At 63.9% G+C, this 227,020-nt stretch carries 211 protein-coding genes and 2 pseudogenes (1 of these 213 cut by a window edge); 99 read left to right on the top strand and 114 right to left on the bottom strand.

What is annotated here, in order from left to right; genetic code table 11:
* The 3 genes in view from L0U84_RS20925 to L0U84_RS20915 are tightly spaced (at most 15 nt apart) and all read right to left on the bottom strand, a layout consistent with a single transcriptional unit that may run on beyond the window.
* A protein-coding gene (locus L0U84_RS20925; protein WP_233852357.1) for an efflux RND transporter permease subunit crosses the window boundary here: on the bottom strand, positions 1–2,591 show its 5' portion. 724 nt of this gene lie to the left of the window's left edge; 2,591 of the gene's 3,315 nt are visible here — the first part of the coding sequence; the start codon lies at positions 2,589–2,591; its stop codon lies beyond the left edge, outside the window.
* The gene (locus tag L0U84_RS20920) at positions 2,588–5,743 is read right to left on the bottom strand and encodes an efflux RND transporter permease subunit (protein ID WP_233852356.1); all 3,156 of its coding nucleotides are present in this window, start codon (positions 5,741–5,743) and stop codon (positions 2,588–2,590) included. The genes L0U84_RS20925 and L0U84_RS20920 overlap by 4 nt, the downstream gene beginning before the upstream one ends.
* A gap of 15 nt (positions 5,744–5,758) precedes the next feature.
* A complete protein-coding gene (locus tag L0U84_RS20915; protein WP_233852355.1) occupies positions 5,759–6,994 on the bottom strand; it encodes an efflux RND transporter periplasmic adaptor subunit in 1,236 nt (411 codons plus the stop codon).
* A gap of 454 nt (positions 6,995–7,448) precedes the next feature.
* Here L0U84_RS20915 and L0U84_RS20910 point away from each other — a divergent pair, with 454 nt between their 5' ends.
* Positions 7,449–8,339 (top strand): 2OG-Fe(II) oxygenase, encoded by an 891-nt coding sequence (locus tag L0U84_RS20910; RefSeq protein WP_233856657.1) that lies wholly within the window; start codon positions 7,449–7,451, stop codon positions 8,337–8,339.
* Between the two features lie 339 nt (positions 8,340–8,678).
* On the opposite strand, the gene L0U84_RS20905 is transcribed toward L0U84_RS20910, so the two are convergent.
* The 10 genes and pseudogenes from L0U84_RS20905 to L0U84_RS20860 all read right to left on the bottom strand — a co-directional run bounded on the left by L0U84_RS20905 (position 8,679) and on the right by L0U84_RS20860 (position 21,016).
* On the bottom strand, positions 8,679–9,350 hold the full coding sequence (locus L0U84_RS20905; RefSeq protein WP_233852354.1) for a hypothetical protein: 672 nt from the start codon (positions 9,348–9,350) through the stop codon (positions 8,679–8,681).
* Between the two features lie 39 nt (positions 9,351–9,389).
* Complete coding sequence (locus L0U84_RS20900; RefSeq protein ID WP_233852353.1) at positions 9,390–10,874, bottom strand: cytochrome-c peroxidase; 1,485 nt, start codon at positions 10,872–10,874, stop codon at positions 9,390–9,392.
* Positions 10,875–11,094: 220 nt separating this feature from the next.
* Positions 11,095–13,446: an alkaline phosphatase family protein gene (locus tag L0U84_RS20895; protein WP_233852352.1), complete on the bottom strand. Its 2,352-nt coding sequence runs from the start codon at positions 13,444–13,446 to the stop codon at positions 11,095–11,097.
* A gap of 465 nt (positions 13,447–13,911) precedes the next feature.
* A complete protein-coding gene (locus tag L0U84_RS20890; RefSeq protein WP_233852351.1) occupies positions 13,912–14,919 on the bottom strand; it encodes a response regulator in 1,008 nt (335 codons plus the stop codon).
* Entirely contained in the window at positions 14,919–16,043 is a 1,125-nt protein-coding gene (locus L0U84_RS20885; protein ID WP_233852350.1) for a hybrid sensor histidine kinase/response regulator, read from the bottom strand. The genes L0U84_RS20890 and L0U84_RS20885 overlap by 1 nt, the downstream gene beginning before the upstream one ends.
* Before the next feature lie 8 nt (positions 16,044–16,051).
* A complete protein-coding gene (locus L0U84_RS20880) occupies positions 16,052–17,428 on the bottom strand; it encodes a sensor histidine kinase (protein WP_233852349.1) in 1,377 nt (458 codons plus the stop codon).
* Between the two features lie 22 nt (positions 17,429–17,450).
* On the bottom strand, positions 17,451–18,842 hold the full coding sequence (locus L0U84_RS20875; RefSeq protein WP_233852348.1) for a class I SAM-dependent methyltransferase: 1,392 nt from the start codon (positions 18,840–18,842) through the stop codon (positions 17,451–17,453).
* Positions 18,843–19,462: 620 nt separating this feature from the next.
* Positions 19,463–19,870, bottom strand: coding sequence for a DUF2000 domain-containing protein (locus L0U84_RS20870; RefSeq protein ID WP_013092622.1), 408 nt, complete (start codon positions 19,868–19,870; stop codon positions 19,463–19,465).
* Positions 19,871–19,913: 43 nt separating this feature from the next.
* Positions 19,914–20,288 (bottom strand): annotated as a pseudogene (locus tag L0U84_RS20865) (helix-turn-helix domain-containing protein); the annotation flags it as partial.
* An 86-nt stretch (positions 20,289–20,374) separates the two neighbouring features.
* A complete protein-coding gene (locus L0U84_RS20860) occupies positions 20,375–21,016 on the bottom strand; it encodes an isochorismatase family cysteine hydrolase (protein ID WP_233852346.1) in 642 nt (213 codons plus the stop codon).
* A gap of 234 nt (positions 21,017–21,250) precedes the next feature.
* Between L0U84_RS20860 and L0U84_RS20855 the strand changes: the two genes are divergently transcribed.
* Both L0U84_RS20855 and L0U84_RS20850 read left to right on the top strand, forming a co-directional pair.
* Positions 21,251–22,246, top strand: coding sequence for an aldo/keto reductase (locus tag L0U84_RS20855; RefSeq protein ID WP_233852345.1), 996 nt, complete (start codon positions 21,251–21,253; stop codon positions 22,244–22,246).
* A 49-nt stretch (positions 22,247–22,295) separates the two neighbouring features.
* A complete protein-coding gene (locus L0U84_RS20850) occupies positions 22,296–22,694 on the top strand; it encodes a hypothetical protein (RefSeq protein WP_233852343.1) in 399 nt (132 codons plus the stop codon).
* Positions 22,695–22,704: 10 nt separating this feature from the next.
* On the opposite strand, the gene L0U84_RS20845 is transcribed toward L0U84_RS20850, so the two are convergent.
* Positions 22,705–24,345, bottom strand: a complete 1,641-nt coding sequence (locus L0U84_RS20845; RefSeq protein WP_233852342.1) for a DHA2 family efflux MFS transporter permease subunit — start codon at positions 24,343–24,345, stop codon at positions 22,705–22,707.
* Between the two features lie 313 nt (positions 24,346–24,658).
* Between L0U84_RS20845 and L0U84_RS20840 the strand changes: the two genes are divergently transcribed.
* Positions 24,659–25,900, top strand: a complete 1,242-nt coding sequence (locus L0U84_RS20840; protein WP_233852340.1) for a cystathionine gamma-synthase family protein — start codon at positions 24,659–24,661, stop codon at positions 25,898–25,900.
* Between the two features lie 121 nt (positions 25,901–26,021).
* Here the strand turns inward: L0U84_RS20840 and L0U84_RS20835 are convergent, their stop codons facing one another.
* Positions 26,022–26,384 carry an NUDIX hydrolase gene (locus L0U84_RS20835; RefSeq protein ID WP_233852339.1) on the bottom strand — a complete coding sequence of 121 codons (363 nt, stop codon included), beginning with the start codon at positions 26,382–26,384 and terminating at the stop codon, positions 26,022–26,024.
* A gap of 245 nt (positions 26,385–26,629) precedes the next feature.
* Here L0U84_RS20835 and L0U84_RS20830 point away from each other — a divergent pair, with 245 nt between their 5' ends.
* Entirely contained in the window at positions 26,630–27,541 is a 912-nt protein-coding gene (locus L0U84_RS20830) for a CHAD domain-containing protein (protein WP_233852338.1), read from the top strand.
* 152 nt (positions 27,542–27,693) lie between these two features.
* On the opposite strand, the gene L0U84_RS20825 is transcribed toward L0U84_RS20830, so the two are convergent.
* From L0U84_RS20825 to L0U84_RS20810, 4 genes are all read right to left on the bottom strand, one after another.
* On the bottom strand, positions 27,694–28,416 hold the full coding sequence (locus L0U84_RS20825) for an O-methyltransferase (RefSeq protein ID WP_233852336.1): 723 nt from the start codon (positions 28,414–28,416) through the stop codon (positions 27,694–27,696).
* 109 nt (positions 28,417–28,525) lie between these two features.
* Positions 28,526–28,822 (bottom strand): 4Fe-4S dicluster domain-containing protein, encoded by a 297-nt coding sequence (locus tag L0U84_RS20820; protein WP_233852335.1) that lies wholly within the window; start codon positions 28,820–28,822, stop codon positions 28,526–28,528.
* Positions 28,823–28,824: 2 nt separating this feature from the next.
* A complete protein-coding gene (locus tag L0U84_RS20815; protein ID WP_233852333.1) occupies positions 28,825–29,133 on the bottom strand; it encodes a hypothetical protein in 309 nt (102 codons plus the stop codon).
* Between the two features lie 12 nt (positions 29,134–29,145).
* Positions 29,146–29,727: an RNA polymerase sigma factor gene (locus L0U84_RS20810; RefSeq protein ID WP_233852332.1), complete on the bottom strand. Its 582-nt coding sequence runs from the start codon at positions 29,725–29,727 to the stop codon at positions 29,146–29,148.
* Positions 29,728–30,088: 361 nt separating this feature from the next.
* Between L0U84_RS20810 and L0U84_RS20805 the strand changes: the two genes are divergently transcribed.
* A complete protein-coding gene (locus L0U84_RS20805; RefSeq protein ID WP_233852331.1) occupies positions 30,089–30,820 on the top strand; it encodes a transporter substrate-binding domain-containing protein in 732 nt (243 codons plus the stop codon).
* Between the two features lie 63 nt (positions 30,821–30,883).
* Here the strand turns inward: L0U84_RS20805 and L0U84_RS20800 are convergent, their stop codons facing one another.
* Positions 30,884–32,077 carry a TIGR03118 family protein gene (locus tag L0U84_RS20800; RefSeq protein WP_233852329.1) on the bottom strand — a complete coding sequence of 398 codons (1,194 nt, stop codon included), beginning with the start codon at positions 32,075–32,077 and terminating at the stop codon, positions 30,884–30,886.
* Positions 32,078–32,405: 328 nt separating this feature from the next.
* Here L0U84_RS20800 and L0U84_RS20795 point away from each other — a divergent pair, with 328 nt between their 5' ends.
* A complete protein-coding gene (locus tag L0U84_RS20795) occupies positions 32,406–32,741 on the top strand; it encodes a hypothetical protein (RefSeq protein ID WP_233852328.1) in 336 nt (111 codons plus the stop codon).
* Positions 32,742–33,098: 357 nt separating this feature from the next.
* Here L0U84_RS20795 and L0U84_RS20790 read toward each other — a convergent pair whose 3' ends face one another.
* Entirely contained in the window at positions 33,099–34,259 is a 1,161-nt protein-coding gene (locus L0U84_RS20790) for an acyltransferase family protein (protein ID WP_233852327.1), read from the bottom strand.
* Positions 34,260–34,523: 264 nt separating this feature from the next.
* Between L0U84_RS20790 and L0U84_RS20785 the strand changes: the two genes are divergently transcribed.
* The gene (locus L0U84_RS20785; RefSeq protein ID WP_233852325.1) at positions 34,524–35,048 is read left to right on the top strand and encodes an AAA family ATPase; all 525 of its coding nucleotides are present in this window, start codon (positions 34,524–34,526) and stop codon (positions 35,046–35,048) included.
* A gap of 140 nt (positions 35,049–35,188) precedes the next feature.
* Here L0U84_RS20785 and L0U84_RS20780 read toward each other — a convergent pair whose 3' ends face one another.
* Complete coding sequence (locus L0U84_RS20780; RefSeq protein WP_233852323.1) at positions 35,189–36,406, bottom strand: FAD-dependent monooxygenase; 1,218 nt, start codon at positions 36,404–36,406, stop codon at positions 35,189–35,191.
* A gap of 172 nt (positions 36,407–36,578) precedes the next feature.
* On the opposite strand from L0U84_RS20780, the gene L0U84_RS20775 reads away from it, so the two are divergent.
* Positions 36,579–37,523: a LysR family transcriptional regulator gene (locus tag L0U84_RS20775; protein WP_233852322.1), complete on the top strand. Its 945-nt coding sequence runs from the start codon at positions 36,579–36,581 to the stop codon at positions 37,521–37,523.
* A 64-nt stretch (positions 37,524–37,587) separates the two neighbouring features.
* On the opposite strand, the gene L0U84_RS20770 is transcribed toward L0U84_RS20775, so the two are convergent.
* Entirely contained in the window at positions 37,588–38,205 is a 618-nt protein-coding gene (locus L0U84_RS20770) for a dihydrofolate reductase family protein (RefSeq protein ID WP_233852320.1), read from the bottom strand.
* A gap of 448 nt (positions 38,206–38,653) precedes the next feature.
* On the opposite strand from L0U84_RS20770, the gene L0U84_RS20765 reads away from it, so the two are divergent.
* Positions 38,654–39,673 carry a DMT family transporter gene (locus L0U84_RS20765; RefSeq protein ID WP_233856656.1) on the top strand — a complete coding sequence of 340 codons (1,020 nt, stop codon included), beginning with the start codon at positions 38,654–38,656 and terminating at the stop codon, positions 39,671–39,673.
* A gap of 32 nt (positions 39,674–39,705) precedes the next feature.
* Here the strand turns inward: L0U84_RS20765 and L0U84_RS20760 are convergent, their stop codons facing one another.
* The 6 genes from L0U84_RS20760 to L0U84_RS20735 form a co-directional block, all read right to left on the bottom strand.
* Positions 39,706–40,773 carry a rhodanese-like domain-containing protein gene (locus L0U84_RS20760; protein ID WP_233852319.1) on the bottom strand — a complete coding sequence of 356 codons (1,068 nt, stop codon included), beginning with the start codon at positions 40,771–40,773 and terminating at the stop codon, positions 39,706–39,708.
* A 66-nt stretch (positions 40,774–40,839) separates the two neighbouring features.
* On the bottom strand, positions 40,840–41,496 hold the full coding sequence (locus tag L0U84_RS20755; protein ID WP_233852317.1) for a peroxiredoxin: 657 nt from the start codon (positions 41,494–41,496) through the stop codon (positions 40,840–40,842).
* Positions 41,497–41,877: 381 nt separating this feature from the next.
* Positions 41,878–42,777 (bottom strand): UTP--glucose-1-phosphate uridylyltransferase GalU, encoded by a 900-nt coding sequence (gene galU / locus L0U84_RS20750; protein WP_233852315.1) that lies wholly within the window; start codon positions 42,775–42,777, stop codon positions 41,878–41,880.
* Positions 42,778–43,013: 236 nt separating this feature from the next.
* On the bottom strand, positions 43,014–43,433 hold the full coding sequence (locus L0U84_RS20745) for a histidine kinase (RefSeq protein ID WP_233852314.1): 420 nt from the start codon (positions 43,431–43,433) through the stop codon (positions 43,014–43,016).
* 63 nt (positions 43,434–43,496) lie between these two features.
* Positions 43,497–44,267, bottom strand: a complete 771-nt coding sequence (locus L0U84_RS20740; RefSeq protein WP_233852313.1) for a COG4705 family protein — start codon at positions 44,265–44,267, stop codon at positions 43,497–43,499.
* 20 nt (positions 44,268–44,287) lie between these two features.
* On the bottom strand, positions 44,288–44,530 hold the full coding sequence (locus L0U84_RS20735; RefSeq protein WP_233852312.1) for a hypothetical protein: 243 nt from the start codon (positions 44,528–44,530) through the stop codon (positions 44,288–44,290).
* Positions 44,531–44,603: 73 nt separating this feature from the next.
* Between L0U84_RS20735 and L0U84_RS20730 the strand changes: the two genes are divergently transcribed.
* Complete coding sequence (locus tag L0U84_RS20730) at positions 44,604–44,885, top strand: DUF4148 domain-containing protein (protein ID WP_233852311.1); 282 nt, start codon at positions 44,604–44,606, stop codon at positions 44,883–44,885.
* A 410-nt stretch (positions 44,886–45,295) separates the two neighbouring features.
* Here the strand turns inward: L0U84_RS20730 and L0U84_RS20725 are convergent, their stop codons facing one another.
* Positions 45,296–45,649, bottom strand: a complete 354-nt coding sequence (locus L0U84_RS20725; protein WP_233852310.1) for a hypothetical protein — start codon at positions 45,647–45,649, stop codon at positions 45,296–45,298.
* On the opposite strand from L0U84_RS20725, the gene L0U84_RS20720 reads away from it, so the two are divergent.
* Positions 45,641–47,623, top strand: a complete 1,983-nt coding sequence (locus tag L0U84_RS20720) for an acid phosphatase (protein ID WP_233852309.1) — start codon at positions 45,641–45,643, stop codon at positions 47,621–47,623. The two genes, L0U84_RS20725 and L0U84_RS20720, sit on opposite strands and share 9 nt — an antisense overlap.
* A 52-nt stretch (positions 47,624–47,675) precedes the next feature.
* Here the strand turns inward: L0U84_RS20720 and L0U84_RS20715 are convergent, their stop codons facing one another.
* The 6 genes from L0U84_RS20715 to glnH all read right to left on the bottom strand — a co-directional run bounded on the left by L0U84_RS20715 (position 47,676) and on the right by glnH (position 52,390).
* Positions 47,676–48,077: a hypothetical protein gene (locus L0U84_RS20715; RefSeq protein ID WP_233852308.1), complete on the bottom strand. Its 402-nt coding sequence runs from the start codon at positions 48,075–48,077 to the stop codon at positions 47,676–47,678.
* A 118-nt stretch (positions 48,078–48,195) separates the two neighbouring features.
* Positions 48,196–49,194: a MurR/RpiR family transcriptional regulator gene (locus L0U84_RS20710; protein ID WP_233852307.1), complete on the bottom strand. Its 999-nt coding sequence runs from the start codon at positions 49,192–49,194 to the stop codon at positions 48,196–48,198.
* The gene (locus L0U84_RS20705; RefSeq protein WP_233852305.1) at positions 49,148–50,215 is read right to left on the bottom strand and encodes a C45 family autoproteolytic acyltransferase/hydolase; all 1,068 of its coding nucleotides are present in this window, start codon (positions 50,213–50,215) and stop codon (positions 49,148–49,150) included. Before L0U84_RS20705 ends, L0U84_RS20710 begins: the two co-directional genes overlap by 47 nt.
* Before the next feature lie 10 nt (positions 50,216–50,225).
* Positions 50,226–50,963, bottom strand: a complete 738-nt coding sequence (gene glnQ / locus L0U84_RS20700; protein WP_326491189.1) for a glutamine ABC transporter ATP-binding protein GlnQ — start codon at positions 50,961–50,963, stop codon at positions 50,226–50,228.
* A complete protein-coding gene (gene glnP / locus L0U84_RS20695) occupies positions 50,960–51,616 on the bottom strand; it encodes a glutamine ABC transporter permease GlnP (protein ID WP_129956236.1) in 657 nt (218 codons plus the stop codon). The genes glnQ and glnP overlap by 4 nt, the downstream gene beginning before the upstream one ends.
* 27 nt (positions 51,617–51,643) lie before the next feature.
* Complete coding sequence (gene glnH, locus L0U84_RS20690; protein WP_233852303.1) at positions 51,644–52,390, bottom strand: glutamine ABC transporter substrate-binding protein GlnH; 747 nt, start codon at positions 52,388–52,390, stop codon at positions 51,644–51,646.
* A 349-nt stretch (positions 52,391–52,739) separates the two neighbouring features.
* On the opposite strand from glnH, the gene L0U84_RS20685 reads away from it, so the two are divergent.
* The 9 genes from L0U84_RS20685 (at position 52,740) to L0U84_RS20645 (ending at position 62,343) form a co-directional block, all read left to right on the top strand.
* Positions 52,740–55,124, top strand: a complete 2,385-nt coding sequence (locus L0U84_RS20685; RefSeq protein ID WP_233852302.1) for a bifunctional salicylyl-CoA 5-hydroxylase/oxidoreductase — start codon at positions 52,740–52,742, stop codon at positions 55,122–55,124.
* Positions 55,121–55,894, top strand: a complete 774-nt coding sequence (locus tag L0U84_RS20680; RefSeq protein ID WP_233852301.1) for an SDR family NAD(P)-dependent oxidoreductase — start codon at positions 55,121–55,123, stop codon at positions 55,892–55,894. The genes L0U84_RS20685 and L0U84_RS20680 overlap by 4 nt, the downstream gene beginning before the upstream one ends.
* Positions 55,891–56,445: a MarR family winged helix-turn-helix transcriptional regulator gene (locus tag L0U84_RS20675; RefSeq protein WP_233852298.1), complete on the top strand. Its 555-nt coding sequence runs from the start codon at positions 55,891–55,893 to the stop codon at positions 56,443–56,445. Before L0U84_RS20680 ends, L0U84_RS20675 begins: the two co-directional genes overlap by 4 nt.
* Before the next feature lie 19 nt (positions 56,446–56,464).
* Positions 56,465–57,316, top strand: coding sequence for an enoyl-CoA hydratase family protein (locus L0U84_RS20670; protein ID WP_233852297.1), 852 nt, complete (start codon positions 56,465–56,467; stop codon positions 57,314–57,316).
* 1 nt (position 57,317) lies between these two features.
* Positions 57,318–58,529 carry an acyl-CoA dehydrogenase family protein gene (locus L0U84_RS20665; protein ID WP_233852296.1) on the top strand — a complete coding sequence of 404 codons (1,212 nt, stop codon included), beginning with the start codon at positions 57,318–57,320 and terminating at the stop codon, positions 58,527–58,529.
* Positions 58,526–58,969, top strand: coding sequence for an acyl-CoA thioesterase (locus L0U84_RS20660; protein ID WP_233852295.1), 444 nt, complete (start codon positions 58,526–58,528; stop codon positions 58,967–58,969). Before L0U84_RS20665 ends, L0U84_RS20660 begins: the two co-directional genes overlap by 4 nt.
* Complete coding sequence (locus L0U84_RS20655) at positions 58,966–59,361, top strand: RidA family protein (protein ID WP_233852293.1); 396 nt, start codon at positions 58,966–58,968, stop codon at positions 59,359–59,361. The genes L0U84_RS20660 and L0U84_RS20655 overlap by 4 nt, the downstream gene beginning before the upstream one ends.
* A gap of 84 nt (positions 59,362–59,445) precedes the next feature.
* Positions 59,446–61,086, top strand: a complete 1,641-nt coding sequence (locus tag L0U84_RS20650; protein ID WP_233852292.1) for an AMP-binding protein — start codon at positions 59,446–59,448, stop codon at positions 61,084–61,086.
* Positions 61,087–61,119: 33 nt separating this feature from the next.
* Complete coding sequence (locus tag L0U84_RS20645) at positions 61,120–62,343, top strand: dienelactone hydrolase family protein (protein WP_233852290.1); 1,224 nt, start codon at positions 61,120–61,122, stop codon at positions 62,341–62,343.
* A 75-nt stretch (positions 62,344–62,418) separates the two neighbouring features.
* Here the strand turns inward: L0U84_RS20645 and L0U84_RS20640 are convergent, their stop codons facing one another.
* A complete protein-coding gene (locus L0U84_RS20640) occupies positions 62,419–63,237 on the bottom strand; it encodes a hypothetical protein (RefSeq protein WP_233852289.1) in 819 nt (272 codons plus the stop codon).
* Positions 63,238–63,506: 269 nt separating this feature from the next.
* Between L0U84_RS20640 and L0U84_RS20635 the strand changes: the two genes are divergently transcribed.
* From L0U84_RS20635 to L0U84_RS20625, 3 genes are all read left to right on the top strand, one after another.
* Positions 63,507–64,184: a glutathione S-transferase family protein gene (locus tag L0U84_RS20635; RefSeq protein ID WP_233852288.1), complete on the top strand. Its 678-nt coding sequence runs from the start codon at positions 63,507–63,509 to the stop codon at positions 64,182–64,184.
* 114 nt (positions 64,185–64,298) lie between these two features.
* Entirely contained in the window at positions 64,299–65,792 is a 1,494-nt protein-coding gene (locus L0U84_RS20630) for a DHA2 family efflux MFS transporter permease subunit (RefSeq protein ID WP_233852286.1), read from the top strand.
* A 45-nt stretch (positions 65,793–65,837) separates the two neighbouring features.
* Positions 65,838–66,671 carry an AraC family transcriptional regulator gene (locus L0U84_RS20625; protein WP_233852284.1) on the top strand — a complete coding sequence of 278 codons (834 nt, stop codon included), beginning with the start codon at positions 65,838–65,840 and terminating at the stop codon, positions 66,669–66,671.
* Positions 66,672–66,719: 48 nt separating this feature from the next.
* Here L0U84_RS20625 and L0U84_RS20620 read toward each other — a convergent pair whose 3' ends face one another.
* Together L0U84_RS20620 and L0U84_RS20615 are read right to left on the bottom strand one after the other, a co-directional pair.
* Positions 66,720–68,084 (bottom strand): MFS transporter, encoded by a 1,365-nt coding sequence (locus tag L0U84_RS20620; protein WP_233856654.1) that lies wholly within the window; start codon positions 68,082–68,084, stop codon positions 66,720–66,722.
* 382 nt (positions 68,085–68,466) lie between these two features.
* Positions 68,467–69,339, bottom strand: a complete 873-nt coding sequence (locus L0U84_RS20615; protein WP_233852283.1) for an AraC family transcriptional regulator — start codon at positions 69,337–69,339, stop codon at positions 68,467–68,469.
* Between the two features lie 153 nt (positions 69,340–69,492).
* On the opposite strand from L0U84_RS20615, the gene L0U84_RS20610 reads away from it, so the two are divergent.
* Complete coding sequence (locus tag L0U84_RS20610) at positions 69,493–69,876, top strand: hypothetical protein (RefSeq protein WP_233852281.1); 384 nt, start codon at positions 69,493–69,495, stop codon at positions 69,874–69,876.
* A gap of 78 nt (positions 69,877–69,954) precedes the next feature.
* On the opposite strand, the gene thrS is transcribed toward L0U84_RS20610, so the two are convergent.
* Entirely contained in the window at positions 69,955–71,172 is a 1,218-nt protein-coding gene (thrS, locus tag L0U84_RS20605; RefSeq protein WP_233852279.1) for a threonine--tRNA ligase, read from the bottom strand.
* Positions 71,173–71,707: 535 nt separating this feature from the next.
* On the opposite strand from thrS, the gene L0U84_RS20600 reads away from it, so the two are divergent.
* On the top strand, positions 71,708–72,259 hold the full coding sequence (locus L0U84_RS20600) for an outer membrane protein assembly factor BamB family protein (RefSeq protein WP_233852278.1): 552 nt from the start codon (positions 71,708–71,710) through the stop codon (positions 72,257–72,259).
* A gap of 2 nt (positions 72,260–72,261) precedes the next feature.
* Positions 72,262–72,759, top strand: a complete 498-nt coding sequence (locus L0U84_RS20595) for a GNAT family N-acetyltransferase (protein WP_233852276.1) — start codon at positions 72,262–72,264, stop codon at positions 72,757–72,759.
* 6 nt (positions 72,760–72,765) lie between these two features.
* Here the strand turns inward: L0U84_RS20595 and L0U84_RS20590 are convergent, their stop codons facing one another.
* From L0U84_RS20590 to pdxR, 3 genes are all read right to left on the bottom strand, one after another.
* Entirely contained in the window at positions 72,766–73,347 is a 582-nt protein-coding gene (locus L0U84_RS20590) for a flavin reductase family protein (RefSeq protein ID WP_233852275.1), read from the bottom strand.
* A 203-nt stretch (positions 73,348–73,550) separates the two neighbouring features.
* Complete coding sequence (locus L0U84_RS20585; protein ID WP_129956219.1) at positions 73,551–73,883, bottom strand: hypothetical protein; 333 nt, start codon at positions 73,881–73,883, stop codon at positions 73,551–73,553.
* Positions 73,884–74,114: 231 nt separating this feature from the next.
* Positions 74,115–75,767 carry a MocR-like pyridoxine biosynthesis transcription factor PdxR gene (pdxR, locus tag L0U84_RS20580; RefSeq protein WP_233852274.1) on the bottom strand — a complete coding sequence of 551 codons (1,653 nt, stop codon included), beginning with the start codon at positions 75,765–75,767 and terminating at the stop codon, positions 74,115–74,117.
* A gap of 126 nt (positions 75,768–75,893) precedes the next feature.
* Between pdxR and L0U84_RS20575 the strand changes: the two genes are divergently transcribed.
* Positions 75,894–76,628, top strand: coding sequence for a GNAT family N-acetyltransferase (locus tag L0U84_RS20575; protein ID WP_233852272.1), 735 nt, complete (start codon positions 75,894–75,896; stop codon positions 76,626–76,628).
* Between the two features lie 270 nt (positions 76,629–76,898).
* Positions 76,899–77,561, top strand: coding sequence for a VC0807 family protein (locus L0U84_RS20570; protein WP_233852270.1), 663 nt, complete (start codon positions 76,899–76,901; stop codon positions 77,559–77,561).
* A 21-nt stretch (positions 77,562–77,582) separates the two neighbouring features.
* Here the strand turns inward: L0U84_RS20570 and L0U84_RS20565 are convergent, their stop codons facing one another.
* Positions 77,583–78,449 carry a LysR family transcriptional regulator gene (locus L0U84_RS20565; protein ID WP_233852268.1) on the bottom strand — a complete coding sequence of 289 codons (867 nt, stop codon included), beginning with the start codon at positions 78,447–78,449 and terminating at the stop codon, positions 77,583–77,585.
* Between the two features lie 144 nt (positions 78,450–78,593).
* Here L0U84_RS20565 and L0U84_RS20560 point away from each other — a divergent pair, with 144 nt between their 5' ends.
* The 8 genes from L0U84_RS20560 to L0U84_RS20525 all read left to right on the top strand — a co-directional run bounded on the left by L0U84_RS20560 (position 78,594) and on the right by L0U84_RS20525 (position 88,583).
* Positions 78,594–79,550, top strand: coding sequence for an AEC family transporter (locus tag L0U84_RS20560; protein WP_233852267.1), 957 nt, complete (start codon positions 78,594–78,596; stop codon positions 79,548–79,550).
* Between the two features lie 462 nt (positions 79,551–80,012).
* A complete protein-coding gene (locus L0U84_RS20555) occupies positions 80,013–81,602 on the top strand; it encodes an efflux transporter outer membrane subunit (RefSeq protein WP_233852266.1) in 1,590 nt (529 codons plus the stop codon).
* A gap of 54 nt (positions 81,603–81,656) precedes the next feature.
* Entirely contained in the window at positions 81,657–82,808 is a 1,152-nt protein-coding gene (locus tag L0U84_RS20550) for an efflux RND transporter periplasmic adaptor subunit (protein WP_233852264.1), read from the top strand.
* A gap of 16 nt (positions 82,809–82,824) precedes the next feature.
* Positions 82,825–85,902 (top strand): efflux RND transporter permease subunit, encoded by a 3,078-nt coding sequence (locus L0U84_RS20545; RefSeq protein ID WP_267939940.1) that lies wholly within the window; start codon positions 82,825–82,827, stop codon positions 85,900–85,902.
* A gap of 145 nt (positions 85,903–86,047) precedes the next feature.
* Entirely contained in the window at positions 86,048–87,016 is a 969-nt protein-coding gene (locus L0U84_RS20540) for a quinone oxidoreductase family protein (protein ID WP_233852263.1), read from the top strand.
* A 30-nt stretch (positions 87,017–87,046) separates the two neighbouring features.
* Complete coding sequence (locus L0U84_RS20535; protein ID WP_233852262.1) at positions 87,047–87,223, top strand: DUF1427 family protein; 177 nt, start codon at positions 87,047–87,049, stop codon at positions 87,221–87,223.
* Positions 87,224–87,322: 99 nt separating this feature from the next.
* Complete coding sequence (locus tag L0U84_RS20530; RefSeq protein WP_129956209.1) at positions 87,323–87,910, top strand: DUF4337 domain-containing protein; 588 nt, start codon at positions 87,323–87,325, stop codon at positions 87,908–87,910.
* Positions 87,911–87,965: 55 nt separating this feature from the next.
* Positions 87,966–88,583, top strand: coding sequence for a LysE family translocator (locus tag L0U84_RS20525; protein ID WP_129956208.1), 618 nt, complete (start codon positions 87,966–87,968; stop codon positions 88,581–88,583).
* Positions 88,584–88,678: 95 nt separating this feature from the next.
* Here the strand turns inward: L0U84_RS20525 and L0U84_RS20520 are convergent, their stop codons facing one another.
* From L0U84_RS20520 to L0U84_RS20510, 3 genes are all read right to left on the bottom strand, one after another.
* Complete coding sequence (locus L0U84_RS20520; protein ID WP_233852261.1) at positions 88,679–89,953, bottom strand: RNA polymerase sigma factor; 1,275 nt, start codon at positions 89,951–89,953, stop codon at positions 88,679–88,681.
* Positions 89,954–90,033: 80 nt separating this feature from the next.
* A complete protein-coding gene (locus tag L0U84_RS20515) occupies positions 90,034–90,447 on the bottom strand; it encodes a YciI family protein (protein ID WP_233852260.1) in 414 nt (137 codons plus the stop codon).
* Positions 90,448–90,624: 177 nt separating this feature from the next.
* A complete protein-coding gene (locus L0U84_RS20510) occupies positions 90,625–90,978 on the bottom strand; it encodes a YciI family protein (RefSeq protein ID WP_233852259.1) in 354 nt (117 codons plus the stop codon).
* Between the two features lie 383 nt (positions 90,979–91,361).
* Between L0U84_RS20510 and L0U84_RS20505 the strand changes: the two genes are divergently transcribed.
* Positions 91,362–93,329 carry a carboxypeptidase-like regulatory domain-containing protein gene (locus L0U84_RS20505; RefSeq protein ID WP_233852258.1) on the top strand — a complete coding sequence of 656 codons (1,968 nt, stop codon included), beginning with the start codon at positions 91,362–91,364 and terminating at the stop codon, positions 93,327–93,329.
* Between the two features lie 86 nt (positions 93,330–93,415).
* On the opposite strand, the gene L0U84_RS20500 is transcribed toward L0U84_RS20505, so the two are convergent.
* Both L0U84_RS20500 and L0U84_RS20495 read right to left on the bottom strand, forming a co-directional pair.
* Positions 93,416–93,889, bottom strand: coding sequence for a hypothetical protein (locus L0U84_RS20500; RefSeq protein WP_233852257.1), 474 nt, complete (start codon positions 93,887–93,889; stop codon positions 93,416–93,418).
* 911 nt (positions 93,890–94,800) lie between these two features.
* The gene (locus L0U84_RS20495; RefSeq protein ID WP_233852256.1) at positions 94,801–95,073 is read right to left on the bottom strand and encodes a DUF1488 domain-containing protein; all 273 of its coding nucleotides are present in this window, start codon (positions 95,071–95,073) and stop codon (positions 94,801–94,803) included.
* Positions 95,074–95,539: 466 nt separating this feature from the next.
* Here L0U84_RS20495 and L0U84_RS20490 point away from each other — a divergent pair, with 466 nt between their 5' ends.
* Positions 95,540–96,043 (top strand): GNAT family N-acetyltransferase, encoded by a 504-nt coding sequence (locus L0U84_RS20490; protein WP_233852255.1) that lies wholly within the window; start codon positions 95,540–95,542, stop codon positions 96,041–96,043.
* A gap of 18 nt (positions 96,044–96,061) precedes the next feature.
* Complete coding sequence (locus L0U84_RS20485; protein ID WP_233852254.1) at positions 96,062–96,424, top strand: DOPA 4,5-dioxygenase family protein; 363 nt, start codon at positions 96,062–96,064, stop codon at positions 96,422–96,424.
* A 26-nt stretch (positions 96,425–96,450) separates the two neighbouring features.
* Here the strand turns inward: L0U84_RS20485 and L0U84_RS20480 are convergent, their stop codons facing one another.
* The 5 genes from L0U84_RS20480 to L0U84_RS20460 all read right to left on the bottom strand — a co-directional run bounded on the left by L0U84_RS20480 (position 96,451) and on the right by L0U84_RS20460 (position 101,281).
* A complete protein-coding gene (locus L0U84_RS20480) occupies positions 96,451–96,765 on the bottom strand; it encodes a high-potential iron-sulfur protein (protein WP_233852253.1) in 315 nt (104 codons plus the stop codon).
* Between the two features lie 36 nt (positions 96,766–96,801).
* A complete protein-coding gene (locus L0U84_RS20475) occupies positions 96,802–97,491 on the bottom strand; it encodes a nitroreductase (RefSeq protein WP_233852252.1) in 690 nt (229 codons plus the stop codon).
* 110 nt (positions 97,492–97,601) lie between these two features.
* Positions 97,602–98,324 (bottom strand): PepSY-associated TM helix domain-containing protein, encoded by a 723-nt coding sequence (locus L0U84_RS20470; RefSeq protein WP_233852251.1) that lies wholly within the window; start codon positions 98,322–98,324, stop codon positions 97,602–97,604.
* A complete protein-coding gene (locus tag L0U84_RS20465) occupies positions 98,321–99,004 on the bottom strand; it encodes a Fe2+-dependent dioxygenase (RefSeq protein ID WP_233852250.1) in 684 nt (227 codons plus the stop codon). The genes L0U84_RS20470 and L0U84_RS20465 overlap by 4 nt, the downstream gene beginning before the upstream one ends.
* An 81-nt stretch (positions 99,005–99,085) precedes the next feature.
* Complete coding sequence (locus L0U84_RS20460; protein WP_233852249.1) at positions 99,086–101,281, bottom strand: TonB-dependent receptor; 2,196 nt, start codon at positions 101,279–101,281, stop codon at positions 99,086–99,088.
* A gap of 479 nt (positions 101,282–101,760) precedes the next feature.
* Between L0U84_RS20460 and L0U84_RS20455 the strand changes: the two genes are divergently transcribed.
* Complete coding sequence (locus L0U84_RS20455) at positions 101,761–102,756, top strand: aldo/keto reductase (RefSeq protein ID WP_233852247.1); 996 nt, start codon at positions 101,761–101,763, stop codon at positions 102,754–102,756.
* 51 nt (positions 102,757–102,807) lie between these two features.
* On the opposite strand, the gene L0U84_RS20450 is transcribed toward L0U84_RS20455, so the two are convergent.
* The 5 genes from L0U84_RS20450 to L0U84_RS20430 form a co-directional block, all read right to left on the bottom strand.
* Complete coding sequence (locus L0U84_RS20450) at positions 102,808–103,374, bottom strand: YbhB/YbcL family Raf kinase inhibitor-like protein (protein WP_233852245.1); 567 nt, start codon at positions 103,372–103,374, stop codon at positions 102,808–102,810.
* A 99-nt stretch (positions 103,375–103,473) separates the two neighbouring features.
* Complete coding sequence (locus L0U84_RS20445) at positions 103,474–104,298, bottom strand: ROK family protein (RefSeq protein WP_233852244.1); 825 nt, start codon at positions 104,296–104,298, stop codon at positions 103,474–103,476.
* Positions 104,299–104,388: 90 nt separating this feature from the next.
* Complete coding sequence (zwf, locus tag L0U84_RS20440) at positions 104,389–106,008, bottom strand: glucose-6-phosphate dehydrogenase (protein ID WP_233852242.1); 1,620 nt, start codon at positions 106,006–106,008, stop codon at positions 104,389–104,391.
* Between the two features lie 110 nt (positions 106,009–106,118).
* The gene (locus tag L0U84_RS20435) at positions 106,119–108,938 is read right to left on the bottom strand and encodes an MGH1-like glycoside hydrolase domain-containing protein (RefSeq protein WP_233852240.1); all 2,820 of its coding nucleotides are present in this window, start codon (positions 108,936–108,938) and stop codon (positions 106,119–106,121) included.
* 51 nt (positions 108,939–108,989) lie between these two features.
* Positions 108,990–110,963, bottom strand: coding sequence for an amylo-alpha-1,6-glucosidase (locus L0U84_RS20430; protein ID WP_233852238.1), 1,974 nt, complete (start codon positions 110,961–110,963; stop codon positions 108,990–108,992).
* A gap of 200 nt (positions 110,964–111,163) precedes the next feature.
* Between L0U84_RS20430 and L0U84_RS20425 the strand changes: the two genes are divergently transcribed.
* Together L0U84_RS20425 and L0U84_RS20420 are read left to right on the top strand one after the other, a co-directional pair.
* Entirely contained in the window at positions 111,164–111,514 is a 351-nt protein-coding gene (locus tag L0U84_RS20425) for a hypothetical protein (protein ID WP_233852236.1), read from the top strand.
* 101 nt (positions 111,515–111,615) lie between these two features.
* Positions 111,616–113,784, top strand: coding sequence for a phosphocholine-specific phospholipase C (locus L0U84_RS20420; RefSeq protein ID WP_233852234.1), 2,169 nt, complete (start codon positions 111,616–111,618; stop codon positions 113,782–113,784).
* Between the two features lie 109 nt (positions 113,785–113,893).
* Here the strand turns inward: L0U84_RS20420 and L0U84_RS20415 are convergent, their stop codons facing one another.
* Positions 113,894–114,811, bottom strand: coding sequence for a dihydrodipicolinate synthase family protein (locus L0U84_RS20415; protein WP_233852233.1), 918 nt, complete (start codon positions 114,809–114,811; stop codon positions 113,894–113,896).
* 367 nt (positions 114,812–115,178) lie between these two features.
* On the opposite strand from L0U84_RS20415, the gene L0U84_RS20410 reads away from it, so the two are divergent.
* Entirely contained in the window at positions 115,179–115,445 is a 267-nt protein-coding gene (locus L0U84_RS20410) for a cupin domain-containing protein (protein WP_233852231.1), read from the top strand.
* A gap of 49 nt (positions 115,446–115,494) precedes the next feature.
* Here L0U84_RS20410 and L0U84_RS20405 read toward each other — a convergent pair whose 3' ends face one another.
* Together L0U84_RS20405 and L0U84_RS20400 are read right to left on the bottom strand one after the other, a co-directional pair.
* Positions 115,495–116,610 (bottom strand): succinylglutamate desuccinylase/aspartoacylase family protein, encoded by a 1,116-nt coding sequence (locus L0U84_RS20405; RefSeq protein ID WP_233852229.1) that lies wholly within the window; start codon positions 116,608–116,610, stop codon positions 115,495–115,497.
* 37 nt (positions 116,611–116,647) lie between these two features.
* Positions 116,648–117,415, bottom strand: coding sequence for a transporter substrate-binding domain-containing protein (locus tag L0U84_RS20400; RefSeq protein WP_233852228.1), 768 nt, complete (start codon positions 117,413–117,415; stop codon positions 116,648–116,650).
* Between the two features lie 115 nt (positions 117,416–117,530).
* Here L0U84_RS20400 and L0U84_RS20395 point away from each other — a divergent pair, with 115 nt between their 5' ends.
* Entirely contained in the window at positions 117,531–118,451 is a 921-nt protein-coding gene (locus L0U84_RS20395) for a LysR substrate-binding domain-containing protein (RefSeq protein WP_233852227.1), read from the top strand.
* A 29-nt stretch (positions 118,452–118,480) separates the two neighbouring features.
* Here L0U84_RS20395 and lysA read toward each other — a convergent pair.
* A pseudogene (gene lysA / locus L0U84_RS20390) lies at positions 118,481–119,723 on the bottom strand (diaminopimelate decarboxylase).
* Positions 119,724–119,843: 120 nt separating this feature from the next.
* Between lysA and L0U84_RS20385 the strand changes: the two are divergent.
* Entirely contained in the window at positions 119,844–120,782 is a 939-nt protein-coding gene (locus L0U84_RS20385) for a LysR family transcriptional regulator (protein ID WP_233852225.1), read from the top strand.
* Between the two features lie 230 nt (positions 120,783–121,012).
* Positions 121,013–121,867, top strand: coding sequence for an oxidoreductase (locus L0U84_RS20380; protein WP_233852224.1), 855 nt, complete (start codon positions 121,013–121,015; stop codon positions 121,865–121,867).
* A gap of 33 nt (positions 121,868–121,900) precedes the next feature.
* Here L0U84_RS20380 and L0U84_RS20375 read toward each other — a convergent pair whose 3' ends face one another.
* The 8 genes from L0U84_RS20375 to L0U84_RS20345 form a co-directional block, all read right to left on the bottom strand.
* Positions 121,901–122,335 carry a rubredoxin gene (locus L0U84_RS20375; RefSeq protein WP_233852222.1) on the bottom strand — a complete coding sequence of 145 codons (435 nt, stop codon included), beginning with the start codon at positions 122,333–122,335 and terminating at the stop codon, positions 121,901–121,903.
* A 70-nt stretch (positions 122,336–122,405) separates the two neighbouring features.
* Entirely contained in the window at positions 122,406–122,531 is a 126-nt protein-coding gene (locus tag L0U84_RS43815) for a hypothetical protein (protein ID WP_267939939.1), read from the bottom strand.
* A gap of 206 nt (positions 122,532–122,737) precedes the next feature.
* A complete protein-coding gene (locus L0U84_RS20370; RefSeq protein WP_233852221.1) occupies positions 122,738–123,997 on the bottom strand; it encodes an aromatic ring-hydroxylating oxygenase subunit alpha in 1,260 nt (419 codons plus the stop codon).
* A gap of 263 nt (positions 123,998–124,260) precedes the next feature.
* Positions 124,261–124,986, bottom strand: coding sequence for an alpha/beta fold hydrolase (locus tag L0U84_RS20365; RefSeq protein ID WP_233852219.1), 726 nt, complete (start codon positions 124,984–124,986; stop codon positions 124,261–124,263).
* A gap of 141 nt (positions 124,987–125,127) precedes the next feature.
* The gene (locus L0U84_RS20360) at positions 125,128–126,051 is read right to left on the bottom strand and encodes a LysR family transcriptional regulator (RefSeq protein ID WP_233852218.1); all 924 of its coding nucleotides are present in this window, start codon (positions 126,049–126,051) and stop codon (positions 125,128–125,130) included.
* A 4-nt stretch (positions 126,052–126,055) separates the two neighbouring features.
* Positions 126,056–127,507, bottom strand: a complete 1,452-nt coding sequence (locus L0U84_RS20355; protein ID WP_233852217.1) for a glycosyltransferase family 2 protein — start codon at positions 127,505–127,507, stop codon at positions 126,056–126,058.
* An 81-nt stretch (positions 127,508–127,588) separates the two neighbouring features.
* Entirely contained in the window at positions 127,589–128,188 is a 600-nt protein-coding gene (locus L0U84_RS20350) for a cytochrome b (RefSeq protein ID WP_233852216.1), read from the bottom strand.
* Between the two features lie 120 nt (positions 128,189–128,308).
* Positions 128,309–129,301 carry a LysR family transcriptional regulator gene (locus L0U84_RS20345; RefSeq protein ID WP_233852215.1) on the bottom strand — a complete coding sequence of 331 codons (993 nt, stop codon included), beginning with the start codon at positions 129,299–129,301 and terminating at the stop codon, positions 128,309–128,311.
* Between the two features lie 163 nt (positions 129,302–129,464).
* On the opposite strand from L0U84_RS20345, the gene L0U84_RS20340 reads away from it, so the two are divergent.
* Positions 129,465–130,448, top strand: coding sequence for an aldo/keto reductase (locus L0U84_RS20340; protein WP_233852214.1), 984 nt, complete (start codon positions 129,465–129,467; stop codon positions 130,446–130,448).
* A gap of 21 nt (positions 130,449–130,469) precedes the next feature.
* On the opposite strand, the gene L0U84_RS20335 is transcribed toward L0U84_RS20340, so the two are convergent.
* Positions 130,470–131,147 carry a TetR/AcrR family transcriptional regulator gene (locus tag L0U84_RS20335; RefSeq protein WP_233852213.1) on the bottom strand — a complete coding sequence of 226 codons (678 nt, stop codon included), beginning with the start codon at positions 131,145–131,147 and terminating at the stop codon, positions 130,470–130,472.
* A gap of 74 nt (positions 131,148–131,221) precedes the next feature.
* Between L0U84_RS20335 and L0U84_RS20330 the strand changes: the two genes are divergently transcribed.
* Entirely contained in the window at positions 131,222–131,866 is a 645-nt protein-coding gene (locus tag L0U84_RS20330; protein WP_233852211.1) for a glutathione S-transferase C-terminal domain-containing protein, read from the top strand.
* 9 nt (positions 131,867–131,875) lie between these two features.
* On the opposite strand, the gene L0U84_RS20325 is transcribed toward L0U84_RS20330, so the two are convergent.
* Complete coding sequence (locus tag L0U84_RS20325) at positions 131,876–132,760, bottom strand: LysR family transcriptional regulator (RefSeq protein ID WP_233852210.1); 885 nt, start codon at positions 132,758–132,760, stop codon at positions 131,876–131,878.
* Between the two features lie 83 nt (positions 132,761–132,843).
* Between L0U84_RS20325 and L0U84_RS20320 the strand changes: the two genes are divergently transcribed.
* From L0U84_RS20320 to L0U84_RS20310, 3 genes are all read left to right on the top strand, one after another.
* Entirely contained in the window at positions 132,844–133,173 is a 330-nt protein-coding gene (locus L0U84_RS20320; RefSeq protein ID WP_233852208.1) for a hypothetical protein, read from the top strand.
* Between the two features lie 187 nt (positions 133,174–133,360).
* Positions 133,361–134,623 (top strand): multidrug effflux MFS transporter, encoded by a 1,263-nt coding sequence (locus L0U84_RS20315; protein ID WP_233852207.1) that lies wholly within the window; start codon positions 133,361–133,363, stop codon positions 134,621–134,623.
* Positions 134,624–134,675: 52 nt separating this feature from the next.
* Entirely contained in the window at positions 134,676–136,085 is a 1,410-nt protein-coding gene (locus L0U84_RS20310) for a DHA2 family efflux MFS transporter permease subunit (protein ID WP_233852206.1), read from the top strand.
* Between the two features lie 23 nt (positions 136,086–136,108).
* Here L0U84_RS20310 and L0U84_RS20305 read toward each other — a convergent pair whose 3' ends face one another.
* On the bottom strand, positions 136,109–136,828 hold the full coding sequence (locus L0U84_RS20305; RefSeq protein ID WP_233852205.1) for an SDR family oxidoreductase: 720 nt from the start codon (positions 136,826–136,828) through the stop codon (positions 136,109–136,111).
* Between the two features lie 82 nt (positions 136,829–136,910).
* Between L0U84_RS20305 and L0U84_RS20300 the strand changes: the two genes are divergently transcribed.
* Together L0U84_RS20300 and L0U84_RS20295 are read left to right on the top strand one after the other, a co-directional pair.
* Entirely contained in the window at positions 136,911–137,861 is a 951-nt protein-coding gene (locus tag L0U84_RS20300) for a LysR family transcriptional regulator (protein ID WP_233852204.1), read from the top strand.
* 62 nt (positions 137,862–137,923) lie between these two features.
* On the top strand, positions 137,924–138,328 hold the full coding sequence (locus tag L0U84_RS20295) for a DUF3224 domain-containing protein (RefSeq protein ID WP_233852203.1): 405 nt from the start codon (positions 137,924–137,926) through the stop codon (positions 138,326–138,328).
* A gap of 105 nt (positions 138,329–138,433) precedes the next feature.
* On the opposite strand, the gene L0U84_RS20290 is transcribed toward L0U84_RS20295, so the two are convergent.
* On the bottom strand, positions 138,434–140,701 hold the full coding sequence (locus L0U84_RS20290) for a beta-glucosidase (protein ID WP_233852202.1): 2,268 nt from the start codon (positions 140,699–140,701) through the stop codon (positions 138,434–138,436).
* A gap of 224 nt (positions 140,702–140,925) precedes the next feature.
* Here L0U84_RS20290 and L0U84_RS20285 point away from each other — a divergent pair, with 224 nt between their 5' ends.
* On the top strand, positions 140,926–141,945 hold the full coding sequence (locus L0U84_RS20285; protein ID WP_233852201.1) for an AraC family transcriptional regulator: 1,020 nt from the start codon (positions 140,926–140,928) through the stop codon (positions 141,943–141,945).
* A 7-nt stretch (positions 141,946–141,952) separates the two neighbouring features.
* Positions 141,953–142,564, top strand: coding sequence for a hypothetical protein (locus tag L0U84_RS20280; protein WP_233852200.1), 612 nt, complete (start codon positions 141,953–141,955; stop codon positions 142,562–142,564).
* Between the two features lies 1 nt (position 142,565).
* Here the strand turns inward: L0U84_RS20280 and L0U84_RS20275 are convergent, their stop codons facing one another.
* Positions 142,566–143,498, bottom strand: a complete 933-nt coding sequence (locus L0U84_RS20275; protein WP_233852198.1) for a LysR family transcriptional regulator — start codon at positions 143,496–143,498, stop codon at positions 142,566–142,568.
* 184 nt (positions 143,499–143,682) lie between these two features.
* Between L0U84_RS20275 and L0U84_RS20270 the strand changes: the two genes are divergently transcribed.
* From L0U84_RS20270 to L0U84_RS20260, 3 genes are all read left to right on the top strand, one after another.
* On the top strand, positions 143,683–144,972 hold the full coding sequence (locus L0U84_RS20270; protein ID WP_233852197.1) for an MFS transporter: 1,290 nt from the start codon (positions 143,683–143,685) through the stop codon (positions 144,970–144,972).
* A gap of 74 nt (positions 144,973–145,046) precedes the next feature.
* Complete coding sequence (locus L0U84_RS20265) at positions 145,047–146,582, top strand: M81 family metallopeptidase (RefSeq protein WP_233852195.1); 1,536 nt, start codon at positions 145,047–145,049, stop codon at positions 146,580–146,582.
* A gap of 216 nt (positions 146,583–146,798) precedes the next feature.
* Entirely contained in the window at positions 146,799–147,131 is a 333-nt protein-coding gene (locus tag L0U84_RS20260; RefSeq protein ID WP_233852194.1) for a DUF4148 domain-containing protein, read from the top strand.
* Between the two features lie 99 nt (positions 147,132–147,230).
* On the opposite strand, the gene L0U84_RS20255 is transcribed toward L0U84_RS20260, so the two are convergent.
* Positions 147,231–147,974, bottom strand: a complete 744-nt coding sequence (locus tag L0U84_RS20255) for a hypothetical protein (RefSeq protein WP_233852193.1) — start codon at positions 147,972–147,974, stop codon at positions 147,231–147,233.
* 145 nt (positions 147,975–148,119) lie between these two features.
* Entirely contained in the window at positions 148,120–148,593 is a 474-nt protein-coding gene (locus L0U84_RS20250) for an Lrp/AsnC family transcriptional regulator (RefSeq protein ID WP_233852192.1), read from the bottom strand.
* A gap of 235 nt (positions 148,594–148,828) precedes the next feature.
* On the opposite strand from L0U84_RS20250, the gene L0U84_RS20245 reads away from it, so the two are divergent.
* The 5 genes from L0U84_RS20245 to L0U84_RS20225 all read left to right on the top strand — a co-directional run bounded on the left by L0U84_RS20245 (position 148,829) and on the right by L0U84_RS20225 (position 154,365).
* A complete protein-coding gene (locus L0U84_RS20245) occupies positions 148,829–150,067 on the top strand; it encodes an amino acid aminotransferase (RefSeq protein WP_233852191.1) in 1,239 nt (412 codons plus the stop codon).
* Complete coding sequence (locus tag L0U84_RS20240; protein WP_233852190.1) at positions 150,060–150,455, top strand: RidA family protein; 396 nt, start codon at positions 150,060–150,062, stop codon at positions 150,453–150,455. The genes L0U84_RS20245 and L0U84_RS20240 overlap by 8 nt, the downstream gene beginning before the upstream one ends.
* 154 nt (positions 150,456–150,609) lie before the next feature.
* Entirely contained in the window at positions 150,610–151,698 is a 1,089-nt protein-coding gene (locus L0U84_RS20235; protein ID WP_233852189.1) for a porin, read from the top strand.
* A gap of 99 nt (positions 151,699–151,797) precedes the next feature.
* On the top strand, positions 151,798–153,237 hold the full coding sequence (locus L0U84_RS20230; protein WP_233852187.1) for an amino acid permease: 1,440 nt from the start codon (positions 151,798–151,800) through the stop codon (positions 153,235–153,237).
* 525 nt (positions 153,238–153,762) lie between these two features.
* Positions 153,763–154,365 carry a hypothetical protein gene (locus tag L0U84_RS20225; RefSeq protein ID WP_233852186.1) on the top strand — a complete coding sequence of 201 codons (603 nt, stop codon included), beginning with the start codon at positions 153,763–153,765 and terminating at the stop codon, positions 154,363–154,365.
* Between the two features lie 81 nt (positions 154,366–154,446).
* Here the strand turns inward: L0U84_RS20225 and L0U84_RS20220 are convergent, their stop codons facing one another.
* Both L0U84_RS20220 and L0U84_RS20215 read right to left on the bottom strand, forming a co-directional pair.
* Positions 154,447–155,757 carry an MFS transporter gene (locus L0U84_RS20220; protein WP_233852184.1) on the bottom strand — a complete coding sequence of 437 codons (1,311 nt, stop codon included), beginning with the start codon at positions 155,755–155,757 and terminating at the stop codon, positions 154,447–154,449.
* A 178-nt stretch (positions 155,758–155,935) separates the two neighbouring features.
* Positions 155,936–157,030 (bottom strand): tartrate dehydrogenase, encoded by a 1,095-nt coding sequence (locus L0U84_RS20215; RefSeq protein ID WP_233852183.1) that lies wholly within the window; start codon positions 157,028–157,030, stop codon positions 155,936–155,938.
* Positions 157,031–157,154: 124 nt separating this feature from the next.
* Between L0U84_RS20215 and L0U84_RS20210 the strand changes: the two genes are divergently transcribed.
* The 4 genes from L0U84_RS20210 (at position 157,155) to L0U84_RS20195 (ending at position 160,568) form a co-directional block, all read left to right on the top strand.
* The gene (locus L0U84_RS20210) at positions 157,155–158,081 is read left to right on the top strand and encodes a LysR substrate-binding domain-containing protein (protein WP_233852181.1); all 927 of its coding nucleotides are present in this window, start codon (positions 157,155–157,157) and stop codon (positions 158,079–158,081) included.
* A gap of 145 nt (positions 158,082–158,226) precedes the next feature.
* On the top strand, positions 158,227–159,525 hold the full coding sequence (locus L0U84_RS20205; protein ID WP_233852180.1) for a TAXI family TRAP transporter solute-binding subunit: 1,299 nt from the start codon (positions 158,227–158,229) through the stop codon (positions 159,523–159,525).
* A gap of 235 nt (positions 159,526–159,760) precedes the next feature.
* Positions 159,761–159,964 (top strand): DUF3562 domain-containing protein, encoded by a 204-nt coding sequence (locus L0U84_RS20200; protein ID WP_233852179.1) that lies wholly within the window; start codon positions 159,761–159,763, stop codon positions 159,962–159,964.
* A gap of 142 nt (positions 159,965–160,106) precedes the next feature.
* Positions 160,107–160,568 (top strand): GNAT family N-acetyltransferase, encoded by a 462-nt coding sequence (locus tag L0U84_RS20195; RefSeq protein ID WP_233852178.1) that lies wholly within the window; start codon positions 160,107–160,109, stop codon positions 160,566–160,568.
* Between the two features lie 111 nt (positions 160,569–160,679).
* Here the strand turns inward: L0U84_RS20195 and L0U84_RS20190 are convergent, their stop codons facing one another.
* Genes L0U84_RS20190 through L0U84_RS20125 form a run of 14 tightly spaced genes read right to left on the bottom strand, consistent with a single transcriptional unit; the run spans position 160,680 to position 174,115 of the window.
* Entirely contained in the window at positions 160,680–162,083 is a 1,404-nt protein-coding gene (locus tag L0U84_RS20190; protein ID WP_233852177.1) for an MFS transporter, read from the bottom strand.
* 25 nt (positions 162,084–162,108) lie between these two features.
* Positions 162,109–163,374 carry an NAD(P)/FAD-dependent oxidoreductase gene (locus L0U84_RS20185; protein WP_233852176.1) on the bottom strand — a complete coding sequence of 422 codons (1,266 nt, stop codon included), beginning with the start codon at positions 163,372–163,374 and terminating at the stop codon, positions 162,109–162,111.
* Positions 163,367–164,332: a VOC family protein gene (locus L0U84_RS20180; RefSeq protein ID WP_233852174.1), complete on the bottom strand. Its 966-nt coding sequence runs from the start codon at positions 164,330–164,332 to the stop codon at positions 163,367–163,369. Before L0U84_RS20180 ends, L0U84_RS20185 begins: the two co-directional genes overlap by 8 nt.
* 33 nt (positions 164,333–164,365) lie before the next feature.
* On the bottom strand, positions 164,366–165,856 hold the full coding sequence (locus L0U84_RS20175) for an aldehyde dehydrogenase (protein WP_233852173.1): 1,491 nt from the start codon (positions 165,854–165,856) through the stop codon (positions 164,366–164,368).
* A gap of 52 nt (positions 165,857–165,908) precedes the next feature.
* Positions 165,909–166,736, bottom strand: coding sequence for an aspartate dehydrogenase (locus tag L0U84_RS20170; RefSeq protein WP_233852171.1), 828 nt, complete (start codon positions 166,734–166,736; stop codon positions 165,909–165,911).
* Positions 166,729–168,387 (bottom strand): thiamine pyrophosphate-binding protein, encoded by a 1,659-nt coding sequence (locus tag L0U84_RS20165; protein WP_233852169.1) that lies wholly within the window; start codon positions 168,385–168,387, stop codon positions 166,729–166,731. The genes L0U84_RS20170 and L0U84_RS20165 overlap by 8 nt, the downstream gene beginning before the upstream one ends.
* Positions 168,380–169,189 (bottom strand): SDR family oxidoreductase, encoded by an 810-nt coding sequence (locus L0U84_RS20160; protein ID WP_233852167.1) that lies wholly within the window; start codon positions 169,187–169,189, stop codon positions 168,380–168,382. Before L0U84_RS20160 ends, L0U84_RS20165 begins: the two co-directional genes overlap by 8 nt.
* Positions 169,189–170,085: an IclR family transcriptional regulator gene (locus tag L0U84_RS20155; RefSeq protein WP_233852165.1), complete on the bottom strand. Its 897-nt coding sequence runs from the start codon at positions 170,083–170,085 to the stop codon at positions 169,189–169,191. Before L0U84_RS20155 ends, L0U84_RS20160 begins: the two co-directional genes overlap by 1 nt.
* Positions 170,082–170,987, bottom strand: a complete 906-nt coding sequence (locus L0U84_RS20150; RefSeq protein ID WP_233852164.1) for an alpha/beta fold hydrolase — start codon at positions 170,985–170,987, stop codon at positions 170,082–170,084. Before L0U84_RS20150 ends, L0U84_RS20155 begins: the two co-directional genes overlap by 4 nt.
* A 49-nt stretch (positions 170,988–171,036) precedes the next feature.
* Entirely contained in the window at positions 171,037–171,567 is a 531-nt protein-coding gene (locus L0U84_RS20145; protein ID WP_129956134.1) for a cupin domain-containing protein, read from the bottom strand.
* Between the two features lie 26 nt (positions 171,568–171,593).
* A complete protein-coding gene (locus L0U84_RS20140; RefSeq protein WP_233852163.1) occupies positions 171,594–172,361 on the bottom strand; it encodes an SDR family oxidoreductase in 768 nt (255 codons plus the stop codon).
* Positions 172,354–173,439 carry an aromatic ring-hydroxylating oxygenase subunit alpha gene (locus L0U84_RS20135; RefSeq protein ID WP_233852162.1) on the bottom strand — a complete coding sequence of 362 codons (1,086 nt, stop codon included), beginning with the start codon at positions 173,437–173,439 and terminating at the stop codon, positions 172,354–172,356. The genes L0U84_RS20140 and L0U84_RS20135 overlap by 8 nt, the downstream gene beginning before the upstream one ends.
* A 48-nt stretch (positions 173,440–173,487) precedes the next feature.
* Positions 173,488–173,799, bottom strand: coding sequence for a recombinase-like helix-turn-helix domain-containing protein (locus tag L0U84_RS20130; protein WP_233852161.1), 312 nt, complete (start codon positions 173,797–173,799; stop codon positions 173,488–173,490).
* Between the two features lies 1 nt (position 173,800).
* The gene (locus L0U84_RS20125) at positions 173,801–174,115 is read right to left on the bottom strand and encodes a non-heme iron oxygenase ferredoxin subunit (protein ID WP_062130507.1); all 315 of its coding nucleotides are present in this window, start codon (positions 174,113–174,115) and stop codon (positions 173,801–173,803) included.
* A gap of 442 nt (positions 174,116–174,557) precedes the next feature.
* Between L0U84_RS20125 and L0U84_RS20120 the strand changes: the two genes are divergently transcribed.
* Positions 174,558–175,631, top strand: coding sequence for a porin (locus L0U84_RS20120; protein WP_233852160.1), 1,074 nt, complete (start codon positions 174,558–174,560; stop codon positions 175,629–175,631).
* A 107-nt stretch (positions 175,632–175,738) separates the two neighbouring features.
* Here L0U84_RS20120 and L0U84_RS20115 read toward each other — a convergent pair whose 3' ends face one another.
* A complete protein-coding gene (locus L0U84_RS20115) occupies positions 175,739–176,710 on the bottom strand; it encodes an IclR family transcriptional regulator (RefSeq protein WP_233852159.1) in 972 nt (323 codons plus the stop codon).
* A gap of 158 nt (positions 176,711–176,868) precedes the next feature.
* Here L0U84_RS20115 and L0U84_RS20110 point away from each other — a divergent pair, with 158 nt between their 5' ends.
* From L0U84_RS20110 to L0U84_RS20055, 12 genes are all read left to right on the top strand, one after another.
* The gene (locus L0U84_RS20110) at positions 176,869–177,165 is read left to right on the top strand and encodes a hypothetical protein (protein ID WP_233852158.1); all 297 of its coding nucleotides are present in this window, start codon (positions 176,869–176,871) and stop codon (positions 177,163–177,165) included.
* Between the two features lie 101 nt (positions 177,166–177,266).
* The gene (locus L0U84_RS20105) at positions 177,267–178,979 is read left to right on the top strand and encodes an acid phosphatase (RefSeq protein ID WP_233852156.1); all 1,713 of its coding nucleotides are present in this window, start codon (positions 177,267–177,269) and stop codon (positions 178,977–178,979) included.
* A gap of 216 nt (positions 178,980–179,195) precedes the next feature.
* On the top strand, positions 179,196–179,555 hold the full coding sequence (locus L0U84_RS20100; protein ID WP_129956126.1) for a DUF3564 domain-containing protein: 360 nt from the start codon (positions 179,196–179,198) through the stop codon (positions 179,553–179,555).
* A 320-nt stretch (positions 179,556–179,875) separates the two neighbouring features.
* Positions 179,876–180,625 (top strand): DNA/RNA non-specific endonuclease, encoded by a 750-nt coding sequence (locus tag L0U84_RS20095; protein WP_233852155.1) that lies wholly within the window; start codon positions 179,876–179,878, stop codon positions 180,623–180,625.
* Entirely contained in the window at positions 180,618–180,878 is a 261-nt protein-coding gene (locus tag L0U84_RS20090; protein WP_129956124.1) for a hypothetical protein, read from the top strand. Before L0U84_RS20095 ends, L0U84_RS20090 begins: the two co-directional genes overlap by 8 nt.
* Before the next feature lie 310 nt (positions 180,879–181,188).
* Positions 181,189–182,304, top strand: coding sequence for a SpoIIE family protein phosphatase (locus tag L0U84_RS20085; protein WP_233852154.1), 1,116 nt, complete (start codon positions 181,189–181,191; stop codon positions 182,302–182,304).
* A gap of 12 nt (positions 182,305–182,316) precedes the next feature.
* Positions 182,317–182,880, top strand: coding sequence for a SiaB family protein kinase (locus L0U84_RS20080; protein WP_233852152.1), 564 nt, complete (start codon positions 182,317–182,319; stop codon positions 182,878–182,880).
* A 22-nt stretch (positions 182,881–182,902) separates the two neighbouring features.
* Positions 182,903–183,298, top strand: coding sequence for a DUF1987 domain-containing protein (locus L0U84_RS20075; RefSeq protein ID WP_233852151.1), 396 nt, complete (start codon positions 182,903–182,905; stop codon positions 183,296–183,298).
* A gap of 1 nt (position 183,299) precedes the next feature.
* A complete protein-coding gene (locus L0U84_RS20070) occupies positions 183,300–184,025 on the top strand; it encodes a GGDEF domain-containing protein (RefSeq protein ID WP_233852150.1) in 726 nt (241 codons plus the stop codon).
* A 137-nt stretch (positions 184,026–184,162) separates the two neighbouring features.
* Positions 184,163–186,157, top strand: coding sequence for a putative bifunctional diguanylate cyclase/phosphodiesterase (locus L0U84_RS20065; protein ID WP_233852149.1), 1,995 nt, complete (start codon positions 184,163–184,165; stop codon positions 186,155–186,157).
* Positions 186,158–186,305: 148 nt separating this feature from the next.
* The gene (locus tag L0U84_RS20060) at positions 186,306–186,683 is read left to right on the top strand and encodes a hypothetical protein (RefSeq protein WP_233852148.1); all 378 of its coding nucleotides are present in this window, start codon (positions 186,306–186,308) and stop codon (positions 186,681–186,683) included.
* A 114-nt stretch (positions 186,684–186,797) separates the two neighbouring features.
* A complete protein-coding gene (locus L0U84_RS20055; protein ID WP_233852147.1) occupies positions 186,798–187,244 on the top strand; it encodes a hypothetical protein in 447 nt (148 codons plus the stop codon).
* Here the strand turns inward: L0U84_RS20055 and L0U84_RS20050 are convergent.
* Positions 187,241–187,948, bottom strand: coding sequence for a Crp/Fnr family transcriptional regulator (locus L0U84_RS20050; RefSeq protein WP_233852146.1), 708 nt, complete (start codon positions 187,946–187,948; stop codon positions 187,241–187,243). The two genes, L0U84_RS20055 and L0U84_RS20050, sit on opposite strands and share 4 nt — an antisense overlap.
* A gap of 100 nt (positions 187,949–188,048) precedes the next feature.
* Here L0U84_RS20050 and L0U84_RS20045 point away from each other — a divergent pair, with 100 nt between their 5' ends.
* Positions 188,049–188,588, top strand: coding sequence for an Mpo1 family 2-hydroxy fatty acid dioxygenase (locus L0U84_RS20045; protein ID WP_233852145.1), 540 nt, complete (start codon positions 188,049–188,051; stop codon positions 188,586–188,588).
* A gap of 14 nt (positions 188,589–188,602) precedes the next feature.
* Here the strand turns inward: L0U84_RS20045 and rarD are convergent, their stop codons facing one another.
* Positions 188,603–189,499 (bottom strand): EamA family transporter RarD, encoded by an 897-nt coding sequence (rarD, locus tag L0U84_RS20040; protein WP_233852144.1) that lies wholly within the window; start codon positions 189,497–189,499, stop codon positions 188,603–188,605.
* 557 nt (positions 189,500–190,056) lie between these two features.
* On the opposite strand from rarD, the gene egtD reads away from it, so the two are divergent.
* Positions 190,057–191,040: an L-histidine N(alpha)-methyltransferase gene (gene egtD, locus L0U84_RS20035; protein ID WP_233852143.1), complete on the top strand. Its 984-nt coding sequence runs from the start codon at positions 190,057–190,059 to the stop codon at positions 191,038–191,040.
* A gap of 89 nt (positions 191,041–191,129) precedes the next feature.
* Here the strand turns inward: egtD and L0U84_RS20030 are convergent, their stop codons facing one another.
* Entirely contained in the window at positions 191,130–191,423 is a 294-nt protein-coding gene (locus tag L0U84_RS20030; protein WP_233852142.1) for an acylphosphatase, read from the bottom strand.
* 138 nt (positions 191,424–191,561) lie between these two features.
* On the opposite strand from L0U84_RS20030, the gene hpnA reads away from it, so the two are divergent.
* Both hpnA and L0U84_RS20020 read left to right on the top strand, forming a co-directional pair.
* Positions 191,562–192,572, top strand: a complete 1,011-nt coding sequence (gene hpnA / locus L0U84_RS20025) for a hopanoid-associated sugar epimerase (RefSeq protein ID WP_233852140.1) — start codon at positions 191,562–191,564, stop codon at positions 192,570–192,572.
* Between the two features lie 111 nt (positions 192,573–192,683).
* Positions 192,684–193,247, top strand: coding sequence for a hypothetical protein (locus L0U84_RS20020; protein ID WP_233852139.1), 564 nt, complete (start codon positions 192,684–192,686; stop codon positions 193,245–193,247).
* A 92-nt stretch (positions 193,248–193,339) separates the two neighbouring features.
* Here L0U84_RS20020 and L0U84_RS20015 read toward each other — a convergent pair whose 3' ends face one another.
* Together L0U84_RS20015 and hpnC are read right to left on the bottom strand one after the other, a co-directional pair.
* Positions 193,340–194,512 carry a glycosyltransferase gene (locus L0U84_RS20015; RefSeq protein WP_233852137.1) on the bottom strand — a complete coding sequence of 391 codons (1,173 nt, stop codon included), beginning with the start codon at positions 194,510–194,512 and terminating at the stop codon, positions 193,340–193,342.
* Positions 194,512–195,378 (bottom strand): squalene synthase HpnC, encoded by an 867-nt coding sequence (hpnC, locus tag L0U84_RS20010; protein WP_233852136.1) that lies wholly within the window; start codon positions 195,376–195,378, stop codon positions 194,512–194,514. The genes L0U84_RS20015 and hpnC overlap by 1 nt, the downstream gene beginning before the upstream one ends.
* Positions 195,379–195,755: 377 nt before the next feature.
* Here hpnC and ispH point away from each other — a divergent pair, with 377 nt between their 5' ends.
* On the top strand, positions 195,756–196,700 hold the full coding sequence (gene ispH, locus L0U84_RS20005) for a 4-hydroxy-3-methylbut-2-enyl diphosphate reductase (protein WP_233852135.1): 945 nt from the start codon (positions 195,756–195,758) through the stop codon (positions 196,698–196,700).
* 10 nt (positions 196,701–196,710) lie between these two features.
* Positions 196,711–197,865 carry an adenosyl-hopene transferase HpnH gene (gene hpnH, locus L0U84_RS20000; RefSeq protein WP_129956106.1) on the top strand — a complete coding sequence of 385 codons (1,155 nt, stop codon included), beginning with the start codon at positions 196,711–196,713 and terminating at the stop codon, positions 197,863–197,865.
* Between the two features lie 147 nt (positions 197,866–198,012).
* Here hpnH and L0U84_RS19995 read toward each other — a convergent pair whose 3' ends face one another.
* Positions 198,013–198,615 (bottom strand): MlaC/ttg2D family ABC transporter substrate-binding protein, encoded by a 603-nt coding sequence (locus tag L0U84_RS19995; protein ID WP_233852134.1) that lies wholly within the window; start codon positions 198,613–198,615, stop codon positions 198,013–198,015.
* A gap of 212 nt (positions 198,616–198,827) precedes the next feature.
* Here L0U84_RS19995 and L0U84_RS19990 point away from each other — a divergent pair, with 212 nt between their 5' ends.
* Positions 198,828–201,443: an MMPL family transporter gene (locus L0U84_RS19990; protein WP_233852132.1), complete on the top strand. Its 2,616-nt coding sequence runs from the start codon at positions 198,828–198,830 to the stop codon at positions 201,441–201,443.
* Positions 201,444–201,445: 2 nt separating this feature from the next.
* The gene (locus L0U84_RS19985) at positions 201,446–202,480 is read left to right on the top strand and encodes an MlaA family lipoprotein (protein WP_233852131.1); all 1,035 of its coding nucleotides are present in this window, start codon (positions 201,446–201,448) and stop codon (positions 202,478–202,480) included.
* A 162-nt stretch (positions 202,481–202,642) separates the two neighbouring features.
* Here L0U84_RS19985 and L0U84_RS19980 read toward each other — a convergent pair whose 3' ends face one another.
* A complete protein-coding gene (locus L0U84_RS19980) occupies positions 202,643–203,128 on the bottom strand; it encodes an acyl-CoA thioesterase (RefSeq protein ID WP_233852130.1) in 486 nt (161 codons plus the stop codon).
* A 710-nt stretch (positions 203,129–203,838) separates the two neighbouring features.
* Between L0U84_RS19980 and L0U84_RS19975 the strand changes: the two genes are divergently transcribed.
* Both L0U84_RS19975 and L0U84_RS19970 read left to right on the top strand, forming a co-directional pair.
* Entirely contained in the window at positions 203,839–205,305 is a 1,467-nt protein-coding gene (locus L0U84_RS19975; protein ID WP_233852129.1) for a M30 family zinc metallopeptidase, read from the top strand.
* 137 nt (positions 205,306–205,442) lie between these two features.
* A complete protein-coding gene (locus L0U84_RS19970) occupies positions 205,443–205,754 on the top strand; it encodes a hypothetical protein (RefSeq protein ID WP_233852128.1) in 312 nt (103 codons plus the stop codon).
* A 114-nt stretch (positions 205,755–205,868) separates the two neighbouring features.
* On the opposite strand, the gene L0U84_RS19965 is transcribed toward L0U84_RS19970, so the two are convergent.
* The 7 genes from L0U84_RS19965 to L0U84_RS19935 all read right to left on the bottom strand — a co-directional run bounded on the left by L0U84_RS19965 (position 205,869) and on the right by L0U84_RS19935 (position 213,020).
* Positions 205,869–206,648 (bottom strand): phosphorylase, encoded by a 780-nt coding sequence (locus L0U84_RS19965; RefSeq protein WP_233852126.1) that lies wholly within the window; start codon positions 206,646–206,648, stop codon positions 205,869–205,871.
* A 3-nt stretch (positions 206,649–206,651) separates the two neighbouring features.
* Positions 206,652–208,736, bottom strand: coding sequence for a squalene--hopene cyclase (gene shc / locus L0U84_RS19960; protein ID WP_233852124.1), 2,085 nt, complete (start codon positions 208,734–208,736; stop codon positions 206,652–206,654).
* On the bottom strand, positions 208,733–210,001 hold the full coding sequence (hpnE, locus tag L0U84_RS19955; protein WP_233852122.1) for a hydroxysqualene dehydroxylase HpnE: 1,269 nt from the start codon (positions 209,999–210,001) through the stop codon (positions 208,733–208,735). Before hpnE ends, shc begins: the two co-directional genes overlap by 4 nt.
* 4 nt (positions 210,002–210,005) lie before the next feature.
* The gene (hpnD, locus tag L0U84_RS19950) at positions 210,006–210,854 is read right to left on the bottom strand and encodes a presqualene diphosphate synthase HpnD (protein ID WP_233852121.1); all 849 of its coding nucleotides are present in this window, start codon (positions 210,852–210,854) and stop codon (positions 210,006–210,008) included.
* Between the two features lie 237 nt (positions 210,855–211,091).
* Positions 211,092–212,042 carry a sensor domain-containing diguanylate cyclase gene (locus L0U84_RS19945; protein ID WP_233852119.1) on the bottom strand — a complete coding sequence of 317 codons (951 nt, stop codon included), beginning with the start codon at positions 212,040–212,042 and terminating at the stop codon, positions 211,092–211,094.
* Positions 212,039–212,662: a chemotaxis protein CheC gene (locus L0U84_RS19940; protein WP_233852118.1), complete on the bottom strand. Its 624-nt coding sequence runs from the start codon at positions 212,660–212,662 to the stop codon at positions 212,039–212,041. Before L0U84_RS19940 ends, L0U84_RS19945 begins: the two co-directional genes overlap by 4 nt.
* On the bottom strand, positions 212,655–213,020 hold the full coding sequence (locus tag L0U84_RS19935; RefSeq protein ID WP_233852117.1) for a response regulator: 366 nt from the start codon (positions 213,018–213,020) through the stop codon (positions 212,655–212,657). Before L0U84_RS19935 ends, L0U84_RS19940 begins: the two co-directional genes overlap by 8 nt.
* A gap of 604 nt (positions 213,021–213,624) precedes the next feature.
* Here L0U84_RS19935 and L0U84_RS19930 point away from each other — a divergent pair.
* Together L0U84_RS19930 and L0U84_RS19925 are read left to right on the top strand one after the other, a co-directional pair.
* Positions 213,625–215,919 (top strand): hybrid sensor histidine kinase/response regulator, encoded by a 2,295-nt coding sequence (locus L0U84_RS19930; protein ID WP_233852116.1) that lies wholly within the window; start codon positions 213,625–213,627, stop codon positions 215,917–215,919.
* A gap of 235 nt (positions 215,920–216,154) precedes the next feature.
* Positions 216,155–217,333, top strand: coding sequence for a hypothetical protein (locus L0U84_RS19925; RefSeq protein ID WP_233852115.1), 1,179 nt, complete (start codon positions 216,155–216,157; stop codon positions 217,331–217,333).
* A gap of 167 nt (positions 217,334–217,500) precedes the next feature.
* Here L0U84_RS19925 and L0U84_RS19920 read toward each other — a convergent pair whose 3' ends face one another.
* Positions 217,501–218,055 (bottom strand): NADPH-dependent FMN reductase, encoded by a 555-nt coding sequence (locus L0U84_RS19920; RefSeq protein ID WP_233852114.1) that lies wholly within the window; start codon positions 218,053–218,055, stop codon positions 217,501–217,503.
* 288 nt (positions 218,056–218,343) lie between these two features.
* Here L0U84_RS19920 and L0U84_RS19915 point away from each other — a divergent pair, with 288 nt between their 5' ends.
* From L0U84_RS19915 to L0U84_RS19905, 3 genes are all read left to right on the top strand, one after another.
* Positions 218,344–218,559 (top strand): hypothetical protein, encoded by a 216-nt coding sequence (locus tag L0U84_RS19915; protein WP_233856652.1) that lies wholly within the window; start codon positions 218,344–218,346, stop codon positions 218,557–218,559.
* Between the two features lie 304 nt (positions 218,560–218,863).
* Positions 218,864–219,472 carry an RNA polymerase factor sigma-70 gene (locus L0U84_RS19910; RefSeq protein ID WP_233852113.1) on the top strand — a complete coding sequence of 203 codons (609 nt, stop codon included), beginning with the start codon at positions 218,864–218,866 and terminating at the stop codon, positions 219,470–219,472.
* Positions 219,453–219,665 carry a zf-HC2 domain-containing protein gene (locus L0U84_RS19905; RefSeq protein ID WP_211193350.1) on the top strand — a complete coding sequence of 71 codons (213 nt, stop codon included), beginning with the start codon at positions 219,453–219,455 and terminating at the stop codon, positions 219,663–219,665. Before L0U84_RS19910 ends, L0U84_RS19905 begins: the two co-directional genes overlap by 20 nt.
* Before the next feature lie 51 nt (positions 219,666–219,716).
* Here L0U84_RS19905 and L0U84_RS19900 read toward each other — a convergent pair whose 3' ends face one another.
* Positions 219,717–220,007: a DUF1272 domain-containing protein gene (locus L0U84_RS19900; protein ID WP_233852112.1), complete on the bottom strand. Its 291-nt coding sequence runs from the start codon at positions 220,005–220,007 to the stop codon at positions 219,717–219,719.
* Positions 220,008–220,141: 134 nt separating this feature from the next.
* The gene (locus L0U84_RS19895; protein ID WP_233852110.1) at positions 220,142–221,518 is read right to left on the bottom strand and encodes a GntT/GntP/DsdX family permease; all 1,377 of its coding nucleotides are present in this window, start codon (positions 221,516–221,518) and stop codon (positions 220,142–220,144) included.
* A gap of 247 nt (positions 221,519–221,765) precedes the next feature.
* Here L0U84_RS19895 and L0U84_RS19890 point away from each other — a divergent pair, with 247 nt between their 5' ends.
* The gene (locus L0U84_RS19890) at positions 221,766–222,749 is read left to right on the top strand and encodes a sulfonate ABC transporter substrate-binding protein (RefSeq protein ID WP_233852109.1); all 984 of its coding nucleotides are present in this window, start codon (positions 221,766–221,768) and stop codon (positions 222,747–222,749) included.
* 55 nt (positions 222,750–222,804) lie between these two features.
* Here L0U84_RS19890 and arsC read toward each other — a convergent pair whose 3' ends face one another.
* Positions 222,805–223,164, bottom strand: a complete 360-nt coding sequence (arsC, locus tag L0U84_RS19885; RefSeq protein WP_233852107.1) for an arsenate reductase (glutaredoxin) — start codon at positions 223,162–223,164, stop codon at positions 222,805–222,807.
* A 704-nt stretch (positions 223,165–223,868) separates the two neighbouring features.
* Here arsC and parA point away from each other — a divergent pair.
* Positions 223,869–224,531 carry a ParA family partition ATPase gene (gene parA / locus L0U84_RS19880; protein WP_187635418.1) on the top strand — a complete coding sequence of 221 codons (663 nt, stop codon included), beginning with the start codon at positions 223,869–223,871 and terminating at the stop codon, positions 224,529–224,531.
* Between the two features lie 24 nt (positions 224,532–224,555).
* Entirely contained in the window at positions 224,556–225,611 is a 1,056-nt protein-coding gene (locus L0U84_RS19875) for a ParB/RepB/Spo0J family partition protein (protein ID WP_233852106.1), read from the top strand.
* 59 nt (positions 225,612–225,670) lie between these two features.
* Here L0U84_RS19875 and L0U84_RS19870 read toward each other — a convergent pair.
* On the bottom strand, positions 225,671–227,020 hold a 1,350-nt coding region (locus L0U84_RS19870), incomplete at its 5' end, for a replication initiation protein (protein WP_233852105.1).

Here is a 227,020-nt window from a genome sequence, read left to right as displayed (position 1 = left end):
CTCTGGTGGTTCACCTGCGTCGACGTATGGCTGTTCCTGTACGACGTCAGCACCGAAAGCGGCACCATCGTTTCGGCGGCCGTGCTGTCCGCGCTGCCGGTCGAGCTGCCGCCCTTGCTGTTCGCGATGCTGTTGTTCGTCGCGTTCGACTGCGCGTCCGAGTTGCGCGAGTTCGTGTTCGACGCCGTGCTGGTCGTGCTCGCCGTCGTCGTCCCCGATACCGTGCCGTGCGGCATCTGCGTCGCGGCCGTGCCGGTCGGATTGCCCGCGGACGCGCTCAGATAGATCTGGTCCAGCGTCTGCGGATACTGCCAGTACTCGGGCGCGACCTCCATCACGACGAAGTACTGGTTCAGCGGGTTGTAGATCGTCGACACGGTGCGCTGGCCGAACGCGTCGTACAGCACGTTGTCGATCTGGTTCGGCGCGAAGCCGTAGCGCGCGGCGGTCGCGCGATTGATCGACAGATAGGTCTGCAGGCCGTTCTGCTGCAAGTCGGAGTTCACGTCGAGCATCCGTCCGTGCTCCTTCGACAACGCGGCGACCAACTTCGGCGTCCAGGTGAACAGCGCGGCCGAATCGTCGCTCGTCAGCGTGTACTGATACTCGGCCGCCGACTGCCGCCCGCCGATGCGCAAATCCTGCTGCGCCTGCAGAAAGAGCCGCGCGCCCGACACTTCGTCGAGCTTCGGCCGCAGCCGGTTCACGACCTGGGTGGCTGTCGCGTGCCGCTGCGACAGCGGCTTCAGTTCGATGAACACGTTCGCGGTATTGAGCGCGCGCCCGCCGGTGAAGCCCGCGACCGACTGCACCGCCGGGTCTCGCTGTACGATCGACTGCAACTGCGCGAGCTTCTTCTGCATCGCCGTGAACGAAATGCTCTGATCGGCGATGATCTGCCCGATCAGGATGCCGGTGTCCTGCTCGGGGAAGAAGGTGGCCGGCACCAGCTTCAGCAGGAACACGTTGCCGACCAGCAGCGCGAACAGCAGCAGAATCACCAGCAGCGAATGATCGAGCACGGCAGTCAGCGAGCGCGCGTAGACATCCTTGAAGCGATCGAACTGCCGCTCGATCCATTGCGCCCAGCGTGCTTTCGATTGACCGGCGTCGTGGCGGCTCAGCACGTACGCGCACATCGCGGGCGTGACCGTCAGCGAGATCACCAGCGAAATCAGGATCGCGATCGACAGCGTGATCGCGAACTCATGAAACATCAGTCCGACGATGCCGGGGAACAGGATGATCGGCAGGAACACCGCGATCAGCGACAGGCTCATCGAAATCACCGTGAAGCCGACTTCGCCCGCGCCCTTTACCGCGGCCTCTTTCGGACTCAAGCCCAGCTCCATGTGTCGCACGACGTTTTCGAGCACGACGACCGCGTCGTCGACGACGAAACCGGTGCCGATGGTCAGCGCCATCAGCGACAGATTGTCGATGCTATAGCCGAGCAGATACATCGGTCCGAAGGTACCGACGATCGACAGCGGCAACGCGACCGCCGGCACGAGCGTCGCGCGCGGCGACTGCAGGAAGATGAACACGACGCCGACCACCAGCAGCACCGCGATGAACAGCGTGCGCTCGGTATCGCTGACCGATGACGTGACCGACTGCGAGCGATCGATCGCGACGTCCACGTGCACGCTGCTCGGCAACGTCGCTTCGATCGCCGGCAGCACGTTGCGTATCTGCTGCACGGTGCTGACCACGTTGCTGCCCGGCATCGGATAGACGATCACGAGAATCGCCGACTTGCCGTTGAAGAGCCCCGCATTGCGGATGTTTTCGTTCGAGTCGCGCACCTGGGCGACGTCGCGCAACTGCACCGGTGCACCATTGCGATACGCGACCACCAGATCGCGGTACGGCGCCGCGTGCGTGATCTGATCGTTCGACGTGACCACGTAACGCTGATCGCCGACCTCGAGATGTCCCTTCGCGCTGTCGGCATTGGCCGCGCTGATCGCCGCGCGCACGTCTTCCATGCCGATGCCGTAGCTGTTCAGCTTGCCCGGCTGCAACTCGACGCGCACGCTCGGCAACGCGCCGCCGCCGAGCGTGATCTGGCCGACGCCCTGCACTTGCGACAGTTGCTGCTGGATCACCGAATCGGCGGAGTCGTAGAGCTGCGCCTTGGTCAACGTGTCCGACGTCAGCGACAGCACCATGATCGGCGCGTCGGCCGGGTTGTACTGGCGGTAGCTCGGGTTGCTGCGCAGCGTGGTGGGCAGGTCGGCGCGCGCGGCCTGGATCGCCGCCTCGACGTCGCGCGCGGCGCCGTTGATGTCGCGCTTCAGACCGAACTCGACGATGATCATCGACGAGCCGACGTAGCTGATCGAGGTCAGCTCCTCGACGTCGGCGATCGTCGCGAGCCGCCGCTCGAGCGGCTCGGCCACCGTCGACGCCATGATGCTCGGGCTCGCGCCGGCCATGTTGGCCTGCACGACGATCACCGGAAACGCGATGTTCGGCAGCGGCGCGACCGGCATGCGGAAATACGCGAGTGTGCCGGAGATCAGGATCGCGATCGCGAGCAGGGTCGTCGCGACCGGTCGCCGGATGAAGAGCGCCGGGATGTTCACCGCGTGCCCTCCGCGCCGCCTTCCGGCGGACCTCCGCCCGGCTCGCCGCCATCGGTGCGCTTAGCGCGCTCGGCGCGCCAGTTGTTCACGCGCGTGGCCATGCGGTCGAAGAACAGATAGATCACCGGCGTCGTGAACAGCGTCAGCACCTGGCTCAGCGTCAGACCGCCGATGATCGCAAGACCCAGCGGCCGGCGCAGTTCGGAACCGGTGCCGGTGCCGAGCAGCATCGGCAGTGCGCCGAGCATCGCGGCGAGCGTCGTCATCAGGATCGGCCGGAAGCGCAGCAGCGACGCCTCGAAGATCGCATCGCGCGGCGCCTTGCCGTGATTGCGTTCGGCGTCGAGCGCGAAGTCGACCATCATGATCGCGTTCTTCTTGACGATACCGATCAGCAGCACGATGCCGATGATGCCGATCACGTCGAGATCCATACCCGCGAGCATCAGCGACAGCAACGCGCCGATGCCAGCCGACGGCAGCGTCGACAGGATCGTGACCGGATGAATGAAACTCTCATACAGCACGCCGAGCACGATGTAGACGGCCACGAGCGCCGCGATCAGCAGATAGACTTCGCTCGACAGCGAGTCCTCGAACGCCGCGGTCGCGCCTTGCAGCGACGATGTGATCGACGGCGGCAGGTCGATCGCCTGCTCGGCCTGGTGAATGTCGGCGACCGCGGTGCTCAGCGACGCGCCCTTCGCGAGATTGAACGACACCGTCACCGCCGGAAACTGCGCCAGATGGCTAATGACGAGCGGCGCCTTCCTGATCTCGATCTTCGCGATGCCGGACAGCGGCACCTGACCCGTGCTGCTGGTCTGGCTCGGCAGATAGAGATTGCCGATCGACTGCACGGTCGGCATCGTTTCCGGCTTCGCGACCAGAATCACGCGGTACTGGTTCGACTGCTCGAAGATCGTCGACACGATGCGCTGGCCGAGCGCGTCGTACAGCGCGTTGTCGATCGTCGCGGGCGTGATGCCGAAGCGCGCGGCCAGTTGCCGGTTCACTTCGACGTTGAGGCTGAGGCCGTCGGTATTGAGGTCGCTCTGCACGTCCGACAGCGACGGAATCTGCTTCAGACGCGCGACGAGTTCCGGCACGTACTTCTGGAACGCCTGCTGACTCGGTCCGCGCAACACGAAGCTGTACTGGTTCGGCGATACGGTCGTGTCGAGCGTCAGGTCCTGCTCGGGCTGCATGAAGAGCTTCACGCCTGGCACGTGCGCGACTTCCTGCGCAAGCCGTCGCGCGATTTCCTGGGCGGTGTCCGAGCGCTTGTCGCGATCGCGCAGATTGATCAGGAAGCGGCCGTTGTTGAGCGTCGCATTGGTGCCGTCGATCCCGACGTACGACGTCAGCGACACCACGTCGGGGTCCTTCAGGATCGCATCGGCGAGCGCGCTCTGACGCTGCACCATCGCCGCGTACGATACCGAGTTGTCGGCAACACTGATGCCCTGGATCACGCCGACGTCCTGCACCGGAAACAGGCCTTTGGGAATCACCACATACAGGAGGCCGGTCAGCACGACGGTCGCGACCGCGACCATCAGCGTCAGCGTCTGATGATCGAGCACCCAGCGCAGGCCGCGCTCGTAGGCGGCGAGCGTCTTGTCGAACAGGCTCTCGCTGATGCGCTCGAAGCGGCTCGGATGGCGCTCGGCCTGTGCGCGCAGCATTCGCGCGCACAGCATCGGCACCACCGTCAGCGACACGACCGCCGAAATCACGATCGTGACCGCGAGCGTCACCGCGAACTCGCTGAACAGGCGCCCGATCACGCCGCCCATGAACAGCAGCGGAATCAGCACCGCGATCAGCGAGATGGTCAGCGACAGGATCGTGAAGCCGATCTGCCCCGCGCCTTCGAGCGCGGCTTCGAGCGGCGACATGCCCTCTTCCAGATAGCGCACGATGTTCTCGATCATCACGATCGAGTCGTCGACCACGAAGCCGGTCGCGATGATCAACGCCATCAGCGACAGGTTGTCGATCGAGTAGTTGAGCTGGTACATCACCGCGAGCGTGCCGATCAGCGAGACCGGCACCGAGATGCTCGGAATCAGCGTGGCGGGCACGTTGCGCAGGAACACGAAGATCACCGCGACCACCAGCACGATCGCGAGAATCAGCTCGAACGCGGCGTCCGCGACCGACGCGCGGATCACGCCGGTGCTGTCCGACACGACGGTCACTTTCATGCCGGCCGGCAGCGTCGATTCGAGCTGCGGCAGCTCCTTCATGATCTGGTTGACCGTCTGGATCACGTTCGCGCCCGGCTGGCGCTGCACGTTCAGCACGATCGCGGGCGAGCCGTTGTACCAGGCGCCGCGCTCGACGTCCTGCGCCGCCTGGCTCACGCGCGCGACGTCGCGCATGAAGACCGGTGAGCCGTTCTGATAGGCGATCACCGTGTCGAGATAGTCTTTCGGATCGGTGATCTGATCGTTGCCGTTGATCGTGTAGTCCAGGTCGGGCCCGTCGAAATTGCCCTTCGGCTGGCTCACGTTCACGTAGCTGAGCAGCGTGCGCAGATCGTCGATGTTCAGACCGTAGGCGGCGAGCTTGTGCGGGTCGGCTTCGACGCGGATCGCGGGCACGTTGCCGCCGCTCGTCGTCACGACGCCGACGCCCGACACCTCCGAGATCTTCGTGCCGAGGCGGTTGTTCGCGACGTCTTCGAGCTGCGTCAGCGACATCGACTTCGACGTGACCGCGAGCGTCAGGATCGGCTGGTCGGCGGGATTGACCTTCGCGTAGGTCGGCGGCGCTGGCAGGCCCGACGGCAGGTAGCTGTTCGCCGCGTTGATCGCCTGCTGCACGTTCTGCTCGGCGATATCGAGGTTCAGCGACAGATCGAACTGCAGCGTGATCACCGACGCGCCGTCCGAGCTGTACGAGGTCATCTGCTGCAGGCCCGGAATCTCGCCGAGCTGCACCTCGAGCGGCGCGGTCACGGTGGTCGCCATCACGGTCGGGCTCGCGCCCGGATAGAAGGTCTGCACCTGAATCGTCGGATAGTCGACGTTCGGCAGCGACGACACCGGCAGCACCCGCATCGCGATCAAACCGACGAGCACGAGCGCGATCATCAACAGCAGCGTCGCGACCGGGCGAAGAATGAACAGGCGAGAAATATTCATCGGCGCGGCGGTCCGTTACGATGAAGCGGCTTCGGACGCAGCGGCGGGCGCCTTCGTGCCGGTAGCGGAGGTGCCGCTGGCGGCCGCGTCGCTCGCCGCGGTGGCGGACTTCGGATGCGCTGGCTGGATCTTCGCGCCGTCGTTCAGACGATCCGTGCCGTCCGTCACGACCTGGTTGCCGGCCGCGAGACCCGACACGATCACCGTGTTCCTGCCGTCGCTCGGCCCGAGCTTGACCTTGTGCACGGACACCGTGCTGTCCGGATTAACCAGATAGACGAAGTCGCCCGGCGCGCCGGATTGCACCGCGGCGGTCGGCACGAGTACCGCGTTCTGCATCGTGTCGACGAGCAGCTTCACGTTGACGAACTCGCTTGGGAACAGCGCTTCGTCATCGTTCGCGAAGGTCGCGCGCAACGTGACGGTGCCGGTCGCGGTCGCCATCTGGTTGCTGAGCGCGTACAGCGTGCCGGTCGCGATCTCGCGCGAGTTGTCGCTCGAATACGCGGTGACCGGCAGCTTCGCGCCGGTGGACAGGCGCTGCACGATCGAGGCGAGCGAATCCTGCGGCACCGTGAACTGCACCGTGGTCGGCTTCACGGTCGTGATGACGACGATGCCCGTCGACGACGACGCGGTCACGTAGTTGCCCGGATCGACGAGCCGCAAGCCCACCTTGCCCGCGATCGGCGCGGTGATGCGGCAATAGGCGAGGTCGAGATCGAATTGCGCGATGTTGGCGAGGTCGACCTTCACGGCCGCTTCGTCCTGTTGCACGAGGAACTGCTGATCCGCGTAGGTTTGCTGCGCGATCGACTTGCGCTCGTTCAACTGCGTGTAGCGTTCTAGATCCGCGCGCGCCTGCGCGAGCGACGCGCGGTCTTTCGCGAGTGTCGCCTCCGCCTGCTGCTTGCTGATCTGATACTGGCGCGGATCGATCTGCGCGAGGAACTGGCCTTTTTGCACCTCCTCGCCTTCGTGATAGCCGACTTCGGTCAGATAGCCGCTCAGCTGCGGCAGCACGGTCACGGTTGCGATCGGGGTGACGGTGCCGAGCTCGCTCAGCGTGACCGGCATCGAGCCGAGCGTCGCCTGCGCGACGGTGACGACGATCGCCGCGTTCTCGCGCACAGGCTTCTTGCGTGTCAGCAGGTGAACCACGACGAGCGCGATCAGCACGAGCACGATAACCGCGAAGATGATGAGCCCGCGTCGGGAGCGCTTTGGCGGCGGGGACACGGTTTCGCTCATGTTGATCTCCGGGGGCGGATATTAGTGTTGATATTCGGATGGAAGCTCGTCCTCTGACGGGACTGCGCAAAAGTGCCATGGTTCACGCGCGTTGTCATCAGTCGAAGCCCTCTGAACGCGTTGTTATGAAGCCGTAAGGAAGCGGGCGATGGCTTGAATACGGGCATGCGTGAATGTAACCGGCTTGCGCCGGGCTTGAGTTACAGGGGCGCAACATGTTGACCGGTGGAAGGGTCGGGGGCATCGACCTGGCGGCACAAGGGGAGCGGACACCCGTATGGGTCGAGTGTTGGGCGCGGCGGGGCATCGCAATATGCGGTAACAGACGACAGCCAAATGAAAAGTGGCGCGTGCGTCCAGAATCGTCACAATCGACCGCTAACATCCCAAGCCAGCGTCGCGCGCGCCGCGACCGACCGACCGACCGTCACGAACATCCTTGAACGTCAGCCCGATGGCCATTACCGTCAATTTCCCCGCCGAAGTCCGCGACTGGATCGCCGCCAACCTCACGCGAGGCGTCGCGCCGCAAGCGATCGTCAACGAGATGGTTGCCCGCAACAACGCGGCCGAGCTGGCGTCGGCGATGGTCGATGCGGTGTCGGCGGCGTTTCTGTATGGCGCGCCGCTGCCCGGCGACAAGCTTGAAGTCGGTGGCGCGCCGCTCAGCTATGAGCCCGAGCCGCTGCGCGTGCCCGACGGACCGCTGATCCAGCTCGGCGAGCGCAAGGTGCGCGTGCTGTCGCGGCTACAACGGCCGGCCGCCGTGCATCTGGCCAACTTCCTGAGCGGCGACGAATGCGAGCAACTGATCGCGCTCGCGCAACCGCGGCTCGACCGCTCGACCGTGGTCGATCCGGTGACAGGGCGCAATGTGGTTGCGGGTCATCGCAGCAGTCACGGGATGTTTTTCCGGTTGGGCGAGACGCCGCTGATCGCGCGCATCGAAGCGCGCATTGCTTTGCTGACCGGCACCCCCGTCGAGAATGGCGAGGGGCTGCAAATGCTGCACTACGAAGAAGGCGCGGAGTCGACGCCGCACGTCGATTATCTGATCACGGGCAACGAGGCGAATCGCGAGTCGATCGCGCGCAGTGGGCAGCGCATGGGCACGCTGCTGATGTATCTGAAAGATGTGGAAGGCGGTGGAGAGACGGTGTTTCCGCAGATTGGCTGGTCGGTCGCGCCGCAGCGCGGGCATGCGCTTTATTTTGAATATGGAAACCGGTTCGGACTGTGCGATCCGAGTTCGCTGCATGCGAGCACGCCGCTGCGGGCGGGGGATAAGTGGGTGGCGACTAAATGGATTCGAACGCGGCGGTTTGTGCCGCGAAATGGGGGGTGAGAAACACCGGGGGCGATGCCCCCAAAGAAACCCGCTGGTCTTGAACAAGGCATCGGCGCGCGCAGCGCCGCCGGAAGAATGACTGCGTTGTCACTACCGCCGAATGTACGGGAACACGGATTCCAGATGCACCACTACCTCACGCGGACCGAGGGACCCGCTTAAGAGCTGGCGGTGTAAAGCTGTCTTCTTTGCCTACTTTCTTTGCAGCAGCAAAGAAAGTAGGTGCCGCCCCGCACAGGGGCAACGCAAATATACCGATAACAAAGCAAGGAAAGGCCAAGAAAATCAGAACAACGAAAAAAAGGCCTACCCCTGCCCAAGGAGCTCATCCCTATTTCACCGCTGAAAAACCTCATCAGCAACCCACCCCTCATCGGTGAGATGAACCCCTTCCCGCAACTGCATCGTCCCCGCCCCTTCGATCACACGCTTAACCATCGGAAAAACACGCTGCGCATCGGCATCCTTCGCCCACGGCGCCGGATCGATCTTGTACGTATAGATCACGGACGTCACCGTCTTCCCGTCCATCGGCATCGGCTGCTCCCACCCGACGACCTTATCCAGCGACAACGAAGCCGCACAAAAATCAGCCTGATGCGTGACCCGCGACGTCGCAGTCGCAACCACCTCCGGAATATGCAGATAGTACTTCTGACCTTCCGGCGTCAGCTGATACTGCCGCGCTGAAGCGGTGATCTTCTTGCCATCCGCATCGACGCGTTCGACCAGCATGTCCTTGCCCACCACCAGACCGAGCTTTTCGAGCACCGGCATCTGAACCGCGTCGCGCGTGCCGTTGGCGCGGTCTTCGGTCGTCGTGTAGATCGGCCAGTCGTATTTGGCGAGGCACAGATGACCGCGCTTGGCCAGGTAGTCGTTGATGGTGGCCGTGAAGTTCGCCTGATTCGCGTCCTGGCTCTTGTCGTGACAGCCGGCGAACAGCGTCAGGGCCAGCAGGGAAAGCGCGCCGCCTGCGAGGCGGGCGGCGGTGGAGCGTCGCATCATGTCGGTGTTGCTCAGGTTGAGTTGCTTTGTTGAATGTCGTCAGTTCACGCAGGCGCCGCTGGTCGGCGCCGTGGCGGGCGGTTGATAGCCGTCCGTCAGCGTGTTCAGGAAGCAGACCAGATCCGCGATGTTCTGCTGCGTCAACTGCGGCGTCGAGTGAACCGGCCGCGCCTTTGCGCCGTCGGCCGCGGTCGTGCCGCCCGCGTCGGTCTGGCCCTGGCCCATCGGCAGTTCTTCATCGATGTTGCCCTGGTAGGCGGCCGGCAGATCGTTGAACGGCGTGGCCGTCGCCCCGGACGCGGCGCTCGGAAACAGCGCAAACGACGGGTTCTGCACGATGTTGCTGCTATCGCCGCCAGTACTCGGATACCAGTACTCGGGGTTCGTATCGCGCGTGTTGTAGAAGTTGAGCACCTGCACGAGCGAATGGAACACGCCGTTGTGGAATAACGCGGTGCGCGTCGCGACGTTGCGCAACGTCGGTACCTTGAAGCGGCCGCAATACGGATCGGGCACGTTGACGCCAGTGAGCGAATCCGGACCCGCGCCACTCGTCGCGGTACCCGGCGTGTGGATCGTGTTCAGCGGACCGCACAGACCCAGGTCGTAGTACGCGGCGTTGGTGTTGCTCGGGATCGGGTCGGGATTATCCGGAATCGACGTGTCGTTGCGCGGCACACCGATCGCCTGATAGGTGAAGTCGGTCATCAGACCCACCGAGCCGTTGAAGTTCGCGCCTGCGTAGTGGCAGGCCACGCAACCGGCACCCTTGTCGGTATCGTTGAACAGTTCGAGGCCGCGCAGTTCGGCCGCCGTCAACGTGCCGCCCACCTTGTTGGATTCGAACAGGTCGAACTTGCTCGAATACGGCGCGAAGCTCGGGTCTTCCGTCTCATACGCCTGCAGCGCGAGGCCGATGTCGGTGAACGCGGTGTCGGTATTGGCGAATATGCCCGAGCCGAACGCCTGCTGGAACAGCGACGCGTACGACGCGCCCTGCACGACCTTCACGACGTCGGCCGCCGACGCGTTGTTCATTTCGAGCGGATTGAGCAGCGGCAACGATGCCTGGGTGGCGAGCGTCGTCGCGCGCCCGTCCCACATGAAGCCGCCGCCGGGCGCATTCTGGGTGATGCCGTCGGGGTTGTCTGCGATGTCGTTATACGGCGGCGTCATCGACTTGTAGCGCAGCGAAGGCACCGCGCGCTGACCCGCCAGCGACGGATCGGAGCCGAGCTGCACGGCGAGGCTGTTGGGCGGCCCATACGCGTATTGCGGGTTGTGACAGGTCGCGCAGGCCATGTTCTTGTTGCCCGACAGATTCTGATCGAAGAACAGCTGTTTGCCGACCTGCGCCGCGGCGCTCAGCGTGACCGTCGCGGGCGGCGCCACACTCGACGTGCCGCTGCTGCCCGACGTCGACGACGTCTGGCTCGAGCCGCCACCATCGCTGCCACTGCCGCCGCCGCACGCGGTCAATATCAGGGAGAGCGCGCACAGCACGCTCAATGTAAGTGTTCGCATGACGATTTGTTGATACCTGAGTCCGATTGCCGGGCAGTCCTGGCTGGGCCCCGTGCAGGGCCTGGCTAACTGCGCGTACCGCTAAGGCCGCGCGGCAATGGGACAAACGAAAATGGAAAACTGCCGGACCACTCGATACGTGGCCCGGCAGCAGGCGGTTCTCGCATCTGGCTGCGATACGAGGCGGCGAACCGGCTCGTATCGCATACGGAACGGCTCCTTACTTCGCCGACTTCAGCGACCAGATGTTCGTCTGGGACGCGTCAGGACCAGCGGCGCGCGATGCCAGCGACGTGCTCGTCACGTCGACCATGTTCAGCTTCTGCGTGTAGGTTGCCGGCGTGATGTACGCGTGGTTCATCGGGCGGACCGAGTCGAAGTGCGTATCGGAGCTGCCCGCGAGTTCCGGCAGGTTCGCGATGTTCGCAGCGATGAACGACTCCGTGTACTTCGCACGAGCGAGGTACGTGTTCGGCTGCTGCGGGTCGCCGATCTGGAACATGTCCTGCAGCGTGCGAACGAACGAGAAGTGGCTGTACTCGTCGCTATCCACGATGTTCGGGTTCGCCTGGTTCGTTGCGACACCGAACACCGAGTTGCCGTGACCATGGTTGCCCTGGTTGTACAGCACCGTCGTCGTCGGCGTGTACTTGCCGTTCGCGAACGTCAGCGGTTGCTGGTTCACGTTCGACGTGACCGGGTTCCAGCCGCAGCATGCGGTCGAGCTGCCTTCACCTTCGTCGAACATCACGACGATCGCGACCTTGCGGTTCGGGTTGGTCCACAGCGGCGAAGCCTGGATCTTGGCGACCACCTGGCGCACGTAATCGTCACCGCGCTGCACGATCGCGGTGCTGCCGCTCAGGCACGACGGATCGGAGCCGGTGCCGTGCATGTCGTCGCACTGGTCAGGCATGATGAAGTTCACGTTACCCACGTCGCCGGTCGCGAGGTCGGTGCTGAACTGGTCGTAGTTGTAGTTCGCCGGGATTGCATAAGCCTTCGAACCCGCCAGGTCGGCGGCCGAGTACTGCGTACCGAAGATCGTACGGTTGTCGGCGTGGAACTCCGGCAGGTTACGCGTCGGCTGATACGCCATGCCCGGGTGGTGCTTGGTCTTGTACAGCGCGCCCGGCATCGGGAACGCGGTACCAGTGCTGCCCGGACCCGTGTAGGCGGCCGAAATCGTCGGCTCGGCAACGCTGTCCGCACGCGGATCCTGACCCGGGTTCATCGACTCGCTATAGGTACGCCACGTCATGCCCGCTTGCGACAGCAGCGTGAACAGGTTCGGCGCCTGAACGTTGTGGTTCGCGACCGAGGTCGTCGAGCAGGCGCCGGTCGTCGTGTAGCCCGTCAGGTGCGACGTGTCGAGCGGCGGCAGCGCGCCGGTCGCGACGAGCGGTGCGCCATCCGAAGCGGTACCGCCTGCGAATGCTGCATCGGTCGGTGCGTTTGCGCCGGTCGTGCCCGCGCCGCAGCCCCACCAGTTGTCGTCGACGATGCCCCAGTCATCCGCGCCGCCGAGTGCCGTGTAGTTCGGCTCGCTCGGGTTGCCGGTCGAGTAGTAGGTCGTGAACTGTGCGTTGCTGCTGAGGAACGTGTTGATGTACGGCGCGTTCGTCGAGCCGAGAATACCCGGCGTGCCCGTGACCGGACCCACGCTGTGGTTCTCGAGCATGATCACGAACACGTTGTCGTAACGCGGAATGCCTTCGACGTTGAACGCGGCCTGTTGCGACTGCGCGTACGTGATCGGCGCTTGCGTCTGCGTCGACTTCACGGCCGTCAGCGCGGTCACGCCCGAGACGCCGACGATCGACGGATCACCGCCCGCCACTGCGAGGTTATCCGGGTACATGTCGCCGCGATCGAGCTTGGTCGTCGCATACGTATAGCGGTTCGCGAGCTGGTTGGCTTCGAACAGCACGGCCTGCTGCTCGGCGCCCGACAGCTTGTTCACGTCGCCGAGCGCGTCGGCCGCGCTCACCGTCACCGACGATGCGCCGAGTGCCGGACCCGTCAGACGCGCCGCGAGGTTGGCCTTCTCGGTCGCGTAGCTGGTGCCGTTCGCTTCGACCAGACGCTGCACTTCCGTCGACATCGGGCTGATCACGACGTTCGCCGCGCCCTGGTCGGCGATCTGCGCAGCCGAGGCGCGCAGGATCACGTGGCTCGCGACCGCCGCGCCGCTCGCAGTGTTGGTTGCCTTCGTGCTGACGTCGGCAATCAGCTGACCATTCGCGCTCGATTGCAGCGAGAAGTGGCCTTTGCTGTCGGTCGTCGTGCTGGCTTCACCCGAATCGCACTTGCCGTTGCCGTTCGCATCGAGGCAGACGGTCGCGCCAGCGTAATAGCCCGCATTGATAGTCGGATTGCCGGACGTGTTGCCCGGCACGAAGTTGGCAGCGGTCACGACACCCGAAAAAGTCGTCGGTTGCGTCGTACCGGTGTTGTTGCCGGTGCTCGCCGTGTCGTTGCTATTGGAGCCGCCGCCGCAGGCTGCGAGAACGCAGGCAGCCGCGATTGAAGTGAGCAGCAGATTTGTGCGTGATGTTGGACTGACCGACATTGTGGGATTCCTCGCTGAATTGGATTACTACTATTTCCGCCCGAATGGAACTAATCCGTATTTTTTTCTGCAGCGGGATTATTGAGCGGCAATGTTCCCCTTTTATGACATGGAACTTTTAATGAAATAGTTCGTCATCATTCCGCCTGAATGGGAAACCACATCTTTCATCGTACGGAAATGTCGGTCCGTTAATCGCGCACATGACGCGTGACGCGAGTATGCACCAAACATATTTCGTTTGAATGTGACGTTGCGCAGCGATGGAGTCTGCAGACCCGGCGGTGCCGGGTGGCCGTCAATGAATGGAGTTGCTGCGACGAATGCAGCTTGAGGGGAAGCGACTGGAGTCGGGACGGCTCGCGCGAGCCGTTGTCAGCGACGCGCTGCTAGCCGAGGCGGACTGCAGCGCGAAGCCGGTGCGAGTATCGGCGCGTCAGGTGCCGCGCCCTCGATACTTAGTAATCAGAATTGCTCGATCCACGTGGCGAGGCGATCGGCGGCAAATTCGCTACCGCGCTGCGCTGGCCGGAACGCGATCGCATTGCCTTCACGTGCGGGCTGCAATGCAACGTCATTGCCGTCGAGCCACAGAAGGCTCGCCAGCCATGCCGCGTGTCCGCCGGACACCGCGTTATTGCCCGGCTCCGCGAGAAACTCCGCGAGTGTGGCGGGCTGGTCGCACACGAGAGCCTCGCCTTCGCGGCGTACATTGATGCCAGCCTCGGCAAGCGACCCGGCCAGAGTCGCCAGCGCGTCGCTCGCGGTCACGTTCGCGCCGCCGTGACGATTACGCAGCGTGGCGAGGTGCGCCGCCACCGAGTGACCGAACGCGCCGCCGCGGGCACTCTCGGCCCCGATCAGATCGGAGTAGTCCTGCAGCAGCCAGTCCGGCTCCGAGTTCGGCACGTTGGCGAGTACCGCCGCGGCGAGATAGGTCTCGACTGGCTGGAAGCGCTCGGGTCCGATCAACGTGGCCGACAGCGAACGCACCAGACCGATGCGCGTGGCGACCACCTGCTTTTGCAGCACGCCCAGCTTCTCGCGCACCAGCGTGTCGCGCTCCTTGCGCAACTCGGCCAGTTCGAGCGCCTGCTTGAGCTCCATCCGCAACGCCGTAATGTCCCACGGCTTCTTGATATAGCGATGGATATGACCGAGGTTGACGGCCGCGACGGTCTGATCGATTTCCGAATACGCGGTGGTCAGAATCCGCACGACATGCGGGAAGCGCTCACTCGCATAGCGCAGCAGTTCGTTGCCGAACTCGCCCGGCATGCGCTGGTCGGACACAAGAACTCCCACCCTGTCGCCGTGCTCGTCGAGCAGCGCCTTGCCCTCTTCCACCGAGCCGCCAGTCAGGACCGGCGCCAGGCTTCCGATGGCACGCTGGAAGTACTTTACGGCGGTAGCTTCGTCATCGACGAAGATGATCGCCGGCGCCAACTCCTCTGTGGCTTTTGCTTCGTTCATCAACAACTCCTGTGCGTTTGACCTTTGATATGGGGGAAATCCAGCACTACGGTGGTGCCTCCCCCCGACGTGGACTCGATCCTGAGTCCGCCGCCACAGGACTGCATGACACGGTTGCATAGAATCAGGCCCAAGCCGTTCCCCCCGGATTTCGCGTGCGTCGTAATTGGGTCCGTCAACAGGCGGTCTTTGATCTCGGGCGGAATCCCCGGCCCGTTGTCGCAGATGCCGATGCTCGGGTGGGGTTCCGTTGTCACGATAAAGCGCACCGACGGCGACGCCACATCCGCGAGCGCACGCAACGCGTTGGACAACAGCGACGACAGCACGAGCGCCACGAGATTCGGTTGCGTGACCATGGGAAAGTCATTGTCGACCTCGACCTTCACCCACGAGCGCTGCGCGGTCGTAAGCGGATACGTATCGAGCAATGCCGCGATCAGCCCATGCGCGGTGCTCTCGATGCGTGCCTCGTCGCCCTCCAGTTGCCTGCGCCGGCCGTTGTGGACCGAGCGCCAGAAGGACGACACCACCGCCATGCAGTACTGCGCGCTCTCGCGCATCGATTTCGCGGCGCCGAGAATTTCGCCTTCCGCATCGCGCTCCGCGTCGGTGCGATCTTCGATGCTGTGCGCGTTCAACGCGATCGCCGCGAGCGGCGTGTTCAGTTCGTGCGCGATGAACGCGAGGGTTTCGTCGATGGCGATCAGGCGCTGATTCTGCATCGCGCGTTCGTGGTAACGATCGAACGCCAGTTGCAGCGTATCGCGCACCGCCGCCGGCTTCAGCGGCTTTTCGAGGATGCGGAACACTTCGCCGGTGTTGACCGTCTGCAATAGCATGTCGACGTCTGCGTAGGCCGTGACCAGAATCCGCACGATGTGTGGATATTCCAGCGCCACCTGGCGCAGCAGGTCGCCGCCGTCGCGCCCCGGCATGCGGAAGTCCGTGACCAGCACCGCGATGCGGGCATTCTCCTGCTCGAGGATGGCGATGGCCTCGTCGCTGCTCGTCGCGAGCAGGACTTCGTAATCCGCACCGACGGTGCGGGCGAAATATTTGCACGCCAGCTCTTCGTCATCGACGTAGAGAAGCGTGGGCTGTGTTTGTCGGATGTCATTCATGGTGTTTCTCAGGGTGCGGGCGACAGATCGAAACTGAATGCCGCCCAACTTCCGAGCTCGCTTTCAGCAATCAGCAGGCCGCCGTGGCGCTCGATCACCGCATAGCTGATCGATAGCCCGAGGCCGAGGCCCTGGCCCACTTCGCGGGTGGTAAAGAACGGTTCGAACACGCGCGCGATATTCTCCGGCGCGATGCCCGGCCCGTTGTCTTTCACCGTCACATGCAGGCGCTCTTCCGTCCATCTCACGTTGACATGAATCGCCGGCGCGGGCGTGCCCGCCTTGCGCATCGCCAGCACCGCATTCGACAGCAGGTTGATCAGCACGCCGATGATGGCCGCCTCGTCGCCCTGCACCAGCGTATCCGCCGGCAGCTCGCGTGTCACGGTGACGCCGCGCAATTCATGCCCGACGAGCCGGATCGCCGAATCGAGCGCCTTCTCGAACAGGAACGGCGTGCCCAATTCCGCCTCGACGCCGGGCTTGCGATACGCGAACGTCTTCAGGTCCGACACGATGTGCTGGATGCGCTGCATGCCCTGCCGCGCATCGACCAGACATTCCTGCAGCGTCGGCTCCTTCTTCGAGATCGGCTCTTCCAGCGCAACCTCGATCGCCATCAGGCAGAAGTTCACCGGGTTGTTCACTTCATGCAGCAGGCCCGCCGCGAGCGTACCGATCGCCGCCATTTTTTCCTGCTGCAACAGTTGGCCCTTGATGTCGAGCAGCTGGCGATTGATCGCTTCAAGCTCGGCGTTCGTCGCGGACACCTCTGCGTTCTTCGCGGACACCTCCGCGTTTTTCTCGGACACCTCGGCCTTCAGGCGAAACAGCATGAAGCGCACGCGTTCGTTGAAGAACGTGTAGACGGCACTCGCGGCAGCGGCGAACAGCAGCAGCAGGACATTGACGGTCATCGTGCCGAGCGGCACGCCGTTATGCGGAGGCAACAGACAGGCCAGCAGATACAGAAAGCAGGACAGCACGCCGAACACGAGGTTTTGCCACAAGCCAAATGGCAACGCGATGCCGGATGCGAAGATGGCCAGATTCAGGCCCATGTAGTAGGGCGACAGAACACCATCGGTGCACCAGATCATCCATGAGATCATCATCTGCGGCAGCAGCAGCCATGACAGCGTCAGCCACGGAGTCAGCCGCCGCCCCATGCTGGTGTCGAGCAAGGCCACGATGCCGCCGATCATCAACGACACGAGCAGACGCGCGAGTGCGAACGACGTCTGATGCTGCGGATACTGCGCGTAATCCAGCCCCACGCCGAGCAGCACCAGCGCGATCGCGGTGCACGCGCCGCCCCGGCTGAACGTGACGCGAAAGTCGGCCAGCTCGGTTTGATAGCCGCTCTGCAAGGGACTGGTAGTCATGGACAAGGATGTCGACACGGTTTCAGAGGATCGTGGCTTCCGCGAACACATTCACCCCGGTCTCGTCGACGTAGAGCTTCTGGTCAGTGGAGTTGGGGGGAAGCAGCGAACTCATGCCGCTCTCGTTCCGATAGATCAGGTACCACTCGAGCAGATGCTCCATTCCGTACTTCTCCGGATTCGCCGAATGGACGTTGGTGACCAGCAACTGGCCGTTGGGTCGCGTGCGAGCGGCGAAGTAACTCAGCAGACGCGCGCAGACCTTGTCCGACAGATAGTCGAACAGACCCGCGCAGTACACCGCGTCGAATTCGCGCGCGGCGGGATCCGATGAAATCTTACGCTTGAGCAGCTCGTGCACCGACTGATGCACCATTCGCACCGAGGTTTTGTGGCCGGCGGCGTGAGCCGAGCTTTCGATCGCGTCCTTCGTGAACGCCAGCGTTTCCTCGCTGAAGTCGACCAGTTCGAACGACAGCAGCTCCGGATGCGGATATTCGCGCACGAAGCGCTGGATCTCGAAAGCGGGACCGCAACCCACGTTGAGGATGCGGAAGGTTCTGCCGGCCGCGCGCGCCGCCTCGGCCTGACGCGTCAGGAAGTCGATCAGCACCGTGATGCGGTTGCGGTGCGCGGTCGCGACCGCCGCCTGCAGGAACGCGGTATTGACGATCTGGAAGTAAGTGGTCGGTCCCTGCTGCGGATCGCTGAGGATCTGGTTGACCATCTCGTAGTCGCCGGCATAGCCGAGCGGCTTCGTGAACGTGCGGTAGACAAACGGCGCGCGCAGCAGCAACGGATGCAGTGCCGATTGCGCATACGTGCGATGCACGGGTGCGGTTTCGACGTCGACGCGCTGGGCTTCTTCTTCGAGGCGGTCGAGGAAGAACTTGATCTTGAGCATGATCGGCGTGGCAAGCTCGTAGAACAGGTCCTCGCGCAGCCTGCCTCCTTCGGTCTTCGGCAAGCTCTCGGTCAGATCGACCTGCTCGACCCAGCGCGACACTTCCGACAGGAACGCGCGCATCTCGTTCACGACGATCTGATAGTCGCGCCGGATATTGAAGCGCGCGTCCCAGTCGCTAATGAACAGTTCCGCTTCCCGTCCGACCGACTTCGCTTCATTGGACAGAACGCTAAGCTCGCGCCATTCGTCGATCAGCGCCAGAGAGACCACCGCGGTGAGACCGGTGTTCACCAGACTCACCACCACCGCCTTGCCGAGATAGGCATTCTTGGTGCCCATGCGCACGCTCAGCTCGCTTAACACCTCACTGACCTGCACGATGGAATAGGGGTTATAGACCTCCATGACCAACGACTTTCTCTGGAGGTTAATGATCGTCCCTCGCACATGCTCGCGCTGCGAGTTGCGGAAGCTGACCACCGGGTCGATTTGCGTTTGAGAGTACACGGTATTAGTACCTGAGGAATCCGGGAACGCAGCAGGGTGTTGGAGAAGTCCAGTGAATGGCTGCCGCACGCACGACACCAGCGACAGGTCGTGGACGCGCTTCAAACCACAGTTGAGCAGGAAACACCAAAGCCCTTTGCCAGAATGGCTCCAGCGGGATGCAGTGTAACACCAACACGTTCAATTCTGACTGAGGCCAAATTCAGAATGAAATGTATACGCAAGGTTTTCTTGTGAGCATATCCATGCTATATAAAAGCCGTTTTTGCAAATAACATTTGAAGCGAGTTGGTAACCGCCCGGGTGCAATCGCCGACGATTCGTTTTTCGACAAAGACTTGCGAACCCATTGCCACGGCGGCGGCACGATCCGCTATTGAGGGGGTGCGTTACTCGTGCCTTTCTGGTCTATGCCCTTCGGATAGACCGGCGCTTTCAGCGCGATACGCTTTCGAGACTCGACACGCAGTGAAATGAAACGGCAATTGATGCCCCGCGCATGCGCCGAATAAGCATTTTTGTTTTAACGCAATTCGCGTGCGGGGCGGCAAATGTTTCTCTTTTTTTTGAGCTTCTGCGCGAATAACGTCGACAATCGAGCGGCTCGCGCACTCGCTGACTCATTCGTGCAAGGCCAAACCTTTCACGGCTTTATCGACGGCTTTCTTCGGCCCGTGAAGTGCGAGACCGACGAGGTCGAGATTCGCCGCGTCCTCGGCGCGAAACACTGCGCGGTTCGCCGCGTCATGTCCCGTCGAAAACATTGCGTGCACATACGGCACGATTCTGAGTTCGCGCGACAGCGCCTGCCGATGCGCGCCCTGCAGACCGGAGCGGTCGGCGGCGAACACCATCATCGGCTGGCCGAGCATGCGGCCGTAGCGGTGCCCGGCGGCATCCTCGTAGGGTTCGCCTAGCGCATCGGGTGCCGCCGCCGCGACGCCGGTCGCGAGAAACGCGACCACATTGAGCTTCTGCCAGACCGCGAGATCGCTGCGCACGATCAGCGCCACTTTGGTATCGAACATGATGACTCTCGTTGAGCCGCTCATGATCGACGATGCCGCGCGATCAGTCTGGAACGTTTGTGCACATCTGCCGGTACACCGCCGGCGTCATCCGGTACGCGCGACGAAACCAGCGGCCAAGATGGATTTAATGGGCAATGCCGACTTCGGCGGCGACCTGCGCGGGAGTGTGACCGGTTGCGAGCAGGCGCCGCGCGGCCCGCAGCCGCACGCGCACCAGATACGCGTGCGGTGACGTGCCGAACGCGCGCTGGAACAGACGCGTCAACCGGAACCGGTCGATGCCGGCAGCTTCGGCGAGTTCGTCGAGCCCGAGGTTGCCGTCCATATGTTCGTGCAACAGTTCGCGCACCCGCGCGATCGCGGGCGACGCCGCGGCATCGCCGGTGAGCGGCGCGTCGCGCAGCTGGGCGCCGAGTGCGCGCGCAGGCCCTCGATGCCGGTTTCGGCATCGCGGCGGGCGGTTAGCCAGTTGGCGGGACTGAGTGGAGTGGGCATGGCGGTCTACTCGAGCAGCAGCAGCGCATCCGCGAGTGACAGCACCGTCGTGCGTGAATCGAATGCGGTGGAGAACAGATGCTCATGTACCACCTGGTCCGGGTCGTAACAGCAATCCTTGACCGTATACAGGCGGAAGTCCGCGTCGCTCGCGTAGGCGACCGAGGAAAGCACGACTCCCGTCGACGCGATACCGACCATGATCAGCGAATCGATACCTTGCCCGGCAAGTTGCGCCTCGAGATCGGTGCCGAAAAACGCGCTCGCACGATGCGCGATGACGAGCGGTTCGTCGGCCCGCTGGCCCAGCTCTGGCGCGGTGCGGTCTTCGAGGAACAGGCCGAGACTTTTGATTCCCTGCCCATTCCTGTTCAACGGGCTGACTTCCGGATAGCCCGGACTGAAACGGAGATTGGCAAAATAGACGCCGACGCCTTTGCTCCGGGCCGCGTCGCATAACCTGCGCGTATTGGTGAGCAGCGCCGGCGCCACCGATGGAAAGAGTCCGAGAATGTCGGTCTGGTAGTGCATGACGATAAGCGCGGTTTGCGACGGCGCGATGGCCGGAATCCGTGCACTTGTGCGCTCCTCGCGCGGGCCGCCGCGGCCGTCGTTCGCGCTGCCGCCCGAACCTGCGTTGCCTGTCATTACGTCACCTTTATCCGGGTTTCACGTCCTGTTGTCGGAACGACAGCTTGGATGTCACGGAAATCATACTTCATCGCATCGCGCGGGCGATCATCGACTCCGCCCCCACGCACACACCACTTCAACGGCCCTGACCACTTGCTACACTATGTACAAGGGTCGCCGGCACTCCCGCAGGAATGATCCAGCACCTGCGACGTAACTCCGCAAAAAAAATAGAGGATGAGCATCCAAATGACGCTTTCGACGAGAAAATTTGGCCGTACCGGTTGGAATGTGTCCGAAATCGGTTTTGGGGCATGGGCGATCGGCGGTTCGTGGGGCAGCGTTGCGGAAGATGACGCCAAGGCCGCGCTAAACGCCGCGCTCGATAACGGTGTCACGTTCATCGACACGGCCGATGTCTACGGCGACGGTCGCTCGGAACGGATCATCCGGGACGTACTGCGGCAACGAGGCGGCGAACGTCCGATCGTCGCCACGAAGCTCGGTCGCCGACTCGACCCGCATGTGACCAGCGGCTATCTGAACAAGAGCGAGCTCGAAGCTTTCATCGACCGGAGTCTGTCGAACCTGGGTGTCGATACGCTCGACCTGGTCCAGCTGCATTGCCCGCCGACGGAGGTCTACTACCGTCCCGAGGTATTCGACGCAATGGACGACTTCGTCGCCAAAGGCAAGATCCGCTACTACGGCGTGTCGGTCGAAAAGGTGGAAGAAGCGCTGAAGGCGATCGAATATCCGAACGTAGTTTCGGTGCAGATTATCTACAACATGTTCCGTCAACGTCCTGACGATCTGTTCTTCAGGCAGGCGCAAAAGAAAGACGTGGCGGTCATCGCGCGAGTGCCTCTGGCTAGCGGCATACTCACGGGCAAGATGTCCGCGGATTCGGTTTTCGCGGCGGACGACCATCGCGCCTTCAATCGGCATGGCGAGGCGTTCGACGTCGGCGAAACCTTCTCCGGCGTCCCCTACGACGTCGCGTTGAAGGCCGTCGACGAATTGCGCGGCCTGGTACCTGTGGGTGCCTCCATGGCGCAGTTGGCTCTGCGCTGGATCCTGATGGACGAGGCCGTCTCCGTCATCATTCCCGGCAGCAAGAACGCGGCCCAGGCGGCGTCGAACGTGTCGGCCGCAAGCCTTGCGCCGCTGTCCGACGAGGTCATGCAACGCGCCCGGGAAGTCTATCAGCACCATATCGCGCCTCACGTTCACCAGCGCTGGTAAAGGCAACGCCTCAGTTCGCTAACCCGTTCCCTCGACTCTGGAGAGCCTCATGACAGACATCGCACTTGCACGCAAAGATGCTTGCCTCACAGTGGTTCATGCGGTATTGACGGACTTGAGCGACGACAGCAATCTGATCGACGCGGCTCTACGGGTTGCGGATTACCTCGCAGATGATCTCGAAGGCAAGATCACCGAGACCGACGCGATACTGCTTGCCGTCACCGCGCTAACCAAAGTCAATCGCGCGATTCGCGAGTGGTACGACGTGGACGGCAACTCGATGGATGCGATGAGAATCGCGGACTTCATCATCGATGAACAGATGAACGGGTACGACAGCGCAACCAATCCACCCCAACCCACTTCGTCCGCGGCAAGAATCGAGGCGCGAGCGGCCGCGGTGATCCGGCCGACGGGATCAGCGGTGCGGCCCGTTCACCACTGAGTTTCGTAGCTCACTCCGCGCGCGCTGTCGCCGGCCGTTTCAGGGGCTGGATGGTGGCCGTCGCAAGCCCCGCTCCGGCGAACGCACACGCGGCGCAGACGAGCGCGACGGCGCGCAGCGCGTCGGTGATCGCGTCGGCTTGCGCGCGCGCCACGGCTGTCTCGCGCGGCGGATGCATGGCGCTCGCGGTCGTTCCGCCGTGCTCGACCGGCGCCAGCAGTTGCCCGCTCTGGCGTGCATCTTGCGTCACGTGCAGTTCGTCGAGGCGCGCCGATAGTGCCGCCTGGTGCGACCACACGAATACGATACCGAGCACCGCGATCGCCAGCAGGGCCGCCACCCGCGCCACGGCGTTGTTGATGCCGGACGCCACCCCTGTGCGGTCGCTCGGCACCGCGCCCATCACGGTCGTGGTGAGCGGCGCGACGGTGATCGTCATACCGAGCCCGAGCACGACGAGCGCAGGGAAGAACCCCGTCAAATAGCTACCGCGCACGAACGGCAGCGCCAGCAACGTGAAGCCGATTCCGGTGACGCCCGGGCCAACGGTCAGCAGCGCGCGCGGACCGAAGCGGCTCGTCAGACCGCCAGTGAAGCGCGACAGCAAACCGATGATGAAAGGCACCGGTAACAGCGACGCGCCCGCTTCGGTCGCGGTGTAGCCATGCGCGCGGATCAGCGTGAACGGCAGGAAGAAGAACGCGCCGCCAAGGCCGAAGTAAAGCAGCAGTGTGACGAGGTTGGCGCCCATGAAATCGCGCGAGCGAAACAGCTCGAGCGGCACCATGGGGTTAGGGCTGCGCGCTTCAATGATCAGGAATGCCGCGAGCATCGGCACGCCCGCTCCAATCGAACCGAATACGAGCGGATGCGCGAAGCCACGCGCCGCTGCCTCGGTCAGGCCGAACGTGAGCGCGGCGAGTCCCGCGGCCACGGTGAGCGCGCCGGGCCAGTCGAGCTGTCGAGGCGCATCGGGCTTGTGGCTGTTAGGCACCGCCACGATGGCGAGCGCGATCGTCAGCGCCGCGAGCGGGACGTTCAGGAAGAAGATCGCGCGCCACGACCATGCGTCGACGAGCCAGCCGCCCGCCACCGGCCCCACCGCCGACGTGATCGCGCCGACCCCCGCCCAGGTGCCGATCGCCCGCCCTCGCGCTGCGTCATCGAACACCGCGCCGATGATCGCGAGGCTGCTGGGTACGAGCAGCGACGCGCCGATCCCTTGAACCGCGCGCGCGGCCACCAGCGCAAACGCATTCGGTGCAAACCCGCAAGCGGCCGACGCCAGCGTGAAAAGCGCGACGCCCGCGATGAACACCGTGCGCCGTCCCAGCAGGTCGCCCATCGATCCGCCGACCAGCACGAGGGAGCCGAGAAACAGCAGATACGCGTTGACGACCCACTGCATCGCCGCGACGCTCGCGCCGAGTTCGCTTTGAATCGACGGCAGCGCGACGTTGACGACGGAGCCATCGATGAACGCCATGCTCGAACCAGCGATCGTCGCCGCGAGCGCGAGCCGCTTGCGCTGGCACGGGCGGTCGATCCTGGTGGGCTGCGAGCGGATGACGAGTTCGTCGCACGGGCTCGCTTGCGCGGCGATGACGTGCGCCGTCTTCGGCTTGCTACCGGGATGATCCGGGTTGGCCATGTTCGCTCCCGTGCTGGTCGGCAGTGACCAGGGTCTGTTCGTGCCACCGGGGCTAGTCGACCCCGGAGAAGGCGTACGCTTTGCTGGCAAAAACCTTGCGTTCACGGAAAAGGTAGTCGGACGCCGGCAAGCTGGCAACCTCGTCGGCCGTCTGTCGGGGTCCGGGGAACACTGCCGGCCGCGCGACATCGCCGGGTGGAATTCGCCCATTCGGGGTGCCCGGCGCCGCCCGGCGGGGCGCCAAAGACTTCGCGGGCGCACGGTTACAGGCGATAATCGGTCGGAGCAATCGATCTGAAAAAGCGGAGAAGGAATGGACAAGCAAGGTTTCACCACTGGCATCGTTCACGGCGACAGAATCGCGGGCACCGAGCACGGCGCCCTGCGTCAGCCAGTTCATACGTCCGTGCAATATGGTTTCGAGCGCGTCGAGGACTTGATCGGCGTGTTCCAGGGCACGAAGAAAGGCGGCTTCAATTACGCGCGCCAGGGCACCCCCACGACCGCCGCGCTCGAACGCAAGATCACCAGCCTCGAAGAAGGCGTCGGCACGGTCTGCTTCAGCACCGGCATGGCCGGCATCACCGCGACGTTCCTCACGCTGCTGCGCGCGGGCGATCATCTCGTATCGAGCCGTTACGTGTTTGGCAACACCAACAGTCTGTTCGGCACGTTGCGCGCGCTCGGCGTCGAAGTCACGACCGTCGACGCGTGCAACGCCGACGACGTGAAGAACGCAATCCGGCCGAATACGCGCATGGTGTTCGTCGAAACCATCGCGAATCCGGGCACGCAGATTCCCGACCTGCAAGGTATCGGTGCCGTGTGCCGGGAGCGCGGCATCGTGTACTTCGTCGACAACACGATCACCTCGCCCGCCTTGTTCAAGCCGAAGGCGGTCGGCGCGAGCCTCGTCATCAACTCGTTGACGAAGACTATCGCGGGTCATGGCGCCGCGCTCGGCGGTGCGGTGACGGATACGGGCCTGTTCGACTGGAGCGCCTATCCGAATATCGCCGACGACTATCGGCGCTCGCCGGCGAAGGATCAGGGGCTTCTGCAGATTCGCAAGAAGGGCCTGCGAGACATGGGGGCGTCATTGTCGTCCGAGCAGGCGCATTCGATCGCGATGGGCGCTGAAACGCTCGCGTTGCGCGTGAAGCAAAGCAGCGGCAACGCGCTCGCACTCGCGCAGTTTCTCGAAGGGCACGAAGCGATCGGCAACGTGTTCTATCCAGGCCTGAAGAGCCATCCCCAGTACGAGATCGCACAGACGCTGTTCAAGGGCGCGTCATGGCTGCTGTCGTTCGAATTGCTCAACGCGGATCGGATGGTCGAAGTCGTCAACGCGCTCAAGCTGCCGGTCAAGGCGACCGGTCTCGGCGATACGCGCACACTGATCATCCCCGTCGCGCCGACGATCTTTTTCGAAGCCGGGCCGGAAACGCGCAAGGCGATGGGCATTTCCGACGGCATGCTGCGGCTGTCGGCGGGCATCGAAGATATCGATGACCTGATTGCGGATTTTGCCCAGGCGCTCAAGTTGGCGGCGTAGTTTTCGGGCTTTTGGAATTCCGGGCGAAACTGGGATGCCGGTCTCGCTCGGTTAGGTTCTGGCAGTGCAATCGGTAAGACCTGGCGCAGCAGGACACCGGGTGTCCCGTTGGATATCCAGACTATTTCATGCGCCGCATCAGCTTCACGATATCGGTCGTCGGCCCGCTGGTCATCATGCGACGGAGGTCGTCCATGTGAACCCAGCGACACCTGGATATTTCGTTACTCGGGCGAGCTTTGGCGCGATTCGGGATTTCGCAGGAAAACACGTGATGGTGCTTCTGCTTGCCTCGGAAGTCGAAGAGGTGCTTCGCTGACTTCCCGGACAATTGAGTTTCTTCCTTGAGTTCTCGAAGTGCGGCGTCCGTGCGATGTTCTCCGCGCTTGAGAATCCCACCAGGCAAAGCCCACTTCGATGGACTTCGTGCGACCAGGAGGATTCGCTTACCTCTGCGACAAATCACGGTGGCGCGTTTCTTCAAGCCGAACTCCTACTTATGCCCGAGCAATTCTCAAGGTGCGCACGGCGCGGCAGCGGATCGGGCGGCGCTAGACATAGTTGCGTATCCTAATACAGAACCGCAAAAACCGGTGATGTTTTCGAGTAGAAAAAACGGTAGCCGCGCGGCACTTTAAAAGTGTGTCATCGGCGCGTCATAATCGCAGCGTTCGAATTCTGTGTGGTAAGGTCTGAGCACGAATATTTTCTGTCCGACGCGAGGCTGCAATGGATATGGATGGTGACTGGTCCTTGCCACGGCCAAACACTCTCTTCAAAGTCAACCGCCGGACGACCGGTTCTTCACTCTCCAAGACGAGTTCAATTGCCAGTACCTTCTCGTCGCTGGCGGCGCCGGTTGTGGCCGAAGCCGTGCAAAGGGCAAAAGAACTATCCACGCAGAGCGATGCAGAAGGGTTTCATCAGCTTCGCGTCGCTTTCAGAAAGCTTCGGGCTTTGTACTGGGCGTACTCCCCATACCTCGGAGAGGAATCGACCGCGCAAGCCACCGAAGAATTCAAGCGTCTCGCGGCCGTGGCAGGCGGAACGCGCGACTGGGACATCGCAGGCGATCTGCTCAGAGCCGCCCAGGAGTCCAACGCCTCGATCGAACTGCTCGTGGCCGCAGCGCGCGAGAAGCGCGCGCAGGCGGTGGAGCATAGCCAGACGATGATCAAAAGCGACGATGTCGAGGCGTTCCTGAACGATGTCCTGCTTCGCGCACAAACCACACTGCTGTCGCGCTGCGACGGTCTACCCATTCGGGCGTTCGCCGAGAAGCGCGTCCTTCTGGCGAAGCGCACACTTCAAAAGCGCAGCAGACGCGCGGCGCGTAGCGAGGACACTCATGAAGAGCACCTTCACGATGTTAGAAAGGCGGGCAAAAAGCTGAGGTACCTGCTCGAGTTTTTTCAACCCGTTATCAAAGGCGGACGCGGTCGCACCATCAGGCAGTTGACATCCGTGCAGGACAAGCTGGGGCAGTTCAACGACATTGCCGCAAGCGCGGCACTGATTCGCGACGCGTCATTCAGCGAGGTCCCGGCCGAGGTCGTGCAGGAATCGCTGCAATGGTTAGAAGAACAGAAGTGCCAACGGATGCGTGCGGCATCGCGGCGGGTCCGGGCTCTTTCTGAGTGAGACGGGGCTGCGCTCGCGCCACTCCTGGACATGCGTCAACGCCGCGGAGCGCCATTGATTAATCGCTTATGACACGGACCGAACATCGCATCGTCGGTACCCGCCAATTGAATGGCACATGAACCGGCTTCCGGACCGCGTCCACTCCTTCATCAGCCTGATGACACGACGACCGTAAATTCGACTCCCGATTCAAAGTCCAGCGTCGTGGTCGAAAAGCGCGGATCGTCGTCGAGATAGCGCTTGTATGGCCGAACGGCGTCCTCGGCTGTGTACATGTTGTCGGCGAGGACGATAGATCCGGGGCGTAGCAGGCGCTCGATCTGCTTGAACAGAGGCAGATAGGTGTCGGCCCATACGTCGATAAATACCATGTCGAAAGTGCCGTCCAGTCCGGCGACGGTCTGGAATACATCGCCCTCCCGCACGTCGACATAAGCGCCTACGCCCGCCATTCCGACATGGGTCCGAAGTCGTGCGCACTTATCAGCATCGCGTTCCGTTGCTACGACCATGCCACTGCCCAACGTGCGAAGAGCCTCGGCGAAATACAACGTGGACACGCCACAGGAACTGCCGAGTTCGAGAATTCGAGCTGGTTTGTGCGAAAGCACCATGTTGCGCAAAAACCGGCCCGTTTCCGCTGACACGGCTAACGACAAAGGAGTGCATTGCGAGGATTCGAAGTCCTCGCTAGATAGCCCGAGCGTTTCGAGAAACCGTCCACGCAGGCGAGGTACGAGCGTTTCGTATTCCTCCGCGAGAGTCAGAAACTCCTCACTCGATCCCTGGAACTGCGCGCGTGCGCGGGCTATCACTTCTGTCTGGCTCTGTTCGTGAAGCCGTCGCAGAAGGTCTGTGGTTGATGAAGCCATGTGCGCTCCTTGACGAGGTCGATCATGCTGATGACGTATGCACCGACCGACCACCACGTTATGCGGCCCGTGCTGCCCTACCGCCATCAGCGAAAACATGTGACGCCAGCTATGCCGTTCTGGCCAGCTTGATCGCGTGTTCGGGGCATGCCGTCACGCAAAGACCGCACGACCGGCAGGCGTGCGCGTTCGGTGTGTAGGCGACTTTCATACGATGCACGCGTAGCTTGAGGCGATGCATCAGATCGAGACTGAGATAGTCAACCTCATCGATGCGCCGGATCTCGAACACATTCTCGGGGCAGACCTCCACGCAATCGCCCTTGCCTTCGCAGCGTTTCAGGTCGACGACGGGCGCAATCACGCCCGGCTCCTGTTTGCAGTCGCCGGTCGATTTGTCGCGCATGTTCAGTCTCCCGTGCGCGGGTCGCGGCCCGATCGCCACGCCGTCTGAAAACGCTCGCGTTCTTCAGGCGTCATCGCTTCCCATTTGCGCCAGTGACGCCGTCCGCGCCAGCCTCCATGTCCGCGGAATCCGCCAAACAGGATCCGGCTCAAAACCAGCAAGCCCAACGCATGTGCGTAGTCGATCGCACGGGCGCCAACGAATAGCGCCGGAATCACCCAATTCCATAGCGTCATGACCACCCACCCGAGCACGCCAATTGCGACCAGCACCAGCAGCGCTTTACCCATACACCTGATTCGAAACTTCATCCGTCGACTCCTCTAAATATCCAGTTCGTCATAAATGGCCTGCAGTCTGGCGCGCAGATGCAGCACCGCGTAGCGTTTGCGCGCGAGCAGCGTATTGAGCGTGACCCCGCTTTGCGCCACCATGTCTTTGAAGGACCGCCCTTCCAACTCGTGCGCGATGAATACCTCACGTTGATTCGGCGGCAACTCATCGAGTGCATCCTGCAAGGCCTCGAGCAACAGAGCGCGTGCATAGAGGGCTTCGGGACCTGCATCGTGCGCCGGTAGCGCGAGGTCGAGGCGATACTCGCTGCTGGCGTCGTCCTCGGCGTCGGACAGATCCGTCAGGGGCTGCTCTTTCTTCTTGCGAAAACGATCGATGATGCGATTACGTGCGGCACGAAAAAGCCAGGCGCTCGCCTGTTCGATCGGAGCGGGAAGCCGGTAAGCCTGCACGAATTCGTGGAACACATCCTGCAGGATGTCCTCGGCGTCGTCCGGGTCGCGGATTCGACGCCGGATGAAATTGACGAGCCTCGTGCGCTCACGCACCACGGTCGCGGTGATGTCGCTGTCTCGGTCGGTCATCGGGTGCGAGGTGCGTGGCGGTTCCATGCGCCTGAAGACGTTTCAGACGCGCGAATATTGTGGCGAGCGCGAAAAATATTTCGTCGAGCGACTGCCGGCGCGCCCGAAGCAGTGCGTAAAAGGATTGTGACCATTAAGTAACAGGAAGAAGTGGGTGCGTTTCCGTAGCGATGCCGCGGAATCCAGCCAACGTCCTTGGGCGTCGCGCCCGGTCCAAGCATAACCGCGTTCGCTTCAACGAGATCCGCGACGGTCATTTTCAGCAAGCCCAGCCGTTCGCGCTTGATCGGGCAGAGCACGGTCAAACAGCGACAACCGCGCATATAAGTAGAATCGCTAGCAATCGGTCCTGGATTTGATGGCCGTTCCCAGTTCGCGAGACTCGGCGATGAAGGTAACGATTGCGTACATCGAAGAACCGCCATTCGGCTGGACGGAAGCAAGTGGTATTGCCACGGGTGCCGACATCGATCTGGCCGACGCGGTTCTTCGGACGATCGGCGTAACCCGGATCGAGCATCGTCCGACGTCGTTTAGTGAACTCTTACCCGGCGTTGAATCAGGCAGGTGGGATATGAACGTTCCGCTCTTCGTCACTCGTGAACGCGCAAACAGGGTTGCGTTCAGCATCCCGGTGTGGGGAATCGCAGACGGCTTTCTGGTTCGGACCGGCAACCCGAAAGCGCTCGACAGCTACGTGTCACTTGCCAAACGCGCGGATGCGCGCCTTGGCATCATAGCCGGACAGGTGCAGCACGATACAGCGAGAGCGTCAGGCGTGAGCGAACACCAGATAGCCGTCTTCGAGCATCAGGCCGACGCTATCGAAGCGGTTCTCTGTGGCGCCATCGATGCGTATGCGAGCACGGCCTTGGGAAATCGGATAGTTGCGAACCGGATCGGAGGTTCAAAGCTCGAAGCCGTTGAGCACGAATCGGGAATGAAGGGCAAGCAGCAAAAGCCTCCGCCCGGGGCATTCTCGTTCAATAGAAGAAACAGCGAGCTGATCCAGGCGGTAGACAAGGCGCTTCGTTCCTATCTGGGCTCACCGGACCATCGCGCTCGCATGGCGGGATTCGGTCTGACACACAACGAGATTGATCCCGCTCTCGCGGGTTGAGCCCTCGCATCGAGGGCGGCGCCCTCGCATCGAGGGCGGCGCCTATCTATAGCGCGTTCAGCGTTACATGCCAATGCTCATCCCTCCGCCCACACTTGTACCTGTGTTCGTCCCCGTGGTCGTGCCTGAACTCGACGTCGTATTCAGATCGATTCGTCCGTAGACGCCATCGGCTTCGTCATTCGGCCCTGCCGCAAAGAAGAGCGTGCTGGAAGGCTGATTGCTGAGGTCGTTGCCGAACGCGATGCCCCACAAGCCGTGTTCGACGATCGGACTGCTGTTCGGCCCACTGATCTGCCCCATCGACTGGCCGCTCGATGCATTGAACGCATTGATCATGCCATCGCCGAAATTGCCGATCAGGATCGCGCCGCCCATCGAGCCGAAGTTTCCGGGCGCTTGCGCAATGCCCCACGGCGCATTCAACGGACCGCCTGTCGCGAAGCGTTGCTTCAGGTTGCCCGAGGTGTCGTACACGTCGACCATGCCGAGTCCCGCGCCCGCGACATCGTCGTGTTTGGCTGTGTCTTGCATCGCGTAGGTGACGAACAGATTCGAGCCGATCGCCTGAATGCCGAACGGCGCAAAGCCGGCTGGAATCGCCGGGTCCGTGAAGCCGCCGGGCATCGTGACCTTCGTGAAGGTGGTATCGAAGACGTCGATCTTGTTGTTGTGGAAGTCCGTCGCGTAGAGGAAGTTGCCGTTGCTCGTCGCAGCGAGCGCGAGACCCTTGTAGACGGCGCCGCCCGTGCCATCGTCGTACATAACGAACGCATTGGTCGGCCCGACCGCGGGCGCCCATGCGGTGATGGTGCCGCCTTCGCCCGTGAAAATGAATGCAGCGACTCCAGACTTGCCGTTTTCCGTGACGCGGAAGCTTTGTGTTCCATTGAAAACGATGCCCGTGGGCGATGCCGAACCGTTCTTGCCATCGGGTATCGTGACGACCAGCGATTGCGGCACGCCATTGCCGTCATAGAGCGTCGCGACATTGGAGCCGTTGTCCGCGACCCAGACGAATCCTTTGGGATTGAAGGCGACGCCCCAAGGGTTTTTCAGATTTGCGTCGGTGTGTGCAGCGGGCACCGCGCCATCGGATACGAGGGTGGTCGCCGTGAACGACGACTGGATGAGCTGGCTTGCGCTGTTCGAACTCGAGCCACCGCCGCCATCTCCGCCGCCGCCGCCGCATGACATGAGAGTCGCGACGGCCGCGCCGCATGCGACAACGCCGAATATAGCGAGAAGAGACTTCATGACCGCACTCCTTGTTCTGCCCAATGGACCTCACGGTCAATGAACGAGGACGGCGCGGGGTTTATTCCGGTGGAGAGGGGCTTATTTCGCAGCCGATCTCGTGCGATCGAAATGGCTGAACTCTCCTTGATGAAAGCACCCGCCCGCGGCCGGCGTCGAAATTGCCCGGGGCGGCGCCGCTGAACCGCGTAACTAATACGGCCCGCTCCGTGTGATGCCGGTCGTTTCGGTACTACAAAAGCACGCGGCACGCTGATTGCGGCGCTCCAGTAGCGCAGGCGGCAACTGTCTGCGTCTATCTTCCAGTTCAATTAAGGAGGGGCGGATCATGAACAAGGCAACCATCACATTAGTCGCGGCCGTCGCCGCACTCTCGCTGTCTGGCGGCGCTTATGCGCAGGCGGCCGGAGGCCAGAACGGCAGCGGTTCGACCGGCACCGCCGGCAGCACGGCGAGTCCGTCGAATCAGATGAACGGCGCAACCACGGGCGGCTACGGCATGCCTGGCGCCACCAACTCGGACAGTGGCATGGGCGCCAGAGCGCCGAACTCGGGCCTGCCGAGCAACAACACCGGCTCGACGTCCGACAGCGCCCCGGCTCCCAAGACCAACAACACGCTGGCAACCCCGAGCGTGGTGTCGCCGGCCGCTACCGGCCACTAACCGCTGGTAAGGATGACAGGTCAGCCGCGAATGAGCGCAAACACCAAGCGCTCCAATCGCGGGGGCGTACGTGTAATTGCGACCGACGCCCAGTTTCCCGGATGGCAGGCGCTACCTGATACGACCGAGACCGATCGGTGCGGTCTCTTGCTGTCGCTATTCGACGTTTCGCCACCGGTAACTACGCGCCGGCTTTCCAGGCAACGTGTGGACTCACGGAGTTACGGCTCGCCCGAGACGCCGCTGAGCCGGTAGGTCGCGCGTTGCCGTTACCCGACGCCGTGCATCAGCGCATGGCCGTCGTCGACCGCCATTCAGGCATCGCCTGAAAATGATCGCGACACGGCAATCCATCTTTCACAGTATCGATGCCAGTTTTGGCAATCGAAGCAAAAGACCAGCAAGCAAATAGCACGACGCGCAAGCGACGCTACCTGTAATTGCGAACTTCAGCAGCGGGGCTGCCGGTACATTTCTCCACGCCAACGCGACGGCGACCAGTACGGGCGGATGGATGATGTAGATCGTGTAGGCACGTCGCGACAGTGGCTGCCAGACGCCAATCAGTTTGCCGAAGCGTCGTTGGAAAGTACTTGCGAGAAACAATATCGTTCCCCACGCGACAAAGGGCTCCCACAACGCGTAGACGATTGCGAGCGGACGTCCTCGCAATTGAGAAAGGTGCCCGCCAAGAAAGTAGACGAGCGGCAATATCGGCAACGTGATGAGGGTGACGCGCCACCATAGCCCGACTTGCCGTTCCGGTACACGTTCGATCCAGTTCGACCGGGCTGTGCAGCAACCCGCCGCGTATAACACGACATAGCTTGCGAAGTACCCGAGTTGAAGACCCCATACGTTGATCCCCACGGGCCATTTCGACCGCAATGCGAGCGCGCCCATACCCGTAAGCAATGCCGCAACGAACAGCGTCTTGTTGGACGGGAGTAGTCCCCGATCCGACCGTTCTGGCTTGTATTCGGCGGAACGAGGAACTGCAATGTTCCAGAGCGCGGCAGCAACACTGAACATCAATAAGGCCTGGGCAAACCACATGGGACCGTTTTCGAATGTACCTTTTCCCAGCAGATACATCAGCGTTCCAGTAAACGAGTGGCCTCGGCCAACCTGCGCTAAAGCGATTGTCACTGGCCCGATCAGAAAACCATATACGAGTAAGGGCACTCCAAGCCGCAGAATGCGGTCGGCTATGAAGCGGCCCGGCCCCTTGCGATCGATGGATGCCGACGTGTAGTGGCCCGCGAGGAAAAAAAACAAGCCCATGAAGAACGCCTGATTGACCGTGCAGAAGAGTACCAACACCACGGAGTCGAGCGATTTGCTCGGCGCTACCTCATGGTAGTACCACCCGCCGATAGCGCCGTACGTAATGGCGCAGTGATGAAATATGACGAGCAACGTCAGGCAAGCCCGCAACGCGTCGAAACCGGCATTTCGAGCCGTCGCCGTTTTGATCGACGAGGCCGTAAAGTCGAGCGAAGCGTTTTGAGTGCTCATTGCACGTCCTGATCCGGTATCGTCGCGGCGAATTCCCCACATACAAAAAGCGAAGTGGGAGTACGAATGTTTCGGGAGCAATGGCAAATGCTCGCCGCATATAACAGGTGAATGAATGAGTCGGCCTATCAGCATCCGCCTCACTCAAGCTGGGAGAACTGCGGCAAGATAGTAACGCGTTTCACGCTCAATGACCGGAACGCTGAACCACGTTGCAGGTGCCGACACCATTTGGCTCAAACATTTCAGAGGAGGAGATCGAAATTGCTGATTGCCTTTGGAGGACTACCGGGAACGGGAAAGACAACGGTAGCGCAAATACTCGCTCGCAACCTCGCCGCCGTTTATCTGCGCATCGATACGTTGGAACAGGCCTTGATTGCGGGCGTAGGGGACGCAACGGATATCGGACCCGCCGGCTATCTGGCCGGATATGCGGTGGCGAAAGATAATTTGCGCCTCGGCTCGACCGTCGTCGCGGACTCGGTCAATGGCTTGCATGTGACGCGTAGTGGCTGGAGAAAGGTCGCGCAGGAGGCGAGTGTGGGCATCTTCGAAATCGAGTTGACCTGTTCCGATACGACGACGCACCGTCTGAGGATCGAGAAGCGACGGGCGGATATCCCCGGCCACCAACTGCCGACATGGAAGAACGTGCTGGAACGTCAATACGATGCATGGGAATCGGAGCATCTGGTTATCGATACAGCAAACCTTTCGGTTGAGCAGATCGTCGAGACCATCACCAGTCGCATGTCGAATCTGCTTACCGGCACCCGGATGCTTTAGCGCCCACTTTCGTTGGTTGACTCATTGGTCTTCTCGCCATCGAGCATCATCTCGCGCCGCGATCCTCCACATTGAAGGATCGCGGCGTCTGGCATCAGCATGCGACCAAGCGTCTCTCTATTGCAGCCTCACACAGAGGCTCAAAGCCACGTGCCGCCTTGCCGCTCGCTCGGCTCCTGCGCGAGCGCATCGAAGTCGTGAATCCAGTCGAGGTGATGCAGCATGCTATCGCGCGCACCTAGTCGCGCGTTGCGTTCCTGCGCGGCGGGTCCGTCCGGCAGATGCAGCACGTCCGCGGTGGTGATCGACGCGTACTGCACCTTGCGCGTGCGGCCCCGGCGCAGACGCTCGTAGGCTTCCTGCGCTTCCCGCCAGTTGCCAGGGCCCGCCTTGGCCAGTTGCGCAGCCAGCACCACGGCATCCTCGATCGACTGGTTGGCGCCCTGGCCGTGATGCGGCACGAGCGCATGCGCGGCATCGCCGATCAGCGTCACGCGACCTTTGCTCCAGCGGCCGAGCGGCGGACGGTGAAACAGGCCCCAGCGCTGACTGATCGGCACGGCCGTGATCATCTGCACGACGGCCGGATGCCAGTCCTTGAACAGGCGCAGCTGCTCGCCCTCGGTAGACTCCATGACCCAGTCGCGCGACGGCCACGGCGACGGATGACGCTCGACCAGCAGGAAGTTCTGATCGCCCTTGTCGCCGATCGGATAATGCAGCAGATGGCCGCCGGGGCCGACCCAGAACTGGATCGTCTCCGGATCGGGCAACAGGTCCATGCGCTCGGCCGGCACGATGCCACGAAAGCCCGAGCAGCCGGAATACAGCGCGTCGTCGTAGCCGAGCATCCAGCGTCGCGTGATCGAGCGTGCACCGTCGGCGCCGATCACGAGATCGGCGTCGATGCGTCGACCGTTGTCGAACGCGAGGCTCACGCGATCGGGATGCTGCACGAGATCGACCAGCCGATGGCTGAGATTGATGTGCTCGAGACCGACGGCCTTCGACAGCACCGCCTGCAGATCGGCGCGATGAACGCCCCAATACGAGCCACCGAACTGCTCGCGATAGCTGGGCATGCCGCGATGATGTCCAATGACACTGCCGCTGCGGCCGTCACGATAGATCAGCCCGGGCACTTCCGCGCACACGTTTTCGAACGCGGAGCGTAGTCCCATGCGCTCGTAAAAGCGCGTCGCGTTGGCCGACAGTGCGACTGCCGCGCCCACTTCGCGCAACTCGTCGGTCTGCTCGTAGAGTTGCGCATCGATGCCATGCTCGCGTAGTGCGAGCGCCAGGGTCAGGCCGCCGATGCCAGCGCCGACGATCGCGATGCTCAGATCCATCCGGGTCATGATTGTGTCTCCGATTTCGGGTTTATCGATTCGGGTCGCGGTGAAACGCGCGGTCGGCGCGCTGCATGCGGATACCGTGTCGGTATTTTCAGCACTAGACCTTCATTGCTCAATAAGATGAAATGAATCTCCTTCATCACTGAAATGAATGACCTTAGGTCATGCCGAAGCCATGGAACTGAGCGATCTCGACCTCAACCTGCTGCTGCTGTTCCAGCGGCTGATGCAGGAGCGGCGCGTGGCGAGCGTCGCCGAGCAGATGAACATGAGCCAGCCGGGCGTCAGCAATGCGCTTGCGAAGCTGCGCCGCCTGCTGGGCGATCCGCTGTTCGTGCGGGCGCCCGGCGGCGTGGTGCCTACCCCGTTCGCGCTGCGTCTCGCGGAACCGGTCTCGCAGGCGCTCGCCACCCTGCACGCCGCGCTCAATCCGGTGACGGGCTTCGATCCGCTGCGCGCGATGCGAACCATGACGATCGGTATGACCGACATCGGCGAAGTCGTGTTTTTGCCCGCACTGCTGGAACGATTGTCGCGCGTCGCGCCAGGCATCGCGATGAATACGGTACGCAACACGAGCGTCAATCTGAGCAACGAGATGGCCGACGGCCGCGTCGATCTGGCGATCGGCCTGTTGCCGCAGTTGAAGGGGGGGTTCTATCAGCGACGTCTGTTCGATCAGCGCTACGTCTGTCTGTTCAGACGCGGCCACCCGCTCGAGGACACTCCGCTCACGCTTTCCGCGTGGCGCGAAGCCGAACATCTGGTGGTGGTGTCGGCCGGCACCGGCCACGGTCAGGTGGACGAATGGCTGAAGCGGCGCGGCGTGCGGCGTCAGGTGCGACTGACGGTGCCGCACTTCATGAGCGTGGGCTACATCCTGCAACGCACCGATCTGATCGCCACGGTGCCCGAGCGCCTCGCTCTGGAGTTGGCCACGCCGTTCTCGCTGAACCTGCGCGCGCTGCCGATGACGCTGCCCGCCGCGCCGATCCATTTGTTGTGGCACGAGCGGGTCCATCAGGACGAAGGCAATCGCTGGCTGCGCGAGGTGGTCATCGATCTGTTCGCGGATTCGGTGACGACTGGCAGGCGAGCGCGGGAGGTGAGAAACAAATAGTGCCTGGTTTGAAAGCGTTGGTCCGCGGCTCAACGCGCACCGTCCGCATCGCGCGTGATTCGAGTTACTCAAAGGTCCCGGTGCGCACCTCGCCGTTGCGCGTGTAGCGAGTGGTCAGCACGCCGCGGGGCGTGCTCGCCGCGTGTGCGAGCGTGAAGGCGGACGCCAGTGCGTCGTCGCCGAACATGCGCTTGCCGTGCCCAAGCATGACGGGGTAAATCAGCAGCCGGAGTTCGTCCACGAGACCTGCCGCGAGCAATTGGCGCACCATGTCGCCGCTGCCGAACGTCAACAGATCGGCACCGTCCTGATGTTTTAGCGCGCGTACCGCTTCGGCCAGGTCGCCCTTCAGCGCATGACTGTTGTGCCAACCAAGCGTGTCGGGTCGATGCGTCGCCACGTGCTTGGCGACGGGGTTGAGCTTGTCGGCAAAGCCGCGGCTGCGTGAATCGGCCGGTACGTGCGGCCAATACGACGCGAATATGTCGTACGTGCAACGCCCTAGCAGCAACTCGAACGGCCGCGCGAGTAACTCGCGCACGTTTTGACCGCTGGACTCGTCCGCGTAAGGGACGGTCCAGCCGCCGAGGCGAAAATCGCCACTGGGATCTTCCGTTGGCGCGCCGGGGGATTGCGTGACGCCATCGAGGCTGAGGAACATGGAAACGATGTGCTTGCGCATGATGTGCTCCTGGTCGACGAATCTGATCGGTTCATCTATACGACGAACGGGTCGCGTGCGGATCGACAATCGACGTCCGCTTCCATCATGACCGATCGACGGGTGAAGCCACGCGGGCGAGTATCGCGCGATCGGCGCAGAATGATCGAACCCACGGGTGCCTGCGCCGCAGGTGTGAAGGTGCGCACCACTCGCCAGCGCATGGTCGGAAGATCGCCCGACACAGTGATGCGCACATAGCAGCCGGCGTAACGTCCGGTCGCCCGTGGCATTTCGTTGGATGGCCGATGTGCGTCAGTGAACGTTGCCTGACATTACATTTGCATTTGCGTATAATTTCACAACGCCTTCATGCGATATCACTGAAAAGCAAAAAAAGGCGATACGCAATAAAAGAGCACTGCTGTGGCCGGCCCACACGGTGCACAAAGACAACATCACTCGAAATATGTCCGTGCCTTCAGCAATAACCGGATCGCGCGATTCCGCGCGGTTTTTCACCCAACCGAAAGTGCTCGTCATCCTGGCGACCGTATGCTGCCTGCTTTGGGGCAGCTCATACCCGGCAATTAAAATCGGCTACGCTTTACTCGGAATCACGCAAAACGATATTCCCTCAAAGCTGATCTTCGCAGGCTACCGGTTCGTGCTCGCGGGACTGCTGTTGTTGATACTCGCCGCCTTCTCGAAGAAGCCGGTTTTCGATTTGAATCGGCGCAACAGCGGACAGCTGATGCTATTGGGCTTCACGCAAACGGCCATTCAATACGTTTTCTTTTATATCGGTCTCGCCTACACGACCGGCGTTCGCGGTTCGATCCTGAACTCGACGACGACCTTCTTCAGCGTGCTGCTGGCCCATTTCATCTATAAGAACGATAAGGTCTCGCCACGCAAGGCCCTTGGATGCCTGCTGGGATTCGTCGGCGTAGTGATCGTCAATTTCGGCGACGGCCTGTTTGAATTTGCGTTCTCCTTGCTCGGCGAAGGCTTCATCGTCGTTGCCGCATTCGTGCTTTCCGCTGCATCGATTTACGGCAAGCGCGTTTCGCAGAGCATGGACGTCATGGTCATGACGGGCTATCAACTCGGCTTCGGCGGCGTCGTTCTGCTTGTGGCGGGGTACGCGACTGGTGGTTCGTTGCACGCGTTCACGCCGGGATCGGTGGCATTGCTGGGCTATCTGGCTTTGCTGTCCGCGGTGGCCTTCACGTTGTGGAGTCTTTTGCTGAAATACAACCAGGTCGGCAAGGTTACGGTTTTCAATTTCCTCGTGCCCGTGTTCGGTACCGTGCTATCGGCGATCTGTCTGAACGAGAACATCATGGAATTGAAGAATCTCGTCGCGCTGGTGCTCGTCTGCGCAGGGATCTGGCTGGTTACGCGCTCGGCGCAGCGGAGCGCGGGTCATGCGAAAGCTGTCGCCGCTTTGGGTCAGGGCCGAGACTGTCGGCAAAGCCAAGCCTGAGTTTGCGGGGGTTCCGCAGCGTCGATTCTGCTTCAAACACTATCCGACGCAACCGGCAACCCCTCCGTCCTCCACCGCAGCATCCCACCGGCAAGATTCGCCACCTTGCCGAACCCCGCCTTCGTCAGCAACACGCTCGCCTGCGCCGAGCGCACGCCGGACCGGCACACCGCGACCACCGGCTGCTCGCGATCCAGTTCATCGAGCCGCCCCGTCAATTGCGACAGCGGCACCAGCTTCGCGCCCGGCAAATGACCCAAACGATCGATGAACTCGGGCGCCTCGCGCACATCGACGATCTGAAACGCCGCGCCATGCTCGAGCAGCGCCATCGGCTCGATTTCCCACACGCCGCTAAAGCGCAGCGTCAACGGTGCCCAATCCGGTGTTTCGGTCGCAACTTCGGCCCCGCCTTCCGGTTGCCCGCAACGCATGTTCGCAGGCACCGCGACCGCCATCTGCTTCGGATGCGGCAAATTCAGGTTGTTCATGTAGCCGGCGAAATCGCCGACGTCGACGTCGCCGCCCAGGCGCGGATTGAAGCGCCGCTCTTCGTTCACGCTCGTCACCGTGATGCCGCGATAATCGTGCGCGGGATAAAGCAGGCAGGCGTTCGGCAGTGACAGGATCTGCTCGCGCACGGACGCGAACAACTGCTGCGGACTGCCTTGCTGGAAATCGGTGCGGCCACAGCCGCGAATCAGCAGGCTGTCGCCGGTAAAGGCCATGCTCTGATCGTCGAGCACGTAGGTCAGGCAGCCGTTCGTATGGCCGGGTGTTGCGCGCACGCTCAGATGACGCGTGCCGAAGTCGATCCGATCGCCATGCGCGAGCGGTCGCGTCACGCCTTTCGCCTCGACGACCCCGGCAAGCCCGATCTCGCTGCCGCAACGCAAACGCATGCGCCATGCGCCGGTTACGTGATCGGCGTGCACGTGGGTATCGAGCGTCGTGAGCAGCCACAGGCCCAACTCGCGCAACAGCGCCTGATCGCGCGGCACCTGCTCGTAGACGGGATCGATCAGCACCGCCTCGCCGCTGTCGCCGAGCAGGTACGTATAGGTCGACGAAACAGGATCGAACAGCTGACGGAAAATCATCTGTATCCCTTGGAAAAATCGGCGAGGCGGCCGCGAACGGCCGCCGCAATACACCTAATACACCTATCAGCCCGGTTGCTTGGTGGTGCGCAGATACGGCTTGATGGTCTTGAAACCAGGGAATAGCTGCTGCGCCTCGTCATTGGTGACCGCGGACGTGATGATCACGTCTTCCCCTTGCTTCCAGTTGACCGGCGTCGCGACCCTGTGTTTGGCGGTCAGCTGGATCGAATCGAGCACGCGCAGGATTTCGTCGAAGTTACGGCCGGTGCTCATCGGGTAAGTCAGAGTCAGCTTGATCTTCTTGTCAGGACCGATGACGAAAACCGAGCGCACGGTCGCATTGGTCGCGGCGGTGCGGCCCTCGCTGGTATCGCCTGCGTCGGCCGGCAGCATGTTGTACAGCTTGGCGACCGCGAGATCGGTGTCGCCGATCATCGGATACTTGACGGCGGCGCCCTGCGTTTCCTCGATGTCAGCGGCCCATTTTTCGTGGTCTTCGACCGGATCGACCGACAACCCGATCAGCTTCGCGTTGCGCTTGGTGAATTCCGGCTCGATCTTCGCCATGTAGCCCAGTTCGGTCGTGCAAACCGGCGTGAAGTCTTTCGGGTGAGAGAACAGGATCGCCCATTGGTCGCCGATCCAGTCGTGGAAATCGATGGTGCCCTGCGTGGTCCGCGCGGTGAAGTTGGGTGCGGTGTCATTGATACGAAGTGACATATTGCCGTCCTGTGAAGTCGTGGTTAAGCGGAAGACCCGAGCGAGGCCTGTCTGCAACGGTCCTACACGGGCCCGGATAATCTCGGGATTGAAAAACACCAAAGCTCACAACGATTGATGAAGCTTTCACAGCGCATACTCGCGCGACAAGTAGCGCATCGCCGCATCGCGCAGTGAGACTTCAAATATAGCGCGTTACGTGCACGCCCATGTTGATGCCCGTCGAAATCGGGTCCGGCTTGCCATCTGCGGATCACGGCTTGAGTGAAATGACGTGTATCGGTAAATCATGACCATTCGACGCGCCCGCGTGTGTGCGACAGCGCACAGATTTACCGGGCGCTGATTTGATCAGACCGTTGCGTCGTTAAATGGGCGCCGCTAATGCGTGATGCCCGTCGCGCCCGTCTCGCCGTCTACGCGCTTGCGCAACCACGCCCCGAATGCGTCGTGCACTTCCTTATGCCGCAGGGCGAAGTCGACGGTCGCCTGCAGATAACCGAGTTTGGTCCCGCAGTCGTAGCGCTTGCCGATAAATTCGTAGGCGAGCACCTGCTCCTCTTCGAGCATCGAATGAATGGCGGGCGTCAGTTGAATCTCGCCATGAGGGCCGGGCCGCACCGCGCGCAAATGGTCGAATACCGCCGGCATCAACACGTAACGCCCCGCGACGCCGTAGCACGAAGGCGCCTTTTCCGGCGCAGGCTTTTCGACGATGCTCGACACGTTGATCACGCGCTCGTCCCAGTGTCGTCCGCCGATCACGCCATGCGAGCAGGCGCCGTCCGCTTCGAATTCCTCGACTCCGATCACCGACGAATCGTAATGGCTGAAGATATGCACCATCTGCTCGAGAACAGGCGGCTCTCCCTCGAGCAGATCGTCGGCGAGAACGACCGCGAACGGGTCGTCGCCGATCAGCTTTTGCGCGCACAACACCGCGTGACCGAGACCGAGCGGCTCGGCTTGCCGAACATAGATGCAGTTGACGTTGGACGGCTTGATGCTTTGCACCAACTCGACGAGGCTCTGCAGGCCGCGCGCCCGCAGCACGTGTTCGACTTCGTAGGATTTGTCGAAATGATCTTCGATCACGCGTTTGCCGCGGCCCGTGATGAAAATCAGCTCGGTAATGCCCGCGGCAACCGCTTCTTCGACCGCATATTGAATCAGCGGCTTGTCGATGACCGGCAGCATCTCCTTCGGACTCGCCTTCGTGGCCGGCAGAAAGCGCGTGTCGATTCCCGCGACCGGAAACACCGCCTTGTGAACTGCGAGCATGATGACCTCCTCGTCCGGCTGGTAGACGAAGCAGCACGGCGGTACAGAGTGGCCGGAAGCCGCCGATTGGGCGTCCGCTTCGGCCGGTCGATGCTGCGCGTCGGAGCGTGCGGTACTGAAGCACTTGCAACAAAGGCAGCCTCGGTCCGCGCGAAAACGTCTGCTGAATGCTCACCATGATGGCACGGTTTGCCGGCGGGGTGCGGATAAGGGCGCACGTCTCTTGATCCAGCTGCTCAGGTTCTTGCGCCGACGCTATCCATCGTCGTTAGAACCTGCGCTAGCGCCTGCCTGCAGCTAGCCTGATTGGGTGTCTTTGCCCGCAACGCGTCGAGGGCATTGTCGATGGCTTTGTCGATTGCGTGCCAATCCGCCGCCGACCGCGGCTTCAGCGAAGGCTCAGCTTCATCCCACGAGGTTTCCAGATCCTTGATACGGTTCTTCGCGCCGACTAGATCACCTTTATCGACCAACTTCGCGGTGTCGACCACGATCGCCCTGAAAGGCGACAGGTCGCCTAGCTTCGATGTCGTCGCAGCGTGTGCCGCCGCGATGACCTGGAACGGACTGTCGCCATGTCCAAAGCCCAAACCAGTGAGTGCAACAACAGAAAAGAGCGCGGCCGCTGAGGCAGCAGACAACCTGGACAATCTCATTTGCGAATCTCCTGTGAGAAAAGGCGGCCCAATGGGATCCGACCTCGTTGAGAAGCACCAAAATCAGGTTCGGCCTGACCGGATTCCCGGGAGGCTGACAAAGCCAACGAGCGCGACGATCACCAACAAAAAGCAGACGCTCGTTGATACGCTCCCCATTCCGAGACCACCGTATGTACGTGACTGAGACAGCAGATCACCAAGCGACGCACCGAACGGCCGCGTCAGGATGTAGGCGAGCCAGAACGTCGTTACTCGATTTGCGCCGAATTGTGTTGCGCAGGCCATCGCGAGGAGGAGGATGCTAAAGATCACAGCGCCAAGGCTGAAACCGAGCCCGAGCGCTTCTGTCGCAAGGTCGCCCGCGGCCGTACCGAGCGCAAAGGTCACGAGAACGGCGCTCCAGTAGAACAGCTCGCGACGTGTCGTCGTGATCGACTGAATCGACAGCGTTCGCTCGGTCCGATACCAGACATAAAACACCGAAGCGAGGCACACCGCAAAGAATGCGGAACTCAGATAAAGACTTACGCCAAGACCGTCGGTCAGTGCGTCGGTCAATTGCGTTCCGACGACACTGAGTAGCACCACTGTCGTCCAGTAGATCCACGGAACGTATTGCCGGGTTTTGAGTTGCGTAATGAGTGCCACGGCCAGCAAACTCGCCATGATGACGTCCGTCAATACGACGCCCAGCCCCGCGTGGACCGCGAGATAATCCGCGCCGGTCTCACCGACCGTCGTCGACATGATCTTGATGATCCAGAATGTGATGGTGACCGTCGGAACCTTATTGAGCATGGGGCTCATCGGCCCGACAGGAAGTTTCGGCATTCACAGTCTCCAGTTACCGGTCAGAAAATGGCGGCCATCAGGGCTCCCCCACCACGTGCCATGCGGATGACATCGGGCAGCGGGCTCGATCGCCATGCCGGGAAGTCTGGTCGAGCAATGCTTAACTGCCGCTTAACACTAAATCCCTCGCGATGAAGATGATAGAAAGAAAAAGAAAGACGAAATATCGAGGTGGGATAAGCGGTTTTTAAGGTTGCAGGCGTAACTTGATATTCATGCATCGAATACCAGGCGAACGTCAATTCTCGCCTGCGGTGCACTCAGCGTCGGCCGATCCAACAGTCGACGCTTGCCTATTCACGACGGAGTCAGCACATGAAAGTACTTATCGCTCATGCCATCCTTGCGACCGCGATCGCTATTCCAGCGGTCTCATGGGCGCAGCCAGTCACCCGTTCCGCGGTGGAGTCGTTGGTCACACAAGCCGAACAGAACGGCACGCTGCATCAGTCGAAGGTGCACTATCCGGACGCGATCAAGTCCGCGCAGGTACCTGCGAGTAACGACTACGGTTCGGGCCCACTGGTGAATTCGCAATCGGGGCACCGCGGGTCCACCGAAACTCCGGTGGATAAGGCACTTTTCTCGCATCACTGATGTGCTAGTGAGCCTTCGACAATCCGCGCAAGCGCGCTTTGGACGCAGCGGAAGTCGAACTCCGATTCAACGCTGATATGAAAAAGCTAGTGCGCTCGATTGATCTCGTTTTATTGACCGCTGCGTCGATAGGCCTCGTAATGTTTGTGGTCTGGCGCGTTGCGACGGTAAAGGGTTGGTTTTAGGCTCGCGCCCAAAGCAACATTGAATAAACCTCTGGTGGATTAAAAGCCTTTAGCATGCTTTGTAATTGTGGGTGAGCCGTAATGAAACATTCTGACGAGTTCTGGTCGTTCGCGCGTCTGTGTGGCATGTACTCTGTGTTGATCGGGATAGCTGCGTGGTACCTTCTGCGAGCCGACCGTCTCATCCGATCCTGGAGGGCCCGGTGATAGAGGAGCCGTGGAGAGTCATTCACCTTCCATCACCGCCTCCCCCGAGTGCCCACCACGGGCACTGAATCCAGTAGCACCGAGGCAGCCTGTCCGAGTTGCAAAGCCTCGCGAACGTACCATCATCATCCCGCCCGCGTGCGGAAGGCCCGCACGCTCTCCTACCAAGGCCGACGCCAGCATCCGCACCGACTGCATGAAATGCGTCGGCGATGCCTTCGCGCGTTGCTTGCCCATCTCGCCATGCTCTCCACTATCAAGGAGTACGCAATACGCCGCGATACGCCGCAATACGTCGCAATAATCACGTAACAATTCACCCGCACAATCCGACGCCACCGACAACCACAACAATGTCTCGTGATGCCACATTTCCGCCTCCCTCTCCCTCTGCGCCTCACGGTGCTCGCAAGCGTAGCGGCGCTCGCCGCGTGCGGTGGTAGCAATGATTCCCCTACGCCGACTGCGTCGAATACTTCGACGACAACGGCGACAGCCTCGATTCCAGCGCCTCCTGCCGAACCCGGCTTTGTCGACAACGCCGCGATTCCCGACGTGCCCGCGTTCGTCGACACGATTGCGACCAACCAGCGCGGCGATGCGCGATATGCAACGCTCGCCACGAATGCGGGCGTGCGTGTCGTCTCGCGATTCCTCGACATCTGGCAACCGTTGACCGAGATTGTCGATGCGGGCGTCTCCGCCCCCGCCAATGGCTCCTTTCCGGCTGTCGTGCAGTCGACGTGGACAGGGCTACCGAATGACGGCACGCCGGGTGGGGCTGTCGTGAATAGCGCGGTGCATGCCGCGAACATTCAGTTCGTAGTCAACGAAACGACCAACCGGACTCAGGCGCAGGCTGATGCGGCCTACTACGACGACCGGCGCGGCAAAGGCTATAGCGTGACCGATGGCATGGGGCCGCTCACCAATGCGTGGCGCGCGGCGGCGCAGCAGACCACGACCATCACGTCGATTCCGGCGGATGCGACGACGGTTCTGTACAACGACAGCGGCAACAACATTGGCGTCGGCAGCAGTGGCGGCAACGCCAATTTCGGCCAGGTCGTCGACCTGCTCAACAACATGGGCAACAACGCATCCACTGAACCGGCCAAGCGTTTCTACAAATACGCGCGGCCATACCGCTGGAGCACGAGCGTCGTGGTGGATCCGACTCTGGTACCTGCCGAGAGCACCACGCCTGCAACTGATGGCGGCTATATCAGCGGTCACGAGGCCGAAGCCATGCGCGACGCGATGACGATGGCCTACGTGCTGCCGGAGCGGTTCCAGGAAATGGCGAGCCGGGGCCTCGAACTTGGCGAAAACCGCATCTTCGCCGGTATGCATTCGCCGCTCGACGTCATTTCTGGCCGAATGTTTGCACTTGCGGCGACTGCTGCCAATCTTTCCGATCCAGGCAACGCCACGTTGAAGGGCGCCGCATTTAGCCAGGCGCACGCAGCCCTGATGCAGTCGACGAACACCGATTCGACGAGCTTCGCTGCTTTCGCCCACTCCGGCACGGCAGCGACTGACCGCTTCGCCGACTATGCGACGAACAAAGCGGACTTCACTCGCCGCATGACGTTCGGCTTTGCGCCGATCGAATCCACCACTGCGCCTCCCGTCGTGCCGAAGGGTGCGGAGGTGTTACTGGAAACGCGCTTTCCGTATCTGAGCGCTGCCCAGCGCCGCGTGGTGCTCAAAACGACCGAGCTTCCTTCCGGCTATCCGGTGATGGACGACGCGGAAGGTTGGGGCCGCCTGAACATGTTTGCCGCCGGGGACGGATATGGTGCGTTCTACGGTAGCGTCATTGTTTCGATGGATGCGTCCCAAGGCGGATTCAATGCGTCGGATCTGTGGCGCAACGATATCTCCGGCTCGGGGAAGTTGACGCTGCAGGGTAGCGGCACGTTGAAGCTCGGCGGCAACAACACCTGGTCGGGCGGCTCCCAGGTAAGCGGCGGCGTGCTCGAGGCCGACTCCCCGAATGCGTTCGGCACTGGCGACGTGTATGTGGGTGCGGGCGGTGTCACCATCGCGGCGTCTTCGCCCGTGTCCGTCGTCGGCAAGTACACGCAACTCGCCGGCACGACGCTCGAACTCGACATCGACGGCAAAGGCGCCGGCCAAATGCACGTTGGGAATCAGCTGACCATCGCTGGCGGCACGCTACACGTGAAGTTCGTCAACGGTTATGCGCCCAAGGTCGGCGACACCATCGACCTGATCGATGGCAACGGGTCGACGAAGCAGTTCACGACGATCACGGTCGACGGCCACAAGGCGACGCCCGTCTATTCGTCGAGCGGCGTGTCGGTGCACATCGATTCGTGATCCAGCCGCATTGGCCCGGCAATGCGTGGTCCGGGAATGCAGGCAGGTTCGATTATCCGAACAAACGCGACCAGACCGCGCGCACCCGTCGCGCGCGGTCCTCGAGCAGGTATGACGCAGCGAGCGCAAACAGGCCTGACATGACCCCCGTCACAACGTGTTCGACAACATGAAACCGATAGCTGCTGATGTGCGAGTAGGCATCGCCGATAGCGGTCAGGGAGCCGACGAGTAGCGCGTTGCTATAGCGATTCCCGTACCACTTCGCCGCCGGCGTGAACGTGAGCAGCAACGCGAGCACGCCGGTAAGCAGCCCGGTTTTGAATGCGATCCCCCAGTGAGTCAGACTCATGATGTTGCCCCAGCTTCCCGGCATACAGGTCATGCACGCGCTGGTTGGCTGCCAGAAACGCTGGATAAACAGTTTGAAGCGGCGTCTCCATTCGCTTCCCATGATGTACTCCACGGTATCCGGCGCGAGATTCACGCAGCAATGGTACATCGCGAGCGAGAGGTAGAGTGGCGTGTGATGGCAACATCGAACCAGGCGCGAATAGACGAGCGGCCGGAGATCAGTCCGTCTCGATCCCCAATGCGGTAATCAATCGTTCGCGCCGCGATAGCGCCTGCAAAGACCGCTTCCCCAGATGCGTCGCGACCAGATTGAGCAGGCCTTCGCAAAAAATCAGATACGCGCCCATGCTATTGCTGAAGAAACTGCTGTCATGCGGAATCAGGAACGCGTGGCGCGCGGGCGGCACAAGTGGAGACGCGAGCGTATCCGTGATCGCGATGACCGTCATACCCGCCTCGGCGGCGGCCTTGGCAGCTTCAGCGACGCTGCGCGTATAAGGCGCGACGCTCGTGACGACCACCACATCGCCCGGTTGCAGCTGCGCGAGTCCTTCAGCCACGCCGAGCCCTTGTGCATCGAGCAACGCAACGTCGGTGCGGATCATCCCGAGCCCATAGCAAAGAAAGCTTGCGAGCGCGCTGAACTGCCGCAAGCCATGCACGCGCACGCGCGGTGCCCCAGCCAGTAATGCGGCCGCGCTGCGCAGATCGTCAGCCGATAGCCGTGCGAGAAACGTCTCCACGTTGACGATCGATTCGTGCGCAAGTTGCACAACGACCTCAACTTCGGGCGACATTCCGCCATCGACAGGCGTGTGCGCACGCTGCTTTTTCCCTGCAACGAGCCGCTCGGCCTGATTCGTATAGAAATGCCTGTGACGCTCCGCCAGCGAATCGCGAAACACGCTTTGAAAATCCGCGAACCCTGTATAGCCCAGCTTCGTGCTGAGCCGCGTTAGCGTCGACGCATTTACGTCGAGTGCCGTTGCCAGATCGGTGATGGTCCGCACGGCCACTTCCTCCGGCCGTTCGAGCAGCCACGCCAGCACGGCGTGCGCCTTGCCGCCGAGCGACAGGCCCGCCTCGTCGCGGCCGATGCGCACCACCAGTTCGCGCAGCGCATCGACGCTGCGCGGCGCGCTAGCGACGGCTTCAGCCCCGCTCGCCTCGTCATTGTTCGCCGACTTGCGGCGCTTCGTGCGTGGGTTTGTGTCCATTGATCAAACGATATCGCGGCGGCGTCTCTGGTTGTTCATAAACGTCCCATTCTATGTGAGACGCCCTGATCACGATATCAGCGGTTGCGAGCGTGTTTTCGTTGTCGGGATCGGCGGGGTCGGCGCGGTAGATCGGCAGGGATGCGTCGCGCGTGTCGGCGAGGATCGCGAGCGGCTCAGGCGCATGCCGCGCTTCGCTTGCGTCGCGCAACATCTCATCGCCGCGCGCCTGCCGACGACGCGATGAATCCGTCACCACCTGAGCAAAGCCGCGCATGCGTGGATGAATCGCGTGATTCGCATGCAACGACGCCTGCGTGATCTCTTGCACGGAACAACCGCGCGCGCTGTACTCGACGCTCAGCAACGGCGCGCTCGCCTGATGCGCAAGCGTCAGATGGAAACCGCCCGCGCGGGGATTGTCGCGCACCACGGCAACGGCCGCATCGAGATCGCGCGCATCCAGCAACGCGCGCGTGAGCACCATGCGCGGCACGCCCGCCTCGATCTGGCGCACCCGCAGATTGTTGACGGTGACGGCAAGACCCGCGTCCGTCACGGCGAACGTATGGCCCGGCAGCGAGCCCGGATACACGAACGCCGCAAAGCCCGGACTGCCGTCGATACGACACGCGGCGATCGCGCAGTGCCCCGCGAAGCCGGGGTCCCCGTCTTCGTTGTGACAGATGCGCCTGCGATCAGCCGATGGCAATTGCACCGTCGTGCATCCGTCGGGCGACGCAGCCCACACGTCGCCGCGACAGTTCCACAGGAACACATCGTCGAAGGGCAGTCCAAGGCCATCGGCAAGCCCCTGCAATTCCGCCCAGATGCGGGGAAAGCGCTGCTGCGTATGTGCGGAAAGCGCGGCGGCGAGCGGCGTGCCACGCCATTGCATCACGTCGCGCCAGGCGGCCGACTGCACCAGGTGACGATGCACGGCCAACGCGCCGAAGCGCCCTAACGCTTCGCCCGCCTCGAACGGCGAACCGGAAATTTCGATGAATCCAATTGCTGGCATCGGTACGAGATCATTCGACGTGTTGAAGGAAATCACGCAGGCGCTGATTCGGCGGATTGTCGAGCAACTGCGCGGGCGGACCGTCGACGGTGATATGGCCGTGCTCCATGAAGATCAGCCGCGTGCCAACCTTGCGCGCGAACGTCATTTCGTGCGTCACGACGACCATCGTCATCCCCTCTTCCGCCAGCGACTGCATCACACGCAGCACTTCCTGCCGCAGTTCGGGATCGAGTGCGGAAGTCGGCTCGTCGAACAGCATCAGCTTCGGCTTGACGGCCAGCGCACGCGCAATCGCGACGCGTTGCTGCTGGCCGCCCGACAACTCGCTTGCATAATGCCCGACGCGAGCCGCCAGGCCCACCTTCGCGAGCAGTTCGTGCGCGAGCGTTTCCGCTTCGGCCTTGCTCATGCCGCGCACCTGACGCGGACCGAACGCGACGTTCTCGAGCGCCGTCAGTTGCGGGAACAGGTTGAACTGCTGGAACACCATGCCCGCTTCGCGCCGAATCTCGCGCACTTTCTTCGAGCCGCCATGCACGCTGATGCCATCGACGATCAGATCGCCACCGTCAATATGCTCCAGCGCGTTGATGCAACGCAGCAGCGTCGACTTGCCCGAACCCGACGGACCGATCAGCACCACGACTTCGCCCGCGCGAATGTTCAGATCGACGCCATCCAGCACGGTGGTCTGCCCGAAGCGCTTCGTGACCTGCTTGAACTGCACCATATCGAGCGCGCTCATAGTATCCGCATCCTCTTTTCCATCGTGCGCAGACAGAATGTCAGCACACCGATCATGCACAGATAGATCGCGGCCACGGCCGTCCAGATTTCAACCGCCCGAAAATTCGCCGCCATGATTTCCTGACCCTGACGCGTGAGTTCGCCGACGCCGATCACGATGAAGAGCGACGTATCTTTCAGGCTCACGATGAACTGGTTGCCAAGCGCAGGCGTCATGCGGCGAATCGCAACGGGCCCGACTACGAATCCGAGCACGCGCCACATCGGCATGCCCAGCGCGAGTCCCGCTTCCTTCAACCCGCGCGGCACCGACAGAAACGAGCCGCGCACGATCTCGGCGATATACGCGCCCGAATTGACGATGATCGATACGATGGCGGCCGTCAACGCATCAACGCGCACGTTCAGCAGCACGGGCAGCGCGAAGTAGATGAACATCACCTGCACGACGATCGGCGTGCCGCGCACGAACTCGACGTACGCGAAAGCGATCTTCTGCAGAAACGCGTTCCCGTACGCGCGCATCAAGCCGAACAGAAAGCCGACCGCCAGGCCTCCCACAAGACCCGCGATGGTGATGAGCACCGTCAGCTTCGCACCCTGCAGGAGTGCCGGCAACGCATCGACGATGACTGACAGATCGAACTGCATGACTTGCCTCCCGCAGCCGTTGTGTTATCAGGACTTCGCCGGCTCGACGCCGAACCACTTCTTGTAGATCGCCGCATAGCGACCGTCAGCCTTGATCTTCGCGAGCGCCGCATTGACCTTCGGCACGAGCGGGCTGCCCTTCGGGAAGCCGATGCCGTATTGCTGCGCCATCATCTGCGGACCGACCGCCTTCACGCGGCCCTTGCCCGCCGTGTTGATGAAGTAGAGAACGTTCGGCGTGTCGTGCATCGCTGCATCGACGCGTCCTGTCTGCAACTCCAGATACGCGTTGTCGATGTTCGGGAACTGGCGCAGATCGGTGCCCGCGAAGTGTGCTTTCGCATAATCCGCCGCCGAGGTCCCCGTCTTGATCGCAAGCGACTTGCCTTTCAGGTCGTCCGGGCCCTTGATCGTGCTGGTGGTCGGCACCATCAGCGTGAAGCCGCTGTCGTAGTAGCCGTCGGAGAAATCAATCACTTTCTTGCGCTCGTCCTTGATCGTGATGCCCGCGAGCGCGACGTCGACGTTATGTGTTTGCAGCGCCGGCAGAATGCCGCTGAAATCCATCGGCTGAAGCTTGTAGTCGAGCTTCAGGTCCTTCGCGATGGCTTCCCACAGGTCGATGTCGAAGCCGACGTATTTGTCGCCCTGCTTGAATTCGAACGGGACGAACGCCGTGTCGCAGGCGACCAGCAAAGTGTCGGCCCGCGCGGCATGACCGAGGACAGAAACGGCGACGAGTGCAGCCGCAGCGAGCTTTGCTACGAGTTTCATGACGACCTCTTCGAAGTGGGGTTGAAGAACGACAGCAAACCGACTTGCGATGAGTATCTTCTCGCAAATTTATTTGCGCAATAGGTTCGTACGCAAATCCACTTGCGAATTGGGTATACCCTGGTTGGAGATGTCGGACGGAAGGCGCTGAGGGGCGTCTCCGGCGTTTCGGCTGGTTGAGCATGAATGGCTTGCTGCCGCGAACAAGTGGTGAAACGCGCGTGACGGACTTTGTTCTCTCGGATCACGGTCTGTCCGAATTGCTACGCGCCCTTCGAAATTTACTTGACATCTAAACTATCAAAGCCTAAATTAATCTGACAGCAGAGTCCTTATTTGGGGAACCAGCATGCGCATAGTCTGTATCGGCGGCGGTCCGGCCGGTTTGTACTTCAGTCTGTTGATGAAAAAACGCAACCCCGACTATGAAGTCACGGTGATCGAGCGCAATCGCCCCTACGACACCTTCGGCTGGGGCGTCGTGTTCTCCGACCAGACGCTCGGCAATCTGCGCGCCGCCGACGCCCCGAGCGCCGAGGCGATTCTCGACGCGTTCAATCACTGGGACGACATCGAGATTCACTTTCGCGGCCGCAGTGTGCGCTCGTCGGGCCACGGTTTTTGCGGCATCGGTCGCAAACGTCTGCTGAATATCCTGCAAGCGCGTTGCGAAGAACTCGGCGTGAGGCTCGTGTTCGAAACTCAGGTCGTCGACGACAGCACGTACGACGCGGATCTGATCATCGCGAGCGACGGCCTGAACAGCGTCGTGCGCCAGAAATACGCCCACACCTATCAGCCCGACATCGACATGCGCGACTGCCGCTTCGTGTGGCTCGGCACGAAGAAGCTGTTCGACGCGTTCACGTTCGCGTTCGAGGAAACCGAATTCGGCTGGTTCCAGGCGCACGCTTACCGCTTCGACGATCAAACCTCGACCTTCATCGTCGAAACACCGGAACGCGTCTGGCGTGCCGCCGGTCTCGACGAAATGAGCAAGGAAGACAGCATCGCGTTTTGCGAGAAGCTGTTCGCAAAGTACCTCGACGGCAACGCGCTGATGTCGAACGCGTCGCATCTGCGTGGCTCGTCGCAATGGATCCGCTTTCCGCGCGTCGTCAACAAGGAGTGGGTGCATTGGCGCGGCAATGCGAACGGCACACGAACGCCGATCGTGCTGATGGGCGACGCCGCGCACACCGCGCACTTTTCGATCGGCTCGGGCACCAAGCTCGCGCTCGAAGACGCGATCGAACTCGCAAACAGCATCAGCGCGCACCCGGGTGAGCATCAGGACGATCTGGCCGCCGCATTGAAGCACTACACCGAAGTGCGCAGCGTCGACGTGCTGCGCATCCAGAACGCCGCGCGCAATTCGACCGAATGGTTCGAGCACGTCGACCGCTATACGTCGTTCGAGCCGGAACAGTTCGCGTATTCGTTGCTCACGCGCTCGCAGCGCATCTCGCACGAGAACCTGCGCGAGCGCGATTCGCAGTATCTGTCCGGTTTCGAGGACTGGCTCGCGAAGCGCGCGGGCGTCGAGCGCGCGGCGGACAGGCATTCGATTCCGCCCATGTTCACGCCCTTCAAGGTGCGCGGCGTCACGCTGAAAAATCGCGTGATGGTCTCGCCGATGGCGCAGTACTCGGCGGTAGACGGCGTGGCCGGCGACTATCACCTGATGCATCTCGGCGCGCGCGCCATGGGCGGCGCCGCGCTCGTGATGACGGAGATGACCTGCGTGTCGCCCGAAGCCCGCATCACGCCGGGATGTCCCGGCATGTACGCGCCCGAGCATCTGGCCGCGTGGAAACGCATCGTCGATCTGGTGCACCTGCAATCGGATGCGAAGATCGGCATCCAGCTCGGCCATTCCGGCGCGAAAGGTTCGACTCGCGTCGCGTGGGAAGGTATCGATCAGCCGCTCGACGAAGGCAACTGGCCACTCGTTTCGGCGTCGCCCCAGCAGTATCTGCGCGGCGTCAGCCAGCATTCGCGCGAAGCCTCGCATGAGGAGTTGCGCGCCATCGAGCAGCAGTTCGTCGAGGCGACGCGCATGTCGATCGAAGCGGGTTTCGACTGGCTCGAACTGCACTGCGCGCACGGCTATTTCCTGTCGAGCTTCCTGTCGCCGCTCACGAATCACCGTACCGACGCATACGGTGGCTCGCTCGAAAACCGTCTGCGTTATCCGCTGCAGGTATTCAGCGCGATCCGCGCGGTCTGGCCGCAAGACAAGCCGATCTCGGTGCGGATCTCCGCGCACGATTGGGTCGAAGGCGGCAACACGCCCGACGATGCCGTAAAGATCGCGCAAGCATTCAAGGCAGCCGGCGCGGACATGATCGACGTGTCGTCAGGTCAGGTCAGCAAGGAAGAAAAGCCCGTGTTCGGCCGCATGTTCCAGACGCCGTTCGCCGATCGTGTGCGCAACGAAGCCGGCATCGCGACCATCGCGGTCGGTGCGATTTCCGAAGCGGACCACGTGAATAGCATCATTGCAGCGGGTCGCGCAGACCTGTGCGCGATCGCGCGTCCGCATCTCGCGAATCCGTCGTGGACCTTGAACGAAGCGGCCAGGATCGGCTATCTCGACGTCGCGTGGCCGAAGCCCTACAGCGCCGCGAAAATGCAACTCGAACGCAACCTCGAACGCGAGCGCGCGCAGGCCATCGCCAACGCCGGCCTGACGGCGCAACAACGCGCGCAACGCGCCGAAGGAACCGTGTGAACCCCTCAGACACTTCTCTCGCCGGCCAACACGCGGTCGTCACCGGCGGCGGCAGCGGCATCGGCGCGGCGATCGCGCAGGCGCTGCTGCGCGCCGGCGCGCGCGTCACGCTGATGGGCCGCAACGCGCAACGGCTCGACGCGCAGCGCGAGCAATGCGCGGCGCTCGGCGACGTCGCGTGTATCAGCGTGGACGTCACGCAAGAGGACTCGGTGGCGCGCGCGTTCGATCAGGCGGGCGCGGTCGATATCCTCGTCAACAACGCCGGCCAGGCGCAGGCCGCGCCATTCACGCACACCGATATCGCGCTGTGGCAACGCATGCTCGACGTGAATCTGACCGGCGTGTTCCTTGGCACCCGAGCGGTGCTGCCGGGCATGCTCGAGCGAGGCCATGGCCGCATCGTCAACGTCGCGAGCACCGCGGGACAGATCGGCTATGCGTACGTCGCCGCGTATTGCGCCGCGAAGCACGGCGTAATCGGTCTCACGCGCTCGCTCGCGCTCGAAACCGCGACGCGCGGCATCACCGTCAATGCCGTGTGCCCCGGCTACACCGAAACCGAGCTGCTGCATGCATCGCTCGAACAGATCACGAGCAAGACCTCGCGCACCGAAGAACAAGCACGCGAAACGCTGCTGCGCTCGAATCCGCAGCGCCGCTTCGTGAGTCCGGAGCAGGTCGCGAACGCTGTGTTGTGGCTGTGCCGCCCTGGCTCGGATGCGATCACGGGGCAAGCCATTTCCATTTCGGGTGGAGAAGTGATGTGAGCAAATCAACGCAAGCAAAGAAGTCGGCATCCGATGCGAAGCCGTCGCGCAAAGGCGTCGCTCAACCTGCGGAGAACGTCGTGGACCTCGAAATGAGCACCGGTGCGGACAGCCACATGGGCCTGCGTCTGTGGCTGCGCATGCTGACCACCACCAACCTCGTGCAGGCCGAATTGCGCAAACGTCTGCGCACCGAATTCGACACTACGCTGCCGCGTTTCGACCTGATGGCGCAGCTTGAACGTCATCCCGAAGGCCTGAAGATGACCGAACTGTCGCGCCGCATGATGGTGACGGGCGGCAACGTCACCGGCATCACCGATCAGCTCGAAAAAGAAGGGCTCGTCGCGCGCGATACCGATCCGAACGACCGCCGCTCGATCAGCGTGTGCCTGACACCCGCTGGCCGCAAGGCGTTCGACAGTATGGCCGTCGCGCACGAGCAATGGGTCGTCGAAATGTTCGGTGGCCTGAACCTGGACGAGAAGATGCAGACCCATCAGGACCTCGGCAAGCTCAAACAGCATCTGCTCGACAGCCTGAAGAGCTGACTTCGCACTGGAGAAATACATGACACGATCCACCGCCGAAGCGTTGTTGGCCGGCAACCGCCTGACCCTGGCAGGCTACGAGGCGAAGCATTTCGGCTGGTCGGTGACCGGCAAGGTCGCGACGATCACGCTGAACCGCCCCGAGCGCAAGAACCCGCTGACCTTCGAATCGTATGCGGAGCTGCGCGACCTGTTCCGCGACCTCGCCTACGCGACCGACGTGAAAGCCGTCGTGCTGCACGGCGCGGGGGAAAACTTCTGCTCGGGCGGCGACGTGCACGACATCATCGCGCCGCTGATCGACCTGCCGATGCCCGAGCTGTTGCTGTTCACGCGCATGACCGGCGACCTCGTCAAGGCAATGCGCCATTGCCCGCAGCCGATCATCGCGGCCGTCGACGGTGTCTGCGCGGGCGCCGGCGCGATCCTCGCGATGGCCTCCGACCTGCGCCTCGCCACCGCGCGCAGCAAGCTCGCGTTCCTGTTCACACGCGTCGGCCTCGCCGGTTGCGACATGGGCGCGTGCGCGATGCTGCCGCGCATCATCGGCCAGGGACGCGCCGCCGAGTTGCTGTTCACCGGCCGCTCGGCAAGCGGCGACGAAGCTCACGCCTGGGGCTTTTACAACCGCCTGTGCGACCCGGCCGCGCTGCTCGAAGAAGCCCGGAAACTCGCCGCCGATCTCGCGTCCGGCCCGAGCTTCGCGCACGGCATGACGAAAAAGATGCTGCACCAGGAATGGAGCATGAGCATCGACGAAGCAATCGAATCCGAAGCGCAGGCGCAGGCGATCTGCATGGGCACGCGCGATTTCGAGCGCGCGTACAACGCGTTCGCGGCAAAGACGCGTCCTGTGTTCGAAGGAGACTGAGTTGAGCGCCGACCATCGGAACACCTCGATCGATTTGCACAGTCCGCTCGCGTGGCCGTTTTTCGAGCCGCGTCATCGCGAACTCGCGGCAGGCATCGACGCATGGTGCCGCGCGCATCTGACGCACGAGGAACATGGCGACACCGATGCGACCTGTCGTCTGCTGGTGCGCGAACTCGGCCAGGCCGGCTGGCTGAAATACGGCGTCGGCGGCGTCGCGTACGGCGGTCACGGCGACACGATCGATACACGCGCCGTGTGCCTGCTGCGCGAAACGCTGGCGCGCTATTCGGGCCTCGCCGATTTCGCACTGGCGATGCAAGGGCTCGGCTCGGGCGCGATCTCGCTCGCGGGCACGCACGAGCAGAAGTCGCGCTATCTGCCGCGCGTCGCGAGCGGCACGGCGATCGCCGCGTTCGCGCTGTCGGAGCCGCAGGCGGGCTCGGACGTCGCGGCGATGGCGCTGGCCGCGCGCGAAGATGGCGACTACTACGTGCTCGACGGCGAGAAGACGTGGATTTCGAACGGCGGCATCGCGGACTTCTACGTGGTGTTCGCGCGCACCGGCGAAGCACCGGGAGCGCGCGGCATCAGCGCGTTCATCGTGGATGCGCAAACGCCGGGGCTCGAGATCGCCGAGCGCATCGAAGTGATCGCGCCGCATCCGCTCGCGCGCCTGCGCTTCGCGAACGCGCGCGTGCTGAAGAGCCAGATGCTCGGCGCGCCCGGCGAAGGCTTCAAGATCGCGATGCGCACGCTCGATATTTTCCGCACGTCGGTGGCGGCCGCATCGCTCGGCTTCGCGCGTCATGCGATGGCCGAGGGTCTTGCGCGCGCGGCGTCGCGCAGAATGTTCGGCCAGACGCTCGGCGACTTCCAGTTGACGCAGGCGAAGCTCGCACAGATGGCGCTGACGATCGACAGCAGCGCGCTGCTCGTCTATCGCGCCGCGTGGCTGCGCGACCAGGGCGAAAGCGTCACGCGCGAAGCGGCGATGGCGAAATGGCACGCGAGCGAAGGCGCGCAGCAGGTGATCGACGCGGCCGTGCAGCTTTACGGCGGCATGGGTGTGCAAAGCGGCACCGCGGTCGAAACGCTGTACCGCGAAATCCGCGCGCTGCGCATCTACGAAGGCGCGACCGAGGTGCAGCAGTTGATCGTCGGCCGCGATCTGTTGAAGGCGCATGCCCCCGCCAATGGGAACGCGCAATGAGCCAGTCATTCGAGCGGCCCGTACGCATCCGCTTCTCGCACTGCGATCCCGCGGGCATCGTTTATTTTCCGCAGTACCTCGTGATGACCAACGTGCTGGTCGAAGACTGGTTCAACGAGGGCCTGCGCATCGACTACGCGCACATGATCGCGCAGCGCCGCGTCGGCCTGCCGACCGTCAAACTCGACTGCGAGTTCTCGCGGCCGAGCCGCATGGGCGAAACGATCCTCCTCACGCTCGAGGTGCGCACCATCGGCCGCAGTTCGCTCGGCATCGAGATTCACGGTCATTGCAACGGCGAAACGCGCTTTCGCTCGACACAGGTGCTGGTGTTCATGTCGTTCAACAGCGGCAAATCGATCGATATTCCTCGCGACATCGCGAGCGCGCTCGCGGCGTATGCCCCATCGTCCTCCTCCATCGAGGCTGATCGCAGATGAAAAAAGCTCTCCTTCCCGCCGGCTGGGTCAAACCACGCGGCTATGCGAACGGCGTCGCGGCGACCGGCACGCAGGTGTTCATCGCCGGCCAGATCGGCTGGGACGAACAGGCGCAGTTCCATACCGACGACTTCGCGGAGCAATCCGAGCAGGCGCTGAAAAATCTGCTCGCCGTGCTGCGCGAAGCGGGCGGCAAGCCCGAACACCTGGTGCGCCTCACGTGGTACGTGACCGACAAGCGCGAATACCTCGCGTCGCTGAAGGACATCGGCCGCGCGTTTCGCGAGCTGATCGGCGACTACGACATCGCGATGAGCGCGGTGCAGGTCGTCGCGCTGATGGAGGACCGCGCGAAGGTCGAGATCGAAGCCACTGCGGTGATTCCCCACTGAACGTCGTACAGGCACCAAACCCACACGCAAGTCCCTCACACAGTACGAAGCGCATGTTCCGGCTCATCGCCCCGGGAGACCATGATGGAACCGTCAGCACACGTCGATACTTTCGCGCGCGACAATCTTCCGCCGCAGGATCAATGGCCCGTCTTTCTGCTCGACAATCCGGACGTTGCCTATCCACCACGGCTGAACTGCGCGACCGAACTGCTGGAGCGGACCATCGAGGCGGGACATCGCGACCGGCCGGCGATCTGGTCCGACGTGGACGGCAAGCCGCAAGCAACCACGTACGGTGAACTGCTCGCGCTGGTCAACCGCAGCGCGCATGTGCTCGTCGATGAAATGGGCTTGCGCCCCGGCAACCGCGTGCTGCTGCGCGGGCCGAACACGTTGCAGATGGCCGTCGCCGCACTCGCGGCGCTGAAGGCCGGGCTCGTCGTCGTGCCGACCATGCCGCTGCTGCGCGCGAAGGAGCTCAAGCAGATCATCGATAAAGCGCAGGTCAGCGCCGCGCTTTGCGACGCGCGGCTGACCGCGGAACTCGAGCGTTGCACGAACCCGCGGGACGAGCTCTACTGCGCGGTGCTGAAACAAACGCGCCGCTTTCACGACGACTCCTCCGATTCGCTCGAAACGCTCGCCGTCAACAAGCCCGAGCACTTCACCGCATGCGACACCGCCGCCGACGACGTCTGCCTGATCGCGTTCACGAGCGGCACGACCGGTGCGCCGAAAGGCTGCATGCATTTCCATCGCGACATGATCGCGATGTGCGATCTGTTCCCGCGTCACGTGCTGAAGCCCACCTCGAGCGACATCTTCTGCGGTACGCCGCCGCTCGCGTTCACGTTCGGGCTCGGCGGGCTGCTGTGCTTTCCGCTGCGCGTCGGTGCGTCGACGGTGCTCGTCGAGAAGCTCACGCCGCAGAGCTTGCTCCAGGTGGTCGAGCGTTTTCATGCGACCGTGATGTTCACCGCGCCGACGTTCTATCGGCAGATGGCGCCGCTCGTCGCGCAACATGACTTGTCGTCGCTGAAGAAGACCGTGTCGGCCGGCGAGGCGCTGCCCGATTCGACGCGGCGTCAGTGGCGCGAAGCGACCGGCATCGACATGATCGACGGCATCGGCAGCACCGAGTTGATCCACATCTTCATTTCGTCGCAAGGCGCGGAGCTCCGGCCGAACGCGATCGGCCGCGCAGTGCCGGGCTACGTCGTGCAAGCCGTCGACGACGACATGCAACCCGTGCCGCCCGGCACCATCGGCAAACTCGCGGTGCGCGGCCCGACCGGCTGCCGCTATCTGGCCGACGAACGACAGCAGCGCTTCGTGCGCGACGGCTGGAACCTGCCGGGCGATTCGGTCTATCTCGACGCGGACGGCTACGTGTTCTACCAGGCGCGCGCCGACGACATGATCGTGTCGGCCGGCTACAACATCTCCGGTCCCGAAGTGGAAAGCGTGCTGATGCAGCACGAGGCGGTGGCCGAATGCGGCGTGATCGGCGTGGCCGACGAAACGCGTGGGCAGATCGTGCGGGCTTTCGTGGTGGTGAACCCCGGCTACACGGCCGACGATAAACTGGTCGCGCAACTGCAGGATTTCGTTAAGAATAACGTCGCGCCTTATAAATATCCCCGCGTCGTCACGTTCGTCGGTGCGCTGCCGCGCACCGAAACCGGCAAGCTCAAACGTTTCGAGTTGCGCATGATGACGTAACCCCTATCTTTCGTAAGACTGGAGGCAGACTGCATGGCCGGCTCTTTCATCGAAGTCGTCGCCCACGATGGCGGCCGTTTCAACGCTTACGTCGCGCGGCCCGCGCAGGGCTCGGGCCCGGGGCTCGTGCTGCTGCAGGAAATCTTCGGCGTCAACGACTCGATGAAAGCGACCGCCGATCGCTACGCCGAAGAAGGCTACGTCGTGCTGGTGCCCGATCTGTTCTGGCGCATCGAGCCCGGCATCTCGCTCGGCTACGGCGACGCCGACATGAAAGAGGCGCTCGGCTATCTGGGGCAGTTCGACGCCGATGTCGCGGTCAAGGACATCGCCGCGACGATCGCTACATTGCGCGAATTGCCCGAGCAGGCGGGCAAGGTAGGCGTGGTGGGCTACTGCCTCGGCGGCAAGCTCGCGTTTCTGAGCGCGGCGCGCACCGGCGTCGATTGCGCAGTCAGCTACTACGGCGTGGGCCTCGAAGCGCATCTCGACGAAGTATCGGCAATCCGCTGCCCGATGGTGCTCCACTTCCCTGAAAACGACGCGCACTGCCCGCCTGAAACGCGCGAGCGCATCGGCGCCGCACTGCGCACGCGGCCGCAAATCGAGCAATACGTCTACCCCGGCCGCGATCACGCGTTCGCCGCGCCGCAGCGCAAGCAATACGACAAGCCCGCCGCGATGATGGCGGTCTCGCGCACGCTCGCGCTGCTGCGCAAGGTGCTCGGTCCGGTCTACGACCTGAACGCGCTGTGGGAAGCGCATTGCTATCACGAGTTCGCGACCCGCGACGTCGACGCGGTGATGCCGACGATGGTCGCCGAGCCCTACGTCAATCACGTGCCGACGATGACGGGCGGCGTCGGGCACGACAAGCTGAAGCGCTTTTACACACATCATTTCGTCAACTCGAATCCGCCCGACACCAAACTGATACCGATTTCGCGCACGATCGGCTCCGACCGCGTCGTCGACGAATTCATTTTCAGCTGCACACATAGCTGCGAGATCGACTGGCTGCTGCCGGGCGTCGCGCCGACCGGAAAGTACTTCGAGGTGCCGATGCTCGCCGTCGTGTGCTTCCGCGGCGACAAGCTGTACAACGAGCACATCTACTGGGATCAGGCTTCGGTGCTCGTGCAGGTGGGGCTGCTCAATCCCGAAGGCTTGCCGGTGGCGGGGATCGAAAGTGTGAGGAAGTTGCTCGATGAGACGTTGCCGTCGAATGGGTTGATGGGGGATAGGTCGAAGGTTTGACGGTGCAATGTCTTCGACGGCTCGAAGTGGAATACCGGGCCGTCGAAGATGTTCGTGGCGCAAGACCGTGGCCGCTCAGGACGTCGACGTCTTCTTCACCACGAAAACAATCCCAGCGGTTTGATCGACCTTTGAGGTCGCTCCATAAAGCGTCGAGTCGGTGGAATCGTAAAGCGCCATTCCCGTCATGGCGATGCCGCTATAAGTACACGTCGTTGCCGCAAACGTGATGCTGAGGTCATACGCGTTGTTCGTCGCATGCGTCTTGACCGTGCCCGAGAAGAAACAGCCACTCGCGCTTTCACCCGTCACCGTGCCGGCCGGCAGAATAATCAGCGAGAGGTCTTCCGTACCGCCCGCGGTCGTCCCTACCGTGCCGGAATAGATGCCGGCGACCGTTGTCAGCGAAGGGGTGGCCGTGGACAACGCGCTGTTGTACGTCGACGAAAACGTATTCGACGCGCCGCCACTGTTGTGCGTAACGGTCCCCGACATCGATACATACGTCGAATAACTCGCCGACAGCGTGCTGGCCGCTACGCCGGTGCTCAAGCCGGTCGTCGTCACCTGGTAGTCGTAGACGCTCGACGACGAGAAACTGCCGCCTGAGCCGCTTCCCTTACCAATCATCACACCGCCAACCGGGTTCGTCGTCGCGGTGGTCGTTGGGACGCCGCTGTAGAAGTCGTAGAAGGTGCCATCGTTGAGCACCATCGACACGAACGTGCGCGAATCCGCCGTCGTGCCCTTGAAGACGCCGACAAAGCTGTCCGGCGCAGCGGCAGCGGAACTGCCGCCGTCTCCGCCGCCACCGCACCCCGTCAACGTCGAGGCAATCCCCAACGACACCAGCGACACCAACGACACCAGCGAAAGACCGACTCGTTTATTCATTTGCCAAGCTCTCGGATCTAAGTTGGCGCGAATCGTACCCCGGCGTTACATCGAGCCATACGATAATAAAAAGCGGGTGTTGCTTTCTGTTTCTGCGATCGAATTGCCGAATTCAAGCTTGCACCGCCACTTCGGGTTCCGAAGCATTTCTTTGCCTTACGCAAGACGATTCGATAGCCGTTCTTCGTGTATAGGGGCATCGACTAGAAGCCCGCCTCGACACGACACGCCTATCATGTAACGCTCCCAACCATCACCGTGCGCCGCTCATGCTCACCGTCCATCATCTGAACAACTCCCGCTCGCAACGCGTGCTGTGGCTACTCGAAGAACTCGGCGTGCCGTACGAGGTCAAGCGTTACGAGCGCGATCCAAACACGATGCTCGCGCCGCCCGAACTACGCGCGGTCCATCCGCTCGGCAAGTCACCGGTCATCACCGACGATGGCCTCACGATCGCCGAGTCGGGCGCAATCATCGAGTACCTCGTCGACAGGTACGGCGCGGGGCGTTTCGCACCGCCGCCGGGCACGCCGGAGCGGCTACGCTATACGTACTGGCTGCACTACGCGGAAGGCTCCGCGATGCCGCCGCTGCTGCTCAAGCTCATCGCGCGACGCATCGGCGGTGCGCGGATGCCGTTCTTCGCGAAACCGATTGCGCGCAAGATCGCGACGAGCTTGCAGGCGAACTTCGTCGATCCGCAATTGCGACTGCATCTCGGCTATATCGACAGCGAACTCGGCGCAACCGGCTGGTTCGCCGGCAACGACTTCACCGCCGCCGACGTGCAAATGAGCTTCCCCCTCGAAGCCGCCACCGCGCGCGGCGCCGTGGCCGCGCAATTGACCGCGATAGGCGCGTTCTTGCGGCGCATCCACGCGCGGCCCGCGTATCAGCGCGCGCTCGAACGCGGCGGCAAGTACGACATTCTCGGCGGCGACTGACGCGGGACGGCGCGCCGCCGCCCAGGATTTCGTAGTTGGACGCGAAATGTGCCGGTGCTAGACTCGAAAGCCCATCGTCGGCAATCGACAGAATCCGCGCAAAGGGGCACCCGCATGACCCATTCCCTCCACGGCAGACAACGTTGGCTCGCGCTGATCGTGCTCTGCCTCGGCGTGTTGATGATCGTGCTCGACACGACCATCGTGAACGTCGCGCTGCCGTCCATCGCCGCCGATCTCGGCTTTGGCGAAACCTCGCTGGTATGGGTCGTCAATGCCTACATGCTGACGTTCGGCGGCTGTCTGCTGCTCGGTGGACGGCTTGGCGATCTGTACGGACACCGCAAGCTGTTCCTGTGCGGCATTACGCTGTTCACGCTCGCTTCGCTCGCCTGCGGCCTCGCGAATTCGCAGGTGCTGCTGGTCGCAGCGCGCGCCGTGCAAGGCCTGGGCGGTGCGATCGTCTCGGCGGTATCGTTGTCGCTGATCATGAATCTGTTCACGGAACCCGGCGAACGCGCAAAGGCGATGGGTGTGTATGGCTTCGTCTGCGCGGGCGGAGGCAGCATCGGCGTGCTGCTCGGCGGACTGCTCACCAACCTGCTGAGCTGGCACTGGATCTTTCTGGTCAATCTACCGATCGGCATTGCGGTGTACGCGCTGTGTCTCGCGCTACTGCCCGCCGCACGCGGGCACGCCCACGGCGAACGGCTCGACGTGGCCGGTGCGCTCAGCGTGACCGCATCGCTGATGCTCGCGGTCTATGCGATCGTCAACGGCAACGAAGCGGGCTGGATCTCGGAGCAAACGCTCGGCCTGCTGCTCATCGCGCTCTCGCTGCTTGCCACGTTCCTCATGATCGAGGCGCGAGTCGAGCATCCGTTGATGCCGCTCGGTCTGCTGCGCTTGCGCAATGTCGCGACCGCGAACGTGGTCGGCGTGTTGTGGGCGGCGGCGATGTTCGCATGGTTCTTTATTTCGGCGCTGTATCTGCAGCGCGTGCTCGGCTATCGCCCGTTGCAGGTCGGGCTCGCGTTTCTGCCCGCGAACCTGATCATGGGACTCTTTTCGCTGGGCGTGTCGGCGCGCGTGGTGATGCGCTTCGGGCTGCGCGGGCCGCTCGCCGCGGGCCTGCTGATCGCCGCATGCGGGCTTGCGCTGTTTGCGCTTGCACCCGTCGACGGCAGCTTCGTGCCGGACGTGCTGCCCGGCATGATCCTGCTCGGCTTCGGTGCCGGCATCGCCTTCAATCCGCTGCTGCTCGCCGCGATGAGCGACGTCGATCCCGCCGATTCGGGCCTCGCCTCCGGCATCGTCAATACGTCGTTCATGATGGGTGGGGCGCTCGGGCTCGCGGTGCTCGCGAGTGTCGCCGCGGCGCGTACCGAGACGATGCTGACGTCGTCGAGCGCGGCGATTGCGCTGAACAGCGGGTATCACGCCGCGTTTCTGTTCGGGGCGGTTTTTGCGGCGACGGCCGGCGTGCTGGGTGGGGCGTTGTTGAGACCAGGGCAGGCGGGTGGCGCTGCGAGCGTGCATGGTGACGTGGCGGATTCGGCTGCGCCCTCCGCCGCGACTGCAAAACCGCAAGCGCGATCAAATGCGTGAGTTCGCCGCCCACTATGCTGGCTTCATGCTGACATGAGAGCCGAGATGAACCCGGTTGGAAAAGCGCTCTGGTATATTGAAAGTCACTTCGCCGGCGAGGTGACGCTCGATGACATCGCCCGCTGCGGCTGCGTATCGCGCTTTCACCTCGCGCGCGCGTTCGAAGCGGCCACCGGAATGCCGGTGATGCGCTACGTTCGCGCACGGCGTTTGAGCGAGGCAGCACGACGTCTCGCCGATGGTGCACCCGACATCCTCGCGGTCGCCATCGACGCCGGCTACGGCTCTCACGAAGCATTCACGCGCGCGTTTCGCGAACAGTTCGGGCTCACACCCGACGCTCTGCGCGCGCGGGGTCATCTCGACAACCTGAGCATCGTGGAGCCGATCAAAATGGACGAAACCCTTCTGACCCATCTGGAACCGCCGCGCTTCGAAGACGGCAAGCCGTTTCTCATCGCTGGACTGAGCGAGCGCTATACGTGCGACAGCAGCAAGGCGATTCCATCCCAATGGCAGCGCTTTGGCGCCTGGTACGGCAGGGTGCCGGGACAGGTCGGCAAGGTGGCTTATGGCGTTGGCTATAACGCCGATGAACTGGGTAACTTCGACTACATGTGCGGCGTCGAAGTCAGCGATTTTTCCGCGTTGCCGCCAGAGTTGAGTCGTGTGCGCATCGCCGCGCAACGCTATGCGGTGTTCAGTCATCGCGAGCATATCTCGGGCATTCGTCGCACGATGAATACGATCTGGAATCAGTGGTTGCCCGCCTCAGGGCACGTGCCTGCCGATGCGCCGCATTTCGAACGCTATGGCGAGCAGTTCGATCCCCTGACGGGGATGGGCGGAGTCGAAGTCTGGTTGCCGCTGAAAAGTTAATGGTTGATTCGGCGGATGGCCGCTATGGCCGGCCATCCGCCTGATCGATCAAGGAGTGGCATGTCCGTGGGCATGCAACGCATGCACGTCGTCGTATTCCTGCGAAATGTCTTTATTTGTGTAATCGCCCAATCGCATGGCCGCGGCCACACTGATCACCGCGCACCCGAACACGTACCACGCCACCGCAAATCCCGAATGGAAGTAAGCATAGAGCGCGGTCGCAATCAACGGTGCCGGGCCGCCAGCGATCACGGAAGCCAACTGGTAACCCATCGACGCGCCGCTGTAGCGCAAGCGCCCGGTGAACGATTCGGCGATCAACGCGGCCTGCGGACCATACATCATTGCGTGCGGCACCAGCGAAACCACGATGGCCGCGAAGATCCATAACGGGTTACGGGTTCCGACCATGAAGAAGTACAGGAAGCCGAATAGCCCGACAGCAGCGGCACCGATCACGTACATGCGTCGACGTCCGATCAGATCGGACACGTGGCCGAACAGCGGAATCGTGACGAATTCCAGCACCGAAGCGGCCAGCACCGCCGTGAGCAACAGATCGCGCGTGACGCCCAGATTCATCACACCATAGGTGAATATAAAGGCCGTGAAAATATAGAAAGGCGCCTGCTCCGCCATGCGCGCAAGAGCCGACAGAAGAATGTCTTTCGGCTGCCGGCGCAATACTTCGCGCATCGGCGCCTTTTCGATCCTGTGCTCGGCGAGAAGCTTCGCGAAGATCGGCGTCTCGAGGATGCTCAAGCGGATATAAAGGCCGATCGCGACCAGCGCGATACTGAGGAAAAACGGCACCCGCCAGCCCCACGTGAGAAACGCGCTGCCGGAGATCTGGCTGGTGGCCAACACCACCAGATTCGCAAGGAACAATCCGGCAGGTACGCCGAACTGCGGCCAGGACGCGACGAAACCGCGATGTTTGTTGGTGCGTGCCCATTCCATCGACATCAACACCGACCCGCCCCACTCCCCTCCAACGCCCACACCCTGAATGAAGCGCAGCACCGTGAGCGCAATTGCCCCCCAGATGCCGATCGTCGCGTAGGTGGGAACAAAGCCCACCGCAAACGTCGCGACTCCCATCAGCAATAGCGTCACGATTAACGTGGCTTTACGTCCGATGCGATCGCCGTAGTGGCCGAAAATCGCTGCGCCCACCGGTCGCGCGATAAAGCCGACAGCGTAAATTAGAAAAGCCTGCAGTGTGCCGACGAGCGGGTCCGATTCAGGAAAAAACAGCTTCGCGAATACCAGACCTGTGACGGTGCTATACAGGAAGAAGTCATACCATTCGATCGTGGTACCGATCGTGCTGGCGATGACAGCGCGGCGCAACTGGCGCCGAGCCTCCTCATCGGAGAGGGGCATCGCCCCAGATTGCGTGGCAGCCATTTGATATCTCCCCAAAATGGAAGGGTGACATCTTTTATTGACATGTGGGTGTATTCGGTGGTTCCGGTAATGACGCGAGGTGCGCAAAGCGGAACCGCCTTTGCGGCTACTGTCATGGCCTGGAGCCTGGATCGATAAAAACCCGTATTCGATGCACTATTCGCAGAGATCGGCGTCCTATTCGAAAGATACATTTCGCAATTGCATTTTTTCCCGAATGAGCAATTCGGCAATCATCGCCTCAATGCAATTGATACCGATGTCAGAATTGAATCGGAGTTCGAACGAACTGTGGTTTCGGACATTAGCTCTCGCAGAGAATGGGGAGCGACTTGCTTCGCGTTGGCAGGCATCTCGCATGCTCGTCACACCCCAACCCGAATTACACCAATGGAATGTAGATATCCGTCTGCCACTGATCCAGCGGCGTCTCAGGATAGACGCTCAGGTAGTGGAAAAACAGCGGCTGATCCCGCAACTCTTCTCCGCTCGAAGGCAGCCAGTCGCGATAGATCGGGTAGATCGTCTCGCCGATGTGATCGGTCGATCCGGTGTGCCGAACCACCGCGCACCGTCCGCCCGGAATCAGCAGTTCGCGCACGCCGCAATCATTCGGCGCGACCGGTTCGTCGATCTCTCCGCAGATATCGAAGCGGAAATCTTCTGGTGGCAGCGTGTCCGGATTGCCGTGCGGAATGCCGAAGGTCCTGCTCGACGCCACCGGCGATTGTCCGCTTTGAATACGCCAATCGATGAACTTGCGCGCACTCTGATTGACGAGTCCAGGTGAACCACGATGCTCGAGCGCGGCAACGCGAGTTTCCGCAAAATCGACGATTTTCACTTGCATGGTCAGTTTCCTCGAAAGATAGGGGACGATAAAACTCGCACTCCAGAAGTGCCATGCCGGATGCCGTCGAAACGCGCTCGGCGTCATGCCGAACACACGCTTGAACGCGCGACTGAAGGCTTCGGGACTGTCGAAGCCCGCGTCGAGCGCGGCATCGAGAACCGAGCACGGCGCCCGCGACGCGAGACGGCGAGCCGCGCGCCGCAAGCGCATCAATTGCACGTAGCGTGCGACCGGCACGCCGACATACGCGGCAAACTGTCGATGAAAATGGAACATCGAGAAGTTCGCGATGCGGCTTAGCGCGTCGACCGACAGATCGCCGTCGAGGTTTGCGTCGATATAGGCGAGAACGGCTTCAAAGCGCTTCGTGTAGGCAGCGGTGGCGTCTGTGTGAGCTAGCATGGTCTGGATATCGTGCGAGTTCCTATATGGTCGCCGAGGTTGGGCACATCTTACCTAGCCGCACTTGCTCGATCTTCGATCGGCTCGCTGCCGGATCGGGAGAATTTACGTAAACTGACCTTCGTCCACCTTCGCCTCCTGAGACCTCCGTCGATGCCCTCTTCGATCAGCAATTCTCTCCTCTGGATTTTCGACCGGTTCGAACGCGATCCGACTTATGTGCGTCGACGGATGTTTGGTAGCGATGCCGCGTATATAGACGGCCTATTGTGTCTGGTTGCCGCCGATCGCGACAAGCCGTGGAATGGGCTGCTCGTCTGTACGTCGCAGGAACGCCATGCGGCTCTGATTGCCGAGATGCCCGCGTTGCGGCCTCACCCGGTGCTTGGCAAATGGCTTTATGTGCCGCAGGAGGATCCTTCGTTTGAAGACTCTGTCGAGCAACTCACGGCGCTCGTGCTGGAGCGTGATCCGCGCGTGGGCGTGGAGCCCAAGCCACGAAAGCGGCGCGGTAAGTCTGAGTTGCCGAAAGGATGAAGCGGCCGGGAGCCGCTTCGACCTCCCGGAACTCGGTCCAACGTCGGGCACATCGGATAGGCCGCGAATCGCATCCCATCACGCTGTCGCCGCCCCACGCGGCAGCACCCCCTTCCCGCTCAAATACGCCAGTCCCTGCGCCAGCCCAAACTCCAACTGCGTCCCATCCCTCGCCTGCCGGACACTAATCATCCTTTCACTCGCCTCCTTCTTCCCCACGACAACAAGAAACGGCACTCGCTTCTCCCTCGCATCGACGATCTTCTTCTCCAGCCTCTCAGCCCGTCCATCAAGCACCGCCCGCACCCCGGCATCTTCGAGTGCCTGCGAGACCTGCTGCGCATAGCCCACACTCGCATCGCTGATCGAGGTCACGACGACCTGCTCCGGCGCCAGCCAGGCCGGCATCCACCCGTCGTCATGCTCGAGCAGCATCGCAATGAATCGCTCCATACTGCCGAGCACCGCGTGATGAATCATCACTGGACGCTCGTGTTCATTGCGCTCATTGACGTACCGCGCCTCGAGCCGCTCAGGCAGCACGAAGTCGAGTTGAATCGTGCCGCACTGCCAACTGCGCGCACGGCTATCCATCAAATGAAATTCGAGCTTCGGTCCGTAAAAGGCGCCCTCTCCAGCGAGTACATCGAATTCGAGTCCCGCCGCTTGCGCCGCATTGGCCAACGCCTGTTCCGCCCGATCCCACGTCTGCTCACTGCCGGCGCGCGAAGCAGGCCGCGTCGCCAGCGCAACCGTGAACGCCGGAAAGCCGAGATCCGCATACACGTCGCGCAGCAGCGCGCAGAAGCGCCCCACCTCCGACTCGATATCCGACACCGCGCAGAACACATGCGCGTCGTCCTGCACGAACGCGCGCGTACGCTTCAAGCCCTCGAGCGACCCCGACGGCTCGTCCCGATGACACGCGCCAAATTCGCTATAGCGCACCGGCAGCTCGCGATACGACCGCACGCGCTGATTGAACACCTGCACGTGGCAAGGACAGCTCATCGGTTTCAGACAAAGCGCGCGGCCTTCTTCGGCGTCGGCGAGCGAATACATCGCGGCACCGAACTTCTCCCAATGGCCGCTCTTCTCCCACAGCGAGCGCGCCAGCAATTGCGGCGTGCGAATCTCGCGAAAGCCCGCGCGACGCATGCGGGCCCGCACATAATCTTCGAGCACGCAATAAAGCATCCAGCCGCGCGGGTGCCAGAAAACCATGCCGGCACCTTCTTCCTGCTGGTGGAAAAGATCGAGCTTATTGCCCAATACACGATGGTCGATGTCGTTCACGGTCATGCTCCGTTGGTTCGAAGGTCGCAATCTTCGCGATGGATGCCGCTAACGGAGAGCCCAGAAACGCCAAAGGCCCCGTCCGTTTTCGGCGGGGCCTTTGGGGATTTGACACTGCTGCTCGTACTTTTCGTACTTTCCTGCTAGCGCGCGCAATCTCCAGACGACCCGCCTGTGAAGGTGGTCGTCGTGGTGGTGACGGCAGAGAGGGAAAGAAAGTAGAGGTTCATGGATCGACAGTAAACCATTTCGATGGGAAGCGTCAATCGCCATGAGTGCGCCGAGAGTGTGGACGTGTTCTCGATCCTCATTGCGCTACACGGCAAAGAGCTGGTTGATATCCAGGTGCAGCGAACACGCATTCATACCTGCCTCTCATCAATCGATGATTGCAGTCAAGATGTTTTAACGCATTCGATTGAATATGAATTGATGACCCACTTGTCGTCGAATCACTTAGTCTTCTTAAGCATCGTTATTCATGCTTCGCAAAATCGCGAACGAATTTTTCCAAAACTAATTCGGAGGAGACCACATGAAAACCAACACGTTGTGTTCAACGTGTGCGCTGCTATTCGGTTTGACAACGAGCGGCATCGCCTATGCGACCGATTGGACGACCTCGGGTAACGGCTTGATGAACGCCCGAAATCAGGCGAGTGAATCGGCGATCAGTCCGAAGACAGCCGGGTCCCTTCACAAGCTATGGGCAACTGACACAGTCGGAAACGTGACGGCGACCCCCGCACTCGACGACAGCTACGCCTATTTCCCGGATTCCGCGGGCTATCTCTACAAGGTCGACAGGAAGACCGGCAAGGTTATCTGGAAGAACCTCGTCTCGTCATATACGGACATCCCTAACGACTACGCCCGCGCCACGCCCGCGATCTCTGGAAACGTACTCATACGTGGCAATCAAAGCGGCAAACTGTCGAGTCCGCAACCGGCCCCGGTCTTTGCCGTCGACAAGAACGACGCGGGGCCTTCGTCACTTTGCTACGATGTGAGTCTGTTCCGACGCCGGCGCATTTGGCGCGTACCGCCAGCCGGCCAGGAGTCACCACCGAACTCACCGAGCACTTAGCCTTGACGATCCACATCCGCCCCGCCACCGCTTCCGACGCCACGCTGATCCTGCACTTCATCACCGAACTCGCGATCTACGAGAAAGCCGAGCACGAAGTCGTTGCCGGCGTCAAAGACATCGAGAAGAGCCTGTTTTCCGCGGGCGCGCCCGCGCAAGCGCTGATCTGCGAAATGGACGGCGAGCCCGTCGGCTTTTGCGTGTACTTCTTTTCGTATTCGACGTGGCTCGGCAAGCAGGGGCTTTATCTGGAAGACCTGTACGTCTCGCCCGCCTCGCGTGGCAGCGGCGCGGGCAAACAGATGCTGCGCCATCTCGCGCAAATCGCCTGCGAAACGGGCTGCGGCCGCTTCGAATGGAGCGTGCTCGACTGGAACGAGCCGGCCATCGGCTTCTACAAGTCGATCGGCGCGGAGCCGCAAAGCGAATGGGTGCGTTACCGTCTCGCGGGCGATGCGCTCAAAGCATTCGCCGAAGGCGAAACCGAACGGAACACCTAAGCCCGCTCACCGCACCGGAGCCGCGACGGGCGCCACCTCGAACGCGTCGCCCGTCGCGAAGAAGGTGCCGCCGGCCACGTAATGGCATGTGCGCAGGTCGGGATCGTCGCCGAAATGCCAGCGGTTGTGCGAATACACGCGGCTATCCGCATACGCGGCCACCACCTCGCCGATGATCAGATCGTGCCGCTGGCTGTCGTCCGGAATCACTTTGCACTCCATCCACGTGATGCAGCCGTCGAGCATCGGCACGTCGATTTCCTGCGCGCGGAAGGTCTTGAGATCGAACGCGGAGAATTTGTCGAGTTCGATGCCCGGGTGCGTGCCGACCGCGAGCGTTTGCGCGGCGAAACCGCGACTCGGCAGTTGCAGCCCGAACACGCCGCTCGCTTCGATCAGGCGGCGCGTCAGCGTGCGGCCATCCACGACGACCACCACCTTTGGCGGATTGAAATCGAGGGGCATTGCCCATGACGCGGCCATCACGTTCGATCGACCAGCGTGCGCGCTCGTGATCAGCGTGACCGGTCCGTGATTGAGCAGTTGAGTCGCGCGCGACAGTTCCACGGGTTCTCGGGTGGCGTTCATGGCATCGTGATTGCGTCGAAAGGATGACGCCGATTGTAGCGGGGCGGGACAAATGCGGTGCGGCGCAGGGCCGAGCGATACGAGGGCGATACGAGGGCGATTCGAACCGCGCGAACCGCGCGCGGATGGCGGCCGAATCGAACCGCCGGGCGGCAGCCTCAAGCCGCCGCCCGATCAGACTTCAAGCGAGCTTCAAGGCACCCTCAATGATGCGCCTTGCCGTTCGGCACCGCATTGAGCGGCTTGTGCTGCTCGTCGCCGAGGCCCGGGAAGAACGCGTTCCAGGCGGCGCGCACGCCCTGCGCCGCGGTGGCTTCGGCGCTGACCGACTCGGCCGCGCCGTCCGCGGCTTTCGACGGATCGGCGGACAGGCCGCGCCAATGCGTGAATACGAGCAACGGCTTTTCGGTCCACACGCCGTCGCCAAATTTTGCAAACGCCGTGTCCCCGCTCGCCAACTGCACCTCGTACCAGCCTTCGCGCGCGGGCGTATGGATCGCAAGGTCAAACCACGGGGTCGGTTCGATTTCCTTCATGTCGTCTCCGGTCGGATAGATCGTCATCGATAACCACGGTCAATGCATTGTTCGTGCCCATCGCCGGCGCTACGCCCACGACGCGGCGGGCGCTGCGCGTGTCGCGCGAGCATCCCGCGCGACAGGGCGGCCAACCGCGGCACATGCGGGCAAACCAGCACATCGGAACTGCGAAGTCGCCGCGCATATGACACGATAGCGCGACATGGGCCAGGCGGACAAACGTAAAACTTACATGTCCGGGTTGGCGGACGTACGGGGTTGCGGGGTGGGCTTTTTGCGGGGCCGGGAGCTGGGTTTTCCGGTGGCTTGTCCGACGGGTTTCGCCGTCGGTTTCGCCGTCGGTTTCGCCGTCGGTTCTGCCTTCGGTTTTGCCGCTCGCTTCACAGCCGGTCGTGCCTCTCCCTCCATCTCCCGCACCAACTCCGCCAGCGCTTGCACCGCAGGCCCCAAGCGCTCCACCTCCGTATTGCCGTACCCGATCACGAGCCCGTTCGTCTGCGCCGACGCCTCCATCGCGAAGCCCGACAGCGCGCGCGGACTGAGCCCCCGCGCCTGCGCCCGCGCCGTGAGCGCGCGATCGTCGAGCGATGCGGGCAGCCGCAGCGTCAAATGCATGCCGCAATCGCCGCCGAGAATCGTCGCCGCCGGAAAATGCTCGGCCAGCGCGTCGCGCAGCGCCTGCTGGCGCTCGCGGTACAGACGCCGCATCCGCCCAAGATGCCGCCCGAACTCGCCGCTTTCGATGAAATGCGCGAGCGCCAGCTGCTCCAGCCGATGGCCGCCGCGCAGCATCTCTTGCAGCGCAACAGCAGCGTGCGCGGCAATCGCGCGAGGCAGCACGACGAAGCCGATCCGCAGCGCCGGAAACATCGTCTTGCTGAACGAGCCGACGTACAGCACGGGCGCCCCGTCGACGAGTCCCTGCATACTCGCGATCGGCTCGCCGGTGTGGCGCACCTCACCGTCGTAATCGTCCTCGATCAGCCACGCGCCGCAGCTTCGCGCCCGGGTAATCAGCTCGAGCCGCCGCGCTACCGAAAGCACCGCGCCCGTCGGATACTGATGCGCGGGTGACGTGTAGATCAGCTTCGGCGGATGCGTGCGCCACGCGTCGGCCGGCACGGCCATGCCTTCGGCGTCGACGGGAATCGGCAGCATGCGCAAGTCGCCCGCGTTGAAAGCGGCCTTCGCGCCGCGATAGCCGGGGTCCTCGACCCATGCGATATCGCCGGGATCGGTCAGCAGCCGCACGCACAGGTTCAGTGCTTCCTGCGCGCCCTCGGTGATCACGACTTGCGCCCCATCGCAGCGCACGCCGCGCGCCATCCGCAGATGCGCGGCGATCGCGTCACGCAACACGGGCTCCCCAGCCGGCGTGCCGTAGCCGAGCGCACGCGGTAAGGCGCGCTCCATCGCCCGTTCGAGCGCGCGCCGCCATGCGGCAAGCGGGAAACGGTCGAGCGCGGGCGTGCCGGGGGTCAGCGCATACGCGTTGTCGGCGTGATTGTGCGACGCCGCGAACTGCTCGACGCGCGCCGCGTACGCGACCTCCGGCGCAGCCGACGCCGCGGCCCGCTCGCCGCGCGCGGCGGGGCTCGACAGCGGGCTCACGCGCGTGCCCTGGCGATCGGCGATCACATAGCCGACCGCGGCGAGATGCTCGTAAGCGATCACGACCGTATTGCGCGACACGCCCATTTCGGCGGCGAGCAGCCGCGACGACGGCAGCACCGACCCGGCCGGCAGACGACCGCCGAGAATCGCCTGCTGCAGACCTTCGATCAGCTGCTTTTGCAGCGGCGCGGGCCGCGTGGACCCACTGGCGCCGCTCGCGGCGAAGGCGTCGTCCGCATGGACGAGTGGCCCGATGATTTCGATCATGGTGGCTGGACCTATCGAATAAGCGTGTCGTGGATCTTTTGAACATACCACGTTTGTCGTATCGTTCCTGCATCGACACGCATCGGCATCCTCCGGCATCGCCCATTCATCGACAGGAGAACAGACATGGAACCCACACGCAACGACTACGGCCAGGCGATCGGCAAGCCCGTGCCGGGCTGGCACGGCGCGCAGCCGCCGGGCCGCGAGCCGCTGAGCGGCCGCTATTGCCGGCTCGAACCGGTCGATGTCGAGCGCCACGCGGCCGACCTCTTCGACGCGTACCGCTCGGCCGCCGACGGCCGCGACTGGACCTACCTGGCGGTCGGCCCGTTCGACAGCCTCGCGACCTATCGCGAACATCTGACGCGGATGGCGGCATCGAAAGATCCGCTGCACTACGCGGTGATCGACCTCGCCACGGCCAAGCCGGTCGGCACGCTGTCGCTGATGCGGATCGATCCGGCCAACGGCGTGATCGAAGTGGGCCACGTCACGTATTCGCCGCGGCTCAAGCGCACGCGCATCGCGACCGAGGCGATGTGCCTGTTGCTCGGCGAAGTGTTCGACAAGCTCGGCTACCGGCGCTTCGAATGGAAGTGCGATTCGCTGAACGAGCCGTCGCGCAAGGCCGCGCTGCGCTATGGATTCACGTTCGAGGGGATCTTCCGCCAGGCGATCGTCTACCGCGAGCGCAATCGCGACACGGCCTGGTTTTCGATCATCGACAGCGAATGGCCGGCGTTGCGCTCGTGCTACCAGCGGTGGCTCGACGCGGGCAATTTCGATGCGCAAGGGCAGCAGGTCGAGCGGCTCGCCGATCTGATCGCGCAGCGGCGAGCAGCGGACGAGGCCCGGTAGAACCAGACGATCGAATCAGCGCGCCGCCGATGCCCCCGCACGCGGCGCGCCCCTGCGGACGCCCCGATGCTACGGTCTCCGAACGATACGACGCGCGCCCGGCAGAGCGCGCTTCCGCCAGCCCTTCGCTGCGCGCCGCCAACCCCAGCGGCCGAAGCAACTTCGCTCTACACTGCCCACATACGTTTGCGCCCCCGTGCCGACGCGATCCTCAGCGCGGCACCAGCATGCGCAACGCGTGCTTTCTTCCATACCGCTGCTGCCCAGCCGATGAAATCCCGCCTGCGCTACCTGAGCGCATTGCTCGTCAACGTCGCGCTACCCTGGCTTGCCTACCGGCTCGCATTTCCGCACTGGGGGCAGGTGGGTGCGCTCGCCGCATCGGCGATGCCGCTGATCGCATGGATGACGGTGGATTTGCTGCGTTATCACCACTTCGACGCGCTGAGCGCACTGGTGCTCGCAGGCGTGCTGCCGGCGCTTGCCGCGAGCCTCGTCTTCAGCGATGCGCGTCTGCTAATGATCGAAGATCCGATGGTGTCGGGCTTTATCGGCATCACGTTTCTCGCGTCGCTCGCGCTGCGCAAGCCGATCGTGTTCTACCTGGCGCGCTCGACGATGTCGCGCGAAGACCATCGCAGCGCCGAGTTGTTCGAGCGACATTGGCGGAATCGTCCGAAGCTCGCTGCCTATATCCGTCTGATGACACTCGTGTGGGGAGTCGGCATGATCGGCGAGAACATCGTGCGCAGCGCGATCGTGCTGCATTGGCCGAACGATCCGCGCTCGGCGCTCGCATCCATGGCGCTGCGTTACGGTGTGTACGCGGTGCTGACGCTGTGGACGTTCCTGATTCGCCGACGCATCAAACAGGACGCGCAGCGCTATCCCGCCGACGAGCCCGCGCCCGCGGGTTCGCCGGCGCGTGCGTGACCGACTGCGCCGGCGGTCCATTCACGCCAACTCCAGAAACCTCGCCAAACAGGGATTCCGATTCGCCGGCGACCACGCGAGCACCTGCTCGATCAGCGGCGCGTCGGCGAGCGGCCGGAACACCACGCCCGCGAGCTGCGCCTTGCGCATCGACGACGGCACCAGCGCGACGCCCACGCCTTCGTCGACGAGACTCAGCACTGTCTGCTGCAACTGCACCTCGAAGCGGATGTCGGGCTCGAAGCCGCCCGAGCGGCAATGCTCGAGAATCGTCGCGCGCAGGCCCGGCGCGACTTCTTCCAGGGCGAGCACGAACGGCTCGCCCGCCAGCTGCGCGATCTTCAACCGACGCGCCCGCGCGCGCGGATGGCTGCGCGACAGCGCGACGCATAGCGGCTCGGTGAGCACCGTGCGCGTTGCGAGTGACTTGTCGGGCACGGTCGGGAACATGATCGCCGCGTCGATGTGGCCGGCGAGCAGCTGCGCGGCCAGATCGTTCGATACGACCTCGCGCAGCTTCAGCTCGACCTCCGGATACGCGGCGCCGAACACTCGCGCATAGCCGGGGACGACGCTGTAAGCCGAGCACATCGTGAAGCCGATTTCGAGCTTGCCGGCCTCGCCGTGCGCGGCGGCCCTGGCGTTACTGACCGCCTGTTCGAGCGACGCGAGAATCGCCTTCGCGTCCGCGTAAAAGCGCTCGCCCGCCGCGGTCAGCGTGACGCTGCGCGGACTGCGCTCGATCAGTGTGACGCCGAGGCTCGCCTCCAGCGCCGCGAGCTGCCGGCTCAGCGGCGGCTGCGACAGATTGAGCCGCGCCGCCGCCCGGCCGAAATGACGCGTTTCGGCGAGCGTCACGAAGTAGCGCAGCGGTTTGACATCGATCACGACACCCCCGTGGATTGACGATGCAAAAAAGGTATTGTCGGCCCTTCAACACAGTATTGGATTGTATCAACGCAATTCGCTACGCTGGCGGGTCTTCAGTTCCGTCACCGTTCCGCGCACGCCCGTACTTCCCCTTTTGCACCGATGCTAGCCACGCTCGAAATCCTCCTTCCCGTTTTTGGCCTCATTTTCGCGGGCTTCGCGTGCCGTCGACGCGGCGTGCTCGGACCGAACTCCGCGTCCGAACTGAATCGCTTCGTCGTCTGGCTCGCGCTGCCCGCGCTGCTGTTCGACACGATGGCGCACGCCACATGGCGCCAGCTGTATCAGCCGGCTTTCGTCGCGACGTTTTCGATTGCGTGCGTGAGCGTGTTCGCGTTGATCCTCGCGCTGCGTCTTCTGAGCGGCCGGCATCTGGCCGACGCCAGCGTCGACGCGATCGCGGCCTCGTATCCGAACACCGGCTACATCGGCTTTCCGCTCGGCATGATCGCGTTCGGCCACGCGAGCCTGACGCCGACCACGATCGCGACGATCCTCGTCGCTTGCGTGCTGTTCGCGGTCGCGATCGTGCTGATCGAAATCGGCCTGCAAACCGAGCGCATGCCGCACAAGCTCGGCCTGAAGGTGCTGCGCTCGCTCGCGCGCAATCCGCTGATCGTGTCGCCGCTCGCGGGCGTCGCGCTCGCGAGTCTGCATGTGACGCTGCCCGCGAGCGCGGAGACATTTCTGAAGCTGCTGGCCGGCGCGGCGAGTCCGTGCGCGCTCGTGAGCCTCGGGCTGTTCCTTGCGGAAAAGCGTCCGAACCAAACCGAACAGGAAGCGGGCGCCGGCGGCATCTCGCTGCTGCTGACCGGCGTCAAGCTGGTCGTACAACCGGCGTTGACCTGGTGGCTTGCGGCTCGCGTATTCGGGCTTGCGCCGATGCTGGTCGAAATGGCCGTCGTGCTTGCCGCGCTGCCGACCGGCACCGGCCCATTCATGCTCGCCGAGTTCTATCAGCGCGAAGCGCACATTACGTCGCGCACGATCCTGCTCTCGACGCTCGGTTCGGTGGTGACGCTGTCGTTGCTGCTGATGGTGATGGGTCATCAAAGCTGAGGGCCCGGGATGCGGTCCGTACCGCCGCCGCGCTATGCTTCGCAAACGGACCGCCGGGGGTGACGTTGGGCTCGGGTGCGGCGGGGTCAATACGTCGGGAGGCAGAATCGTGACGAGCGCAAACGCCACCGAAATGCCGTCAACCAGCACGCCGATCAGATTCATCACACCAGACCCGACGACCGCCGGCGCCGGTTCGAGCAAGTTCGTATAGCGCGCCCGAATCCGTGAAATTTTCCTGTCTGCCCCGCCGGCCGCGGCAGACAGCGGGCAGCGCCGCCCGGCATCACCGCCCTCCTACGTGATCTCGTATCCGCCTTCGTCAGCCAGCGCACGCGAGGCCAAGCGCGGTTCGCGCCGTGCATGGTAAATTCCAGCGTCGGCAAGACAACTCCAAGAACGTTCGGGTGACCTGAACATCTTCATCCGGTCCACCCGCCACTGGCGATACAAGGTAGATCGATGATCGACGTGAGTCAGCGTATTGTCTGGCGGCGCCTCTACGTTGCGCTGTGCAGCTGCGTCGCGCTGGCCGGCTGCATGGTCGGCCCCGACTATCACGCGCCGCCCGCGCCGGCCACCGACACCTTCACCGCCACGCCACTGCCCGACCAGACCGCCTCCGCGCCCGGCCCCGCCGGCCTGCCGCAGCGTTTCGCACCGGCCCAGGACATTCCCGCCGCATGGTGGACGCTGTTTCATTGCGAACCGCTCGACGCGCTGATCCGCGAGGCCATCGCCAATAGTCCGAACATGGCCGCGGCGCAGGCCGCGTTGCGCCAGGCCCGCGAGAATTACACCGCGCAGGCGGGCGGCACCCTGCTGCCGAGCGTCGACGCGCAACTGGGCGCCACGCGCGAAAAGCTCAACGGCATCGCGTTCGGCGAGCCCGGCCTCGTCGAGGAATTCAATCTCTACAACGCGTCGGTCAACGTCTCGTACAAGCTCGACGTGTTCGGCGGCGCGCGGCGCGAACTCGAAGCGCTGCATGCGCAGATCGACTATCAGCGCTTCCAGCTGCAGGCCGCCTGGCTCGCGATCTCGGCCAATATCGTGACCGCCGCGGTCAAGGAAGCGTCGGTGCGCGCGCAAATCGACGCGACCGAGCGGATCGCCACCGAGGAACAGCAGCAGCTGACCCTGCTCGACCAGCAATTCTCGCTCGGCGGCGTGAGCCGCGCGGCCGTGCTCGCACAGGAAACGCTGCTCGCGCAGACCCGCGCGACGCTGCCGCCGCTCTCCCAGCAGCTCGATCAGGCGCGCCACCAGCTTGCGGTGCTCGCCGGCAAGCTGCCGAGCGACACCGGCGTGCCCGAATTCACGCTCGACATGTTCTCGCTGCCCGACACCCTGCCCGTGAGCCTGCCGTCGTCGCTGGTGCACCAGCGCCCCGACATCCTCGCCGCCGACGCCACGCTGCATCAGGCGAGCGCGCAGGTCGGCGTCGCGACCGCGGCGATGTATCCGCAGATCACGCTGTCCGCGAGCTATGGCGCCGAGGCGTTGACGCCCGCGCAGGTGCTCAGGGCGGGCAGCACGATCTGGAGCATCGGCGCGGGCCTGCTGCAACCGGTCTTTCACGGTGGCCAGCTGAGCGCGCAGAAGCGCGCGGCCGAAGCCGCCTACGAGCAGGCCGGCGCGCAATACCGCGAGACGGTGCTGCTCGCGTTCCAGAACGTCGCCGACACGCTGCGCGCGCTCGAACACGACGCGACCGGCCTCAAGGCGCAAACCGACGCATCGCGCGCCGCGGGCGATTCGCTCGAACTGACGCGCGGCCAGTATCGCGTCGGCGGCGTCAGCTACATCGCGCTGCTCGACGCGCAACGCCAGTATCAGCAAACGGTCGTGAGTCTCGCGCAGGCGCAGGCAGCGCGTTACGCCGATACGGCGGCGCTGTTCCAGGCGCTCGGCGGCGGCTGGTGGAATGCCGCGGCGCCCGAGTCCGCGGCCGCACCGGCGGCCGCGTCGGCGAGCGGGTCGGCGAGCGGGTCGGCGAGCGCGTCGAATTCGTCGTCAGCAACTACAGCAACCGCCGCAACGCCACATTGACCGTGCCCTGACGCAACCCTCAGCCCTCGCCCCAAGCCGAGCAAGGACATCACGATGGCCGAAAGAAAACCGATGACGAAGCGGATGGTGATCATGTTGATCTGCGTCGGCCTGCTGCTCGCCGCGCTGGTCGGCTTCAACCTGTTCCGCGCGCACATGTTCGCGAAGTTCATGGCGGGCAACACCGCGCCGCCGGCGACGGTATCGGCGGTGGTGGTCAGCTATCAGTCGTGGCAGCCGCAGCTCACGGCGGTCGGCAGCCTGCGCGCGGTGCGCGGCGTCGACGTGACGACGGAAGTCGCCGGACTCGTGCGCGAGGTCGCGTTCGTGTCGGGGCAGGAAGCGAAAGCCGGGCAGATCCTCGTCAGACTGAACGCCGACGGCGACGTCGCGCTGCTGCAATCGCTGCAGGCCGCGGCCGAACTCGCGCAGACGGTCTACGAGCGCGATCGCGCGCAGTACGACATCAAGGCGATCGCCAAGGCCCAGCTCGACGCCGACGCGGCCGACCTCAAGGGCAAGAAGGCCCAGGTCGCGGCGCAGCAGGCGCTCGTCGACAAGAAGACGATTCGCGCGCCATTCGCGGGGCGCCTCGGCATCACGACGATCAATCCGGGGCAATACCTGAATCCCGGCGATGCGATCGTCACGCTGCAAGCGATCGATCCGATCTACGCCGACTTCTCGGTGCCGCAACAACAGCTCGGCCAGCTCGCGATCGGCGCAACCGTCAGCGTCGATACCAACGCGTACAGCGGACGGGCCTTCACCGGCAAGATCCAGTCGATGAGCCCGAAAGTCGACAGCGCGACGCGCAACGTGCAGATCGAAGCGAGCGTCGACAATCACGAGCGCAAGCTGCTGCCCGGCATGTACGCGAACGTGAAGATCGACTCGGGCGCCGAGGAGCGCCACTTGACGCTGCCGCAAACGGCGATCACCTACAACCCGTACGGCGCGACCGTATTCGTCGTGAAGCCGGGCACGCAGCCCAACGCGCAAGGCAAGACGCTGCCCGTCGCGCAGCAGGTGTTCGTGACGCCGGGGCCGACGCGCGGCGACCAGGTGGCGATTCTGAAGGGTGTCGACGACGGTACGCAGGTCGTGACGAGCGGCCAGATCAAGCTGAAGAACGGCACGCCGCTGATCATCGACAATCGCGTCCAGCCGTCGGACAGTCCGAATCCGACGCCGCAGGAACAATAAGCGAGGCCGCCCGATCATGTTCACGGACATCTTCATCCGCCGGCCGGTACTCGCTTCGGTCGTGAGCCTGCTGATCCTCGTGCTCGGGGTGCGTGCGCTCGCGGTGCTGAAAGTCAGCCAGTATCCGCAGACCGAAAACGCGGTCGTCACGATCACGACGGCCTACTACGGCGCGAACTCCGACACCATCGCCGGCTTCATCACGCAGCCGCTCGAAGCGGCGATCGCGCAGGCGCAGGGCATCGACTACATGTCGTCGACGAGCATCACGGGCGTGTCGACGATCATCGCCACGCTACGCCTGAACTACGATGCGAACCGCGCACTGACCGAGATCAACACGCAGATCGGCTCGGTGCGCAACCAGCTGCCGCCGCAGGCGCAGCAGCCGGTGCTGACGGTGCAGACCGGGCAGACCACCGACGCGATGTACATGGGCTTCTACAGCAGCGTGCTGCCGAGCAACAACGTCACCGACTACCTGTTGCGCGTGGTCAAGCCGAAGCTCGATTCGATCCAGGGCGTGCAGACCGCCGAAGTGCTCGGCGGCCGGCAGTTCGCGATGCGCGCGTGGCTCGATTCGGCGCGGCTCGCCGCCCATGGCGTGAGCGCGAGCGACGTGTACACCGCGCTCGGCAACAACAACTATCTCGCGACGCTCGGCACGACGAAAGGGCAGATGGTCAGCGTCGACCTGGAAGCGGGTACGGACCTGCATACCGTCGACGATTTCAAGCAGCTCGTCGTCAAGCAGAAGAACGGCTCGATCGTGCGTCTCGAGGATGTCGCGAACGTCGTGCTCGGCGCCGACAGCTACGACTTCAACGTCGCGTTCAGCGGCAAGCGTTCGGTGTTCATCGGCATCAAGGTCGCGCCCGACGCGAACATTCTCGACGTGGCCAAGCGCGTGAAAACCGTGTTCCCCGATCTGCAGAGGCAGTTCCCGACCGGCATGACGGGCGACATCGTTTATGACGCGACGGACTTCGTGAACACCGCGATCAAGGAAGTGATCAAGACGCTCGTCGAAGCGCTCGTGATCGTGACCATCGTGATCTTCCTGTTTCTCGGCAGCTTCCGCGCGGTGATCGTGCCGCTGATCGCGATGCCGCTGTCGCTGATCGGCACGTTCTTCGTGATGCAGGCGCTCGGCTATTCGATCAATCTGCTGACGCTGCTCGCGCTCGTGCTCGCGATCGGGCTCGTCGTGGACGACGCGATCATCGTCGTCGAGAACGTCGATCGGCACATGAAGCACGAAGGCAAGACGCCGTTCGACGCCGCGCTGATCGCCGCGCGCGAACTCGGCGGCCCGATCCTCGCGATGACCGTCGTGCTGATCGCCGTCTACGCGCCGATCGGCTTCCAGGGCGGGCTGACGGGCGCGCTCTTCACCGAGTTCGCGTTCACGCTCGCGGGCGCGGTGACGGTGTCGGGCGTGATCGCACTCACGTTGTCGCCGATGATGTGCTCGCGCTTCTTTCGCACCGAGCAGGAGTCGGGGCGTTTCGCGCGTTTCGTCGACCGCCAGTTCGAGCGCGTGCATCGCGGCTACGGCCGCCTGTTGCATGCGACGCTCGATACCTGGCCGGTGTTCGTGATCATGGGCGCGCTGCTGCTGTGCGGCACCGTGTATCTGTTCATGACCTCGCAGTCCGAACTCGCGCCGCAGGAAGACCAGGGCGTCGTGCTGTCGCAGATCATCGGACCGCCCAACGCGACGATCCAGCAGATGCAGACCTACGCGGATCAGGTGTACGACGCGTCGAAGTCGCTGCCCGAATACGCGCAGATGTTCCAGCTGACGGGCTCGCCCACCATCAACCAGGGCATCGGCGGCGTGCTGTTCAAGACCTGGGATCAGCGCGGCAAGAACGCGACCGTGCTGCAGCAGGAGTTGCAGCAGAAGTGGAATCAGATCGCCGGCGCGCGCGTAGCGGCATTCCAGTTTCCGCCGCTGCCGGGCTCGCAGGGCTTGCCGGTGCAGTTCGTGATCAGCACGACCGAGCCGTTTGAAAACCTCAACGAGGTGTCGCAAGCGGTGCTCGAAAAAGCGCGCGAGAGCGGCATGTTCTTCTTCGTCGACAGCGACCTGAAGATCGACAAGCCGGAAGCGGTGCTCGTCGTCGACCGCGACAAGGTGGCCTCCCTCGGGCTGTCGCAAAGCGACGTCGGACAGGCGCTCGGTTCGGCGCTGGGTGGCGGCTACGTCAACTACTTCTCGATCGCGGGACGCTCTTACAAGGTGATTCCGCAGGTGCTGCAGACCGACCGGCTCAATCCGTCGCAGGTGCTCGACTACTATCTGCGCACGCCGGACGGCAGCGTGATTCCGGCCTCGACGGTCGCGCATCTGAAGCACAGCGTCGTGCCCGAATCGATCAATCACTTCCAGCAGTTGAACTCGGCGACGATCTCCGGCGTGACCGTGCCGGGCGTGTCGCAAGGCCAGGTGCTCGACTTTCTGCGCAAGGCGACCGCGCAGGTCGCACCGGCCGGCTATTCGGCCGATTACTCGGGAGAGTCGCGCCAGTTCGTGCAGGAGTCGGGCGGCTTCGTCATCACGCTGCTGCTCGCGACGATCATCGTGTTCCTCGCGCTCGCGGCGCAATTCGAGAGCTTCCGCGATCCGATCGTGATCCTGATCTCAGTGCCGATGGCGTTGTTCGGCGCGCTGATCTTCATCAACATCGGCCTGACCACGCTGAACATCTACACGCAGGTCGGCCTCGTCACGCTGATGGGGCTAGTCAGCAAGCACGGCATTCTGATCGTGCAGTTCGCCAACGAATTGCAGCGCGCGGGCCGCACCAAGCGCGAAGCGGTCGAGGAAGCCGCCGGCGTGCGGCTGCGCCCGATCCTGATGACGACCGCGGCGATGGTGCTCGGCGTGCTGCCGCTCGTGATCGCGTCGGGCGCGGGCGCGGCGGGCCGCAACGCGATGGGGCTCGTGATCTTCACGGGGATGTCGATCGGCACGCTGTTCACGTTGTTCGTGGTGCCGGCGATGTACATGTTTCTGGCTGCGGATCATCAGCGGCATGCGCAGGCGCCGAAGGCCGGCGAGGCCGGCGAGGCGGGTCAGGCGGGTTAGGGCCGGGGTGGTTGCGCAGCCGGCGCGGGCGGGTTGCCCGAAATTCGAAAGCCGTTGTCCTGATGCCTTTTCTCGCGTCACCTAGACTACCGTGCATTCGCATTCGCCGCGCAACGCGGCGCAAGACCAACCGGAGCCACGCACGATGAAAGCAATCCAGTTCAAGACTCTTGGCAGCCCCGAAGTGCTCGAATACGTCGATCTGCCGACGCCTCAAGCCGACGCGGAGCATGCGGTCGTGCGGGTCATGGCGGCCTCGGTCAATCCGAGCGACGTCAAGAACGTGTCCGGCCATTTCGAGCACACGGTGCTGCCGCGCATACCCGGGCGCGACTTCAGCGGCGTGGTGGCGGACGGCCCGGCCGCGTGGCTCGGCGCCGAGGTGTGGGGCACCGGCGGCGATATCGGCTTTACGCGCGACGGCACGCACGCCGAATACATCCGGATTCCGGTCGCGGCACTGTCGCGCAAGCCGGCCGGCTTGAGCCACGCCGAGGCGGCGGCGATCGGCGTGAACTTCGTGGTCGCGTGGCTCGGCACGGTCGAATACGCAAAGTTGCAGGCCGGTGAGACCCTTGCCGTGCTTGGCGGGGGCGGCGGTGTGGGCGGCGCGGTCGTGCAGATCGCGAAAGCGCGAGGCGCGCGCGTGATCGCCGTCGACCGCCGGCCGCTCGATCCGGCCTCACCCGCGGGCCGCCTGATGGACGCCTACGTGCCGCTCGACGAACACGCGGCCGAACGCGTGCGCGAGCTGACCGGCGGCGCGGGCGCGGAAGTCGTCTACGACTCAGTCGGCGGCGTCGCGTTCGAGACCGCGCTGAGCCTTGCGAAGCGGCGCGGCCGCGTGCTCGAAATCAGCGCGACCGGCAAGCGCCGCGTCGAGTTCGATCTGATCGATTTCTATCACAAGGAGACGCAACTGCTCGGCGTCGACAGCGCGAAGCTCGGCGTCGCGGAATCGGCGCCGCTGATGACGGCGCTCGTCCAGGGCTTCGACGACGGCAAGCTGAGCGGCCCGGCGATCGCGCAGGAATTCCCGCTCGCCCGCGCGCGCGAAGCCTATGAGGCGGTCGCCGCCGGCACTCGCGGGCGCGTCGTGATTCGCATGCAATGACCGTCCCTCTGTCGCGCAGGAATCCGCAACATGAAAGCGTATGTTCTGTCGCTTGGTGCAGGCGTGCTGGTCGGGGGGCTCTACGACGTGATGGCCGTGAGGTCGCCCGCGCCGCCGACGGTCGCGCTCGTCGGCCTGCCCGGCATCGTGGGCGGCGAGCATCTGATTGCGTTCGTGCGCGCATGGCTCGCATCGACGCTGCATTGAAGCCGCGGCCTCAGGCCGTCCGCGACACGCTAAGATTGAGGCCGCCGGGCGCCCGCGCCGCCCGGCGAGAACGATAAAAGCATTGCCTCGGAGAATCTGATGTCTGAAGAATATGAAGTGCATGGTCCGCACGACCATGCCGTCGAACACGCCGGCCAAGCCGGGCATCATGACGCAGATCCGTTCGCGAGCCGCATGGCCGTGATGACCGCGATCCTCGCGACGATCGGCGCGCTGTGCGCCTACCAGAGCGGCAACGCCGAAAACCTCGCGCTGTTCTACAAGAACGAAGCGGCGATCAAGAAGACCGAAGCGTCGAACCAGTGGAGCTACTACCAGGCGAAGGGCGAGAAGGAAAACCTCGCCGAACTCGGCGCGGCGCTGTCGGCGCCCAATAGCGACGCGCACGCGAAGTTCGTCGCCGACGTCGAGAAATACAAGCAGCAGAAAGAGCCGATCCGCGCGAACGCCGAAGCGATCGAAAAACAGGTCGTCGCCGCCGACACGCGCAGCGAAGGGCTGCTGCACGGCCATCATCGCTGGGCTCAGGCGACGCTGCTGATTCAGGTCGCCATTGCGCTGTGCGCGATCACGCTGCTCACCCGCAAGAACTGGCTGCGCAATCTGTCGTACTGCATCGCGGGAGCGGGCGTCCTGACCGCGGGCGCGGCATTTTTCGGGCTATGAGCGCGGTCTATCGGATGTCTTCTTTCAGCCAGAGCGTGTCAGCAGGGAGTGTGTCGTGATCGATGGGTCCGCCGTGGTCGGCGTGTTTTCCGTGTATATCGCGGGCGTGGTGAGTCCGGGCCCGAACTTCGTCGCGGTCGCGCACAAGGCCGCTTCGGCGACGCGCATCGAAGCGCTCGCGATGGTCGCGGGCATCGTGCTCGTCAATCTGTTCTGGGCGAGCTGCGCGATTCTCGGCGTCGGCATCGTATTCGCCGCGTTCCCGTGGCTCGCGCTCGTGGTCAGGATCGTGGGCGCGTGTTATCTGCTGTGGTTCGGCGGGCGGCTGATCTTCAACTCGTCGGCGGCAAGGCAAGCGGTGCTCGTCAAGGCACCGGCGGGTGGCTTCAGGCAAGCGTTCGCGCAGGGCTTCGCGACCAACATCGCGAATCCGAAGTCGATGGCGTTCTTCGCCGCGGTGTTCTCATCAGCGGCGCCCGCGCATGTGAGCACCGGCACGTTTGCCGCGATGCTCGGCATGGTGTTCGTCGTTGCGAGCAGCTGGTACGGGTTCGTCGCGCTGGCGTTGTCGCATGAGCGGATCGCGTCGGCGTATCGGCGCGGCAAGATGTGGGTCGATCGTGTGTGCGGCGGTTTGATCGTTGCATTGGGGCTGCGACAGCTGATTCGTTGAGGCGCCCCTGACGCACGCGCCAGCCCCGATGGGCCAGCCCCGATGGGCCAGCACCAACGTGCCGGCACCAATGTGCCAGCACCAACGTGCCGGCCTCAATGCGCGAGCCCGCGCGCACGCTCCAGCAACAGCTCGCGCTCGCGCGTATTGCGCGTCATGGCCGCGGCGCGCTCGAATTCCGCGCGCGCTTCGTCAACGCGTCCCAGCTTGACCAGCAGATCGCCGCGCACGCTCGGCAGCCAGTGATAATTCGCGAGCGCCGAACCAGCGGCGAGCGCATCGACGATCTCGAGTCCGGCCGCCGGCCCGAACGCCATTCCCACCGCGACCGCGCGATTCAACTCGACCACCGGCGACGGCGTAACCTGCGCCAACGCATCGTAGAGCGCGACGATCTGCACCCAGTCGGTGTCCTCGGCGCGGCGCGCCCGCGCATGACAGGCGGCGAGTGCCGCCTGCAACGCGTACGGCCCGCTCGCGCCGCCGAGCGCATGCGCACTGTCCAACGCAGCGAGACCGCGGCGGATCAGCAGCGGGTCCCAGCGGCTGCGGTCCTGCTCGAGCAGCAACACCGGACGTCCCTGCGCATCGGTGCGCGCGTGGGTGCGCGACGCCTGAATCTCCATCAGCGCGACGAGACCATGAACCTCGCTCTCGTTGGCTACGAGTCCGCTCAACACGCGCCCGAGCCGCAACGCTTCCTCACATAGCGCCGGGCGCATCCAGTCGTCGCCGGCGGTGGCCGAATAACCTTCGTTGAAGATCAGGTAGATCACCTGCAGCACCGACGCGAGCCGCGCCGCGCGCGCGTCCGCCTGCGGCACCTCGAACGGCACGCGCGCCGCCGATAGCGTGCGCTTCGCGCGCACGATCCGCTGCGCGATGGTCGGCTCGGGCACCAGAAACGCGCGGGCGATTTCGTCGGTGGTTAGGCCGCCGAGCAGACGCAGCGTCAGCGCGACGCGCGCATCGGTCGACAGCACCGGATGGCACGCGGTGAAGATGAGCCGCAGCAGATCGTCGCCGATGTCGTCGGCGCGCGCGGCATCGAGCGCATCGACGAAATCGGGCACCACGTGCGCTTCGATCGCGTCGAGATCGTGGCCGAGCTCCTCGCGCTTGCGCGCATGCAGCGCTTCCTGGCGCAGGCGGTCGAGCGCGCGGTTTTTCGCGGCCGTCATCAGCCAGGCTCCGGGGTTGTCGGGCACGCCCGCGTCGGGCCAATGCTCGAGCGCGGCCACCAGCGCGTCCTGCGCGAGTTCCTCGGCGAGCCCCACGTCGCGCACGATCCGCGCGACGTGAGCGATGACCTTCGCGGATTCGATCCGCCAGACAGCGTCGATCGCACGATGGGTGGCCTGTATCGTCACGGCGCTAGCCTTCACCCACTGCCGACGACGGTTGCACGTTCAGGGCCATGTAAGCGAGCTCCAGGACATAGGCCATCGAATCAGCGGCGATCTTCTTCGAACTTGCGAAAGCGCTCGACTTCCGGCCCCGGCTCGAAGTCGTCGAGTTCGAATAGCTGCCGCACCTCGATTTCGCCATCGGCATGCTCACCGAACGGCGCCGGGAAACGCCGCGCCCATTCCATCGCCTCGTCGCGCGAGCGCACCTGGATCAACGTGTAGCCCGCGATCAGTTCCTTGGTTTCCGTGAACGGCCCGTCCACGACGCTCCGTTTGCCACCGCTATAGCGCACGCGCCAGCCTTTCGAACTCGGCTGCAAGCCCGTCGCGTCGAGCAGCACGCCGGCCTTCGCGAGTTCTTCGTGGTACGCGCCCATCGCGGCGATCAGCGACGGCTCGGGCATCTCGCCGGCTTCGCTCGCGGCCGTGGCCTTGACGATGATCATGAATCGCATGTCGTTGCTCCCTGTTGTTGGTGTTTCGTCGTGAGTGGATTCGTGTGAATCGCTCGAGGGCGCCACGCCGGCTCGTCCCTTACTCACACGACGCGCGATGCACGGTCCGATCGACACGCACGGCGGTCCCAGCCTCCCAGGGAAAACACCGAAGCAGATGAGGTGGGAGTCGCGTGGCTAGATGAAGCACGGTCCGAGCTTGCGCACCTCGACCGTGCACCACAACGCCGCCGGACAGGTCTGCGCGATCGCCACGGCCTCTTCGCGGCTGTCGCAGTTCAGCAGAAAGAAGCCGCCGATCATCTCCTTCGCCTCGGCGAACGGCCCATCGACGAGCTTCGACTGGCCATTGCGGACCTGCACCCGCACGGCGTCCTTCTGCGAAGTCAGCGACTCGACCGCGAGCAGCTTGCCGCGCTCCTTCAGATTCTCGGCGAAACGCACCATCTGGTCGTAGAGGTCGCGGCCCGCGGGTTCGCCGCGCTCCTCGCGTTGGTCCGTGGGTTCGACGATCAGCAGCATGTAGGGCATGGTGTCTCCGATAGGGCTCGGTTGTATGCGCGGGTCGGCATGGCACCGACGCCAGCGGCGCCTGGCTTCGACGGCAGGCGGATGACAGATGGCATTCAGGCAGCAAGCAGGCGCAGTCTAGCAAGCGGGAATGGCAGCGGCAAACGCGCCCAGCTGGGGGTACGGCGGCTGCCCGCGTGTTCTGCGGGCACACGCGGATGGGCGCGCGCAAACCTCTACGGACACTCGTAAGAGGCCGCGCCTGGCGTATCGAGCGCGCCGTTCGCGACACGTCGGTGCCGCTTTCAAGTAAGCTCCGGGATCCGTTCACGTCCCGCCTGAAACAGCCGTTTCAGCCGTTCGACGAAAGCATCATTCAAACTATCCGAGCAGCGGGGAAATTCATGCATCGACCGATCGTGCGCACCGGCATCGCAGCCGCCGTCGCCTGCGTCCTATTTCAACTCGGCGGGTGCGGTAACGGCGGCGATTCCGGCTCGGGCTCGTCCAGCACGGCGCCGGCGACCACGACATCGGTGAGCGGCACCGTCGCGGCCGGCAGCGCGCTCGTCGGCGCGAACGTCACGCTGATCGACGCGACCGGCTCGCAAGCCACCGCGACGACCAATACGCAAGGCGCATACAGCATCTCGGTGAAGGGCATGACCTTGCCGTTCTTCATCATCGCGAGCGACGCGGGCGGCCTTTCCGCACCGCTGTCGTCCGTGGTCGCGAGGCTGCCCACCGGCACCGCGCCCGCCGTCGTCAACGTGACCACACTGACCACCGCCCTCGCCGCGATGCTGACCACCTCAGGCAATCCGATCGAACTCGCTTCGAGCGGCACGCTCGCCAAGCTGACGCTGCAATCGGTCCAACTGGCAACGATCACGCTCGATACGATCCTCGCGAACCTGCTCGAGCAGAACGGACTTCAGACGGCCGGCTTCGATCCGGTCGGCACCGCGTTCACGCCGAATCACACAGGCGCCGATGCGGTGATCGACTCGGTATCGGTCCCAACGGGAGTCAACGGGGGCCGCATGCTGGTATCGAACGCGGCGCCGGGCACGACCATCACGCTGAACAACAAGACCGCTCAAGGCGTCGTGCTGGCCGCACCACAGGTCGCCGCGAACTATCTGGAGCCGCTCGCGTCGCTGCTCACCGCATGCGCGGCGAACGGCACGCTGAACAATACATCGTGCTCGCCCGCGATCGACGCCGCGTTCAAGGAAAGCGGCTCGACCGATCTCGCAACCGCGCACGGTCTGAGCGAATCGGCGATGACCGGCGCGGTGTTCGGTTCGCCGAAGACGCTCGCGTTTTTCACGCGCAACGGCAAGCAGCTCGCGCTCGTGGAACTGCCGTTCACGCTCGCGAGCGGCACGCCGGGTCTGCTGTACAGCATCGCTCAGCCGCTCGCGACGCCGGTCGCGCTCGCGAACGGCACGCAGCTTAGCTGGAATCTGATCGGCGATCAGTCGTCGTTCGCGGTGGCGATCATGTCGAACATTCAACGCCGCACCTTCCTCGATACGCGACTCAACGACGTGAACCGCTATGAGTCCGGGCTCGATATCACGATCCCGACCGCGTCGAACCCGAACGTGTATTCGGCGTCGGTGACTGGGCCCGGTCTTGCCGCGCCCGTGTGGCTGATGCCGCGCATCGCAGCGGGCAGCCACTCGCTCGGCCTGGCCGACAGCGCATTGAGCACGCCGCCGGTGACGCCCGCGACGACGGCCAGCAACACTTCGCAGTATCGCTGGTCGTGGCAGTCGCTGTCGTCGACGGCGAGCTTCACGCCGCCCGCCTCGACGGGCTCTTACGCCGCGCAATCGCTCGACGCGAGCAGCGTGCCGCTCTATTCGACCTATACGGTTACGTTTTACGACATGAACGGCGCGCAGCTCGGCCAGTCGTCGGTCATTAACCCCGGCAGTCCGCTCAATGCGGTGGCGGGCAGTTCGATCCCGTGGCCGACGCTGATGATGAACGACGCGACCACGCAGTTCCTGACGCCGGGCACGGCGCTCGCCGATGCGCAGTACGCGCTAAGCGTCACATGGTCGAGTCTCGAGAACGTCGGTTTGAATCTCGCGTATCCGGTCACGTCGACGGGGATCGCGGCCACCGCGCAGACCTCGCCGGGTGTCGAGCAAGTGAACGGGTTCGCGGTCGGTCCCGCCAACAACACGACGGTTGGGCAATATCAGGCGACGGTAAATGCGGGCGTCAATTCGGCCGGCGTGCAAACCTGCACGAACTGCCCGTTCCCCGCGTTGACGACGGGCGGCTCACGGCTCATTCAGCTGGGCGGCGGACGGAACGGGACCGTGTACCTCGATATCACGCAGTACAACGACTAGCGCTTGCTGCGCGCGGCTTCTTTCGACATGCGCGCCGACAGATGCGAAAAACGCCCCCACAGGGGGCGTTTTTTTCTGCGTGCCGCTCAAACCGCAGCTTCGGCCAGCGCCCGCAGCTGCGCGGAGCGCATCAAACCTTCGATCATTTTCGCTTCCGCGCTCGCCAGCTCGCTCAGCGACGCCGCCGCCAACTGCCCGTCGAAGATCGCTAACGCCGCGCAAAGACTTGCGTAGTCGTCGTCTTCGAGCGACCAGCGGCCGGTCTCGCGCTCGCGCACGTCGAGTCGCACCAGCACCGCATGCGCGCTTTCGATGTCGCCACGCGCGTCGGCCCCCAGCCCCGCGCGCGCAAGTTCCTGCGACACCACCAGATGCCGGCTCAGCGTCGTATGCAGAATCCGCGCGCCGCGGCCGTGGCGCAATGCATCGAGCGCGCCGTAGGCCTGCAATAGCATGGTTTGCGTGACCGGCGCGTGCGCGGTGCGGCTCTGGGTCAGGGAACGCAACAACGGTGACATGGCCGTGCGGCCGGGCTTGCGAACTCGCGATTTGCTGGGCATCGATTCAATCTCCTTCTTGCGGCAGCGCGCCCGGACTTCGGCACGCGACGGCGGCAATCGCCGCGTTCAATCGTCCGACGCATTTCGCGCCCAACAGTTCACGCTATGCGATGCGCCCGTTCTTCGACCGTATCGAAGAACGCAATGCCCGCATATCGGTTCGAACCCGCCAGAAACAAGAAGCCCACTTCGTTGCGACGAAAAAAAACCCTGTTCCGCGAGGAACAGGGCTGACAGGATGGAACAGTCGAGCAGGCGCGTGGATGCCCTGCCAATCTATAACCACCTAACCTGCAAAGCTTTTGCTTACGTCTACTAAACCGGCAATTTCTACCGCTCGACAGCAACCTTCAAACTGTCGATTCAAACCACCACTTCAATTGCGACTGCATGTGGGCCGGTCCTCGTTACTTGCTACACCTGGCCGCTACCCCTGTTGCTTCGCGCTCGTGCTCGATGCATTGCGCGCTTGTATTGCGTCAACTGCCGACTGCCAACTACCAGCTACCAGCTACTCACTACAAATTGCGAACTGCGAACTGCGAACTGCAGACTACTCATCAACGGTACGGTTCAAATCCGACACGAGGGGATCGCATCGATGGAGTTCGGTGATTCGTCGCTCCATGGAAAAGAGTGTAGTCGCGCACGCGTGAACGCAATTGCGCGAAGCGAGGCGCTTTGGCGGGTTAGTTTGGCGAATCGATGTAACAGCCGGTTTTCGCCGGATATGACAGGAATAGAAAGGCTCGATGTGACAGCAGCGATTGCACCGAAACGGTGCCGCAAAAGCCCGAAGGAAAACCGCGAAACGCGAAGCCGGCCGCGTGCGGACGGAGCGAGGTCAGTGCCGTCGCACCGGCGTCATTGCGTGCGCAGCGTCGAGCGATGTCGCGCGCCGCGCCACGCGGTCAACCGCGCGTGGCGAAATCGTCGATCGTCAGCAAGACCTTCTCACCGGGACGTGCGAGTATTTTCCGTTCGGCGATCGCGGTAATCCGTTTGCGCCCATCCGCGAACGTCTTCAGAACGCGCGCCTCGCCTGCGCCGCGTTGCAGCCAGAAGTGCTGTTCGAGCGCCTCGCGCGTGACCGCGCATTCAAGGTCTCGTCCCCGCGACGAAAGCTGGAAAATCACCGCCAGCCCATCTGCCGAGACGCTGGGTACCGCCTCGATCATCGTCATAGCCCACCTCGCAACATTGATTACGACGCTCGCCGTATGACGCGAACGTCCCCGGAAAATCTTCTGACGCTCGCACCGGCGGCCACGCACGGCGCATCGGGTGACACGTGCGGCGGAGGTGCCGTCGCGCGCGTGTCACGCCAATCGTAGGTGGCCTCGTTTTGTCTGTTCGTACGGTGGTACGCATAGCGCGAGCGCGACGTGTCGACGACCGCGCCAGCGAAGCGCGAATCAAGCTTTAGCAATGCGCATGCCACGCAACGCGCAACGCGACGTCTCGCCGATCAATCGGCAACCCAACGCGAGCCGCGGCCACTCGCGGCAAGGGCAGCGACGAAGCCGTGCGCATCGGCCCCAACATAGCCGCGTGGCAAAAAAGCGCAGCCGGCGCGACAATCGACGACAATTCTTACTCGCGCTTCGCACGATCCTCGCGTGCCCGATCACGCGCAACGACCTTGCCGACATGTCCGCCCAACTGCCTGCCCAACGATCCGGGTTGACCTTGCGCCCCGCGCAAGCTGCCGACGAAGCCTTCCTGCTCGAACTGCGCAAGACGACGATGACCGAACACCTGGCGCGCGCCGGCGAGCCGATCGACGACAACGCCCATCGCGCGCGCCTGCTGTATCGCTACGACGCGGCGCAGGTGATCTGCATCGATGGCGTGCCCGCCGGTCTGTTGAAGGCGCATCGCAACGAAGACGAATGGTTCGTCGTACAGGTGCAGATCGCGCCGGCGCTGCAGGGACGCGGCATCGGCGAGCAGGTGCTACGCACCATCCTGCGCGCCGCCGCGGCCAAAGCGCTGCCGGTCAGCTTGCAGGTGCTCAAGGGCAATCCCGCGAAACGGCTGTACGATCGTCTTGGCTTCGAGATCGTCGGCGAGGATCAGACACAGTTTCACATGCGCGTTGCAGCGCGCGCGCCGGCGGAAAGCGAAGCAGAACGAATGTCGGATAAAGACTGATACGGAACGAGCCTGGCAATGAACTCTGATACGACCTTTCGCGATGCGTCAGCGATTGCAAGCTGGCACGCGCACATCTATTTCGACGCGGCGAGCCGCGACGCCGCCTGGGCGTTTCGCGAGCAGATCGGCGCGCATTGGGGCGACAAACTGCAGATCGGGCGCTTTCACGAACGGCCGGTCGGCCCGCATCCGATGTGGTCGTACCAGCTCGCGTTCGCGCACGCGCAGTTCGCCGACGTGGTCGGCTGGCTCACGCTCAATCACGGCGCGCTCGATGTCTTTCTGCATCCGAATACCGGCGACGCGCTGCGCGATCATCGCGACGCCGCCGTGTGGATCGGGCACTCGCACGAACTCGTGCTGAAGGCGCTGTTGTAGCGGCTGCGAACGGCGCGGCGGCGTGCTCACATATTCGTGTACGAGCTGCACCAGCCGCGCGACGCGACCTGTTTCTCGCCGAACAGCGTGCAGCCGCCGTACGCGTCCGACGCCTTGCCCTGGAACAGCGAGCAGTTCGCGCACGATTGCCCGGCCGCGAAGCTCGGGAATTTGGCCTTGTCGACTTTCGACGCATCTTCGGTATAGCCGAGCTTCTGCGCCTGCGGATCGCTCTCGCTCAACGCATTGGGAACGGTCGCGGCAAATGCGACGCGGGACAGCGCGAGCGACGAGCCGACGCCCGCGCTGACCAGCAGGAAATGGCGGCGCGATACTTTCATCTTGGTTTGCCTCTGGGTGGGGACGGAGGTCTGCATTCAATCGAGAAAGCGCGCGAAGCGCTCGACGGCTTCGCGCTCGGTGCGCAGCGTATTGACCGTCGCGTTGGGGTCGGCGAAGCCGAGCGACATGCCGCACACGAATTGCTCGTGCTCGGGCAAGCCGAGATGTTCGGCAATCAGCCGGTGAAACTGCGTGAACGCAGCCTGCGGACAGGTGTCGAGGCCGCGTCCGCGCGCGGCCGTCATGATCGCCTGCAGGAACATGCCGTAGTCGAGCCAGCTGCCGCGCTCGAGGCTGCGATCGATCGTAAACAGCAGGCCGACGGGCGCGTCGAAGAAACGGAAGTTGCGCGAGTGCTGTTCGTGCATGCGCGCCTTGTCGCCCTTCTCGATGCCGAGCAGGCCATACATGTCCCAACCGATCTTGCGGCGCCGGTCGATGAACGGCGACTGCCACTGGCGCGGATAGTACGCGTACTCCTCCTGGTACAGCTCGTCGCGCTGCGGATCGTCGTAGGCCGCAAGCAGATCGCGCGACAGACGCGCAAGCGATTCGCACGTCAGCACGTACACCTTCCATGGCTGCGTGTTGGTGCCCGACGGCGCGCGGCTGGCGGCTTCGAGAATGGCTTCGATGTCGGCGCGCTGCACCGGAGTCGGCAGAAAGGCGCGCACCGAGCGCCGCGTGGTCAGCGCGGTGTCGACGGGGTTCGCGGAAGAGGTCATCGGCGGATGGCGGCAGAGCCAGCAAAGTGGGTCTGCGACGATTCTAGCGCGTACCGCTCAAAGCCTGCCCGCGGGCGCGCAGGCTTCGCCCGACGCGTTGCGCGCCGCGCTTACATCGTCCCCAACACAACCGCCGCCGCAATCGACCCCGCCACGAGCACGAGACCCACCGTCTTGCGCTTGTTCAACTCGGTCCACAACAGCACGCCCGTCAGCGACAACAGGATCAAACTGCCCGCGAGCGTGTCGATCAGCAGCACCCAACCGACGCTCAAGCCCACACCCTTGTGCATGTTCGTCAGCATCGCGAGAAAGGTATTGGCGCTGCGCTTGACCGTCACGGTGCTATTGCCGACCCAGTATTCGGCCGAGGTGTTTTCTTTTGGCGACGCGAAATTCAGCTGCCAGTGCTCGGGCTGCACGACGCTGCGATCGCCCCACGCCACCGGATGTTCGGGTTCCTTCTGCACGCGCCCCGGATTGCCGGCGATCTTCAGTTCCTGCTTGAGCCACTTCGCGAGTTCGCGCGGCGTTTCTGGCGCCGGTTGCGGCAGCGGCACCTGCATCACCGACACCTGCGGCTCGCCGGTCGATACGCGCAGCGGACCGCCGCGATGGTTCAGAAAGAACCCCGTGGTGCCGAACAGCAGACCGAGCGCCGCCCCCCACAGTCCAACCCAGCCGTGCACCTTGCGCAGCCACTTGATGAAGGTTGCGCGACGCGAGCGCTGCTGGCGCGATTTCAGTTCATCGCCATCGAGCCGCCGCGGCGTGTGCACAACTTGTTCGCCGGCCACGGGCGGTTGAATGTCGAGGGTGTCCGATACGCTCACGTTTCACTCCAGGTACGCAGCAGATTGTGATAACAACCGACGAGGCTGCGTCGCGCAGCTTCATCGGCATGAGTGGCATTGAGCCGTTGAATCGCGGTGTCCATGTCGAACAGCAGCGCGCGATGCGTGTCGCTGCGCACGAGGCTCTGCACCCAGAAGAAGCTCGCCACGCGCGCGCCGCGCGTGACCGGCGTCACCTGATGCAGACTCGTCGCCGGATAGACGATCATGTCGCCGGCCGGCAGCTTCACCTGCTGCACGCCGTAGGTGTCTTCGATCACGAGTTCGCCGCCGTCGTATTCGTCGGGCGCGCTCAGAAACAGCGTGACCGACACGTCGGTGCGCAGCTTCACGCCGTTCGGCAACACGCGCACCGCGCCATCGACGTGGCTGCCGAACTGCATGCCGCCCTCGTAGCGGTTGAAGAGCGGCGGATAGACCTGGTTGGGCAGCACCGCGCTGATGAACAGCGGATTGCGCTCGATCGCCGCGAGAATCACGTCGCCGAGTTCGCGCGCGAGCGGCGAGTGCTCGGCGATCTGCTGATTGCGCTTGACCGGCGCGCCCTGATAGCCCGCGGTCGCGCGACCATCGACCCACGCGTCGCCGGCTTGATCGAGCCGCTCGCGCACGAAGCGCAATTGCTCGGCGTCGAGTACCTTCGGAATGTGCAGCAGCATTGTGTGTCCTTCGAGTCGGCTTGCCGTTTTTGCAAAGCGGCAAGCCTAACGCATGCGTTGAGCGCGTCGCAAAAGCGCCTGTCAGAAGCGGTAATCGAACGTCGCGAGCAGCGTGCGGCCGATGCCCGGCACAGAACGTCCGCCGTCCGACGGAATCAACGCGTCGTAGTAGTACTTGTTGGTCAGGTTCAGCAGGTTCAGGCGCACGTCGTACTTCTTCGCGTGATAGGCCGCGGTCGCGTCCCAACGCGTGTAGCCCGGCACCTTCACGTAGTTCGTATTCGACGCATAGCGCGGCGACATATAGATCGGGCCGCCGCCGATTTCCCAGTGCGGCGTGATCGCATACGTGGTCCAGAACGTCAGCGTGTTGCGCGGCGTGTTGGCCGGCGTATGACCCTGCGTGCCGTCGGCCGCTTTCAGGATCGTCGCGTCCATGTACGTGTAGCCGCCGAAAATCTGCCACTTGTCGGTGATGTGTCCCGTCACGCCCGCCTGGAAGCCGTCGACGCGAATGTCGCCGGCCAGCTCGTATTCGGTCGGCGAGACCTGGGTGCGCGCGTTGTCCATTTCCTGGCGGAAGATCGCCGAGGTCAGCGAAATGTTGCCGCCGAACAGATCCCACTTGCCGCCGACTTCATACGACTTCGTCGACTCCGGCGCGAGGTTCTGCGTGAGGTTCGTGACCGTCAGCGTTTCGAGCGACGGGTTGAACGACGTGCCGTACGACACGTAGTACGACTGCCAGTCGGTCGGCTGATAGATGACGCCGGTGCGCACGCTCGTGAAGTAGTTGGTCTGGCTCGCGTAAGCCGGCAGGCTGACGGTGTTGTGGATCTCCGCCGAGAAGCGATCCCAGCGCACACCGCCGATCAGCTTCCAGTGCGGCGTCAGCGTGATCGTGTCGTTCAGGTAAGCGGCGATTTCGTTCGAGCTCGAATCGGCATAGTTGCCCACCGTCGTCGTTACGTTCGACGGCGTGCCCATGATCGGCGGATTGAGCATCGGCACGATCGGCAGGTTGTTGCGCGTGTACGCCTGGTTCGTATAGCTGTCGTGACCCACTTCGACACCGGCGATCAAATCGTGCTTGATCGGCCCGGTGTCGAATTTGTATTCGAGCATCGTGTCGTTGTAGATCGCATGATTCTCGATCACGCGGTCATGACTCTGCAGCTTGATGAACAGCTGCGACGGCGACAGCGTCGTGAAGTTGCCGTTGCTCAGCGCCGGGCTCGACGCCAGCGGCCCGGTCAGCACCGCTTGCGGCGCGGTTTCGCGCGCGTCGGTCATCGAGTGCGAGATCTGCGTCTGGTTCGTCAGCGTCAGGTCGGCGGAGAACTTGTGCTTGATTGCCGCGTTGAAGATCTGCACGTCCTGGATCGTGCGGTCGCTGGTCAAACCGTAGAACGTGTTCTTCGGCACCGGCGACGGGCGGCCGTTCAGCGCCTGGATACCGTAGTCGGGCATGTCGTTGTTGTGCTGGATCAGCGCGGACAGCGTGATTTCGGTCGGCGTGCCGATGCCGAAGCGCAGTTCCGGCGCGACGCCGAAGTCCTTGTTCTTCATCACGTCGCGCGTCGAGCCGAGGCTCTGGCCGAATGCGTTCAGGCGGATCGCCGAGGTGTCGGTGAGCTTGTGGTTCACGTCGACGGTGGAGCGGTAGCGGTCGTCGGTGCCGATCATGCCGGAGACTTCCGCCGAGTCCGTCAGGTTCGCCTTCTTGCTGACCTGGTTGATCACGCCGCCGGTCGAGCCGCGGCCGAACAGCATCGACGACGGACCATACAGCACCTCGAGCGATTCGAGGTCGAACGTGTCGCGGTAGTACTGGTTGCGGTCGCGAAAGCCGTCCAGGTAGATGTCGTTCTGCGCGGTGAAGCCGCGCAGGTTGATGTTGTTGCCGATCTGGCCGCCTTCGGCCGCGCCGATCGTCACGCCGGGCGCGTTGCGCAACGCGTCCGTAAACGACGTCGCGCCCTGCGACGCGAGCAGGTCGCGGTTGATCACGGTGACGGTCTGCGGAATGTCGCGCAGCGCGGTCGGCGTCTTCGCGCCGATGGTCGCGCGCTCGGCCTGGAAGTCCTGCTGAACGGCCTGAGCCTGCACGCCGATGGTCGGCAGCGTCTGCGCATCGGCGGCGGGAGCGTTGGTTTGTGCGTTCTGCGGCGCGCTGGAGGCGGCCGGTTGCGACGCGCTTTGCGCATGCGCCGGTTGCGCGAAAGGAATGGCAAAAGCGAGCGCCAGCGCTGTCGCGAGCGGCGAGTGATTGAGCATGGAAATCCCGTCAGAAATGCGTCTGTCAAATTCGCATCACTGACGTCGAATTCATGACAAAGCCGCAAATGGCTGGCTGCCGCTCTCCGTTGTGTGGGATGGAGATGACGGGATGGCTGGCTGGGTTTAAATGAGAATCGATATCATTCCACACGCATAAGGAGGCATCAATCGCGGCGTGCATTACCTCGCATAAGGGATTTGTTTCGTTTTTTTACCGCCGAAAGGCAACTGTAAATTCTAGTCCCGTCCCCTTACATGTTTATTACTAATTGCAACTCTATTCTTGCAAAAAGCTTATTGTCGACAGGCATATGAGCCAAGCCAACCTTACATTATTTCTTTCATTTAAATAACGCGCTGTGGAAACGGTCGCGCACATCGAATCGCGAGTCCGTTTATCCTTTTTACAACACTGCATACAACACTGCAGTCCCGCCCTCCCGGCAAGCGCTTTCGTCCCCTCTGGAGTCGACTTTATGCAATATCGCCAATTCGGCCGCACCGGCCTGACCGTTTCGCGCCTGTGTCTCGGCACCATGACCTTCGGCCTGCAAACCGAAGAAGCCGTTTCTCACCGCATCCTCGACACGGCCGCGGACGCCGGCGTCAATTTCATCGATACCGCGAACGTCTACCCGCTCGGCGGCGACGAAAATCAGGCCGGACGCACCGAGGAAATCGTCGGACGCTGGCTGAAGGGCAAGCGCGAGCGCTTCATCGTCGCGACCAAGGCGGTCGGCAAGATGGGGCCGGCCGCGTGGGATCAGGGCGCGTCGCGCAAGCACCTGCTCGATGCGATCGACGCGTCCTTGCAGCGCCTCGGCACCGACTACGTCGACCTGTACCAGCTCCATTCCGACGACGCGAAAACCCCGCTCGACGAGACGCTCGAAGCCCTCGATGCGATCGTGCGCTCCGGCAAGGCGCGCTATATCGGCGTGTCGAACTTTCTCGCTTACCGGCTCGCTCGCGCACTGGGTCGCGCGGACGTGCTGCGCGTCGCGCGCTTCGTGTCGGTCCAGCCGCGCTACAACCTGCTGTTTCGCCAGATCGAGCGCGAACTACTGCCGTTGGCCGCCGAGGAGCAACTAGCCGTGATGCCGTATAACCCGCTCGCGGGCGGCCTGCTGACCGGCAAGCACCGGCTCGACGCGACGCCCGCCGAGGGGCGCTTCACCGAAAGCGTCGGCAAGGCCGGCGCGATGTATCAGCAGCGCTACTGGCATGAGCGCGAATTCGACACGATCGAAAAGCTGAAGGCGATAGCCGCGCCGACCGGCGAGTCGCTGGCCAAGGTGTCGCTTGCGTGGGTGCTCGCGAATCCGCTGATCACGTCGGCGATCATTGGCGCGAGCCGCGCGGAGCAGTTGAGCGATACGCTCGCGGCGGCCGAGTTCACGCTCGACGACGCGATCAAAACGCAGCTCGATGAAGCGAGCGTGCAGTATCGCTGGGGGGATGCGGCGCGCTAGTTTCGCGCGGCGTGTCGAGTCAGGCGCGGCCCGGCATCGAGCCGCGCAGCTTCACCGCCCGTAGCGCAGCACGGTGCTCGTCGCCGCGAGCACGTGATCCTTGATCGCGGCGAGAAACGCGTCGCGCGTCAAACCGGCCGGCAACGCGTCGGGCGGCAGATCGAGCGCATAGACCTGCGCGACGAAGTGATGCGGCACCTCGCCGACGGGCGGACACGGGCCGTAATAACCGGGGCCGCCGGTGCGATTCGTGCCGGCGACGCTGCCCGGCGGCGCGGCTTCGCCCTCCGCGAGTCCGGTCGTGCCCGGCGCGATGCCGTACACGATCCAGTGCACGATGCCGAGGCCTTTCGCGCCGTCGGGATCGAAGACCGTCACCGCGAAACTCTTCGTGCCGGCCGGAGCGTTATGCCATTGCAATGCCGGCGACACGTTGCCGCCGCCGCAGTTGTTCGCGCTCGCCGCGTGACGCGCGTCGAGCGTGCCGCCATCGGCCATTCCCGGCGAAGACACTGCGAAGGACTGGGCCGCGTACGCATGCGCGCTCGCGTAGGCGAGCAGCGCGCATGCGCAGACGGAGAGCAGACGCCGCGCGAGGTTCAGGTGGATGCGAGTCATAGAGCGTCTCCGGCTTGGAAGGGTTGCCGTGGGCATGGGAAAGAGCGTGACAGCGGTAACAGCCCCATAAAGGGCCGACCACTTGCGCGCGCCACCCCGTCACTTCGGCTTGAATCGCCCCGTCTTTTGCATCGCCTCCGGATACTGCCGCGTCTCGCGCACCGACAGCGGATGCCACAAACGCGCGCCGCCTTCGATCCCCGCGTCGTTCGATACGGTCGCCACGTTCGCCGGCAACGTGAACTTGATGCGCGCCGCGTTGCCGCCGCCGATCCACAGCTTGTCGTAGTTGACGAGCGAATCGAGAATACCGATCACCTTCTCGACCCGCCGGTTCCAGCGCTTGTTGCCAACCTGCTCGCGGGCGGCCTCGCCGATGTATTCGTCATACGCGACGCCCTTCTTGCTGACCGGATGATGCGCGAGTTCCAGGTGCGGCATCAGCTCGCCGTCGCGAAACATCGCGGTGCCTGCGCCGGTGCCGAGCGTCAGCACGAATTCGAGGCCGTGGCCTTCGATCGCGGCGAAGCCCTGCACTTCGGCGTCGTTGATCATCCGCACGGGCAGACCGCCCAGGCGCTGTGCGAGCGAATCCGCGAGCGGAATGTCGTGCCAGCCTTCGACGCCGAAATGCGGTGCGGTCAGAATGCGGTTATTGCGCACGACGCCCGGAAATCCGATCGAGATGCGGGCCGGCGGCGCCTGCTCGACGAGCGGCGCAACGAGTTCCGCGAGAGCGTCAAGCAACTGTTCCGGCGTGCACGGATGCGGCGTCGCGACGCGCACGCGCTCGGTTTTCATCTGCCCATCGGCGTCGATAATCGCGGCCTTCAGGCCGGTGCCCCCGACGTCGATCGCGAGAATGTTCTCACTGCCGCTTTTCGGCGCGCTCCGCTTCACTGCGGTCTTCTTGCTTGTTGCCACGATGTCCCCCCGGTTGTGTTGAGGCGGTTGTGTTGAGGTGGTTGCGATACGTGTCTGCGTGATTGCGAAGGCGCCTGTTCAAAGGCGCCGCTACGACTTGCCAGCAGCGGCTTTCTGTTGCAACGGCCGCCACGTGTGGCCATCGCGTGCGAGCAACGCGTCGGCTTCGGCCGGCCCATCGCTGCCGGCAGCATAACCACGCACGGCGAGCGCGCCGCCGCTCTTCGGATGCAGCACGTCGTCGACCGCGCACCAGCTCGTCTCGATGCTGTCGGCGCGCTGGAACAGCGTCGCGTCGCCCAGCATACAGTCGTACAGCAGCGTCTCGTAACCGACGTTCGCATTCTTCGCGAAGAAGTCGTCGTAGTCGAACGACGACTGGACCGGGCCGACCTCCATCACCGGCCCCGGCGTCTTCACGTTGAAATCGAAGCTCGTGCCATGCGAGGGATCGATGCGCATGGTCAGCACGTTCGGCGTCAACGCATCGACTGGCGTGTCGCGGAACAGAAGGAACGGCACTTGCTTCAGCTTCACCGAAATCTCGGTGCGGCGCACTGCGAGCCGCTTGCCGGTGCGCAGATAGAACGGCACGCCGGCCCAGCGCCAGTTTTCGACGAACACGCGCGCCGCCGCGTAGGTTTCCGTCGTGCTGCCGGGCGCGACGTCGGGCTCCTCGCGATAGCCCACACCGGCCGGCCCTTTTTCGTACTGACCGAAGACGACGTCGTCGGGCGTCAGCGGCTGGATTGCGTCGAACAGCTCGGCCTTCCTGTCGCGCACGGCTTCGGCGTCGAACGAATTCGGCGGCTCCATCGCAATGATGCCGAGCAGCTGGAACAGATGGTTCGGCAGCATGTCGCGAAACGCGCCGGTCTGCTCGTAGAACCGCCCGCGCCCTTCGACGCCGATCGTTTCCGCCGCCGTAATCTGCACGCAGTCGATGTACTCGCGCCGCCAGAGCGGCTCGAACATCGCATTCGCGAAGCGCACCGCGAGAATGCTCTGCACGGTGTCCTTGCCGAGAAAATGATCGATGCGGTACACCTGCGACTCCGGCGCAACCGCCCGGATGTGCGCGTTCAGATCGCGCGCCGATGCGAGATCGGTGCCGAACGGTTTCTCGACCACCAGACGCCGAAAGCCGCCGTTCGCGCCGTCGCCTTCCTTCAACAGGCCGGCTTTGCCGAGCCGGTCGACGATCGGTTTGAAAAAGCGCGCGCCGACCGCGAGGTAGAAGATCGCGTTGCCTCCCTGCGACTGATCGAGCTTTTGCTTCAGCTTCGCGAACGTGTCGTCGGATTCGAACTCGCCCGCCATGTATTCGAGGCGTTGCGCCACCCAGCTCCACGCGTTGTCGTCGAGCTTGCCGGCGTGGAAGGTGCTGGCCTTGTCGGCGGCGAACTTCTGCAGCGACGCATGCAGTTCGTCGCACCATTCGCGCGTTTCGCGCTCGCCGTGATTGACGCCGATGATCTTCATGCTGTCGTCGAGCAGGCCATCGAGCGCGAGGTTGTACAGCGCCGGCATCAACAGACGTTTGGTCAGATCGCCGCCCGCGCCGAAGATCACGAGCGTGCACGGCGGCGCGGGTTTCTTGCCAGCCGCCGAGGGCAGCGCGTCGTGCGGGTTCGCGCTGATCTTGCAGCTCAAGGCGGGCGATGCGTCGCGTTGATCGGAAGAGGCGGAAGGGTTCGGTGTAGTCGACATGGGATTCACTTGGACCTTGGTAAGCCGATAGAACGAACGTGGCGATACATCAAAGACCACAGGCGCAGCCGCACAGTTCAATCGCTTTCGCGCGAAGGCGCGCGGCGTGCTTACTTCGTCGTCGTGGCCACGGCTGGCTCTTTCGCTGCCGCCGGCGTCACCGCCGCTGCGGATGCCGAAACCGGCGCCGCGCCCACCGGAATCGGCGCGGGCGCCGGCGCCGGCGCCGGTTCCCCCGCGAGCGGCACGTTGCCCGACGCCGCCATCGCGCGCGGCTGCAACAGTAACGCGACGAGCCCGGTCCAGCCGGTCTGATGCGATGCCCCGATGCCGCGCCCGTTGTCGCCATGAAAATACTCATGGAACAGAACCAGATCCTGCGAACGCGGGTCGGCCTGCAGCAGTGGATACGCACCCATCACCGGCCGCTCGCCATGTTTGTCCTTCAGGAACAGCGTGGTCGCGCGGCGCGCGAGTTCGTCGCCGATTTCGCTTAACGAGAACTTTTGCCCTGAACCGGTCGGATACTCGACGCGAAAATTATCGCCGTAATAGCGGTGAAACTCGTACAGCGATTCGATCAGCAGATAGTTGACCGGCATCCACACCGGCCCGCGCCAGTTCGAATTGCCGCCGAACACACGGGTATCGGATTCGGCCGGCAGATACTTCACGCAGAAGCTGTTGCCGTCATGCTGGAACACGAACGGATGATCGCGATGAAAACGCGACAACGCCCGCACGCCATGATCGGAGAGAAATTCGCTTTCGTCGAGCGCGCGCCGTAACAACGCCTTCATCCGATGCCCGCGCAGCACCGACAGCAGCAGCGAGTTGCCCTTGCCGGGCTCGTTCCAGCGCGACACGAGCCTGGCGAGATCGGGCCGATGCTGGAGAAACCACACGAGCCGCTCGCGCAAGCCCGGCAAGCCGCCGTGCAGACGCTCCTCGAGGACGTGCACGGCGAACAGCGGAATCAATCCGACGATCGAGCGTACGCGCATCGGGATGCTGCTGCCGTCGGGCAGCCGAAGCTTGTCGTAGAAGAACTCGTCCTCGCCGTCCCACAGGCCCGTTTCGCAGCCGTCGTCGCAACTGACCGCTTCCGCGATGTACAGGAAGTGCTCGAAGAACTTCACGCCGATATCGACGAACACGTGGTTCGCATACGCGAGTTCGAGCGCGATGCGCATCAGGTCGAGCGCATACGCCGCCATCCACGCGGTGCCGTCGGCCTGATCGATATGGCCGCCAGTCGGCAGCGGCGACGAACGGTCGAAGATGCCCACGTTGTCGAGCCCGAGAAAGCCGCCCTGAAAGATGTTGTGGCCATCGGCGTCCTTACGGTTCACCCACCACGAGAAATTCAGCAGCAGCTTGTGAAACACGAGTTCGAGGAAATCGCGGTCCGCCTTGCCGGTCAGCGCGCGGTCGATCTCGTACACACGCCACGCGGCCCACGCATGCACGGGCGGGTTCGCGTCGCTCAACGCCCATTCGTACGCCGGCAGTTGGCCGTTTGGATGCTGATAGCGGTCCTTCACGAGCAGCAGCAATTGCTTCTTGGCGAAAGCCGGATCGATCAGCGCGAACGCGGCGGCATGAAACGCGAGGTCCCAGGACGCGTACCACGGGTACTCCCACTTGTCCGGCATCGACACGATGTCCGCATTGCACAGATGTCGCCAGTCCGTGTTGCGCCCCCGCTTGCGCGAGGCGGGCGGGCTCGGTTGCAACGGATCGCCGTCGAGCCAGCGCTGCACGTCGTACTGGTAGTACTGCTTCGACCACAGCATGCCGGCGAGCGCCTGACGTTGCACGAGTCGCGCATCGGGATCGGTGAATTCGTGTTGCAACGCGCCATAGAATTCGTCGGCCTCGGCGAGGCGGCGCGCGATCAACGCGTCGGCGTCGAATGGCACTTCGTCGGTCGCCGACTGCGGGCGCCAGCGCAGATACACGACCGCGCGCCCATGCGGCCCGAATTCGAGCGCCGCATGCGCGGCGGCCTTGGTGCCCGCATCGCGACGGATCGCGTTCGCGTCGCCGTGCACGAGGTAATCGTTGAAGCCGTCCTTGAACGGTCCCACGCCGTCCACGCCGAACAGCCGCTTCACGTTGGTGTCGTTCTCGCAGAACAGCCATGCGAGTTGCGGCGCGTCCTTCGACCAGGCGGTCACGACGATCGGCTCGTGCACATGGTGATGGCCCAGAAGATGCACCGCGCCGTCATGATCGGTGCCCGCGACGAGCTTCGGCTTGTCCTTGTTCTCCCGCCACGACCACGAGTTGCGCGCCCAGATCTGCGGCAGCACATCGAGCGAGGCCGCCTCGTCCGCGCGGTTTTCGATCGTCACGCGCATCACGATGTCGTCGGGCGTGTGCTTCGCGTATTCGACCAGCACGTCGAAATAGCGCAGATCGTCGAACACGCCGGTATCGAGTACTTCGTACTCCGGCATATCGCCGCCGCGGCGCGCGTTTTCGTCGATCAGGTCCTGGTAGGGATAGGCCGCATGCGGATACTTGTACAGCATGCGCATGTAGGAATGCGTGGGCGTGCCGTCCAGATAGAAGTACAGCTCCTTCACGTCCTCGCCGTGATTGCCCTGCGAGTTCGTCAGGCCGAACAGACGCTCCTTGATGATCGGGTCTTTGCGGTTCCACAGCGCGAGCGAAATACACCAGCTGAGCCGGTCGTCGCCGAAACCGGCGATACCGTCTTCGCCCCAGCGGTAGGCGCGGCTGCGCGCATGGTCGTGCGGAAACGAGTCCCACGCGGTGCCGTTCGCGCTGTAATCCTCGCGCACCGTGCCCCACTGGCGTTCGCTCAGGTACGGCCCCCAGCGCTGCCAGTGGCCGCAGTCGGCCGAATGCAGCCGGGAACCTTCGATCGTGGCAAGCAGATTGGCAGCGCGCAGCGGTGGCATGAGAACGTCCTTGCAACAGGCCTGGCGGTGGGACCCACATCGTAGCGCGGTTTACGCGCCGTTGCGCTCCAATCGGGCAAGCAGACTTTCGACGCGCAGCAATTCGCCGAGCGACCAGGCCTGGAACGGCGTGCCGGCGGGCGCATGCGGCGCGTCGCCGTCGGCGATCTCGGACAGATGGTCGAGGCCGGCGTAATCGAGATGTTCGTACAGCGGTGCGAGAAAGCGCGCTCTCGCCTGCGCGAGATTCGTAGCGCTTGCGCCATTGACCCGCAGCCACGCTTCGACGAATGGGCCGATCAGCCACAACCATACAGTGCCCTGATGATAGGCGCCGTCGCGTGCAAGTGGCGAGCCGCCGTAGTGACCGCGATAGGCCGGATCGGAGGGCGCGAGCGAGCGCAAGCCAGGCGGTGTCAGCAATTGCGCCTCGACCTGCGCCATCACCGCGCGCGCCGTCTCGCCTTCGAGCAGCGGAAACGGCAGGCCGCCGATCGCGAAGATCTGGTTCGGCCGGATCGAGCGGTCGACCGTGCCCGGTACATGATCGACATCGACGTTATCAAACAGCGTCTGCGTGGCCGGATCGACGAAGCGCCGGCGAAACGCGAGCGTGGCGCGCTCGGCAGCCTGCCGCCACTGCGGGTTCCATGCCGACGCGATGCGCAGTGCGTTGATCCACAGCGCCTGCACTTCGACCGGTTTGCCGATGCGCGGTGTGACGACCCAGTCGCCGACTTTCGCGTCCATCCACGTCAGTTGCACGCCGGGGACACCGGCGCGCAGCAAGCCGTCGTCAGCGCAGGCACCGATATTGAAGCGCGTGCCGTTGGTGTAGCCGGTCAGGATCGCTTCGGCGGCTTGCTGCAGATGCGCACGCGTTGACGAACTCGCGTGCGGCGTCGCCAGATAATCGTGAACCGCGACGATGAACCATAGCGACGCATCGACCGAGTTGTATTCGGGCGCGTCACCGTAGTCGGGGAAACGATTCGGCAGCATGCCTTCGGACAGCGTGCCCGACCATTCGAGCAGGATCGCTTCGGCGTCGTCGAGACGGTTCGACGCGATCAGCAGGCCGCGCATCGCGATGAAGGTGTCGCGGCCCCAGTCGGTGAACCACGGGAAGCCAGCGAGGATCGTGCGGCCTTCGTTGCGCGTGACGATGTAGGCGTCGGCCGAGCGTTGCAGGCGCGAGCCGAGCGCGGCGCGGCGTTGTTGTTCGGTGTCGGCGAGGTGGGCGGCGTGGGCGGTGGTTTGGGGTTTGTCGTGCGTGCTTTCGGCGGCGGCGGCGGCACCCGACGCGCTCAGAATCATCACCGCTTCGCCTGCGGCGAGATCGAAGCTGAACACGCCGGGCGCCGCGAGGTCTTCGCTGCAATCGAGGCCGCGCTCCTGCTCGCGCACGTAGCAGAAGTTGCGATACCAGTCGGGCGCATGCGTATAGGCGCCGTTCGTCGCCGCGCGCACGACCGGCAGTCCGCCATACGGTTGCCAGCTCGCGCACGATTGGTCGGCGCTGACCTGGGCGCTGAAATTGAAGGCCGGATTCTCGTGATGCAGCGCGTGATAATCGCGGCCCGACAGAAGCGGTCTGACCTTCAGCACCGGCGTAGCGAGTTCGCCGCCTTCGAGCCGCCAGCGCAACACCGTTTCGCACGTCGCCTTGCTGACGAACGCGTCGGCGATCACCGCAGTATGCGTATCGAGTTGAACGCGCCACGTCGGCCACGGCTCAGTGTCGAAACTGGCAAGGCTGCCGCGCAGATCCGGATAGATCACGTCGGGACCATAGCGCTGCATGCTCAACGGGAAGCGCTGGTCGCCCGCCTCGACCCATGCCTCGATGCCGTTGACGAGCACCATGCGCCCGCCGGGCGCGCGTGTCGCGGCGAGCAACAGAGCGTGATAGCGGCGCGTGCGCAGCATGCCGAGCGTGCCCGACGCAAAGCCGCCGAAGCCGTCGGCTTCGAGCCATTCGTCTTCGAGTCGCGAGATGTCGATGGGTGAATCGATACGAGTCATTGAATCGTGCTCTTGCGCGAACCATGAAGCAGCAAACATAGCGCAGATGGCATCGCCATGAACATCGACCTTCCCGATACTTTCCATTTTCTTTCGATCAACCGACGATTTATCGAAAGTTATGCCGCGCGCAAACGTTTCACAATTATTTCTTGAAAGGAATGGAGACTGCACCCGCTTTCATCGAACCGGATGCAGATATGAGAAGAACCACGCGCATCGCGAGCGCCGCATTGCTCGTGCTCGCCACGATAGCGTTGAACGGTTGCGGCGCGGACGACTCCCCTTCCGCGAGCAACGCCTCGACAACGGCCACTGCGCCGAACGACGTGGTACCCCAGTCCACCGCGGCGGCGGCCGCTCCCAATGCCTCCGCGCCGTTCGCGGACAACATCGCGGATAACACGGCGCATAACTCGGCGAGCAACGCGGCAAGTGGCGCGGCCGCCACCGACCCGATCACGCAAAACATGCAGGCCAGTCTCGCGGCCGACAGCCGGCAGGTCGCGCCGGTGATGCGCTACGCGCCCGGCGACAGCGCGAACAACTAGCCCGTATCTGATCAGCCAGAGCAACCCATAACCAACAACGAAACGATTCCAACGGCGCGTTCACCCGCGCTATTCTTCCCCTACGCAGAAGGTGATATTCGATGACATCAACTAGCCGTCGCCGTTTCCTGCAAACCGTGGCTTCATCCGCGGGCGCCGCCGCCGCGATGACCGCCTTGCCCGAGTCGATCCGCAGCGCACTCGCCGTGCCGGCGTTCTCTCGCACCGGTATGATCAACGATGTCGAGCACATCGTCGTGTTCATGCAGGAGAACCGTTCGTTCGACCACTACTTCGGCCATCTGCGCGGCGTGCGCGGCTACAACGACCGCTTCCCGATTCCGCTGCCGAGCGGCCTGCCGGTGTGGAATCAGCCGTCGAAGGAAGACCCGACCAAGCCGGTGCTGCCGTTCCATCTGAACACCGCGACGACCAGCGCACAGTGCGTCGGCGATCTCGATCACTCGTGGTACAAGACCCATTACGCGATCGACGGCGGCCGCTACGACCAGTGGCCCGCCAACAAGACCGACATGACGATGGGCTACCACCTGCGTAGCGACATCCCGTTCCACTACGCGCTCGCCGACGCTTTCACGATCTGCGATGCGTACTTCTGCTCGCTGCCGGGTCCGACGCACCCGAACCGCGCGTATCTGATGACCGGCATGGTCGACCCGACCGGCACGATGGGCGGCCCGCTGCTCGACAACAACGACTGGGTCGACGGCGATGGTCCGCCGAACTATCAGCTGCTGTCGTGGACCACGTATCCGGAGCGTCTGCAGGCCGCGGGCATTTCGTGGCAGATCTATCAGCAGGGCACGACGGGGGTCGATCCGCTGAACGGCAACTACGGCACCAACATCCTGCAGAACTTCACGAACTTCATCAACGCGCAGCCGGGTTCGCCGCTCTACGAGCGCGCGCAAACCGTGCGCACCATCGACGACCTGAAAGCCGACGTGCTCGCGAACCGGCTGCCGCAGGTGTCGTGGCTGTGCCCGCCGGCCGCGTACTCGGAGCATCCGAGCTACACGCCCGCGTACGGCGCCGAATACACGTCGCAGATTCTCGACGCGCTGACGTCGAACCCCGAGGTGTGGAGCAAGACCGTGCTCTTCATCATGTACGACGAGAACGACGGCTTCTTCGATCACCTCGTGCCGCCGCAACCGCCGACGACGTCCGCGCAAGGCAAGTCGACGGTGACGACCGAAGGCGAGATCCACGACGTCGTCAATCCGCTGCGCGGCGGCAGCTACACCGCCGACGGCTATCCGTACGGTCTCGGCCCGCGCGTGCCGATGACGATCGTGTCGCCGTGGACCAAGGGCGGCTTCGTGTGCTCGCAGGTGTTCGATCACACGTCGGTGATCCGCTTCATCGAAACGCGCTTCGGCGTGCAGGAGCCGAACATCACGGCGTGGCGTCGCGCGGTGTGCGGCGACCTGACCACCGCGTTCGACTTCCGCACACCGGATTCGAAGATGCCGCCGCTGCCGGACACCAGCAACTACATGAGCATGGCCGACAACCAGTGCAAGACGCAACCGAAGCCGACCGTCCCGGCGACGCCGACTCCGGTCGACGCGCAGGAAGCCGGCATCCGCTTCGCGCGCGCGTTGCCGTATGAACTGCATGTGAACGGCGCGGCGAACGCGGGCAATGACACGTTCGAAATCACCATCGGCAACACCGGCGACCAGGGCGCGCACTTCTACGTGTACGCGACGAATCGCACCGACGGTCCGTGGCGCTACACGGTCGAAGCGGGCAAGTCGCTCAGCGATACGTTCGACCTGAGCACGACGAACGGCGTGTACGCATTTGACGTGTTCGGTCCGAACGGCTTCGTGCGCAAGTTCGCGGGCAACACCCAGGTGAGCACGCAAAGCACGCAGAATGGACATGGCAACGGCCATGGCAACGATCATGGAAACGACAAGCCGGCGCTACCTGAAGTGACCGCGCAATACGACGTCGCGAATGGCAACGTGTTTCTGAAGTTCACCAACAGCGGCGGCGGCATCGCGCGTCTGACGGTGATCGACAACGCCTACGGCGCGCGCCCGCGCACGGTGCTCGTGCCGGCCCATGCGCGTATCGACGAAGCCTGGGTGCTTGCGTCGAGCCACCACTGGTACGACCTGACGGTGACGAGCAGCGACGACGCGAGCTTCTCGCGCCGCTTTGCCGGTCACGTCGAAAACGGTCGGCCGAGTATCAGCGATCCGGCGGCAGTGGCGCCGGTGCTGACGGCGAGCTGAGGTTGGCGCTCGCGGTTGGTGTCGTGAGTGCGGTCTGATTCGGCATCCTGTTGCGCCTGCGCGGCGGACAGGATGCCGATGTTTTTTGGCTGGTATCGAAGCGCGGTGCTTAGAGACCGACGTCAGGCAGCGTCGGACGCGTGGCGAGCGCCTTTGCGACGATGTCTTTGACTTCGGCGAGCGTGTCGCCTTGCAGCGCGAGCCGCGGCGGACGTGTGACCGCGCTGCCCCGCCCAAGCAGTTCCTCGCACAGCTTGATGCATTGCACGAGGTCGGGCCGTGCGTCGAGGTGCAGCAGCGGCATGAACCAGCGGTACAGCGACAGCGCTTCATCGAAACGCTTCTGCGTCGCGAGGCGGAACAGCGTCTCGCCTTCCTTCGGGAATGCGTTCGACATGCCCGACACCCAGCCCTCCGCACCGACCGCGATGCTCTCGACCACCACGTCGTCGAGGCCCGCGAACAGCACGAAGCGCTCGCCCACCGCGTTGCGCAGATCGATGAAGCGCCGCGTATCGCCGGACGAATCCTTGAAGCAGACAATGTTCTCGCAGTCCTGCAGCGCGATCAGCACGTCCGGCGTCACGTCGTTCTTGTAGATCGGCGGGTTGTTGTAGATCATCACCGGCAAGTCGGTGCTGGTCGCAACCGAGCGGAAGTGCGCGGCGGTTTCGTGCGGCTTCGCGGAATAGACGAGCGCCGGCATCACCATCACGCCGTCGACGCCGACACGCGCCGCTTCACGCACCGTCTGCCGCGCGAACTCGGTCGTAAACTCGGCGACGCCCGCGACGACCGGCACCTTGCCGCCGGCCGCATCGCGCGCGGCCTCGATCACCTGCAGCTTTTCCGACGTGCTCAGCGAGGTGTTCTCGCCGACCGTGCCGCAGACCACCAGACCCGACACGCCGTCCTTCACGAGATTGCTGACCACGCGGTGCGTCGCGTCGATGTCGAGCGAAAAATCCGGCTTGAACTGGGTGCTGACGGCGGGAAACACCCCGCTCCATTGGATAGCCTTGCTCACTTTGTCCGTCTCCTTCTAAAAGCCGGCCGCGCCGACACACGTTGAATATGACGACGAGTATCGGCCTTTGTCCGCAAGCGGGCTTGGGCTTTTTCGTAGCTGAAAGAGATTAAATCCGCACAGTCGGAGAGGCGCCGAATGGCTGAGCGGGTGGTTGCCCGCTACTTGGTGGCAAGGCGATTGCGGCGTATGTGAGCGCCGTCGCGCGAGGCTTCCTGGCGGCCGTGGATGCCGAGTCTGGCATAGCGGCCCGCGCTGCGTCGTGACGCGCGGCGCCGGCATGCGAGCGGTGCGCGGCGCCGGCGCTGCGAAGATCGGCAGATCGCGCTACAGTCGGTTGCCACTATTTCCGCACGAGGCCGCCGCCATGAATCGCGAAGCTTTTACCGACATGCTGACCCAGGAAGGCTTTCCCGACGCAGTGCTCGTCACGCGCGAGCCGAACGTCGCCATGGACGTGCACACGCATCCGTTCGAGGCGAAGGCGCTGATCGTCGAAGGCGAATTGCAAATCCGCGTTGGCGACGACGAGCGCCTGTATCGCGTCGGCGACGTGTTTCATCTGCCGGCGAACGTAGCGCACGCCGAGCGGTACGGGCCGCAGGGCGTCACGTACCTGGTCGGACGAAAGTAAGCAGACGAAAGTGAGCGGACGAAAATGAGCGAGCGCCTCTTTCGATCGATCAGGCGCCCAGCAATACGCCCGTTCTGATCGGCCGCGTGCCGGTCACTCGACCGAGCGGCGCACCGGCCGTCACGAAACGGATCGCGCGGCGCATATACAACACCCCTTCGGTCTGGCTCGCGATCGTGGTCGTCTCGTCGGTCAGCGGATCGACGATATCGAACAACGGCTGACCGACGCGAATCGTGTCGCCGATCTTCGCGCGGTGCACGAGAATCCCGCTCACCGGCGCATAGAACTGCTCGCTGCCCGCGAGCGGCGTGGCCGGCGACAGCAGCGGCGGCAACGGCTTCGCGTCGCCGCGAATCGCGCCGCGCCACACCAGGTAGTCGACCAACGCGTCGGCATCCTGCTGCGCGACTTCATATGACACGTCGCGCTGACCGCGGCACTCGACCGTCACCGCGATCGAGCCGGTCGGCACCGGCTTGCTCGCCGGCATCTGCTGCTGCAACGTCCACCACAGCAGGCTGTGGGTTTCGTCGAACGCGCCGCCGCCGGAATCCGTCGCGAGCAACGAAGCCTCGGCGCCAAGGTAGCGCGACAGCGGCTCGAACTCGGCCCACGCGGCCTCGCTCGTGTACACATGCATCGCCGCTTCGAGCGAGCAATGCAGATCGATCACGACGTCCGCGTCGCACGACAGCTTCAGGAGCGCCAGTTGCAGCGACTCGAATTCGGTCAGCGGCTTCTGTTGCGCGAGTTCGGCCGCGAGCAGCGCGCGCACGATGCGGCGGTTCTCGTTCGCGTCGGCGCCGAGCGCCTCTTTCGCATTCGCGACGAGCTTGGTGAACTGCACGAAATGCCGGTTGAAGTTCTTGCCGCTGCCGAGATCGAAGCGGCCGACGAACTGACCGAGCACGTACTGACTGAGCCCGACCGGATTCGACACCGGCACGAGCACGATTTCCGCATTCAGCGCGCCGGCTCGTTCGAGCTCCAGCAAGCGCCGCTTGAGCAGCACCGTGGTCAGCATCGAGGGCGTTTCGTCGGCATGCAGCGACGCCTGGATATAGATCTTCTGCCCGCTGTCGAGCGGGCCGAAATGAAACGACACCAGTTCGCGGTGCGTGCCGATAGCCGGCGACAGAAGCGGAATAGATTGCCTGTTCATGAATGGAAAGCCGTGAAGATGTCGTTGGAAATCTGGATCAGTTGCCGTACGGATCGAAGTCGAAGTACTTCTTCGCGATCTGCGCATACGTGCCGTCCTGGCGCATCGACGCGATCGCCGCGTTGATCGATGCCTGCACTTCGGTTTCGTCCTTGCGCAAGCCGATGCCGACGCCGTGGTCGCCCATCGAAAGCGGCTCGCCGACAAACGCGAAGCCCTTGCCCGCGGGCGTGCGCAGAAAGCCGTAATCGGCCTCGACCGTGCCGAGCAACGCGCCGTCGAGCCGCCCGTTCTGCAGATCGGCGAACACCTCGTCCTGGCTCTTGTAGGCGACCACGTTCGCGCCGAGCGGCGTCCAGTTCTTCAGCGCGTAGCCCTCGAACTGCGTGCCCGACTGCACGCCGATCTGCTTGCCGGCGAGTCCGCTCGCAGTCGGCGCAAGCGATGAACCTTGCTTCGCGATCAGCCGCGACTTGAACTGAAACAGCTTCGACGAAAACAGAATCTGCTGCTCGCGCTTCTCGGTGATCGCCATCGACGACAACACCGCGTCGATCTTGCGTGCCTGCAGCGCCGGAATCATGCCCGAAAACTCGAGTTCGACCCACTGGCAGTGCGCGTGGATGCGCCGGCAAATCTCGTTGCCGAGATCGACGTCGAAGCCCTTCAGGCTGCCGTCGGGCGCCTTCGAGTCCATCGGCGGATAGGTCGGGTCGATGCCGAGGCGCAGCGTGTTGGCGTCAGCGGCGAACGCGCCGCTGCTGAAAGCCAGCGCGGCGCAAAGAGTGATCAGCGGAGTTTTCATGGAAGGGGCGCGGTGAGCGGATCAGGACAGCGTGATCGTACGCGGCAGGGGTGCCTCAAAGAAGTCCCGTTCGGACTATCATGATCACTTTTACCGATCACCAGATCCCGACGGCATGGCATTGACCATTTCCCAGCTGCGCGCGTTCACGGCGGTCGCCGAGCATGGCAGCATCCGCGCGGCGTCGCGCGCGCTCGGCATCGCGCAAAGCGGCATCACGCAGCAGTTGCAAAACCTCGAATCGATGCTCGGCGCGACGCTCTTCACGCGCACCAATCGCGGCATCGCGCTGACCGCGCTGGGCCAGCGGCTGCTACAGCGGGCCGGCGCGATCCTCGGTGAGTGCGAGCGTGCCGAAGAGGACGTTCGTCAGCTACGTGGCGACTACGCCGGCGAGGTCACGTTCGGCATGACGACCGAGCCGCTCGTCGACGCGTTCGCGCCGGTGCTGATGGAGTTTCGCGCGCGCTTCGAGCGCGTCGCCGTGCATCTGCGCACGGGCACGTCGCGCATGATGATTTCGTGGATCCGCGAAGGCACCCTGGATTTCGCGGTCGCGCTAGTGTCGAAGCAGACCGACACCGCCGATCTGTCGGTCACGCCGCTCTATCCGTCCGACCCGGTGATCGTGTGCCGGCGCGGTCATCCGAAGGCGCGCGCGAAGTCGCTCGCCGAGCTCGTCGATTGCACGTGGGTGACCACGCGCTCGCCGAATCTGACCGAGGAGCCGCACGTCAACCGCTTGAGCCATCTGTTCGACAGCCACGGCTTGCCGCCGCCGAAGATCGTCGCGACCGTCGAGGGCTTGTACGAGACGCTGCATCTGGTCGGCGCGACCGATTGCCTGTCGCTCGAAGCGTCGGTCACTGCGAAGCGCGGGCCGTTCGCGGACGTGCTGACGACCATCCCGGTGCGCGAGCGCGCGTTGCAGCAGAACGTCTGTCTGCTGCAACGCGCGGCGATCCCGCTGACGCCCGCCGCGCAGGAGTTCGCGACGATGATCGCGTCGTATATGCGCACGGTGCGGGCGCGTTGAGCGTTGAGCGCTGAGCTCCAACGCGCCGCTCAACCCGCGGTTTCTTCGAGCGCAATCAATTCTTCGATTCGCTGCCTGCGCCGGATCAGCCGCGCATTGCCGCGCTCGATCAGCACCTCGGGCGCGAGCGGCCGGCTGTTGTAGTTCGATGACATCGACGCGCCGTACGCGCCCGCGTCATGAAACACGAGCAGGTCGCCCACTTGCGGCGCGGGCATCGATCGGCTCGTGACGACCCCGCCTTCCACCTGCGTAAACACGTCGCCGGCCTCGCACAACGGCCCTGCCACGCTGACCGAGCCGGCGGGCGCAGCGCTCGGCGTACCGTCGCGCCGGAGCACGCTGATCTCGTGATGGCTGCCGTAAAACGACGGCCGCACGAGGTCGTTGAAGCCCGCGTCGAGCAGCGCGAATTGCCGCGACGGCCGCGGGTTCAGCGCGTGCACTTCGCCGACCAGCACACCTGCCTGCGCGACCAGAAAGCGTCCCGGTTCGATTTCGAGCCGCACACGATGCCCGAGCTGCGCTTCGATGCGCCGCCGCGCGTCGTCCCACAGCCGGAAATAATGCGCGGTGTCGACGCTCGGCTCGCCATCGCGATAGGGCACCGACAAACCGCCGCCCGCGGAAATCGCCTCGATATCCTGACCGACTTGCGACACCGCATCGACCATCGCATCGCACACTTTCGCGAGATGCGCGTAGTCGACGCCCGAGCCTATATGCATGTGCAGCCCGACGAGCTTCAGCCGATAGCGCCGCACCAGTTCGAGGGCGTGCGGCAGGTCGTCGCGCCAGATGCCGTGCTTGCTGTGCTCGCCGCCGGTGTTGGTCTTGCTGCTGTGGCCGTGACCGAAGCCGGGGTTGATCCGCAGCCACACGCGATGGCCCTCGCGCGCATGTCGTCCGAGCCGTTCGAGCATGTCGAGCGAACCGGCGTTGACGGTGATCGGTGGCTAGCGTCGCGTGGTCTAGCAGGTCGGCGGTGAAGACGACGCCTTCGGGTCCGCCGTTCGATGCGGGTCGAGCCGTAAATCCCGCGGCGAAACTGCGCGCGAGTTCGCCCAAAGAGACTGCATCGACCATCACACCTTCGTCGCGCATCAGCTTCAGGATGTGCAGGTTCGAACAGGCCTTCTGCGCGTAGCGGATCGTGTCGAAGCTGCGCAACTGCGCGATGCGCTGGCGGATCGTGTCGGCGTCATAGACCCATAGCGGCGTGCCGTGCTGGCGCGCGAGGTCGGCGAGTTGATGGGGGTTGAATGGGGTCATGGTCGGCTGCATGTCGAAGCTTTGCGAAAGCGTTAGCCGACATGATGAGCCGCAGTGCTCATTCAGTAAAATACCAATCTATCGCCCATCTATTCACTTCTGATATAGCTTCGACCAACCATGGCGCTCACACACCGTCACATCGAAATCTTCCGCGCGCTGATGACGGCCGGCAGCGTCACCAAGGCAGCCGAAATGCTATTCACGTCGCAGCCCACCGTGAGCCGCGAACTCGCGCGCATGGAACAGGGCATCGGCTTCGCGTTGTTCGAGCGCGTGCAGGGCCGGCTGCGTCCCACGCAAGCCGCGCTGACGCTGTTCGACGAAATCAAGCGCGCCTATGTCGGGCTCGAACGGGTCGCGTCGACGGCGGCCGCGCTGCGCGAATTCAAGGGTGGCCAGTTGTCCGTGATCGCGCTGCCGGTGTTTTCGCATTCTGTCCTGCCGGGCGCCGTCAAACGCTTTCATGCTGCGCAGCCGGGCGTCAGCGTGTCGATCGCGACGCAGGAGTCGCCGTTTCTCGAAGAATGGCTGAGCGCGCAGCGCTATGACCTCGGCCTCACCGAGCACGATGCGCCGCCGCCCGGCACGCGGCTCACGCCGCTCGTCGCCGTCGATGAAGTGTGCGTGCTACCCGACGCTCACCCGCTGCTCGCGAAACGCGTGATCGCGTTGAAAGACTTCGCGGATCAGGCGTTCATCAGCCTGTCCGCGAACGATCCATACCGGCTGCAGATCGACGAAGCATTCGCGCGGGCAGGCGTCGCGCGCCGCCTGCTGATCGAGACGCCGACCGCGGTGTCCGTGTGCAGCTTCGTGCGGCAAGGGCTCGGCATTGCGATCGTCAATCCGCTGACCGCCGTCGATTTCGCTGACCGCAATCTGCATATCCGGCCGCTTGCGTTGTCGCTGCCGTTTCGCGTCAGCGTGATCCGTCCCGAGCACCGGCCCGCGCAGCCGCTCGCGGACGCGTTCGTCGGCGCGCTGCAAAGCGAAGCCGCCGCGCTGCGATTACAATTAAAGCGCCACATCGGCCCCAGGCGGTCAGCGCAGTCATAGCAGTCACGGCGGCGTCCCATCCTCATCGCCCGGCGAATCGGCGCAGCAGCACGCGCGCTCGCGCGGGGGCCACCGCCCGAACCGTCCGCCGTGCGACCCGGGCACGCTTCAAGCTGACATCACCCGCATACCGATTACCGACGCGCCGCGCGTTCGCGCCGCATCGGGGCGCCACTTTTAGCGCCGTTTTCGAGTCTTCACGTCATAGACCTTCAACAGGAGTGTTCCAAATGATGAATCGAGACAATCCCGTCTGGCTGATCACAGGCTGTTCCACCGGCTTCGGCCGCGAGCTCGCGAAGCTCGTGCTCGAACGCGGCTGGCGCGCGGTCGTCACCGCGCGCGATGCATCGAAAGTGAAGGACATCGCGGAGAGTCACGGCGAGCGAGCGCTGGTGCTGCCGCTCGACGTGACCAATCGCGCGCAGATCGAAACCGTGGTGGCGCAGGCGAAGCGTCATTTCGGCCGCATCGATGCGCTCGTCAACAACGCGGGCTACGGCTATCTGGCCGCGATCGAGGAAGGCGAGGACAGCGAAGTCCGCGCGATGTTCGAGACCAACGTGTTCGGCCTCGTCGACATCACGAAGGCCGTGCTGCCGATCATGCGCGAGCAGCGCAGCGGTTTGATCGTCAACGTGTCGTCGATCGGCGGGATTGCGAGTTTCGCGGCGACCGGCTACTACCATGCGACGAAGTACGCGGTCGAAGGGCTGTCGGAATCGCTCGCGCTGGAAGTGAAACCGCTCGGCATCGGCGTGCTGATCGTCGAGCCTGGGCCGTTCCGCACCAACTGGGCGGGTCCGTCGATCAAGCAGTCGGCGACGCTGATCGACGATTACGCGTCGACCGCCGGCGAGCGCCGCAAGCAGACCGAAGCGCGCAGCGGCAAGCAGGCCGGCGATCCGGTGCGCGCCGCCCAGGCGATCATCGATGCGGCGTTGTCGGACGCGCCGCCGCTGCGTCTGCTGCTCGGCAAGATGGCGCTCGATCTCGCGTACAAGAAGCTCGATTTCCTGCGCGGTGATTTCGACGCCTGGCGAGCGGCGACCGAGGGGGCGGATTATCCGGAAGGGACGGCGTAGAGCGGGTTTATCGGGCGAGCCTCGGCCCGCGCGTTAAAACTCCACCAGCGCAAAATCTTCTTTGCCCACATCGCACAGCGGGCAGCGCCAGTCGGCCGGCACATCGGCCCAGCGCGTGCCCGGCGCGATGCCCTCTTCGGGCAAGCCGGCGGCTTCGTCGTAGACCCAGCCGCAGATCACGCAGACCCATTGCTTGAAGTCGTCGGCCGCGGCGGCGTTCGCGGCCGTCGACGCAGCGGACGTTTCGTTCGCCGCGGCATCCGCCGCGAACGTGCGCGCCGTCGCATCGAGGCTCACGACGAGCGGTGCGACCGTGCCGCTACCGGTTCCCGCGAGCCGCGCCTGCAGGCTGTCCAGCAGGCGCTGGGCTTCGTCTTGGGTCAGATCGATCCAGTACGGATCGCCGGCGCCGTCGTTGAGCCGCTCGGGGGAAAACTGGATTTCTACGGCTACGCCCTTCTTGTACATGGCAATCGGAATCTCGAGAAGGCCGGCGACGCGCGCCGGCACAAGGCTGCCCGCGCGAGGCGGGCGCTGCTCAGTGCGCCTGTACCAGCAGATTCAGCGCGTACGAGGCGATCAGGCCAGCGGCGCCGATCAGGCCGAGCAGTTGCAGCAAAGTGAGGGATTTACGCGAGTTGGTGGGGGTTTGTTGCGTGGTCACGAGCAAGTCTTGAAGTTCGGAAAAAGCGCAATGGTACACGGGTGCGGACGCACCAAATGTCGATTGGCGCAAACTCGCGCGCAATAAAGGTACCGGGCGCTATTATCGCCGCTCGCGCGCCGCGCATTGTCTACCGTGGGGAGATGAATTAATTCCCGGCGAGTGGGAAAGCCGCGCCGGGAAGGGTGAACCGCGCCGCGCCGCGCTCAGGTCTTCGCGAGCGGATCGCCGTGACGCGAATCCCAGAAGCGGATCACGGCGGAATCGCCGGTGCCCGCGCCGACCACCTGGTCCGGCGCGCCGCACTCGCGCAGCAGCGCGCGCAGGTCGTTGATGACTGGGAACACCTCGTGATTCCAGTCGGCGCCCTGCGAATCGTGCGCGCGCTGTTCCGCCTCGACGATCTGGCGATCCTCCTTGAAGATGCGCTCGGTGAACCACACCAGCAGCGGCCACGCGAGATTCATCACGCCCGGAATGCCGGGCTTGCGGATCGACAGCAGCCCGAACGTTCGGTTGGTGCGCTGCTCGCGATCGAGCGGCACATAGATGATCCACAGGTCCATCACCAGCGTCTTCTCATCGTTGCGGATTTGCAGGGTCTGGAACGGGTATTCGGTGCGGATCGTCATCACGTCCTTGTCGTTGAAGCCACCGGTCTTGCGCCTCTCGCCGAACACCATCGCCTCGCCTAGCGGCTGCTGACCCTCCATGCGCGCAAACGTGTAGTCGACCTCGACCCAGCCCTCGCCGCGCCGCCGGCCGAGCGAACGCGCACGCATCTGACCCATCTGGCGGCGATGCAGAAACTGATGATTCATGTCCATCAGGTTCTCGTGCATGAACGAATAATGACACTTGACCGGACGACCGAAACGGCGCGTCTTGTACTTCGGGTCCGACACCGAGCGAAAGTCCGGCAGCGGCCGCTCTGCAGCGAGCGCGGCGTCGCCCGGAAACACGAAGATCAGTCCCTCGACTTCGTGACACGGATATGACCGCACGCCGTTCGGCAGACGCTCGCGGCCGAGGTACGGCACGTCGATGCACTTGCCCGCGCAGTCGTAGGTCCAGCCGTGATAGCCGCAGCGAATCGATTCGCCGTCGACCACCCCCTGGTGCAGCGGCACCTGCCGATGCGCGCAACGGTCTTCCAACGCGAACACTTTGCCGCTCTCGGTGCGCGCGAGCACGATCGGATCGCCGGCGAAGGTCACGCCGAGCGTCTTGCCGCGCTTCACTTCATGCGACCACGCGAGTGGATACCAATGATCCGGATGAATGGCGACGCGGCGCAGATCGCGCACGGGTGCGTCGTGAGTGGCGTGACCGGCAGCGTGCGAGCAGGTCTGCGATGCGGGAGAAGCGGAAGAAGCGGGATTCTGCGACGCCGCCTGGGCAGGCGTCGCGGCAAGCGTTGCGTCGGCGATATCTTGTTCTTGTCCGAGCGGGGGAACAGCATGCATAGGTCAAGCCTCCGTGCACGAGCGGATAGAAGGTTGCCGCCCCGGATCGCGAGGTGGCATCTTCGTCAGTCTACTTGAAGCGGCCAGCGCATGGGGCTGGCGACGGCCTGCGCAAAGCGTCGCAGCACACATTGCGAAAGCGCGCGCATCGGCGTGTAGAGCTATCTTTACCACGCGCACATTACGGAAAGATTGGCCTCCTCTTTCGCCCACTGCAGGCTCCGTTCACATCTGCACGGGCACCTTTGTTTGCGCCAAAGCCCTTAGTGCAAAGCCCGCTCCAGAAACTTTCCGATCTCCAGAGAGTAGGCGCCAGGATGTGAAAACCTGAACATGTGACCGGTGCGCGGCATGATGACTTCCTGAGATCCTTTGATGCCATTCAGGAGAATCCCCGCGGCTTCTTTGCCGATCAGCTTGTCTTCCTCGGGAGTCAGGATCAGCGTGGGGACCGCGATCTTCTTCAGCAGGGCCGTATAGTCCGTCTTCGCGATCGAGCGTATGCGGTTGACATAGGCCTGATGCGATGTCTCCCTGACGAAGAAGGCGCGGCTCTTTCCGGCTGACCAAGGTATCTCCCCCTCCTCGTCGAACGACGAAGCCAACTGCGCCGCGTGGAACCGAAGGGTGAGCTGGCGATAAAAAGGCCCGGGGAAGAACGGCGCAAGCGCCGCCAGCGTTTTGAGCAACGGCGAGGTGATCGGGCTCCTGGCAAAACCGCCGGAGAGCACCAGGCCCTTCAGGCCCTTCGGCTGCCGCGTCGCAACCGCGATCGAGGAGACCGCGCCGTACGAATCGCCAACCAACACATAGCTCTCCAGGTCTTTCACCTGCTCGGCGATGAAGTCAGCCAGCGTTTCCAGCTCGCGCACGTCGTCCGGCAAGCGAAGTGTGCGCATCGGGTGACGCTGCAAATGGGTTAGCTGGTCGAGCTGCCACGGAGCGCCTGCGAAGCAGGGAATCATGACCAGGGTGGGGTCTGTTTTCATGGGATACGCGCGGGTTGAATAAACGACACCCGCACTCTAGGAGCCCTGAGGCATTCGATCCAATGGCATTTGCACACCATGTCGATGCACGAGATTCATGGTCCCCTGGTCGCTCCAACGACCGCAAGCCCCTGCCGACGTTCAGTCAGCGATCATCATGTCGGTAATCCACTGAACCGCGGGTTCGTTGGCGCGCCCTCGGGCTCGAACGACGAGGACCTCCCAGCCGGGTAACGCCAGAGGAAGCTCGAACAGGCTCAACTGCGCGGTATCCCGCATCCGCAGCGCGACTCGCTCGGCGATAACGGCAATCGATTCCGAAGCGCCGACCATGAACGGCACAGCCAGAAAGCTGGGGCAGGTGGCGTTCACCTTGCGGGTACGACCGAGGGCCTCCAGCGCATCGTCGACAGCTCCCCGCGGATCGCCGCGCGGCGAGACCAGAATGTGTGGCAGCCGGGTGAAGTCATCCAGTTCCATGTACAGCTTCCTGCCTCGCTTGACCAGCGCTGGATGCCCCTTGCGCGCGATGCCGACGAACCGCTCCTGATGGACGAGTCGACAATCGAAACGCTGCGGGATCTGGGCAAAAGAGCCGGACCCTAGCACGATGTCGAGATCGCCGGTATCCAACATGCGCAGCGCGGACTCGGTATCGGCCGGCCTGAGCTTCAGCACGGCACCCGGCGCAGCAGCCTGGATCCTGGCGAGGACAGGGGCGACGACGGTCAAGATGGCGTGGTCGGTGGCCGCCACCGAAAGCGTCGCTTGCAGACGAGCCGGATCGAACTTGCCACGTGGAGTGGCGACGAGCCTGACCGACTCGAGCGCCGCCGCCACTCGCGGCATCAACTCGATGGCCAGCGGCGTTGGCTCGATCCCGCGCGGATGACGAATGAACAGCTGATCGGAAAACGCCGTGCGCAACCTCGATAAAGCATGGCTGGTTGCGGACTGAGACAGATGCAATCGTTCGGCGGCGCGGCCGACGTGCCTTTCGGCCCAAAGCGCCTCGAGTACGACCAGAAGGTTCAGATCGAAACGAGTCAGATCCAGTGGCTTCATGCCGTCAGCCCTCATCGCCCGCGACGAGCCCCGAGCGCCGCTGCGCGCCCCATGCGCGGCCGCCGCGCAAAAAGTGCAGCCAGCCGAGCGCCGCGCCCAGGTGACGCGCGAGCTGGAACGAGAACGGTTCGGCAACCGCCGCGAGCATCGCCATGCCAAGGCTGTTGCCGCTGCGCTCGCCGGTCCAGCGCCGGTACAGATGGATGCTCCACAGGTAGAACGCCAGATCGATCGCCGTTTTCAGGCCGATCACGCTGAAGATCGACACGACGATCGCGCCGTGTCCGCCGAACAGAAAGCCGAGCAGCAATGCGAACGCGGTGAGGCCGTAGATCGGCTGCATCGTGTCGACCGCCTTGACCGGCAGCATCAGCAGGCCGAGCGTGCCGTAGCGCGGATTGCCGGTCATGTCGCGGTTCCAGTACTGCGTCTGCAGGAAGCCCGCGAACCAGCGGCGGCGCTGGCGCAGAAAGCTCGCGAGGTTGTCGGGCGCGTCGGTGCGCGCATGCGCTTCGCCGACCACGCGCACGTCCCAGCCGAGTCTGTGATCGACCGAATAGCGGCGCAGCCGGTGGATCAGCTCGTAGTCCTCGACCAGACACTGCGGATCGAAGCCGCCGACCGCAACCAGGGCTTCGCGCCGGAACGACGCGAACGCGCCCGAGATCAGCAGCAGGCTGTCCGCGCGCATCCACGCGAAACGCGCGATGAAGTTGCGCATGTACTCGTAGGTCTGGAACCACTGGAACACACGGCCCGACAGCGACTTGCCGCAGACCGGCACGAGGATGCCCGCTGCCGCGACGAGCTTCGGCTCGCCCGCGAATGCAGCGCGCATCGCGTAGGTGGCGTCGTCGTCGAGCAGCGTGTCGGCGTCGACGGTCATCACGGTGTCGGTCGTCATCACGGTGATTGCGGCGTTCAGAGCGCGGGCCTTGCCGCCGTGCCGCACGCGCAGCCAGAACAGATTCGGATAGAGCGAGCTCGGCGCGCTCAGCACGCCTTCGGCGGCGGGCACGAGGCCGAAGCGTTGCGTGAGCAGCTCGGCGGTGGCGTCGGTGGAGCCGTCGTCGGCGATCACGATCTGCGCCGGGCCGTGCGTTTGCCGCAGCAGCGCGGCGAGCGTGACCGGCAGCACGGCCGCCTCGTTATGCGACGCGACGATGACGCCCATGTCCGGCAGCTCGCGCCGTTCGTAGTCGGCTTCGAGCGGTGGCGCGCGGCGCATCAGCGGCAACGACTTCCACGTGACGAACGCGAGCAGCAACGTGTCATAGACGACATACGCGATACCGGTCGACCACGCGAGCGCGCCACGCAGAAAGAATGCGCGCGCGAACAGCAGCGCCCACAGCACGACGACGCTGGAATGGATCAGCGTGCTCGATAGCGCCGCGCGACGCGGCAGGATGCGTGGCGACGCGACAGCGAGTGCCTGTTCGAGGGTCTTCTTCAAGGCGAATGTTTCAGGTTGAGGATGGTTGCGGTTGGTCGGTGAGGCTGCGTTCGCGCTCGATCAATAATGCGCGCCGCGCCTTCACGGCGTCATGCGCTTCAACACCGATTTGCGATCGAGCCACTGGTGCTTGAGCGCGCCGCCGATATGCATCGCCAGCAACGCATAAAGCGCATAGCCGAGCCACGTATGCAGCGCGCCGAAGCGGTCGTGCAACATCTCTTTCAGTGTCGGGTCGAGGTGCATCACATAGCCGATGCGCGGCCACTGGAACAGGCCGAACCACTGCATCGGATGCGTGGCCGCGTCTTTCCACGCGGAATCGTGCAGCCAGCCGGACAGCGGCAATGCGATCATCAGCAGATACAGCGCGAAGTGCGCGAGATGCGCGGCAACTTTTTCCCACCTCGGAAACTCGCGCGGTAACGGCGGCGGCTTGTGCGACACGCGCCACAGGATGCGCAGCAGTGCGAGCCCCAGCACCGTGATGCCGATCGATTTATGCGTGTCGATCACCGGACGCACCCAGTCGTCGGGCAGCGAATCCGCGCACAGTCCGAGCCCGACGTTGACGATCATCAGCAACGCAATCAGCCAGTGCAGCGTCATTGCGGTGCGCGTGTAGCGTGGCGGGCGAATTGCCTCGGTCGAATCGGTGACGGGGTTCGCTTGGGTGTTCATGGGGGTTCCGTTCGCTACGGCGATGAATGCCGCGAAAGCTGTTTGAAACTCGGCGCTACCGGTATCAGGCTAACTCCCAAGTGTGCCGTTTTATTCCGCAAAGCGCTTAACGTGCATGTTTCAGTTTGTTTCGGGCTTCTGAGTTCCGGCGCCGTCGCGTGTCACGGGACGCCGCGCGTTCTTGCCTCGTTCATCGCCTAACTGCCGCTCGCCCCACGCGCGCACCGCATCGGCGAACAGACGCAGCGCGGTCGGCGGGTGACGGTTGGCCGGGTAGTACAGGCACAAGCCCGCGAACGTCGGGCTCCACTCGGGCAGCAACGCAACGAGCCGGCCGCTCGCGACATGTTCGGCTACATGGTCGAACGGCACCCAGGCGATGCCGATGCCGGCCAACGCCGCTTCGACCATCAGGTTCAGATTGCCGAGCGTCATCGGCCCATCGACGTCGATGCTCGCGCTCTTGCCGCGATGCGTGAGGTCCCAGCGATACAGCGTGCCGCTTTCAAAGCGAAAGCGGATGCAACGGTGCCGCAGCAGATCGTGCGGCGCATTGGGCGCGGGATGACGCGCGAGATAGTCGGGCGACGCGACCGCCACCAGACGCATGTCGCGGCCGAAGCGGATCGCAATCATGTCGCGCGGCACGTCCTCGAGCACGCGGATGCCCGCATCGAGCCCTTCGGCGACGATATCGACGAGCCTCGAATCGACCACGAACTCGACGTGAATCTCCGGATAGCGCGCGAAGAACTCCGGCAACACGTGCTGCACGAGCTGTTTCGCGGACGCCTCCGAAGCGCTGATACGAATAGTGCCCGACGGCCGGTTGCGCGCGGCCGTGACTTCCACGACCGCGTCGTCGAGGTCCGCGAGAGCCGGGCGCACGCGCCGTAGCAATTGCTCGCCGGCTTCCGTCAACGCGACCGAGCGCGTGGTGCGATTGAAGAGCCGCACGTCGAGGCGCGACTCCATGTTGCGCATCGCATGACTCAACGCCGACGGCGACAGCCCGAGCACGCGCGCGGCCGCGCTGAAGCTGCGCTGCTCGGCGATCGTGATGAAGGCGGTCAGTTCGGCGAGGCCTGCGCGGGGTAGCCGGGAATTTGGCATTTGTGAATTCTATTCAATACCTCATGCAAGTATAGAGATATTGTTGAGTCAGGCACAGCAACCTACACTCGCTTTCAGTGCCACGACTGCGTGGCTCGTCCCGCATCCCACGTGTCGTGGTGCCGGCCGCGGCCGGGGCCCCGCGCGTCAACTGGAGCATCGTATGCAAACACGTCAACTCGGCAAAAGCGGCCTCGAAGTCTCCGCGCTCGGCCTCGGCTGCATGGGCCTGAGCTTCGGCTACGGCCCCGCCACGGAAAAAGCGGCCGGCATCGAGCTGATCCGCACGGCCTTCGAGCGCGGAGTCACGTTCTTCGACACCGCCGAAGTCTATGGTCCGTTCGTGAACGAGGAACTGGTCGGCGAGGCGCTCGCGCCGTTTCGCGATCAGGTGGTGATCGCGACCAAGTTCGGCTTTCAGGACGGCGATTCGAAAAAGCCGCTCGACAGCCGCCCTGAAAACATTCGCGCCGTCGCCGAGGCCTCGCTCAAGCGTCTGAAAACCGATCGCATCGATCTGTTCTATCAGCATCGCGTCGATCCGAACGTGCCGATCGAGGATGTCGCGGGCGCGGTGAAAGATCTGATCGCCGCGGGCAAGGTCGGGCACTTCGGCCTGTCGGAAGCGAGCGTGGAGTCGATCCGCCGCGCGCACGCGGTACAGCCCGTCGCGGCGCTGCAAAGCGAGTACTCGTTGTGGTGGCGTGAGCCCGAAGCAAGCGTGCTGCCGACGCTCGAAGAACTCGGTATCGGCTTCGTGCCGTTCAGCCCGCTCGGCAAGGGCTTTCTGACCGGCGCAATCGACGAGCGCACGACCTTCGATAAAAGCGATTTTCGCAATATCGTGCCGCGCTTCTCGGAAGAGAACCGCAAGGCGAATACCGAGCTCGTCGACGTGCTCGGCCGGATCGCGGACGGCAAAGGCACGACGCGCGCGCAGATCGCGCTCGCGTGGCTGCTTGCGCAAAAGCCGTGGATCGTGCCGATTCCGGGCACGACGAAGCTGGCGCGCCTCGACGAGAACGTCGGCGCCGCCAGCGTCGTGCTGACCCCGGCGGATCTCACCGACATCGAAGCGGCGCTCGAGCAGGTCAAGGTGGCGGGCGAGCGCTATCCGGCGCAACTTCAGAAGTTCGTTAACCGCTAAGCGGTGCGTGGTCGCGGCGCTTCAGCTTTTGGGCTTGCGCCGCGCTTTGCTCGATGGTTTGGCCGGTGTTTCACCCGGCGTGCCGCAAATCAGCGCGACACCAGCCTGCGCCGTTGCGCGCAGCGATTCGCGCGGGTCACCCGCGCGCGAGCGCAGCGCGAGAGTATGCAGAATCGCCGATGCGACTTTGGCGAGCAGCGCGGGACTCGCGGCCGCATCGAGTTCCCCTTGTGCCTGCGCACGTTCGAGCCGTCGCTCGAACTCGGCATCGAACGTGGCGAGGCCATGCGCGAGTTTGTCCCGCACTTGCGCATCCGCTCTCGATTCCACCGCCGCCGTGCCGATCAGAAAGCATCCGCGCGCCACCTCGCCCGGCGGAAAGTAAAGCGCGAGCGCGCCGTCGTACACGGCCAGCAATGCATCGGCGAGCGGCCGATCGCCATGCAGCGCGGCTTGCATCGCGTCGCGGCCAAGCGCGATGTAACGGTCCAGCGTATCGAGATACAGCGCGTGCTTGTCGCCGAAAGCGCCGTACAGGCTCGGCCGGTTCATGCCGGTCGCGTCGCTCAACGTATCGAGCGACGTGCCCGAGTAGCCGCCATGCCAGAACGCGTCGCGCGCATCGTTCAACGCCTGTTGCGAATCGTAGTTGCGCGGCCGTCCGCGCGGGCGTTTTTCACTTTTTGTACCGGTATGCATGAAATTCTCTGGCGTCGTCGATTTTTGTTCACTATAGTACAAAAACACCTTCACCGACGATCGGAGACATCAGCATGGAGCTCTATTTTTCGCCGCTCGCGTGTTCCCTCGCCACGCGCATTTCGCTTTACGAGGCCGGCGCCGACGCGCGCTTCATCGAAGTCGACACGAAATCGAAGCGGCTGCGCGACGGCTCCGATTTCTATCCGATCAATCCACTGGGCCAGGTCCCCGTGCTTCGCACCAACGACGGTTGGTTGCTGCGGGAAAACACCGCGATCCTGCCTTACGTCGCCGACGCCTTTCCGGCAGCCGCGCTCGCGCCGCAGCCCGGCACGGCGGAACGGGCGAAATTGCAGGAGTGGCTAGGGTTCATCAGCACCGAGTTGCATAAGGCGGTGTTCGTGCCGCTGCTAGATCAGCAGGCGCCCGCTGACGTTCATAGCTACACGCGCAAGAAAGTGGTATTGCGGTTGGATCTGCTGGAGCGGCATTTGCACGGACGCGAGTTTTTGCTGGAGCGGTTTTCCGTCGCGGATGCTTATCTGGTCACCGTGCTGAACTGGGCGCGCTATGGTGGCGTCGAGCTCGAGCAGTGGCCATCCGTGCAGCAGTACTACGAACGAATCACGCGCAGGGCTTCGGTTGCAAAAGCGTTGGCGGAGGAGTTCGTGCTCTATCGTGACGAGCAGGAGAGGCGAAAAGCGGCGGCGACGTAATATGGCTCGCTAGCTCAACCGCAAACTCCGCAATACATCGAGCACATACTGAGTCGGGCGCTCCACCGTACCCGCGCGACAGGCCAGCCCCAACTGCCGCCATAGCGCCGGGCGCAGCGCACGCGTGACGATGCGCGCGTCGACCGTTGAGCGGCTGGCCTCCTGCGGCAGCAGCGCGGCGCCGTATCCCGCTGCCACGAGGCTCTTGATCGCATCCGAGTAGTTGAGCTGGATGCGCGGCGTGGGGTGCTGCCCCGCCGCGCTGAACCATTCCGTCGTCAAACGGGAAAGTCGCGTGGTGGCGTCGTTCAGGATCAGCGGCTTCGCGGCGATCCATTGCGGCGTGATGCGCGCCGGACACGTCCACCCGGCCGGCATGAATGCGACTACCGGATCGCGGCGCCATTTCTCGATCGATAGCCCGCGTATCGGCGCTTGCGGCAGCGCCACGATGCCTACGTCGAGCGACTCCTCCGCGAGTCGCGTCAGCGTTTCCTGCGAAGTCAGCACGGTGATTTGCACATCGATGCCGGGATGCTCCACGGCCAGTCGTTCCAACGCTTGCGGCAGCAGATTCGCGATGGCCGCGGTGGAAGCGCCGAGCCGTACCCGTCCGCCGAGCCCCTCCACCTGTCGCCGCACGTCTTCCAACGCCTGCTCGGCATTGGCCAGCAACTGACGCGCATACGCCACCAGCGTCTCGCCGATCGCCGAGGCCCGCACCTCACCTCGTTTGCGCGACAGCAGCGCCGCGCCGACCCGGCTCTCGAGATCCGCGATATGCAGACTGACCGTGGGCGGTGCGAGATGCAGAACGCGAGCGGCCTCGGCAAAAGAGCCGAGGTCGGCGACCACGACGAGGGTGCGCAGGCGGTCGAGACTGATCTCTCTCATCGGAAGGGGAATGGCATCGGTCAGAAAAGCTGAATCAGGCAGTCAGTAAACTCAACTTTTCCAATCTTACGTGCAGATGGAAGATGGTGGCGCTGGTTTTTTCAACGCGGACTATCGGGGCGATCGGCATGAACTCATCTTCAACAGGAAGCTGCGCGTCGCAGGAGGCTTCGGATCGGCTGGACGCAATGTCGGACGACGCCAGGTCGTTACTGCTCGGGCTCGTCTTTACAGGTGTCGTACTGGCCTTCGCAGTGATGGCGATGATCTGGACGGCGTCTCGCCCCCCGCTCAAGGGCAAGGACTGCTCCGGCCGCATCGCAAACGACGAACATGCAAGCCTCGTCGCGTTCTTCCAGGACCCGGCGGACCAGGGCGCGTTGCTGCAGGCGATCAAGGACTGCGCGAAATGAGGCCGATTGCGGCGGCTTAGCGTGCCCGCCGACCGCGCCATCCCACACCCCCGCCAGGGAAAATCCCACTTCCTGCCATACCACGGGCACAATACCCGGCGATAATGACGGGGCATCCCGCACCTTTTCCGTTCGACATCCGAACGCGCCGATGCCCGCGCCGCCAGTATTCCCTTTCGATGCACCCATGAGCCACGCTACCGCCGACCGCCCCGCTTCCGCCGACTCCGCTCCGAACTCGCCGCGCTTCCTGCTGTTCCTGATCTGCCTGTTCGCGTCCGCCGGACAGCTCGCCATCGACATCTACGTGCCTGCGCTGCCCGCGATGGCGCGCTACTTCGGCACCTCGCCCCAAGCGATCCAGACCAGCGTCACCGGCTACATGGTCGCCTACGCGCTCGGCCAGTTGATCTTCGGTCCGATCGCCGACGCCTACGGCCGCAAGCGCGTGCTCGCGTTCCGTCTGACCGTCTACACGGTCGGCTGCCTGCTGTCGCTCGCGGCGCCGAATCTGGAGACGTTCATCCTCGCCCGCGCCCTGCAGGGCTTCGGCATCGCCAGCACGAACCTGCTTGCGAAGGCGATCATCACCGATTCGTTCGCGGGCCAGGCGTTGCTGCATGCGTTCACGTACATGTCGATTGCGTGGGGGCTCGCGCCAATCGTCGCGCCGGTGATCGGCGCGCATCTGCAGACGGCGTTCGGCTGGCGCGCGTGCCTCGTGTTCCTGCTGATCTATTCGCTGGTGATGTGGGCGCTGCTGTGGCGTTATCGCGAGACCTTGCCGAAGCCCGTGCATCTCGAACCGCGCACGCTGATCGCGAACGCGCGCAAGGTGCTCGGGAGCCCCGTGTTCCAGAGCTGCTTCCTCGCGCAGGGCCTGTGCTACAGCATCCTGCTCGTGTTCAACATCGTCGGGCCGTTCATGGTGCAGACCACGCTGCACGAGCCGCCGACCTTCTTCGGCTATCTCGCGCTCGGCATCGGCATGATGTACTTCCTTGGCGGTCTGTCGAATCGCCTGCACGGTCCGGGTCTACCGAGCGCCGAGCAGCGGCTGCGTATCGGCTCGCGGCTGATGGCTGCCGCGTCTCTTGCGATGCTGCTGCTCGCGTTGACGGTCGGCCTGCGCGTGTGGACGCTCGCGACGCCCGTGCTCGTGATGGGTTTCTGCGCCGGCGCGATGTATCCGACGCTGATGGCGAAGGGCAACTCGCTGTTCCCGCATATCGCGGGTCTGACGAGCGCGATTCTCGGTTGCGCGCTGCTGCTGGTGTCGTCGGCGATGATGGGATTGGCCGGCTTCGTGTCGGTGCAGGTGCTCACGCCGCTCGCGCTGTTCTTCGTGGTCCTCGCGTTCGTCGTCGTCGTGATGGTGACGAAGCTGCTGCGGCATCTCGAGCAGGCACAGCCTGCGGCCGCTGCGACCGCGAGCGGCAAGGCCGCGTGAGCGGGCACACGATAACCGGGCGCCGGACCATCGCCCGTACCCGCGCGAACCGATGAGCGGCAGGCGCGAGCACGCGTCCGTTTCCGCGTCCAGGCGGATCGATCCGACCGTGTGGAAGGTCGCGGCGGTCGTATCGATCGGCTCGTTCATGTCGCAGATGGACTCGACGCTCGTCAACGTGTCGCTGTCGGCGATCGGCCATACGCTCGATGCGTCGATCGCCACCGCGCAGTGGATCGTCAGCGGCTATCTGCTCGCGATGGCGTTGATGTTGCCGCTCAACGGCTGGCTGGTCGACCGCATCGGCGCGAAGCGGCTGTACCTGTTCTGCTTTTCGACGTTCACGATAGCGTCGATGTTGTGTGGCGCCGCGCAGACGATCGATGGGCTGATCGGCGCGCGCATCTTCCAGGGCCTCGTTGCCGGTGTGCTCGTGCCGATGGCGCAGATGATGATCGGACGCGTGGCCGGCAAGAATCTCGAGCGCGTGATGGGCTATACCGCGCTGCCGATCCTGCTCGGGCCGATTCTCGGCCCGGTGCTGGCAGGGCTCGTCCTCGCGCACGCGAGTTGGCCCTGGCTGTTCTTCATCAATGTTCCGGTGGGTGTTTTCGGCGTCGCGATGGCGGTATTGCTGCTGCCGCGCGATGCCGCCGCGTCGCAGAAGCGACCGTTCGATTTCACCGGCTTTGCGTTGATCTCCCCTGGGCTCGTCGCGCTGGTCTATGGACTTCAGGACGCATCGCGCACGATGGGCCTCGCGTGTCTGCTCACGGGCGTCGTGTTTCTCGCCGGGTTCGTGCTGCACGCGATGCGCAAAGGCGATGCCGCGCTGATCGACGTGCGCATGTTTGCGACACGCACCTTCTCGGTCGCGGCACTCGCGCAGTTCTTCGCGAACGGCATCATGTATGGACGCCAGCTCGCAGTGCCGCTGTTTCTGATCGCGGGCTGCGGCTTGTCGGCCGCGCACGCAGGCGGCCTGCTCGCAGCCACCGGCGTCGGCATGATGTGCTCGTTTCCGCTGCTCGGCTGGTTGACCGAGCGGCTCGGCTGCCGCGCACTCGCGGCGGGCGGCGCATTGCTGGCGTTTCTGAGCACGCTGGTGTTTCTGTGGATGAGCGTCGCTTCATTCTCCGCCGGATGGGCCGCCGTCAGTCTGTTCTTCGCGGGCGTCGGTCAGGGGACGATCAGCGTGCCGTCGATCTCGGCAGCGTATTCGTCGATCGCGAGACAGAGGCTCGCGGTCGCGAATACTGCGTTGAACATCGCGCAGAGAGTGGGCGGTCCGTTCGCGACGACGCTGCTTTCGATGATGATTGCATCGACGTTGCACGGTGCCTCGGGCGTACAGCCCAGCCGATTTCTGCCGACGTTCGCGCTGCTGGCCGGGCTGCATATGCTGTGCTTCGCGGCGGCGATGTTTCTGCCGGTTCGGGTTCAGAGCGCGAAGAACGCCTGACCACGCATTCCCGCGCCTATGCTTCACAGTAGCCGCAAACCCCCATCGCACTCGATCACCGCCCCTGTCATAAACGAGTTCTCCAGCAGAAACTGCAGCGCGTGCGCGACATCGTCGGCGTGGCCGACGCGCCTCACCGGTAACGTTTCGCTTTGCTGACGAAACAGCTCGCTCTTCACGCTCGCGGGAAATCGGTCCCACCAGGGCGTATCGATCACACCCGGCGACACCGCGTTCACGCGCAGCGGCGCCAGCTCGCGTGCCAGCGTGCCGATCATGCTTTCGAGCGCGCCATTGATGGCGCCCAGACCCGCCGTGCCCGGATTCGCGATGCGCGCCGATATCGCGGTCAGAAACGCCACGCTGCCGTCGCGACGCAGCGTGGGCAGCGCGGTCTGCGCCGCTTCGAGCTGCGGCCAGAACTTCGCCTCGAAGCCGCGCCGCAGCGCCGCCAGATCGAGTTCGGCAAACGGCCCCGCGCCTTCGCCGCCCGACAGCGTCAGCACCAGATGATCGACTTGGCCGATGCTACCGAAGAAGCGTTCGAGCGCCGCGCGATCGGTGCAATCGAGCGCTTCGCCCGTCACGCGTGCGTCGATGCCGCTCAGCGCATGGTCCAGCCTGGCGCGGTCGCGCCCTACCGCGACGACGCTCGCGCCGGCCGCCGCGAGCCGCGCCACTGTCGCAAGTCCGACACCCGACGAGCCACCCAGCACCACGACCTTCTGATTTTGCCAATCCATGTCATTGCTCCTGAGAGTGAACGGAAGACCCCGTGGCAGTAGAATGCGCGTTGCGTGCCCATCACTCAAATCGTTTAATGTCATGGCCAACATCATTGAAAATGATTTTTGGCGCTTCGACCTGAACCTGCTGCTGACCTTCCGCGCGCTGCTCGAAGAGCGCAGCGTCACACGTGCCGCACAGCGGCTGTTTCTTGGGCAACCGGCCGTCAGCGGCGCGCTCAAACGCTTACGCGAAACCTTCGGCGACGAGCTGTTCGTGCGCACGCCTCAAGGCATGACGCCGACGCCGCGCGCGCTCGAACTCGCGCGGCAGATCGAGCCGTTTCTGCAATCGCTGCATCAGGCGCTCACGCAGCCGTCCGTCTTCGATCCGGGCAGCGCGCAGCGGGTGTTCCGCATCGGCCTCAGCGATTCGCTCGAACTGCTGTTGATGCCGGAGATCATGGCGCGCCTCGCCGACACGGCGCCCGGCGTGAAGCTGATCGCGCGCTCCACCGATTCGACACGCGCCGCCGCGATGCTCGACGATGGCGCGATCGAACTCGCGGTCGGCGTCTTCCGCGAGTGCGTGCCGTGGCAGCGCCGCACGCCGCTGTTTTCATGGCGCTTCGTGAGCGTCTACAACCCGCGGCTCGTCAGGACGCGCCGCAAGAGTCTGTCGATGGACGAATTTCTGCGCCATCGCCATGTGCTGACTTCGTTCAGTGCCGAACTGCGCGGCTTCATCGATGAGCGACTCGAGATGCAGGGACTGAAGCGCGACGTCGTGTTTTCAAGCTCGAACTTCGCGACCAGTCCGTTCATCGTGCAACGCACGGCGGCGATCGCAACGGTGCCGGAGTTCATCGGCCGCGTGTGGCGCGATACGCTCGGTCTCGCGCTCAGTCCGCTGCCGTTCGAGGTGCCGGGCTACGAGGTTTCGCTGATGTGGGCCGCGGCGCACGATCAGGACCCGGCTCTCGTGTGGTTGAAGCGCGAGTTCGCGGATGCGTTCGGCACGAGGGACGGCACTGCGCGTGCAGCGTCCTGACAGCGACGTGTGCTACGGTTCGGAAACGTCGCGTCGCCCGTTCAAGCCAGGAGGAAATCCCGATGACTCACCACGTCGCAAAAGGCACCTTCATCGTCGCCCTTCAACCGATGCCGTTCGAAAACGCGGACGCCGAATCGAAGCTCGGCCGCATGTCGATCGACAAGCAGATCTCCGGCGATCTCGCCGCGACCACCCAAGGTCAAATGCTCAGCGCGATGACGAACGTCAAAGGCTCGGCCGGCTACGTGGCGCTCGAACAGGTCACCGGCACGCTCGCGGGCAAGCAGGGCACCTTCGTGCTGCAGCATATCGGCGTGATGAATCGCGGCGCCGCGTCGCTGGCGGTGACCGTCGTGCCCGATTCCGGCACGGGCGAGCTGAGCGGCATTGAAGGCGAGTTCAGAATCGACATCGTCGACGGCGCGCATTCGTACGAGTTCACTTATCGTCTGCCCGGCGATTGACACGCCGAACATGAGGCGGCCTCGACACTAACTAGCCGGGCAAGCAGGATATGGAGCAAGACCCCGTACCCCGCTGCCAGGCTTGCTGGTTCAACGCGTCAGCGCTCAATGCCCCGCGATCGTCACCGATGCCGTCAACGCATTCGGATCGCGCGAAGAAGCCCCGGCGATCATCTGATAGACGCCGCCGTTGAGCTTCCACACATGGTTGGTCGCGTCCCATGTAGACAGCAGCTTCGGCGCAATCGATACGCTGACCTGCTGCGACTGCCCCGCCTGCAGCGCGACCTTTTGCCAGCCGACCAGACGCTTCGGCGGTTCGCCCAGACCGCTCGGCAACGCGGCATAAACTTCGGCGATTTCCGCGCCCGCGCGCGCGCCCGTATTCTTGACGGTAAAGCTGACGGTCACGTTGCCGCTCGCATCCACTTGCGCGTTGAGGCCCGAGTAGCTGTAGCTCGTATAGGACAGCCCATAGCCGAACGGGAACAGCGGCGCGATCTGCTTGCCGTCATACCAGCGATAACCCATGAAGAGCCCTTCGCTGTAAGTGACGGTGGTATCGGTGGCAGAGATCGTCGGTTGCGGAAGATCCGCGTCCTGCATCGGGAACGTGATCGGCAATTTGCCTGACGGATTCACCGCGCCGAACAGCAGATCGGCAATCGCCTCGCCGCCCTGCACGCCCGGATACCACGCTTCGAGCACGCCGTGCACGTTGCCGAGCCACGGCATCAGGACCGGGCTGCCGTTCTCGAGCACGACGATCACGCGCTTCGCTTGCGCCGCGACCGCGGTGATCAGCGCGTTCTGATCGTAGCTCTGGTTATAGCTGTCGGTGGTATTGCTCGGCAGGCTCAGGCTCGGCAGATCCGCGCCCTCGCTTTCCCATTGCGTCGCGAATACGATCGCCACGTCCGCGTTAGCGGCGGCGCTCGCCGCGGCCGCCGGGTTCGTGCCGTCGACGAACGTCACGCTCGCGTTCGGCGCCTTCGCCTTGATCGCGGCGAGCGGCGCCGACTTGTACCACGTCGCGCAGGTGCTCAAAAGCGGCGACGGCGACACGCATCCGGACACCGCGTTGCCCGCGGCCGCCGGCACGGCGCCCGAGCCGCCGCCCGACAGCACGCCCGCATCCGCGTGACCGCCGATCACCACGATCGACGACAGCCCTGCCGCGTTCAACGGCAGCACCGCTTGCGAATCGCCGCTCGCCACCGCGTTCTTCAGCAGCACCGACGATTGCTGCGCGACCTGCAACGCGAGCGCATTGCCCGCGGTTTGATCGACCGTGCCGCCAGTGGTGGGCGGCGAATCGAACACGCCGTAACGGATCATCGTGCGAAGCTTGCGCTGAACCATGTCATTGAGTCGCGACATCGGCACGCTGCCGGCGGTGACCGCGCTCGTCAGCGCGGTGTTGAAATACGACGTCAGCGTGAAGCCCGGAATCGACGGGCCGCCGCTGATATCGCCGGGCTCTTCTTCATCGAGGCCGGCCAGTGCCGAGGCGACCGTGCTATGCGTGGCGGTCCAGTCCGACTGCACCACGCCCTTGAAGCCCCACTCGTTCTTCAGCACGGTGGTCAGCAGATACGGGTTTTCGCACGCATACACGCCGTTCACCAGGTTGTACGAACACATTACGTTGCCGGGCGTACCCTGCGTGACGCCGATTTCGAACGCGAGCAGTTCGGTCTCGCGCATCGTGCGTTCGTCGACGACCGAGTTGCTGGTCATGCGATTCGTTTCCTGATCGTTCATCGCGTAGTGCTTGATCGTCGCGATGACGTTCTGCGCCTGCGTGCCGATCGTGCGCGCGGCGCTCAGCGTGCCGGTCAGCACCGGGTCTTCGCCCATGTACTCGAAGGTGCGGCCATTGCGTGGTTCGCGCGTGAGATTGACGCCGCCGCCGAGACCTTCGCCGTAGCCGAGCACGCGCAGCTCGGTCGCGATACGCGCGCCGTATTCGTTCGCGAGCGTCGGGTCCCAGCTTGCCGCGAGCGCCACCGGCGCGGGCAGCGCCGTCGCGTTCGAGTTGACGACATTGACGCCGCCGGCCGAATCCGCCATCGCGAGACCCGGAATGCCGAGTCGCGCGATGCCGGGAATGTACCCGGCTCCGTTGACGCCGGCCGGATACGGACCGCCGAGTCCCGCGTTGGGGATGCCCACGCCGTGCACGAGCTGGATCTTTTCGGCGGTCGTCAGCTGCTGGACGAGCGCGGCGGCACGCGCATCGGCACGCGCGTCGGGATCGGCCGGCAACGGCGGGTCGCTGATGCCACTGCCATTGCCGCAGGCGGCGAGTACCACCGCGACACCGCAGGCGATGGCGCTTGCGGCAAAGGGTATCGTCAGCTTCCTTCTCATCATCTCGCTCCGTCTTGTCGTTGTCGGTAATGTGATTTGCATTGCATAACGTCGTATCGACGCGCTACCGGCATGCGACGCGTCCTGTTACGCTTAGCGCTCGCGGTAATGCGGCGTAAGAAATTCTAGGGATGCGCTCGAAACGCGCTTGACCGATGGGTGCAGCACTTGACCGATGCAGAGTCAGGAAAACCCGCAGACAGGTTTCGACCGGAGGAGGCACAGTGGATTTGCGTCAGAAGTCCGTATCAGCGCGCATCTATCGAGGATTGCTCGACGCGGCGGAACGTGAGGGTCTCGATCGCACGAAAGTGGCTCACGATATCGGCATCGACGAGGCCGACATCGCCGCGGCGGATGCGCGAGTCCCGGGCGACAAACACGTCGCGATGCTCCAGCTTGCGGAAAGCTGCCTCACGCGCGGCGCGCCCGAGGGCGACGTGCTCGATGGTCTGTTGTATTTTCCGGAGTTGGCCGGCGTGCTCTGCAATAGTCCGACGCTGCGCGACGCGTTGCGCAATTACGTCGCGTACCGCGACCTGATCGGTAATGTCGACTGGCTCGTGATGCACGAGCATGACGATGAAGTCGCATTCGAATACGTGACGGAAGGCGAAGGGCGCAACGCATCGAGCGCGCTCGGCAATTTCGCGCTGATTGCGAGTGTCGCGAAGCTCTACGACGCGCGACTGCGCGTGCGCGACGCGGGCATCACCGATGCGCGCAGCGGCGCGATCGCGGCGCTAGGTGGACCGTTGGGTGTGCGCGTGCAACTCGGTCAGGCGTGCAATCGGCTGGTGTTGGAATCGTCGGCGCTGGATCGCGCGTTCGAGGTCTACAACGCGCCGCTTTCGAAGATTCACCTGCATGCCGCGCATGGAATCCTGCAACGGATTCGCGAGCAGGGCCGCTTTTCTCCGACGGTCGAGCGATGTCTGCGCGACGTGCTGCGCGATCACGGGGACGCGATCGCGCCGAAGAGCCTGCAGACGATCGTCTGCGAGCGGCTGTCGCTGACGCGCTGGACCTTGCAACGCAAGCTCGCGGCGGAGCGCAAAACCTTCAGCGAGGTGCTGACGCAAACGCGTATCGACGAAGCGCGCACGCTGCTCGCGCATACGCCGATGTCGATCAGCGAGATCAGCGAACGGGTCGGCTTTGCATCGACGACCGCGTTTACGCGATTTTTTACGCGTGCGTGTGGGGCGCCGCCGGCGCGGTATCGGGGGCAGTGCCGGGTGTGATCCTTCTATGCTGAGCATCGATCGGGACTTGACTCGACTGTTCGGCGTCATGGGGTCGATCGTGTCCCTGGTCGCGTTTCTGCCTTATGGACTTGCGATCTGGCGCGGCACCGTACGTCCTCATCTGTTCACGTGGTTGATCTGGTCGGTCGTCACGGCGATTGCGGCCGCCGGACAGTTCGTCGCCGGTGCGGGTCCTTCGGCGTGGTGTACCGCGGCGATCGCGGCCACCTGCTTCTTCGTTCTCGTGGCGAGCGTCTTTCGGGGTGAACGACAGCAGACCACTTTTGATTGGCTTTGCCTTGTCGCGGCCTTGTCCGCTATTCCGCTCTGGATACTCACAAACGATCCGACTCTGGCGATCTGTCTTGTGACACTGATCGAACTCGTCGGGCTCGCGCCGACAGTTCGCAAGACGATCCGTGATCCGCGGAGTGAGAGTCTTTTGTACTTTGCGCTATGTGTTCTTAAATACGCGCTCGCGATTCTTGCGCTGCCGAAATGGAGTGTGGCCGTGGCGTTTTATCCCGCGGTGAATATCGTGGCATCCGGCGCGGTTTGTTTGCTGATGGTGGTGCGCAGGCGACAGGTGGAGGCGTATTCCGAGCGGTCGCAGTGAGTCACCCTGATTCGCCTTTGCCCGCCGCCCCGAACATCGTCATGCGCTGCAAGATCCACTCGAGCAGTTCGTGCGCGGCCGCAACGAGCGGCCGCCCGGACTTCACGAGCACACGCGCCTTGGTGCCCTGAAACAGCGCGTGCTCGATCGGCACGGTCACCAGTTCCCCAGCCCGAATCTCGCGCGATGCCGCGAACTCTCCGATCAGCGTCGCAAAGTTTTCATCGGCGACGAAACGTTTGAGCGCGGTGAGGGAATTGGTGGTGAGCGTCGCGCGGATCTGAACGTTTTCGACGAACGCGAGCATCGACGCCAGATGTCCGATGCCGAAGGTGCTCGGCATCAACGCCAGCGGCCAGGCGAGCAGGTCGTCGATCGTGGCGGACGTGCCGCGCCGCGCGAGCGGATGGTCGCGGCGCACCAGCAGCACCACGGGCTGTGCGGAACTCGCGCGATATTCGATGCGCGGGTGCGGCGGCGGATTGAACGCGAGACCGATATGCGAGCGGCTTTGCGCAACTGCGTCCAGCACGTCGTCAACAGGTAGCACGGTCAGGCCGATATCGACCTTCGGGTATTGCACACAGAACGGAGTGAGGACCTCGGCAATCAGCGCATCCACGTATCCCTCGCTGACGGCCAGATCGACGCGGCCTTGCTGCAACCCGCGCAACGCGTGCAGCTGGTCTTCGAACTTCTCCTGCTGCGCGCGATAACCGCGCCAGAACTCCAGCAGATGCTCCGCAGCCTCGGTGGGCCTGACGCCACGCGCCTGACGCTCGAACAGCTGCACGCCCAGTTCGTCTTCGAGCAGCTTGATCTGCCGCGTGATGACCGACGGCGACGTGTTGAGGCTGTCCGCCGCGCCACGAATCGTGCCGTGCGCGAGCACCTCGTGGAAATAGCGCAGCCGCTGCTGATTGATTTCGCGCATCGCACCCCCGCTTGCTTTAACGATCGTTGCCCTGAGAGGAACGATATGTGAACTTTGTTGCTCTTGCTAGCGAGAATTGCCCTGGTCAGGATGGTGTTGCGCACGAAGCGCGTCACACATCAATTGCATGCGACCGGAGCAGGCGCCCAGGCGCCGCCCCCGGTCGACACATTCGGAGACAGACATGGCGGCCATTCTTCCCACCGCGCGAAGCGGCGACGCTTCGGCGCTCTATAGCAGGATCAACGCACGTTTGCTGCCGTTTCTTCTGCTCTGCTATCTGTTTGCTTACCTCGATCGCGTGAACGTCGGGTTCGCAAAGCTGCAGATGCAGACCGATCTCGGCTTCTCCGATGCCGCTTACGGTGTGGGCGCGGGCATCTTCTTCATCGGTTACGTGCTGTTCGAACTGCCGAGCAATCTGCTGCTTCCGCGCATCGGCGCGCGCAAGACCTTCAGCCGCATTCTGGTGCTTTGGGGCATCACGTCGGCCTGCATGCTGTTCGTGCGCAGCGTGCCGGCGTTCTACGCGATGCGTTTCCTGCTGGGCGTGTTCGAGGCGGGCTTCGCGCCGGGCATGATCTTCTATCTGTCACGCTGGTATGGCCCTTCGCGCATGGCACGGGCGATTGCGATGGTGTTTCTGGCCGGCCCGATCGGCGGGATTGTCGGCGGCCCGGTTTCGGCGGCGATCATGAGCACGCTGGCGGGCAAGGCGGGGCTCGCCGGCTGGCAATGGATGTTTCTCGTGGAAGGCCTGCCGTGCATCGTGCTCGGCATTGCGACCTTTCTCTATCTGCCTGACCGCCCGGCGGACGCATCGTGGCTCAGCGACGCCGACAAGCGCCAGCTGGAGGCCGAGGTCGGCGTGGCCGCGGCGCATGCCACTTCGTTTAGAAACGTGCTGCGCGACCGCAAGATCTATGTGCTGGCGTTCGCCTACTTCTGCATCATCGCCTCGATCTACGCGATCAGCTTCTGGCTGCCCGCGATCCTGAAGGCTCAGGGCGTGAGCAACCTCATCACGCTCGGCTGGTACACGTCGATTCCATACGTGGCGGCGGCCGTCGGCATGCTCTACATGGGCTGGCGTTCGGACCGGTTCGGCGAGCGGCGCCTGCACTTCGCGGCGCCTGCCGCCGCCGCCGCGTTGCTGCTCGCGGCGTGCGCGGCCGCCGGCACCCATCTCGCGCTAACGCTGACGCTGCTCACGCTCGTGACGATGGCGCTGTGGATGGCCTATACGGTCTTTTGGGCGATTCCGCCCGAGTACGTCAAGGGGCCGGCCGCCGCGGGCGGTATCGCGCTCATCAACACCATCGGACTTTCTGGCGGCTTCTGGGGGCCCGCGGCCATCGGCTGGATCAAGACGGCGGCCGGCAGCCTGCAACCGGCGCTGCTCGCGCTCGCTGGCGTGTCACTGCTCGCCGCGCTGCTGATCCTTCCGCTCAAGCTCGCCACCACGAAGCCCTGACGGTGTGCCGCGCTTTCGAGGCGCGACACGAAATCCATACGATTAGTCATCCTTTATCAACGAGGTAACCGGAAATGAAGATTCTCATCGCAGGCTTCCAGCACGAAACCAACACGTTCGCTCCGACCAAAGCAAGCTGGCAGAGCTTCGTTCAGGGCGAGGGCTTTCCGCCGCTCGCCCGCGGCGCCGGCGTGCTTGCGCTGCGCGACGTCAACGTGCCGGTCGGCGGCTTCATTCAGGCGGTGGAAGCGGCGGGCCATACGTTCGTGCCGGTGATCTGGGCAGGAGCGAGCGCCTCCGCGCACGTGACGGAAGACGCCTATGAGCGCATTGCGGGCGAAATCGTCGATGCCGTGCGGCGCGGAGGCTTCGACGCCATCTATCTCGACCTGCACGGCGCGATGGTCGCCGAGCATCTGGACGACGGCGAAGGTGAACTGCTCGCGCGCGTGCGGGCGATCGTGGGCCGCGAAATCCCGCTGGTCGTCTCGCTCGATCTGCACGCCAACGTGACCGAACAGATGTTCACGCACGCGGATGCCATGGTCGCGTACCGCACCTATCCGCACGTCGACATGGCCGAGACCGGCGCGCGCGCCGCGCAAATCCTGATGCGCCTCACCGAAGAGAAGGGCCGCGGCCTCGAGCGCGTCGTGCGCCGCATTCCGTTCCTGATCCCCGTCAACGGCATGTGCACGCTCGCCGAACCGGCGCGCGGCACGTACGAGCGTCTCGCGGCGCTGGAACGCGACGGCGTCGTCTCGCTGTCGTTCGCGCCAGGATTTCCGGCGTCCGATTTCCCCGAATGTGGCGCGGTGGTCTGGGGCTACGGCTTCGACGAGGCCGCCGTGACGGCCGCCGTCGATGAGTTGGCCTCGTCCATCGTCGCGCAGGAGCGCGACTGGGAGGTTCGCTTCCTCGACCCGGACGCCGCCGTGCGCGAAGCCATGCGGCTCGCCGAACATGCCACGCAGCCCGTCGTGATCGCCGATACGCAGGACAACCCGGGCGTGGGCGGCGATTCGAACACGATGGGCCTCGTGCGCGCGCTGCTGCGTCACGGCGCGAACGACGCCGCCGTGGGCCTGATCTGGGACCCGCAAGCTGCAGCAAAGGCGCACGCGGCGGGCCTCGGCGCGACGATCGAGATCGAACTCGCGGGCGGCTCGGGCGTGCCTGGAGACGCGCCGCTCGCCGGGCGCTTCGTAGTCGAGCATCTCGCCCACGGACGGGTGCGCTTCGATGGCCCGATGATGAACGGCATGTGGACCGATATCGGGCCGGTGGCATGCCTGCGCGTCGACGGCGTGAGGATCGCGGTCAGCTCCGTCAAGATGCAGATTTTCGACCGCAATCTTTATCGCGCTGCCGGCATCGACCCCGAACGAATGAAGATTCTCGTCAACAAGAGTTCGGTTCACTATCGCGCCGATTTCGACGCGATAGCCGCCGCCCATCTGGTGGCGAAAGCGCCTGGTCCGATGGCCGCCGATCCCGCCGATCTGCCGTGGCAGCGGCTCGACCCGGGTCTGCGGCTGCGCCCGAACGGCGCGTCGCTGAACGAGTTGCGCGGCGGTGCCGGGCGCGCGAGCACTACCGGTGCCAGCTGATTTCGACGAGTTTCGTATCGTTGTGTATCCACCGCGCAAACGGACAAATACGGTTGCAAAAGTCGGGGTTCGTGGAAACAAACGGGATACGTGAGGACGTTCAAATACGTCCAGGCCAGTCGGCGGTGTCGCAAAGCCAGGCGGACGTCGACTTGACTGGATGCATGTGCCACGCAACCGTGGTTCGAACCAACTCATTGCTCTCAGGTGGATACCATGAAACTTATCAAGTCGCTGATCGTCGCCGCTGTCGTCGCTGTCCCCGCCGTTTCGTTCGCGCAGTCCAATGCGGCGCTCACGCGTGCCCAGGTTCGCGCGGAACTGATCCAACTGGAAAAGGCGGGCTACAACCCGGCTGCGGATTACGATACCTATCCGCAGAATATCCAGGCCGCCGAGGCCCGCGTAAGCGCACAGAACGGTGCGGCGGCGGCATATGGCGGGTCGGCGAACGGGGCATCGGCGGCCGGAGCCGGCACGGTCAAGGTGTCGGTTCTATCGCAGCAGCAGGACGTTGCTGGTTTCGCCCCGCTCTACGCGCATCATTGATCTGCCGCGAGCGCTGCCCCGTGCGGGCGGCGACAAGAGAAGGACGGCCCGCTTCGAGCGGGCCGTCGCACATGCGCAATCGAGTCGCTTCGCGGAGATTCACCTCGCCGCAAACCTCGCTACTTTTTTCACCTGCCTCGGCAAAACGACGTACATCCCCCACGCCACGACAAGAATCGCGCGCAGCACGTCTGCGGCATGACCGGGCAACGAAATCCCGACGTCGGCAATCACGAGGCTTCCAGGCACCGACCAGACATACGTCGTGAGCCCGAGCAACACCGCGCGCCAGAAGCCGAAACGTTCGGGGCCGGCGAAAGCATGTGCGGCCAATCCGCTGCGCACCATATATCCCGCGATCGGCAAGCTCACCAGCAGGTAGATCACAACCGCCACGATCGCCGGCATCGCCGCGATCACGCCCGACCATACCGGCGAACTTCTCGCGACTTCAGGCGTAATCACGTGCTCGGAAAATCTCATCAGCGGCACGGCCGTGCGTGGCATCAAAAAATGAAACGCCAGCACGGCGACGACGAAAAGCAGCGTACTCGCGAGCCACTGACGCCACGCGCACGACCACCACACATACAGGCGTCGCCAGAAACCCATCACACGCCCGACGCTGAACAATGCACCTTTATCCTTCAGCGCCGCAAAGCACACCAGCACGACGAACAGCACGCCAGCGAAAGCCAGCGCATCAGCACTCCATATGAACGCGCCCGCATGCTGTCCGCCCGACGCCGCGACGGAAGCCGGCGACGTCGTCGAAAAGTTCTGCAGATGGTGGGCAACGTAGTCAGAAGGATCGGGCGCCTGCGAAGAATCGTGGGTTGCCATCTCGTCTCCGTATGCTGTGAACTCACGGTGCAAGGACGTGCATGAGAAACGCGACGGCCACAACAAACCGTCGCTTCATCACGTTCTTCAGCATAGACGGCACGCGGCGTATTCGTCTTATCTTTTCGCCGCCTTACGAAAGCCCTTAAGCCGGCTTCACCAGATCCAGCACCGACCCATTCCGTTTCAATGTCGCCATCACGATCGACGAATTCGTCGACATCACACCGGGCGTGCGATGTAGCCGATTCATCACGAAGTCGGAGAAGTGATCGAGATTGCGCGCGCGCACCGTCAGCACATAGTTCGACGCGCCCGTCACCACTTGCGCCGACACCACTTCGGGCCATGCCTGCAGCGCCTCGAGGAATTTGTCGTGCCACTCCTCGACATCGGGTCGCATCGACACATGCACGAGCGCCTCGAATTCCACGCCGATGCGCCTGGGCGCAATCACGCACCGATAGCCCTCGATAAAGCCCTCCTCCTCGAGCAGTTTCACGCGCCGCAGACATGCCGACGGCGACAGCGCAACCGCGTTCGCGAGGTCTTGATTGCTGATGCGTCCGTCGTTTTCAAGCTGACGGAGGATGCGCATATCCGTTCGATCTGGCGTCATATTGAAGAATCTGTCGCTTGAGTTGTACGAATTCGCAGACTCTACCATGCTGGCGGCTCGTCAAGCACGATATCTGAAGCACATTTCAATTTGACGCCTATAACATGCCGCCAGAGACGTCGCAATGCAGCCTCACGGCGGAACGGTCCGCAATCGCGCCGCCGCCACCGCTCTCCGATGAAACCGCGCCGCTCGCCCGCACCCCGCAATCCCGCTTCTGGCGTTTTTGAAAACCATGTTCGAACACATTCCCGTTTATCCGGGCGATCCGATCCTGTCGCTGTTTCAGGACTTCCAGCGCGATCCCGAAGCCCGCAAGGTCAATCTGAGCATCGGCCTGTACTACGACGAAGCCGGCAAGGTGCCGGTGCTGCCGAGCGTGCGCGTCGCGGCAAGCCGCCTCGCTGCTCAGGAAACCGCTCACACGTATCTGCCGATGGAAGGCTCGGCCGGCTATTGCCAGGCGCTGCAGCAGCTGATTTTCGGCGCCGACAGCGCGGCGTTGCGCGAGCGGCGCATCGCGACGTTGCAGACCGTCGGCGGCTCGGGCGCGATCCGTCTCGCCGCCGAGCTGCTGAAGCGCTATTTCCCGGACAGCGCGATCTGGGTCAGCGATCCGAGCTGGGACAATCACCGCGTGCTGTTCTCCGCGGCCGGCCTCGAAGTCCATACCTATCCCTATTACGACCCGCTGACCAACGGCATCCGTTTCGACGAGATGATCGCGACGCTATCGGGTCTCGCCGCGGGCAGCATCGTTCTGCTGCAGCCGTGCTGCCACAACCCGACCGGCATCGATCCGTCGCGCGAGCAATGGCTCGCGATCACCGAACTGTGCGCGAAGCGCGGCCTGATCCCGTTCCTCGACATGGCATACCAGGGCTTTGGCGACGAGCTTGCCGACGACGCCTGGCCGATTCGCGCGATGACCGATGCGGGTCTGTCGCTGTTCGTCAGCAATTCGTTTTCGAAGAACTTCTCGCTGTATGGCGAGCGATGCGGCGGCCTGTCCGTCGTATGTCCGAACCAGAACGAGGCCGCGCGCGTATTCGGCCAGGCGCAGGCAAACGTGCGCCGCATGTATTCGAGCCCGCCGCTGTATGGCTCGCAGCTGATTTCGACCGTGCTCAACGATGCGGCGCTCGCACGGCAATGGCAAGCGGATGTCGCCGTGATGCGGGAGCGCATCAAGCGCATGCGGGCCGCGCTAAAGACTCGCCTCGACGCGCTGGTGCCGGGCACCTCGTTCGACTATCTGGTCACGCAGCGCGGCATGTTCAGCTACACGGGCCTCTCGCCGAACGAAGTCGGCGCGCTGCGCGAGCGCCGCAGCGTTTATCTGCTGCGCTCGGGACGCGCGTGCATGGCTGGTCTGAACGACGCGAATATCGATTGCGTTGCCGACTCGATCGGCGAAGTGCTGAAAGCGCGAATAAATCGATACCAACCTGTCCGAAGGTTTTCCGATGCCTGAACTGATCCCCGTGGGTTTGCCCGAACCCAACCAGCCCTTCTCGTGGGCCACACACGCCAACGGCCTGATGTTCACGGCCCACGGCCCGGTCGACGCGAGCGGCGCGATCGCCGGCGACGGAATCGCCGAGCAGGCGCGTCTGACGTTCGCGAATCTGGCACAGGCCGTCAGGTCCGCCGGCGCGCGCATGGAGGACGTCGTGCAGGTGCTGATGTACATGGCCGACGCGCGCGAGATGTCGATCATCGACGCCGAGTATCGCAAGGTCTTTCAGGCGCCATATCCGAATCGTGCCTGCGTCGCCGTGCAAGGCTTCGCGCATCCGGACATGCGTATCGAACTGGTGGCGTACGTGGCGCTCGGCCGGCAGACCGCGCGTTCCATCTGACCGGCTTACCAACCGGCCTAACGAAACAGCGCGGCGACGACGACTGCGGGGCAGTTCCTAACGCAACAGACAGCGGGACGTCCGGATCGCCCCTCCGGCCCCGCAACCGCGGCTTGATAGCCACGCATCAAAAGACTGACATAGACACACGATCATGAAAAAGCAAATCAAACGGTTTGGGGTACTGACATTACAAACGACGCTCGGTCTGGCGATCACCGGCAGCGCCTTCGCGCAGAGTTCGGTCACGCTCTACGGCATCGTCGATCAAAGCATCCGCTACACGACGAATGCGAATGCCGATAACGACAGCAGCGTGCAGATGGCCAACGGCGCGATCACCAACAGCCGGTGGGGCATGAAAGGCCACGAAGATCTCGGCAACGGTCTGTCGGCGATCTTCCGCCTCGAAAACGGCTTCGAGCCGCAGACCGGCAAGATGGACAGCAATCTGCTGTTCGGCCGCTATGCGTATGTTGGTCTGTCCGGCAATTTCGGCACCGTGAAAATGGGCCGCCAGACGACCGAAGGCTTCAACCTGTTCGGCGATCTCGATCCGCTGACGATCGGCAATTACACGGCTAACGGCTGGCCGTATTACCTGACGCAGGGCTACGCGAACAACGTCGTCAGCTATGACAACAACAGCACGATTCCCGGTCTCGACGTCGGCGCGAGCTATGGCTTCGGCGGCCAGGCGGGCAGCATGAGCCAGAACTCGTACTGGGGTCTGCGCTCGTCGTACACGCACGGTCCGTTCACGATCGGCGGCGTGTATCAGCAGACGCGCGACCTCGAAAGCCGTTCGCAGCAGATGTGGGGCGCCGCGGCGCGCTACGTGGTGGGACCGGCGTCGCTGTTCGTCGGCTATATCGGCGGCAAGGACTCGACGGGCGAAGTCGACAGCTATCTGAACGATCCGAGCCGCAACGTCCAGACCGGTTCGTTCGTCGCCAACCCGCGTCGCGACACGATCGGCTATACCGGCATCGTGTATCAGGTCACACCGGCAGTCACCGTGACGGGCGCGTTCTACTACGACTCGATGCGCGACGTGAACGGCATCGCCGACAACGGCGGCAAGCGCTACACGGGCGTGCTGGTCGCCGAATACGCGCTGTCCAAGAGCACGCAGGTCTACGGCACCGTCGACTACAACAAGGTGTCCGGCGGCGCCGTCACCGAATTGCCGGGCAAGAGCAATCAGACCGGCGTGGCGGCAGGCATTCGCCACATGTTCTAAGCGAAGCAATACGTCGTGCCTCGTCCGCGCGGGCAATCGATGGTAAAACATCGGCCCGCGCTGCGCGTCAGGCGTCAAACAAGTTGGAGGAGATATTCGATGAGTTCAGAAGGACAATTTCAGCAAATCGCCGCGCGTGAAGCGGGTCTTCGTCGCACGCTAACGGCCCGGCAGATGTCGATGATCGCGATCGGTGGCGCCATCGGCACCGGGCTCTTTCTCGGCAGCGGATTCGCGATCGGCTTCGCCGGCCCGAGCGTGCTGATCAGCTATGCGATCGGCGCGCTGATCTCGCTGCTGCTGATGGGCTGCCTCGCGGAGATGACCGTCGCGCATCCGACCTCGGGTTCGTTCGGCGCCTACGCCGAGCACTACATCAGCCCGTGGGCGGGCTTTCTGGTGCGCTACTCGTACTGGGCGTGCATCGTGCTCGCGGTCGGCACCGAGGTCACCGCAATCGCGCTCTATATGAAGTACTGGTTCCCCGCCGTGCCGGGATGGATGTGGATCATCGGTTTCTCGGCGGTACTCGTGCTCGTCAATGCACTGAGCGTCGACGTATTCGGCTCGGTCGAGTACTGGTTCTCGGTCATCAAGGTCACGGCGATCGTCGCGTTCATCGTGATCGGCTCGTATGTGGTGTTCGTGAATCCTTCTCTGGTTGCGGGCGCCGACGGAAGCGCTAACGGATCGGTCGCCGGCTTTCACCACTACTTCGATCACGGCGGCTTCTTTCCGAAGGGCCTCTGGGGCATGTGGGTCGCGGTCATCGTGTCGATCTTCAGCTACCTGAGCATCGAAATGATCGCGGTCGCCGCGGGCGAAGCCGAAGACCCCGAGCGCGCCGTCACGCGCGCGTTCCGCTCGACGGTCGTGCGTCTGGTGCTGTTCTATCTGGTCACGATGGCGCTGATGCTCGCGATCGTGCCGTGGACCGCGGCCGGTCGCGACGAAAGCCCGTTCGTGAAGATGATGCTCGCGGTGCACATGCCGGGCGCGGCGGGCGTGATCAACTTCGTCGTGCTGGTGGCGGCACTGTCGGCGATGAATAGCCAGTTGTACATCACGACGCGCATGATGTTCAGCCTCGCGCGCGCGGGCTACGCGCCGCGCAGCCTCGGCGAAGTCAACGAGCGTGGCGTGCCGCTCAGCGCGCTGCTGCTGTCGACGGCGGGCATCGCGATCGCGACCGTGGTCAGCGTGCTGTATCCGAACGCATCGTTCACGATCATGATGGCCATTGCGATGTTCGGCGCGCTGTTCACGTGGATGATGATCTTCGTCACGCACTACTTCTTCCGCCGGCGCCGCTCGGCCAGCGGCGCGCCCGCCGGCAATTTCCGCATGCCGGGTTTCCCGGTGCCGACGCTGCTCGGCGCGGGCCTGATGCTCGCGATCATGATCACGACGTACTTCACGCCCGAATTCCACATGACGCTGATCTTCGGCGTGCCGTTCCTGATCGTGCTGAGCGTGATGTATTTCGTGCGCTATCGGAATCAGGCGGCAGTGTCGCAAGTCGAGCGCGCGCCGCAGTGAGCTTGCCGGGAAATTAAAGCGGCCACTCGCGCCGTCGGTCGGCTTCTCGCCGACGTAGAGTCGTCACGCGCGCTGTTCTGCCGCGCGTGACGACGCTGCATACGAGCCACGCCTAGCCACGCGGAAACCCAAAGAAAACGCGACGCTTCGCAGTTCGCCATCTGAATGTGCCTCCCTTTTGTCCGATATTCATCAGGTCTGCGCAAATAGCGTGGATTACACTGGTTTTCGCCATGCAACTTTAAAGCGTGGCTGACCCACGAAGTCACCCTTGCGCGGACTTTCGTGCATCCTTTCGGCACGTATCCGCCGACACCGGGCGAAACACGACTGCCCGGTGATAGCGTTTCGTCATTCACCACTTTGGCCGATCCCTGGTCCCTCGAACGACGGCGACCAGGCATCGCTGCGGCCATTTCATATCGACTATTTTCGTTTGACTGACTCAGGCGCCCGATCCCGGCAGCCGAAGGGCTGTTGCACGCCGCGATTTCATGCGCCTGATTCGCTGACAAGGAGATGAAGATGAAGACCCGGCATATAAGCGTTTGGTCGGCGGTAGCCGTTGCGTTTCTGTCGCTGAGCGGCACCGCGCAGGCCGGCGGTAGGGGTGATGGCGACGGTGATGGCGGCGGCGGTGGCCTTTGCTCCAAGGCAACGCTAAAGGGACCCTATGGGTTCATCGGTCACGGAGAGATTCTTGGATTGCTCGATTCGACGAACACGCTGCATCCGTTTACGACCCCGTTGATTTACGACGACGTCGCCCTCGTGACGTTCGACGGCAACGGTGGTTTCACGCGCACTGACGTTGGGAACATCAACGGCGTGCCGAAAGCCGGCTCGACGACCTTCAATCCGCACCAGACCGGCACCTACACGGTGAACTCCGATTGCACCGGAACGATGTCGATCCGCTACATCGCCGGAGGACCTGTGGCGGCTGGCGTCGCAACTGACCTGAACATCGTGATCACTTCGGACGGGACGCAGATCGAATCCGTGGTCTATCGGGCGAGTGTTCCGACGGCCTCGTCGACTCCCGACTACAGCTGTCCGATGAATTGCGAGCAAGGTGTGCAGGAACACTTCGAAGGGAAGAAGGTTCTGGTCTACGGGTTCCGGTAGTCGAGTGCTGACGCATCGGATGGATTCACGTTCGCCGCCGGTTTTTCAACCGGCGGCCCGCTCGCTTCATCGATGCTTCGCTCAATGCCCTTGCCGCTCTCGCACCGCGACCGGCACCTGCTTCGTCTGCCGGCTCAGCATCAGCGTCACGACCGCCGACACCGCCAACGTCGCGCCGACCACATACAGCCCCGCCGAATAGCCGCCCGTCACGTTCTTGAGCCAGCCGATCGCAAACGGCCCGACGAAGCCGCCGAGATTGCCGATCGAGTTGATCATCGCAATCCCCGCCGCGGCCCCTGCGCCCGACAGGAACATGCTCGGCATCGCCCACAGCGGCGCCTTCGCGGCGCTGATTCCGATGTTCACGACGACGAGCGCAAGCACGATCATCAACGCGCTGCTCGCATTGCCGGCGAACACGAAGCCGATGCAAGCGAGCGCGCACGGAATCACCACGTGCCATGTGCGTTCGTCAGTGCGATCAGAGTGCTTCGCCCACAACACCATCGCGATCACCGCAAGCACGCTCGGCACACCGGCAAGCAACCCGGTTTCGAACGTGCCGAAACCGTATTGGCGGATGATCAACGGCGCCCACAAGCCGAGCGTATACAGCCCCGCCGAGGTGCCGAAGTAGATCAGCGCGAGCGCGAGCACACGCGGATCGCGCAACGCGCTGAGCGCGCCGGCCGTGTGGCCCGCATGCGCGTGCCGCGCGTCGGCTTCGAGCTTCAGCTTCGCGATCAGCCAGTCGCGCTCTTCGGGCTGCAGCCATTCGGCTTGCGCGGGCTTGTCGGTCAGATACTTGAGCACGCAGAAGCCGAGGACGATCGCGGGCAACGCTTCCAGTATGTAGAGCAATTGCCAGTCGGCGAGTCCGGCAATCGGCGGCAGCTTCATGATCGCGCCGGAAATCGGCGAGCCGATCGCGGTCGAGATCGGCGCGGCGGCCATGAACCACGCCGCCGCGACCGCTCGCTGGCGCGCTGGAAACCACAGGCTCAGATACAGGATGATGCCGGGAAAGAAGCCCGCTTCCGCGACGCCGAGAATGAAGCGCAGCGCATAGAAGCTGTTCGGCCCGACGACGAACGCGGATCCGAGCGACACGATCCCCCACGACACCATCACGCGAGCAATCCAGCGGCGCGCGCCGACCTTGTGCAGGATCAGGTTCGACGGCACTTCGAACAGAAAATAGCCGATAAAAAAGAGCCCGCCGCCGAGGCCGAACGCGGTCGGCGAAAGACCGATCGCCTTGTTCATCGACAACGCGGCGAAGCCCACATTGACGCGATCGAGAAAGCTCACGAAGTACAACAGCATGACGAACGGGATGATCCGCAGCATCAGCTTGCGGGACACCCGGGTTTCGAGTTCCGAACTCATTGTCTCCTCCTGCGGCGCGCGGCGGTAGACCGCGCGCGAGCCTCGCGCCGGCCGACGTTGGGCCGAGCTAGTCGAGTCAAGGTTGTGTGCCGGCCACGTGATGGCCGGGGCGTAGAACGCGCGCTCGAATTGCGCGCGGTTCCCGCTCAGTCCTGGTCAGTTCACGCGAAGCCGATGCTCAAGCCGCGTTCGCCGCGGGCGTGGCCGCCTGCTCGATGAACGCGCATACGGCCGCGGTCACCTGCGCGGTCGTGGCCGTGCCGCCGAGGTCGCGCGTGTGCAGCGCGTTGTTCGCGGTGACCGCTTCGACGGCCTGCATCACGCGCCTCGCCGCATCGAATTCGCCGAGATGTTCGAGCAGCATCACGACCGACCAGAACGTGCCGACCGGATTCGCGAGCCCCTTGCCCATGATGTCGAACGCGGAGCCGTGGATCGGCTCGAACATCGACGGATAGCGGCGCTCCGGATCGACGTTGCCGGTCGGCGCGATGCCGAGGCTGCCCGCGAGCGCGGCCGCGAGGTCGCTGAGGATATCGGCGTGCAGATTGGTGGCGACGATTGTGTCGAGCGTCGCGGGACGGTTGACCATGCGCGCGGTCGCCGCGTCGACGAGTTCCTTGTCCCACGTGACGTCCGGAAACTCCTTCGAGATTTCGAGCGCGATCTCGTCCCACATCACCATCGCGTGACGCTGCGCGTTGCTCTTCGTGATCACGGTCAACAGCTTGCGCGGACGCGACTGCGCGAGGCGGAACGCGAAGCGCATGATGCGCTCGACGCCGGCGCGCGTAAGGATCGACACATCGGTCGCGGCTTCGATCGGATGGCCCTGATGCACGCGGCCGCCGACGCCCGAATATTCACCCTCGGAATTTTCGCGGACGATCACCCAGTTCAGATCTTCGGGCTTGCAGTACTTCAACGGTGCGTCAATGCCGGGCAGGATGCGCGTCGGGCGCACGTTCGCGTATTGATCGAAGCCCTGGCAGATCTTCAGACGCAGCCCCCACAGCGTGATGTGATCGGGAATGTCCTTGTCGCCCGCCGAGCCGAACAGGATCGCGTCCTTGTTGCGGATCGCGTCGAGCCCATTCGCCGGCATCATCACGCCGTGCTGGCGATAGTAGTCGCCGCCCCAGTCGAAGTTCTCGAACTCGAACGTGAAGGCGCGCGTGGTCTTCGCGAGTGTATCGAGCACTTGCGCGCCGGCCGGCACGACCTCCTTGCCGATGCCGTCGCCAGGGATGGTTGCGATGCGATAGGTTTTCATGTCTCCGTCCTTTGCTTTGTGAAGTGTGTGAGTGCACTCTAGCGCGATCCCGTGGGTAAAAACCGGTGCTAAACTCAAAGCATCTTTAACTTGCATTCACAAATGCGAAGGCACGGAACAGCCGATGCGCGAGACCGTCCAGCCCGCCGATCTGAGCTTTTTCTCGACACTCGCGGCGAGCGGCAGCCTGAGCGCGGCCGCGCGCGAACTGGGGCTGACGGCTGCCGCCGTCAGCAAGCGCCTCACCCAAATGGAACAGCGCGCGGGCGTCGCGCTGGTGAACCGCACGACGCGCCGGATGATGCTCACGCCCGAAGGCGAGCTATACCTCGAACGCGCGCGGCGGATTCTCGACGAGATCGACGAGCTGGCCGAATTGCTCGGCTCGGCGAGGCAGACACCGAAGGGGTTGCTGCGCGTAAACGCGACGCTCGGCTTCGGGCGTAGCCATGTAGGACCGGCAATCTCCCGTTTCGTCGCGCGCTATCCGCAGGTGTCGGTTCAGCTTCAACTTTCGGTCACGCCGCCGCCGCTCACCGACGACAGCTTCGACGTCTGCATCCGCTTCGGCGAGCCGCCCGATACGCGCGTGGTCGCGCGCCGTCTTGCGCCGAACCGGCGTTTGCTGTGCGCGGCGCCGTCGTATCTCGCGGCGCACGGCACGCCGCTCACGGCGCACGATCTGACGCGCCACAACTGCATCGGCATTCGTCAGGGCGACGAAGCCTACGGCGTGTGGCGGCTGAGCTCGGGACGCGGTGCCGCGCGCAAGACCGAGGCGGTGCGCATCAAAGGCACGCTGACCACCAACGACGGCGAGATCGCCGTCAAGTGGGCGCTCGAAGGGCACGGCATCCTGATGCGCGCCGAATGGGACATCCGGCAGTATCTCGCGGATGGTTCGCTCGTCCAGCTAATGCCCGATCACGACACGCCGAATGCGGATATCTTCGCGGTGTATTCGCCGCGGCATCAGATGTCGAATCGGATCCGCGCGTTCGTCGAGTTCATCGCGCGGGAGTTGGGTAGCGAGGCGGAGGTTGTTGCGTAGCGCTGTCGAATAAAGCGCGCCGATATCGTACAGTTGAAGGACCACAAGCCGAGTCCAGCACGTCGCTCGCCGACGGCGGACTGACCATACCCGGGTAACGATGTCGAGACCAGATCCCGCGCAGTACCGCAGCCTGAGAACGCCAATGACGCGGCGGCGCCGGCGTCTTCTGATCGTCGGCGCGATCGTGCTGTTCGCCGCGTTCGGCTGGATGCTCGCGCTCGTGCTCGAGCCCGCGTTCCAGCGCACGATCGTCATCACCTCCGGCGCGCAGGGCGGCATCTATCGCGGCTTCGCCGATCGCTACGCGCCGCTGCTCAAGCGCGAGGGCATCAAGCTCGACATCCGCAGCTCGTCGGGCTCGATCGAAAACTACCAGCGTCTCGCGGACCCGGACAGCGCCTATCAAGTCGGCTTCATCCAGTCGGGCACGACCAGTCCGAAAGACACCGACAACCTGCAAACCATCGCCGCCGTGTCGTACGAGCCGATCTGGGTGTTCTATCGAGGCGATGCGACGATGGACCGGCTATCGCAACTGCGCGGCAAACGCATTTCGATGGGCGTGCCGGGTAGCGGCCTGCTCAACGTCTCGCAGGTGCTGCTCGGCTATAGCGGCATCACGAGTCAGAACTCGACGCTGCTGCAGATGGACGCGAACGCCGCCTACCAGGGGCTCGAAAGCGGTCAGGTCGACGCGGCGTTCTTCATCGGCCGGCCCGACGCCGACATGCAGCACACGCTGCTCACCAGCAACCTGAAGCTGATGAGCTTCGCGCAGGCCGACGCACTCGTGCAGAAATTCCCGTCGCTCTCGAAGATCGTATTGCCGCGTGCATCGACGAGCGTCGCCGACGATCTGCCGCGCAACGACGTCACGCTGCTCGCGGCCACCGCGCTGCTCGTTTCGAAGGACACGCTGCATCCGGCGCTCGTCTATCTGCTGCTCGACGCGGCGCGCACGGTGCACGGCGGCGAGGACTACTTCACGCCGCTCGGCACGTTCCCGAACCTGAACACCGAAGAATTCCCGATCTCCGACGAAAGCGTGCGCTACTTCAGATCGGGCCGGCCGTTTCTGTATCGCTACCTGCCGTTCTGGCTCGCGAGCCTGATCGAACGGCGGCTGCTGATTCTGGTGCCGTTCCTCGCGCTGCTGATCGGCCTCGCGCAGGCGCTGCCGCGCATGCTCGAAGCGCGTATGAAGAAACGCCTGTTCGTGTGGTACCGCGCGATCAAGGCGCTCGAAGACGAAGTGTGGAAGAACGCCGCGCCGTCTCGCGCGCAGATTGCGCAATGGCGTGAGGAGATTGAAAGCATCGACGCGAACGCGAGTCAGATCCGAATTCCGTATCGATACTTTCAGGACGTTTACGCGCTGAAGCAGGCGATCGGCGTCGTGCGCGACCGGATCGCGCAAGTGGCGCAGAAGGTGGAGAAGTAGAGACGCCGTTCGCTTACCCCGGCGTGTTTCCCGGGTATTCACCACCACTGAGCCGGTTGCTTTTCCGCGCGGCGCCACCGCATGGGCGTTTGCCGCGGTGCAAGAAAAAAATCTCTGTGAATTGGGTCGAACGATAGGGCGATTCAATTGGCGTGCTCGCGGTTCGCATCCTGTAATGGACTCCTGCCGTCCGCGTACCGTCCATCCAGCCCGCCGCACAACCCGGAGAGAGCCCATGTCGCAGCCCGAGCCGAATGTAGACGAAGTAGTCCGAAGCATCGCCGAAGAAACTGGTACGCCGGCCGAGACGGTGTCGCGCATGTACGCCGATACGCTCGCCGAATTCCGCAACGACGCGCGCGTATTCGACTACGTTCCGCTATTCGCCGCGAAGAAGGTCCGCAACGAGCTGCGCCACAAGCATCAGCACAAGCACTGACTCGCGGCAGGCGGTGACGCATCCGCTCACCGCACCGTCGCACGCGCCGTGGCTCCAGATTTTGCGCAGATAGTGGAGCTAACAATCGCGCTGCAAATTTTCTATGCTGGCGGTTCCACTGCTTTCCAAAGGAGCCGCCCACATGTCCGCCCCGCTGCAGATTCGCGCCGTCAACCGTGACGACTTCGACGCATGGCTGCCGCTATGGGACGCCTACAACGCGTTTTATGGCCGCTCGGGCGAGACCGCGCTGCCGCGCGAGATCACGCAAATCACGTGGAATCGCTTTTTCGATGGCTACGAGCCGATGCATGCGTTCGTCGCTGAACGCGCCGGGCAATTGCAAGGCCTCGTGCATTTCCTCTATCACCGTCATACGACGATGGCCGGCCCGATCTGCTACCTGCAGGACCTGTACACGCTCGATAGCGAGCGCGGCAAGGGCGTCGGCCGTGCGCTGATCGAGGCCGTTTATGCGCGGGCAAAAGCCGACGGCGCGCAGCGCGTCTACTGGCAGACGCATGAGACGAATCACACCGCGATGCGGCTTTACGACAAGGTCGCGGACAAGTCCGGCTTCGTGGTTTATCGCAAAGCGCTTTAGAGCAAGACGATTTAAAGCAACGCGCTTCATCGAAGCCCATCAAAGACAAAAGGCGCACCATCCGGTGCGCCTTTCGTTTTGATTGCTCAAGCGGTCATCAAGCGATGGAAGTCAAGCCTCGAGCTGCTCCAGCACCTTGCCCTTGGTTTCGATACCGAGGAAGTGCACGACCACCGCCGCGACGAACGGCACCGCAGCCAGGATATAGAACGCCACTTCCAGGTTGCCGCCGATCATCGTCTTCGACACGATCGCCGGCGCGAAGATCGCCGCCACCTTCAGCCACGCGCCGCCGACCCCGCAGCCCATCGCGCGGATACTCGTCGGGTACAGCTCCGGCGTGTACACATAGGCCGTGATGAAGCCGCTGGCGAGAAAGCCGAGCGCGAACGCGCAGCAGGTTGCGACCACATACACCGACGAACCGTGCAGCACCCCCGCCATGGCCAGCGACAACGCGCACAACAGGAACGAGATGTTGATGATCGGCTTGCGACCCACCTTGTCGACCAGCAACGCGCAGGCCAGCGACCCGAGCACACCGAGCACCGACGCCGCTACGGCCAGGTTCAGCGCGAGCTGCAGCGGCGCGTGATAGATCGTGCGGTAGATCGTCGGCAGCCAGGTCGACAGACCGTACTGGATGAAGCCGCAGGTCACCCACAGCATCGCCACGGCGAGCGTGCGCTTCAGATAGGCCGGGCCGAACAGATCCGCGACACGGCGCTTCGGATGGCGATTGACCATCTCGTCGAACTCCGACGCATGCGCGACCGGCGGCAGCGGCACCTTGGCGGCACGTTCGAACGCGAGCACGGCGGAATCGGCTTCGGCCATCCGGTCGCGCACGGCGAGCCAGCGCGGCGATTCCGGCACGAGCTTGCGCAGCACGAAGAACAGGATCAACGGCATGCCGCCGATGAAGTACATCGCCTGCCAGCCGAAGCGCGGCACGATCCACGCACCGAGCGCACTCGACGCGAGCAGCCCGATCGGGAACACGATTTCGTACAGCAGAACGAAGCGTCCGCGGCCGTGCGCGCGGCTGATCTCGTTGATATAGGTCGCGGCCACCGGCAACTCGCCGCCGAGGCCCAGGCCCTGGATGATACGCAGCGCGACGAACACCGCGAAGGTCGGCGCAAAACCGCACGCGATACTGGTGATGCCGATGATGCCCGAGCTCAGCGCGATCGCCTTCACGCGTCCGCCGCGTTCCGCATACCACGGAAACAGGAACGCGCCGATCAGTTGTCCCACGGAGCCGGAGCCAAGCAGGAAGCCGACGTCCCAAGGCGTCAGATTCCACTTCGCGATCAGCAAGGGCAGCGTCGCCGCGATCGCGATGACGTCGAAGCCGTCGAAGAACGTCGCGAGACCGATCAGTATGCGCGCGCGCACCTGCATCCGGTTCCTCGGCAAGCGCTCCAGACGCGCGATGATCGAGCCTTGCGTCACAGCGCCTGAAACACCGGCGCTGCTGCGGTCTCCTGTAGTGTTTTCGATGGTTCTCATGCCAAGGTGCCGTCCGTAGAAATGGTTAGGCAAGCGCCGTAGAGGCGTCAGTCAGTGTGGCAAGGTCGATGGTCCGGCCTTGGTTCATCCATTTGCGCGAGAGCTTCAGTTCGCGCGGAGTGTTGATCGCGATCACGCCGCGAATCGTGTTGTCTTCCAGATAGAACAGCGTCGCGCGTTTGCCGGGCAGATCGCCGCGCACCGCGAGTTCCGCATTGGCCGGAATGTCGCCGAGAATCTGCAGGTTCACGTCGTACTGATCGGACCAGAACCACGGAATATCCGCGTACGGTTCGAACGTGCCGAGCAAGGCCTTCGCCGTGGAGATCGCCTGGTTCTGCGCGTTGGCCCACGATTCGAGCCGCACGCGGCGCTTCAGCCAAGCGCTCGGATGATTCGCGACGTCGCCGCACGCGAAGATGCGCGGGTCGTCGGTGGCGCCGAAGTGATCGACGACGATGCCGTCCTCCACCTTCACGCCCGCCGCTTGCGCAATCGCCGTGTGCGGTGCGAGACCGATGCCGGCCACCGCGAAGTCGGCGTCGAGCGTCGAGCCGTCCGCGAAGGTTGCGCGCAGGCGGTTGGCGTCGTTCGGATGATCTTCGAGCTTGACGAGCGCCGCTTTCAGACGCACGTCCACGCCATTCGCGCGATGCAGCTCCAGCAGGAAATTGGACACCAGCGGCGGCAGCGAGCGCGCGCACAGACGCGATGCGCCCTCCACCACACAGGCTTCGACGCCGAGCTTGCGCGCGGTCGCCGCGACTTCGAGACCGATCCAGCCGCCGCCGATCACGAGCACGCGCTTGCTCGCGCGCAGCCGTTCGCCGAGCGCTAGCGCTTCGTCGAGCGTGCGCAGATAGGTGATGTGCGAGGTCTGCACGAGCGCGTCGGGCAGACGGCGCGCCGCGCCGCCGGTCGCGATCACGAGGCGGTCGTACTGCACTTCGCGGCCGGACTTCGTACGCACGATGCGCTCTTCGCGATCGATCGACGTCGCGCAATCGGGTTGCCATGCCTCGACGTTCAACGCATCGAAATCGTCGGGCTTCACGAGCCGCACCGTTTCGATGTCCGCGTCGCCGGCCAGCACGGCCTTCGACAGCGGCGGACGCTCGTACGGCAGATGCACTTCGTCCGCGATCATCACGAGGCGGCCGTCGAAGCCTTCGCGGCGCAACGTCTTCACGATCCAGCCGGCCGCCTGGCCGCCGCCGATCACGACGATCGTGCGCGGCGCTTCGAGCCCCGCATGCGCGGCCTGGGCCTTTTCGGTAGCAGCGTCAGTCATTTTTGCGCTCCGTCATGAACTTGCCTTCGGGCGCCTTCGCGTCCTTCTGGCGTCGTGTGTTGCCGTCGATACCGCCGTCGATCGCCCATTCGGCGAACACGGTCGGACCCGGCTCGAAATCGCGCGGCTGCCAGTCGGGCGTCAACTGGTCTTCGTCGGCGTAGTACTCGATCAGGCCGCCGGCCGGATTCTTGAAGTACCAGAAGTAAGCCGACGACACCGGATGACGTCCCGGCCCGAGCTGCGTTTCCCAACCGCAGCGGCTGATGTGCATGCCGCCGCCGAACACTTCGTGAATATCGCGCACGGTGAACGCGACGTGGTTCAGGCCTCGCTTGCCGTTGGGCAATGCCAGCAGGAACAGGTCGTGATGACCGCCGTGCGGCGCGCAGCGCATGAACGCGCCGCGGCCCGGATAACGGTCCGAGGTCTCGAAGCCGAGCAGCTCGTGATAGAACTTTTCCTGCTCGGCGAGGTTGTTCGTGAAGAACACGACGTGGCCCACTTCGACCGGCTCCGCGCGTTCGTAGACCGGCGACGGCTGATCGACGCGCAACGTCTGGCCCCACACGTTCGACGGCGAGCCCTTCACGTCGACCGGCCGCTTGCGCGTGAGCTCGACGCGCACCGCCATGCCGTTCGGGTCGATGCAGCCCACCGCGTCGTCGGTTTCGTAGTGGCCCGGCTGGCCGGCGAAGCGGCCGCGCAGCGCGTCGAGCTCCGCCTTCGTCGCGACGCCCCACGTCACTTCACGCAAGGTCGGGCCTTCCTCGAACGCGGGCGGCAGCGACGCATCGTTGGCCTCGACGACGAGGACCGTGCAGCCGTTCAGCGTTTCGAAGCGCGCGCGGGTTTCGTCGTGCGCGGTCTCCTTCATGCCCCAGTCCGCGAAAAAGTGCCGACAGGTGGCGAGATCCGTCACGCCGTAAGTAATCTGTTCAATGCCGAGAATCGTCATAACGTGCCTCTTGGTTGCCTCTACGTTGCCGCTTCAGTTCGCCCACGCGAGCGGCGCGTCGTTCAAGCCCCAGTAGAGGCTCTTCTGTTGCATGTATTCGCGAATGCCGACCCGGCCTTTTTCGCGTCCCATGCCGCTCTCCTTCCAGCCGCTGAACGGCGTCGAGATCGAGAACAGCTTGTAGGTGTTGATCCAGATGGTGCCGGCTTCGAGAGCGCGTGCGATCCGGTAGGCGCGCTTGTAGTCGCGCGTCCAGATGCCGGCGGCGAGGCCGAACACACTATTGTTCGCTTCCTTCAGCAACGACGCTTCGTCGTCGAACGGCATCGCGACGAGCACCGGCCCGAAGATTTCTTCCTGGCAGATCTTCGCGTCGTTGCTGAGGCCTTCGAGAATGGTCGGCTGGAAGTAGGTGCCGGCTTCGCGGCCATCGCCGACCGGACGTTCGCCGCCGCACAGCAGACGCCCGCCCTCTTCGAGACCGAGCGCGACATAGCGTTCGATCGTCTCGCGATGCGCCTGGGTGATCAGCGGACCCATCTGCGTGCTCTCGCGCGTCGGATCGCCGACGCGCAGCTTGCGCGCGCCTTCGACGAGACGCTGCATGAACGTGTGGTAGATCGAGCGCTGCACGAACAGGCGCGAACCCGCTATGCACGCCTCGCCCGACGAGCTGAAAATGCCGTACAGCACGCCGTTCACCGCATGATCGAGATCGGCGTCGTCGAACACGATGGTCGGCGACTTGCCGCCGAGTTCGAGCGACACCGGCATCAGCTTGTCCGCCGCGATACGCGCGATGCCGCGGCCCACTTCGGTGCCGCCCGTGAACGACACCTTCCTCACGAGCGGATGACGCACCAGCACGTCGCCGATCACCGAGCCCTTGCCCGGCAGCACGCTGACCACGCCCTTCGGCACGCCCGCTTCCTCGCAGATGCGTGCGAGTGCGAGCGACACCAGCGGCGTGACTTCGGCGGGCTTCAGCACCACCGCGTTGCCGCCCGCGAGCGCCGGCGCGAGCTTCTGCGCGTCGGACGCGATCGGCGAATTCCACGGCGTGATCGCCGCGACGACGCCGATCGGCTCGTAGATGCTCATCGTCAGATAGTCGCCGCGCGACGGCGTGACCTCTTCGTCGAGCGTTTCGAGGCAGGCCGCAAAATAGCGGAACGTGTTGGCCGCGCTCGCGACCAGCACGCGCGTCTCGCCGATCGGCTTGCCGTTGTCGCGGCGCTGCAGATTCGCGAGCGCTTCGTGGCGCGCCATGATCAGATCGGCGATGCGATACAGGATCAGCGCGCGCTGATGCGGCTTCAGACCCGACCAGTTGGGCTTGCGCCATGCCGCGTCGGCGGCCTCGATGGCTTCGCGCGCGTCGTCGGCGCTGGCCGTCGAGATTTCCATGTTGACCGACTGATCCGCCGGATACAGGCTTTTGTACGGGTTGCCGCGCCCTTGCCGCCATTCGCCGCCGATGAAAATATCGCCGTTGGGCACGAGGCTGGTATCGAAGTGAGTCATGTCGGTCGTTCCGGTTCTTTCAAGCCAGGGGCTTAACAGGTCTTGGCAGGTTTCAGATCACACAGCGCGCCGCGCGATTGCGCAGAGCGCGGATCGCGCTATAGGCGGTCAGCGCGGACGTCTTCGGGTTGTCCGGCAGCGGCTTGCCGCTCATTTCGAGCGCCATCTCGCCGAACGCGCCGCGCGCGACGATGCGATGCACGTTGCGCGTCACCTTCGGATCGGCGATCAGCCGCACCATGGTGTGGTCGAGGCCGAGGCCCGCGAGCGCGATCGTCGCGGCGACGTTCGCGTTCTTCGGATAGAGCCGCGCGGCGTCGCGTGCGCTGCCTTCGAAAATCACTTTCTCTTCGGTGAGCGTGGCCAGATCGCAGACCTCTTCGGCCGGCGTGCCGAGCCAGCCGACCGGCGGCTTGCGGCCGGTGTACAGCACTTCGTCGAGACCGCCGAAGCGCGCCGCCGAGATTGCGTCGACACCGCCGATCGCGCCCGACAGCAGCGTGACCGTCGCGTCGCCTTCATCGGCCGCGGCGGCGAGCGCATCGAGCAGCGTGACGTCGGACAGCGCGCCGATCGACGCGACCGCGCAATCGGTGCCCGCCTTCAGCAGCGGCACGACGTGAGCGACCAGCGCACCGTGGCCCGCGCATTCGAGCGCGAACTGCGGCTTGGTGCTGAGCGCCGCCACCGAGGACACCACGTCGACGCTCGCACCCACCACGTCGCGCACCGAGGCCACATGACTCTCAGGCACGATCACGTGCGACACGTGCACCGCCGGATCGGCGGCGACCGAGCGATAGACTTCCTGGCCGATCGCGCCGAAGCCGATCATCGCGATGTCGAGCGGCGCGTGATGTCCCGCGTAGCCGTTATGCATGTTGCGGCTCCTCTTTCTTGACCGGCGGCCCCGCGAACGCGGTCGCGAACGAGCCGATCGACAGCATGTCCACTTCGACCAGCACCGGCCCCGTCCTGGTCATGCCTTCGCGGATGATCGCGGAAGCATCGTCGAGCGACTTGATGCGGTAATGCGTGAGCTTCAGGCTTTCGCAGAACTGCGCGAAATCCGGCTGATGCAGTTGCACGTAGCAGCGGCGGCCGCCGTACTGCGCGTCCTGGATGTTGCGGATCACGCCGTAGCACTGGTCGTTCATCAGCACGATCATCACGTTGGCGTTTTCCTGCACGGCCGTCGCGAGTTCGCCGACGTTGACCATCAGGCCACCGTCGCCGCACAGAGCGACGGTCTTCGCCGCATTGCCCGCGAGCGCCGCGCCGATGCCCATCTGCATGCCCTGGCCGATGCCGCCGCCGAGCGCATGCACGCCCGCGCGCGGCGAGAAGATCTTCAACAGGCGGTTGCCCCACGTGCTGTTCGAGATCGTGACGTCGCGCACCCAGTTGTAGTCGCGGCCCACGGCTTCCTGCAGCGCGTCGACGAGACGCTTGTACGGTCCGAGACCCTTGGCGACGTCGGCGACCGCGCTTTCGCGCGCGGCGGCCAGATCCTGCGCGAACGCCGGATCGATCTTCAGCTTGCCTTCGAGCAGCGTCGCGAGTTCGTCGAGCACCGCCGCGGCGTCGCCGTGGATGAACATGTCGTTGCGATAGCCGCGGTTGTCGGCGAGCGCGTCGGCGTCGACGCGATACAGCGGCTGCGGCAACGCGAGCTTGTACTTCAGCGTTTCATTGCCGCGCAGACGCGAGCCGACCACCACCAGCGCGTCGCAGGTCTTGTAGAAGCTTTCGACCGCCGGATGCACGTTGAACGCGCCGAGCGTGGCCGAATGATCTTCTGGCAGCACGCCGCGACCCTGCACGCTGGTCACCACGCCGAAGCCGAGCGCGACCAGACGTTCGACCGCCGCGCGCGCATGGCGCGTGCCGCCGCCTAGCCACAGCAGCGGGCGCTTCGCCTTGGTCAGTTGCTCAGCCAGTTGCGCGACGCGGTCCTTGCAATGCGTGAGCGTGGTGACGTGCGGGGCGCCGAGATCGCTCGGCCATTCGACTTCGGCGGCCTGGATGTCGATCGGAATTTCGACGCTGACCGGGCCGCTCGGCGCGGCTTGCGCGACGCGCACGGCTTCGCGGATCGTCGGCAGGGCGGTTTCGACCGAGCGCACGCGGAACGCGGCCTTCGAGATCGATTGCAGCATCGACAATTGATCCGGCGCCTCGTGGATGTACGCGAGGTCCTGATCGAGGTATTCGGTTTCGATCTGGCCGGTCACGTGCAGCAGCGCCGTGCCCGCCGTCAACGCTTCGACCATCGCGCCCGCCGCGTTGCCCGCCGCAGTGCCGGTGCTCGTGAAGGCGACGCCGAGGCCGCCGGAGACGCGCGCGAGGCCGTCAGCCATGTTGACCGCGCCAGCTTCGCCGCGTGCGCCGACATAGCGGATCTTGCCGCGCGTGTTGATGGCGTCGAGGATCGGCATGTTGTGGATCGAGATCACGCCGAATGCGGTTTTGACGCCGCACTGCTCGAGAAAGGCGGCGATCAGTTCGCCAACGGTGGTTTTGTTAGACATGTCGTGCAACGCCTCCAGAAACATCGATGTGGCTGCCAGTCGTGTACGACGACAGCGGGGTAGCCAGATAAAAGAGCGCCTGTGCGGCCTCTTCGGGGCGGCCGAAGCGGCCGAGCGGAATGTTTTTCTTGCGCGCGAGTTCGCCGGTCCAGTCTTCCCAGCTCTGGCCGGGCTCGGCCTGGGTCGCGTAACGGCGGCGCCACTGACCCGATTCGACGATGCCGATCAGGATCGAGTTGACGCGCACGCGCTGCGGCGCGAATTCGACCGCGAGCGACTTCGTCAGACTCAGCAGGCCCGCGCGCGCCGACGACGTCGCCACCATGTGCGGCTCCGGCTGCAGCGCGAGCAGCGAGTTCACGTTGACGATCGCCGCGTTGCGGCCGGCGCCGGCCGTGTCGCGCAGCATCGGCAGGAACGCGCGGGTCGGGCGGATCACGCCGAAGTACTTCAGGTCGAGTTCTTCGCGCCAGGCTTCGTCGGTCGTATCGGCGAAGGTGGACACGCGGCCCTGGCCCGCGTTGTTCACCAGCATGTCGGTGCGGCCGAAGCGCTCCTGCACCGCCTGGGCGAATCCGTTCACTTCGCCAGCGTCGAGCACGTCGCAGCGCTGCGCGAGCAGTTGCGCGCCGGGATACGTCGCGGTGAGCGCGGCTTGCGCCTGCCCGAGCCGTTCGCTGTCGCGGCCGCAGATCGCGACCGAAGCGCCGGCGCGCAGAAACAGTTCGGCGGTCGCGAGGCCGATGCCGGACGAACCGCCCGTCACCACCGCTACCTGTCCGGTCAAGTCGATTTGGATCATCAGAGCCCCAGTGCCTTCATGTACTTGTTGCCACTATTCGGCCCAGACTTCGGCCGGTAATTGAGCCGCTCCGACAGTTCGTCGGCCGCGCGGCGCACCTTGTCGACGAGACCGCCGTCAAGCAGCGACGCATCGATCTCGCGGCGCGGAATCGTTGTCGTGATCACCGCGACGATGCGGCGCGAGTCGTTGCGCACCGGCGCGCTGACCACTGAAATGCCGCGCTCGAACGACGACTCGCTGATCGCGAAGCCGCGCCGCGCGTCGTCGCGAATCCGTTCGTACAGTTCGTCGACCGTGGCCGGCGTCTGCGTCGTGAAGCGCTCGAGCTCCGTCTCCGGATAAAGCTTCTTCAGTTCGTCGAAGCTCAGATCGCCCATCAGCACCTGGCCATGCGTCGTCGCATGCGCGGGCAGGCGCGTGCCGACGTTGACCTTCACCGAGCTGAAAATCGGCGTGTGGCTTTGGGCCTTCGCGACGAACACGACGTCGCGTACGTCCCTGATCACGATGTGGCTCGTGAGGCCGGTCTCGTCGCGCAGCTTTTCGATGATCGGCAGGCCGAGATCGGTCAGTTCGAGCGAACTCAGATATTCGAAGCCCAGGCGCAGCACCGCGACGCCGAGGCGATAGTTGCGGTCCTTATCAGCGCGCTCGAGAAAGCCGAGCGATTCGAGCGTCTGCAGCAAACGGAACACCGTCGTGCGCGGAATGCTCAGGCGCCGCGACAGTTCCGGTGCGCCGAGCACGGGCTCGCGCGGCGAGAACTCCATCAGGATCTTCAAGCCGCGTTCGAGACCGGGCACCCGGTAGCCCGAATCGCTGCTCGCTTCGTTGCTCGGTTCGTTGCGCTCGGCGCTAAGGTCGCGGTCGGCGTCAAGAGTGTCGGGCGTCATTGATTGGCTCCGCTTTGGCTCAATGGGCTGTCGCTTGCGCGGCAGAACGTATCGATGATCGTGGTGTACGCGGCGGGTGCTTCGATGTAGCCGGCGTGGCCCGCGCGCGGCACGATCTGCAGACGGGTGCGCGCGGCGAGTGCGATCTTTTCGCAGGCTTCGGGCGTTGTGATCGTGTCTTCGGCGCCGACTGCGACGCTCACGCGGCCGTCGCAGCGCGCGAGGTCGCCCGCGAGATCCGCGTTGGCGAGCAGGTGCGTGGCCTGTGCATAGCCATGCGGGATCACGCGTGACATGTTCCAGCGGACCCATGCGCGTGCTTCGTCGCTTGCGTGCGCGGACAGCATGTTCGCGCTGCGCTTGTCGGCGAGACCCTGGGGTCCAAGTTCGCTCAGCATCGCGAGACGTTGATCGCGTTTGGCGTCGCGCACCTCGGCCGCGGCCGCGCCGTAGCCGCCCGCGGGCGACAGCAGCAGCAGACCTGCGAGATAGCGTGGATGCGCGGCGGCAAACGCACCGGCGATGATCGCGCCGAGCGAGTGCCCGACGAGCACGCAGCGTTCGATGCCGAGTGCGTCGAGCCATTCCTTCAGTACAACGGCATAATCCTGTGCAACCGGCGAGGCGACCGCGACCGGCGAAGAAGCGCCATACCCCGGCGCATCCCAGGCCAGCACGCGGCGCGTGGCGCCGAGCACGTCGAACTGCTGCACCCACGAAGCCGCGCCCGAACCGATGCCGTGCAGCAGCACGAGCGGCAACGCGTCGCGGCCGGCGCGATCGACTTCGCGATAGCCGAGCACGCGTTGCGCAGCGAGGCTGCTTTGCTGCGCCGGATAGCGTGCGAGACGCGCTTCGAGCGCGGCATGCTGGTCGGCGTTGACGGTCGGGACGGCGGACATGATTTCCTTCGTGGGTGTAGTGGAACGACGTGGACGGCTTCGCGGCGAGTTAGCCGCGCTTGATCTTCGCGAGCGGCGAATCCGGCGGATACGTCGGCGTGATCGGCTTCGGCGAACCGAGCATCACGCACATCAGCGCGTCTTCGTCGCCGATGTTGATTTCCGTGCGATACACGCCGGGCGGCACCGAGATCAGGTCACGCTCGCCGAGCACCGCTTCCCACGTCTCGCCGTCGCGCTCGCAGATGACTTTCATCTTGCCGCGCAGCACGAAGAAGATTTCTTCGACATCCGTATGAATATGGCTCGGGCCGATGTTGCCGGCCGGGATCACCATCGTCGAGAACGTGAAGTTGCCTGCCGGCACCGTGTTCATGTCCTTCGCGACGCCGGTGCCGCCGGTACCGACATAGCGCATCTGCGCACGGCGATACTTCGGGTCGTAGTCGGCCTGGAACTTCAGCGCGTCCCAGTCGTAGCGACGCGTTTCGAGGCGTGCGACGCGGCCGTCCAGCCATTGCTGGAAGCTTGCGTCCGCGGGTTGGTCCCAGGATTTGCGTTCGTTGTCGGCGTCCGCCATTTGTTTCTCCTTTCGATTCGACAAGATCAATTCATCACGAAGCCGCCGTTGACCGGCAGCAGTTGGCCGGTCACAAAGCGAGCGGCATCGGATAACAGGAACAGCACCGGCCCGGTCACGTCGTCGGGCACTTGTGCGCGTGTGAGCGCGCGGCCTTGCAGGTAATACTGATGACGCTCGGCGGGCACGTACGCGGTCGCCTCGACTTCGGTGAGACCCGGCGCGATCGCGTTGACGGTCACGCCGTGCGCGCCGAATTCGCGCGCGAGCGAGCGGGTCATCGAGATCACGGCGCCCTTGCTCGCGACATAGGCGAGCAGCTTCGGCGCGCCCCACATCGCCGTATCCGACGCGATGTTGACGATGGCGCCGCGGCCCGATTCGCGCAGATACGGCAGCGCGGCGGTGCTCATCAGCCAGGTGCCGCGCACGTTGACGTTCATCACCGCGTCCCACGTTTGGACGGACAGCTCGTCCGCGAACTTGCCGCCGGAGTTCGTGATCGCCGCGTTGTTGATCAGCGCATCGAGACCGCCGAGCTGGGCCGCGCCTTCTTTCGCGAACTGCTCGATGCTGGCCGGATCGGCCAGGTCGAGCGGCAGATAGGTCGCCGCGTGGCCCTGCTCGGCGAGCGATGCCGCGAGCGCGCGGCCTTCGTCGTGCAGCACGTCGCCGAATACGACCCGCGCGCCGGCAGCGACGAGTGCGCGCACGAACGCCGCGCCGAGACCGCGCGCGCCGCCCGTCACGAGGACGCGCCGGCCGTTGAGCGCTGCAAGTGCGTCGTTATGCATGGCTGTGCCCGGCTTCGTTGCCCGCGGGCGTCGCGTTGGCCGCGCGATGCGCTTCCAGCGCGGCGAGATCCTGCTGCGCGCGTTGACGCAGCATACGGCGCACACGCGTCATACCGACGTCGTGCTGATAGAGGAACTCGTGATCGCGTGCGTTCGGCGCGAGGCTTTCGAGGACGTAGCGGTCCTGCTCGAGCACGTCCCAGTGCAGACCTTCGAGGCGGTTGCGATACAGGAAGCGCCATGCGTCACGCTGCCAGCCCTGCACCTTGCGGGTACGCCAGAAGTAGACCTGGCAGTTGTCGCCGTCGACCGGCACCGCGAAGCCGATGATGCCGAAGCTGCCGCCCGGGCCGAACTTCTTCTTGTACGGAATCGCGAGACGCATCCACAGCGCGCCGGTGTCGCCGAGTTCGACCCAGTCGAAGTTCACGTCGCGCTGGCCGGTCTTCTCGAACATCAGACCGGTTTCGGTCTTGCGCACACGCATGTCGGCCTGCTTGTCGCCTTCGGCCATCGAGTGCGACGTCGCGTGCAGATAAGCGCCGTGCATCGGGTCCATCACGTTGTCGATCGCGTACTGGTAATTGCACTTCCAGTTCGACATGCACAGGAAACTTGCGTATTCCTCACCGACCAGTTCGTCCGGCAGCACGAGCGGCGCCGGTTCCTTGTGCGCGTCGTCGCCGAACCACAGGAAGATCGCGCCGGCATGTTCCTGGGCCGGATACGACTTGACGCAGGTCTTGCCTTCGAGCGGGCAGCTCGGCACGGCCGGCACGTTGATCACGGTGCCGCTGCCGTTTACTTCGACGCCGTGATACCAGCACGCGACGCGATCGCCGAGGTTCCAGCCGAGCGACAGACGTGCGCCGCGGTGCGGGCAGCGGTCTTCGAGCGCGTGGACATTGCCTTCGCTATCGCGCCACAGCACGATCTGGTCGCCCAGGCGCGTGACGCCGATCGGTGCGTTGCCGACCTGCCAGCTCGGAGCGACGGGATACCAGTAGTTGCGCAGGCCGCGGTCCAGATACGACTTGACCGGATCGGCCGTGCCTTCAGTTGTAGTGGGGGACGTCATGAAGAGACTCCAGTACGAATGCGGTGAAACGTGTTCGGAAAAGCGCGCTTACTCGGCGAGCTGACGGAATTCGGCGGCAAGACGCTCGGCGTTCCACTGAGTGCCTTCCGGGGTGCGGAAGCCGTCGCGATTCAAGCCGTCGGCGACTTCCTGCAGTTCCATCGCGCCGGCTTCGAAAACGCGTTCGAGCGCATCGCCGAAGTCGTTTTCGTACTGGGTCGGCTCGGCCTTGCGGTTCTGCCAGACCATGTTGCCGCTCTCGCCCGGCTTCTCGATCACGCCCTTGCCGGCAACGTTGTTCGGTTGCGGCGCAAGCCACGGCTTCAGAAAGGGATTGAAATTCACGGCTACCTCTCGCATGTCATTCCACCTTGATCTGGATTTCTTCACCTGCGAGACGTACCGAGTACATCTTCAGGTCGCGGCCGCCCGGCTCTTTCAGGCACTTGCCGGTCGGGATATGGAACACGGCTTCGTGCAGCGGACATTCGACGGTGTCACCGTCGACAAAGCCCTGCGTCAGCAACGCGTACGCGTGGGGGCAGACGTTTTCCATCGCATAGATCTCGTCGCCCACCTTGTAGATGCCGATCTCCGTGTCGTCGAGCTTGAACTCGAGTGGGGAGTCTTCGGACAGCTCACCGGCATGTCCGGCACAGCGCCATTGTTCAGTCATTCTCACGTTCTCCTGAGCCCTTGACGTTCCATACAAGGAACATCAGTTCGTGTATGGACAATTATAGGATTGGGTTTGCGCCAAGAAAATAAAAAAATGCGCCCTTAGGGGAAAACACCGACTGTCGTTTCTGACCCACATCGGCGGGTCTGACGGCGCGCGCAACCTTAAGCCACGCGGGCCTTTGACGGGCGTGGCTTAGCTCGAATCCTCAGACGTGGGACGATCGGCAACTGCGGGTTTGTACTGATCTCAAAATCTATTTTGATTGATCTCAGCTTCACTATACTTTCCATAGGCGATACGTTTGTCCATAGGTGGAACGCATAACGTAAGACCGATGTGGTTCTGGCGCAGAAACCAGAACGGAATTAACTCAGAGAACAGATCAGGGACGGCGCATTCGGCGAATGTCTACGTCGTTTGATCAGGAGAACCAACGGTGAAGCAAATCATTGCAGCCGGTTTGACGGCAGCCTGCATGACCACGGGCGCGTGGGCGCAGAGCAACGTGACGCTATACGGCAGCCTCGATGCCGGTGTCGCGTATATCAGCAACGTGGGCGGCAGCTCGAAGTGGATTCAGGAACAGGGCAACATGCAGCCGGACCGTTGGGGCCTGAAGGGCGTCGAAGATCTGGGTAACGGCCTGAAGGCGGTGTTCCAGCTCGAAAACGGTTTCTATACGAACACGGGCGCGATGGCGAAAGCGGGCGTGCTGTTCAACCGTCAGGCTTACGTCGGCCTCAGTTCCGACCAGATCGGCACGCTGACCTTCGGTCATCAGACGCCGTTCAGCTTCGACGTGCTCGGCCCGTTCAGCACCGGCTACCAGGCGGCCAGCTGGTACGCGTTCCACCCGGGCAACATCGACGCGCTCGCCAACACCGCGGTCGTGCCGTATGACAACTCGGCGAAATTCCGCTCGGCGTCGTTCGGCGGCTTCACCTTCGGCGCGATGATGGGTCTCGGCAACCAGACCAACTTCGCGATCGGCCGCTCGTATGGCTTTGCGGCGACGTACGCGAACGGCGGCTTCAAGGCGGGGGCGAGCTACTCGAACGAGAACAACCGCACGCCGTCGATCGTCACGACCGGCATCACGACCTTCCAGGGTCAGCCCGCCGCGACCTACACGGCCGACAACCTGCAGAACATGGGCCTGGGCCTGTCGTACCAGTTCGGCAGCGTGCTCGTACACGGCCTGTACACCCGCGTGAAGCTCGAAAGCGGCGGTCACTCGGACACCTATCAGAGCTACGACGGCGGCGCGAACTGGCAGGTCACGCCGGCCAACACGATCGCAGGCGGAGCGGCGACGACGACGCTGGCCGGCCATCGCTGGACGCAGTTCATGATCGGCAACATCTATGCGCTGTCGAAGTCGACGCAGGTGTATATCAACGCGCTGTATCAGCGCGCGGGTTCGAACACCGACGCGGCGTTCTTCACCGCGGGCGTGTCGAGCGGCCGCAATCAGGCGATCGTCCTGAGCGGCATCCATCACTCGTTCTGATGATTTGACGACGTGATGCGGCGAGTTCCGCTGTGCAATGCAGCAGGACTCGCCGACAGATATGAAATAAGTATTTGAAGTAGTGGCGCGGTGAAGTCAGCGCGCACTCAATGCGCGGCAACCGGCCGGCGGCGCGCCTGCATCGCGGTCGGATCATCCGGCCTCGGGCGATAGCTCAGGCGCTCGGACAGCTCCAGCGCCGCCTGGCACACGGCAATGATCAGCGGCTCGCGCTCGCCGGTCTCGCCGATATCCGAACGCGGGATCGTTACCGTCAACGCCGCGGCGATCTTGCCGCTCTGGTCGCGCACCGGCGCGCTCACCACCGAAATCCCCCGCTCGAACGACGCCTCGCTGACCGCGTAGCCGAGCGCCGCGCTCTCGCGCACCCGTCCATAGAGTTCTTCGACCGTCGCCGGGGTGCGCTCGGTGAAACGTTCGAGCTGCGGCTCCGGATACAGCTGGCGCAACTCCTCGAAGCTCAGATCGCCCATCAGCACCTGGCCATGCACGGTTGCATGCGCGGGCAGGCGCGTGCCGACGTGCACCTTGACCGAGCTGTACATCGGCTCGTGCGTCTGCGCCTTCGCGACGAACACGACGTCGCGCTGATCGCGGATCAGCAGATGCGTGCTGAGCCCGGTCGCGTCGCGCAGACGTTCGAGAATCGGCGTGCCGACGTCAGTCAGTTCGAGCGAGCTCAGGTACTCGAAGCCGAGCCGCAGCACCGCGACGCTGAGCCGGAAATAACGGTCGCCATTGACGCGTTCGAGGAAGCCGAGCGCCTCGAGCGTTTGTAGTAAACGAAACGTGGTGGTGCGCGGAATGCCGATCCGCTTCGATAACTCCGGCGCGCCGAGCACCGGCTCGCGCGCGCTGAATTCGGCGAGGATGCGCAAGCCGCGTTCGAGGCCCGGCACCAGATATGTCGATGCGCCGGCGCTGTCGTCGTCGGCGGAAGCGGGCAAGTCCGCGCTCTCGGCGTCCGTGCGCACCGGTTCGGGTGGTGCGGCGGAGGCTTCCGCCGCGCGGGGTTTGCCCTGCCTGCGTCCCACTCCTGTCTGCTCTTCTTTTGCCATCTTGACTGCCGTCTCTATGCGGTTCATCGGGTTCAATTCAGGATGATAGCGCGAAGCATGCGGCGAATCGGCCACGCGGTGCTATGCTTTGATCCGGTCCGGCGGCGCGGTGTATCCCAGCCGCGCGCTCGCGCCGCCCAAGCGTAGGAGGCCACGTCATGCCCAACGCGATACAGATTCACGTTGCCGACTCGCATCTTTATCCGGGCTGCGCGGTGCGCATCGCCGATCTACCCGAACCGCCCGGCGCGCCGGACCTCGCCGAGGCGCGCGTCGAGTTCGCGGACGGCTCCGGCGCGCACGCCACCTGCCATCGGCGCGCGCATGACGAGCTCGAATTGACCGTCGACGGTTATGCGACGCAAAAACGTCATCCGATCGACGCACGGCACTGGCTACTATTAGCCGTCGATGCCACGCATCACAGCTGGCGCGTCAAGCGTCGGCTGCCGTAAAGCCGCGAGGCCTGCCGGCCTCGGCGGATCCATAACCGGTGTCGCGCGCGCCGCCTCCAGCGGCGCCGATGCGACCGTCACGTCTCCTTCGGAACTCACCGATGACCGACCACGATCCTCACCTGCCGCCGAAACTGGACAACCCCGATTCAATCGACAACACCAGCGACGCTCCCGACGATCCCGAGCGCCGCCGCGTCCTCACCGGTCTCGGGGCGGTCGGCCTCGGCCTCGCGCTGATCGGCTGCAAAACGGGCGAGGGACTCGCGAGCAACGGCCCGCCGCGCAGCGCCGCCGACTTGCGGCTCGACGCTGCACTGCACGATCAGGTGAAGAACATCGTGGTGATTTACGCGGAGAACCGCAGCTTCGCGAACCTGTACGGCAACTACCCGGGTGTCCAGCATCCGCTCGACGCGGTCACCGCCGAGCAATACATCCAGTTCGACCGCGACGGCAAGACGCCGCTGCCGCGGCTGCCGGCGATCTGGGGCGGGCTCGTGCCGCAGGCGCAGGAAGTGGACGGCAAGCGCTACATGATTGGCCAAAACGATCTCTATCATCTGCACAACCGGCCGTTTCGCATCGTCGATGCACACGGCGCGCCGCTGCCGACCGGCGTGATCACGCGCGACCTGATCCATCGGTTCTATCAGAATCAGATGCAGATCAACGCGGGGCGCAACAACCAGTTCGCCGCGTGGGGCGATTCCGGCGGCCTCGTGATGGGGCACTACCGCAATTCCGCCGAGACGCTGCGTCTATGGAATCTCGCGCAGCAGTACACGCTATGCGACAACTTCTTCATGGCCGCTTTCGGCGGCTCGTGGCTGAACCACATCTTCCTGATCTCGGCGCAGGCGCCGTACTACCCGGACATCCAGAATAGTCCGGCGAAGAAGATGGTGTCGGTTGTGGAGGGCGACGATCCGACCGGCACCCGTTTGAAGCTCGCGCCCAATTCGCCCGCGTCGGCGCTCGACGGTCCGCCGAAGTTCGTCAATGACGGCGCTTTCACCGCCGACGGCTACGCGGTCAACACGATGGCGCCGCCGTATCAGCCGAGCAGCGTGCGTCCGGCCGAAGGCGGCGACGCGGCTTTCGCGGATCCGTCGGACCCGCGCGTGATGCCGCCGCAGCACTACGCGACGATCGGCGACCGGCTGAGCGCCAAGGGCATCGACTGGGCGTGGTACAGCGGTGCGTGGCAATTCGCGCTCGATCATCGCGATACGGGGTCGAGGCCCGACTTCCAGTACCACCATCAGCCGTTCAACTACTTCGCCAATTACGCGCCGGGTACCACCGCGCGCAGCCGCTATCTGCGCGACGCCGGCATGGGCAACGACGCGTCGACCAATCGCCTGATCGCCGACATCGACGCCGGACGTTTGCCGACCGTCACGTTCTACAAACCGCAGGGCGATCTGAACATGCACGCGGGCTACGCGGACGTCGCCTCGGGCGACCGTCACATCGCGACGCTGATCGAGCACATTCAGCGCGGCCCGCAATGGCGGAACACCGTCGTGATCGTCACCGTCGACGAGAACGGCGGCTGGTGGGACCACGTCGCGCCGCCGATCGGCGATCGCTGGGGTCCGGGTTCGCGCGTTCCGGCACTCGTGATCTCGCCGCTCGCGAAGAAGGGTTACGTCGATCACACGGTGTACGACACGAATTCGATTCTGCGTTTCATTAGCCGTGTGCATGGACTCGCGCCGCTTGATGGCGTGGTCGTGCGCGACAAGGCATTCGCAAGCAACGGACTCGCGCCGCTCGGCGATTTGACCGCGTCGCTCGATCTCGCTTGAGCGCCTGCCGGCTGCGTTGATTTGCCGCGCCTCGCGATGTGCATGTGGCCGTTACAGCATGCATATCGCGTAAGCGCGGCGCTTTGAGCATGACCCGTACCTCGCCATATCGTTTCACGAATTATTTTTCCATTCGCCCGTCATGCCTTTGGCTTGCATAAAGCGCCGCGCCGCCTAGACTGATAAAGCCCTTCGCAATTTATGAACGGACCTGATATGCGACTGACCATCCTGATTAACGGTTCCGATCCCACCGTAAGCCATGATTACGCTGTGCTCTGGCTCGATACCGATGAACATCGGTGGTCGAGAGAGGCGCATCAGGGGATCGACCTGCCCCCGTGGGGCGAACTGCGCGACGAAAACGGCGTGACCACGCTGTGCGCACCGAGCGCCGACGCGCCGCTCTGTACGCTGCGCGGTCTGCACGTCGATCGCAAGGAGCGAGTCAGCGCCGCGCAAGGCGCTGCCGCATGGACCGCGCTGCAAACCCGCAAGGCGACTAGCGGCTTCTGGCGTTTGCAGGCGGTGGATCGTCAAAAAGTCCACGCTGAAAACAGCGTGTTCGGTAATTAAGTTCTGGCGCGATTCGTTGCGCTTCTCTTTTCCGGTCGAAACTTCCGGCTCATTGCGCGAGCACTGCTCGTACGCGTAAGTCTGTTAGTGCGCAAACGAACATAACCTCACGCGATATCGCACCACTTAAGACCTTCTTAAGATTGCGTGCGTAGAGTCGGAAGTCCACGCATTAGGGTCGCTGCAAAGCGGCCCACTTTTTTGTCCGGCGCACGCCACCTCTGCTGTTTCCCATTCCCTTTCTTCGATTCGCATTGTGCTGTCATTCGATGTGGGCCGCGACGCTATACTTGCGTCCCCTTTCATCGAACCACCGACACATGAAGAAGTGGCTTGCCTGTCTGTTCCTCGCCGTCGCCACTCATGCGAGCGCGGCACCTTCCTGCACCAGTTTCACGCCGAATGCGCAATGGCCCGTCCTAACCAATCAGAAGATGGCGCCGAAAACGCGCCTGCTTTGCTATAGCGATTTCGCCGTACTGCATTCGGGTATCACGCACGGTCCGCTGTGGTCGGCCGAGCATCTGACGCGCGAGCACATCGAAGAAGCAAAGGACATGGTGCGCACCAACAAGTTCTTCGAAGACGCGCGTCTGCCAGAAGGCGAAGGTGCGACACTCGCCGACTACAAACGCAGCGGCTTCGATCGCGGTCATATGAGTCCGGCGGGTAATCGGTGGAACGACGAGGCGATGGCGCAATCGTTCTCGCTCGCGAATGTCGTGCCGCAAAACCGTCAGAACAACCAACGATTGTGGGCACGCATCGAAACCGCGGTGCGCAAGATCGCACTCGCCTACGACGACACGTACGTCGTCACCGGACCGCTGTTCACCGGTCAGCAACTGCAGACGATCGGACCGACGCGCGTGTTCGTACCGACTCAGTTGTACAAGGTCGTCTATGTGCCATCGCGTCAACTGGCATTCGCAGTCGTGGTTGATAATGTAGCGACCAACCGTTACGACATCCGCACGATTCACGAACTCGAAGCGATGTCGGGCATCCGCTTTCCGGGCATTCCGGATAACCTCAAGGACCAGCGGCCAGGAGGACTAAAAGGTGTTTAAGCCCTATTCGAACGATGACGACGTGCTCAACATTCAGGGCGATTCGCTCACGCTCAGCAACGGCACGACGCGTGTCGTGCTGAACGGCACGATCGAATTGACGCGCGATCAGCGCGGCCTCAAAGCGGCACTCGCGTTGAAGGAAGCGCTCGATGCGATCGTCGCGAGTCTGCAGGCGCAGAAGGATTTGCCGGCGCAGGTGAAGGAAGAGCCGGACGCGAAGCCGGGCGTCGTGCAAAACCCGTTTCAATAAATGAACTCGCAGGCGTTGCAATTGCGCAACCCGGCATATCGCAAGTTTTACTGATTGCGGTCACGCAAACCTTTGCGTGACCGCCAGTGTTCCAATCTCGCGCCAATAGAGCGGATCGCCCTCCGCTCTGTCACATAATGTACATAGAGAAACCTTAGCGTGCGAGGTTCTTCATACATCGACTGGCGTCGCCATGCATCCAGCGTTCTCGAGATTTCGCCGTTCTTCCGCACAGGGGAATCCGCGCACGGCCGGAGATTTGTGCCAGCAAGTTCCATCCGTAGACGTTGAAGATCCCAACTCCATAGTCATGGAGATCTTCTCGGCGCGCCGCGACATGCAGAGTCTCGCCGTCATCGATGACCAGCGCCCCATCGGCCTGATCAACCGTGATATTTTCATGTCGCAAATGAGCAGGCCGTTCCATCGAGAGCTTTACGACAAGAAGAGTTGTATCGCGTTCATGGACAAGGAGCCGCTCATCGTCGATGCCGACGTGAGCATCGAAGCGCTGACGTTCAGGACCGTCGAGGCCGGAGAAAAAGCGCTGGTCGACGGCTTCATCGTGACACGTGAGGGACTTTTCTCAGGCCTCGGCAGTGGTCTGCAGCTGATCAGCGCGGTCGCGGAAATGCAGGCGGAGAAGAACCGCCAGATCATGCAGAGCATCGAGTACGCCAGCGTGATACAGCGCGCGATGTTGCGTGCTTCCAGCGAGACGCTGTCGATGAAGCTGCGCGACGCGGCAATGGTCTGGGAACCTCGCGACGTCGTCGGCGGCGACTTCTATCATTTCGCGGCCTTCCCGAACGGCTGGTTCGGCGCTGTAGCCGATTGCACCGGACATGGCGTTCCCGGCGCCTTCATGACCTTGCTTGCTTCGGCGTCACTGTCGAAGGCGCTCGAGCAGATCGGTCCGCGCGACCCCGCCGCGCTGCTCGCGGCCGTCAATCGAAACGTCAAGGGTTTGCTGGGGCAAGTGAATATTGCCGACGAAGGAACCCAATCCAACGACGGTCTGGACACGGCACTCTTCTGGTTCGATGCCACGGAAAGCGTGCTGCATTTTGCCGGTGCGAGGATCGCGCTGCACATCCTGTCGCCCGACGCCGCGGAGTTCGAAACGATCGGCGCCGACCGCATGGGTGTCGGCTACGTGGACAGTCGCGCCGACTATGCGTGGAGCTTGCGCTCGATTCCCATCACGGCGGGTAGCCTGCTGTTCATCTACACCGACGGACTCGCCGATCAGATCGGCGGCCCGCGCAATATTTCCTTCGGCCGGCGCCGCGCGCTCGACCTGATCCTCGAAAGCCGCGCCGAAACCCCGGCGACGATTTGCGAGCGCGTCCGGCTCGCGTTAGCGGACTGGCAAGGCAATCAACCGCGCCGTGACGACGTCACGCTTTTCTGTGCCCGCATTTAGTGAATTCCCGGAATGTCCCAACTACCAGAACAAGACAGCGCCTTTTTCGACCTTGCGCAGCGACGCAACGTGCTCTTCTATCACAAGGGCTACTTCTCCCATAACATCGTCGCGTCGATGGGCGAAGTCGTGAAGCTGCAACTCGAAGTCGCAGGTGTCAGCGGACCTACTCGCCGCAAACTTTTCTCGTCCTTTATCGAGCTCGCGCAGAACATCGTTCACTACTCGTCGAACGCGCTGGAGCCCGGCGGCGAAGCGGCAGGCGAGATACGCGAGGGCGCCGTGTGCATCTCCAGACACGGCGAACATTACGTGATGTTGTGCGTCAATCCGATCGCGACCGCCGAAGCCGACGGCCTGCGAAACCGGCTGGAGCCTCTGCGCAACATGTCTCTCGAAGAAATCAAGCAGGCGTACAAGGTGACACTGCGCACCGACGCTCCGAAAGACAGCAAGGGCGCCGGCCTCGGCTTCCTGACGATGGCGCGCGATGCGAGCGCGCCACTTGAATTCGCTTTTCATCCGCGTGCCGACGAACCGGGCACCACGCTGTTTTGCCTCATGGCCATCATCTGAGCAGGAAGGCACACGAACAAAAATGGAAAACCTACACATCCCCGCGACGACGACGTCGCCCGAAGTCGATTTCCGCTTCGACCAGCACGCGTTGTCGATCAAGGGTGAGTCCTACCCCGAAAACGCCGCTGCTTTTTACGCGCCGATCATCGAGCAGATGCGCAAGTACCTCGCCGCGAACGCCGGGGCCGAGATCACCATCGACGTCGCGCTGACGTACTTCAACAGCTCGAGCACCAAAATGCTGTTCAGCATCTTCGACGCGCTCGATCAGGCGGCGCAAGCGGGAAGCCGCGTGTCGATGAACTGGTATCGCGACGAGGAAGACGAGACGATTGCCGAATTCGGTGAAGAGCTGAAGGCCGATTTCCACGCGATCGAGTTCACCGATCGTCCCATCGCGCAGCAGGGAAAATAAGGTGCGTTCGCCCTCTTCCCGTGACGTGTCCTCGGGTGGCGCTCCCGATCTGTTCCAGAGCGAGAGCGCGGCACTCGCAAAAGCTCGCGCCATGCATTCGATCATCGACGCGGATGCCACGGAGTATCGGCAGTCGTTGGGCGAACTGATCGAGCACTTCCAGCGCCTGATGCGCGAAACACGGCGCCTGATCGGCCGCAGCGACCGGGCTGAGCGCGAGATGCAGGAGCTGGCTCAGCAGTTGGCGTATCGCGCCTCGCACGACGCGTTGACGGGCGTACTGAACCGCAGTGCCGTGATCGAGCGGACCACCAAGGTCTTGCGCACCAGCAGCGCGGTGATGATCATCCTCGACATCGACGAATTCAAGCGGATCAACGACGATTACGGTCACCCGACCGGGGACGCGGTCATTTCGGGGGTCGTCGATTGCCTGCGCGCAATCGTGGGGGAACAAGGCTTCATCGGGCGCGTGGGCGGTGAGGAGTTCACCGTGCTGCTGCCCGGTCATGACCCAGCCAGTGGCGCCATTCTTGCTGAGCGCATGCGCGAAGCCATCAGCGACTCGCTGGTGGTTGCACCGGTCGAGCGCCCGATCACGGCCAGCTTTGGCGTCAGCATCAACGAAGTCGGAACCGGCTTCGACACTGCATATGGCCTCGCCGATGCGGCGCTGTACCGCGCCAAGCGAAGCGGGCGCAACCGCGTGGAATTTGCCGATCGATAGGCGGATGAGCAGACCCATGGCGCACCGTTACCGGTTGATCCGGAGCGCCCTAAGGGCAAGTCATGCAGCCACCTGAACATTCACTAGCCGGGCGGGCCGGTTTTCGCCCGCGCCCCGCTGACGGAAAGGGAAGCGCCTTGGGACAGGAAGCAACGCGCAAAGCCGGTACGGTCATGGCCGTGCTTGCCATTCTCGCTGTCATTGCGACGAGCACCTTCCTCGCAATCCGCCAGAGCAGCGAGCAGGACAGTTCGCTTCGGACGATCCAGGCTTCCGGGCGGCTGCGCCACGACCTCGACCGGGTTCAGCAAGTCATGCTCGATGAGCATGCGACGCTTTACACCTCGATATCGGCGGTGCCGCTCTACAGCCGCGCCGCCTATAGCTTTCCGATGCTGGAACTGCTCGAGCTGACACGCGACGCGCGCGAGAGCTGCAGCGAGAACCAGGAATGCGTATCGCGGCTGTCGGATCTGGACGACAGAATCGGCAGACTCAGCGAGCTGAGCTTTGGTCTTGCGCGCAGAGTTGCGGAACATCCCGGCAGCGTAGCGGTGGGCGACCCCAGACTCGAGGAAATCGACGCCTATTTCTATAGCGTCCTCGAGCGGGTCGTCGACGTACGACTCGCGGCCGACGCCAAAGTCGCTTCGGTCGTGAGCCAATCATCGCTGGATGGGAAGTGGTTTGCGCGCATGCTGTTGAGTTGCGGCACCGCTTCGGCCTTGTTGCTGCTTTCGCTGATTCACTGGAACGGACGCATTGGAGCGCGTCTTCGCCGCTCGCTCAGAAGACTCGAGCATCAAGCCAGATACGACGCGCTGACCGATCTGCCGAACCGGGTGCTGCTCGGCGAACATCTGTCGGAGTCGCTGGTACGCGCGGCAGCGACAGGCCAGAACGTTTCCGTCCTTTTCCTCGATCTCGATCGCTTCAAGGACGTCAACGATTCGCTCGGACATCGCATCGGCGATCTGCTGCTAACGGCCGTGGCGCGAAGGCTTCAGCGTCTGCTGCGGGCGACGGATTTCGTCGCGCGCTACGGCGGCGACGAATTCGTCATCGTCGCGGAACGAGCCGACGCGCAGCAGCTCACCGAGATGCTCGACACGCTCATTCACGAGATGAGCGAGCCATACAGCATCGGCGAACACGAGTTGTATCTGGAAGCAAGCATCGGAGTCAGCACTTTTCCACAAGATGGAGCCAAGCCGGAGCTGCTCACGCGAAATGCCGATGCCGCGTTGTACGTGGCGAAGTCGCGTGGGCGAAACGGCTATCAATTCTACGAACCGGAATTGAGCCGCGCGGCCGCCGAGAAGTTGCGGCTCACCACGCGACTGCGGCGCGCGGCGAAAGCCAACGAGTTGTATCTGGCGTATCAGCCGCAAATCGACATGAAAACCGGATGCATCGTCGGTGCCGAGGCGCTTTTGCGGTGGCGCGACGACGAACTCGGCGAAGTCTCGCCGGCCGTGTTCATCCCGCTCGCCGAAGAAACCGGTCTGATCCAGAGCATCGGCACGTGGGTGTTGCGGCAGGCTTGTCTGCAGGCGAGCGCGTGGGTACATTCGGGGCTTCCACCCGTGCGTATCTCGGTCAATGTTTCGCCACTTCAACTCGAACGGTCTGACCTTCCAGGTGTAGTGCGCTCGGCACTCGACGATGCCCATTGGCCCGCTGAACTTCTGGAACTTGAAGTCACCGAGGGCACCTTGATGCGCAACGCGGAAGAAGCGCAACGGGCTTTTCGCGAGCTGCGCGAACTCGGTGTGTCCATCGCCATCGACGACTTCGGCACCGGCTATTCGAGCCTCAGCTATCTGAAACGCTTTAGCGTCGATCGCATCAAGATCGATCGCGCGTTCGTTTGCGAAATCGGCCGAGACAAGGAACTCGAAGCTTTGTCGCTTGCGATCATCGCGATCGCGGAAACGCTGAGCTTCGATGTCGTCGCCGAAGGGGTCGAGCTCGAGGTCCAGCGCGAGTTTCTGGTCCGCCACGGCTGCACGGTGGCTCAAGGGTTCCTGTTCAGCCCGGCGGTTTCGCCGGAGGCTTTAGCGCAGTTGCTCGGCAAGACTGCGGTCGCGTCTTCATTGAGCGTGGCGCCTTTTCGGGGATTCGCTTTCTGAGTCGCGACATGTATCCGCGCTGACGCACTACTTACGATTTGTCACCAGCGCAGCGTCAACTCCTGTATTCCCGGCTACGTTAAACCGGCAGCGCTGAAATAATTCAGCCGCGACAAACGAATCCACCGATTCAACCAGGAGCCACACCATGAAGACGCTTTTCGCCGCTGTTGCTTCCGCACTGCTCGTGTCGACCGCTTTTGCTCAAACGGCCGCACCGTCCGCCGCACAACCTGCGCAAGCCACGCAGTTGCCGGCCGCCGGCCAGGCGAATCTGAAGGCGAGCACCGCGGTACAGGCCGACGCGACGAACGACAGCGCGACCGCAACGAAAGCGCCTGCCAAAGCCGCTACGCAAAAGCACGTGAAAAAGACTTCCGCCCATACGAAGAAGGCCCACAAATCCACGGGCAAGAACGCCGTCGAAGCGAGCACCGCAAAGACTAAAACGGAGAGTGCGAAAGAGGCCAGCACTGCCCCGGCGAAAGCCGACGGCGCACAAGCCGACACGACCAAAACGCAATAACACGTGATCGGTTTCGGCGCTGACCGGCCATGCGGGTGTTGTTCAAATAGAAGTTGATCGAAGCCGGACCGTGCCGTTCAGGGAGGGCGAGTCTTATGACTCGCCTTTTTTTCCATGCGGCATGTCATTGCCCGTCGTATCTTTTTGCCGACAGACGCGCGAATTTTTGCACCGTCTTTACTCGCCGGCGATTACTCTCGAATTGTTCCAATTCACGGTCGCGTCACACGAACGCCGCATCAAATGGCTCTCACGCAATCGCTCGACAAGCTCTCGCCCCAATCTGCCAGCACGCAGGTTCAACGCAGCAACGTCATTCCATTTCCGTCGGCACGCGCGCTTCTACTCGTGACGCTGCCGCACGCCCAGTTGCGCTCACTGCTTCATTCACCGCTCGGCGTCTATGTCCTCAACACGGAAGCCGTGCGCGAAGAAGACCGAGTGCAACTCGACATCGCGCGCCAAGATCTCGACTTCACGTTACACACGCTGCTCACCACGTTGCCCGCCGCGACGATCGGCCCATTGAAACGTCGGATCAGCCACCCGAGTCCGCGTTAATCGCGCTCGACGAGAGCCTGTTCGCGCAGCTTGTCGGCATCGACGATTTCGATCTCCGCGTAGCGCAGCTTCAACGCGCCCTGCGTCTCGAAGTGCCTGAGCACCTGGTTGATCGTCTGCCGCGACAACGCGAGCATCATCGCCAGATCTTCCTGCGGGACCTTCAGCACGCTTCGCAATGCGCCGGGTTCGCCATAGCCGCGCGCCATCAGCAACAGGCGCCGCGCGACACGCGGCGCGGCAGGCAGTAGCGCGGCTTCCTCGATCGCCTCGAACGCGAGACGCAGCTTGTGCGTGAGCAGCAGACCGAACGCATGCCAGTAAGCCGGCGTGCGCTCGAGCAACGCGGCGAGCGCCGCGCGCGGCACATGAAACAGCGCGGTATCGCGTTCGGCATACGCGTCGTGGGTTCGCGATCGGTGGTCGAACAGCGCGATCTCGCCGAACCAGTTCACCGGCTCGATCACCGCGAGCAACGCTTCCTTGCCCGTCGAACTCGCCGCGCCGATTCTGACGAGGCCGTCGAGCACGCAGTAGAGGCCGTCGTCGGCAGCGCCGCGCGTGAAAAGCCGCTGACCGGCCGCGAGCGATTCGACCCGCCCCGCGTCGAGCAACTGCCTGCGCAGATCGGCCGGCGCGGCACGAAACCACGCGCTGCGTTCAAGCAGCGCGGCAAGCTCATTCGATGAAAAACGCTCGGTCATGGACGGTATCCGTGGGCGATCGTCGCTGATTGTCGGCTACCCGATGGTTGGAAAATCCGCTGCCCGCGATTATGCTGACTTTGACCCTGGAGCGGCACTGATGAGAACGCTGACGCAGCAACTGACGCAATACGCGGCCTACCATCGCGACCGGCGCAATATCGCCACCCACTTCGTCGGTATTCCGATGATCGTGCTCGCGCTCGCGGTGTTGCTGAGCCGGCCTTCGTTTGGCGCCGGGATGCTCCCGGTCACGTTGTCGCCGGCATGGCTATTGTTCGTCGCGGCGAGCGTCTACTATCTCGCGCTCGACGTGCCGCTCGGTGTGCTGATGGCCTGCGTCTCGGCGCTCTGTGTCGGGTTCGGCGAGTGGATCGCCGCGCAGGCGACGCTCGTGTGGCTCGCGACCGGCATTGGCCTCTTCGTGATCGGCTGGGTGTTCCAGTTCGTCGGTCACGTCGCCTACGAACATCGCAAGCCGGCATTCGTCGACGACGTGATCGGCCTGCTGATCGGTCCGCTATTCGTGCTCGCCGAAGCGCTGTTCGGAGTCGGCTGGCGCCCCGATCTGCGTAACGCCATCGAGGCCGAGGTAGGCCCGACGCGCATCGATGCGCAGAGGACCGAAGCACATCGGTGAGCGCGCGCCGCCACTCAGTTCGACGCGAGCCGAACGAAGCGCACGCTGTGCAGCGCGGTCAGCGCGACGGCGAACCAGATCGGCACATAGGTGGCGAGTTGCGAGGCGCTCAGCGTTTCGCGCAGCAGCGTGATCGACACGAACACCAGCAGCACCGGCTCGACGTAGCCGAGAATGCCGAACAACGCGACTGGCAATAGACGGCTCGCCTTCAGATACGAAGCGAGCGCGAGCGTGCTCAACGCGCCGAGGCCCGGCAACAGCAGCCACCACATTTCGGCGCGTCCGGCGATCGCTTGCAGCGAGTCGCCGCCGAGAATGCACACGGCGGCCACCGGCAGCAGCAACGCCATTTCGACGGTGAACATCGCAAGCGAATCCTGCTTGATCCGACGACGCAGCACGAAATAAGGCGGATAACCGAGCGCGACGACGAGCGTCGGCCACGAGAACGCGCCCGTCGCCCACAGTTCGTGAGCGACGCCAACCGCCGCGCACGCGACCGCGAGCCACTGCAATCCGTCGAGCCGCTCGCGATAGTGGAAGCGCGCGACCAGCACCATCACGAGCGGCAGCAGGAAATAACCGAGCGACACTTCGAGCATGCGCCCATGCAGCGGCGCCCACAGAAACAACCAAAGCTGCACGCCGAGCAGGCCTGCGGTCACGGCCATCGCGGCGGCGAGCTTCGGCTGCGTCATCATTCGGACAACGAGTTCGCGCAGAATCGGCAGACGCTGGCGCACCGCGACGAGCAGCAGCGCGCCGGGCACGGTCCATACGATGCGCCACGCGAAGATGTCGAGGCCCGACAGCGGTTTGAGCAGCGTCGCGTAAGCGGACAGTAATGCGAACATCGCCGACGCACCAGTCGACAACGCGATCCCGCGCCTGAAGTCGTTGTGATTCATTGCGCGGTCCGGGATCTGCGTGACGTGTGGGCTTGCGGCGCACGACGCAGGCGCGCGGCGTTCGTTGTGGTCATGAATGTGAAGTCTCGTGAGCGGGCGGCCATGCGGGCAAAGCCGCGGACGCTGCGTTGTTGTTCTGAAGCGGTGGCGCAAATCGCATGAAAAACGGGCATTCTAGACGGGTTATTCGCCAACGGGCCTGCGGTTTTTCGTCAATCGGCTGCAATTAGTCGTGCGCATCGCGCGTCGATGAACTAGAACATAACTTTGCGCAGCGGTCGGCGAACCCCTTTGCGGTTCGTCATGGCCTCGCGCGAATCTTGCTACCAAGCTTTGCACGCTGCGGTCGCGTCACTCGCGACAATGACGGCCACAGCGGCACGAAACGAGCAGCACTCACGAGCCGGGTCGGCGAATGCAACTGTGAGCGTAGTCCTCGAGGCCGCCACGAACCGACGCCCGCGCATCTCGCCCACGGCATGCCTCAACCGCGTTTTATCGCGCATGCCATCGCCCGGCAGCAATCCCGCTCATCGAATGTGACTACTGGAGCAAGCATGACCCAGCCAGCCCTATCGCTTAGCAACTCGCCTTCCGAACTGCGTCGCGCCTTCGCCGCCGACGTGTACGCCGGTCTCACCCACACGCCGCAAAAAGAGCTGCCGTCGAAGTATCTGTACGACGAAGTCGGCTCCGCACTTTTTGAAGTGATTACCGTATTGCCCGAATACGGCGTGACGCGCGCCGAAGAACGGCTTCTCACGAAGCACGCGGCCGATATCGTCGAGCATTTGCCGCATGACGTGACGGTCGCCGAACTCGGCAGCGGCAGCGGCCGTAAAACGCGGCGCATTCTCGAGGCACTGTGTAAAAAACGCCCTACTTCCTACTGCCCGATTGAAATTTCGCGCAGTGCGTTGCAGTTGTGCCGGCGCGAACTCGGTGACATCGAGCGGATTTCGATCGTCGGCTACGAGCGCGACTATCTGGCCGGCCTCGCCGAAGTGAGCCGGCAGCGCGCACCCGGCGACCGCTTGCTCGTGCTGTTTCTCGGCAGCACGATCGGCAACTTCGGCAGGCTCGCGGCGACGCGGTTTCTGCGCGACATCCGCAACATGCTCGCGCCCGGCGACGCGCTGCTGCTCGGCACCGATCTGATCAAGCCGACCCCCGTGCTGGTCGCCGCCTACGACGACGCGATCGGCGTGACCGCGTCGTTCAATCTGAACCTGCTAGCACGCATCAACCGCGAACTCGATGGCGACTTTCCGCTCGAGGCGTTCGAGCACGTGGCACGCTTCAATCCGGACGCGCGCAGCATCGAGATGCATCTGCGGGCGAAGCGCGATATCACCGCGCACGTGCGCGCCGCAAAGCTGACGGTGTCGCTGAAGGAAGGCGAGACGATCTGGACCGAAAGCAGCCACAAGTATCGCGTGGAGGAATTGCCCGCGATCGCCGATGGCGCCGGCTTCACATGCAGCCATCAATGGATCGAGGATGAATGGGGATTCGCGGAGAGTTTGCTGGTGGCGCGCTAAGCGCTAAAGGCAAAAGCGAAAAAGCGGCGCGCCCTCCTCCGGACGGCGCGCCGCTTTTTTAACTCGCGTCGCTCGAACGCTCGAAGATCTCAATGCTGCTCGAAGCGCTCGTACCGCTTGTCGGTCACGCGCTCCTCGCCGCTCACCTCGGTCACGCGCGCCGCCGGCGGTCCGTGACGCAGCCACGACAGCATCCGGTCGATCTGATTGGCTGGTCCCTGCAACATCGCCTCGACCGAACCGTCGTCGAGATTCGCGACCCATCCCTTGATGCCGAGTGCGTGCGCCTGGCGCACCGTCGCGAGGCGAAAGCCAACGCCCTGCACGGTGCCGCGCACTCGCGCGTAATACGTTTCGATCCGCTGATCCAGATCCGGGGCCATGCCGCTACCTCCTTTTAATGCCTGACAGTCTTTCAAGCCGGCATTCTAGTCGTGTCAGGGCGAGCGTGCTCGACAACACCCATGCCTCGCGTGCGCCACGTACAATCCGTCGACCGTCACGCAGGAAATGGAAACAGAATGACCGAACAAGATCGCGATCTCGTGCTCGTGACCGGCGCGTCCGGCTTCGTCGGCTCGTCGGTGGCACGCATCGCGCAGAGCAAGGGCTTTCGCGTGCGCGTGCTGGTGCGCGCGACGAGTCCGCGCAAGAACGTCGAATCGCTCGATGCGGAAATCGTCGTCGGCGACATGCGCGACGAAGCCTCGATGCGCAACGCGCTGCGCGGCGTGCGCTATCTGCTGCACGTCGCCGCCGATTACCGGCTGTGGGCGCCGGACCCTGGCGAGATCGAGCGCGCCAATCTCGAAGGCACCGAGGCAACGATGCGCGCAGCGTTGAAAGAAGGCGTCGAGCGCATCGTGTATACGAGCAGCGTCGCGACGCTGAAGGTGACGAACTCCGGCCAGTCCGCCGACGAAACCTCGCCGCTTCGCGCCGACCAGGCGATCGGCGTCTATAAGCGCAGCAAGGTGCTCGCCGAGCGCGCGGTCGAGCGCATGATCGCCGAAGACGGTCTGCCCGCGGTGATCGTCAATCCGTCGACGCCGATCGGCCCGCGCGACGTGAAGCCGACGCCGACCGGGCGCATCATCCTGGAGGCGGCGCTCGGCAAGATTCCCGCATTCGTCGATACGGGTCTGAACCTCGTGCACGTCGACGACGTCGCCGCCGGCCATTTCCTCGCGCTCGAACGCGGCAAGATCGGTGAGCGCTATATTCTCGGCGGCGAAAATCTGCCGCTCCAGCAGATGCTCGCCGACATCGCGGCGTTGACCGGCCGCAAGGCCCCGACACTGAGCCTGCCGCGCTGGCCTTTGTATCCGCTCGCAATGGGCGCGGAAACGGTGGCCAAGTTCACGAAGCGCGAACCGTTCGTCACGGTCGACGGGCTGAAGATGTCGAAGAACAAGATGTATTTCACGTCGGCGAAGGCGGAACGCGAGTTGGGGTATCGCGCGCGGCCTTATCGCGAAGGTCTCGCCGATGCGCTCGAATGGTTCCGGCAGGCGGGGTATCTGAAGGGCTGAATGAACCGCTGAACAGCGGCCGTAAGCATTTTGTTACAAGTCCCGCGCGTGCGTCGGGTCCACACCCGCGCGCAGCAGGTAAAATCGCGGGTCCTACCTGAGAAACCTCGCATGAATCTTCACGAACAGCTCGGCGCGCTGGAAATGGGCGTCGATCAGCTCATTCAGGCTGTCGTGCCCACGCAGGCCGATAACACTCCCGAGACAAGCGTTGACGCGGCGGCATCGCCCGCGGCGGCGGAGCATGCCGCGCACGACGCGCAGGCGGAAGCGGCGGAAGCGGCAGCGGAACAATCCGCGAGCACCGCAGCAAACGCCGAAACGATTGCCGAGCCGGCCGCCCCGCAATTGCAGCCCACGCTCGAAATCAACCGTCCCGCGCGCGACGAAATCACGATGACGATCGGCAATCAGACCGTCGCGTTGCGCCCGGAGCAGATCGGCCGGCTGATCGAGGAGCTGTCGAACGCTCGAGCGTCGATGACGCCGGAGCAGCCGCAAGGCATCCCGCAGGGCTGGCAATTCGTCTCGACGAAGAATCCGATGATGGCCGTGCAGAAGCAGTCGAACGGCGACCGCCTGCTCGTGATGCGCCACACCGGCCATGGCTGGGTGCCGTTCACGTTCTCCCCGGACATCGTGATCCAGATGTACATGATGCTGACGAACGCGTGACCAAACCCGCGTGACGCAAAAAAAGCGGCCTGGAGCCGCTTTTTTTACGCCTGCTTTCCGCATCCGACCAGCGCTGCGGCCATCGCCCGACTTCAGCGCTCCTGCACCGGCGCCTGCACGCGCGCCTTCCACTGGCCGCCCTTGCCACGCCAGTAACGCACCGCCGATGCGAACGTCGCGCCGACATAGAACAGCGCTACGAGCGGCAGAAACGGCGCCCACAGCGGCGAGCGCCGATAGTAGACGAGCATCGGCGCATACGCGCAGCACATCGCCGCCCACGCGATCCAGGCCGGCCAGCCAAGCGGCCCGAGGACCAGCGCCGCGACCGGCGGCAACAGATAGATGATCGTCATGCCGACGAGCGTGCCCGCGAGCAGTAGCGGCGAGTAGCGCAACTGCGTGAACGCGGTGCGCGCGATCATGTTCCAGATGTCGCGCCAGCTATCGTAGGGACGCAGCGACACGCTCTTCGCCGCGACATCGAGGCGGATCGGATGACGCCCGGTGCCGCGATGCTTGATGCGCGCGGCGAGGCTGCAATCGTCGATCAGCTCGGCGCGGATCGACTCGATGCCGCCCGCCTCCTCGAGCGCCCCGCGGCGCACCAGCATGCAGCCGCCCGCCGCGGCCGCGGTGCGGTTGCGTGGATTGTTGACCCACGCGAACGGATACAGCTTCGCGAAGAAGAACACGAAGGCCGGAATCAGCGCCTTTTCCCAGAACGAATCGCAGCGCAGCCTGACCATCAGCGAGACGAGGTCGCGCTTTTCGGCATCCGCGCGCGCGACGAGCTGCGTCAGCGCCTCGGGCGGATGGCCGATGTCGGCATCGGTCAGCAACAGGAACTCGGCCGGCAGATCGAGCGTGCGCACCGCCTCGATGCCCTGCGACTGCGCCCACACCTTGCCGGACCAGCCCGGCGGCAACGGCTTCGCGCTCAGCACGGTGAGGCGCTCCGGACATTGCAGCCGCAGCGCGGCGGCACGCGCGGCGTCGGCGGTGCCGTCGGTGCTGTGATCGTCGACGACGATCACGTGGAACGCGCCCGGATAGTCCTGCTCGAGCAGCGACGTGACCGCCCCGGCGATCACGTCGACTTCATTGCGCGCCGGCACGACCGCCGCGACCGCGGGCCATGCGTCGCGCGTCGCGATGGCGAGCGGCGCGGTGGGACGCGCGCGCCAGAAGCCGCCGCGTGCGAACAGCAGCACGCACCAGATCAGCAGGGAAACACACGAAAGAATGAACAGGACCGCCGCCATTAAGCATTACCCTCGATTGAGCGCGCCGCCATGCCGACGCGTCTGGATAGTTGCATTGTCACGGTGCGCGCCGCCACCACGCACCAGTCCAACAGGTTGAGCACCGGACGCTCGCGGAACACATCGTAATCCGCGCGCTCGATGCGCTCGAGAAACCGCAGTCCGGCATGCACCGCGCCGCATAGCTCGATGCCGAGCCGCCCCGGCATGCGCAGCGCGAGCGGTGCGCCGCGGACCAGCGTGGCACGCACGAACGCGATCTCGTGCGCCATCAGCGCGCGCCACGCATCGTCGACGACGCCATCGGCAATCTGCGCTTCGGTCACGCCGAAGCGCAGCATATCGGCTTGCGGCAGATACAGGTGCTGTCTGTTCCAATCGGAGGCGACGTCGAGCCAGAAGCTGATCAGCTGCGACGCCGTGCAGATCGCATCGGCGTCGGCGAGATTGTGTGGCGTCGCCGCGCCGACCAGATGCAGCAGCAGATGCCCGACCGGATGCGCCGAGCGGCGGCAATAGTCGACGAGCGCGGCGCGATCCGCGTAGCGATGCGTATCGATGTCCTGCGCGCAGCCGTCGAGCAGATCGTAGAACGGTTCGAGCGGCAGCTCGTATTGCGCGATCACGCCGGCGAGCTTGCCGAACAGCAGCGCATGCACGGGCGCGGCGCGCCGTTGCGCGATCGCGTCCAGCCCGGCGCGGAAATCGGCCAGGCGGGCGTGCCGCTCGGCGGCGCTCCATTGGCCTTCGGCGGAGATATCGGCCGCAGTGCGCACGACCTGGTAGATAATACCGACTGGGGCGCGCAGCGCCTTCGGCAGCAACACGCTCGCGATCGGAAAGTTTTCGTGCTGATCGACGTCCATCCAGCGAGCCTCGAAACCATTCTGTAATACAGCGCGTTTATCCGCGCAGCAAGGATCGGTAGTTTAAGGGTTCCGCCGTGACGGCGCAGTGTGCGGTCGTGGCAGAGCGCGTTGCGAGGCGATCTCGCGCTGGCTCCTTACATCGATGTAACGCTCGCAGCCTCGGTGCTCCGCAAGGCCCAGCGGGTGCGGCAAGCGCCCAACACACGGGCCGCGCCAAAAAGCAAAGCGGCCCCGATAGCGTTAGAATGCGCGTTTGGTTTTGCTGTACCGGCCCGTCGCCGGGGCTCAAGACGTCAACTAATCATGATGAGCGCGGCGATAAAGTCAGCTTCACGACTTCTTCGAAACCCGCGTTAGTCGGAGTTCGCCAACTTATGCGAGTCATCCTTGCTCAGCCCCGCGGCTTTTGTGCGGGTGTTGTCCGCGCAATCGAAATCGTCGATCGTGCGTTACAACAACACGGCGCGCCCGTGTATGTCCGCCACGAGATTGTCCATAATCGTCACGTGGTCGACAATCTGCGCCAGAAGGGCGCGCGTTTCGTCGAGGAACTCGATGAAGTGCCGCAAGGTGCCGTTGCGATATTCAGCGCGCATGGTGTTGCGCAAACCGTCGAACGTGATGCCGAAGCGCGCGGTCTCGACGTGCTCGACGCAACCTGCCCGCTCGTGACCAAGGTGCACGTGCAGGGTCGCCAGTACGTGGCCGCCGGCCGCACGCTGATCCTGATCGGCCATGCCGGCCATCCCGAAGTTGAAGGCACGATCGGCCAGATTCCCGGCAAGGTGCTGCTCGTGCAGAGTGAGGCGGAAGTCGCGAAGCTCGAGTTGCCGGTCGACACGCCGCTCGCCTACGTGACGCAAACCACGCTGTCGGTCGACGACACGCGCGGCATCATCGACGCGCTGCTGCGCCGCTTTAGCGATATCGTCGGTCCCGACACGCGCGACATCTGCTATGCGACACAGAATCGCCAGGCGGCGGTGCGCGAGCTGAGCAAAGAAGTCGACGTGCTGCTGGTGGTCGGTGCAACCAACAGCTCGAACTCGAACCGGCTGCGCGAAATCGGCAGCGAAAGCGGCGTGGCCAGCTACCTCGTGGCCGACGGTTCCGAAGTGAAGTCGGAATGGTTCGCCAACGTGCGCACGGTCGGCATCACGGCCGGCGCGTCGGCACCGGAAGAAATGGTCGAAAACGTAATCGATGCGCTGCGCGCATTGGGGCCCGTCGATGTCACGACGATGGCGGGCCGTGAAGAAAAAGTCGAATTCAAGTTGCCATCGAAACTGATGCAACCACTCGCTGCACGCGAAGTTTAAGGAGGACGCCTTGTCTATTCCGCTGCTACAGAAAGTCCGCGTCGGCGCATACATCATGCGCCAGCATCTCTCCGGCAACAAACGCTATCCGCTCGCCCTGATGCTGGAGCCGCTGTTCCGCTGCAATCTCGCCTGCAATGGCTGCGGCAAGATCGACTACCCGGATCCGATCCTGAACCAGCGTCTGTCGCTCGAAGAATGCCTGCAGGCCGTCGACGAATGCGGCGCGCCGGTCGTGTCGATCGCGGGCGGCGAGCCGCTGCTGCACAAGGAAATGCCACAGATCGTCAAGGGCATCATGGCGCGCAAGAAATTCGTGTACCTGTGCACGAACGCGCTGCTGATGGAAAAGAAGATGGACGACTACGAGCCGAATCCGTATTTCGTGTGGTCGGTTCACCTCGACGGCGACAAGGAATCGCACGATCACTCGGTGTCGCAGGAAGGCGTGTACGACAAGGCCGTCGCCGCGATCCGCGAAGCGAAGCGCCGCGGCTTCCGCGTGAACATCAACTGCACGCTGTTCAACGACGCGCAGCCGGAACGTGTCGCGAAGTTCTTCGACACGCTGGGCCCGATGGGCGTCGACGGCATCACGGTGTCGCCGGGCTATGCGTATGAGCGCGCGCCGGATCAGCAGCACTTCCTGAACCGCGACAAGACCAAGCAACTGTTCCGCGAAATCTTCAAGCGCGGCAACAACGGCAAGAACTGGTCGTTCAGCCAGTCGGCGATGTTCCTCGACTTCCTCGCGGGCAACCAGACCTACGAATGCACGCCCTGGGGCAACCCCGCGCGTACCGTGTTCGGCTGGCAAAAACCGTGCTATCTGGTCGGCGAAGGCTACGTGAAGACCTTCAAGGAACTGATGGAAACCACGGACTGGGACAAGTACGGCACCGGCAACTACGAGAAGTGCGCGGACTGCATGGTCCACTGCGGTTTCGAAGCGACGGCCGTGATGGACACGGTTGCGCATCCGCTGAAGGCGCTGAAGGTCAGCATGCGCGGTCCGAAGACGACCGGCGCGTTCGCGCAGGACATTCCGCTCGACAAGCAGCGTCCCGCTGAGTACGTGTTCTCGCGTCACGTCGAGATCAAACTCGAAGAAATCACGCGCGCCGGCAAGGGCAAGAAGGTGGAGACCGCGACAGCGGCGCACTAAGGCTTCGGCGGGATGGCGGCCGCGCGCCGCCCCTGCATGCGCCTGATCACTAGCCCAGGCTAGCATCAAGCATGAAAAAAGCGCGGTGGCCAATCAAGGCCACCGCGCTTTTCTTTTACCGATTAAAACTTCTGTCGACCGACCCGCTTACGCGCCGCGCGCATTATGCTCGGTCAGGAATTTGATCAGCCCGTCGATGCCGCCTTTGGCGATCTGATCGGCGAACTGCGTCTGATACACCTGGATCAGCCAAGCGCCCATCATGTTGATGTCGTAGATCTTCCAGCCCGACGGCCCCTTGGTGAGCCGGTAGCCGATCGCGTCGTCGCCGCCGTTGCTGATGACGTGCGATTGCACGACGATGTCGGTCTCGCCGCCTTGCATGCTGACCGGCGCAAACTGGAAATTCACGTCCTGGTTGCGTAGTTGCGACAGCGATGCGGCATAGGTGCGCGTAAGCAGCAGCGTAAACTGCTCGTACAACTGCTTCTGCTGCTCCGGTGTCGCGGTCGACCACGGCTTGCCGACCGCGATGCGCGTAGTGCGCTGGAAGTCGGTAGCGGGCAGGAAGTGCGTCTGGACGACCTGGGTGATCTTCGCCATGTCGCCGCCGCGCGCCTGCGGGTCAGCCTTCATTGCAGTCACCGTGCCCTGGACCGCACTTTTTACCACCGCGTCGGGTGCGCTCTGCGCAAACGCCGCCGTGGATACCACGGCCGCAGCCACAAAAGCAGTCAGATATCGTTTCATACGCTTGTCATGACTCGAAAGAAGTAGCGCCGGCAGGCCGCACAGCCCGCGGCTAAAGAGGGGTAGACCAGTATAGCGGGGATTGCGTTCCCGTCCCGGCGAAGCCGTCGGGAGCCCTACTTGCTACCGAAGTCGGGCTTGCTTGCCCGGCCTCTGTATACTTATGCACCTTCGTCAAAAACAACACCCGTGATAAGGCCACGTCCGCCTACATGCTGAAGCCATATATCGTCCGTCTCGTCGCGTCCTCGGTGCGTCATCCGCTGAGGATCATCGCGGTGTCGATCGTGCTCGCCGTTCTGAGCGCCGTCTACGTCGTGCATAACTTCAAGATCAACACGGACATCAGCCGTCTCATCGAGACCGACAAGCAATGGGCGGCAGTCCAGAATGCGCTCGACGCAGCCTTCCCCGACCGCGGCGGCACCGTGCTGGTTGTGGTCGAGGCGCGCGCGCCCGAGTTCGCCGATGCCGCGGCCAACGCGCTGAGCGCCGCGCTCAGAGCCGATCCGAAGGAGTTCACGTCGGTCTCGCAGCCCGCCGGCGGCCCGTTCTTCGAGCACAACGGCCTGCTGTTTCCGTCCACCGACGAGGTGATGTCCACCACCTCGCAACTCGTGCAGTCGCGCCCGCTCGTCAATCAGCTTGCGCATGATCCGAGCCTGACCGGTCTCGCCGGCACGCTGACCACGAGTCTGCTGCTGCCGCTGCAGCTCGGCCAGCTCAAACTCGCCGACATGAGCCGGCTGCTCGGACAAAGCGCGAACACGCTCGATCGCGTGCTGGCCGGCCAGCCCGCCGCGTTCTCGTGGCGTGCGCTCGTCGACAAAGGCACTGCCACCGATCCGGCGCGCTCGTTCGTCGTCGTGCAGCCGGTCGTCAACTACGACGCGCTGGAGCCGGGCGCGGCCGCATCGAGTTCGATTCGCGCAACCGCGCTCTCGCTGCGTCTCGAACAGCGCTACGGCGCGACGATCCGCCTGACGGGCGAGCAGCCGCTCGCCGACGAGGAGTTCGCGTCGGTGCAGGACGGCGCGGTGCTGAACGGCATCGGTACTTTCATCGTCGTGCTGATCATTCTGTGGCTCGCGCTGCGCTCGGGCCGCATGATCGCGGCGGTGTTCATCACGCTGTTCGTCGGTCTCGCGATCACGGCCGCGCTCGGTCTGATGATGGTCGGCGCCCTCAACATGATCTCGGTCGCGTTCATGGTGCTGTTCGTCGGGCTCGGCGTCGATTTCGGCGTGCAGTTCGGCGTCAAGTATCGCGAGGAGCGCAACCGCGACAACCGGCTGTCGGCCGCGCTGATGCACACCGCGCACAGCATCGGCGTGCCGCTCACGCTCGCGGCCGTGGCAGTCGCGCTGAGCTTCTTCTCGTTCCTGCCGACCGCGTATCGCGGCGTGTCGGAGCTGGGTCAGATCGCGGGGGTCGGCATGTTCGTCGCGTACTTCACGAACATGACGCTGCTGCCGGCGCTGCTGAAGCTCTTCAACCCGCCGGGCGAAGTCGCCTCGCCGGGTTTCAAGCAGCTCGAACCCGTCGACGACTTCCTCGACCGCCATCGCAAGCCGGTGCTGATCGGCACGCTGCTCGTCGTGATCGGTGCGACGCCGCTGCTCACGCATCTGCGTTTCGACTTCAATCCGCTGCATCTGAAGGACCCGCATACGGAGTCGATGGCAACCTTGCTGTCGCTGAAGGATTCGCCCGAAGCCGCGGTCAACAACGTGCAGGCGCTGGCGCCGTCGCTTGCCGACGCCGACGCGATGGCCGCGCGGCTGCGCAAGCTGCCGGAAGTGGGCCGCGTCAACACGCTGAGCACTTTCGTGCCTGCCGACCAGCAGCAGAAGATGATGCTGATCGCGAGCGCCGCGCAGCAGTTGCTGCCGGCGCTGCAGCAGCAGAGCGCGCCGCAGGCCACCGACGAGGTGCGCGTCGCCGCATTGAAGCGCGCGGCGAATCAGTTGTCGCTCGCCGCCGAGGACCACCCGGGACCGGGCGCGGCAGAAGCGCAGCACCTGTCCGCGACGTTGCAAAAGCTCGCCGCCGCCGACGCCGCCACGCGCGAGCGCGCCGAAGTCGCGATGTCCGACACGCTGCGCATCGCGTTGAAGCAGTTGGAGAGCCTGCTGCAGCCGTCCGAAATCACTCAGCAGAGTCTGCCCCCGGGCATCACCGCGATGTGGATCGGCAAGGGCGGGCACGCGCTCGTCGATATCGCGCCGAAGGTGCCGCCCGGCATCGATCCGAACGACGACCAGATGCTCGCGCGCTTCGCGCATGCGGTGAAGAAGGCGGAGCCGGGTGCGATCGGCGGACCGATCTCGATCCTGCATTCGGCCGACACGATCATCAAGGCGTTCCTGCAAGCGGCCGTCTATGCGCTGCTGTCGATCGCCGTGCTGCTATGGATCGCGCTGCGCCGGGTCGGCGACGTGCTGCGCACGCTGGTGCCTCTGCTGGTTTCTGCGCTCGTCACGCTCGAACTCTGCGTGGTGTTCGGCATGCCGCTGAATTTCGCGAACATCATCGCGCTGCCGCTGATGCTCGGCGTCGGCGTCGCGTTCAAGATCTACTTCGTGATGGCGTGGCGCCACGGCCAGACCGGCCTGTTGCAGTCGAGCCTCACGCATGCGGTGCTGTTCAGCGCCGCCACAACGGCGACCGCCTTTGGTAGCCTGTGGCTGTCGCACCATCCGGGCACGTCCAGCATGGGGAGGCTGCTCGCGCTTTCGTTGTTCTGCACGCTGATCGGCGCGGTGGTTTTCCAGCCGGTGCTGATGGGCAAGCCGCGTCAACGTCGCGGGAAGCAAAAAGGAATATGAGCATGAAGCTGCGTCACACCGCGCTGGCTTTCACCGCCGCGGGTCTCATTTCCGGCTGCGCGACCGCTCCCGACCGCAAGCCAGGGGATCCGTTCGAGCCGGTGAACCGGGTGATCTTCAACTTCAACGACGGAGTCGATCGCTATATCGCCACGCCGGTCGCGAAGGGTTACCAGAAAGTGACGCCGCAGCCGCTGCGCACGGCTGTCAGCAATTTCTTCTCGAACCTCGGTGACCTCACCAACGCCGCGAACAACCTGCTGCAACTGAAAATCACCGATGCGACCGAAGACATCGTGCGCTTCGCATTCAACTCGGTGTTTGGTATTGGCGGCCTGCTCGACTGGGCGACGCCGGCCGGGCTGCCCAAGCATCAGCAGGACTTCGGTCTGACGCTCGGGCATTGGGGCATTCCGTCGGGTCCGTATCTGGTCCTGCCGCTGTTCGGGCCGAGCACGGTGCGCGACAGCATGGGGCTCATCGTCGACGTGAAGTTCAATCCGCTGAACTATATCGAACCCGCGACGCGCAATCCGCTGTACGTGCTGCAGTTCGTGAGCACGCGCTCGGATCTGCTCGGCGCGACCACGCTGCTGGAGCAGGCTGCGCTCGACAAATACTCGTTCGTGCGTGATGCCTATGTGCAGCAGCGCCTCACGCGTCTGCGCGGCACGAGCAATAACCCTCCACCGCTGCCGGAGTACGACGATCACGGCGATACGGGCCCGGCTGCGCCTGCGGGCGGCGCGCCGGCGGGCGGACTGCCGAATTACTCCGATCCCAGCGATCAGGGCGAGGCGCCGAACGGGGCTTCGGGAGCGGGCGGCGCGGCCAGGAGCGCGCCGGGCGCGCTGCCGAATTACAGCGATCCGGGAGAGTCCGCACCTGCGCCAAACGGAGCGTCGGGCGGCGCGACCAGCGCGCCCAGCGGAGATCTGCCGAACTACTCCGATCCGGGCGACACCGCCGCGGGCGCTACGCCAGCTGCACCTGCTACGCCAGCCGCGCCTGCCGCGCCGGCATCGGCCCCGCAATAACGTTCCAGGGAGCTCCGGAGGCCCGGGCGCCGCGCAGGCCCGTGCCTTGGCGCTTCAAGTCCAGCGGTCCAAAGCACAGCGGGGCGCCATCGATGGGCGCCCCGCGTGGAAATACAGCCAAAACCTCGCCCGAGCAAATCGGCGGGCTTCGCAGCAGCCCGCTCAGTGCAGGCTGTCGACCTCGCTGCGCGCCGCGACCCGATCTTCCTCGACCGCAACGACTGATGCAGGTTGCGGCACCGGCCTGGAGTTCGCGCGATAGTGGGCGAACTGCTCGTCCGCGTAACGGATACGCGTGCGGCCATGCGGCGCCGGATCGCCGTTTTCGTCGAGATTGACGAACACCATTTTCTCGACCGTCAGAATGCTCTTGCGGGTGATCTTGTTGCGCACTTCGCAGCGCAGCGTGATCGACGTGCGGCCAAAATGCGTGGCGGTCATGCCCAGTTCGATGATGTCACCCTGGCGTGCCGAACTGACGAAGTTGATCTCGGACATGAACTTGGTCACGACCCGCTGGTTGTCCAGCTGGGAAATCGCGTAAATCGCGGCTTCCTCGTCGATCCAGCGCAGCAGGCTGCCGCCGAACAAGGTGCCGTTGGGATTCAGGTCTTCGGGCTTGACCCACTTTCTCGTATGAAAATTCATCTGGTACTCCGCGTTTGAGGCTCCCGGGCCGGACGCGTCACGCGCCATGACCTAGGGTTAACACTAGCATTGTACCAAAGCTAAGGGTTTTCCCTAGTATTTCAACAATTGCATAATTAATCGGCCCGATAGGCGATGCTGCGCGACACCGTCCGCGCAGCCGCACCGCCACCTCAAGCGAGCGTCGTTTTCCGCAACGCGCCGCCCCTCCCAAGCCCTTCCTTAGATACACAAAAGGGCGTCACCGGGCGCCTTTTCGATGGCGCCCTCTATTTGGAGTGGACAGCGTTCCTTACCCCTCAATTACAAATTGTTTTCTGCCGATAACAATTGAGTGCCGTCGGCGCTCGCACAAGGCCTGCCGCACCCAAAAAAACCAAAAACCTTTAAACCAACCAAGCCGTACGAGGGCAAAAACGAGGATGTCTATCAAACGTTCGAAATCTGTTTTCGGGTTAATCGCGACACTTACCCTGGCCGCAGGCCTCTCAGCATGCGGTGGCGGTGGAGGTGGCGACGGCAGCACCCGCACCTCCAGCACTACGAACACCGGTTCGCCAACTTCGGCTTCCCCAGCCCCGGTGTCCCCTGCTCCGGTTTCCCCGACTCCGCCGGCTACTTTCACCCCGTCAGCTGACGGCAAGCTCCACGCCGCATGCACCAACTGCGGTGCGGCCGACGACTCGACCTACTCCGGTAGCGGCGTGGGCTTGTGGCAAGCAGTCAACAGCAGCGCGCAGAACGATACCGTCACCATCGCCATCAACGGCGCGACGGGACGCACCGCGACGCTCGTATTCACCAACGAAGGCAGCAGCCAGGCCATGTCGGCGGTGCCGGTCAGCGCAAGCGTGATGTCGTCAGCCGACGTCGTCGCCAACGCGGCAACCCACCCGTCGACCGGCGAAGACCCGCACATGGCGGCGGTCCACGAGTTCAACACCAACGGCTGGAAAGCGCTGGTGAACAAGCCATCGACGGCGGGCGCCGCGGCCTCGGCCGAGGTGATCGGTGCAGTGCAACGTACCGTGGCCACCTACAACATCGGCGACACGCGCGACTTCTGGCTGATGGATTACACCCAGCGTCACATGACGCTCGAAGCCACGACCACGACTTCCGACGGCACGAAGGTCAACCTGTGGGTCGAAACGACTGAGTACGGCACCGGAAAAATCACTCCGACCATCGTCAACACGCTCCTGCAGAATTACGCGGGCGCCGGAGGCGTCTATGACATGGTCACGGGCGTGGGCGGTCCTTTCTGGGGTACGGTCACCATGTCGGGCATGATTCCCGGAGCCCAACCGGTGGACCTCGTCGTGGCGAACTTCAACCATGATGGCCAGCCTTATGGGACGGTCGGTTACTTCTGGGCCATCAATAACTTCGTCAACCAGGGTAGCGGCGCTACGGCCGTCAGCAATTCGGACCTTTCGCTCTATCTGGATTCCGAGACCCTGTATCTGGCTGGTACCGCGGGCATGCAGGCGATGCAGACCGTCATGGCGCACGAGAGTACGCACATGCAGAACTTCTACCGTCGCGACATGCTGATGGGCACCCAGTACGCGTATGACACGTGGCTCGAAGAGACCACGGCCATGATGATGGAAGATTGGGTGAGCTTTAATATCGACCCCACCTACAACTCGGTGCGAGACAATCGACTGCCCCAGTATCTGACGTACAACGGCCACGGCAGCTATACCTGCGGCCTGACGACGTGGGACCCGGCCGACACGACCTGCGACAGCTACACGACGAACGGTTCGTTCGGCGGCTTTCTGAATCGCCAGCTCGGTCTGACCTTCTACAAGACCCTTCTGAACGACAAGAATGCGACGGCATCGATAGACGTGCTGAACGACGCCATCAAGCAGGTCCGCCCGGACTCCAGCGTCGCACAGGAGTTGCGGCACTTCACGGTCGCCGCCAGCGGGCAAGTGCCGTTCGGCGCGAACATGAGCCTGTACGCATTCCCGTCGCGCGCGGAAGGTGGCTTCACGCTGCCCTCCATCGATCCGTCGAAGAAGACTCGTGATCTGCCGTCCGCATCACCGGGCGTTTTGCTCGGCTACGCCAGCTTCCCGGCCGTGCGCGCGAACATTTCGGGCAAGTATCAGGAAACGGTGACGCTTCCGCCCGGTGTGACGTTGTCGGTGGTCGTGCAGTAACGCCGGAACGCAGCGGCGCGACCATTTTGCGCGAGCTGCATTGCAGAAGCCGTCCCTTTCGGGGACGGCTTTTTTCAAGCAAGATAGCCGCAAGCGAAAGCTTCCCACCGGGCACCTGACCGACCTCTTCCGCCTTCATGCTCAGACAACTGCTTCTTTCCCTGCTCGTCCTTGGCGTTGGCACGGCCTGCGCCGACACGCCGCATATCGGTGACATGGTGGAGGTACAAGGCACCCTGACGATTCGCGGCAACGAGCCGTTCACCTATCCGGTCGTGTCCAGCGGCACGAAGATCTGGCAGCTCGTCGGCATCGACCGTGCCGTGGCAATGAAGCTGCAGAACAGCATCGTGCATGTCACCGGGCATGTCGGCTCCAACGCTGTACCGTCAGGGCTGCCCGCTATTCAGGTTGACACGGTGACCGAGGGCGACGCAAAAGCGCCGTGAGTGCATCGCGGCGAACGATCCATGGCGCAGGTGGTCAACAGCTGAGCAGCGTTCTACATCGGCGCATGCATCGGTTCGCCGAACCTCACGACCAGGCGGACGCGGTTCGAACGGCTAAGCGCCCTTCCCCGGCGCGTCATTGTCGACGCCCGCGACCCGTAGCACGCCGCCCTTCCCCAAGGCATTGCGCGCCTCGACCAGCGTAGTCCGCGCGGCGCGCGCATCGGCGGCAAGGCGCAGCAGCGCGCCGAGTTGCGACGGCTGCCGCAGCAATTCGCGCAGAATCGGCCCGAGGGCGGTGCTGCCGTCGTCGCGCAACCCCGCCGTCGCGGCCGGCGGCAGTGTACGCCAGGCCGGATCGACGACCGCGCGGCACACGGCGAACGGCAGACCGTGCGCGGCAGCGGTCGCGCCCGCGATGTGCGATTCCATGTCCACCGCGAGCGCGCCGGTCGATTCGTGCAGTGCGCGTTTGTCTTCGGCGGTGATCAGCGGCGCGGCGACCGCCGCCATCGCGCCGCGGCGCACGCGTCCCGCGAGCCCTTCGGCCATCCTGCGGTCAGTCACGGCTGCGGCAATGCGTTCCGCCCATTGCCGATCCGTATCGATGCGTCCAGACGGCCCATGCACCGCATCCGCGACGATCAGCGCGCCCGGCTCCAGATCCGGCGCGAGGCCGCCGGCCGTGCCGAAACTGACGATCCCCGCGGCGCCGCGCGCGAGCGCCGCGTTCAGCGCGCGCTCGAGCAGATCGGCGCGCGCCGCGTACACGACCTCGACGCGCTCGCTGCCGTCGCCGCGCGCGATGCGCGCTTCGAACGCCATGCCCGTCACGACGATCACCGGCAAGCTGTTAGCGCCCGTCCCGACGGACGGCATCATCGACACCGACATCCGTCACATCCCGACCGTGACGCGCGTGAGCCCATTGCGCTTCAAATGACGGAAGCGTGCGAGCGCCCACAGCGGGAAGAACTTGCGATATCCGTGGTAGCGCAGATAAAACACGCGCGGAAAGCCGGTCGCGGTAAAGCGTGTTTCGTCCCACAGCCCATGCTCGCGCTGCTCACGCTGCAGATAGTCGATCCCGCGCGCCACCGCGTCGTGACCGACCTCGCCCGCCGCCATCAGCCCGAGCAGCGCCCACGCGGTCTGCGACGCGGTGCTCGGCGCGCGCTCGTAGCCGCGATAGTCGAGCTTGTAGCTCTCGCCACCCTCGCCCCAACCGCCGTCCTCGTTCTGGATCGACACGAGCCATTGCACCGCGCGCCGCATGCGCGGGTCGTCGTGCGGCAAGCCGGCCGCGTTCAGCGAGCACAGCGCGGTCCACGTGCCGTAGATGTAATTCAGGCCCCAGCGGCCGTACCAGCTGCCGTCCGATTCCTGCTCCTGCAGCATGTAGTCGAAGGCGCGCTGCGCCGGTTCGCTGCTTTGCGGCAGTTCGCCGATCTGCGCGAACATCGACAGACAGCGGCCCGACACGTCCGCGGTCGGCGGATCGAGCAGCGCGCCGTGGTCCGAGAACGGGATGTTGTTCAGGTAGTACTGCGTGTTTTCCGGCTCGAACGCGCCCCAGCCGCCGTCGCTGCTCTGCATGCCGACCACCCATTCACGCGCGCGGGCAATCGCGTCGCGATCCACATCGGATTGCGTGAGCGCCGCCGAGCGATGCATCGCCATCGCGACCACCGCGGTATCGTCGACGTCCGGGTAATGCGCGTTGTTGTACTGGAACGCCCAGCCGCCCGGCCGCACGTTCGGGCGGCGCGAAATCCAGTCGCCGCGCACGTCGAGAATCTGCAGCGGACGCAGCCACGCGAGCCCGCGTTCGGCCGCCTGTTCGGCGCGCGCCTCGCCGGTTTCGAGCAAAGCATGCGCCGCGAGCGACGTGTCCCACACCGGCGACAGACATGGCTGGCAATACGCTTCGTCGTCCTTGACGATGAGCAGTTTGTCGAGCGACTTGCGAGCGATCGCGCGATGCGGATGATCGGCCGGATAGCCGAGCACGTCGTACATCATCACCGAGTTGGCCATCGCCGGGAAAATCGCGCCGAGGCCGTCCTCGCCGTTCAGCCGTTCGTCGACGAACGCGACCGCCGCGCGGATCACTCGTTCGCGGGTCGCCTTCGGCAACAGGCCATCGACCGCGCGCAGCACCGTATCGACACAACGGAAAAAGCCGAACCAGCCCGCATGCTGATGCGGCGCGCGCTCGTTCATGCCGGTGTTCACCGGCGCACCGCGGAACAGCTCGTCGATGCGCACGCGGCGCGGGTTGCGCGCGAGGGGCCGCTTCGCGTTGAGCACGAGCAGCGGCACGATCACCGTGCGCGCCCAGTACGACACCTTCGACAGATGGAACGGGAACCACATCGGCAGCAGCATGATCTCGACCGGCATCATCGGCACCGCGCGCCACGACACCACGCCGAACAGCGCGAGCAGGATGCGCGTGAACACGTTCACGTGTTCCGCGCCGCCGTGCGCGAGGATCGCATCACGCGCGCGCACCATGTGCTCGGCGTCGACCGGGTCGCCGATCATCTTCAGCGCGAAGTACGCCTTCACGCTCGCGCTGACGTCGAGCGCGCCGTCGGTGAAGAGCGGCCAGCCGCCGTTCGGCAACTGGATGCGGCGCAGATAACGCGCGATCTTCTGCTCGAGTTCGAGGTTCGGCGTTTCGCCGAGATAGTGGACCAGCAGCACGTATTCGGCCGGAATCGTCGCGTCGGCTTCGAGTTCGTAGACCCAATGGCCGTCGGGCTGCTGCGCGGCCAGGATCGCATCGGTCGCGCGCGTGATCGATGCGTCGAGCGCGCTCGCGCCGGCGTCTTGCGCGGGCGCGGGGGTTGCGGTTGCCGATGCGTCCGCCACGGCGGGCGCGTTGGCAACCACGGCTGCTTCGGCCGGGTTCAGCGCCGCATCGGCGGCGTCGGGCAGCACCGCGTCGAGCGGCTGGGTTTGAGATAAGTCGTTCATCTGCGTTCCATCGGTTGATTCAGCAGCGTATCCGCGGCCTTCTGGCCTGAGCGGATCGCGCCTTCCAGCATCGCGGGCAGGCCGGTGGCCGTCCAGTCGCCCGCGAGCAGCAAATTGTTCCAGCGAGTGCGTGTGCCCGCCCGCAATGTCTCCTGTGTGGGCAACGCGGCGAACATCGCGTGCGGGTGCGCCACCACCTGCCAGCGCGGCAGCGGCGCGAGCGGCAGATTCACGGCCCGCGCGAGCTCGGCCCAGACGGTTGCCGCGAGCGCGTCGTGCGGCGTGCTCAGGTGCCGCTCGGCGCCGTTGAGCGTCACCGACAGGCGGTCGTCGAACGCGAACAGCCAGTCGGCCGTTCCGTTCAGCAGCGCGGTGATCTGCGGTGTGCCGAACGGCGGCTCGACCGCGAAATGCAGGTTCAGCGTGGCCGCGAAACGCGTCGGCGCGCGCAAACCCGGCACCAGCGCCGCCGCGGCGTCGGGCGGCAGCGCGAGAATCGCCGCCTCGTTCGCGCCGAGCGCGATGCTGTCGTCGGCGAAATGCAGCGTCTGCACACGCGCCGGGTCGGCCGCGAACGTGATGTCACGCAGAGGCGAGCCGAGCCGGATCGTCGCGCCGCCATGTTGCAGCAGCCGCAGCGCCGGATCGACGAACGCGCTGCCAAGACCGTTGCGCGCGACGAGCGGCCGGCACGCGAGCCCGCCCGCGAGCAGCGTTTCACGCACCAGCGCGCCGGTCAGCTCGGCCGACGCGTCGCGCGGCTCCAGATTCAGATGCGCCTGCAACAGCGGCCGCAGCAGCCGGTCCCACAGCGGACCGTCACAGCGCATCGTCTGCGCGACACTGCGGCCGGGCTTCGCGAACAGCAGCGGCACGAGCGACAGGTAGTCGGAAGGCGCCGTATTCGGCACGCGCGCGCGCGCATCGAAAATCCACCACGGCAAGCGCCCCGGCGACAGACGCACGGTCCAGCGCGAACCCGTGGCCAGATCGATGAACGGATACTCGGGCTGCGCGGGGCCGACCAGCTCGTCGGCGGCGCCGATCGCGCGCACGTAGTTCAGCGTCGCGGTGTTGGCCGACAGCACGATGTGATTGCCGCTGTCGAGCGTCGCGCCGAGCTGCGCGTCGTAGTACGAACTGCAGCGGCCGCCCGCGTGATCCTGCGCTTCGTGCAGCACGACCCGCGCGCCGCGCCGCTGCAACTGCACGGCGGCGGCGAGCCCGGCTACGCCCGCGCCGACCACATGGACGAGCTTCGGCATCAGCTCAGAAAAGCGCGTAACGCGCGACGATCCACAGCAGGCGCAGCTTCGGCTTGCTGACCTTCGTGCGCGGAACGTCGAAGCCGCGCTCCAGCGTGCGCTCGAGCAGCACGCGATAGACGCCCGACATGATGCGCGGCGCGCGCACCTGAGCGCGCGGCTCGCGATCCATGATCGCGTCGGACTCGGCGAAGTGCCGCTTCGCGCGCTCGGCGAGCGTCGCGCAGATGCGCGGCAGCGACGGATCGTCGGCGATCTGCCGCGGGTCCGTGGTCGCGATGCCTTCGCGCGCCAGCAACTCGCGCGGCAGATAGCAGCGGTTAATGTCGGCGTCTTCGTCGATATCACGCAGGATGTTGGTGAGCTGCAGCGCGCGGCCGAGATGGTGCGCGAGCAGCCGGCCCGGCTCGTCGCGCATCCCGAATATCCTCACCGACAGACGGCCGGCCGCGCTCGCGACGCGGTCGCAATAGAGGTCGAGCGTGGCGTCGTCGGGCGCGCAGATGTCGGCGGCGGCGTCCATCGCCATGCCGTCGATCATCGCGTGGAAATCCTCGCGTTGCAGATGAAACGTGTGAATGTGCCGCGTCAGCGCGCGCAACGACGCGCGCGGCTGGCCGGTGTAGCACGCGTCGATGTCGGCGCGCCACTGCTCGAGCCCGGCCGCGCGTTCGGCGCGCGGCAGGTCGCTGTCGGCGATGTCGTCGACCGCGCGGCAGAAGGCGTAGACCTGATACATCGCATCGCGCTGCGCCGCCGGCAGGATGCGCATCGCGAGATAAAACGAGCTGCCGGACGTGGCGGCAGCGGCGTCGATTTCAGTATCGTCCACGACAAGATTGGAAACAGCCAAGACGATCTCCGCTGGAGGCGCCCGCTGAAAGGCGATCAAAGAGGTTTTTATGCCGACCCGCAGGGCATTGGCCCGCGCGCGCGGACACGCGCGACACATCCGGCCAGGTGGCCGGAAACGGCGAAAAGTATAGCAATCTTTGCCGGTGACCGCAGTTTCGCCGGTCGATGGGGATACGGGAAGGAAGGCCGCCGGGCGCGGCGCGGCGGGCTCGACAGCGCCGCCACCGCTAGCGGATCAGGCCCCCGCGAGGCGGAACGCGACCGCGCAGTTGCGGCCCTGGCGCTTGGCGCTATACAGCGCCGCGTCGGCCTCGTTGATCAGGACGTCGTAGGCGGGCACGCCCTCGCGCGCCGACGCGCCGCCCAAGCTCGCCGTGACCGGCACGCTGGTGCCGATCAGCTCGACCGGCGTTTCCTCGATCACGCGACGAATCTTCTCCGCGACCAGCATCGCGTCGTCGAGCGGCGTGCACGGCAGCAGCAGTGCGAACTCCTCGCCGCCGAAGCGCCCGAACGTGTCCTGCGCGCGAACCACGCCGGCGACGCGCTGCGCCATCACGCGCAGCACCGTATCGCCGACGCCGTGACCGAACTGGTCGTTGATCTTCTTGAAGTGATCGAGGTCGAACAGCAGCATCGACATGTCGCCGCCGTAGCGCTGCCAGCGCGTGAACTCGTCGCGCAGCCGCGCTTCGAAGAAGCGCCGGTTCGCGATGCCGGTCAGCCCGTCGCGATTCGCGTACTCCTGCAGCTTCGCCACCGCCTCCTCGCGTTCACGCTGCACGATGCTCACATGCGTGACGTCGGAGATCGTCACGCACACGGCCACCACTTCGCGACCGCGCATCAGCGGCATGAACGTGCAGTCCTGCTGCATGAAGTCGACGCCGCCCGTGATCGGCCGGTCGTGATCGAACTTGAACAGATACGGACGCTGCTCCCACGAACTGAACGCGAAGCTGCCGAGCTGGAACACGCTCTCGATCTTGCGCGACAGCCACACGCGCGGCAGCTCCGGAAAGTTCTCATAGATCGAACGGCCGACCACCTGCTCCGCCGACAGGCCGCTATGGTCCTGCATGAAGCGATTCCACATCAGCACGTTCAGTTCGCGGTCGAGCACGAAGATGCCAAAACCGACCCGCTCGACCACGAGGTCGCTCAACGATTCCACGGAGACGTTCATAGACTGGACAGCAGCGCGTCGAGCGCTTCGTTCATGTGACGGATTGAGTCTTCGGCCATCAGCATCACCAGATGCGCGCGAAAACTCTGATGTTCGAGCGCGAAGTTCACTTCGACGAGGAGCGCCACCTGCCATTGCAGCACGCCGGGCTGAAACACCTGGTCGAGCGTCAGCATCTCGCCGAGCATGCCCGGCGCGGAAAACACCGGCGTGCGGCCGAGCTGGTCGAGTATCGACGACACGCAAGCGCCCGACAGCAGGTTCGCCACGTCGAGCATCAGTTCGCGCTCGCTGACCGCCTCGTAGCTCGAGCGCGCGTATGGGTCACTCACCAGCGAACACAGCTGCGCGATGCTGTCGCTGCGACAGATCACCAGCACCTCGCCCTTGATGTCCGAGCGAAAGCCCTGACGCACCGCGCTGACCGTGTCGTCGATGTGGGTCATCTCGCGCAGCGTGCGCGCCGCGTCGCTCACCGCGACCATCCGCACGCGCGGCACCGACAGCTCGATAAACGCATCGAGCAGCGCCGCGAGCCGCGTCGCTGCCCGGCCCATCGCGAGATTGGCGATTTCCTGCAGCGCGTCGCGCTGGTCTTCGGTGAAGGCGGGCTCAGACATACAAGCCGTACTCCTTGAGGATGGGCAGGACCGCCTCCGGCGTCACCGGCTTGGCGATGAACGCAATCGCGCCGAGCTCGCGCACGCGCGTCTGGGCGAGCGGCTGCACGTCGGCGGAAACGACGATCACGAAGGTATTGAGGTCCTCGTGCTGCAACGCTTCGAGGACCTGGTAGCCGGTCATGTCCGGCATCGTCAGATCGAGGAACATCACCGATGCCTTGCCCTCGCGATACAGCGTGAGCGCCTCGCGCCCGTTCGTCGCGTAGGACACCTCGACGGCCCAGTCCGGCGGCAGTGCTTTCGTGAGCAACTTGCGGGCGAGCAGCGAATCGTCGGCGATCACAATGGGCAGCATGGCAACGGCGGGTCGGGGAGTTTGGGCAGCTCGGATAAAGGAATCGGCTCGTTCGTCTGCGCGTTTTGCGCACCTGGTTGTTTGCGTTTTCCGTTCGTCCCGACAGCGGATGGCGGCGCGCCTTCGCGAGCCGCCCATCGACGCGCGCTCAGGTACGGTGGCGCCTGTCGAATTGCAATTGCCTTTGACGAGAGGGGTGCGAATGCAGCAGGACGCGTTTGACAGACCTGGATGATCCGGCGCGCAGGTATGACAACGGCCCTTTTATCGTGGCGAGAATTGTCGAAGCAAAGCCGCGCAAAAGCAACTCGCCAGAATCGCTGACGGTAACGATCTGTTTCTATGCTAGGCTAATTTCAGAAATAGTTCTATCGTCTGAACTAACATTGTTTCATGTTTATACTTTTGTGTACGTTTGCGCTTCCCGATTCGTCGCTGTTTTAAAGCCGCTCTTAAAGAGCGGCCGCCACGGCGGACGCCCGACCCCCTCGCTTTGCGGCAATTTTTCCCGCGCTGCGTCTATGCTTGTTCTGAAGGCGGCATGGCGCCGGCAACGGCCCGATACGGGGCTGCCAGATTCGAACGACTTTTCGCGTCAACGACAATGACATCAGACCGGGTCGACTCCGCGCGCGCGGGCCGCCTTTCGCGTCGTCCTGCCCCCGAGCAGGACGACGCGTCGTTTCCCGCCGTGCCGGAACAGAATTTCCAGGTGCGTCGCATCACGCTGATCGCACTGCTGGTCGCGGCGATCGTGCTGCCGTTCGTCTACGTCGCGGCGATGGCATTTAGCGATCTGCGCTCGCGCGAGGCCGACGCGACCGATCTGGCGCTGCGCACGGTGCGGGTCGCCGAGGAACACGCGTTGAAGGTGTTCGACATGAACGAGACCCTGAACTCGCGCATCGTCGATCTGGCCGAGGGCCTCGACGACGACGGCGTCCGCGCGCGCGAACACACGATTCACGACAAGCTGCGCACGCTGGGCGGCGGCTATCCGCAGGTGGCCTCGGTGTCGATCTTCGGCCAGCAGGGCGCGCTGCTCGCGAGCAGCCGCCTGTATCCGTCGCCGGAGATTTCGATCGGCGAGCGTGACGATTTCGTCGGCATCCGCGACGGCAACGTGCTCGAACAGGTGTCGAAGGTGATGACGGGGCACGTCAGCGGCGAGCAGGTTTTCAACATGGGCGTCGAGCGTCAGGCGCCCAATGGCTCGTTCGCGGGCGTCGTGTCGATTGCGCTGCGGCCCAGCTATTTCGACGCGTTCTATCGCGAGCTGCTCGGCAACAGCGACGACACGCCGATCATCCTGAGCCTCGTGCGTACCGACGGCGCGGTGCTCGCGTATTACCCGCGCGGCCCGCGCGAGCCGACCGCGCTCGCGGCCGATTCGCCGTTCGCCCAGGCGGTCCAGCAGGGGCAGCGCTCCGGCGTCGTGCGGATGCACTCGAGCTTTGCCGAGGGCGACGTGATCGTCGCGTTCCGGCACGTCGGCTCGTATCCGGTCTACGTGCTGTGCGGCTATCGCACGTCGGCGATCTGGGCTGGCTGGTACAGGCACCTGAGCGTGCTGATCCTGTCGATGTTCACGCCGTCGATCGCGCTGTGGTGCGTGATCTGGCTGTCGCTGCGCCGCCTCGGCGCCGAACAGGAAGCGTGGCGGCGCTGGCAGGCCGAGGCCTCGATGCGCCGCTCGATCGAATCCGCGTACCGCCAGTCGCGCAAGATGGAAGCGCTCGGCACGCTGGTCGGCAGCGTCGCGCACGACTTCAACAACCTGCTGATGATCCTGTCGGCCAACGTGCAGATCATGCGGCGGCGCGGCATCGGCGGTCTGGAGCGCGAAATGTCGGCGATGGAGCGTGCGTTGAAGAGCGGCCAGTCGCTGACGCGGCAGCTGCTCGGCGTCGCTCGCAAGCAGCCGCTGCGCACCGAGACGCTGTCGCTCGCACGCTGGTTGCCGTCGTGCCGCGAGTTGCTGCGCGCGTCGCTCGGCGCGAAGGTGTCGCTCGTGGTCGATAGCGGCGTCGATACCTGGCCGGTGCGCGTCGATGTCGCCGAGCTCGAACTCGCGCTGATCAACGTCGCCGTCAATGCGCGCGATGCGATGGCCAACGGCGGGCGCTTCACGGTGCGCGCGAGCAACGTCGTGTTCCGTCACGAGGACGGCTTTCCGCTGACCGGCGAGTTCGTGCAACTGTCGCTCGAAGACACCGGCGCCGGCATGGCGCCCGACGTGCTCGCGCGCGCGTTCGAGCCGCTTTTCACGACCAAGCCCAAAGGCATGGGCACGGGACTCGGGCTGCCGCAGGTCTTCGCGTTCTGCGAGGGCTCGGGCGGGCTCGCGGCCATCGACAGCGCGATCGGCGCGGGCACCTCGGTGCGGCTCTATCTGCCGCGCGCGTCGAGCGCGCCGCAGACGTCCGGACCGGCCGAAGCGCTCGCACCCGACAGCGGCGGGCCGCAGGGTCTGCGCGTGCTGCTGGTCGAGGACAACGAAGAAGTTGCCGCCGGCACCGAGGCGCTGCTGCAGATGATGGGGCACCAGGTCACCTGCGTATTCAACGCCGACACGGCGCTGCGCGTGCTCGACGACGCCCGCGCGACGCGTGCGGGAACCGGCGAGCCGCTGCCGTTCGATCTGGTGCTGTCGGACATTCACATGCCGGGCAAGATGAACGGTATCGACCTGGCCGAAGCGGTGCTCAGGTTCGACCCTCGGCTGCCGGTCATTCTGGTCACCGGCTACGCGGAAGAGCTCGACCGCGCGCGGCACGTGAACGTGCGCGTGCTGTCCAAGCCATTCGATATCGGACTGCTCGAGCAGCTGCTCGAATCGATCCAGCACGACGCGCTGCGAACGAGCGCCGACGCGGCCGCGCATCCGGCCGATACCTGAGCTCGGCGTCATCCCGGCGTCATTTACCAGACCTTGTAAAAAGCGCGGCCGTGATACGCCGCGCTTTTGCATCATCAGCCCGCGTAACGCGTAGCGCGCCGGGCAGCGCGGCCGCGGGTGGGACGCGGCACCGCCGCGCGGTGGTGCGAGGGCATGAAGGTTGCGTGCCCGAGGACAGCAAGGGGACGACGCCTCGGGCGCCGCCCGGTCCAGCAGAACATGTCGGGAGACAACCATGCAACATACCGTGATTGGTTTATTCGACACTTACATGCAGGCTGAAACCGCCCGCGACACGCTCGTGCAAACCGGCTTTGCGCGCGAGACGATCGAGTTACAGGCGAACGCCGAACCATCGGTAGGCTCGGCCACTGGCGAAGTCGCCAACGCGGGCGTGCTCGCGAATATCGAGCGCTTTCTCGCCAGCCTGTTTTCGACCGGCCCGCGCCCGTCGGACACCGAGCGCTATGCCGAGGCGATGCGGCGCGGCGCGGTGCTCCTGTGCGTCCATGCGGCGAGCCAGTCGCATGCGGAGCTGGCGCGCAATACGCTGGTACGGCTCGGCGCGACCGATATCGGTGACCGCCTGCCCGAAGCGGAAGTGCCGGTCGGAACCGGGCGCGACCACTCGGTGCTCGATGAGCTGGGCATCGGCGCGGTGATGCCGGGCACGCCCCGCACGTCGAGCGTGACGACCGAGGCGGGCGCGAGGCCGGGGATGCGGGACACCGCTGCGACACCGGGGGCTGCGGGCGTGAGTTCGAGCCGCGGCGCGGTGGGTGCGGCGGGTGCCGCCGGCGTGACGGAATCGACAGGCATTGCCGGCGCGACGGGCGCCACTTCGGTGAGCGGTACGAACGCGGCCGACACCATGCAACCCCGCGCCACACCGCCAGCCGATCCGCTGAGCGCGGTGCCGCCGGTCGGCATCGGCATTAGCGCCGAGCCGTTCGCGGTGCCGCCGATCAGCGAACGGCCGATCAACGATCCGCTCAACGAACCCATCGTAGATCCGCTCGCCGGCGATGCGGGACGCGGCGCGATCGCCGCCGGCTCCGTGCCGGGTTCGGGCGCGGTGATGCAGCCGTCCGACATCGTCCCCGAAGGCGGACAGCCGGGCACCGGTCCCGGCGCCCAGATGCCGAACGAATATCTGGAGTACGAAGAAGATTTCCGCACGCACTACGACGAGCAGTACGCGGCCGCGAACGCGCGCTACGAAGACTATGTGCCGGCCTATCGCTACGGCGCGGAAATCGGTCGGGACGCGCGATTCCGCGATCGTCCGTGGGAAGAGATCGAGCCCGAAGCACGCCGCCATTGGGAAACCACGTCGCCGGACAGCACGTGGGAGCGCTTCAAGCTCGCGGTGCGTCATGGGTGGGAACGCGTGACCGGGCATCATCACGTGTAGTCGAGGCCGGCCGGTCTGGCCGGATTCGGCGTTGCCGCCAGTGCATCTCGCGCTGGCGTCGCGCCGGGCGAAACGGGCGCGGCCGCCTCACGCGGCGCGCGCCTTGTCGTTTTGCGTCGTTGCGTCGGCGGATGGTCAGGGCGCCGGTCAGCGGGACCGGGGCCCGGCTACACCGCTCCGTGCCGCTTGACCCACGTGACGTAGCGGTCCATGAACGTCTGCAGGAACTTGCGCGTGCCGTCGTTGACGATCTCGCCTTTTTCGTTGATCACCGACGGATCGTGCTTGATGAACACCTCGGGCTGTCCCATCGTCGCGACGTCGAGATAGGCGAGCACGTTGCGCAGATGCTGCTGAGCGAGCGCGCTGCCGGTCGCGCCGACCGAGGTGCCGAGCACCGCGCCGGGTTTGTTGCCCCACGAATTCGTGCCCCACGGCCGCGAGCCCCAGTCGAGCGCGTTTTTCAGCACGCCCGGTATCGAGCGGTTGTATTCGGGCGTCACGAACAGCAGACCGTCCGCGGCTTGCACGCGCTCCTTGAGCTTCTTGCCGGCTTCGGGATAGTCGGCGTCGTAGTCCTGGGAGTACAGCGGCAAGGAACCGATATCGATGTATTCGAAGGTGAAATCGGCCGGAGCGAGGGAAATCACCGCCTGAGCCAGGTGTCGATTGAACGAGTCTCGCCGCAGGCTGCCGACGACCACTGCAATGTGATAGGCCATGTTCGCTTCCTCAGGTAAGGCGCTCGACGCGCAAAGTACGGAGTGTCCATCATAGGCAAAAGCCGCGCGAAACGCCTGGGCGCTGGCGGATTTGGCGAGGCGATAGCGTAACAGGAAGGGTTCTTGCGACGGGTATCGGTGGATAACCTCGCTGCTCGAAAAGTTATCCACAGATTCGCTGAATAACCTTGTGGATAAGTGGAACTTTTGCCTTGTCAATCAAGCATGCCTTCGGGCCCGCCCGAACTGAGGCAATGGGACACGATCGACATTCTGGAGGACCGGATCATGAGTCTCGACTACGCAGGAAAATCCCACGACGAAGCGCTCGCCGCGCGCAAGAAGACCCGGCAACGCGCGCAGGAGCCGGCGGGCGGCGAGATGGCCGTCGACGGCGTCGAAGCCGATGCCACACATAGCTGCGGCGAGTTGTCCGAGAAAGGCAAACAGGTGTGGCGCACGGGCGCCGGACTCGATGGCGGGGGGAAGGCGCCGAGCCGCTAGGATGTGCGGGTCGTCCCTCGGCGGTGGAGAGGCGCGGCTGCTTGACGCCGCCCTTTTCCCATCGTGCTGAATGCGAAAGCTCGCAATAATTGAACTCGACTGTCATAAACCGCCGTGCCGCGCGACCAAGCTCCTCGGGCTATCGATTGCCAAGGGGCATATGTTCAATACCGATTCGCTGAAACAGGAACGTGAGGGAGAATGGCGCACGCATCCACAGACCGTGCGAGGACGACCATCCGCTCATGAATCACGACGTTTCAGGACGACACGCGCAACCTGCAGCGCAGCGACGGAGCCCGCCGTGACGCAGCCAGGCGGTCCCTCGCTCGACGATCCCATCTATCTCGCGCAATTGCGGCGCGACCTCGTGCGCTTCGCCCGTCTGCAATTGCGCGATGCCGCGGCCGCCGAGGACGCCGTGCAGGAGGCGCTGACCGCCGCATGGACTCAGGCCGCGCGTTTCGCCGCGCAGTCGGAGCACAAGACCTGGGTGTTCGGCATCCTGCGCCACAAGCTCGTCGACACGTTGCGCGCGCGCCAGCGCACGGTCAATCTGTCGGCGCTCGAAGCCGAACTCGACGGCGAGACGCTGCTCGATCGCGAGCTCTTCAAGGACAACGGCCACTGGTCGCGCGAGAGCAAACCGCGTCCGTGGCCGACACCCGAAACCGCACTGCGCCAGCAGCAGTTCTGGACCCTGTTCGAGATGTGCCTCGAGCATTTACCCGAGCACATCGGACGCGTGTTCATGATGCGGGAGTTTCTCGACCTCGACATCGCAGCGATCTGCGCCGAACTGCAGATCAACGCGAATCATTGCAGCGTGCTTATCTATCGCGCGCGGCTGCGGCTGCGCACGTGCCTGAGCGAAAAAGGCCTATCCAGCGAGGATGCGAATGGGGAAGTGTAAGGACATCACGCGGCTGCTATCCGATGCGCTCGACCGCTCGCTGTCGACTGGCGAATGGCTCGCGATCCGCCTGCATCTGCCGACCTGCAGCGGGTGCCGGAACTATCGCAAACAGATCCGCCTGCTGCGGGTCGCCGCGCATGTGGCGGGCGGATCGGCAAGCGTGGATGGAGCGGTGAGCGGCGACGAGTGAGGCGTCGGGGGCGGGAAGAGGATGGCTGTTCAAGCTTTGCCGCTCAGTAGTTCAGCGCTCACCGGGCGGCACGTCGCGATAGCGGTCGAAGAAGCGGGCATGCGAAGTTTCATCGATGCCGACAGGATGCGCGTCGGCACGCGCCGGATGTTTCGCGAGTTGCGCGCGGGTGCGAATCGGCCGAGGCGCGAAATTGCCGCCGCAATTCGGACACACGTTGCGTAGCTTCGTCAGCGCGCAGACCTCGCAGAACGTGCATTCGTAGGTGCAGATCATCGCGTCGGGCGCGTTCGGCGGAAGTGATTTGCCGCAGCCTTCGCAGCTTGGTCGCAATTCGAGCATGGCGGTGACTCCTGTCGTTGGCGACGCGAGGCCCGGGTTGCCTGCTTGGCGTCGCGGGAAGGTCTGCGTACGTATTCCTGTGTGCGCGTGTCAACCCGCGGCCCGAACGGGTGAGGCTGTCGCGCGCGCCGTGCTCACGTCAACGCGCTCCACAGCACGAGCGTCAACGCAAGACCGACGACCGATACGATCGTCTGCAAGACCGACCACACCAGCACGGTCTGTTTAAGCTGGAGTCCGAAATATTCGCGGACCATCCAGAAGCCGGCGTCGTTCACATGGCAGAAGAACACCGAGCCGGCACCGATCGCGAGCGCCATCAGCGAATTGTGCGTCGTGCTCAGGCCCGCGACGACCGGCGCGACGATACCGGCCGTCGTCGTCGTGGCGACCGTTGCCGAGCCGGTGGCCTGACGCAGCGCGACGGCGATCAACCAGGCGAGCAAGATCAACGGCATATGCGCGCCGACCGCGATCTTGCCGATCGTCGTGCTGATGCCCGCGACGACGAGCGCCTGCTTCAAGCCGCCGCCCGCGCCGATCGTCAGCAACAGCGCGGCGATCGGCGGCAGGCTTTTGCGCAGAATCCCGCCGACGCGCTCGCGCGCCATGCCGCGCGACCAGCCGAGCACGATCACCGCGAACAGCACGGTGAGGCCCAACGCGATCAGCGGCTCACCGAGAAAATTCAGCGTATCGAAGAGCAACGTTTCGGGCTTAAGCAGCAGCTTCGCGACCGTGCGGCCGAGCATCAGAATGACGGGCAGCAGGATCGTGATCAGAGAGATCGCGAAGCTCGGCGGCTCGGTGCCGTTCTGATGCGCGGTGAACAGCTTGCCCATTTCTTCGGGCTCGACCACGTGCATCCGTTTCGACAGCCAGATGCCGTACAGCGGACCAGCGAGGATCACCGCAGGAAGCGCGACGATCAGGCCGAGGCCCAGCGTCAAACCGAGATCGGCGTGCAACGCGCTCACCGCGATCAGCGGACCCGGATGCGGCGGCAGCAGCGCATGCAGCGTCGTCATGCCGGCGAGCGCGGGAATCGCGATGCGCAGAATCGGCTGTTGTGAGCGACGCGCCATCACGAAGATGATCGGCACCATCATCACCAGGCCGACTTCGAAGAACAGCGGCAGGCCGATGAGCAGCGCGACGACGGCCATCATCCATGGCAGCGTGCGCGGGGTCGAGTGCTCCAGGATCGTCGACACGAGCCGGTCGGCGGCACCCGATTCGGCCATCAACGCACCGAGCATCGCGCCCAGCGCGATGATGATGCCGACGTCACCGAGCAACGCGCCGGCGCCTTTGCTGAATGCGCTGGCTACCGCTTCGAGCGGCAGGCCGGCGGCGAAGCCCGCCGCGAACGTGCCGACCAGGATCGACAGGAACGGCGCGAGCTTCAGCACGCTGATGAAGATGATGATCAGTGCGAGTCCTAGCGCGCACGACAGGATCAGTTGGGTGTCGTGGGCGGCCCACGGTGTCAGTGTTGTCGTTACAGGCACGGTGGCTTTTTTCCTCTCTTCGTTTTCGGTCGATCGATGCAGCCGCGAGCGGGTGGTCGCAGGGCGCTATTTCGCCGGTCGATTGTAGCGGGAGGGGATGGTTGGGCGTTGGGCCAATGCTTCGCTACTCCCGCATGATTTGCTTATGCGAATTTATCGGTTCGTCCAGGCCGGCAGACGAATTATCGTCGGAGCCAATCGGACCATTATCTGGCGTCCGTCAAATTCATTTTCGACGAGTATTCTCATGTCCCGTGATCCGCTGCTGACGGGCCGTACGTTTCTTGCAGGCGTAGGCGCAACGCTGGCCGCCGCCGCGTTGCCCGGCTTCTCCGCCGCCGCATTTGCCGCCGATGAACATGCGAAAGAACTTCGCATCGGATATCAGAAAGCCGCGAGCACCCTGGTCTTGCTGAAGGCGCACGGCACGCTCGAAAAGCGGCTCGCGCCACTCGGCGTCACGGTCAGATGGACCGAGTTTCCGGCTGGACCGCAATTGCTGGAAGGGCTGAACGTCGGCGCCATCGACTTCGGCTATGTGGGCGAGGCGCCCCCCGTGTTCGCGCAGGCCGCTGGTGCGAATTTCGTCTATACCGCGTATGAAATTCCGACGCCTCACGCCGAAGGCATTCTCGTGCATCCGGACGCGCCAATCAGAACATTGGCCGATCTGAAGGGAAAGAAGATTGCTCTGAACAAGGGCTCGGATGTGCACTGGTTTCTCGTCGCCGCGTTGCAGAAGAACGGCGTGCAGTTCAGCGAGATTCAACCCGTGTATCTGCCGCCCGCCGACGCACGCGCGGCCTTCGAGCGCGGTGCGGTCGATGCGTGGGCCATCTGGGATCCGTTCCTCGAAGCCGCCAAGCGGCAAACGAATGCGAGGCAACTCGCCGATGCCGAAGGTATCGTGAGTCACCACCAGTTCTTCCTGAGCGCGCGGCCCTTCGCGCAACGCAACGGCGACGTCCTCGCGATCGTGATCGATGAAGTCGGCAAAGAAGGGGAGTGGGTGCGCGGCCATTACAGCGAGGCCGCAGCACAACTCGCGCCGATTCAAGGGCTCGACGCGAGTGTGATCGAATCAGGCTTGCGCCATTACGCGCATATCTACAAGCCAGTCGATGCGAACGTACTCGCGGAACAACAGCGCATTGCGGATACGTTCACTGAACTGCACCTGATCCCGACGAAGATCGTGACCAAGGATGCCGCGCTGTTGGGCAAAGCCTGACACCGCAGTTCGAGACTGCATTGCGCGCATCGTTTTTACTCCGACGGTCGCCCGATCAGGCGAACAGCGTGGCGACATTCTCCGGCGGCCGGCCGATGACTGCACGCCCGTTTCTGACGACGATCGGTCGTTGCAACAGAATCGGATGCTTCGCCAATGCTTCATAGAGCTGAGCATCGGTCAGCGACGGGTCGGCAAGATTCAGTTCTTTATATTCGGCCTCGGTGTCGCGGATCATTTCGCGGACAGGACAGCCAAGTTGAGCATTGAGATTCTTGAGCTCTGCGACGGTGAGCGGCTTCTTTAGATATTCGACGATTTCCGTCACTTCGTTTGCGGGGTTGTAGGTGTTCGCGACTAGCTCGCAGGTGGCGCGCGATTTGGAGCAGCGGGGGTTGTGGTAGATGGTGATCATGGCTGAGTTCAGGGCGTGTGCCGTTGAAGGAGATGGTGACCGTTTGTAGGGTGTGAGAATTTTAGCGGGTGACTCGATGGCGTGGCGCGGATGGCTGCCTGGCATGCGCGCTGTTTGAATGGTCGGCGGGGTGGGTCGGTTTATGCGCATAAACCGGCGCTGCCTTCGGGGCGGGTGGGAGCCGCTTAATGCTGGCAGCCTGGTTCAGCGGCGCTTGCGCGGGCGCAATACAAACAACAACCTATATGCCCGCGCTGATGAAGCATCGGCGACACACCTGCCGCTTGCCGCCGGGTCCGGGGAAAAGCGGAGTCGGGCGAGTCCATGGCGAATGCTCTTTCCGGGCCACTTTCCACGCGAACTTTATGCGCATAAAGACTGACGCCGCTTTGGTCGTTCAGATGCGCGAGATCCTTTTCACAGCGGATCATCCCGCGAATCGCGAACACTCGCCGACGCGCGAGCACGCGGTACGCGAGCAGAGACTCCTTTCCCTTCCCCTCCGCAAGACGATCAGCAACGCTTACGAGGCAGTCGACGCTTCCTCGCATCTCGCGCAAGACCCCGGGCCCACCTCCGATGCCTCTTTATGCGCATAAACCCTTTGCCGAATGGCCTATTTCCGAATTTCGCTTACTTAAATCATTTGAAATAGCAATTCAACCAGGTAAAATCCATTTGCGTCTAAAAAGAGGAGGTGAAATTTGGCGGCAGAAATCATCGCGGTAACACAGCAGAAAGGCGGGGTCGGGAAGAGCACCATCGCGATGCATCTCGGCGCTGCATTTCACGAGAAAGGCAAACGCGTTCTCGTCGTCGACGCGGATGGCCAAAACACCCTTATTCACTGGGCCAGCGCTGCATCCGACGGCGACACCGGCATTCCCTTCGCCGTCGTCAACCTGTCCGAAGCAGGCAGCCAGATCCATCGCGAGATCAAGAAGTTCGTGGCTGACTACGACATCATCGTCGTCGACTGCCCGCCCTCCATCACCGAAAAAGTCTCCGGCGTCGTTCTGCTCGCGGCAAGCGTTGCGGTGATCCCAACCTCCTCGTCCCCCGCCGATTACTGGTCGAGCATCGGCCTCGTCAAGCTGGTCCAGCAAGCGCAGGTCATGAACGAAGATCTGCGCGCGGTGTTCCTGCTCAACAAGACGGAAGAGAAACGGATGCTCACGCGCGAGCTGAAGCGCGCGCTCGAAGAACTGGGCTTCCCTCTCCTTAAGACCCAGATTCCCACGCGCGAAGCCTACAAGCAGGCAATGGCGTTAGGGCAAACGGTGCTTCAAATGAATGACCGCGGCGCGAAGCTCGCCGCGCTCGAAGTACGGGCGTGCGCGAACGAGATCGCCGCCTTGCTCCCGTGAATTTATGCGCATAAAGGACCCTGAATGAAACCGTCCCAGTTCGCCAAAGGTTTTCAAGCACGCCCTGACACGACTAGCAGCGAAAAGCGCACCGCGCTCGACCGTCTGAATGCAATCGACGGCCTGGTCAGAAACGAGGCGAACACTCCCGCAATCGCAGGGCGTTCGATTCCGGCAGTCGTGCCGTCACGTCTGCAGGACGTCGAGATTCCCGATCCGGACAACGAATCAGCGGCCTACCGCGCGTGGCGGCTCGAACACGGCTATCGTCCCGGACAGGTCATCGAACTGGCGCTCAAAACCATCAAGCCGAGTCCGTTTAATCCACGGTACTTCTATGTGAAGTCGTCGATTGCGGAACTCGCCGTCAATCTGGCGAAGCAGGGGCAGCAGCAGGCGATTCACGTCATTCCCGACTACGACAACCCTGGCACCTACTTCGTCAGTGACGGCGGCCGACGGGTGCGGGCGCTGAAAGAAGCGAACAAGGAATCGGTGAAGGCGATCGTCATCGATCTGCCGATCGGCATACAGAGCTACAAGCTCGGCTACGACCTCAACGTGCAGCGCGACTCGCAGACGGTGTTCGACAACGCCATCGTCTGGCGACGCTTTCTCGACGAGAGGCATTTCCAGAGCCAGAAGGAACTGGCCGAACACCTCGGGCTCGACGAATCGACAGTTGCAGTCGCGCTGTCCATCGCCAAGCTCCCGGAACCCGTGATGCAGGAGATGGTCGCGCGCCCTGACCGCTTCGGCTCGAACATGGCGTATCAGGTGGGCCGCTATCACACGGCTCGCGGCGCGGATGCGACGCTGCGACTGATCAATCGGATCCTTTCCGACGATCTGAGCACACGTCAGGTCGCCGACATCGTCAAAGGCCGAGCGACTGCGCCGGAGAGCGCCAAACCGGCGGGCCGGCAACGCTATGCGCAACGTCTGGAAATCAAGCTCGGCGGTGTGTCGGTTGGCGACCTGAAGTCGTACGGGGACGACCGGCTCGAGTTGCGCCTGAAAGGCCTCACGCGCGAAAAGCGCGATGACATCCTGCTGCAGATTGAGAAGATGCTGAAGTAAGACGTGAGGGGCAGTGCGCGCGCACCGCCGCCTCGACGCTAAAGCCCATCATTGACCCATCAGGCCGCGCGCGACTGGCTAAGCGTAAAGGCGAGCAGATCGCCGTCGGTGGGTTCACCCCAGGTCCTGCGCGCGAGCCAGTCGAAGAACGCCGTTTCGACGATCTTCGAGTCGAGCCCGCGACGCCGCCAGTCGTCGCGCATGTGCGTGCCGAGCCCCGGCAATTCTTCTTCCTCGAACGACTGCCGCGCGATATCGCGCTCCGACTCGCCCTGTTCGTTGTACAACTCGTAGGCCTGCTTGCGACGGTAAGCCGAGTATTCGCCGAGCAGACGCGCCTTCAGATCGTCGGCCGGCGACGCCGCGGCCTTGCTGGCGACACCGCCCGCAGGTAGGGCCTCCACGGGCGGAGCATAGCCTTTCTTCAACGCATCCTTGAACAGCGCCGGCGCGCTGCGCACCGGCGGCAGCGACGTGCTGCGCATGCGCTGCTCGGTCATCTGCAGAGCGGCGCGGATCCGGTTCTCCTCGCTGTCCGCGTAAAGCGTCTGTGCTTCCTTGAGCGGAATGCCGATTTTCACCATCCGGTCGACCAGCGTGCTATCGAACACGTTCGGATGTTCGTCGAGCGCGAGCATCGGCTGCTTGCGCTCGGTCACGCGAAACTGGATTTCGGCAACGCGCCGACCCTCGCGATGTTCGATGAGTTCGACAAAAATGTTCGTGACCGCGTTGACCTCGGCGATGGCCGGGCGCAGGTAGTCGCGCTTGAAATACTTGTACTCGCGCTTCGCTTCGTCGCCGGCTTCGGTGTCCGGCGTGCCCGACAGGATCGGCCGCCACCATTCCCAGGTCTCGCGCATCGTCAGATGGCTCGGGTTGGTCAGATAGCGCACGCAGATCTCGTAGAGCGCGAGGCCCGCGCTGCTGCGCAGCTGGCTCTGGAACTGCAGACTCAGACGCGCATACTGAACCGGATCGAGCAGCTTCTTCTTGATCTTCGGCGCAAACGAAAACTCGACCCAGACGCGACGCGTGGTCGGATCTTCGAGAATTTCCGCGTCCGCGATCAGCGTCGAAATACCCCATTTGCGGCCGGGCTTCTGACTCGACGTGCCGGTGCTCCACTCGACCTGCACCGACACCATGCGGCGCAGGTGCTCCTTGACGAGCGCGGTGTCATTGGAATCGAACGCGGAATTGGCGACGATGTCGGACAGCAGCGCCCGGTAAGTGTCGCCAGACTCATCCGCTTGCTGGGCCACCGCGAGCAACACGTTAAACAGCTTGCGCGTGAGCAGCGTGATCTTGCCGCTCTTCGGCTGGATCGCGATCGCCTCGACGGCTTTGCGCAGTTCAGCCGAGCTCGGGCTGACAACATCGGTCTTTTTCGCGCGCTTCGTGGCCAT

This window comes from Paraburkholderia sp. HD33-4 (assembly GCF_021390635.1).
Classification (GTDB): Bacteria; Pseudomonadota; Gammaproteobacteria; order Burkholderiales; family Burkholderiaceae; genus Paraburkholderia.
Note: the sequence above shows the minus strand (reverse complement) of the source record. Positions and strands in the feature narration are given on the sequence as shown.

Excerpts from the sequence above, each read along its gene's own strand:
- L0U84_RS20920 (WP_233852356.1), bottom strand. The coding sequence starts at position 5,743 with ATGAATATTTCTCGCCTGTTCATTCTTCGCCCGGTCGCGACGCTGCTG.
- L0U84_RS20915 (WP_233852355.1), bottom strand. The coding sequence starts at position 6,994 with ATGAGCGAAACCGTGTCCCCGCCGCCAAAGCGCTCCCGACGCGGGCTC.
- L0U84_RS20910 (WP_233856657.1), top strand. The coding sequence starts at position 7,449 with ATGGCCATTACCGTCAATTTCCCCGCCGAAGTCCGCGACTGGATCGCC.
- L0U84_RS20905 (WP_233852354.1), bottom strand. The coding sequence starts at position 9,350 with ATGATGCGACGCTCCACCGCCGCCCGCCTCGCAGGCGGCGCGCTTTCC.
- L0U84_RS20900 (WP_233852353.1), bottom strand. The coding sequence starts at position 10,874 with ATGCGAACACTTACATTGAGCGTGCTGTGCGCGCTCTCCCTGATATTG.
- L0U84_RS20895 (WP_233852352.1), bottom strand. The coding sequence starts at position 13,446 with ATGTCGGTCAGTCCAACATCACGCACAAATCTGCTGCTCACTTCAATC.
- L0U84_RS20890 (WP_233852351.1), bottom strand. The coding sequence starts at position 14,919 with ATGAACGAAGCAAAAGCCACAGAGGAGTTGGCGCCGGCGATCATCTTC.
- L0U84_RS20885 (WP_233852350.1), bottom strand. The coding sequence starts at position 16,043 with ATGAATGACATCCGACAAACACAGCCCACGCTTCTCTACGTCGATGAC.
- L0U84_RS20880 (WP_233852349.1), bottom strand. The coding sequence starts at position 17,428 with ATGACTACCAGTCCCTTGCAGAGCGGCTATCAAACCGAGCTGGCCGAC.
- L0U84_RS20870 (WP_013092622.1), bottom strand. The coding sequence starts at position 19,870 with ATGTTCGATACCAAAGTGGCGCTGATCGTGCGCAGCGATCTCGCGGTC.
- L0U84_RS20860 (WP_233852346.1), bottom strand. The coding sequence starts at position 21,016 with ATGACAGGCAACGCAGGTTCGGGCGGCAGCGCGAACGACGGCCGCGGC.
- L0U84_RS20855 (WP_233852345.1), top strand. The coding sequence starts at position 21,251 with ATGACGCTTTCGACGAGAAAATTTGGCCGTACCGGTTGGAATGTGTCC.
- L0U84_RS20850 (WP_233852343.1), top strand. The coding sequence starts at position 22,296 with ATGACAGACATCGCACTTGCACGCAAAGATGCTTGCCTCACAGTGGTT.
- L0U84_RS20845 (WP_233852342.1), bottom strand. The coding sequence starts at position 24,345 with ATGGCCAACCCGGATCATCCCGGTAGCAAGCCGAAGACGGCGCACGTC.
- L0U84_RS20840 (WP_233852340.1), top strand. The coding sequence starts at position 24,659 with ATGGACAAGCAAGGTTTCACCACTGGCATCGTTCACGGCGACAGAATC.
- L0U84_RS20830 (WP_233852338.1), top strand. The coding sequence starts at position 26,630 with ATGGATATGGATGGTGACTGGTCCTTGCCACGGCCAAACACTCTCTTC.
- L0U84_RS20825 (WP_233852336.1), bottom strand. The coding sequence starts at position 28,416 with ATGGCTTCATCAACCACAGACCTTCTGCGACGGCTTCACGAACAGAGC.
- L0U84_RS20820 (WP_233852335.1), bottom strand. The coding sequence starts at position 28,822 with ATGCGCGACAAATCGACCGGCGACTGCAAACAGGAGCCGGGCGTGATT.
- L0U84_RS20815 (WP_233852333.1), bottom strand. The coding sequence starts at position 29,133 with ATGAAGTTTCGAATCAGGTGTATGGGTAAAGCGCTGCTGGTGCTGGTC.
- L0U84_RS20810 (WP_233852332.1), bottom strand. The coding sequence starts at position 29,727 with ATGGAACCGCCACGCACCTCGCACCCGATGACCGACCGAGACAGCGAC.
- L0U84_RS20805 (WP_233852331.1), top strand. The coding sequence starts at position 30,089 with ATGAAGGTAACGATTGCGTACATCGAAGAACCGCCATTCGGCTGGACG.
- L0U84_RS20800 (WP_233852329.1), bottom strand. The coding sequence starts at position 32,077 with ATGAAGTCTCTTCTCGCTATATTCGGCGTTGTCGCATGCGGCGCGGCC.
- L0U84_RS20795 (WP_233852328.1), top strand. The coding sequence starts at position 32,406 with ATGAACAAGGCAACCATCACATTAGTCGCGGCCGTCGCCGCACTCTCG.
- L0U84_RS20790 (WP_233852327.1), bottom strand. The coding sequence starts at position 34,259 with ATGAGCACTCAAAACGCTTCGCTCGACTTTACGGCCTCGTCGATCAAA.
- L0U84_RS20780 (WP_233852323.1), bottom strand. The coding sequence starts at position 36,406 with ATGACCCGGATGGATCTGAGCATCGCGATCGTCGGCGCTGGCATCGGC.
- L0U84_RS20775 (WP_233852322.1), top strand. The coding sequence starts at position 36,579 with ATGGAACTGAGCGATCTCGACCTCAACCTGCTGCTGCTGTTCCAGCGG.
- L0U84_RS20770 (WP_233852320.1), bottom strand. The coding sequence starts at position 38,205 with ATGCGCAAGCACATCGTTTCCATGTTCCTCAGCCTCGATGGCGTCACG.
- L0U84_RS20765 (WP_233856656.1), top strand. The coding sequence starts at position 38,654 with ATGTCCGTGCCTTCAGCAATAACCGGATCGCGCGATTCCGCGCGGTTT.
- L0U84_RS20760 (WP_233852319.1), bottom strand. The coding sequence starts at position 40,773 with ATGATTTTCCGTCAGCTGTTCGATCCTGTTTCGTCGACCTATACGTAC.
- L0U84_RS20755 (WP_233852317.1), bottom strand. The coding sequence starts at position 41,496 with ATGTCACTTCGTATCAATGACACCGCACCCAACTTCACCGCGCGGACC.
- galU (WP_233852315.1), bottom strand. The coding sequence starts at position 42,777 with ATGCTCGCAGTTCACAAGGCGGTGTTTCCGGTCGCGGGAATCGACACG.
- L0U84_RS20745 (WP_233852314.1), bottom strand. The coding sequence starts at position 43,433 with ATGAGATTGTCCAGGTTGTCTGCTGCCTCAGCGGCCGCGCTCTTTTCT.
- L0U84_RS20740 (WP_233852313.1), bottom strand. The coding sequence starts at position 44,267 with ATGCCGAAACTTCCTGTCGGGCCGATGAGCCCCATGCTCAATAAGGTT.
- L0U84_RS20730 (WP_233852311.1), top strand. The coding sequence starts at position 44,604 with ATGAAAGTACTTATCGCTCATGCCATCCTTGCGACCGCGATCGCTATT.
- L0U84_RS20720 (WP_233852309.1), top strand. The coding sequence starts at position 45,641 with ATGCCACATTTCCGCCTCCCTCTCCCTCTGCGCCTCACGGTGCTCGCA.
- L0U84_RS20725 (WP_233852310.1), bottom strand. The coding sequence starts at position 45,649 with ATGTGGCATCACGAGACATTGTTGTGGTTGTCGGTGGCGTCGGATTGT.
- L0U84_RS20715 (WP_233852308.1), bottom strand. The coding sequence starts at position 48,077 with ATGGGAAGCGAATGGAGACGCCGCTTCAAACTGTTTATCCAGCGTTTC.
- L0U84_RS20710 (WP_233852307.1), bottom strand. The coding sequence starts at position 49,194 with ATGGACACAAACCCACGCACGAAGCGCCGCAAGTCGGCGAACAATGAC.
- L0U84_RS20705 (WP_233852305.1), bottom strand. The coding sequence starts at position 50,215 with ATGCCAGCAATTGGATTCATCGAAATTTCCGGTTCGCCGTTCGAGGCG.
- glnQ (WP_326491189.1), bottom strand. The coding sequence starts at position 50,963 with ATGAGCGCGCTCGATATGGTGCAGTTCAAGCAGGTCACGAAGCGCTTC.
- glnP (WP_129956236.1), bottom strand. The coding sequence starts at position 51,616 with ATGCAGTTCGATCTGTCAGTCATCGTCGATGCGTTGCCGGCACTCCTG.
- glnH (WP_233852303.1), bottom strand. The coding sequence starts at position 52,390 with ATGAAACTCGTAGCAAAGCTCGCTGCGGCTGCACTCGTCGCCGTTTCT.
- L0U84_RS20685 (WP_233852302.1), top strand. The coding sequence starts at position 52,740 with ATGCGCATAGTCTGTATCGGCGGCGGTCCGGCCGGTTTGTACTTCAGT.
- L0U84_RS20670 (WP_233852297.1), top strand. The coding sequence starts at position 56,465 with ATGACACGATCCACCGCCGAAGCGTTGTTGGCCGGCAACCGCCTGACC.
- L0U84_RS20660 (WP_233852295.1), top strand. The coding sequence starts at position 58,526 with ATGAGCCAGTCATTCGAGCGGCCCGTACGCATCCGCTTCTCGCACTGC.
- L0U84_RS20655 (WP_233852293.1), top strand. The coding sequence starts at position 58,966 with ATGAAAAAAGCTCTCCTTCCCGCCGGCTGGGTCAAACCACGCGGCTAT.
- L0U84_RS20650 (WP_233852292.1), top strand. The coding sequence starts at position 59,446 with ATGGAACCGTCAGCACACGTCGATACTTTCGCGCGCGACAATCTTCCG.
- L0U84_RS20645 (WP_233852290.1), top strand. The coding sequence starts at position 61,120 with ATGGCCGGCTCTTTCATCGAAGTCGTCGCCCACGATGGCGGCCGTTTC.
- L0U84_RS20640 (WP_233852289.1), bottom strand. The coding sequence starts at position 63,237 with ATGAATAAACGAGTCGGTCTTTCGCTGGTGTCGTTGGTGTCGCTGGTG.
- L0U84_RS20635 (WP_233852288.1), top strand. The coding sequence starts at position 63,507 with ATGCTCACCGTCCATCATCTGAACAACTCCCGCTCGCAACGCGTGCTG.
- L0U84_RS20630 (WP_233852286.1), top strand. The coding sequence starts at position 64,299 with ATGACCCATTCCCTCCACGGCAGACAACGTTGGCTCGCGCTGATCGTG.
- L0U84_RS20625 (WP_233852284.1), top strand. The coding sequence starts at position 65,838 with ATGAACCCGGTTGGAAAAGCGCTCTGGTATATTGAAAGTCACTTCGCC.
- L0U84_RS20620 (WP_233856654.1), bottom strand. The coding sequence starts at position 68,084 with ATGGCTGCCACGCAATCTGGGGCGATGCCCCTCTCCGATGAGGAGGCT.
- L0U84_RS20615 (WP_233852283.1), bottom strand. The coding sequence starts at position 69,339 with ATGCTAGCTCACACAGACGCCACCGCTGCCTACACGAAGCGCTTTGAA.
- L0U84_RS20610 (WP_233852281.1), top strand. The coding sequence starts at position 69,493 with ATGCCCTCTTCGATCAGCAATTCTCTCCTCTGGATTTTCGACCGGTTC.
- L0U84_RS20600 (WP_233852278.1), top strand. The coding sequence starts at position 71,708 with ATGAAAACCAACACGTTGTGTTCAACGTGTGCGCTGCTATTCGGTTTG.
- L0U84_RS20590 (WP_233852275.1), bottom strand. The coding sequence starts at position 73,347 with ATGAACGCCACCCGAGAACCCGTGGAACTGTCGCGCGCGACTCAACTG.
- L0U84_RS20585 (WP_129956219.1), bottom strand. The coding sequence starts at position 73,883 with ATGAAGGAAATCGAACCGACCCCGTGGTTTGACCTTGCGATCCATACG.
- pdxR (WP_233852274.1), bottom strand. The coding sequence starts at position 75,767 with ATGATCGAAATCATCGGGCCACTCGTCCATGCGGACGACGCCTTCGCC.
- L0U84_RS20575 (WP_233852272.1), top strand. The coding sequence starts at position 75,894 with ATGGAACCCACACGCAACGACTACGGCCAGGCGATCGGCAAGCCCGTG.
- L0U84_RS20570 (WP_233852270.1), top strand. The coding sequence starts at position 76,899 with ATGAAATCCCGCCTGCGCTACCTGAGCGCATTGCTCGTCAACGTCGCG.
- L0U84_RS20560 (WP_233852267.1), top strand. The coding sequence starts at position 78,594 with ATGCTAGCCACGCTCGAAATCCTCCTTCCCGTTTTTGGCCTCATTTTC.
- L0U84_RS20555 (WP_233852266.1), top strand. The coding sequence starts at position 80,013 with ATGATCGACGTGAGTCAGCGTATTGTCTGGCGGCGCCTCTACGTTGCG.
- L0U84_RS20550 (WP_233852264.1), top strand. The coding sequence starts at position 81,657 with ATGGCCGAAAGAAAACCGATGACGAAGCGGATGGTGATCATGTTGATC.
- L0U84_RS20545 (WP_267939940.1), top strand. The coding sequence starts at position 82,825 with ATGTTCACGGACATCTTCATCCGCCGGCCGGTACTCGCTTCGGTCGTG.
- L0U84_RS20540 (WP_233852263.1), top strand. The coding sequence starts at position 86,048 with ATGAAAGCAATCCAGTTCAAGACTCTTGGCAGCCCCGAAGTGCTCGAA.
- L0U84_RS20535 (WP_233852262.1), top strand. The coding sequence starts at position 87,047 with ATGAAAGCGTATGTTCTGTCGCTTGGTGCAGGCGTGCTGGTCGGGGGG.
- L0U84_RS20530 (WP_129956209.1), top strand. The coding sequence starts at position 87,323 with ATGTCTGAAGAATATGAAGTGCATGGTCCGCACGACCATGCCGTCGAA.
- L0U84_RS20515 (WP_233852260.1), bottom strand. The coding sequence starts at position 90,447 with ATGCGATTCATGATCATCGTCAAGGCCACGGCCGCGAGCGAAGCCGGC.
- L0U84_RS20510 (WP_233852259.1), bottom strand. The coding sequence starts at position 90,978 with ATGCCCTACATGCTGCTGATCGTCGAACCCACGGACCAACGCGAGGAG.
- L0U84_RS20505 (WP_233852258.1), top strand. The coding sequence starts at position 91,362 with ATGCATCGACCGATCGTGCGCACCGGCATCGCAGCCGCCGTCGCCTGC.
- L0U84_RS20500 (WP_233852257.1), bottom strand. The coding sequence starts at position 93,889 with ATGCCCAGCAAATCGCGAGTTCGCAAGCCCGGCCGCACGGCCATGTCA.
- L0U84_RS20495 (WP_233852256.1), bottom strand. The coding sequence starts at position 95,073 with ATGACGATGATCGAGGCGGTACCCAGCGTCTCGGCAGATGGGCTGGCG.
- L0U84_RS20490 (WP_233852255.1), top strand. The coding sequence starts at position 95,540 with ATGTCCGCCCAACTGCCTGCCCAACGATCCGGGTTGACCTTGCGCCCC.
- L0U84_RS20485 (WP_233852254.1), top strand. The coding sequence starts at position 96,062 with ATGAACTCTGATACGACCTTTCGCGATGCGTCAGCGATTGCAAGCTGG.
- L0U84_RS20480 (WP_233852253.1), bottom strand. The coding sequence starts at position 96,765 with ATGAAAGTATCGCGCCGCCATTTCCTGCTGGTCAGCGCGGGCGTCGGC.
- L0U84_RS20475 (WP_233852252.1), bottom strand. The coding sequence starts at position 97,491 with ATGACCTCTTCCGCGAACCCCGTCGACACCGCGCTGACCACGCGGCGC.
- L0U84_RS20465 (WP_233852250.1), bottom strand. The coding sequence starts at position 99,004 with ATGCTGCTGCACATTCCGAAGGTACTCGACGCCGAGCAATTGCGCTTC.
- L0U84_RS20460 (WP_233852249.1), bottom strand. The coding sequence starts at position 101,281 with ATGCTCAATCACTCGCCGCTCGCGACAGCGCTGGCGCTCGCTTTTGCC.
- L0U84_RS20455 (WP_233852247.1), top strand. The coding sequence starts at position 101,761 with ATGCAATATCGCCAATTCGGCCGCACCGGCCTGACCGTTTCGCGCCTG.
- L0U84_RS20450 (WP_233852245.1), bottom strand. The coding sequence starts at position 103,374 with ATGACTCGCATCCACCTGAACCTCGCGCGGCGTCTGCTCTCCGTCTGC.
- zwf (WP_233852242.1), bottom strand. The coding sequence starts at position 106,008 with ATGTCGACTACACCGAACCCTTCCGCCTCTTCCGATCAACGCGACGCA.
- L0U84_RS20435 (WP_233852240.1), bottom strand. The coding sequence starts at position 108,938 with ATGCCACCGCTGCGCGCTGCCAATCTGCTTGCCACGATCGAAGGTTCC.
- L0U84_RS20430 (WP_233852238.1), bottom strand. The coding sequence starts at position 110,963 with ATGACTCGTATCGATTCACCCATCGACATCTCGCGACTCGAAGACGAA.
- L0U84_RS20425 (WP_233852236.1), top strand. The coding sequence starts at position 111,164 with ATGAGAAGAACCACGCGCATCGCGAGCGCCGCATTGCTCGTGCTCGCC.
- L0U84_RS20420 (WP_233852234.1), top strand. The coding sequence starts at position 111,616 with ATGACATCAACTAGCCGTCGCCGTTTCCTGCAAACCGTGGCTTCATCC.
- L0U84_RS20410 (WP_233852231.1), top strand. The coding sequence starts at position 115,179 with ATGAATCGCGAAGCTTTTACCGACATGCTGACCCAGGAAGGCTTTCCC.
- L0U84_RS20405 (WP_233852229.1), bottom strand. The coding sequence starts at position 116,610 with ATGAACAGGCAATCTATTCCGCTTCTGTCGCCGGCTATCGGCACGCAC.
- L0U84_RS20400 (WP_233852228.1), bottom strand. The coding sequence starts at position 117,415 with ATGAAAACTCCGCTGATCACTCTTTGCGCCGCGCTGGCTTTCAGCAGC.
- L0U84_RS20395 (WP_233852227.1), top strand. The coding sequence starts at position 117,531 with ATGGCATTGACCATTTCCCAGCTGCGCGCGTTCACGGCGGTCGCCGAG.
- L0U84_RS20385 (WP_233852225.1), top strand. The coding sequence starts at position 119,844 with ATGGCGCTCACACACCGTCACATCGAAATCTTCCGCGCGCTGATGACG.
- L0U84_RS20380 (WP_233852224.1), top strand. The coding sequence starts at position 121,013 with ATGATGAATCGAGACAATCCCGTCTGGCTGATCACAGGCTGTTCCACC.
- L0U84_RS20375 (WP_233852222.1), bottom strand. The coding sequence starts at position 122,335 with ATGTACAAGAAGGGCGTAGCCGTAGAAATCCAGTTTTCCCCCGAGCGG.
- L0U84_RS20370 (WP_233852221.1), bottom strand. The coding sequence starts at position 123,997 with ATGCATGCTGTTCCCCCGCTCGGACAAGAACAAGATATCGCCGACGCA.
- L0U84_RS20365 (WP_233852219.1), bottom strand. The coding sequence starts at position 124,986 with ATGAAAACAGACCCCACCCTGGTCATGATTCCCTGCTTCGCAGGCGCT.
- L0U84_RS20360 (WP_233852218.1), bottom strand. The coding sequence starts at position 126,051 with ATGAAGCCACTGGATCTGACTCGTTTCGATCTGAACCTTCTGGTCGTA.
- L0U84_RS20350 (WP_233852216.1), bottom strand. The coding sequence starts at position 128,188 with ATGAACACCCAAGCGAACCCCGTCACCGATTCGACCGAGGCAATTCGC.
- L0U84_RS20345 (WP_233852215.1), bottom strand. The coding sequence starts at position 129,301 with ATGCCAAATTCCCGGCTACCCCGCGCAGGCCTCGCCGAACTGACCGCC.
- L0U84_RS20340 (WP_233852214.1), top strand. The coding sequence starts at position 129,465 with ATGCAAACACGTCAACTCGGCAAAAGCGGCCTCGAAGTCTCCGCGCTC.
- L0U84_RS20335 (WP_233852213.1), bottom strand. The coding sequence starts at position 131,147 with ATGCATACCGGTACAAAAAGTGAAAAACGCCCGCGCGGACGGCCGCGC.
- L0U84_RS20330 (WP_233852211.1), top strand. The coding sequence starts at position 131,222 with ATGGAGCTCTATTTTTCGCCGCTCGCGTGTTCCCTCGCCACGCGCATT.
- L0U84_RS20325 (WP_233852210.1), bottom strand. The coding sequence starts at position 132,760 with ATGAGAGAGATCAGTCTCGACCGCCTGCGCACCCTCGTCGTGGTCGCC.
- L0U84_RS20320 (WP_233852208.1), top strand. The coding sequence starts at position 132,844 with ATGGTGGCGCTGGTTTTTTCAACGCGGACTATCGGGGCGATCGGCATG.
- L0U84_RS20315 (WP_233852207.1), top strand. The coding sequence starts at position 133,361 with ATGAGCCACGCTACCGCCGACCGCCCCGCTTCCGCCGACTCCGCTCCG.
- L0U84_RS20310 (WP_233852206.1), top strand. The coding sequence starts at position 134,676 with ATGAGCGGCAGGCGCGAGCACGCGTCCGTTTCCGCGTCCAGGCGGATC.
- L0U84_RS20305 (WP_233852205.1), bottom strand. The coding sequence starts at position 136,828 with ATGGATTGGCAAAATCAGAAGGTCGTGGTGCTGGGTGGCTCGTCGGGT.
- L0U84_RS20300 (WP_233852204.1), top strand. The coding sequence starts at position 136,911 with ATGGCCAACATCATTGAAAATGATTTTTGGCGCTTCGACCTGAACCTG.
- L0U84_RS20295 (WP_233852203.1), top strand. The coding sequence starts at position 137,924 with ATGACTCACCACGTCGCAAAAGGCACCTTCATCGTCGCCCTTCAACCG.
- L0U84_RS20290 (WP_233852202.1), bottom strand. The coding sequence starts at position 140,701 with ATGAGAAGGAAGCTGACGATACCCTTTGCCGCAAGCGCCATCGCCTGC.
- L0U84_RS20280 (WP_233852200.1), top strand. The coding sequence starts at position 141,953 with ATGCTGAGCATCGATCGGGACTTGACTCGACTGTTCGGCGTCATGGGG.
- L0U84_RS20275 (WP_233852198.1), bottom strand. The coding sequence starts at position 143,498 with ATGCGCGAAATCAATCAGCAGCGGCTGCGCTATTTCCACGAGGTGCTC.
- L0U84_RS20270 (WP_233852197.1), top strand. The coding sequence starts at position 143,683 with ATGGCGGCCATTCTTCCCACCGCGCGAAGCGGCGACGCTTCGGCGCTC.
- L0U84_RS20265 (WP_233852195.1), top strand. The coding sequence starts at position 145,047 with ATGAAGATTCTCATCGCAGGCTTCCAGCACGAAACCAACACGTTCGCT.
- L0U84_RS20260 (WP_233852194.1), top strand. The coding sequence starts at position 146,799 with ATGAAACTTATCAAGTCGCTGATCGTCGCCGCTGTCGTCGCTGTCCCC.
- L0U84_RS20255 (WP_233852193.1), bottom strand. The coding sequence starts at position 147,974 with ATGGCAACCCACGATTCTTCGCAGGCGCCCGATCCTTCTGACTACGTT.
- L0U84_RS20250 (WP_233852192.1), bottom strand. The coding sequence starts at position 148,593 with ATGACGCCAGATCGAACGGATATGCGCATCCTCCGTCAGCTTGAAAAC.
- L0U84_RS20245 (WP_233852191.1), top strand. The coding sequence starts at position 148,829 with ATGTTCGAACACATTCCCGTTTATCCGGGCGATCCGATCCTGTCGCTG.
- L0U84_RS20240 (WP_233852190.1), top strand. The coding sequence starts at position 150,060 with ATGCCTGAACTGATCCCCGTGGGTTTGCCCGAACCCAACCAGCCCTTC.
- L0U84_RS20235 (WP_233852189.1), top strand. The coding sequence starts at position 150,610 with ATGAAAAAGCAAATCAAACGGTTTGGGGTACTGACATTACAAACGACG.
- L0U84_RS20230 (WP_233852187.1), top strand. The coding sequence starts at position 151,798 with ATGAGTTCAGAAGGACAATTTCAGCAAATCGCCGCGCGTGAAGCGGGT.
- L0U84_RS20225 (WP_233852186.1), top strand. The coding sequence starts at position 153,763 with ATGAAGACCCGGCATATAAGCGTTTGGTCGGCGGTAGCCGTTGCGTTT.
- L0U84_RS20220 (WP_233852184.1), bottom strand. The coding sequence starts at position 155,757 with ATGAGTTCGGAACTCGAAACCCGGGTGTCCCGCAAGCTGATGCTGCGG.
- L0U84_RS20215 (WP_233852183.1), bottom strand. The coding sequence starts at position 157,030 with ATGAAAACCTATCGCATCGCAACCATCCCTGGCGACGGCATCGGCAAG.
- L0U84_RS20210 (WP_233852181.1), top strand. The coding sequence starts at position 157,155 with ATGCGCGAGACCGTCCAGCCCGCCGATCTGAGCTTTTTCTCGACACTC.
- L0U84_RS20205 (WP_233852180.1), top strand. The coding sequence starts at position 158,227 with ATGACGCGGCGGCGCCGGCGTCTTCTGATCGTCGGCGCGATCGTGCTG.
- L0U84_RS20200 (WP_233852179.1), top strand. The coding sequence starts at position 159,761 with ATGTCGCAGCCCGAGCCGAATGTAGACGAAGTAGTCCGAAGCATCGCC.
- L0U84_RS20195 (WP_233852178.1), top strand. The coding sequence starts at position 160,107 with ATGTCCGCCCCGCTGCAGATTCGCGCCGTCAACCGTGACGACTTCGAC.
- L0U84_RS20190 (WP_233852177.1), bottom strand. The coding sequence starts at position 162,083 with ATGAGAACCATCGAAAACACTACAGGAGACCGCAGCAGCGCCGGTGTT.
- L0U84_RS20185 (WP_233852176.1), bottom strand. The coding sequence starts at position 163,374 with ATGACTGACGCTGCTACCGAAAAGGCCCAGGCCGCGCATGCGGGGCTC.
- L0U84_RS20180 (WP_233852174.1), bottom strand. The coding sequence starts at position 164,332 with ATGACGATTCTCGGCATTGAACAGATTACTTACGGCGTGACGGATCTC.
- L0U84_RS20175 (WP_233852173.1), bottom strand. The coding sequence starts at position 165,856 with ATGACTCACTTCGATACCAGCCTCGTGCCCAACGGCGATATTTTCATC.
- L0U84_RS20170 (WP_233852171.1), bottom strand. The coding sequence starts at position 166,736 with ATGCATAACGGCTACGCGGGACATCACGCGCCGCTCGACATCGCGATG.
- L0U84_RS20165 (WP_233852169.1), bottom strand. The coding sequence starts at position 168,387 with ATGTCTAACAAAACCACCGTTGGCGAACTGATCGCCGCCTTTCTCGAG.
- L0U84_RS20160 (WP_233852167.1), bottom strand. The coding sequence starts at position 169,189 with ATGATCCAAATCGACTTGACCGGACAGGTAGCGGTGGTGACGGGCGGT.
- L0U84_RS20155 (WP_233852165.1), bottom strand. The coding sequence starts at position 170,085 with ATGACGCCCGACACTCTTGACGCCGACCGCGACCTTAGCGCCGAGCGC.
- L0U84_RS20150 (WP_233852164.1), bottom strand. The coding sequence starts at position 170,987 with ATGTCCGCCGTCCCGACCGTCAACGCCGACCAGCATGCCGCGCTCGAA.
- L0U84_RS20145 (WP_129956134.1), bottom strand. The coding sequence starts at position 171,567 with ATGGCGGACGCCGACAACGAACGCAAATCCTGGGACCAACCCGCGGAC.
- L0U84_RS20140 (WP_233852163.1), bottom strand. The coding sequence starts at position 172,361 with ATGCATAACGACGCACTTGCAGCGCTCAACGGCCGGCGCGTCCTCGTG.
- L0U84_RS20135 (WP_233852162.1), bottom strand. The coding sequence starts at position 173,439 with ATGACGTCCCCCACTACAACTGAAGGCACGGCCGATCCGGTCAAGTCG.
- L0U84_RS20130 (WP_233852161.1), bottom strand. The coding sequence starts at position 173,799 with ATGCGAGAGGTAGCCGTGAATTTCAATCCCTTTCTGAAGCCGTGGCTT.
- L0U84_RS20125 (WP_062130507.1), bottom strand. The coding sequence starts at position 174,115 with ATGACTGAACAATGGCGCTGTGCCGGACATGCCGGTGAGCTGTCCGAA.
- L0U84_RS20115 (WP_233852159.1), bottom strand. The coding sequence starts at position 176,710 with ATGGCAAAAGAAGAGCAGACAGGAGTGGGACGCAGGCAGGGCAAACCC.
- L0U84_RS20110 (WP_233852158.1), top strand. The coding sequence starts at position 176,869 with ATGCCCAACGCGATACAGATTCACGTTGCCGACTCGCATCTTTATCCG.
- L0U84_RS20105 (WP_233852156.1), top strand. The coding sequence starts at position 177,267 with ATGACCGACCACGATCCTCACCTGCCGCCGAAACTGGACAACCCCGAT.
- L0U84_RS20100 (WP_129956126.1), top strand. The coding sequence starts at position 179,196 with ATGCGACTGACCATCCTGATTAACGGTTCCGATCCCACCGTAAGCCAT.
- L0U84_RS20095 (WP_233852155.1), top strand. The coding sequence starts at position 179,876 with ATGAAGAAGTGGCTTGCCTGTCTGTTCCTCGCCGTCGCCACTCATGCG.
- L0U84_RS20085 (WP_233852154.1), top strand. The coding sequence starts at position 181,189 with ATGGAGATCTTCTCGGCGCGCCGCGACATGCAGAGTCTCGCCGTCATC.
- L0U84_RS20080 (WP_233852152.1), top strand. The coding sequence starts at position 182,317 with ATGTCCCAACTACCAGAACAAGACAGCGCCTTTTTCGACCTTGCGCAG.
- L0U84_RS20075 (WP_233852151.1), top strand. The coding sequence starts at position 182,903 with ATGGAAAACCTACACATCCCCGCGACGACGACGTCGCCCGAAGTCGAT.
- L0U84_RS20060 (WP_233852148.1), top strand. The coding sequence starts at position 186,306 with ATGAAGACGCTTTTCGCCGCTGTTGCTTCCGCACTGCTCGTGTCGACC.
- L0U84_RS20055 (WP_233852147.1), top strand. The coding sequence starts at position 186,798 with ATGCGGCATGTCATTGCCCGTCGTATCTTTTTGCCGACAGACGCGCGA.
- L0U84_RS20050 (WP_233852146.1), bottom strand. The coding sequence starts at position 187,948 with ATGACCGAGCGTTTTTCATCGAATGAGCTTGCCGCGCTGCTTGAACGC.
- L0U84_RS20045 (WP_233852145.1), top strand. The coding sequence starts at position 188,049 with ATGAGAACGCTGACGCAGCAACTGACGCAATACGCGGCCTACCATCGC.
- rarD (WP_233852144.1), bottom strand. The coding sequence starts at position 189,499 with ATGAATCACAACGACTTCAGGCGCGGGATCGCGTTGTCGACTGGTGCG.
- egtD (WP_233852143.1), top strand. The coding sequence starts at position 190,057 with ATGACCCAGCCAGCCCTATCGCTTAGCAACTCGCCTTCCGAACTGCGT.
- L0U84_RS20030 (WP_233852142.1), bottom strand. The coding sequence starts at position 191,423 with ATGGCCCCGGATCTGGATCAGCGGATCGAAACGTATTACGCGCGAGTG.
- hpnA (WP_233852140.1), top strand. The coding sequence starts at position 191,562 with ATGACCGAACAAGATCGCGATCTCGTGCTCGTGACCGGCGCGTCCGGC.
- L0U84_RS20020 (WP_233852139.1), top strand. The coding sequence starts at position 192,684 with ATGAATCTTCACGAACAGCTCGGCGCGCTGGAAATGGGCGTCGATCAG.
- L0U84_RS20015 (WP_233852137.1), bottom strand. The coding sequence starts at position 194,512 with ATGGCGGCGGTCCTGTTCATTCTTTCGTGTGTTTCCCTGCTGATCTGG.
- hpnC (WP_233852136.1), bottom strand. The coding sequence starts at position 195,378 with ATGGACGTCGATCAGCACGAAAACTTTCCGATCGCGAGCGTGTTGCTG.
- ispH (WP_233852135.1), top strand. The coding sequence starts at position 195,756 with ATGCGAGTCATCCTTGCTCAGCCCCGCGGCTTTTGTGCGGGTGTTGTC.
- L0U84_RS19995 (WP_233852134.1), bottom strand. The coding sequence starts at position 198,615 with ATGAAACGATATCTGACTGCTTTTGTGGCTGCGGCCGTGGTATCCACG.
- L0U84_RS19990 (WP_233852132.1), top strand. The coding sequence starts at position 198,828 with ATGCTGAAGCCATATATCGTCCGTCTCGTCGCGTCCTCGGTGCGTCAT.
- L0U84_RS19985 (WP_233852131.1), top strand. The coding sequence starts at position 201,446 with ATGAAGCTGCGTCACACCGCGCTGGCTTTCACCGCCGCGGGTCTCATT.
- L0U84_RS19980 (WP_233852130.1), bottom strand. The coding sequence starts at position 203,128 with ATGAATTTTCATACGAGAAAGTGGGTCAAGCCCGAAGACCTGAATCCC.
- L0U84_RS19970 (WP_233852128.1), top strand. The coding sequence starts at position 205,443 with ATGCTCAGACAACTGCTTCTTTCCCTGCTCGTCCTTGGCGTTGGCACG.
- L0U84_RS19965 (WP_233852126.1), bottom strand. The coding sequence starts at position 206,648 with ATGTCGGTGTCGATGATGCCGTCCGTCGGGACGGGCGCTAACAGCTTG.
- shc (WP_233852124.1), bottom strand. The coding sequence starts at position 208,736 with ATGAACGACTTATCTCAAACCCAGCCGCTCGACGCGGTGCTGCCCGAC.
- hpnE (WP_233852122.1), bottom strand. The coding sequence starts at position 210,001 with ATGCCGAAGCTCGTCCATGTGGTCGGCGCGGGCGTAGCCGGGCTCGCC.
- L0U84_RS19945 (WP_233852119.1), bottom strand. The coding sequence starts at position 212,042 with ATGAACGTCTCCGTGGAATCGTTGAGCGACCTCGTGGTCGAGCGGGTC.
- L0U84_RS19940 (WP_233852118.1), bottom strand. The coding sequence starts at position 212,662 with ATGTCTGAGCCCGCCTTCACCGAAGACCAGCGCGACGCGCTGCAGGAA.
- L0U84_RS19935 (WP_233852117.1), bottom strand. The coding sequence starts at position 213,020 with ATGCTGCCCATTGTGATCGCCGACGATTCGCTGCTCGCCCGCAAGTTG.
- L0U84_RS19930 (WP_233852116.1), top strand. The coding sequence starts at position 213,625 with ATGACATCAGACCGGGTCGACTCCGCGCGCGCGGGCCGCCTTTCGCGT.
- L0U84_RS19925 (WP_233852115.1), top strand. The coding sequence starts at position 216,155 with ATGCAACATACCGTGATTGGTTTATTCGACACTTACATGCAGGCTGAA.
- L0U84_RS19920 (WP_233852114.1), bottom strand. The coding sequence starts at position 218,055 with ATGGCCTATCACATTGCAGTGGTCGTCGGCAGCCTGCGGCGAGACTCG.
- L0U84_RS19915 (WP_233856652.1), top strand. The coding sequence starts at position 218,344 with ATGAGTCTCGACTACGCAGGAAAATCCCACGACGAAGCGCTCGCCGCG.
- L0U84_RS19905 (WP_211193350.1), top strand. The coding sequence starts at position 219,453 with ATGCGAATGGGGAAGTGTAAGGACATCACGCGGCTGCTATCCGATGCG.
- L0U84_RS19900 (WP_233852112.1), bottom strand. The coding sequence starts at position 220,007 with ATGCTCGAATTGCGACCAAGCTGCGAAGGCTGCGGCAAATCACTTCCG.
- L0U84_RS19890 (WP_233852109.1), top strand. The coding sequence starts at position 221,766 with ATGTCCCGTGATCCGCTGCTGACGGGCCGTACGTTTCTTGCAGGCGTA.
- arsC (WP_233852107.1), bottom strand. The coding sequence starts at position 223,164 with ATGATCACCATCTACCACAACCCCCGCTGCTCCAAATCGCGCGCCACC.
- L0U84_RS19875 (WP_233852106.1), top strand. The coding sequence starts at position 224,556 with ATGAAACCGTCCCAGTTCGCCAAAGGTTTTCAAGCACGCCCTGACACG.